Origin of the sequence: Paraglaciecola psychrophila 170, from assembly GCF_000347635.1 — a bacterium.
Taxonomy (GTDB): domain Bacteria; phylum Pseudomonadota; class Gammaproteobacteria; order Enterobacterales; family Alteromonadaceae; genus Paraglaciecola; species Paraglaciecola psychrophila.
In genome coordinates, this window is record NC_020514.1 from 1845487 (window position 1) to 2076172 (window position 230686).

The following is a 230686-nucleotide window of genomic DNA, read 5'->3' on the forward strand; positions in this document are numbered from 1 at the left end:
AACTATGTATGTGCATCCCCAGCTTACCTGAACAAGTATGGCATACCGCATTCTTTCTCCGAACTGAATAGCCATAGTTGCCTGATGGGCACTCTTGATTATTGGCGTTTTAGGGATGCGGGTAAAGAAAAAAATATCCGCGTGACAGGCAGGTTACGTTACAACAGTGGGTATGGTCTGGTAGATGCGGCGTTGAAAAACTTAGGGATAGTGCAATTGCCTGATTACTACGTTCAAGAACACTTACAAAGTGGCGACTTGATTTCCTTACTAGACAATTACCGTGAACCAGACGAAGGCATATGGGCGGTCTATCCACAAAATCGTCACTTATCTCCAAAAATAAGATTCTTAGTGGACTATTTAGCAGCCCGTTTGGTTTAAGGTTTAAGACGGTTTGGTTATAAGGTTTTCACTCAATTTTGCTATGTCAATTGTTACTGTGTGGTAAATATTGGTTTATATTTAATGGGATTATCTTTATATGAAAACTATATAAGGTGCATCCATCGAAACGAACTGCTTTAAATTTGCGGCAAATCGATAAAAGATACATTGATTCATAATTGACGGAGCACATATAATAAGCATATTCACACATTAACTGTTGGCACTAAAGACTTTAACAAGGCTCACACTTTCTACGACAACGTTTTAAGTACAATTGGCCTTAAAAGCGTCACTGATTTAGACGAAAACGGTTCAATTTGGGGCATTGACGCCCCTCATTCTTTGTTCTGAAGCCACTAATTGGTCAAACAGCTACAGTTGGTAACCGTGTAATGGTTAGCTTTGAAGATCTTGCTGCTGTTGATGAATTACATGTTGGCGGACGCTTGGCAACTGAGCATCTGCTCAAACAACTCAACTTTACTAAATCCAGTGACTTGCTAGACGTTGGTTGCGGGTTAGGAGGAGCTACACGCAATGTGGCATCTATACCCAAAGCCATTGAGGTTGCAGTTAGGCGGCAAAGGAACTCAGCCCCATGAGCTTAGGAGTACTAAGTGATTGGGGCGAGTGAGAGCAGTCAACAACACTGCAGCTTCAAGGGTGACGGGTATAAACACCAACACCATGTCGCAGGTATTGACTTAACCGCTGAATATATAGAAACCGGTAATGCTTTATGTCAGTGGTTAAAGCTTGGTAGTGAAGTGTGCCTTGTGCAAGGCAATGCATTGTCTATGCCTTATCAAGATAATTCATTTGATGGTGGTTACATGCTTCATGTGGGCATGAATATTGATGATAAAGTATCGTTATTTTCCGAGATATGCAGAGTATTAAAACCTGGGGCCGTTTTGGGTATTTATGACATTATGCGTCAAAAAGATGGAGAGTTAACGTATCCCGTTCCATGGGCGGCAGATAGCATTACCAGTAAATTATCGACTCCTTATCACTATATACAAGCTTTACAGCAGGCCGGTTTTGAGGTTTTCCAAGAAAACAATCGCCGTCACTTTGCACTGGACTTCTTTAAGCAATTACGCGTAAAAGCAGAGGCTAAAGAAGGGCTTCCACCACTAGGGCTGCATATCTTAATGTAGGAAAATACCGCTATAAAACTTCAGAATATGGTCAAAAATATAAAAGCAGACCTTATTGCGCCTGTTGAAATCATCGCTAAAAAATTGTAAAAGATATAATCAGCTTTCAGCCTGAAGGTTTAGGCTTGATCGCTAAGGAGCCGTTTTATGAACGATGAAGAGTTAAGCCCTTATCGGGTGAACACAAATCAGGGATGTTATCAGGTGCTAGACGCCAGTGAGCAAACCGTGCTGGAAACCCCGAATGCCGTAACGGCTGAACATTATGTGGATTTACTCAATAAGGCTTTTAAATCGGGGTTTAAAAAAGGGTTTCGCAAAGCACGTGTTGGCCAATAACTACCTAGTTTATTCATCAATACCTTGGCTGCAGTTGCCCAAGATAATCGGCATACTCAAATCAACAAGCTCGATACCCGCTGAATGTTGAATAGAGGCGGTGCATCGTTTATTGTTTGTACAATTAAAATATTTATTAGAAGCCCTTTATGCGCCTGATTGTTTTATGTATTGCTTGTATCATTCTTTCTATTGGTAGCGTGTCTGCTGTGTCAAACCGTGTCGACAATTTCCGTTTGCTTGATCAACAGCATTCTTCGCATGAGCTTTATTATCATAAGGACGCGAAAGCGGTGGTGCTGATGGTGACGATGAACGGTTGTCCTATTGTACGTAATCTGTTGCCAGACCTGCGAGATATTCGGGCAAAGTTCGGTGATAACGTCGAGTTCATGCTGATCAATTCAAGCTTGCAGGATACGTACAAGAGTATTCGTCATGAAGTAGCTGAATTTGGTATCGATTTTCCCGTTTTGGTTGACGATACGCAGTTGATTGGAGAGGCGCTTGAGTTTGACCGAAGCGGTGAAGTGTTGGTCATTGATACCAGCGACTGGCGCGTGGTTTACCGCGGGCCTGTGAACGATCGAGTGGGTTACGAAACACAACGTAACGATGCCAAACAGAACTATCTGGTTGATGCCCTTGCGGCGGTTATTGCTGGGCAACCGGTGGCTAAGCCAAAACGTCAGGCGTTTGGCTGCATCATTAATTTCCCAGAGCGTGAACAACAGCTTGCACATGCTCAAATCAGTTATGGAGACACCATTGCGCCTATCTTAGAAAAACGCTGCGTTGCATGTCACCTGCCAAACGGCATTGGACCCTGGGCAATGACGAGCTATGAAATGATTAGAGGTTTTTCGCCAATGATACGTGAAGTGGTCCGCACACGTCGCATGCCTCCCTGGGAAGTGGATACAAGTTTGGCAGACATTCACGCTGCGCGGGGCCTGACTGTGGAGGAGCGAAAAACACTGGTACATTGGATTGAAGCCGGCTCGCCTCGAGGGGATGGAGATGATCCGCTGTTGGCTGTGAAGCCGCTTGAGAAAAGCTGGCCCTTGGGGGAGCCAGATCTAGTGGTAACGGCGCCCGCGTTTACAGTGCCTGCAACAGGTATTATCGAGTATCAATATCCAGCTATTACCAACCCACTCGATCATGATGTGTGGGTGCGGGCTGTCAGCATTCAGCCGGGCGAAACAAAAGCGGTTCACCACGTACTCATTGGCACCAGTGAGCAAGACATTCCACTTGGCGAACAGCGTTTGGATGCGGTATTTAAAAACTACCTGATGGGTTATGCGCCAGGTGCTGAGTCGTATGTCTATCCAGAAGGTACTGGGGTGCTAGTTAAGGCAGGCGGTCAAATCCACCTGCAAGTACATTATACGGCCTTCGGACGCGAGGCGACCGACGAATCCAAAATCGCCTTGTACTTCCACGATGCGGCGCCTACTTTCAGCCTTCGTCAGCAAGTGGTGATTGGGTATGATTTACGGATCCCGCCTGGAGAGTCACGCCATGAGGAGCGTGCGTATTTCGAGTTTGAGCAACCGGCTATTATTTATAGTTTGTTTCCACACGCGCACTTTCGTGGAGTAGAAACACGATTTGACGTGCACCTGCCCGACGGCACGATTGAGCCATTGCTGCATGTGCCGCGTTATGATTTCAACTGGCAACACACCTACTCACTGGCACAGCCGTTAAAAGTGCCGGCAGGTGCCAGACTAGTGCACAGTAGTGTGTATGACAACAGTGCTGCAAACCTTGCGAACCCTGACGCGACGCGCCAAGTGCCCTGGGGGCTGCAATCTCATGACGAAATGCTGTACGGCGGATTCTTTTTCCGCTGGGAAAACGGCACCTCAGAAAAGCCTGTGCACGATAGCCTTCACTTCCAGATTGCACAGTTTTTTGGTGCCTTGGATGATGACTTTAGCGGTACATTGACTCCAAATGAAATGCCTAGATGGCTTCGCAGACCATTTAAAACTGGTAAGTTGGAGGCATTCGATGTGAATAAAGATGATGCCTTGAGCCCCCCGGAATATCGAGCCTTTACTGAGTATCGCAGGGCACAAATTACTAAGCGTCGAGCCTCTGGAGCACCATCAGCGACAAGCGCTGAATAAGCGATTTGATGGATTATGCAGCTTAAGGTTTCTTGATACTTCTGAGACGGATTTACAACACAACATTTGTTTGAGGTGATATCCGCTATTTTATTACGGGTATTACACGTTGGCCGTCATTTACAAAAAAGTACTGGGAAGCCGAAAAACGGAATGAGAGTAAACAAATATTTAAGGAATATAATTATGAAACTCACCCAAAGATTTTTAAGTGGAATATCTTTAGCCAGAAGGTCAAGCAACCGACTATGAATATGCGAGATGAAGATGCAAATATGAAATTATTACAATAAATTAAGACCGACAAATTTAACCCCGGTTATAACTTACCTTCGCTGCCTGCAATACCAAAACGAAATAGCAAAACAGATTGGCAACATACTCAATATTATTAGTCAGAAAAAAAGATACACTACCTACAGCCAATTTAGACGACAAACGATTTATGTATAGGTAGGTACCCATGAAACCATTTATTTTTTCGACCACCAAATCCATTATTAGTGAAATAGGCGCGATTCAACGTATTGCCGACATTTGTTCGACACTTGATATTTCGAAGCCCTTGATAATTACTGATCAAGGCATTGTGGATGTTGGTTTAATGCAACCATTAGATACTGCGTTTAAAAATGCTGGTAAAGAATATTTTTGCTTTGATCAAGTGGTGGCTGATCCGCCTGAACATATCGTTTTGTCTGCGGTGACTTATGCAAAGGAGCTGGGAGTTGACGGCGTCATTGGATTTGGCGGTGGCAGCTCATTGGATACGGCAAAATTAGTGGCTCTGCTGGCCAACTCAGATGAACAGCTGGCTGATATTTATGGTGTCGATGCAATTCGAGGAAAACGCTTACCGCTTATACTGATACCTACAACAGCTGGAACGGGCTCTGAAGTGACGCCTATCGCGATTGTAACTACGGGTGAAACCACTAAAGCGGGGGTTGTTTCAGCTATACTTTTACCAGACATTGCCTTGCTAGATGCTAGTTTAACCTTGGGTTTGCCGTCTCATGTCACCGCAGCAACTGGAATTGATGCAATGGTGCATGCCATTGAAGCCTATACCAGCGCCATAAAGAAAAACCCATACTCTGATCTGTTGGCTAAACAAGCGCTGACGTTGTTATCAAGTAATATTGTTGAAGCAACGCTCAATGGGAGCAACGTTGAAGCGCGTCAAGCCATGTTGTTTGGGGCATGTTTAGCAGGGCAAGCCTTTGCCAATTCGCCTGTTGCAGCCGTTCATGCTTTGGCTTATCCATTGGGAGGGCACTTTCACATCCCACACGGATTAAGTAATGCACTTGTGCTGGTTCAGGTGATGAATTTCAACCTCAGCCATTGTGCTGACTTATATGCTGAACTTGCGCCAAGTATCAGCGACACCATTAGCCTCGATGGCAGCAACCAACAGATTGCCAAGGCACTGATTGATTTTATCACGAGTTTGATAAAACAACTTAAATTGCCAGTGAGTTTAGCTGCAATGGGCGTTGGCGAGACTGATATTAATACTTTAGCTAATGACGCGATGTTACAAACACGTTTGCTGGTAAATAATCCAAAACCAGTGACTTTAGATGACGTCAAACAAATCTATCGTCAAGCACATCAAGGAACGGATTAAATGAGTACTGAGTCTAAAACCGATTTTCTTTTTTCTTTCCGATCACCACTAGGTGGATGGATAACGACATGTTCGGCCATGTGAATAACATTAACTATTACTCTTATTTTGACACGGTTGTGAATCAGTTTTTAATCGAGCAGGCGGGGTTCAACCCAATGACGAGCACCCAAATTGGTTTTATTGTGAAATCTAGTTGTAACTATATAAGTTCTGTCGCTTACCCTGAGAAATTGATTGGCGCTTTCAGAGTTGATCGTCTTGGAAAAAGCTCCGTGGATTACTCGGTTGGTATTTTTAAGCAGGACCAAGACACAGCTTCAGCAGTGGGTTGTTTGACCCATGTATTTGTCGACCGTGAGACACAAAAGCCAACGCCCATTCAAGGTAAAATGCGCGAAGCTATGATGTCGGCGATGGTCAATGCATGAGCCAAGACATAATGGATGACCATTCAATGTGTGAGCATGTCATTAAAGTAAACGGTGTTGATATTGCGTATCAACTGCATGGCAATGCATTACGCCCAACACTGTTGCTCATTCATGGTTTAAGTACACCGTTAACTGGCTGGCCTCGGGCAATGGTTGATGCATTTGTTGCCGCCAATTTTCACGTTTTACTTGTTGATAATCGTGATGTGGGGCGCTCCCAGCAACTTGACCATTTACCTATCCCCAATATGGGTTGGGTCATAACGAAGTTAAAATTAGGATTTTCGATAAAAACGCCTTATCAACTCGAAGATATGATGCAAGATATCATTGCATTATTAGATGCACTTAAGCTATCTGAAGTCCATGTGGTGGGTGCGTCAATGGGCGGAATGATAGCGCAGTTGATGGCAATCCATCATCCACAAAAAGTCAAAACCTTAACTTCCATCATGTCTACAACCGGATATAAACAGCTACCCGGGATAGACAAAAACATTCGCGAAACGCTGTTACAAAAACCGGTCTCAAAAGAGCATGAAGACCAGATGCATTCCCACATCAAAAAATGGCAAGTGATTGGCAGTCCCGATTATCCATCTTCCGAAACTTATTTGCAGCAATACGTCGAAAGCATGTTGCAGCGAGGGATTACAGCGAAAGGCACAATCCGGCAAATGCTGGCAATAATGTCCGCGGGTAATAGAGAAGGTGAATTATCTAAGCTAAATATCCCGAGTTTAGTTATTCACGGTGACCGTGATGGATTAGTCAATGTAGCAGGCGGTAAAGCCACAGCAGATGCTATACCCAACGCAAAACTCAAAATTTACCCTGGAATGGGGCATGATTTCCCTGTTGAATTGATACCCAGCATAGTCAACGACATTGTGACCCACGTAAATACCCATCTAGGTGATAGGGCATAAATCAATATAATGAACTAGCACTGATAATTACTGATGCCACCTAATGAATTGCAGTTCCTCTCTTGATGTCCATATAGTCTGCTTGTAGGGTCTATAGTTTTAATGTTTTTAATGTGTCTAGATGCCTCTTTCACCGGATGTTTAGCTGCCAATCACGCATCTAAACATGCGGTTAAAGGGGCATCGAAGTATTAAAAATGGTGATAGTCTGCGGTGATTTTGCGATGTATTGTGTACAACTATGTGGTGTTAAAGCCTACTTATTTAACTTATCTATATTTTTACTGTTTCAACCTTTATAGGAGCTATAAATGCCAGCACCGATTTTAAGTCGTCGAGATATTGAATTCTTTTTATATGAGATGTTTGATGTTGAATCTTTAACTACTCGCGAGCGTTACCAAGACCATGATCGTGAATCTTTTGATGCTGCAATCGATATTGCACAGGCCATTGCCGAAAAATATTATGTCCCTATTCGTTTAAAGGTAGACAGTAACCAGCCGACATTTGACGGTAAAAAAGTCCATATTATTCCGGAGATTAAAGAAGGTCTCGATGCGGTTATTGAAGCAGGTCTAACAGCCCCGACAACTGATTACGCCATGGGCGGGATGCAACTTCCACAAATTGCAGCGAGTGGGGCATCTGCTTACATAGCCGCGGCGGCAAGCACTAGTATTGGTTATCTTTCACTGACGCATGCCAATTCTAATTTGATTGAAGCTTACGGTACGCCGGAACAAATAAACAAATGGGTCACCCCACAACGCCAAGGACGTTTTTTTGGCACCATGGCAATGACAGAGCCTGGAGCGGGTTCTGGTCTAGGTGATCTAACAACCTCTGCCACTAAAGAAGAAGACGGCACTTATCGAGTCAAAGGTAATAAAATTTGGATATCAGGTGGTGATCATGATCTATCTGAAAATATTGTGCATTTAGTGCTAGCTAGAGTGAAAGGCGCACCGAAAGGCGTAAAAGGCATTTCGTTGTTTATTGTGCCTAAGTATTTGGTCGGTGATGATGGCAAAATTGGAGATCGCAACGAAGTCGCTTTGGCCGGTTTGTTTCATAAAATGGGTGGGCGAGGGCAGACGTCAACGGCATTAAGTTTTGGAGAACAAAATGGTGCTGAAGCTTACTTGGTAGGCGAAGAAAACAAAGGCTTGATGTACATGTTCCATATGATGAACGAAGCCCGAATTTTAGTGGGTACCGGTGCCGCTCTTACCGCATTAACTGGGTTTCAATACTCTTTGGATTACGCCAAAGGGCGTCCTCAAGGGCGCTTGCTCTCTGCAAAAGACCCGTTAGCACCTCCAGTCAATATTATTGAACATCCAGATGTGAGGCGAATGCTGCTAACTCAAAAAGCGTATTCTGAAGGTGCATATGCATTGTGTTTATACGGGCATCAACTTTCTGAGGATGAAAAAACCGCACCTACCGAAAGTGAGCGTAAACACGCATCCACCATATTGGACTTTTTAACGCCTATCATAAAAAGTTGGCCATCAGAATGGGGACCTAAATCCAACGATTTAGCCATTCAAGTACTAGGTGGACACGGTTATGTTAACGAACACCCCGTCGAGATGTTTTATCGTGACAATCGTCTTAACCCAATTCATGAGGGGACTACTGGGATCCAGTCGTTAGACCTACTTTGCCGAAAAGTACCGATGAACGATTTTAAAGGTTACCAAGCATTCTTAGCTGAAATACAGCTCACTGCCGAAAGTGTAAAGTTGACTGAAAGTTTACAGACATATGCTGTTGCGTTACAACATGCGGTGGATAACCTCAAGGAAGTGACAACCAGTGTAATGGGGGCTTCCAAGACCCAGAACCTTGATTTGGTTTTCTCTAACTCTGTTAGTTATCTGAATATGTTTGGCCACCTTACTATTGCTTGGTTATGGCTTAGACAAGCTGAGATAGCTACAAAGCAACTAGGCAAAGCTCCTCATAGTGACGATGAAAAGTTCTATCACGGAAAAATTCAAGCCATGAAGTATTTTTTCAATAGCGAGCTACCTCTTACGTATCACTGGGGTAACTTAGTGAAAAATATCGACAGTGCTAGTTTTGATACACATCCTGATTGGTTGTGATTTTTGGGAATGAAATGAGTCATTAGTATTATGTTTTTTGGGCGGGAATAAATTCCCGCTAGTTATATGACGTAATGCATACTATGACCTGCATCCAGAACTGTCACCAGGCTGTTTTATAATGAATATCTTGGTGGTTTTATAGTTCAAATATCAAGTTCTACTTGGCATCTAATCGAGCAGATTTGGTACCTATAATACCCGCTTTTTTTTCTAATACAGCGCTATCGTTTTTCGTCAAGATTGGCTGCACTCTCTCTCGCTTTTGCTGAACTACATGCCAAGCATAATGGGGTTCCAGTTGTCTTTCGTGCGATATTTGTACGCAGTAGTCATATTACCTGAACGCAACTGGGTTACGTCTAACTTAGGACGGGCAATGATTTATTAACAGGCCTGCGATGCAAGCAGTCATTCTAGTAACCCGATATTATTAATGTTGCACTGTTTTTGTTTCATGAACACTAGTGCGAATAGTCCTACAGCGAATAAAGCTAAACTTCCAGATGTTGCTCCCATGGCAATAATTATATCGCCATAGTCACCATCAGAATTGCTGAGATGGTTATCGTAAAAGCCAACAATAATATAGCCAACAAAAAAAGATAAGCTGCCATTATCGGCTAAATTATTAAGGGTAGTATTCTTAGTGAGTCTAAAAAATTTAAAACCGACACTATTGTTAGCTCTAAAAGAATCAAGACCAACGTTCCAAGGGCCATTAGAATCTTCGAAAAATAGATTTTCAGTATCAAAATTAACAGTATCCCACACACCACAATTACTAGTGTTGCTAGTGGAGAATGTCAGTAATGTATCTAACACCCCGTTACCTGCGCTTGCTGTATTGTCAATCTCATTTGTATGGGCTGATTCTCGTCCAATCGCGGTGCACATCCATTCTCCGCTAAAGTCCAACTTGGTTACTGACGTTTCAATACTAGGTAAAGCGCTAGTCGCTATAAAACCGTTAATATCATCCCCATTCCAGTCTCTATGGCCGATTAATCCGGCCATAGAGTTATGCGAAAATACTATCTGCACAATGAGTACTAAGACCAATAATTTATTAGTAAGGTGTGTTTAAATATTCATCTTATTTTGATTATAATAGCTATCATAAGAATAATGAAAATATGACTAAACTGTCCAACTTAAAATAATGATCAACTTTATTATTCTAAAGTGACAATTGCCGATGTGTTGAAATATTGAAATATTGAAATATAAAGTATGTGGAAAGTCTTCCACAAAATGGATCCCATCCCTAAGGATTACATGTTTGGTTTGTGATGTGAGGATTGGCTTCATGACAGAGTTCAGAGAATATGCAATTCCTTAAACGTGATGGTTGCAACCCAAGTAAAGAGACTGTAACTCGTTGCTTAGAACTCAGATAGTGTTTACTATTTCTAGATATCAACTTGAGCCTAAAATATGGGTAAGCAAAAATAAACTAAGTCAGTGTTTAGTTAATAAAGCTTAAATAGATGATAAAACGTGCAACTGAGCTTTCTTAAATGATCAGTTACGCGTCTCAGACGATCCACAAGGAACGTCAATAATCTTTGGGGTTTACCCCTTTCAATATGGAACATTGCTCTGTGGATCAAGAAATCGAAAAACTACAGGTTATCTCTAACGTCATCACTCAGTATCTTATTGACAACGGCCTACAAATCCTTATCACATTGATAATTTTGGCTGTCGGTTATGTAATTGCTAAAAAGCTTGGTAAAGCCATTGAAGGTCTGATGATTGGCAAAAATATCGATGTTACGCTGAGTCGTTTTGTTGGCAACTCTGCACATCTTGTCATTTTGGTCTTTGTCATTATGATGGTTTTGAGTAGGCTGGGTATTAACGTTACGCCTTTAATTGCTGTTGTCGGTGCGCTGTCTCTGGGTGCAGGTTTGGCTTTGCAGGGCATGCTCGCCAACTACGCCGCAGGATTTACCATTATTATCACTCGGCCCTTTGTTGTTGGCGATACTCTTAGCGTACAGGGGCAAACCGGTTTAGTCGAAAGTGTGCATCTGGCCTACACCATATTGTTAGATGAAGATGACGTGCGTATTCAGATCCCCAATCGGCTTGTGGTGGGCGAAATCATGCATAATTCAAAGGAAGAGAAGCTAGTGGAATTATGCGTAGGCGTTGCTTATAAATCTGATCCACACCAAGTTATTGCTATTGTTGAAGAGGCTCTTAAGGGCATTGAAGGAATAAGTACTGCCCGTGGACCCATTATAGGCATCGACGAATTTGCAGATAGCAGTATCAATATAGGCGTTAGATTTTTAGCGCCAACTTATCAGTATTTCGAGTTTAAGTATGCCGCCAATCTGGCAATTTATGACGCATTCAAAAAGCAGGGCATAGACATTCCCTTTCCCCAACGCGAAGTTAACCTTATTCATAATCAAAGCTCTTAGCCAAGAGCCTTCAGCGGATTGAGAGCCTTCAGCCTGAAAAGAGCCTTCAGCTTATAAAGAGCCTTCAGCTTATAAAGAGCCTCCAGCCTATTGTCATTTTGTCTGTATCTAAGGAACGGCCATCATCAGATGGTTTTAACCAACAAACGCTATTTTGACATTTATTATCAAACCTTACTTGACCTTACCAGCGTGGTAAGGTTTAACCTTGCCTCATCACTTACTGATATAAACAGGAGAAGGTAATGCAATCTTCTATGCAACTCGCCGTTCAAGGTATGACATGTTCGTCATGTGCTGGTCGTATTGAGAAAGCGTTGCTCAAAGTTGAGAACGTTGAGCAGGCCAGTGTTAATTTGGCAACTGAAACCGTAACAGTTGAGGGCAATCCCAGTGTTAATGAACTCGTAAAGGCAATAACTGGAGCGGGTTATCAAGTTAGTACTGAAACACGTCAATATCAATTAACAGGCATGACTTGTGCGAGCTGTGCCGGTCGAGTAGAAAAAGCGTTACTTAATGTGGCTGGGGTGATAACAGCAAATGTTAACCTTGCAACAGAGCAGGTGAATATAACGCTGCTAAGTAAAATGAGTGAGGCCAGCCTTAATGAGAGCATGCTCGGTGAAGCTGTGAAAAACGCAGGTTATCAGCTTGTTTCACAGCAGAGCTTGGCTGAACAAGCTGAAACACATAACCAAACAATGGCATTTTTCCGCAGTGACAATTGGCCAGTTATTGGCGCGTCCTTGCTGACATTGCCACTGGTTTTACCGATGCTGGGTATGTTGTTTGGTATCAACTGGGTGATGCCTTCTCTATGGCAATGGTTATTGGCAACACCGGTACAATTTTATTTTGGCGCACGCTTTTATCGTGCTGGTTTTAATGCCCTAAAGGCTGGCACCAGTAATATGGATTTACTGGTCGCAATCGGTACCAGTGCCGCTTACGGTTTATCGTTGTATCTTTGGTATAGCTTTGATGGCGAGCACGGTGCGCCGCATTTATATTTCGAAAGTAGTGCCGCCGTGTTGACTTTAGTGCTGTTGGGAAAGCTGTTAGAACAGCGCGCCAAACGTCACACCACAGACGCGTTGCGGGCATTGGAAAGTTTAAAACCGACTACCGCCAACGTATGGCGTAATGAAAACTGGCAATCAGTTGCTGCAATAGAGCTGCAACGGGATGAAAAAGTCAAAGTCTTACCAGGTGAACGTATCCCGGTTGATGGCAAAGTTATCAAGGGTGACAGCCATGTAGATGAAGCGCTGATTAGTGGTGAAAGCATGCCTCTGCTCAAATCTATCGGTGATAAGGTCACGGGTGGTTCAATTAATCTTGATGGGGTGCTGGAGTTGACAGCCACCGCTGTTGGTGCGGAATCGACACTCGCAAAAATTATCCACATGGTCGAACAAGCTCAAGGGGCCAAAGCGCCTGTTCAGGCCTTAGTCGACAAAATCAGCAGTGTGTTTGTACCATTAGTGCTGGTTATTGCACTGTTGACCCTTCTCGGCTGGGGAATGATAAGCGGAGATTGGACTCAAGGTATTTTGCATGCCGTTGCCGTGCTTGTTATTGCGTGCCCTTGTGCTCTGGGTTTAGCCACACCTGCTGCCATTATGGCTGGTACTGGCACAGCTGCACGCCACGGCATACTCGTAAAAGATGCGCGAGCACTAGAGCAGGCAAAACAAACTGATATGGTTGTCTTTGATAAAACAGGCACCTTAACTGAAGGTAAGCCTGAATTGATTCAGTTAACCGCGTTTCAAATCGATGAACCAGCATTACTCACGCTGGCATACGGCTTACAACAAAATAGTGAACACCCTTTGGCTAAAGCCGTCGTAAAAAGGGCACAACAAGACGCTACTAAATTGCCTGACATAAAACACTTTAAAGTCATTGCTGGTAAAGGGGTTCAAGGCGAAGAAAATGGCAAGCAGTTGTTACTCGGAAGTAGTCGCTGGATGCAAGAATTGGGACTCACATTACCTTTGCAGCAAATAACCACCCAAGGTGCAACGGTCTCTTGGTTGGCAAGTAAACAAGGCGAAAACATTGAGCTGTTGGGGCTGTTGTGTTTTGCAGACAAAATTAAAGAACAGGCAAAACACGCTGTAGATGCGCTAAAACATAGAGGTATCAAAGTCGCAATGTTAACCGGTGACTCTGCAGCAAGTGCGCAGCAGGTAGCCAGTGAATTGGGACTAGACGACTATCAAGCGGAAGTATTACCTCAAGATAAAGCGGCAGCTATTGCAAGCTACCAGCAACAAGGTTATCAAGTGGCTATGGTTGGAGATGGGATTAACGATGCGCCTGCGCTTGCTCAGGCCGATTTAGGCATTGCGATGGCGACAGGTACAGAAGTTGCCATAAGCGCTGCAGCTATTACCTTAATGCGAGGTGATCCTGCATTGGTGTCAGCAGCAATATCCCTGGCATCAGCCACCTATCGAAATATTCAGCAGAACTTATTCTGGGCGTTTGCCTTTAACAGCGTCGGGATCCCATTGGCAGCGTTAGGATATTTAAATCCAATTATCGCTGGTGGAGCGATGGCTGTCAGCAGCGTACTGGTTGTTACTAATGCATTACGCTTGCAACGTAAAAGTTTTAAGAGAGGTAATATGAATACATTACTCACTATAGGTAACGCGGCCAAAGCGAGTGGTTTGACCGCTAAAATGATCCGCCACTATGAAGAGTCCAGCTTACTGCAAAGGCCACCACGGACCGAGGCTGGGTATCGGTTGTATAATAGCGAACAGCTTAATCAGCTAAAGTTTATTCGACAGGCACGCAATCTAGGTTTCTCGTTACACGAGATTAAATCGTTACTAAGTCTGTGGCAGGATCCCCAGCGGGAAAGTCGAGCAGTGAAGCAGATGGCTGAGCAACATCTGGCCGAAATTGAGACAAAAATTGCTGAGCTGCAACATATGCAGCAAGTGTTAACTGAACTAGCAACCAGTTGCCGTGGTGACAGCAGTCCAGATTGCAGCATATTGCAACAGCTGGCTAAAGGCGAGTGATCGGAGTGTTTTCACATCACTCTATAATTTACAGAACGATCATTTTTGGATTGAAAACTAGCGTCGATGAATGACCACTTGAACTCACAATCTAAACGTCATATTCGTATGGGTAAGTGCTAAAGGGAAGTGCTAAAGGTCGCCGTTTTTTTTGAGCTACCAGTCGCTTGTGTTGACTGTGTTTTGTATTGATTGAACTCACAATTCGAAATTAACAAACAAAAACCGTTATGAGCATTCAGTGCGCCAAGTTCATCATTAAAAATACCACGATCGCACTTATAATCGGTGATATAAAAAACCATTTCGGTCGGTACAAAATACCCACTAGACTCGTTACATAAAACATTAACCACAATGCCCAATGCATAGCCGAAAACAAGTCAAAATAACTAAGCAACAATAAGCCGGGCAATGCTTTGACTGCAACATACAACAAACAATAGCTTTGCAATTCAGACCTAGAAATGGGCAAGCTGGTAAAATAGGGTTGATATAAACGCTGTAAAGCTTGCGAATCGAACAAGCTGCTTGCCATCAGCAAAGCGGCACAAAAACTGAGAAACCCAGCAACATAACTCTGCGCTTCATGTTTTACACCGTTGAACATAATACCCAACATGATTGTCATTAATAACAAACCAACAAAACGTAATCCTTCAGAACGAGGATTCTGTAAATCTGCTTGTAGTTGCAATCTGAATAGCCCTTTAGGCCAGTTACCCAAACTAAAAGAAGGCATAGGTAACTGGCGCTCAATTATGATCGCCACACACCACAACACCAACCACTGTGTTTTAGCGAATTCATCCGCCATCGAAATAGCCCCTAAGGGTAATATCAACAAGCTCAACCACGGTAATTTGGGCACACGTACTGCACTAACACTGTAATAACTGACTAAAGCCAGAAGCCCAAAAATAGGCGCTAGCTGTTGAATAATATGTGAAAAGGGAAGAGTGAGAAACCGGTCTGCTGCTCCATATATCATCAATAACATTAGGCACAGCGGCCCGAGCAGAAAAATATTAGCGCTGTATACAATTAAACCTGTTTCACACCACCGGCGTTTAACGTCAGTCACCGCTAAACTATCAACATAATAACGATGCTGGGTGGCCAATACGCCATAGCGCTGTATCAACATCCAACTATAGATAAATAATAAATAGCACCATAAAGTATTTAAATACAGGGTGTTTTCACTGCTGGCATCCGCCAGTATGCCCCACGCTACAAAAGGTAAAAAAATCAGCGCCGGCAAAGCAAGAGGAAACAAGGCAACGATACCCATACTTAATTGCTTGATGCTGTCTAACCACTGTTTGAGTGATTCGTTATAGAGCCTGAGCCTAAACTGCCAGTAATTCATACGGGATCTGGCTCACTGCGTTGCAATTGAATTTGTCTTACTTGCTGATGTTCGGCTGCAATCGCTTCATGACTGGCAATAATGACCTGCCCTGGATAGTCGCTCAGCAGTAAATTAAGCGCTAATCGCGCTTTGTCATCCAAACCGTTAGCTGGCTCATCAAGTAATAACAACTTTGGTTGATGCATCACTGCAGTGAGCAAACTGAGCTTTTTATAATTACCTAAAGACAAGTTATCGACTTTAGTATGCCAATACTGCTTTAAGCCAAATTGTGTGAGCCAATGCTCGTTTGGTTCACAATTAAATTGACGCTGATGAAAATCCAATAATTCAGCCACAGTCAAAAACCCGGGTAAGGCCACCTTAGATGCACTAATACCTATATGCTTTTTACTTTCTGTCGTTAACACCGACTGTTGATTGAAACTCACCTTACCTGCATCTGGCGTAATGAGACCTGCAGCCAGCATTAATAAAGTGGTTTTGCCACTGCCGTTTGGGCCACTAATAAGGACCCTAGGCTCGTTAATCTCGATGCAGAAATCATCGAACACACAGCGGTTTTGGTAATAATGGCTAATTTTTTCAAACACTAACAATCGAAGACTACCTTGTTGTTTAATCACGCTACAAAATCCGATATTAAAACATTTTTGTTTTGTGCGGTGCAACTTGAGCATCAATCGGGTAACAATAACATTGAAAATTCGCTATTGATCTAAACCTCCTATTTACCTTATTGAGGAATTACGGCTAGAGATCGCTTGAAGCCGTCTGTTGTATCAGTGCAAAAGCGGTCATCGTGTACCTTTGATTATTACTTCGGCTATACGCCCAAAGCGGACCCAATGACTTAACGGGTTGAACGACATAAATGTGCGATCAGCGGTCCTTGGGCTTAAACTATTTGACGGCGGCTTCATCTGACATTGCTGACATTGCTGACATTAGTACGATTGAGCTTTTTCCAATTACATCATGAATAATTTAACTTTGTTCTGACCCCGATAGTTCCTGACCCCGATAGTTCCAAAGAGCAAGTCACAATCCAGCGACCCAATAACAAAATCCCCATAGTAACGACACACTACAGATAACCTCCCGCGATATTCTCCATTGGTGATTATCCGCTAGCTGTCGCAGCTTAGCAGAGTAATCTGGTGCTCAGCGCGACCGACAGCTAACTGATAATCTAAACAAAAGCGGGCGTTTCGAGTTTTCCAATAGAACGGCAAAAGATTGCTAATAAAGGGAGGCTTTCAGTCATAGATAGTCATCCATTAAAGGGAATACCTTCGCGATATAGGTTGTTTTTTCATAAATCAAAGACCTAACCCCGAGGTTCCTTTCTCAGGATGATTTAACTTTGTTCTGACCCCGATAGTTCAAGAGTTTGCGGTCTGATTGTGATTTACACCGTCATTCCGTCATTCCGGTTGGCTTTTGAGCCGGAATCGCTTTGCTCACAAAGCATGCGCTACGCTTACCGTCATCCTTGACGGTTTTGTTTCGAATCCCTTCGAACCAATCACTTCTTTTCTACAGCCAAAAGAAGTAACCAAGAAAGGCCGCTCGCCAAACTATGTTCTTCATCCAATTATTTTTGAGATTTAGCAGGTCGTCGCAATGTGCTCCCAGAACTCTGCGACTCAATTTACATCCATGTAAATTGACCCACTAAATCTCAAAAATAATTGGCGAACATCGATGCGAGGGTAAATCAAAAGCATCGGCTTCGCCGACAGTGAGTTTTAGGTTGCTTTGATATTAATTAACATGGATGTTCTGTTAATTGTTAGATAACTTTCACTTTTCAACGTACCTCACCCCGCAAGTCTAGCCGAAAGGATAATGCGCTCTTTCAAATTTAGGGTCATATTGCGGATCATCTGGTGCAAATTTCGCAATTTGGGGTTTACCAAACTTCATATCAGCTAAGAAAGGTATTGAGTGCTCGTTTCGACTGTATGTATATTGATCCACATTAAAAGGACCTGCTGAAGTCGAGAAGACACTTAGAGCAAAATGTTCGCCGGGCATAAAGTCTTTCACCGAGAACCCTGCAATCCCAACTCTTCCTCCTTGTTTGACGGTGGTTAACAAATTAATTCTATCGTTACTGGTAGTTTCGAGCTTCCAAATTGGAGCATTTTGCATCGAAATTTGCAACGATGCATGTGGTTCAACTCCTGTACCCTTATTTTCCAATGAAAGCATGAATAAACAACTATCAGGATAAGGCCCAAAACTGGCACTTAAACAAATGGGTAGCATGGGATTGTGTATTATTCTATTTTTTTGTTGCCTAGCTCCCCAAATTTAAGTGATTCTCTGTAGCGATGACCTGGGGGGGCAGGTAAATCCTTATACTTCCAATATTGTGACGGCTTGAGGTAGCGTAATACAAAGCCAACAACGTCTGAGTTGGCTTCACCCGAGGCAAATGTTCCGGGATTCTGAGTTCCCTTTAGGGCTGCTTTTTCGGCTCGCGCCTTCCAATCAATCAAAGTATCGACAGGATATGCGTCGGGATCTTTATCAATCAAAACAGAACACTGCTGGCATAACCAAATTCCATTATTGGGACTCTTTCGATCGATTTCAGTTTGTTGTTTGTCGAATCTAGGTCCTTTTACTGATGCTGCTGTTATATGTGCAGCCACCCCCAAATTCACAGAGCCCCGGCTACTTTCTTTTGGGCCGTAAGTTAAACGCCGACAACTAGGATTACTGCAATGGCAGCCTGCTCGATGTGATATTTCACGAATGATTGGCGCTGTAAAATTACCTATCCTTGCCATATGGTGTCGATCATCCTGAAGCTAATTTAATTGATTAATTTTAAACCTGCGGGGTCAGGTTCGCTGAAACGTATAATATGTCATCAAGTTTACCGCTCGGCCTGCTTACTCATTTAGTCCGCTTTGGGTCGAAAACTGACCTTAATCCAGACTAACAGACAATTTCCAATCTGTCTGCAATTCGCTCTTTGCTGACGTTACCCAAAGCCTTAGTCGCTGACCACCTTACAATTATAATAATTGAAGTCTTGTTACCAAACGTCGATATCGAAAAATTTACTAATAATTATCAGGCAGTTACATCGATGTGGCTAGTACCACTAATTAACGCTTATATAGCCACATATATGCAGTTATTACCAATTTGTCCAATAAGAGCAGATCGTTGACATTTAGGGGGATTTCCGCAATTATTTTTTGCTTGGTTGGAAGAAAACGTTTATAAAAGAGATACGTAGAGGCCGAGTAAAAATATGGCCTGAACTATAGACGACATAATGGGGTGTTTAAACACGACATTATGTCGTCGACTAAACTGTTAGGTGTATTTGAATTGAAGTATTCGCGTCTACTAAAAACTGTTTTCATTATAGGATGCGTTGCAACAATCAGTGCGGCTATTTTAGCACCAAAATTAGAAGGTTATGGTGATTTTGTAGCGCAAATATTTTTAGTGTCATTATCACTATTGTCGCTGACTTATTGTTTATATGCTTTCAATGCTGGTGAGGTCGAGGTAAAGGGGGTTAGTTCAAAGCGTTCAGAATCACCAGGTTATTACTGGTTCGGGATGCTAATTTATCTGTCATTTTCCATAGCAATGCTATCGATTACTTTTGTGCAACTATACACCTAACAACACGCCCTGAGGTGGACAACAAGTATAAATTAGCTATTTACCGCAAATTTTAATAGAGGCGAGCCTCTTCGTTTTAGGGCCTCTAAGTATTTTGACTCATCGTATGGCATACTTGTTTTCCAGCACCTAAATAGTATCCTAATCCACTTGAAAGCTAGCGATCTGATGATGCTGTTATGTGGTTTTCCTTTGCTCTTTTGTTGTTCATAATAAGCCTTAGCCCAAAATGAATAACGTATCGAAAAACCAGCCCATTCCACAAAGGTTTGCCTTAAAAAGGTCGGACAACTATAGCGCCAATGTGTCCACATTTTCTTTCCGCTTCGCTCAATGACAGGCGCAATACCGGCATACTTTTGCAGTTCACTCGCATCTTTATAACGCTCTCTATTACTCCCAAAGGCCACTAATAATCTTGGGGCTAGTTGAGGGCCAGCACCTGGGAAACTGTCAAAAATCACCTTGTCATCGTGCGACTTGTAGGCCAGTTTTATGGCTTTATCTAACGACTCAATTCCCTTTAGTAAGACTCTGTATTGTGCAATGAGCACTTCAACTAATAGTTGGTTCGGTTCTATCACGCCGATGTCTTCGGTTAATGGCATAGCACTTTTGATGCTTAAGATACGTGCATCATTTACCTGAGAATAATGTGAGTTATGGCTGTTGAAAAAGTCTAAGAGTGTTTGTTTTTTTACTCTTTTAACTTTGGTAAGTGATGGCCATTTACTGATAAAGTCACAGAAGATGAAGGTGTCTTTTTCTTTAAACCATTCAAGTGCTTGAGGATAATAATTCTTTAAGGTGGCGGTTATTTTATTGGATAAATCCACGCTATCTTGAACTAAGCTCCGACGGTACTCAACTAACTGTGCAAGTGAGCGCATAGCCGCTGACTCGGGTTCAATGACGGTGAGCTTGTCCATATGCAGTGTAAGTATTTCGACTTGAATGAGTGCATCAGAAGGGTCATCTTTCGCGTTACTTGGCGTAAAAGCTTTACGGTAATTAGCCACGGATGACGGGTTAATGGTAAATAAGGTTAGGTGGCTATATTTTGCTAAGGCATAAATAAGAGGACCTTTTTTTAGTTCGCAAGCCACGGCAATTTGTTGATTTGGGTAGCGCTGTTTAAGGCTCATTGCCCAGTCATGAAACGCTTCAGGTTTACTCTTAATAATACAATAATGGTACTTTTGTGTGTTGATAGGATATTCACATATGTCATGTTTTGTATCTGCCCAATCAATGCCGATTAAAGCAGCGAAATCATTAATATTATATGCTTTCATTTTGCAGCTCCTCCGAGTAATGTTACAGATGGAATGTGCTTAAATCTCGTTTCTCGCAGGTCTTATAGATAGTCGTGGTCGGCAATCCCTGAGTATGCGTTTTGAAATGAGTTGCTCTGTTGGCTCGAACGTCTTGTTAGAAACATTTAATGTTTGCCATTAAATATTCGTAACCAACAGAAGCATGTTCCACCTAATATAATAGTAAGTTACTTTGTTAGATTAAGTGGCTTGGTCGAACTATAAGCCATTCAAGCAAGACAAATAACAGTTGGCTATTGCTCCTTCGTCGCTTATTTTAGCCAACCATTATTTGCCTCTTAATGGGGCGTTATGCGGTTTCACAATGGAGTAACCTGATAGATGGATGATTTTTTAAAGGGTGTTTATATTAGCGAGGTAAAAAAACAGTGTGAGTTTGGTCTTGCTGCAATCAAGTACTTGAACCATGCATTACAACAAACTAATAACCGTGACTTAGAAAAAGAAGAATCTAGTTTCTATCATTCTGAAGTATTTAGACAAATTCATAGTTTTTTAACACATGCTAGTAACGTATCTAGAATTATCTGGCCTCCACAGTTCAGACAAAAAAAGAAAGAAACCGATGAAGAATATGAACAACGCTTACAACAGAACGACAAAGTTGTAAGAGGAAGAGTTTTGAAGGAAGAGTATGATTTAGATGATTCAAATCCTTTAAAACAAAGGACATTACGTGATCACTTAGAGCATTACGATGAACGTCTAGATCATTGGAGAAATAATAATACAAATAGAGTTATTGTAAGCGATATAATTGGGCCTGCTAATACAATCGTTGGCCCTGCTGAATCAGGATTAATGCGTTGGTTTGATCCAACCCGAAATGTTTTTAAATTTCGAGGTGAGGAGTTTGATCTTCAAACTATTGCAACGTCTATCGATGCAATTCTTTCAACTTCTCGTACACTAGAAAATGAGTTGAGAGAAAGGCGCTTTAACACCGCATAACAAGTCGTTTAAAAGGACAAAAAACAGTTGGCTTTTGCTCCTTCGTCGCTAATTTTAGCCAACTATTTTATTGCCTCTTAACGAGGCGTTAGTAGCCCTTTCCGTTATTAATGTTGGCTACTGGTAATTGGGTACGCAAACTGGTAAGTTTTTAGCTCGGCAGTGTGGGGCAATTAGTCACACCATTAAAAGGAAGTTGGTCATCACATTTACATCACACATATCAACTTCACTACCGCTGGTAAATTTAATATTTAACTTCAGCAGGTTGTGGAGTTGCGTGTCAGTTATAAAAATTAATCAAGTGCTTGCGTGTACCGTGGGCACTAACAAGTTAAATCAACGGAAAATCCCTCGCAGGCCAAACAACGGCCAAAGCGCTCGGGCTTTCCGCTGTTTAAAGCGTTATATTTATTAAGGAGGCTACGTGGATAAGGATACATTAGAGCTAGAAAAACTATCTTCAGAGATAAAGAAACTAAAAGCTGAAATCGAATATATAAAATTACCTTTTTTGAAAAAACCTCAGTTTTGGACAGTTGTTCCTTCCATTATTGTTATTGCATTAAGTTATTTTGGCGCACAAATAACAGAGCAACACAAAGAAATAACTAGGCTCCAAAGTGAACAAGTAAGATTGGAAGCTAAACAGAGTGAATGGAAATTATTCTTTTATAGAAATTCTTTTAACCAAATTGAAAAAGAACTTCAGTTAGGATACTTGCCGGGTTATATCAATGGAATAATCAACTCGACAGAAGGAAGTGAAACCGTAGACCGTATAATAAATAACCCGACCAAAAAATCTATTGGAAAATTTGCTTATGGAGTTGCTATGCAGGTTAGTGAGCAAGCGATAAGCAAGAGGAAAGAATTGGTCGAAGAACGAATAAAATAAATATAACAAGAACATTAAACGGAAAAAATACAGTTGGCTGTTTTCACTCCGTTCAACATTTTAGCCAACTATATTTTTCCGCTTATGTAAGCGTTATATTTCATGGGTACTATGAAGTCCTTTATCATCGAAATGTATTGTCGATTATCTGTTCCAATGTGGGCTGGTTTGTTTTTATATCTAGGCTGGAAAGTTCTAATATCATTCGGCCACATTCTAGGCTTGGATACGGCTGATTTAGATAAACAACAAGATGCAGGTGTAGCTATCTTTGCCTATATTTTCTTGTTCACGCTATTAATTATCGGTGCTTTTGCTGGCTGTTTACTTTGTTGTATTTCACTTTCTAAGATTTTTCGATTACCTGAAAATGATTTTAGGCGCATCTTACTTAGTATGTTGAAAATAGACCGTAAGGAAAGGCTTCTTCAGCGTTATTATTTTTGGTGCTTTAAAATGGCGTATGGAAATGAAATATAACAAAAACATCATGGTGGGAATTTTACTCGCTGAAAAAGCGCTCCTAAAATCCCCATATGTTAAGCGTTAGGCATATGAATACGATACTGAGCGAATCATCAGATAATTTTTATTTTCACAATGTTTCATTTGGCTACAATAAAAATGAAGATTGCGATGAATTGAATATTTTTCTTGTCGAAGGTGAATATGCCGATCACGATACTGCAAAGAGATTAGCCAAAATCACTTTCCTTGCCCCTATAATGTGGCAACAAATGGAAGAGTCACATTCATCATTTGATGAGTATGAAATACGCGATGACGGAGGTTTAATACAAATTATCGAAAGGTCTCGCTATTTCGATTTTGTAAATACAACTTATCCTTGGTATAAAGATATTCGCGGTAAAGCTCAACATATTCGTGTTTGGAGTCAAAATATAGTATCGGAGGTTATTGCCAAAGACATCCCAGCAGTGGTGTGGCAATATGCCTAACAAGCAAATCAACAAGGACTAAAAACAGCGGGCTGTTCGCTCCGCTCAATTTTAGCCCACTATTTTTAGCCTGTTATTTGGGCGTTAGCATGCCAAAGCCTATTCTCAGTTGGTTATCTAAAAGTGGAGTGCATGGCGGTTAGCTTTTTAGCTCATCACGGTCGGTAATATCAGTTCACGTAACCAGTAAGTTCTGGCAATATAAATCATCGAACACTGACAAAGTTAAGGCAAGGGATAATGCAGCATTTACATTTACACAAGGCAGTCACAGTTTGTTAGTTCATCAATCAATTCAAACAGCAGCACGCAATGCGGCAGCTAACAAAAACATCAACCAGAAAATTACTCGCTGGGCTACGCCCAATCGCTTCGTATTTTCTGGTTATATTAAGCGTTAGCACTCTAGGAATATTCCAATGCAGAATCATTCATCAATAAGTAAGTTTTTGAACAGCACATTCGGAATAGCATTATTCAGCGCGATTTTCCTTACTTTAGTCCCGTGGGTATATAAGACTTACCTTTTGTCCTACCAAGAGAGCCGAACAAATACTCAAAATACGATGGAATTATTATCTGAAATAGATCATCGATTGTATTATGTTGCAAAAATTAAAGAAAATTTTCCTCAATATCAAAGAAATGACCTTATTCTTGCATTTCACGGAGAAAATGAAGGGCTCATTCGAAAATATTATAATTTTAAGTCGACTTCCCCTAAACTAGCTAGTCAATCACTTTTAGGGTTAACAATAAGGTTCGCGCGATTAAATCAGTGCATTGATTCACTTGTGTTTACCGAGCTAAGAACTGAAATTGATCGGTTCAAAGATAGTTTTTTAGCTCAAATGGGAAATTTCAAAGGTCGAGATATCCCTCCAAAAGTTGTAGGGGACGCTGAATTAAGCTTACAAAAAATTATATCGGTATGGTCAAAGTTACAAAACGAGTGCTAACAAGCAAATTAACAGGACTTAAAACTGTTTGCTGATTTTCGTTCCTCAAACATTTTAGCCAACTATAATTTTCCGCTTAATGCGGCTTTAAAACCATATGACTCCAACGACCGCTGATCGCTCAAACCGGACTAAACCACAATAAATAGCTACGGCCGCTTTCTTGGGCAAAGCACCCGTTCGGCTAAGTCAGATCCAACTACTACAGTTTGCTCAAACTAACCTGTCAGCTTATAAGCCAGGGCTGAGTTTCAAATATTAATTCGTCGAATTTTTATAGAGTTTACGCTTTGATTTTTCCTAGTTATAAACATACGTGATTTGGGAGAAATCTAAGTATAGAAAATCGCGGGTTTTAAGGGGGGGACAGTTTGAAGCTTTAATACGCTCGCGCAACATCTGTTGGTCTTCTTGAGAGTAATGAATAATCCATGCATTATTTTAAAACTCGTTCATAATTTTTAAATTTTCTATATTTCAAGTTTTTGTAATTTAGGGATAATCAAAAACTAGTAATATTATCTATATTTTATTTTCGAAAAGACAGCTACTCTCAATTTGTTACATATATTAAAAAGGTAATAAATGATGAACATCAATTTATTTGAAGATATTGGGGGACAAGCCGCTGTTGACGCTGCTGTTGATATCTTTTATCGAATAGTATTGAGTGATGAGAGCATCGCTTCATTTTTCGATAATACTGTTGATATCGATCATGACGCTCAATTTGTTCATCAGAAAAGTCACCTGACCAGGTAATTTGATGGGCATCATCATTACATAATTAAAGAAATACGAGCGGCCCATGCAACATTAACAGCATAAGGCTTAAATGAAGTTGCCTTGCTGCTATCTATGATGCTTTCTATTTTTCAACAAAAGCTCTTTCAACCACGTAGTCTCCTTGCACACCCTTTTTAGGACTCTCTTTAAAGCCTATTTCATCAATAATGGCGCACGTCTCTTTCAACATGGATGGGCTACCACACAACATGACGCGATCAAATTCTGGGTCAAGCTCGGGTATGCCAATATCGTGATATAACTTTCCTGTTTTCATTAAATCAGTAATTCGACCCTGATTTTTATATGGTTCTCGAGTGACACTCGGATAGTAAATAAGCTGATCAGTAATCATTTCACCTAGATACTCGTGCTTTGGAAGATCTTCGGTGATTATTTTGTTGTACGACAATTCATCGATAAACCTAACACCATGAAACAAAACAACCTTTTCAAATCGTTCATAGGTTTCAGGGTCTTTGATAATACTTAAAAAAGGAGCCAGTCCTGTTCCAGTACCGATCAATAGCAAATTTCTACCATCGCGAAGATCGTCGATAACCAGTGTTCCGGTTGGTTTACTACCGATAATGACTTCATCACCAATCGCTAAGTGTTGCAACTTAGATGTGAAGGCACCGCCTTCCACTTTAATGCTAAAAAACTCTAAATAATCCTCATGGTTTGCACTAACGATACTATAAGCGCGCAAGATTGGTCTCTTCTCCTCTTGCTCTAAGCCAATGATGATATATTCCCCGTTTCTAAAGCGAAGACTTTGACTACGCGTCGTTTTAAAGGAAAAAAGCGTATCGTTCCAGTGGACGACATCGATGACTTTTTCGGGGTTAAATTTTCTTTGCATAACTTATCCTGTAGTCTGATTATTTTATTTCTTTACCTGCAGCTTGTAGGTCTGCATGGTAGCTAGAACGAACCAATGGGCCTGATGCAGCATGGGTAAAGCCTAGTTCTTTTGCTGTAACACCCAGTTGCTCAAATTCGGCTGGTGTAACATAACGTTTCACTGCCAGATGATGCTTACTGGGTTGCAAGTATTGCCCTAACGTAAGCATTTCTACATTATGCTCACGCAAGTCTTGTAATACGTCGGTAATCTCTTGAATCGTCTCACCAAGACCAAGCATCAGGCCTGATTTTGTGGCTACTTGTGGATGCATGACTTTAAAGCGTCGTAACAACTCCAGTGAATTTTTATAATTAGCCCCAGGACGAACTTCACGGTACATATGTGGAGCAGTTTCAAGGTTATGATTAAATACGTCTGGTGGTGCTGTACTTAATATATCGAGTGCTTTGTCCATACGGCCTTTAAAGTCAGGAACCAAAATTTCTATTTTTATGTTGGGTACCTCCTTACGTATCGCATTAATGCAGTCTACAAAGTGTTGAGCACCACCATCACGAAGGTCATCCCTGTCGACTGATGTAATGACCACATACTTTAATTTCATATCCCGTATTGTGGCTGCTAATTTTTGCGGCTCCTCAGCACTGACTGGTAAAGGTCTGCCATGTGCTACATCACAGAACGGGCAGCGGCGCGTACAAATAGCTCCTAAGATCATAAATGTAGCGGTTCCGTGATTAAAACATTCGTGCAAATTAGGACATGAAGCTTCTTCGCAAACTGAGCTTAGATTATGCTTACGCATAGCTTGTTTAATTTGATCTACTTTCGCTGTATTACTTGGCAGTTTTATTTTTAACCAGCTAGGCTTTTTTAATGTGGTTTCTTTCTCACTAGTGACTATTTTTACTGGAATAAAAGCCAACTTGTCAGCATTTCGCAGCTTTTCTCCAGCCACATATTTTGATTGTTTTATGTTGTTCATAATATTTGTAAGCCCTACTAATACTCTACGTATTACTAATGAATTTTAGCCGATTTGACATGTCTTGAGGCCAAAAAATGACTGGTTAGTATTTTACATTGGTAAAGTGTGATGATCTTAATTAGGGTGTAGGTAACATCGTTTTTAAGTTGTCAATGGCATGGACGGGGGCGCTAGGTCCTGTCATCAGTGGCGCGATGGCAGATAGCACTAACTTGTGTTTAGCTAACATGTTTTTCCCAACAAACGCTTGAGCGGTGACAACTAGGCTGAAATGCCCATTTCCCACATTATTAACTGTGACCTGTGCGTCAGTAATTTCATTTATAATCATATCTTGAATTGTCTGATTGATGCTCATGTGATTATTCCTAATTGGATGTGTGCGATTTGTCTAATAATTGAAGAATTGTGCGATTGATTTATTTGCACAGGAGCAGGTATAACGTCGTTTGATTTAGCTATCTTCACCACAAGCTATTAAGATTTTTACTGGGATAGTAGTGGATACACTTTGAGGTTGTTCGGGCTAACCTTGCATAAAAATAACAACGGCATTATCGATGTATGGCTCTTCAATTTTGTTGACGATATGCATCTACTACTCCCTATAAGTTGTTGATTAATCATTGTTAATGACAAATTGAAATGTTGTTTAGCTAACATCGCTTTGCGAGATATAATATTTTTTTGACCATTGCGCGCAAACCATTACCTCGCATCGAACTCAAATGACTGAATAAATCAATATCGGTAAAAAATGCTTCGATATTAAAATCAGTTACTTCCTGAGGTGTTTTTTTATTAAATGCACTGAGAACGATACCTGCTAGCCCTTTAACAATTTGGGCTTCGCTGTCGACCGCCATTAAAAGAAGATTATTTTTTGCATCGTATTCGCATACTAGCCATACTTGACTTTGACAGCCGACTATAAGATTTTCGTCAGTTTTAAATGACACGGGTAGGGTAGGAAGTTCCTTACCAAGGTCTATTATATAACGGTAACGATCTTCCCAATCATCAAAGAAGCAAAGAGTCTCTGCGATGTCTTCAGACTTGATTTTAGTGCCAAAGGGGCTGTCTGAAAAGTGGGTGATAGGCAGGTTATTCATCAGAATAACCCCATCTCTAATTGTGCTTCTTCGGTCATCATTTCTCGACTCCATGGCGGATCAAGTACAAGGTCGACCTTCACGTTATCTACATTAGGCACTAGCCCAACTTTATATTTAACATCATCTACCAATACAGGACCCATACCACAAGCAGGAGCCGTTAACGTCATGGAAATCAATACTGTATTGCCCTCAATTTTACAGCCATATATTAAACCTAAATCAACAATGCTAACTGGCATTTCTGGATCGTAAACAGCAGATATCGCTTTCCATACATTACTTTCAATCACCGTTTCATCGCCTGAGTCCTCAAATTCTAAAATGATGGGTTCAAACCCAAGAGCATCGGCATCAGTGCCATCAACCCGAGCCATATTACCGTTAACAAGAACGGTATATGCTCCACCTAATGATTGTGTCAGAGTGACAAAGGTATCTTTTTTAATGGTGATAGGAATGCCGTCTGGCACCAGTAGCGCTGGACAATCTTTATTCACAACTATTATTTGCTTTTGCATAACATTTTTCCAGTATATTGAGTTAAACCATCAGACTGAAAAGCTTTCACCACAACCACATTCTGCTGAGCTATTCGGATTAATAAACTTAATCACTTTGTTCAATCCCTCAGTGACGCAGTCAATCTCAGTACCATTTACATAGGGTAAGGCTTCTTGAGTGACGTAGAGTTTTAATTCATCATCATTAATGATGACTAGGTGTTCTTCTGTGCTGGGGTTGTCAATAAAATCCAACACATATTTAAAACCATTGCAGCCACTTTTTTTTACTGAAAAGCACAATCCAACTGCGTGCTTAATTTTTATTTTTTGAGTCAAAAAAGTACGCGCACTATCACTTAAAGACACACGAGGCTTACTTGGTTCAAAAGTCATTACAGTCATAATATTACCCATTTTTAATGTGATTTTTAGTTAAAGGAATGTTCTCACTTTAGTTAAAGCTGCAAATAACATTGCCACTTCTTCTTCGGTGTTATACATAGAAAACGATGCGCGTACCGTGCCTGAAATGCCCAGTTCATTCATTAACGGCATCGTGCAATGATGGCCTGTTCGTACAGCAATACCTTGTTGATTGAGCAAAGTACCTACATCACTTGGATGTGCATCACCCATGAGAAAAGAAAAAATAGCGGTCTTATTTTCTGCAGTGCCGTAAATATGAATATCATCCATACTATTGGCTAACTCTGAGCAATAATTAGTTAATCGCTGTTCGTGTGCTATCGCACCTACTCGGTCAATGCTGTTTACATAATCGATGGCTGCTGCGAGTCCTATTGCACCAGCAATATTCGGCGTGCCGGCTTCAAATTTGTAGGGCAATTCATTCCAAGTTGCCTGCTGAAATGTGACTGTTTTGATCATCTCTCCGCCGGTTTGAAACGGGGGTAGTTGCTCTAATTGAACTTCTTTGCCATACAACACACCGATACCCGTAGGGCCAAATAACTTATGTCCTGAGAAGACGTAAAAATCACAATTCAGGTCCTGGACATCAACAAAGCCATGACCAATGGCTTGTGCGCCATCTATCACTGTTATGGCATTAACTTGCTGTGCAAATTGCACGATTTCTTTAACCTGATTTATCGTACCAAGCGTGTTGGAGACATGTGTCATAGCAACAACTGCGGTATTTTTATTGAGTAACGTCTTATAAATTGAAAAATTCAGCTCGCCTTTTTCATTTATCGGAGCCACCACAAGTTTGGCACCGCTTCGCTTTGCTGCCACTTGCCAAGGCACAATGTTGGCATGGTGTTCCATTGCTGAAATAATAATTTCATCACCTGGCTTTAAAAAGCTTTGCGCTAATCCACTGGCAATTGTATTGATGGCTTCTGTTGTGCCTCTTGTCCACACTATTTCATGAGCATGTTTTGCATTAATAAAACCTTGCACTTTACTACGTGCATTTTCAAACAGCTCAGTAGCATTATCACTCAGAGTGTGAGCACCTCGATGCACATTAGCGTTATTCATATTATAAAATTGGCTGATAGCATCGATGACAATCTGTGGCTTTTGAGTGGTTGCCGCGTTATCCAAATAGATTAAAGGTTTACCTTTAACCTTTTGATCCAGTATGGGGAAATCTTGCCGAACTTTTGCAATATTAAACGTGTTGTCTTGCTCAACTGCATCTATAGAGGACATCGTTACTTTTCTCCTTTGTGGTGTAATGAGGAAAGTAAGCTAGATGAACGCTGTGTAACAAACTCTCGCACACTATTCTGTGGTAGTTGTTCGACTATTTCGGCAATAAAAGCCAGGCTTAATAGACGTTTAGCTTCGACCCTTGGAATCCCCCTAGATTGTAAATAAAATAATGCCTCACTATTGATTTGACCAACTGTGGCACCGTGTGAACATCTCACATCATCAGCATAAATCTCTAGTTCAGGTTTAGTATTGATGGTGGCAGTGCTTGAGAGTAATAAGTTTTTGTTACTGAGCTCGGCCAATGTTTTTTGAGCGTTTGGATGAATATGAATGCGGCCATTGAAGACAGCATTGGCTTGGTCATCGACTAAACCTCGAAATACCTCATTGCTGCTGCAATTTGGCGCAATATGTTGCATACAAATATGGTTATCAATGGTTTGTTGATGGCGACCGTAAAAACTGCCTCGAATATCATTACTCGCATACTCCCCCTGCAAGGACACCGTAAGATCATTACGTTTCAATTTAGATGCAAGGCTAATTTGATGTTGTTGATAAGTGCTATGATGACCTTGTTTTACGCGATGACTGCATATGCTCGTGACACTCTCATCAAGTTGCAGTCGGCTATGGGTAATATGCGCCTTGTCGTTTACAAAACATTCAATCACGGTATTAACCATTGCCGTGTGTTTGAGTGGTGCGTCTTCATGCTCGATTATTGTGGCTTTACTGCCGGTTTCAGCAATAATTAATAATCGCATCATGTTTGTTTTTGGCTGATCACCTTGTGTTAGGTTTACGATGTAAAAGGGCTTGTCGACCTCACAATGCTCTGGAATATGGATAAGTAAACCATCTTCAAGTTGCGCGCTGTTAAGGCTAGAAAAGTAGTCATGGTAATAGTTATGACTGGTATCTAGGTGTTCAATAATGAGTTGCTGCTGAGCGGTATTAGCCTCAGAGAACAAAGTGCTGTAAGGGTTACTATCAAGGTGAGATAGTTCACTCACAAACACGCCATTGACAAAAACTAAACGATACGCATCAAGGTCCTTTATTAAAGACTGCGCAAGTAGTTCATCAATATCGTCGATACTTTTTGAATAGTTTACTTGCATGCTTTGTGCGTCAAGTTGATCATCAGCTAACAATTTTTCAAGCTTCAGATATTTCCAATCTTCGGTTTTTTGGGTCGGTAATTGCAGCGCTCTTAAACGTTCACAAGCTGCATCACGAATACCTCGTAACCACGGATTTTTTTGAGATATTTGCTCGTTGCTAAAGTCAGTCGTTATTTGCTGTAGGTTATTCATGGCTAAACCTTAAGTGGATTTGCTGATTGCTCAGTTCCACTTTCTAACCAACTGTAGCCTTTTTCTTCTAACTCTAACGCCAGCTCACTTCCACCAGATTTAATGATTTTCCCGTCGGCCAATACATGCACAAAATCAGGTTGCACGTAATCTAACAACCTTTGATAATGAGTAATCAAAATAAAGGAACGTTCGGGACTGCGTAACTGATTGATACCATCAGCCACTACTTTAAGTGCATCGATATCTAAACCTGAGTCAGTCTCATCAAGTAAACATAGCTTTGGCTCTAGCATCAGCATCTGCATAATTTCATTACGCTTTTTCTCGCCACCTGAAAAACCTTCATTCACACCACGCTTCAGGAAGTCAGTATCTAAATCGACCAGTCGACATTTCTCACGTGCCAGCTTCATAAACTCAACAGCACTCAAAAGAGGCTTGTTTTGATGAGTATGTAGACATTCAAGGGATGTTTTTAAAAACTCAAGATTGCTGACCCCAGGTATTTCAACTGGGTACTGAAAGGCAAGAAAAATGCCTTCCCGTGCACGATCTTCAGGCACAAGCGATAATAAGTCTTTGCCTTCAAACATGACGGTTCCATCGGTCGCTTCATAGTTATCACGACCTGCTAGTACATTGGATAGCGTGCTTTTGCCGCTCCCATTCGGTCCCATAATGGCGTGGACTTCACCAGGTTTAACCTCAATATTTAATCCTTTGAGGATCTCTTTTCCATCAATCTTGGCTCTTAAATTTGCAACGTTTAGCATCTATTGACCTTATTATCTTTTAATCAAGTTTTTATCAGTGTGGTAATACAACTGATGTCTGTTTCATGAAACTTTGTTGATCCTTCGCAGCGCGTTATCCAACCGCACCCTCTAAGCTGATCTCTAATAGTTTTCCGGCTTCAACAGCAAACTCCATTGGCAACTCTTTGAAAACAGATTTACAAAAACCATTAACAATCATGGATACCGCTTTTTCAGGATCGATACCGCGTTGTTGGCACAGGAATAACTGATCATCACTGACTTTTGATGTTGTCGCTTCATGTTCGACAATCGCAGTTGGATTTTTGCTAACAATGTATGGAAAGGTATTTGCAGCACATTTATCACCAATTAAGAGTGAATCGCATTGGGTGAAATTACGTGCACCTTCTGCTTTTGGTGACATATTGACTAATCCCCGATAGGTATTAGACCCTTTGCCAGCTGAAATGCCTTTTGAGATAATGGTACTGCGAGTATTACGACCCAGATGGATCATCTTGGTCCCAGTATCCGCTTGTTGTGCGTTTCGGGTTAAGGCAACTGAATAAAATTCACCTACACTATTATCACCCATTAATACTACGCTTGGGTACTTCCAGGTGATGGCGGAGCCTGTTTCTACTTGAGTCCATGATATTTTTGCGTCGGTATGGCAGATACCGCGTTTGGTAACAAAGTTATAGATACCCCCTTTACCGTTTTCATCGCCGGGGTACCAGTTTTGAACGGTTGAATATTTAATTTGTGCACCTTTTAATGCAACCAATTCGACGACTGCTCCGTGCAGTTGATTTTCGTCTCGCGATGGCGCGGTACAGCCTTCAAGATAGCTAACATAGCTACCCTCGTCAGCAATAATGAGGGTGCGTTCAAATTGACCCGTGTTCATCTCATTGATCCGGAAGTAGGTCGACAACTCCATCGGACACCTAACCCCTTTAGGTATATAGACAAACGAACCGTCACTAAATACTGCACAGTTTAAAGCGGCATAATAATTATCTCTTACGGGGACCACTGAGCCCAAGTATTTTTTGATTAATTCAGGATGTTCGATTATCGCTTCTGAAAGTGAACAGAAAATTACGCCTGACTCAGCAAGCTTTTCCTTGAAGGTGGTGATAATAGAAACACTATCAAATACTATATCAACGGCAACACCAGCCAGCATTTCTTGTTCATGTAATGGAATACCTAGTTTTTCGTATGTACGCAGAAGTTCTGGGTCGACCTCGGCCAAGCTTTTAGGTGCATCATCCTGACTTTTTGGACTTGAATAGTAGGCAATGGCATCAAAGTCAATTTCAGGGTAATTGACTTGCGCCCATTCGGGACGCTCCATCTCTAGCCATTTTTGGTAGGCTTTTAAACGCCATTTCAGCATGTATTCTGGTTCATTTTTTTTGGCTGATATTTTTCGTATGACATTTTCATTTAACCCAGGATCAAATGTTTGCATTTCAACATCGGTAATAAAACCCGCTTCATAGCTGGAATTAATACGCTCATCAATAACACTGCTTTCGCTCATAATGATTAACTCTCTTTTGTAGATTTGCAAAGTAAATAGTGTGGAGTCACATAGCCACTTTTTGATCTCGAATGTATTGTATGAAACTCAAGCACCATAAAGAATACTAATTTAGTAATGTATGTTAGCCTTTAAACTTCTAACAATCAATACAATACTAAATCAGTATACATCCGGTGCTGTATTGAGTCTTATAATGGTTAGAATTACGATTTATAGTGGTTTGATAATTAGAGTTAAATTCAATCTGGTTATGTTTCATTTTTGCGGCTTTGCCGAACTGGAGCTATCTGGGCTATTCACTACTGAGTGATAATGGGGTAAATAAGTCATACCATTGAGGTATACTATTTTTTATGTTAATGATTGTATTATATATTTTTTTCGAGAGAGTCTTTGATGATAAGAATTAGCCGCATGGCAGATTATGCGCTGTTAGTGGTATTTAAAATGCGTAATCTTGATGAGCTAATTACGCTAAGCGGCTTGTGTGAGTTGACTCACTTGCCTCTACCGACCATACGTAAATTGATGCGTGCACTGACTAAAAGTAATTTAGTCAAATCAGTTAGAGGCCCTCATGGTGGCTATAAACTGAGTCGCCAACCGGATCAAACATCCATCGCAGAAGTGATCGAAGCCATTGACGGACCAATAGCTCTAACAGAGTGTGCTAAGTTGGATGGGGGAGATTGTCAAATTGCAAGTACCTGTGAATTGAAAGATAATTGGAATATCGTTAACCGTCTTATTTCCAATGCTCTTCACAATGTAACACTTGATGCAATGGGGCATATGCCTTTCGATATCAAACAACTGAATTCAGAGTTAATAAAAGTACCTAATCAAAACCAATAACTATTCAAACATTAGAAGCTATAACTCGTTATTCACAGCATTTCGCCAAGTTACTGAATGACTTTTGGCTACCTTGTTTTTAATTTTCCGCCTTTCACTTATCTTCTTCTAAAACCCATGACATGCATAGCCCTCAAGTTTTTTGGGCTTTTTATTCATATACAAAAAGTGTTCATAACCTACCGAAAAAGCAAAAGGGTTGGCATTATAATCGGCGTAATATTGATCCCTACCTAATTTTGCTTCGTTAACGCCAGATGCAAAACCGCTTAAAAAGTCATCTCTGTGATTCATCAACAAATTTGTAAAATCACCGTCACTATCCACCACTTCAAACACACCCTCATGAACGAATTTATCAAGCAGTGTTGTGTTGAACGAGCCGCTATAAATTTCAGTTTCAGGGTCAAAGTTAACCAATGATGTACTGTTGCCACTGGCGGCCTCCATGAGAGATACGAATAATTCACGTACTTTTTTGGATATCAATTTACTAACCTTTTAAATTTATTAGATAATAAACAAAGCGCTTTTATGCTAAGAGTTATTGTACTTTTTAACCCAAGCATAAGTGAAGCACACAAGAGCGAAACTTTATTTCATCAGCATTATTCGTTAGTTCTTAACCCCCTTTTTAAAACCGCAGCGCTGATCAAAGTATTTGATGCATGCTCGAAACAAAACTACTGAGTCAATATGCTTCGACGTTGATATTAATAACGTAAAGCAGGGGAGCACTGTTGTCTTTAACAAAACACAGATAGCGTTTCTGGTTAATGTTGAATGCAACGATAACTCAGATTTTGGGTAGTAATAATTTATGGATGAGTGTGCTGTTCAAGCACTTCATTAATATATTTTTTACAGTATTCTTTGGCTTGGTTAAACTTTTCTTGATTGGCGCGACTCAGTGCGCAACGCAACCAAAAGCCATCGATTAATGCAGCGGTCACCTCCGCTGCGTCGTAGGCCGTTTTAGAATCTAATAATTGTTTGAAGCTGTAGCGTAGATTACTGACAAGACGGCGTTTATTGATCTCTTGTAGGCGGTACAGCTCCGGATCATGCATAGACTGGCCCCAAAAACTTAACCATGTCTTAGTGCTTGCGTCTGCCTGTTGTACGCTTGAGAAATTCAGATCAACAATTTTCATTAGCCGGTCATAAGGGGTATCCGGTGAATCCGATATTTTAAGTTGAGAAAGCAGATATTGAACAGAAGCTTCAATCAACGATTGTTTGCTACCAAAATAGTGGCTAATAATGCCGGACGACATTCCTGCACGTTTAGAGATAAGACTAATTGTTGCCCCTTTTAAACCGACCTCAGCAACAACTTGAATTGTTGCATCAATCAATTGTTGACGACGCAATGACCCCATTCCTACTTTTGGCATTCCTTTCTCTCGTGGTTAGTTTATTAGTAAGGTTCCAGCATTGATAACAATAGCTTGAACGCGATGTGCGTTAAGCACGTCACCAGCCTCATCATAAGGCCCTGAGGTGACAACAAGACCTTCTTTTTCTAATCTTTGATGATGACAAATAAAAATATCAGACGAGGTGACTGCCCATAGGGATAATCTAAATCTTCATCATAGTAACTGACTTCACCCTAATGAGTAAAACCACTTGTTAATGCCATATATCATTACCACTCATTAACAGAATACCACTCACTTTATGTCTCTTAATAAACGAAAAAAATGTTGCAGGTATATGGGGGAAACAACCTAAGGCTCCCAGCTAGTATTATCTTTAAGCTATGTCATATCACTGTTGTGTATGTATTTATTTTATGTTTTTGCCATTGCCATTGACATTTTTTATCAGCAATCATATTGTCGTTTAACTCGACTTGAACGCTCAAAGGACTCCTGTTCTTCGGTTCGCGAACGTTGATATCTTCTTCACGAGTGCGGTGAATAATGTGGTCCCGATTCCAACGAAGGTCAGCTGAAATTAGATGCTGACCTGCATTGTCTCCTCATTGTTAATAGGAGGTGTAAATGCCATTCCCCCTGATTCTGCGTGGCGAATTATCAGGCTCACCTCAGAAATCATGCATCATTTGGCTAGAGACTTTTTTGTTTTGATAGTGCTTATCAGCATAGATAGTACTGAAATCAAGATCATCAAAATGATACTTAACTCAACGTTTTTCACTTTTAAAACCAGGTTTTGCACCTCGTATGCGATATATACCCTGCAGTACCGGCATATCTTTGGTATTGCCATAGACGTTATGTCCTATAAAATAATAACGTCAGGCTCATCGTCGACAAGGCGACTAAAAATGGGAATGATTATATTTTGATGTTAGCACGAACCAAATAAAATACGACTTGGTGCAACAGTCTAGGTAGCTGTAGTAAACAGCAATGCAAAAATCGCTCATAATCTAACAAGTGTGTTTTTGCTTTGTTGTACTTATAAAATAGCCACATGCGGTAATAACCGCATGTGGCTTTCTCACATTTTTTTACATGACAAACTTAACATTCAATGCCGCAGTTCGCGGAGCACCAATCCAACCTGCGTTAGGTGCAATGGTACCAATGTAATCTTTATCAAAGACATTGTTTATAGTGAAGCTAAGTTCCATACTGTCAATGGCTCCACCAAATTCGTATGCCGTTCTACCTACGTACAAATCACTCACTACATAAGCGTCAGTTTCCTGAGTATTGGCTTGGTCTAAGAAGCGCTCACCAACATATTTGGAGCTAAAACCAGCATAAAAATCACCTTTGGTATAATCAAAGCTCACTACGGCCATATCCTGAGCACTTCCGAGTACGGTGTTGCCTAGGAATGCTTCGTCTGTATACGTAGAGTCATTCTTGGTATATGAAACATAGATGCCCAGATTATCTGTAATATTATAGTCTAGCGATGCTTCGATACCATCTGACTCAACACCTCCGTCATTGATGTATCCGCCGGCTGCTGCTTCTAAGAAGTCGATACCATTGACACTTTCATTACTAACAAATGTAATACGGTTTTCAAACTTAATGTTGTAGTAAGTAATGCTAGCGTTGAAACCAGGGGTTGAATAACGTAGACCAAGGTCAATGTTATCCGCTGTTTCAGGTTCTATTTGGCTAACGTCTGTATCGTCACGCTCTAATACCCCGTCTTTTATTGCTGCAAAGTTTTCAGCATAACCGCCGAATACTTCCAAACCTTTCAAAGGTAAAGGGGCAACAAATCCGGCTGATATTAGGGCGTCTGAGTCAGATGACACGTTTAAGTCATTTGCGGGCGTAAACTGATCTTCCTTAGTGACGTCAACGTTGAATTTCTTGGCACCCAGACGAAATTTAGCAAAACCAGCATCTATCTCATCTTCAATGTAGTACATCAGGGTTTCGACTGGAAACTCGCGGCTATACTGGACCCAGTAAGGATTGCTTTCATAACGAGGGCTGGTAGCCGCGTCAATGGTTTTATGCCAGCTGCGGTTTTCATCGCGCTGATAATCTTCATACCAGAAACCACCGCGTACAGTATTTGGCATACCCGCAATTGAGGTTTTCCAGACTAAGTCGGTGTTGACACCGAAACGATCTTTGTTGTAGTTACTATGACGATTTGAGCTGACAGGCATTGCCCCTTGATCATAACAACCCGGATCGACTTCTGCTCCACCACCGCCATAAGGATAACCGATAGAGCTGACACAACCTTCGTTAGGTGATAAAGACTGACCGTCACGATTAACAAAATAAATACTGCCCAATGATGAGCCGCTATAAGCTGTGGTTGCAGAGTCTAGTTCAGAGTGCGGATTACCTGCGCCGTCATTGGTGACGTCGGCTATATAATACGGCATCCATTTACCCATACCTTCATTTTTATGGTAGTAAATGTTGGTGCTCACCTCCACTTCACTCACCATGAAGTCTGCTTGCAAATAACCAAATAGGTTTTCACGTTCAGTACCCCAGGTTTCGCGCAGTACTTGATCTTGGTAAGGCACGCCCGTAAAGTTTTTGATTAGACCATCCCAGTTAGGCTCTTGCGCATATTGTCCAAGGCCGTAAACACGCTGATATGTATACTCTTCGGCATCGTCGTAGCTTAAATAACCGGTTAAAGCGACTTCGCCAATACGGCTGATTATTTTACCCTCTGCATGATCTCGCGAGTTAGTGACTGAACCGCCCATATAGTCATCATTTTGCTGGGTTGATATAGAGACCCATGCGAATGTGTCTTTTGCAATCTCGCCGGTATCGTAACGTGTGTAGAATTTCCGTGCGTTGTACTCACCAAGTGTAGTACTGACAGTCAGTTTTTCATCCAAACCTGGACGTATTGTTGTAAAGTCAAGTGTGCCGCCTAACGCTTCGTTAGAACGAGAGCTTATGTCAGCTGTACCCTGAGATACTTCAATGCTTCGTAAATTTTCGGTATCGATATAACGGCTGGCTTTGGTACCACCACCGTAGTTAGAGTTACCATTGGAAATGCCATCTACGGTCATGCCAATCTGCTGAGATGCCAAGTCCAGTTGAAAACCACGCATCGAGATGCTGGTTGACCATTCGTCTGATCCAAATGGGTCGCCTTCGTTAACCAATACTCCAGGCAAGTTATCGATAATGGATAGCGCGCTGGTCATTGGGGTTTGCTGTTTTTTCATTTCAGAGGAGATGGTGCTGTTTGCGTAAGAAACACTGCGGCCGGTAACTTGAATAGTTTCTATTGCTTCTTTTTTTGTATCTGCTTGTTGTTCTTTACTAACTTGTGCCATTGCGGGCAGAGAAGTGACAGATATTGCTGATAATACTGATAACACAGATAGTGCGATAACGCTTTGCTTCATAGGCAAATTAGGTTTCATAAAAGTTCCTGTTCAATGTATTTTAATAAACGTTCTTAATGTGTGGGAATAATATGCCAACCGAGTTAATGTTAATTGATCGTTCAGTTAAAATCAAATTTGGTTAATTGAACGTTCAATAAAGCTGTAGAAAAGATACCCTTATTATGTTGATATCTAGCGTGCAGCATAAAAATTAAATCCTAATTACTTATTGTTTTAATTAAGTTTTAATGCTTTTTTATTGATTTTAAAGAAGCTTTGATTAGGTATTCTAACGCTTTGATACGATACGATAGATGCTTATTAATATTTATTGTTAAGGTTGGTTAAGAGATTATTGATTATGATTAAAGTCATTAATTGTTTTTTGTATTATATCCAATGCATAATTATTAATGCGTAAAATTTAATTAGGGCTCTAACTATCGACTCTCGTTGAACCCGCCGAACTGTTACTACCATATTTTACTTTTAACCACATCAGTTGAATGGTTGATTATTAAACAAGACATATCTTCTAAATAAACCATTAAAAATAATTTGATGTGCCAATAAAAAAGTAATCTAGGTTAGATTAAATATGAATGGATGCTTAGGGCAATACTCCCTTTATGTGTTTATTCTTATGAATGGCAAATAACACAAAAAAGGTTATTAATTAAATCATAAACACTGCACATTATTTAACATGCATTGGTGATTTTTTATGCTATGAAGTCTTTCAGTGTTTCGTGCTTTTAGGGAATGTTAATACGTGAAACCGGTTTGTAATTAATAATAACGTTCGCAACAAAATAGCTGTTGCTGTTCAACTTAAGGGGCATATGCTCAGGGAAAAGTCAGGTATTAAAGGTATTAAAGACCTAAGACCGGTATTCAACTAATCAGGAAGTTAACGTCTAATAATATAAAGCTATTTTAATCTGTTTTTACGCTTTGAATTTTTGTTAATAGTTGGGTGAAGAGTTGGGTGAGTTAAACATAATTGGTTTGCTTGACGGGTGTAAAAAGCCATCATAATGTACTGTATCTTAATAAAACCTTAAGATAATTAGAATAGTCTATTGTTTTATAAAATAATAATGAGTGTTTGCTTGATGTTGTCTATCGTTATCCCCGCCAAGAATGAACAACAAAACGTCAAACCTTTGGTAGATGAAATTATCACTGTGCTTCAAGGTTTAGCAACATTCGAGATCCTTTACATTGACGATGGTAGCGATGATGAAACCTACGCAGAAGCGATTAATATGCGAGTCGAGGGTTCAACAAAGTTACGGCCATACAAACATACTTTTTCTGTTGGGCAAAGTGGTGCAATTCGCACTGGTGTATTAAAAGCTGCAGGTGACTTAATTGTCACCTTGGATGCAGATGGACAAAATGATCCTGCCGATATTCCGTTGTTATTGGCAGCAGCACTAAAACTCCCCAAAGGTTCAGATTTTTGCATAGCGGGTTATCGCAAAAAACGTAAAGACACACCTTGGAAACGCTTTCAGTCCAGAATTGCGAACCGAGTTCGCATTAAATTACTTGGAGATGACACGCCGGATACTGGCTGTGGTCTGAAAATTTTTCCTCGTAAAACCTTTTTAGCGCTACCTTACTTTGATCATATGCATCGCTTTCTTCCAGCCTTGGTTAAACGGCTCAATGGCACTATTGTGGTAGTGGAAGTGAGTCATAGAAATCGTCAGTTTGGGCAATCGAAATACAATATGTTAGGGCGTTTAGGTGTGGGTTTGATTGATATGTTAGGTGTAATGTGGCTGCAACGGCGCTATAAAGCTAGCGAAGTGATTGATGCTCGTGAGTGAACGTTTACTGGCGGTTATCCGCTTTAAATGGTTTAAAAGAGCCATGATGTTATTGCTGGGTTGTTTGCTTGGTGGGGCCATAGTAAGTAATCATGTCCTATTTCAGTCTTTCAACGAAAATTGGATAGATGCCCACATTAGGGACAATGGTGTGACTGGTATGTTGCTGTTTCTAGGACTCGGAGCGGCTGCTACTGCATTAGGCAGCCCAAGACAATTGTTAGCTTTTTTTGGGGGCTATGCGTTTGGGTTCATCAATGGCGCATTGCTATCGACCTTAGCCGCTGGATTCGGTTGTATCTTAAGTATGTATTTTGCACGATTTGCAGTCAGACAACAGATTAAAAAGCGTTACCCACAAAAAATATCCGCTATCGACCGATTCCTGGCAAAAAGTCCCTTCACAAAAACTATTGTTATTAGGCTGTTGCCGATTGGAAACAATTTAGTCACCAACCTTGTGGCAGGTGTCAGCCATGTCAGTGGGTTGTCCTTTGTGATGGGCTCCATGATTGGGTATCTTCCACAAATGGCCATCTTTGCTTTGATGGGCAAGGGGGTAATTGTTTTATCGATTTGGAAAGTTGTCTTAAGTATTGTGTTATTTGTTATTTCAAGTCTGTTGAGTGTCAGACTCTACAAACAATATAGAGCCGATAGTTTAATTGACGGCAGCGAACTTGCCGACCTTAAAAATATTCAACAAGATGAGGCAATCAGTAAATGAACCCAAAGAATCACTGGGGTGAGTATTTTTATAATGTCACATCTGAGCATCGTCATGCTCTATTTTGGTTGATGTCGATTGCGGCTAGTTTGATATTAATTGGTATTGGTTTACGTGATCCTTGGCCTGCCGACGAACCAAGATTTGCCCTAATAGCAAAGGAGATGGTTGATACCGGTCAATGGTTTTTCCCTGCTAGAGCACAGGAGTTGTACCCTGACAAACCACCCATCTTCATGTGGTCTATTGCATTATTTTATTGGCTAACCGATTCGATTAATTTTGCCTTTTTAATCCCTTCAGCCTTAAGTGGCTTACTCACTGTATTTTTAGTCTATGACATTGGACGCAAATTATGGTCAACCCAAATCGGTTTTATTGCAGGGCTGCTGCTGACGTTTAGTCTTCAGTTTATGTTGCAAGCCAAAACAGCGCAGATTGATGCGATGGTGTGTGCGTGGATCACTTTAGGCTGTTACGGGTTGCTCAGGTTTACCCTGGTTGACGGTAAATGGCGTTGGTACCTCTTAGCCTGGTTTTTTATGGGTATCGGAGTGATAACCAAAGGAGTGGGCTTTTTACCGCTTCTGATGTTAATACCTTACTTTGTGTTGCGGCTATCTGCTAAGCAATATGCTCAGGCGCCGATTATCACTCGGCAGTGGCTTTGGTATCTTGGGCCGCTGGTTATGTTGTTTGCTATATCACTGTGGTTTTTACCTATGCTGTGGTGGGTAGATCAAAGTCAAAACTCTTTATATGAAGTGTATCGTGACAATATTTTGTTTCGGCAAACAGTCACACGGTATGCCAATTCGTGGCATCACATTAAACCTTTTTGGTACTACTTAAGTTCTGTTATTCCGGGCTTTTGGCTACCCCTGAGTCTGGCTTTACCTTGGTTAATTAAGCCTTGGTGGAAGGCCATTAAACAAACCGATGCTAGGATTATATTACCCCTTGGTTGGATTGTCTTAGTGATAGTGTTTTTTAGTATGAGCGCAGGGAAACGCGGGGTGTATGTATTGCCAGCATTGCCAATGCTGGCATTGATCAGCGCCCCCTATTTTGCTCAGTTATTAAAAAGTAAGGTGCTTATCAATCTTGTCTGGGCAACCGTTGCATTGTTATCCCTAGGATTTTTTGTTTTTGCAATCGCAGGGTTTGCAGAGGCCAACTTTGCTGTTCGCTTGAGTGATAAATACAATGTTGTTCCTTGGTTATTTTTTCTCATTGTGGGTGGCGCAGGATTACTGAGTTGTGCTTTGCGCTTGGAAGGCAACAAGTGGCAAAGTTGGCCGATTTTTATCACAGTGGTGTGGGTGGCTTACAGCACCATGGGGTATGATTTGCTGAATGAAGCCAGAACACCGAAAAACATATATCGAGAAGTCAGTAACATTATCGAAGCTGATGCAGAAGTGGCTCTGGTGGACTTCTCCGAACAGTTTATTTTGTTTTCGCCATTTCGAATGACGCATTTTGGCTATCATACCGATGATCTACAACAACTAGCCGCTGCTTGGAAATGGCAAAAAGCGCAACCTAAGAGATATGTGATTATTGATTATGAATTGGTTAGCGATTGTTTTGATAAAAACAAAGTGATTCATCTAGGGTTTGCCCACAGAGTAGATTGGGTTTTATTAAATTCTGAAAGTCGCTTAGATAGTTGCATACCAGATGTTGAAAATTTGCCTGAGTATAGATATGGGTATTGAATGAGAAATAATCTAAAAGCTTTAAGCGTTACTTAAGTTAGCCCCGTTAAAGTTCTCTCAAGTCAACTTCTTGAGAGAACAATGTTATTCATTTCTAATTATCACACTACTTTTACCATCTCAAAAAGTTGGCTTAATTCTTTTAAAAAGATAAGCATATCAAGCAACTTGCTGATTGTTTTAAGCTGTGCATATGTTGCATTGGTACTCAATGCCCCTTTTTTACTTAAAGCTGCATCGGTGATCACTTCGTCAGATGATTACAGCTTATTGTTTTTGCTGTCAGTACCGGTGTTTCTGCTGAGTTTATTTATATTTATTAATAGTTTTATGGCTATCGGTTATTTATTAAAACCGGTATTGATAATGACTGTTTTTGTGTCTTCAATTATTTTCTACGCCATATCCAATTACGGTATCGTTTTTGATTATACGATGGTGCAAAACGCCATTGAAACAGACTCGACTGAGGCATTATCGTACTTAAATATTTATTTGATTAGTTTTTTGATTTTGTTTGGTGTGCTCCCTTCATTGTTAATCTATTGGGCACCGATACGTCAATTATCTATAGGGCAAAACATACTATCAAGACTATGGTTGATTGGTTTATGTCTACTAGTGATTGTGCCGATTGTAGGGAGTTTTTATGTTAACTATGCCGCAGTTGGCAGAAATAATTCTGACTTAATTACGTATGTCACGCCTTATAAATTGCTCGACTCATCGGTCAAATTCGTCAAGCGAAGCTATTTTTCACCTCATAGAGATTTTCAATTATTAGATACTACCCCCAGTCTTTCTGACTCAACGGGAGCAACCAAGGTAACTGTTTTAGTGTTGGGTGAAACTGCAAGGGCACAAAATTTTTCGCTTAATGGTTACGCCACACCTACCAACCAATACACCCAAGCAAAAGAGGTAATGTCGTTCTCAAACGTTGCATCCTGTGGCACTGCAACAGCGGTATCCGTTCCTTGCATGTTTTCTAGATTAGACCGACGCAGTTACGACCAACAGACCGCAGACTCACAACAGAATGTATTAGACATCATCCAATTAGCGGGAAGCGACGTGTTATGGATTGATAATAACAACGGCAGTTGCAAAGGTGTGTGTGCCCGAGTGAAAAGTATTGAACTATCCCCAGAGATTAAAAATCAGTTTTGTGACGGAGAATATTGTGTGGATGAAGCTTTATTAAGTCCACTTGGAGATAAACTCGATCATCTCACTCACCACAATACCCTCATTGTTTTACATATGATGGGCTCCCATGGGCCCACTTATTTTAGGCGTTTTCCACAAAATAAAAGGCCCTTTACACCAGATTGCCAACGCAGTGATATTCAAAACTGCACTCAACAAGAACTCATCAACACATATGATAATACCATCGTCTATACCGATTATGTATTGAGCAAGATAATCGAAAAGTTAACACTATTAGAGCAAACCAAGGATATTGAAACTTCTATGCTGTATATCTCTGATCACGGCGAATCACTTGGCGAAAAAGGTGTCTATCTGCACGGTTTACCCTATGCGTTTGCGCCGAGTGAACAAACCCACGTACCCATGATTTATTGGCAAGGATCCGCAATGCTTGATAAAAACCCAGCATGTATAAAGTCTATGACTGCGCAATCTATTTCTCACGATAATCTTTTTGATACATTACTAGGGATAACATCAGTAAAAAGCAGTACATACAATGCAAGTATGGATGTATTGGCCCAATGCCCAATCTTAGGAGTGTTAGCTAACACTGAGTTTGAAAATAACCAGATGGATATACTTTAGGTCGTGATTTTCGTATTTTCTTACGCAAATATAATTTACGCAAAAAAAAGGCTTATCTTTCGATAAGCCTTTTTTATTTTTTGGTGGAGCTGGCGGGACTTGAACCCGCGTCCAGAACACGTCAACCGTCGGTACTACATGCTTATTTTGTCTTTTATTTAACTACGTGGAACTCCGACAAACAGGATTTCGTTGCAGCTGGCCTAATACTATTTCGCGGTTCACCCTTAGACAAGGTTCCCTCGCTATCCTGCTGGGATGACCTTCCGAACCTCTACTAGCAGAAAGAGTATGAGTGGAAGGGCACTGCCGGGTATTAAGCGGCTAGTGCGTAGTTTTCGTCGTTTGCGACTATTTAAATGCGGCTTTTATAGAGGCAAACCGCTCCTCTGCATGCACCTAAAGCTTCTAGAGTCCTGTCGAATCCAAAATCAGCCCCAAGTTGTTGGTTGCAAACTACCAACAGGGTTATTCTAGCATAGGCTAGTGAGTTGTGAATACATTGTTTATGCAAATCTTGATACAAACCTTGTGTGGGTTGTATCTAGCCCAATATATTGGTTACAAATTATGCAGCTTTAACAGACTCTCATATGACATCCTCAATTTTCACCCCGTTTACATTACCTAACGGCCAAGTACTAAAAAATCGCTTAGTTAAAGCTGCCATGGAAGAAAATTTGGCGACGTCTGAACATCTGCCAGGTAATGCGCTTAAACGCCTTTATAAATCTTGGGCCGATGGCGGGGTTGGGCTAATCATTACCGGTAATGTGATGATTGATCACTTGGCCATGACTGGGCCAGGGGGAGTGGTTTTAGAGCAGGATACAGATTTAACTTCTTTTATTGACTTGGCAACGTTGTCAAAAGCGAATGCTACAAAAGTATGGATGCAAATCAATCATCCTGGCCGCCAAGTGTTTAAGAAAATGGGGGGTAAGGTGCTTTCTCCCTCTGATGTGGCGTTGAATATGGGTAAACATTCGTCGTTGTTTTCTACTCCTAAACCAATGGATGAGTCCGAAATTAAAGATGTTATTCAACGATTTACTATAACTGCAACCCGGGCTGAGCAAGCGGGCTTTGACGGTGTTGAAATACATGCTGCCCATGGTTATTTGCTGGCCCAATTTTTATCACCACTGACCAATAAACGCCAAGATAAGTGGGGAGGTAGTCTTGAAAACCGCGCCCGCTTATTGATTGATGTGGTTAAATCGGTAAAGGCGGCTTGTTCCGCGAGTTTTGCAGTCGCGGTGAAGCTTAATTCAGCAGACTTTCAACGTGGCGGTTTTGATATTGCGGATGCTGAACAAGTCGTGAAAATGCTCGCTGAGTTGAACATTGATGTAGTGGAATTATCGGGTGGCAGTTACGAGGCGCCTGCTATGCAGGGTCGTAGTGCAGATGACAGAACGTTAGCAAGAGAAGCCTACTTTTTAGAGTTCGCGACTAAAATTGCTAGAACTGTATCACTACCTATTATGACCACAGGAGGCGTACGCCGCTATGAAGTCGCTAAGCAGGTTGTTGATAGTGGAGTGGAGTTGGTGGGAATGGCTAGTTCGCTTGCGTTAACGCCAGATTTACCTAATCAATGGAAAAATGACCCAACGGTGCTAGGTCATATACCTGTGGTGAATTGGAAAGACAAAACTCTTAGCGGTCTAGCTACTATGGCAATGGTTAAACAGCAATTACGTCGCATTGGGGCGGGTAAGTCGCCTCAATTATCTGCGTCGCCGTTATGGGCTTTAATTACTGATCAAGTGCGTGGAGTAAAACTGACTAAGCGTTATAAAAGACAACACAAGCATGAAATTTCATAGTTATGGTGGCGCTACAAAGCCTTTGCAGAGCGGTATTATTTTTGTCTGAGTCGCTAGCATATAAGTGAGCCGTTTATACTTGATAAGTGTCAACGGCTAGCAATTCCTTTACTTTGCGTTAAACACTACTTGCATCTAAAAAGATGCCGCAGTGTTAGTTACATATTTGTTTGACCATTATGAGTTAGGCGCTGATTAAGTGACGGTTGCAATCAAAAACGCAGCGAGAGACAGCTTAATCCACCGTCTAACTTTTGAAACTCGGACATCGGTAGCTCTATTGTTGGGTGACCAAGTTGTTGGATGGCATTTAGGGCATTGGGAAAGCCTTTGGGCACTAAGATGGTACCGTTTATCCATACACTATTGGCGGCATAACTTTCTTGTTTTGCTATTTCAATACGCTTGAATTGATTGAAAATAGGGTTGTGGTGCATTTCACCAAAGGTCAGTAAATTGTTGTTTTCTAAATAACTTACGCCTGTTTTTAAATGTAATAACTCTGACATTTCGACCATTGAACCCGTTAGGTCGTATTTTCCAAGTATATCGATAAGTTGCTCAACACCTTGAGCATTAGTTCGGGCCGATAAACCGATATAAAAATGATTTCCTACCATCATGATATCGCCAGCTTCAACAGTGCCGGGGAAATTGATGTGCTCGAAGCTAGGATAAGATTGTTCTACTGCTTTGACTATATGTGGTACTTCGCCACGGCGGCTTGGCGCACCTGGGTGGGTAAGAATGGCGCACTTTGAAGTCAACAAGGCTACGTCTTCAACAAAACACGAGTCAGGGTAACTTTCTAGCGGTGGCAGAATAGTCACCTGTAAACCACACTCTTTTAGTGCTGAAATATAGCCTTGATGTTGTTCGCATGCCAAGTCGTAGTCAGGTAAACCCATCTCCGCTTCAGTTAGGCCCTCTAACATTGCTTTACATGGTGTTCTAACTATTGCTTTACTAAACATAAATATCCTTAAAAATTATTGGTACAAAACCCAAGCACCGATGATGGCTAACAAAGAAAATAAAGTGGCAAGTAGCGCTATACATAATCTTGCATAACTGAGTTGCTCACCCCGCTTATGATCCTGTAACTGAAGCTTAATACTCGCTAGCCCAGTACCTAAATAAACGACTAATGCTGCAAAGGTGGCAAGAATAAGTAAGTTTTCAAAACTATTGATCAGTGATTCACTGGTATTAAAAAATAATAATATAATCGCTAAAACACAGGAAAAAAATATTGCTCTGGTAGGCGTTCCGTCAGCACTTTGCTGGCTAAAGTACGTGGGAAATATTTTGTCTCTTGCTCCCGCTAGCATCATAGTACCTGCAATCATGATACATACGTTTAAGGTGCCACCGATAGCAAATAAGGCACCGATGGTAATGATGATGGCGCCAGTATCCCCCATGATTAATTGGGCTGCATCGGTGAAAGGCGACGTAGAGTTTTGTAATTCTGCTAAAGACATAATCGACATAATTCCAAACATAGCTATCACATAAACAGTCAGCGCCGTTAACGTGCCTAAAATTGACGCGCGAGCTATGGTTTTTTCAGGATTAATGGTGTCTTCTGATGGCAGTGTGGCTGATTCAACCCCGATAAATCCCCACATAATCAATAAACATAATGCACCCACCATATGGAACAGAGAGCTGTCATCAGGGTTAATGGCTGGAATGTGCGTTACTTCGCCAAACATGATGCCGATAAAGCCCACTAATACTAACGGAATGATTTTTACGATGGTGGTAAAAAGTTGAACCGCACTGGCTTCGCGAACACCACGTACATTGATTACGGTAAAAAACAGAATAATAACGAAAGCAAAATAAGTGCTATACAGTGGCTCATCACTAAGCACCGGTAAGAATCTTTGACTGTAACCTGCAAACGATAGGGAAATAGCTGCTATTGAGGAGACTAAAGAAATCCAGTAGCCCCAACAAACAATTGCGGCAGGAATTGCACCAAAAGCTTCAGAAACGTAGAAGTATGGACCACCTAAACCAGGTTTGCGTGAAGATAAATAACTATAACTTAACGCTAAACAGAGGGCTCCAAAGCCGGTCACACCCCAGCCTATAAAGCTATAACTGCCATAAGGAGCAAGTAAAGCGGGTAAAGTGAAAATACCCGAACCTATCATCATGCCAGCTACAAGAGCCCAGGACCGCCATATACCTATCGACTTTGTCATGCTAATCAGTGCTGTAAAACTAGATGTGATAAAGATTAACCAATCTAACTTTAGATTAATAGCCGATACTTTGGTTGTTAGTTTATTATCTAAACGCTGTGTTTCATCATACGTTCTTTATCACGTGCCCAATCGCGGTCCTTAACAGCGTCTCGCTTATCATGTTCGTGTTTACCTTTGCCTAAGTAAACTTCAACTTTCACCCAGTTTTTCTTCCAATACATGGCGGTGGCAATAATTGAATAACCTTGGCGTTCAACGGAGCCTATTAACTTATCTAACTCTCGTTTTTTGAGCAACAGTTTACGCTTACGTGTAGGCTCACATACAACGTGACTCGACGCCTGATTTAGCGGTTGAATGGTTGAACCAATTAGAAAGGCTTCACCTTTGTCTATGGCGACGTAACTTTCCGAAATATTAACTTTACCAGAGCGAATGCTTTTCACTTCCCAACCTTGCAAGGACATACCACATTCGAGTTTGTCTTCAAGATTGTATTCGTGACGAGCTTTTTTATTAAGCGCGATGGTGTTATCTGTTGATTTTGACTTCTTTTTATTCATAAACTGTATTATAGAGATTGTATGAAGTGGTACAACAAAAAATCCAAACTATTCAAAAACTAATGGATCGACACACCCTAAATGACTTATGTTATTCGGTAATATTTAAAGCTTTACCAATTTTGGAGAATAAATGGCCAATGTATGTCGCAGCGCTTTAGTTGCCTTTAGCGCTGAATCCATGTTTGATTTAATTAATGATGTAGAGCTGTATCCAGAATTTATTCCAGGATGTGCTGAAACCAAGATATTGCAACAAGATAATGACAATATGAGAGCATCGCTGCTTATTTCAAAGGCAGGCGTTAAGCAATGGTTTACCACTCACAATACTTTAAAACGTGGCGAATTTATCCATATGAACTTGGTTGATGGCCCTTTTTCACGACTCACAGGTGGTTGGACAATTACGTCGCTCAGCGAGACAGGCTGTAAAATTGAGTTAAATTTGGATTTTGCATTTTCGAGTAAAATTATCGAAATGGCTTTTGGGCGGGTTTTTAACTCGATTGCTGCTAATATGGTGGTCGCTTTTACTGAGCGCGCAAAACAGGTTTACGGCTAAAGGCTAGAGGTTACTTAGAGCATATGACAGACCAACAAATATCCCTTGAGGTGGTATATGGGACTCCCGAAAAACAAGCGTTGCTCGAAGTGGTGGTTGAACAAGGTACAACGGTTGAACAAGCTATTTTGGCTTCGGGGATTGTGAAACGCTTTCCTGATATCAACCTTGAAATATTAAAAGTCGGCATTTGGAATCGCACTTGTAAATTGACCGACCTACCCAAAAAAGGCGACAGAATTGAAATCTATCGCCCCCTGATTGCCGATCCTAAAGAAGCCAGACGTCGGCGCGCTGAAAAGGCCATAGATGAAGGTCGTGCTAATAAAACTACTGGTGGAAGAGCAAAAGCCAAAATCCCAACGAATACATTAGAATCTAAGCCCTAATGCCTCGCAAATAAACTTTTGAAATGGTTGGGCGCGTCCAAAACGACTGGCCACCATCTTGCAAAAATCTGGTTGATACAAATCGCTTTCTTGTAACGGGCACAGAGCAATAAAATCTTTGCGCTTTATTTCTTCAATTAATGAATGGTCTTTGTCATAACCTTTTGGAGGCCTGATTAGCTTAGTGCCTCCAAGTTGGTAAAATTCGGTAAAGGGTTCATGTTCAATTGCATCTAAATAAGGACCCGGCTTGGTCACCATATGATCTCGAATAGCAGCCAATGAATCTCTATCCGGTTGCCAAGTGCCTACCCCTAAAAAAATCTCGCCAGCTGCAATATGTAAATAAAAACCTGGAGCGTGAACATCCTTGCCCACCTCATGACGAAACTGAATGCCTACATTGGTTTTGAAAGGTGATTTGTTTTTTGAGAATCTAACGTCTCGATAGATACGCATCAGCGAACCACCGACTTTTTTAGCACTAGCTTCATAGTGGGGTGAGATAAGTGGGATCCACTGTTCCATTTGTTCTATAAAAGCCAAGGCAGGTGTGCGAACGTCGTCTTCATATTGTTGTTTATGGTCATTGAACCATTCTCGGTCATTATTGACCTGTAGATTTTTTAAAAACGTCATTAATGATGGTTCAAAATGATTGAACATAAAACTTTTCCTTAGAGCTTAGATTTAATATTTCTTACGTTGTAAACCAGTTTGAGCTAATATTTTGGCTGAAATTTCTTCAATCGAAAACCGTGTGCTGTTCAGAAATGGAATTTTCTCTTTTCGGTATAAATTTTCTACTTCACGCAATTCCATGCGACATTGCTGCAACGATGCATACTTACTATTGGCCCGTCGCTCTGAGCGAATTTGGTGTAATCGGTCTGCTTGGATGGTCAGTCCAAATAATTTGTCTTTGAAGCGACGCAAGGGCGCAGGTAAACGTAAAATGTCACCCATATCATCTTCTGTAAAAGGGTAGTTTGCTGCTTTGATGCCATATTGCAGCGCCAGATAAAGACTTGTAGGGGTTTTACCCGACCGAGATACTCCCACTAAAATGATATCAGCCTCGTTATAATCTTTTAAGTTTGCTCCATCATCATTGGCTAACGCATAGTTCACGGCTTCAATGCGAATATCATAGGTTTTTTCGTGGATACTATGTGTTCGATGTTTTTCTGGCTTAGATGGTACACCTAATACTTTTTCTAGAGGCGCAACAAACTGATCCAAAAAGTTGTAGTTAATGCCCACTGACTTTGACACGATCTTACGGACTTCGATATTGACTATGGTGTAAAACACTAAAGGTCTCTGACCGTCATCTTGAAAACTTTCAGATATTTTTCGAACCACGTCTTTTGCTTGTTCCGATGTTTCGACAAAGGGAACAGTGATGTGTTTGAACTCAATCGTAAACAGGGAGAGCAATGCGTGGCCAAACACCTCTGCAGTTATGGCCGTTCCATCTGAAATATAATAGGCTGATCTCAAAACATTTCCTTAACATTGTTGTAATTTAATTACGAAAAACAATTAAATTTTACTTTCACGATAACAACACTCTAAAATCACCACAATAAATGTAAAGGCGTTATAAGAATATTGCTTTTTATACTGTTTTTAACAGTTTTATTAAGTCTATTTGCTTAAAATAACATGATATTTAAACAACCAAACAATCATTTGGAGAAAACGAGAATGCAAGAACACGTTTTGTGGTACCAACAACTGGGAATGGGAGATGTTGGAGTCGTTGGCGGCAAAAACGCGTCGTTGGGCGAGATGATTTCAAATTTGGCTAATGCAGGGGTGCAAGTGCCTGGAGGATTCGCAACCACTGCTCATGCATTTAATTTATTTCTCGAACAAAGTGGTTTAGAAGCGCGTATTCATGTGTTGTTGGACGACTTAGATGTTGAAAACATTGCAGCATTAGGTAAAGCCGGCGAAACCATTCGTAATTGGATTATCGACACTCCCTTTCTTCCAGAGTTGGAAAACGATATACGCACCGCATTTAAAACCTTACAAGGTGAGGCTGGTGATGAAGCTTCGTTTGCCGTTCGCTCTTCAGCAACAGCAGAAGACATGCCTGATGCTTCGTTTGCTGGTCAACAAGAAACCTTTTTAAATGTTAAAGGCTATGACTCAGTCATGGTTGCAATTAAACATGTATTCGCTTCACTGTTTAACGACAGAGCTATTTCTTATCGAGTACATCAAGGATACGACCATAAAGGCGTGGCCTTGTCTGCAGGTGTTCAACGTATGGTGCGCAGTGATTGCTCTGCTTCCGGTGTGATGTTCTCAATTGATACAGAGTCTGGTTTTGAAGATGTTGTCTTTATCACCTCATCTTATGGTTTGGGTGAAATGGTGGTACAAGGTGCTGTTAACCCTGACGAATTTTACGTTCACAAGCCGACCTTGGCAAAAGGCTTCCCAGCGGTAGTGCGAAGAAACCTTGGTAGTAAACTCACCAAGATGATTTATTCGGATGACCTAGAGCACGGTAAACAAGTTGAGATTGTGGATATTGATGCCACAGACAGTCGTAGATTCTCACTTACTGATGACGAAATAATGGAGTTAGCTAAACAAGCTGTCATTATTGAAAAACATTACAAACGGCCAATGGATATTGAATGGGCCAAAGATGGCATAGACGGTAAACTTTACATAGTACAGGCACGTCCAGAGACTGTGCGCAGCCGTGAAGATATTCAAGTCATTGAACGTTTTATGCTTAAAGGCAAAGCCAAAGTAGTGTGTGAAGGCCGAGCGATTGGCCACAAGATAGGTGCTGGTGTGGCAAAAGTACTCAGCGGCGTGGAAGAAATGGACAAGATCCAACCTGGAGATGTGTTGGTCACCGATATGACCGATCCTGACTGGGAACCTATCATGAAAAAAGCTTCTGCTATTGTGACTAACCGCGGCGGCCGAACATGTCATGCGGCTATTATTGCCAGAGAACTGGGTATCCCTGCGGTTGTAGGGTGTGGCAATGCTACCGCTTCAATTGAGAATGGTGACAAGATCACCGTCTCTTGTGCAGAAGGCGATACCGGATTTATCTACGGTGATGTACTGGACTTTGATGTAGTGACATCACGTATAGACTCAATGCCAGAAATCCCCCTTAAAGTAATGATGAATGTGGGTAACCCTGACAGAGCTTTCGATTTTGCGCGTTTACCTCACTCGGGCGTTGGTTTGGCGCGACTTGAGTTTATTATCAACCGCATGATTGGTGTTCATCCTAAAGCACTTCTCGATTTTGATAATCAACCACAAGAATTAAAAGAAGAAATCACAGACATAATAGCGGGCTATGCTTCGCCTGTTGAGTTTTACATCGAAAAATTGGTTGAAGGTATCTCGACTATTGCTGCGGCGTTTTCACCTGAAAAAGTCATCGTGCGTATGTCTGACTTTAAGTCCAACGAATACTTTAATCTTGTGGGTGGTTATCAATACGAACCTGATGAAGAGAACCCGATGCTAGGTTTTCGCGGTGCCAGTCGTTATATTTCAGAAGATTTTCGGGAATGTTTTGCTTTGGAATGTGAGGCGATAAAACGGGTTCGTAATAAAATGGACTTAACCAATGTTGAGATTATGATCCCCTTTATCCGTACCCTTGAAGAAGGTGCAAAAGTGATCGAGTTACTTGCAGAAGAAGGACTCGTGCAAGGCGAAAACGGCTTACGCGTTATTATGATGTGTGAGTTACCTTCGAATGCACTTTTGGCCGACCAATTCCTGGATATGTTTGATGGCTTTTCAATTGGCTCTAACGACTTGACTCAGTTAACGTTAGGTCTAGACCGAGATTCAGGCTTAATCGCACATTTGTTTGATGAACGTAACCCTGCGGTTAAGGCGCTATTATCGATGGCGATTCAAGCTGCTAAGAAGCGCGGTAAATACGTCGGAATTTGCGGCCAAGGCCCTTCTGATCATGAAGATTTGGCACAATGGCTGGTTGAGCAAGGCATTGATAGTGTCTCACTTAACCCAGATACAGTTGTCGAAACTTGGTTATATCTTGGTAAACAAGGTAAGTAAAAAAGCACTCTAGATTTTAAAAAGCCGCTTAAATTAACATTTAAGCGGCTTTTTAACAGCTTCTTAATATTTTTAAACCTTCAGTTTTCTATCTAAAATTAATTTATCTAATTTACGTGCCGACTTCGACATCACATTTTGGCAAGTGCGTAACCAATCTCTCGCTTTAGGTACATCATAACTGAGCATGACTAACCCTATTAATAAAATAAATATTGAACCAGGCAGAATAAAAAACACTATGCCAAATATGGCCAGTAGGCTGCCAAATGCAATACGTAATTTTTTCTTCATGTTTATCACCTTAAATATTTTAGGTTAAGTCCAAAAATTTAAGAATATATCGGTTCATTCATAACTAAAAATTTTCAGTTGTTACAAACTATTTATAGCATATGAAAAATCATTAGGGCTAATGTCAAAGTGATATAGAGCAGGGATGATCATTTTAGGTATAATTAGCGTTATATTTTATATATCAATTACTGAATGATCCCTATGCTGCCAGCGTTAGACCCTCAAGCTCTTATTGAAAGTAACTATCAGGATTTTTTGACCGATTTGGCCAAGTCGACTTTTTCTGGTGACATTGAATACAGTTATGCGAGTCGCTTAGCGGTATCTACAGATAATTCTATTTATCAGAAGCTACCTCAAGCCGTTGTTTTTCCGAAAAATATTGAGGATTTATCGCTGATTGGTAAAACTGCGAATTCTTATGAAGACGTAAAGTTTTCTGCTAGGAGGGGGGGGGACGGGCACGAATGGTCAATCACTGACCAGTGGTATTATTGTAGATGTGTCACGTCACATGAATCAAGTTTTAGAAGTGAATCCGGAGCAAAGCTGGGCAAGAGTGCAAGCAGGTGTGGTAAAAGATCAGTTAAATGATGTGTTAAAACCATTAGGATTCTTTTTTGCACCGGACTTGTCCACTAGTAGTAGGGCGACTATTGGGGGCATGATAAGTACAGACGCTTCAGGGCAGGGGTCTTTGGTGTACGGCAAGACCAGTGATCACATTTTAGGGCTAACATCTGTCATGGCTGATGGTACGGTTTTAAACACAGCACCAATGACGATGGATGATGCCAAAATACTCAGTCAGAAAGTGACTCCAATAGCGAAAATAACCCAACAGTTGCTCGACACGTGTTTGGGAAAACGGCAACAAATTTTAGAAAAGTTTCCTCGTTTAAATCGCTTCTTAACCGGCTATGATTTAGAAAACACGCTGAATGAAGATCTAACATCGTTAGATATAAGCCGTGTTATTACTGGCTCTGAAGGCTCACTGGTCTTTGTGGCAGAAGCAAAAGTAAACATCACACCTATCTCCAGGTTTAAGGCCTTGGTTAACGTAAAGTATGACTCGTTTGAATCGGCGTTAAGGCATGCACCTAGTATGGTGGCAGCTAACGCAACCTCGGTAGAAACGGTTGACAGTAACGTACTTAACTTGGCCAAACAGGACATTATTTGGCACTCAGTCGAAAGTCTGATTACCGAAGTTGCGGGTAAAACGGTACTTGGCCTAAATATGGTTGAATACAACAGTAATGATCAAGCGGATATCGAACAGAAAATTGCAACCTTAAGCGCCAGTTTAGAAGTCGCAGAAAACCTTGGTGTGATTGGTTATCAAATTACCTATGACAAAGCCGATATTCAGAAAATTTATGCGATGCGTAAAAAATCAGTGGGCTTGTTGGGCAAAACCAAAGGCTCAAAAAAGCCAATTGCATTTGTTGAGGACACCGCCGTACCCCCTGAAAATTTAGCTGATTTCATTATGGAGTTTCGTGCTTTATTAGACGGACATGGTTTGAAATATGGCATGTTTGGTCACGTGGATGCAGGTGTATTACATGTGCGTCCAGCATTGGACATGTGCGACCCTGAACAAGAGGCTATGGTACCAAAGATTTCAGAGCAAGTGGTGGCACTCGTGGCTAAATACGGTGGTTTGATGTGGGGTGAACATGGAAAAGGTTACCGCAGTGAGTATGGGCCGCAATTTTTTGGCAAAGAGTTATTTGCTGAACTAAGAAAAATAAAAACGGTGTTTGACCCTCATAATAAAATGAATCCTGGAAAAATCTGCACACCGATAGAGTCAACAGAATCTTTAGTGTCAGTATCAGATAAAAAACGTGGGGAGTTTGATAGACAAATCCCCATCGAAGTTAGGACATCCTTTGAGGCTGTCATGAGCTGTAACGGCAATGGTCTATGTTTTAATTACGATACGACTTCTCCGATGTGCCCCTCTTTTAAAATCACTGGTGATAGACGCCATAGCCCTAAAGGTAGGGCCGGCATGGTGCGTGAATGGCTGAGGCTATTGTCTAATCAAAACATTGATGTGATTGCGTTAGAACATAATATAGATCCTCCAAGTTGGTTTGAGCGCTTCAGGAATAGCACCGACAAAAGGGTCGATAATGACTTTTCTCACGAAGTGTTAGAGGTGATGGAAGGGTGTTTAGCTTGTAAAGCTTGCTCTAGCCAATGCCCTGTCAGTGTTGATGTGCCCGGATTCAGATCGCGCTTTTTAAGTATGTATTATCAACGTTACATGCGTCCAGCCAAAGACCACTTGGTTGGTAATATCGAAAAGATGGCGCCATTGATGGCTAAAGCGCCTGGGTTTATCAATTTTTTCTTACGCCAAGGCTGGGTGAATAGCGTTATACGTAAAACGATAGGTTATATCGATACACCTATTTTATCTCAGCCAACATTAAATCAAAGACTGAATGGTAATGCTGCTATGCATTTTGATTTAGATGGTTTGAAGCAGTTAAGTCCAGAGCAGTTAGCTAAAAAAGTCTGTATTGTGCAAGATCCCTTTACCAGTTTTTATGACGCACAAGTGGTGGAGTCATTGGTGACATTAATTACTAAACTAGGCTACGAAGCAGTGTTGTTACCCTTTATGCCAAACGGTAAACCTCAACACGTGAAAGGTTTTTTAAAGGAGTTTGCTAAAACGGCTAAAACGTCGGCTGATTTTTTGAATCAGTTAGATGACTTAGGTTTGCCGCTGATAGGTGTCGATCCGTCTATGGTGCTATGTTATCGCGATGAATATACCAAAGTGTTAGGTGCAGGCCGTGGTGAATTTAAAGTGCAACTGGTGCACGAGTGGTTGTTGCAATTTGAGCTACCTAAAGTCAGCCAAGACAAAACCCAGCAGTATGCTCTATTTGGTCACTGCAGCGAAAAAACGGCTCTGCCGACAAGTGAAAAGCAGTGGCAACAGATTTTCGCAAAAGCGGGATTAAATCTAGCTGCGGTATCGGTAGGGTGTTGTGGTATGGCAGGTACGTTTGGTCATGAAGCCAGTCATATAGAAGAATCTACAGGTATATATAACTTGAGCTGGAAGCAAGCGGTTAGTCAATTTCAGCCTGAACAGATAGTGGCTACTGGTTACTCATGCCGAAGTCAGGTAGCGAGGTTTGAGGAATTTAAACCTAAGCATCCTTTACAGATATTGGCCGAGTATTTATAAACTAGTATGAGATTCTGATAGACAATCCACAAAGGCAAAATTAGGTGAAACGTCAATACACCTAATTTTGTCCTAGTGGGTAAGTTCTACTCTTTCTAGAGTAAAATATTTGAGGTCACACAACATATTTTGTCGCGCTACACCTGCATCCATAAATACCCTTCCAACAGAGCGGAAACCTTGTTGTTGGTAATAGCTCACACCTTCTAACTCACATTGTACAATCACATCTTGTAGACCATGTTGTTTAGCAATTTCGAGTAATGCCTTAAAGAGTGAATGATACACTTCTGGGCACCTAAACTCAGGCTCAACTGCGATGCGTCCTATTTCTCCTTTGGGAGTAATACGACCTGTCGCTACTTCTTGATTGTGTTCGTTAACCACTAACACATGACGTGCAACGCTATCTTGGTGATCAAATTCGTATTCGGCAGGTATACGCCATTGGCATACAAATACTTTTTCTCTGATTCTTTTAAGTGTGTGTCGCTGATTTTCCCAATCGACGCTTTTTGCATAAAACGCCATATGGCAGCTCCCAGATTTAATCAGGATACCAATACCCTGTATTAACCATTGTAGTGACTAGTTGAGTGAAAAATATACTACTTTGGTCTAAGTTTGTATTTTCTAGATGAAAAATGGGCCGACTTAAAAAGTCTATGACTAAATCTTTGTCTTCTAATGGCACCGAATAGGGTTCGCCATACAGATAAAACGTAAAATCTTGAATATTAGTGAGTGGTTGCTCAACAAAAACGGCTTTAACCCCTGGACATCTTATAAACTGCTCGCCTGCTTTCAGTTTTTCTTCAATTTCTTGATGACTGAAATTTTGCATATCTTGTTCATCCAAGTCTTGCTTTTCACTTCCTTGACTTAAAAACTGAGCCGTCCAATTAGAAAACTGCTCAGTTTCTAATAACTGTTGCAGCATGTGTTTAAATCTTGAGACTTCTCGGTGTTTTATTTCACCGCTAAATTCACGATGCGCGATTTCTTCATCTGTATACCGCTGGGTAAATAAATTGTTATCTATAGCAAAATCAGCCAATGAAGACAGCATTTCTTGCTGAGATGGTGCGCGGAATCCTACTGAATAGTTTAAGCATTCTTCCAATGCAACTCCGTTATGGGGATGATTGGCGGGAATGTAGATAATGTCACCTGGCTCTAAAATTTGATCAATTATGGGTTCGAAGCCAGAAATTTGTGATAAGTCTTTATGCAGATTAACGGTGTCAAAATCCCCAGGTAAGCCAACTTGCCAGCGTCTTGAACCTTTGCCTTGAATGATAAATACATCGTATTGGTCGAGATGAGGGCCGACACCTGCATCTTTGTTTGAAAAGCTCACCATTAGGTCGTCCATGCGCCAATGCGGAATAAAATCGAAGGCTCGCATGAGTTCGTCGGCTTCAGGAATAAAGTGGTCAACAGACTGCACCAACAAACTCCACGCCCCCAAACAGTGTGTATTCACGTCTTCAAATGGCCCGTGACTGACTTGCCAGCCATTATCTGTGTGACTAACTATTCTTGAGTCAATAGAGGGCTCTTGGCTTAATCCAGCTAAGTCATGTTCATCAAGAGGATCAATAAAGTTGTCGAACCCCTGTTTGATCACTAAAGGTTTTTTTTGCCAATATTGGGCAAGGAATTTTTTTATATCAATGTTATTTTGCGAGTACATGTGTTCCCAATTTTATGTTTTCTGCTGACTAACCAATAGGTGTTTATCCATCCAAGACCTTTCGCCTGAATTGAGCCTCGTTTATCAAAGTAAAAGCAGTTTTTGGTGATGTTGTAAGTTGATTCAGTGACTTGAATTTTATGACACAAGCCGTGACTTTCCATACGTGATGCCAAGTTAACAGCCTCACCCCAAAGATCGTAGCTGAATTTACTTTTTCCAATGATACCAGCAATCACTTCACCGCAACCTATACCGATACGAAGACCGGTGTGTAAATTGTGTTTCTTACAAATATCTTTAAATGCATCCTGCATATCTAAAGCGCAAAGACAACATTGAACGGCATGGGAAGCACTAATAATAGGCAATCCTCCTGCCACCATATAGCCGTCACCATTGGTTTTGATTTTTTCCAAACCATACTTTTTGGTAATGCTATCAAATACACAAAATACTTCATTTAAAAGGTTAACAAGTTGTCTTGGAGAAAGGTCTTTGCATAAGGGAGTAAAGTCTTGAATGTCAGCAAATAGGATACTAGCTTGTTCAAAGTAGTCTGCTATTAAGTCGGGTGAGTTTTTTAAGCGTTGGGCGATACTGCTAGGTAAAATATTTAACAACAACCTTTCAGAGCGTTCTCGCTCTATGGAGAGCTTTTGCCAATTATGATTAATGATGCGTCGAATATGATATCCGCAGAGTAAACAGGATAGGGCAAATGAGATGCTGCAACTGACTTTTACTATCTGTTGATGGAAGCTAAGCGTGTTAACGGATGAATAATAAAACCAAAATTCGAAACCCACAAATAACAAAAAGAATGACAAGGTAATGATAAACATTAAGCCACTTTCAGTTTCCTTAAATAAAAATGGGCAGATAACCACCGCCAATAAAAAGAAATACTGAATATTTAAGTTTTCTTGGCGTATCAGACAAGATATCAAGATGTATGTGGCAAAAACTATGATCAAAAACAACTTGCTAATTAAATAAGCTTTAAACCGATTAAGTAGCGGTACAAGAGTTAATAAAGATGCGGATACTATGATGAGCAGTAATTCTTGATAACCAGATTGCGCTACAAAGTATAGAACGATTGGCACGTGCAGGCTGGAGACAGAAATACATAATAAAGCAATAATATTAGTTATACGGGTCGGGTTAAAATCTTCTGATGAAGCTTTATTTATGCCTGACCAAATCCACGTCTGTAAGGCCGCCTTAAACATTTTTAAATCCCTTTAAAAATTGGAGTGAATACCAAGTGTAGTTCACTCCAATAATATCGGGTAATAATTTGGGCTGGTGTTGGTTAAGCGTAGCGGCGCTCTTTTAGCTTTCTAACTGCTCTACAAACTCGATGGCTCTGCCAATATAATTAGCTGGCGTGAGTGTTTTTAGGTGTGCTTTGGCGTAATCAGGTAAAGCTAAGGTATCTATAAAATCGGCCATGATTTGTTGGTTGATTTTTTTGCCACGGGTTAACTCTTTAAGTTTTTCGTAAGGCTTTTCAATACCATAACGACGCATAACCGTTTGCACCGGCTCTGCTAACAATTCCCAATTGTTGTCTAGCTCGTTGCGTAAACTTTGTTCATTGACTTCTAACTTGCTAATGCCTTTTAGCGATGATTGATATGCAATGACAGAATAACCTACACCCACACCTAGATTTCTAAGTACGGTTGAATCAGTTAAATCTCGCTGCCATCTAGAAACCGGTAGTTTACTAGCGAGATGTCCAAACATGGCGTTGGCTAAGCCTAAATTACCTTCTGAGTTTTCAAAATCGATAGGATTGACTTTATGTGGCATGGTAGAGGAACCAATTTCGCCAGCAATGGTTTTTTGTTTAAAGTGACCCAGAGCGATATAGCCCCATACATCTCTATTAAAATCTAGCAAGATAGTGTTGAAGCGAGCAATGGCATCAAACAACTCTGCAATATAATCATGTGGTTCGATTTGAGTGGTATACGCATTCAACGTAATACCTAGGCTATTCACAAACTCTTCTGCAAAGGTATGCCAATCTAATTCAGGGTAAGCGCTAAGGTGAGCGTTGTAGTTACCTACAGCGCCATTTATTTTACCTAATATTTGTACCTTTGCAATTTGATCACGCTGACGTTGCAAACGGATCATCACATTGGCCATCTCTTTACCCATAGTGGTAGGCGAAGCTGGTTGTCCATGGGTACGCGCCATCATAGGCACTGATTTCAGCTCTATGGCTAAACGTTTAAGCTCTGAAATCAACTTATCGCAATAAGGCAAAATCACTTCATTTCGGGCTTCAATTAACATTAACGCGTGAGACAGATTGTTGATGTCTTCTGATGTGCAAGCAAAGTGAATAAACTCGTTCACAGCCTGAAGCTCGGGAGTGTCGGCTACTTTTTCTTTTAAAAAGTATTCTACCGCTTTCACATCGTGATTAGTGGTCCGCTCAATATCTTTAATACGCTGAGCATCTTCTTCAGAAAAGTGACTAACAATATTGTCTAAAAATGTATTGGCTTGTGAACTTAGCGCAGGGACCTCTTGGATGTCTGCGGTTGCGGCTAATTTTTGTAGCCACCGCACCTCAACAATCACACGGTATTTTAGTAAACCAAACTCGCTGAATATGGGTCTTAACTCAGCTGTTTTACTCCCATAACGACCGTCTACTGGGGAGACAGCAGATAGTGCAGATAGTGCAGGTAAGCTCATGAAATACTCCTAATTTGGTGTGCTAATGTTGTTTAAAGTCTGTTGTGCGCTATCTAAAATTTGTTTGCGGCTAAACAATATGTGTCGGCGTTTGCCTCCCAGTTGTCGCCATAAAACAGCTGCACGCAAGCCGGCTAATAATATAGCTCGCACTCGATGCTGGTTGTCAGGGCGTTTCAATATTTCAGGATCGCCTGCTACTTGGATTTTTCTGGCTACGGGGCTCACCACATCAGTATAAATACTGGCTAAATTACTCAACATTTGGCTATCAGTTATTTCTAAATGAAGTTGCTGCCTTTGAATATTGGAAATACGTTCACCTAGCGCGGCCATCGTTTTTTTGCTTGAACTGAGTTTACGCTCTATAGATAACAGATTGGCGATATAGCGGGTGACTTCAACATCTTTATTAGTGGATTGGTTACTAAGCTGAGCCAGTATGGTTTGATAACCCAGAGCCAAGTGATTGACATCACCAAATACTTGTTCAGTATTATCGGAAGTTGTAATAGCGATGCTATTTAGCGATGTGACTAAAGCCTGGCTATCAAATTGATTACGACGGGCTACTTCTTTCACTAACGCTGCCGCTTGACATAAGCCAGCTAAGGCGATGTTACTTTCATCAAATCGATGGTAATTATTAGTACTCATTAACGGATATAATTCTCAATTATGCCACCACCCAAACAAATCTCGTTTTGGTAAAAAACAGCTGATTGTCCTGGGGTAACGGCTTTTTGTGGTTCATCAAATTCAACCAATAGAGTACCATCAATATTGGGCGTAATTTGGCATGGAATATCTTGTTGGCGATAACGGGTTTTCACCGAACATCTGATTGCTTGTTGCGGGCCCTTGCGATCAACCCAGTGTAATTGATTCGCTAACAACCCCCTTGAGTATAGGCGAGGGTGATTGGCACCTTGGCCTACAATCAACACATTACGCTCGATATCTTTATCTACAACATACCAAGGCTCTTCGCCATACTCTTTCATACCACCAATTAGCAGACCTTTGCGCTGGCCTAATGTGTGGTACATCAATCCCTCGTGTTTGCCAATAATTTTACCTTCAGCCGTTTCAATCTCACCTGGCTGTGCAGGTAAATATTGTGCCAAAAAGTCTTTGAATTTACGTTCACCTATAAAACAAATACCGGTGCTGTCTTTTTTATCATGAGTGACTAAATCTTGTTCTAAGGCTATTTCTCGTACCTTTGGCTTTTCTAAATGCCCAATGGGGAAAAGCGTCTGAGCTATATGCTGTTCACCTAAAGTGTATAAAAAATAGCTTTGATCTTTGTTGTCATCCAAACCGCGCAACATCTGCCAGTTGCTAGTCTTGTCTGAGCGCTGCACATAATGGCCTGTAGCAATATAGTCTGCGCTTAACTCCTCTGCTGCGAATTCAAGAAAGGCTTTAAATTTGATTTCTTTATTACACATGATGTCTGGATTCGGGGTACGGCCTGCTTTGTACTCTTCTAAAAAGTACTCAAACACGTTATCCCAATACTCAGCTGCAAAGTTAATGGTGTGCAGCGTTATACCCAACTTATCTGATACTGCTTGAGCATCTTTTAAATCTTCAGCAGCAGCGCAATATTCATCATTGTCGTCTTCTTCCCAATTCTTCATAAACAGGCCTTCCACTTGATAGCCTTGCTGTTTGAGAAGATAAGCTGAGACAGATGAATCGACCCCTCCAGACATACCTACTACCACTTTTATTTGGCTGTTATCTCGAGTATCATCGCTGCTTTGGGAAGTTGTTGTCATAGATTTCGAATATAAGCTAGAGGCTGAAAAATAGACTTGAAGTTTATCAGTTCTTTAGAGGGAAATCATTAGCTTAATCATTGGATTTGAGTATATGAAAGTCTTTGATTGAAGGTTTGTTGGTTGATGTTTTATCTGTGATGAAAATAGAGCATACACTGCGCTTACCGCCATCCCGCGCGACGGGCGGGATGGATTTTTCAAACTAAATCCCTTTTGCCCGAAATGCCTTTTCCTATTGCAGCAAAAAATGTCGCTCGATAGCGGGCCTTGAGTCGATAGTAAATTAAAAGTTTCAGCTCCATCGGCATCAGCTTCGGTGACACCGTTACGGCTTTTAAGCCTGCAGTTTCTGGTTATTAGAATAATTAACGTATGTGTTTTGTTAATTCCATAATACAAAGAAAGCCTTAGGTTATACCTCACTTTATTTATAAATGTGTTCGGTACATTCTGTTCTAAGGGCAGTTTGTCCCAGTAGGATACAGCTGACGTGGTTGATTTAGAGCATCGTTTATATTTTGTTTGCTAAAGGTGGGGCTGAGATTTTCGAAACTATAAAAATCGTCTCTTATGAAGTTGTATTCTTTACCATTAAATGTCTTATGATTTTTCTTTGCATGTATAATCTTGTGATGTTTAAACATCGCTACTTTGCTTTTCTTGTGCAGCTTCGCAGCTATGAACATTGAGGAAAAACTACTGCTAATTTTTAAATTAACTCATCAATAATAACTTTAAGTAAAAACGTTTCTCGTTCAATCGACAATCCTTTTTTGTCGCTATTTTTTATGGTGTTTTCATTGTGTTTAATTGCGTCATGAATGTTCAACCACACGGGGCGCATGCCGTTATGCATTTCATAATCTTCCAGTTGAGTCTTACCTAATTCATCATGAACGCTGCAAGTAAAGCAATATGAATTCATGTGTATGGTATTAAAGTTATTTTTATACCAGGGGCGAAACTCTTCATAACGCCCAAAAGGTACGATATCAGCTATTCCTTTAGCTCCAGTTTCTTCTGTGAGTTCTCGAATGAGTCCTTTGATAATATCTTCTCCCTCATCCACACCACCACCGGGCAGGGTGTAATCGTGGTAGCGTTCGGTATAAAGCATCAAAATGTTTTCACCATTTAAAACAATAGCGCGCGCTGCTTGACGGCTAAATATAAAAGAACTGTTGGGATCTGCATCAGGATGAATGGCAGTTTTTAGTAGGCGCATATTATTACTGGTTGAGTTGAAAGCGCGGCAGTCTAACGAATCAAAGAGCTGTTGTATTGGAAAATATCGATGATGTAGAACAACAACAATCGGGTAGTTAACCGGTAAAAAAAGGGCAAAAAAAAGACCTGATAAAAATACAGGCTTAAAAAGAAGAACACACATAAAAACTAATATACTCAGAGGGAGAGAATCAACATAAGTTCAATTTGTTGTTAATTATTTTCCAAAATTTTTTTCTCAATATAGATAGAGCGTTAGTGTTAGCAGCAAAATCAAACGTTCTGAACCCGCAAGTCTAAACGTGCGTGTATTGTTAGTTATTGGTAAATACCATTGTTTTTATAAAGTTCACTTCAAGATTTCCTTAACATGGGTGGCTTCGTCATTACTTTTGCCTTTCAGCGAAGTTTGCTTGTCTCATCATTGATAAGAACTGAGGTAACGTCTATTCTGCGGCGCGTTCAAGAAAAGGGGGGATTATGCATTTTACAACAAATTCATTAGTATTCTTTTTATGTGTTAGCGCCTCTCTGTGCGCAATTGCAAAGAAAAGTGTAGAGACTAATTTACTGGCAGTAGCCAATGACAATCGCCTACTTCAATATTATGAAAACGGTGAGAGCAAAGGTCCTTCGATTGAGATCCTTCAAGCCATTTTAAAAGAAGCTCAACTCGATGCTAAAGTTGAGTTTATGCCTTGGATACGTGCTTTTACCACCGCCAGCAATAATCCTAATACATTGATTTTAAGTATGATAAGAACGCCTGAACGGGATGATAATTTTCATTGGCTTATAAAGTTAAGTAATTTATCGAGAGTATTTATTTCTTTAACAAGCAAGCCAGAAAATCATGTAAATAATATGCATCAAGCGAAGCAAAAATTGATCGCTATAGTTTTAGGTTCTGCAGGTTACAAGGAGTAAACCTCACATGGCTTTTCAGAACAAGAAAACCTATATTTCGTCTCTGATTCGGAACTAATGGTTAATTTATTAGAAAATGGTCGAGTTGACTTAGTATATGACGATCCTGTTAATGTGCAAAATATCTTAAATGAGCGAGGAAGTTCAGACGTCGCTATTACCTATAAAGAAATAGCACCAGAAAACGAACGCATTAGCTATATAGCAATTAACAAAGCAACAGACATAACAATAGTTAAGCGTTTACAGCAAGCCGCTCGCAAGTTTGAAAAACCGCTGAATACGCACAACTCCTTATTAAATGAGACGTTTGAGGATGTACTTTCAACAACCATAAACAATTGCATGGACTCCACGTTGGACGTAAGGAATGCCCCACATAACAATGTGAACTGATAACCCACTCACGAATTGCATCGAATTATCATGACTCCAATCCTAATTAAGGAGGTACTGTTAATACGTATAACAGACAAAAAAAAGCCTGATAAAAATCAGGCTAAAAAATGAGAACACACTTAAAAACTGCATATTCAGAGGGGCAGTAACAATATAAGTTCAATTTGTTGTAAATTATTTTTTAATGAGTGTTAAGCAACCTCAGAAAAAACGTTTAAATTAAACAGTGAAATCAAACGCTCTGAAAATCATCAAGTCATCTTCCTAGCTTGTATTAAGCTATGCTACTGGTTTGTTAAAATGGGTGTCTCAATAGGGGGTTCTTAACTATCCTAGGTGTTTCACTATCCTGGTGCAACGCCCTCAGCTACCCGATTACTTAGCGTCCTCATTTTCAACATCCCATCCAGGAAATACGAGAACTGCAGGATGACATTTCAAAACCCTTGCTAGAGATTCAGCTCGTTCAATTCCGAGATTAACACGGTCATTTTCGATTGCAGAAATGGTGGGTTGAGGGATATTGGCAAGCCTAGCTAGCTCATTTTGACTGAGCTCTTGAAATTCTCGTATAATCCGAACAGACTCTCCGCTCGATACAGAAATACGTTTTTGGCTTTTTAAAATTTTTCACTACGACCTCCTTCGATAGTCATGGGGAGTTACTTCAAGCACCTAAACAATCATTTCCCCATTTTCTACAGAGTAAATGACACTATATTGTTGATTTAGACGTGAAAAACTAAATTCCTTCCGATTTCCTGAAAGAGCTTCATCGTTAAAACCACGAATCAACTTCAGACCAGAAGGACCAGATAACTCAACAATATCCTTCCATTTTTCATATCGCTTATGGATTTCAACTGGAGTCTTCGAAAGCTGTTTATCTAATTTTTTATGTTCAAATATCGTCCACATACGTAAAAGTATATATATCATTTATAGTATGCCAAATTCTAAGCCGGTATAAGTATTTAAAGATTATTAATTTTTGGGGCTCAATTAGTAGAGGCAAACCAGACCTTTCTTGGCTGTGTGACAACCTTAAGCGCAGAACACATGGATGTTTTGACGGGGCTTTAATTCTTTTTAGAAGTTATTGGGACATGGGGAGGGTAGACTTTGTCACTCTTTTTTTAATGAACGATTTCTATCCCTAATATTACAAAGACAGCCATTGTAACAAACCTTAGTTATTTAATCTCTTAGTCGCCGAAGCCGATGCTTTTGATTTACCCTCGACTCAAGGCTCGCCGGTTATTTTTTTGAATTCAGTAGGGCAATTAGCAAGGATGCTAACTGAGTTTGTTTAGGGCGGCTTCCGCTTGCCGGGAGCAAGTGCAAACGACCTGCTTAATTCACAAAATAACCGGATGAAGAGCGTTGCCCTCGAGTAGCTTTTTTCTGGTTACTCTTTTTTAGCTGCTGTAAAAAAGTAACTGGCTCGAAAGGATTCGAGTCAAAACTGGCAAGCGAACGCCGCGCAGGACGCCAGTATGCGTCAGCGCATGCTTTTGATTGTTTTAGGTTCACATACAAATGTGAGAACCTAAAACAATCAAATCTCCAAATACTCGCTATTCCCCAACGCTATAACAAATCAACCGCTAAGTAGTAAACCCAACATGCGCCGTCACACGTCTAACTTGCCTATTCCTCCTCTCTGAAATTGTAAGAGATAACCAACTAATAGTCTTGTTTTACCTAAAATGCACTGGCGGGTTTCTATCCCATATTTCAGGCTCATTTTAGATACCTTAAAGTTATCATATTTGAAGATCTCATCGAGCTCTTCAAAAACAATTGTTAACACACTTTTCTCATTTCGGTGATATGCATAAATTCAATAAAGGAGCGTTCACATGACACAAATAATTAAGAATATAGTTGACGACGCATTGTCTCTTTCAACAAATAAAAGAGTTGAGCGGGTGGAAAAGCTTTTAGAAAGCCTAGATGCGCCAAACAGTGGAATAAACAATATTTGGGCAAAAGAAGCAGAAGATCGTGTAAGAGCTTATGAAAACAACGAAGTTAGCTCTAAATCAATTTCTGAAGTACTAAAAAGTACAAATAAATGGACGTTGAATTTTTAGACATCGCTGAATATGAATTAGATGATACTTTTAAATACTATAAAAAAATACATACGGGATTAGGACATAGATTTGTAGATGAACTAGAAAAATCAATAACACGAATGGTTTTAACTCCTCGTGTTTGGCAAGCATCTAGCGTTTCACTCACCGATGCTTATTCAGCAGATTTTCTTATTCCATCATTTATTAAATCAGAACTGACGTCATACTGATTATAGCGGTCGCTTGTCATCATAAAAAACCAAATTATTGGATTAAAAGAGTTGGAATTTGATAAAAGTTAATCGATAACCCACTCAAACCTCCAAATAGTCCCCATTCCTAATCCCATCAATACTCCAATCACCTACGCTGTAACGAATTAACCTTAAAGTAGGAAAACCAACATGTGCTGTCATTCGTCTAACCTGCCGATTTCTTCCCTCAGAAATCGTAATAGATAACCAACTAGTCGGCTTATTTTGCCTAAAGCGCACCGGCGGGTTTCTATCCCATAAGTACGGCTCGTCGATTAACTTCACCTTGGCGGGTAATGTCATGCCGTCTTTTAAGTTAACCCCTTGGCATAGTTGCTGTATATCTTGCTGCTGAGGAATACCCTCTACCTGAACCCAATAGGTTTTAGCAGTTTTATGTTTAGGTGAGGCGAGTTTGTTTTGTAGCTTGCCGTCATTAGTTAACACTAACAACCCTTCGCTGTCTTTGTCTAAACGCCCAGCGGCGTAAACCTCAGGTATGGGAATAAAATCTTTTAGAGTTTGTCTACCTGCTTGGTCGGTAAACTGGGTTAGGACATCAAAAGGTTTGTTGAATAATATAATACGTGTTTTTGTATCAGAAAAAATTGTAGGTTTAGCTTTGGATCTTTTAGATTGTAAGTAAGTTTGATTTGACATTTTTAACTACTATTGACTTCTGAGTGAGACCAAAAATTGATTAATTGGTAAACATTATTGAGTGAAAGTGTGATTTACAGCAGAAATTTTGCAAGCAAAACTTGTACTTAATTGATCAGACCATATATCATTTACAGACTACTCGGCTAGGATCTGTTTAGAATAGATCAAAATAGACATTTTTTAATTTCGGTACAAAACACCAACCCATAAGTCATAAAGTTGTGATCTTGCGAGTTTTAAAACTCGACAATTATGGGTTGTAAGTGCTTTGCCATTAACATGAGGCTTATAATGACGATTTCCAAGTCAAAGATTATCTACACTAAAACGGACGAAGCGCCCGCACTTGCTACTTATTCACTGCTTCCCATTATTCGCAACTTTACTTCAAGTGCAGGGATTGAAGTTGAATTAACTGATATTTCATTAGCAGCACGTATCTTGTCAGTATTCGGTGATCTTCTTTCAGCAGACCAACAAGTGCCAGATGCTTTAGCTGAATTAGGTGCTTTGACTCAAGAAGCATCAACTAACATTATTAAACTGCCTAACGTGAGTGCCTCTATACCTCAGCTGAGAGTAGCCATTAAAGAATTACAAGGTAACGGCTTTGCTTTACCTGAGTTTCCTGAAGACCCGCAAACAGATGCAGAAAAAGATATTTTAGCTCGTTACGAGAAAGTACTCGGTAGTGCTGTAAACCCAGTTCTACGTGAAGGCAATTCCGATCGTCGTGCACCTGTTGCAGTTAAAAATTATGCTAAGCGCAACCCACATTCAATGGGAGTTTGGAGTCAAGCTTCTCAAACTCACGTAGCACATATGCGTAAAGGTGACTTTTACTCTGGCGAAAAGTCGGTCACTGTGACTAAAGCAGGCTATGTCAATATCGAATTCACTGATAAGTCTGGGAATGTCACCGTACTTAAACCTGAAGTAGAGTTACTAGCGGGTGAAGTGATTGACGGCATGTTCATGAGCAAAAAAGCGTTATGTGAATTCTTTGAAGAACAAATTGAAGACGCTAGGCAAACTGGGGTTTTATTTTCGTTGCACGTAAAAGCGACCATGATGAAAGTATCTCATCCAATCGTTTTTGGTCACTGTGTAAAAGTATTTTATAAAGATTTGTTTGATAAATACCAAACTTTGTTTGATGAATTAGGCGTTAACCCAAACAACGGTTTAGGCAGCGTGTACGACAAAATATCCACTTTGCCACAGTCGCAAAGATCTGAAATCGAGCATGATATTAATGCTTGTTATGCTGATCGTCCTCCTATTGCTATGGTTAATTCAGATAAAGGTATTTCGAATTTACATGTACCTAGTGACGTGATAGTTGATGCATCTATGCCAGCGATGATCAGAAGTTCGGGTAAAATGTGGGGGCCAGATGGGAAATTACACGATACTAAAGCGGTGATACCTGAAAGTACTTATGCCACAATTTATCAAGAAACAATTAACTTCTGTAAAACTCATGGTGCATTTGATCCGACTACAATGGGGACTGTGCCGAACGTTGGTTTAATGGCGCAAAAAGCCGAAGAGTATGGCTCGCACGATAAAACATTTGAGATGACCGGTGACGGTAAAGTTCAGATAGTCGACCAAGATGGTACTGTTCTAATCGAGCACACTGTTGAAGAAGGTGATATCTGGAGAATGTGTCAGGCCAAAGACGCACCCATTCGTGATTGGGTTAAGTTGGCTGTTAATCGTGCTCGTCAATCGGGTATGCCAACCGTTTTCTGGTTAGATGACGAAAGAGCTCACGATGCACAAATGATTCTAAAAGTGACTGAATATCTTAAAGAGCACGATATCAAAGGCTTAGATATATCTATTATGTCTCCTGTTCGCGCCATGCGTTTCACAATGGAACGTACGATACGTGGCCTAGATACCATTTCGGTAACGGGCAACGTGCTACGGGATTACTTAACTGATTTGTTTCCTATTCTAGAGTTGGGTACCAGCGCTAAAATGCTGTCTATTGTACCTCTTATGGCGGGTGGTGGTTTGTTCGAAACGGGAGCCGGTGGTTCTGCACCCAAGCATGTTCAGCAATTTGTTGAAGAAGGTCATTTGCGGTGGGATTCACTTGGTGAGTTTCTAGCCTTAGCGGTATCGCTTGAGGATTTAGCTATCAAAACTGATAACAGCAAAGCAAAAGTTTTGGCCATAGCCTTAGATGATGCGACAGAAAAACTGCTGACCGAAGGTAAATCACCACTTCGCAAAGCGGGTCAACTGGATAACCGAGGTAGTCATTTTTATTTAGCTATGTATTGGGCAGAAGCATTGGTTAATCAGACTGATGACTTGGAGTTGGTTGCGAAATTTAAACCTTTATTCGAATCTTTGTCAGCCAACGAAAGCAAAATTATGGCAGAAATTGATGCGACTCAAGGTAAGGCCGTTGATATTGGTGGTTACTATTACCCAAATGATGCCTTATTGACTCAAGCAATGTGCCCAAGTGCTGTATTGAATGATATTTTAGCAGCTAGTTAATAGATGCTTTCAGTATAAGGCTGGTTATTTCAGCACAAACAAAAAAGCAGACGTTGATGTCTGCTTTTTTTATTTTAGATAAAAATTTATCTTTCAGGCTCTCCATTAAAATCAATATTCTCTGCATGTAACCCCTTGGGGCCTTGCTGGACTTCATATTTAACTTCTTGGCCTGCTTTGAGAGAGCGGTAGCCCTCCATCTGTATTGTTGAGTAATGTGCGAAGATATCATCGCCGCCATCATCAGGCACAATAAAGCCAAAACCCTTAGCGTTATTGAACCATTTCACTTTTCCGATTGCCATACTTCTGCTTCCTTTTAATCCCTTGAACTAATACAACTTTGCCCCCACACTAAAGATTAGGGAATGACGTGTTGACTACTCAATACAACAGTCGATTTAAAATGTAGTTTTTTTAACCTATTATTGTCAAGGTGAATTTGACATTTCGTTAAAATTGTAAGGCTGCTGTAAAATAGACGATAGATGTAACCACAGGAAATTATCTTAATATATTTGGGCTAAATAAGTGAACTATGAGTAAAGATAACATCATCGATATTGAGCGTCTTAAAGACATTGACGCGGTAAAGAAAAAAGCCGCACCGCCACCCATGTACAAAGTGTTATTGAATAACGATGATTACACACCGATGGACTTTGTAATTGACGTGCTCATGCGATATTTCAATGTGGATGGCGAGAAAGCACAACAAATAATGCTTACAGTTCACTACCACGGTAGGGCTGTTTGTGGCACATATACTGCAGAAATTGCAGAAACTAAGGTGATGCAAGTTAGTCGATATGCCAAAGAGCACCAACATCCACTCATGTGTACCATTGAGCAAGCGTGATGTTTGGATTGAGAAACGTATCATCTTCGAATAGGTTAGTAGTCAGAGGGCATTCTTATGTTAAATAAAGATTTAGAGCAGACGCTAAATGAAGCGTTCATTTTTGCCAGAGAGCATCGTCATGAGTTCATGACGGTTGAGCATCTCTTACTTGCCTTACTAGATAATAATGCAGCTAAAGATGCGTTAAAGGCCTGTGGTGCCAATATTGAGTCCATTAAACAAGAACTTACCGATTTTGTTAAAGACACCACTCCTCTGTTGCTAGACGAGCAGGGTAATGAGCGAGAAACACAGCCCACACTTGGCTTTCAACGTGTGTTGCAACGTGCGGTTTTTCACGTTCAGTCATCAGGTAAAGAGGAAGTTACTGGCGCTAATGTGTTAGTAGCAATATTCAGTGAACAAGAGTCTCAAGCCGTATATATATTAAAAAAATCTGACGTGACACGTTTGGACGTAGTGAATTATATTTCACATGGCGTTTCCAAAATTGATGATGAATCTCCGGCGCACAGAGAAAGTGAAGAAGAAACCAGCGAGCAAGAAGAAGCCGAGTCTATGCTGGATAAATACTGCACCAATCTTAATCAAAGCGCCAAAGACGGCAAAATCGATCCGCTGATCGGTCGTGACAGCGAATTAGAGCGCAGTATTCAAATATTATGTCGTCGTCGCAAAAATAACCCTCTATTGGTAGGTGAAGCCGGTGTCGGCAAAACCGCTATCGCCGAAGGTTTGGCTTACCGCATAGTGAATAAGGAAGTGCCAGAGGTGATTTCTGAGGCAATCGTTTTTTCACTGGATATGGGAGCCCTATTAGCGGGTACTAAATATCGCGGTGATTTTGAGAAACGTCTTAAAGGCATATTAAAAGAGTTAGCAGCTCAACCCGACGCAATTTTATTTATTGATGAAATTCATACCATTATTGGTGCAGGTGCAGCTTCGGGTGGTGTGATGGATGCCTCGAATTTGCTTAAACCCAAGCTAAGTAGTGGCGAATTACGCTGCATGGGGTCAACGACCTATCAAGAATATCAAGGTATTTTTGAAAAAGATCGCGCCTTAGCTCGTCGTTTCCAAAAAGTCGATGTGATTGAGCCTACTGTTAGCGATACCACTAAAATTCTGATGGGATTAAAATCTCGTTATGAAGCTCATCATAGCGTGCGTTTTACGCATAAAGCTATTCGAGCTGCTGCTGAGTTATCGGCTAAGTATATTAATGAACGTCATCTGCCCGATAAAGCGATTGATGTGATCGATGAAGCGGGTGCTAGTCAACGTTTGTTGCCTCCATCTAAGCGTAAAAAACCATTGGTGTCAGTGATATTGAGCTGATCATCTCTAAAATCGCGCGGATTCCAGAAAAGTCTGTATCGGCTTCTGATAAGCAAGTACTGAAACATTTAGACCGTGACTTGAAATTGGTGGTATTTGGTCAGGATCAGGCCATAGACACCTTAACCGATGCTATTCGCTTGTCACGCTCTGGTTTAGGTAACGAAACTAAACCTATTGGCAACTTCCTGTTTGCTGGGCCTACTGGTGTGGGTAAAACGGAAGTCACCGCTCAGCTAGCTAAAGTCATGGGCGTAGAGTTATTGCGATTCGATATGTCTGAATACATGGAACGTCACGCGGTAAGTCGTCTGATTGGGGCACCTCCAGGATATGTAGGCTTCGATCAAGGCGGGCTATTAACAGATGCGGTCATTAAAAACCCGTATTCAGTGATATTGCTGGATGAAGTAGAGAAGGCCCACAGTGATATCTACAACATCTTATTACAAGTTATGGACCATGGTACATTAACCGATAATAACGGCCGCAAAGTAGACTTCAGAAACGTGGTGCTAGTGATGACAACTAACGCTGGTGTACAAGAAACCATTCGTACCTCTATTGGTTTTAAACAGCAGGACCATAGCCATGATGCCATGTCTGAAATAAAGAAAATTTTCACACCTGAATTCAGAAACAGGCTAGATGCAACTGTTTGGTTTAACCATCTTGGTAGAGATGTCATTTTACAGGTTGTTGATAAATTTATTGTTGAACTGCAAGTGCAGCTTGATAACAAAGGCGTGTCATTAGAAGTCACCAACCAAGCTCGGGATTGGCTAGCAGATAAAGGTTATGATAAAAACATGGGCGCACGTCCTATGGCTCGTGTTATCCAGCAGCATGTTAAGAAAGAATTAGCACACGAGTTATTATTCGGACGTTTGAGTCAGGGAGGCAGTGTCAAAATTGGCTTGAAAGATAACGAATTAACCTTCAAATTTTTCACTGACAGCAAAGAAAAAACAGAGGTGCTCAACTCTTAAACTTTTTAACGTTAAATAGACAGATATAAAAAAACCGATATTTTTCAATATCGGTTTTTTTTGTATCTCTAAAAATCTAAAGTTGAGCTAAGTAATTTACCTCATCAACCCAAAGATAAAATGATGATTATTATCTTGCGCGATAGATAATGCGACCTTTGGATAGGTCATAGGGCGTAAGTTCTACTGTGACTTTGTCGCCAGTTAAAATACGAATATAGTTTTTACGCATTTTACCTGAAATATGGGCAGTAACTACATGACCATTTTCCAATTCAACACGAAACATAGTATTTGGAAGGGTATCCAACACAGTGCCTTCCATTTCAATACAGTCTTCTTTCGCCATCTAACTCTGTTACCTCTAATCAATAAAATAAGTGTCTAAAAATGCCGCGCAGATTTTGCCGAATAAGCTGGCGAGTGTAAAGCTTTACCCAGCTTTTTTTGCAATTAGTTGCCATTTATCGTCAAAAAAACGCTCATGAGGTAAAAAATTCTGTTTATAGCTCATTTTTTGACAGGTATCTATTTGATATCCCAAATATAAAAAAGCCTTATTAAGTGACCTAGCAAGTTCAATTTGTTGCAAAATAGCAAAGTTTCCTAACGACCGATGTTGTTCTTCGGGTTTGAAAAACGTGTATAAAGCCGATAAAGAAGATGCGAGGTTGTCAGTTACAGCGACACCAATAAGCTCTTGATGTGCGTGTTCGTCAATTGCGTAAATTTCAATAAACAAAGCTTTATTCCAAGGGCTTAAGATAAATCCTTGATATTGCTCTTTGGTCGCAGGGAACATGCTTCCGTCTGCATGACGTTGATTGATGTATGACTCGTACAATGGATAGTATTCTGGCTTGTCACTATTACTAATACGTACCACCAAGTCCTGATTGCGCTTCATGGTGCGTTTTTGGCTTTTAGATGGTGTAAACATATTAACGGGAAGGCGAATAGACTCACAGGCGTTACACGAGCCACAATGGGGTCTGTAAACTTGTGTTCCACTGCGCCTGAAGCCGGCACCAATTAAAACGTCATACTCAGTGATAGTTGGCTCAGTATCACTCATAAAAATCAATAGGCGCTCATCTTGCTCTGGTAGATAGCTACAAGTAAAGGGTGTAGATATGCCGAATTTCATGCCCATGAGATTATAACCATTGCGAAATGTTAAGTGTTTGAGGTCGCCAAACGTCGTACTCAAATGTTTGCTGGCTTTGCTCCGCCAACATTGATAAAAATTGAGCTCTTGGCACTTCAATACACCCTAAACTGGCTAAATGAGGATTTTGCATCTGGCAGTCAATAAATTCTGCCGCTTGGGATTTCAGTAATCCAACCAAAGACAACATCGCTAATTTAGAGGCATTAGTGGCTTTGTGAAACATCGACTCACCGCAAAATACTTTACCCACTATTATGCCGTATAAGCCACCCACTAAGACATCTTCGCTCCATACTTCAACAGAGTGTGCATGACCAAGCTGGTGTAAATGTTTGTAGGCATTAAGCATGTCATCAGTTATCCAAGTGCCAGAATCGTTTCTAGGGATAGTGGCACAAATGTCTATGACTTGGTTAAAGGCGGTATTAATGGTGATGTGATACTCGCAGGTTCGAGCAAACTTTTTTAGACTTTTACTGCACTTGAAATTATCTAAGGGCAATATGCCTCGTGGGTCTGGAGACCACCACATAATAGGTTCATCATGACTGAACCACGGAAATATACCCGATGAATAGGCTAAAAGTAGCCGCTTGGCACTCAAGTCTCCACCAAATGCTAACAAACCATTTGGATCGGTGTGAGCTATTTCTGTTGGTGGAAATATAAGTTGTTGATTTAGCTTCGTTAGCGTTAGCATAGAAATATCATTGTTGTCTGTTATGCCAAGAGTGAATAAAAAAAGGCCTCAAGTCGAGGCCTTTGTATTCTAGTTAATTGTTACTCTTGGGCGTCTAAGAATTTTTCAGCATCCAAAGCTGCCATACAACCCGTACCAGCAGAGGTAATGGCTTGACGATATATATGATCGCTTACATCACCTGCCGCAAATACACCTTCAACACTGGTCTGGGTGGCATTACCTTGGGTGCCACTTTGCACTGTAATATAGCCGTCTTTCATATCTAACTCACCTTCAAAGATGGCTGTATTCGGTTGGTGGCCGATTGCAATAAATACCCCCATCAGATCCAGCTCTTCTGTGACATCAGAGTTTGTTTCTTTGATACGAATGCCAGTTACACCCATCTGATCACCTAAAATTTCGTCTAATTGTCGGTCTAGGTGTAAAGTGACATTGCCGTTTTTTGGCTTTTTCCATTAAACGGTCAGCCAGTATTTTTTCACTGCGGAATGAATCACGTCTATGAATAACATGTACTTCTGAAGCAATATTCGATAAATACAGAGCCTCTTCAACTGCTGTATTGCCTCCGCCCACTACTGCTACTTTCTGGTTACGGTAAAAGAATCCATCACAGGTTGCACAGGCTGATACGCCTTTACCCATAAAGGCTGTCTCTGACTCCATACCAAGATATTTAGCAGAAGCACCAGTACAGATAATTAGGGCATCACAGGTATAAGTTGCTTGATCACCGGTTAATGTGAAAGGTCGCTTAGACAAATCAGTTTTGTTGATGTGATCAAAAATAATCTCAGTATCAAACTTTTCGGCATGCTTTTGCATTCTGTCCATTAAATCAGGACCTGTTAACCCTTCAGGATCGCCAGGCCAGTTTTCTACTTCAGTTGTGGTGGTTAATTGTCCACCTTGCTGAATTCCAGTTATTAATACCGGATTCAGATTCGCGCGTGCAGCGTATACTGCTGCTGAGTAACCAGCAGGGCCAGAGCCCAAAATTAGTAGTTTAACGTGTCTTACTTCAGACATTTAACTCTCCAAATATTTTTTAACAGCCACTTTAGATGACTCAAATTTTCAATTAATATTACTGGACTATTATGTGGGCATGTCGTGCGCTTTCAACATCCCGAGCGTAACTAAATTATAGTCAATACATTATTTTCGCTGTGTTGCCTGAATTGCTGTCAACGCAATGGTGAATACAATATCATCTACCAGTGCGCCGCGACTTAAATCGTTAACAGGTTTGCCCATACCTTGTAACATTGGCCCAATGCTTACCAAATTAGCGCTACGTTGCACCGCCTTATACGTTGTGTTGCCTGTATTCAGATCTGGAAAAATAAACACGGTGGCATGACCTGCTACTTTGCTATTAGGTGCTTTATTTTTCGCAACACTTTCCATCACCGCCGCATCATATTGCAAAGGACCATCTATTAATAAATCAGGACGTTTCTGTTGTGCTATTTTAGTAGCCAATTTGACTTTCTCAACATCTGTACCGGTTCCCGAATCACCTGTGCTGTAACTGATCATGGCCACTTTGGGGTCAATACCAAAAGCCGCTGCTGAGTCAGCTGATTGAATCGCAATATCAGCTAATTGTTCAGCATTCGGGTCGGGGTTGATAGCACAATCGCCATACACCAATACTTGTTCTGGTAATAACATAAAAAATATTGAGGAAACTAAAGATGCCTCTGGTGCAGTTTTGATTAATTGCAATGCTGGGCGAATAGTATTAGCTGTGGTATTCACCGCACCTGATACTAATCCATCCACATGATTTTGCTGCAACATCATGGTGCCAAGCACCACGTTATCAAGTAAAAGCTCTTTAGCTACTACTGCCGTTAATCCTTTATGTTTTCGTAATTCAACCATCGGTTTTACATACTGATCGCGGATGTCTTCAGGCTGTATGATCTTAACTGAATCAGGTAACAGCACGCCTTGTTGTTGGGCCACTCTTAATATCTCGGTTTTGTTACCAAGCAAAATACACCTCGCGATATTTCTTTGGGCACAAATGGCAGCGGCTTTGATGGTTCTTGGCTCTTCGCCTTCAGGCAGCACTACAGTTTTGTTCGCTTGCTTTGCTTGTTGGGTTAATTTATAGCGAAATGCTGAAGGAGAAAGCCTTAAGGCTCTATTTGAGTCCTTTGAGATTGACGCTACCCAATCAGAATCGATACATGCCGCAGTATGATCCATCACGCGGTTGATGCGTTGTTCGTCGTCGGCCGGAACCTCTTGATTGAACATATGTAAATTGAGCGATGTTTGCCAGGTGTTTTCTTGGGTTAATAAAACAGGTAAACCGGTTTCTAACGCTTGGGAACAAAGCTCCCAAATACGTGGGTCGGGTTGATATCCTCCCGTCAGTAACAGGGCGCCTATCTTGGTACCATTTTGTGCGGCCAAACAGGAAGACACTAATACGTCACTTCTATCACCGGACAATACTAACAGCGCGCCGGGCTTAAGGATGGATACCATATTATGGATTTCGCGGGCACAAAAATGCACACTTCGCAGCCTTCTGTGTTGGTAATCCCCTTCGTTTAATACCTGTGCATTTAGGTGTTTACATACATCGATTACACGAGGGGCAATTAGCTCAAAGTTCCAAGGAACAGAGCCTAGTAAGGCAAAAGATTTTGAGAAGATAGGCAAGCCGGATAACTTATTGACAACATCAGTCGTTTGATTGTTGTCATGTTTTTCAATTAATTCGCTACTTAGACGGCCATTGTCATCAATAGGTGCATTGACCTTATTAAAAATACACCCGATGACCTTTTTACCTTTATGGCCCCCATAACTGTCAGCCACAATTTCTAGTTTGTCATTCAGTTGATTTAACATCAAACTTCCGGGTGCACTGACCAATACAATTTGCGCATCTAAGGCATTGCAAATCTCTCTGTTCAAGCGCACTGCATAGGGATGACTTTGGGTGGACACTAAACCTTCGATGATGGCAATATCTACTTTACCAGCGTGTTGTTCAAACAGTGCAATAATTTCCTCTAACAAAATATCTATTTTGTCTTGGCTGATCATTTCTTCAACATAGGCTGTGGACAAAGGCTTAGCTGGTTTTAATAGTCCAACGTTAGTCGCTATAGTGGTAGACTTCTCTGCTTCGTTGTCTCCTTGCCTTGGCTGGCCAACAGGTTTGAAAAAATCAACTTTTAGGCCCTGCTGCTGCATGACCCTAACCAAACCAAGGCTAACGCTGGTTAAACCCGCATTAGTGCCTACTGGTATCAACATTATTCGACGTGGCATAGTAACTTCCTAGTGTACATATAACATGGCATCTTTGGCAATTACCCATTCTTCATTGGTGGCAATGGCAAAGATTGGTTTTGAACTGTTATGGCTAATGAGTCCGGACTGACCGAAACGCATTTCTAGGTTTTTTTCCGCATCAAGCTCTAATCCTAGGTGCTGTAACTGACTGATAGTACTTTCTCTGACATAAGCTGAGTTTTCACCAATACCGCCAGTAAAAACCAATGCATCTAATGTCCCTACAACCGCTAAATACGCACCAATATATTTGACCAAGCGATAAATAAACATATCGAGAGCCAGCTTAGCCTGTAGGTTACCTTCTTTAGCTTGCTGTTCAAGCGTCCTGCAATCATTACTAAGCTTTGAAATACCTAACAATCCAGACTCTTTATTCAACAACTCGCTTACCTCAGATGCTGAATAGCCTAGTTGTTCTATCAAGTATGCAGGTATGCTGGGATCAATATCACCGCAGCGTGTACCCATCATTAAACCCTCTAAAGGGGTGAAACCTAAACTTGTGTCAATGGCTTTACCCTGTCTGATAGCCGCTATGCTGCATCCATTACCAAGGTGTGCCGTGATTAAGTTACAATTTCCTAACGCTTTTTTAAGGGCTTTGGCCGCCTCGTGTGCTACATAATAATGGCTGGTTCCATGAAAACCGTAGCGCCTAATATTATGTTGTTGGTAAAGCTCATAGGGGAGGGCATACAGATAAGCATGTTTAGGCATAGTCTGAAAAAATGCAGTGTCAAATACAGCAATATGCGGCAGATGTGGGAACGCGTTTTGAGCACTGTTGATACCAGTTAAGTTGACTGGATTATGTAACGGCGCCATCAGTGATGTTTTCTCAATGGCATGTATAACCTGCTCATCTATCAAGGTTGAGTGAGTGAAATATTCACCGCCATGAACCACTCTATGTCCTACTGCAACAATCCGTCGGCTTAAGTGTTCGAACTGTTTGAGAGTATCAGCAATGACAGCTAATGCTTGCTGATGGTCAGTATTGACTGGCAATTCACCATCATGCTGTTTGTGTTGATAACTGAAACCAAGCTTGCTAGAAACAGTGCCAAGATTTTCTGCCAATCCATGCAGGGGAGACCTTCCTGTTTTGGCTTCGATAATCGCAAACTTAATAGATGAACTACCGCAATTAAGAACAAGAACATATTGATCCATAAGTAAAAAATTCTTCTATTAGATATTCAATCACTAATGATAACGTTATGTGAAAATTATGAGTATCAATAGTTGATTTTATATAATTTAAGGATGTTAGCTAATGTGTGGTTTAGTCGCTAGAATAGACACAAGTTTTATCACGGAGTAACCAAGTTGACTCAAACTATTTTAGCAATGGTGAAAGACGGTCAGCAGTATATGCAAACATGGCCTATGCAACACCAGTTGTATGGCATGCTTCCTGAATGCAGGGTTATCTCAGCAACCAAATTTTCAATAAAAGTGATGCCTGCTCTAGCCGTGTTAACGGTTGTTGCATTAATTAATCTGCAAGGATATGACAAGCTACCTCAGGCTTTGGCCACAGGCGTATTCTTCCTGTCGCTTCCTTTGCAAGGATTAATGTGGCTAGGGCACCGTTCAAATCAAAGCCTGCCGCCTGCGTTAAAAAGTTGGTATTTTGACATTCATCATAAAATGCAAATCCAAGGTTGTGCGTTGCAATCCGCCAAAGCTAACCCTGATTATAAAGAGCTTGCCAGGCTATTAAGAACAGCGTTTGATGAATTAGATAAGGCGTTTACCAAGCGCTGGTTTTAAATATTATGTAAACGAGAAACTTCGGCCCTTAATGGGCCTCTACACTTCCTGCATATGTAGGTTTGTTGGCCTTTAAGCACTTTATTATGTCTCCTTATACCTAACTCTATCGGTCCACACCCACATCGATAAGTATAGCTTTTCCCTTTTACTTTGGTGACATCCATGTGATGGTAGGTTTGCCCTTTTACGCCAAAAAGTTCAAGCATTAGACTTTGCCACTCTTTACCGTGAGGGCGTACTTTACCAAAAAGTTTATAGGCGAGTAAATGACAGACTTCATGGGGAACCACCTCCTCTAAGAATGCATTAATATTATCAGACAGCAAAACCGGATTAAAACGTAACTCGTTTGTTTGCAGTCGAGCACAACCTGCAATTTTCCCCCTTTGGTTAAAGGTTATTTTTGGCAACTTGAAGCTATGCTCAAAATACAATGAAGCATGTTTAATACACTGCTCCACTTTTTGAATAATTAATTGTTGGGAATTGAATGACAAAAATGGTCTACACATAAGATAAGTTACTAACAATAGAACTATTTTAAACAATAATCAGCTAATGCCAATCCTTTTTAGTATAACAATGCAAGAACAACAACAACGTAGCTCTTAAGATTTTCAGCTTTTTAGCTGAGCCTACTGACGTCAACTTTGGTGGAAAAGTGCATGGAAAAGTGCATGGAAAAGTTGTGATGAAGTGAATGGATTAAGCCGTTTATGCTCGTGCCGCTGATTAGAAGTGCGCATTGCTTTGTCACAGTATCCATTAGCGGAATTCGATTTACTAGCCCCATTTGGGTAGGCCAGATGGTTACCCTCAATGCTCAAAAAGTACATACAGGCAAACCAGAATGCACATATATATCCGGATTGTGGCGGGTGATCCTAAAAAGAATAAAATGATCGAAACGGGTCATTGCATCATGGTATTTGTGGCCAGCGACCAAGCAGGCTATCTATTTGAAGTACCTAGCTAGCAGCCTCAAACAAAACAGGATTTTGCCTTAGAAAAATATGCCATTCAGGCTAAAGAGTCGGCAAAAAGTCTTGATAAGGAATTGTTGTCTGCTTTAAATGAGGAGCAGTAAGGGAATAGATTTTAATGCTTGCGTTTTTATATATCGAAACTTATTAAAGCATTTTCTATTTTTCCTATGCTGATGCGCAGGAAACCTTCAAATCTATAACTTCTTAGTCATTCAGACAATATATTACCCGCAGTAAATTTCATTCACGAATTTTCAAAGAAGTAAATATGAGATGCGCAGAGTATAAGCCTCTGGTTTTCGTTCGCTTCAAAGCAAATGTCCCAAGCATGTTAAACATGATTGGGACATTATTATTCAGTCTTTAGACTGATAAATTGGAAATGTTAAGGCTTTTACAACTCGCAAGCTAGGCAGTAAGCGTAAACACCTTTAGGATCATTCAGTGTTGCTACTGCTTCTATGTCCGCTGTTAATTCTTTAACGAGACTTAAAATAGTACTGGATTTTTCTACTTCAAAAGCACCTTCAAAAGAAACGCTGACGTTTTGGAATAATTCTTTCCAGAACAGCTCACTTTTAGACAATGTTTTTTGGATATATTGGGTATCGTAGGATTCTAAGTTAGCTAACTCAGCAGCAGCTTTCACCCCGTCATCTAAATAACCTAACTCATCCACTAAGCCTAATTCTAGGGCCGTTTCTCCAATCCAAACACGGCCTTGGGCGATCTGGTCTACTTGGTCTTTGCTCATACCACGCTTATCGGCAACCAGTGAGATAAATTGATCGTAGCCATGCTCGATGCCTCTTTGCATAATGGCCGCGACTTTGGGATTAAGGGTTTTAGTGATCCCCATACCAGCAAATTCAGTGGTGCCGACACCATCGGTATGTACACCTAAATAATCTAGGGTGTTTTCAAAGGTCAAAAACATGCCGAATATACCGATAGAGCCGGTAATAGTGCTTGGCGCAGCAATTATTCTGTTTGCACCAGCAGAAATCCAATATCCGCCAGAAGCAGCATAGGTGCTCATAACAGCAACCACAGGTTTACCTATAGCTTGTAAATTTTCAACTTCTTGACGAATGATTTCAGAGGCAAAAGCACTGCCACCCGGAGAGTCGACATACAATACGACTGATTTGACGGTGTCGTCATATCTTGCTTTACGCAATAGTTCAGCCGTGCTGTCACCACCAATTTGTCCGGCTTTTTTAGTGCCATTTAAAATAGTACCTTTTGCCACAACTATCGCAACTTTATCAATATTGTTAGGTATATTTGGCAGTACAGGATTAATAACTCTTAGGTAGTTTTTGTAACTGATTCCATTAAATCCCATGCCACTTTCGTCTTTACCTACCACAGCAACAATTTCTTGCAGAGCTTGTTCGCGAGTTTTAAGTGCATCAACCCAACCAAAATCTAACGCGTATTGTGCAAAGTCACCATCTGACTGTTCAAACTTTTCTAAGAACACATCGAGCTCTTCATCAAAATGACTGACATCCAATCCTCGCGCTTCTGCAACGCTGGTTTTGTATTGTATCCACATTGCCGTTAACCAAGCTTTGTTTGCTTCTTTTGCAGCATCTGACATGTCGTCACGAATGTAGGATTCAACAGCTGATTTGTAGGTGCCCACTTTAAACACGTGAGTTTCTGCTTTAAGCTTTTCGATAGCAGATTTGAAATACATACCGAAACGTCCATAACCTTCAAACATCATAAAGCCCATTGGGTTCAGATATAGGTGGTCGGCACGGCTGGCGAGGTAATATTGGTTTTGAGTATAGTAGTCACCAATAGCGTATATAGGCTTTTCGCTTTCTTTAAAGGCTTCTAATGCCACAGCAATTTGTTCTAACTTATCTAAACCGGCACTACCTAAGCCGTGCAAGTCTAAAACTAAAGCTTTGATTCGACGATCTTGTTTGGCGTTTTCGATGGTCAGCAATATATCTTGTAGTAATATTTCTGGGTTATCGTCTTCCTGTTCAAAGGCTTCTTCCATAAATTCAGTGAAAGGATCGACAGATTCTTTCTCGATGACTACGTTACCGGATAACTTCAGCACTAATGCAGAATTTGCTGGAACTGTGACTTGATTATCATTGTTTAAGAAAACCGAAATAAAGGCTAAAAAGATAACAATGAAAATAATATTTAAAAATAGTTTTCGACTAAAATTAAGCGCGGTCCATAAACCAACAAACAACGACTTTGTCCAACTTGTACCTGACGACATAAAAAGGTATTCACACTAATTAATAAATAATGCGGCATCCTATCTAAAAACGGACGTGGTGAACATTTACAAATGTAATTTTTTGTAACTTTCTCATTTATGCAAAAAAAATTTGAGATAGTATTACGGCAAGATCCCAAAAGGTAAGTCACCAAAACTATGCAAACACACCCTCACTACCCATATTTATTCCAAAGTCTCGATCTTGGTTTTACTCAGTTGCCTAATCGTGTGTTGATGGGCTCAATGCATCTTGGTTTAGAAGAAGAGAAAAATGGATTTGAAAAATTGGCGGCGTTTTATGCAGAGCGTGCTGCTGGTGGAGTAGGGTTGATAGTGACGGGGGGGATTAGCCCTAATAGACAGGGGTGGTTATTGCCTTTTGCTGCACGGATGAGCAACACAAAACACGCTAAAGAACATCAAGTCATTACCGAAGCGGTGCATCAACACCAAGGTAAAATCTGTCTACAAATATTACATGCTGGTCGTTATGGCTACCATCCATTTGTGGTTGCACCTTCGGCTATCAAATCGCCTATCAACCCTTTCAAACCTAAAGCTATCTCAAAAAGAGGCATTGTTAGCACCATTAACGATTACGCCATTTGCGCCGCCATGGCCAAACTAGCGGGATACGATGGTGTGGAAATAATGGGCTCTGAAGGCTACTTTATTAATCAATTTTTATGCCCTCGTACCAATCAACGAGATGATGAATGGGGGGGCAGTTTCGAAAACCGCTCGCGAATTGCGGTTGAAATAGTCAATGCCGTCAGGCAAAAAGTAGGCACAGATTTTATCATCATTTTCCGTTTATCGATGTTGGACTTAGTGGAGGGTGGCAGTAATTGGGATGAAGTGGTGGCTCTTGGGAAATTGATTGAGCAGTCTGGGGCAACGCTTATTAATACCGGCATCGGTTGGCATGAAACGCGAGTGCCAACTATTGGTACTATGGTGCCAAGAGGTGCGTTTACATGGGTAACTGAGCGTATGAAAGGTGAGTTAACGGTGCCTTTAATTGCGACGAATAGGATCAATACACCAGAAATAGCTGAAAAAATATTAGCCAGTGGTCAAGCAGATATGGTGTCTATGGCCAGACCCTTCTTGGCAGATGAAAACTTTGTACGAAAGGCGCAGCAAGGTCGAGGTGACGAGATTAATACCTGTATTGCTTGTAACCAAGCGTGTTTGGATCATGGTTTTGCCCGTAAGCGTGCCAGTTGTTTGGTGAACCCGCGAGCCGGCTATGAAACAGAGCTAAATTTCCCAATCACTTCTCACAAAAAAAAGCTAGCAGTAGTAGGTGCAGGGCCGGCGGGTCTTGCCTTCAGCTGTTACGCTGCTGAGCGTGGTCATGAGGTACATTTGTTCGAAAAAAGCACTGAAATTGGCGGTCAGTTTAATTATGCTAAACGTATCCCTGGCAAGGAAGAATTTTATGAAACTTTACGATACTACAAAAAAAGACTAGACGTCACAGGTGTGCATCTGCACCTAGAAAGTCAGCAAAGTGTTGCGTCGTTAGCCGATGCTCACTTTGAACAGGTGGTGCTTGCGACAGGTATCAAACCAAGGAATGTCAATATTGACGGCATACAGCATCCTAAAGTTATGAATTATCTTGATGTGCTTAGAGACAACAAACCCGCTGGTAAGAAGGTAGCGATAATCGGGGCTGGGGGCATTGGTTTTGATGTAGCTGAATTCTTAGTAGATGATCATTCTTTAACCAATGAGCCTGAACAATGGCTAAAAAGTTGGGGAGTTGATAAAGAATACAAGCAAGCGGGCGGATTGACCGAGGCAACTATTGAGAAGCCAGCCAGAGAGATATTTTTACTGCAACGTAAAACTACTAAAGTAGGTAAAGGGTTAGGTAAAACGACCGGTTGGATCCACCGGTCGGCCTTACAACGGAAACAGGTGCAAATGATTGCAGGCGTTGACTATGTAAAAATTGACGATCAAGGTTTACATATCCAAGTGAACAACAAACCGCAAATATTGGACGTGGATAATGTGATTTTATGTGCGGGTCAAGAACCACTTCGAGAGTTACAACAAGGTTTAAAGGATAGAGGCATCACAACCCATCTCATCGGTGGCGCTGATGTGGCGTCAGAACTCGACGCAAAAAGAGCTATCAGACAAGGTGCTGAATTAGCGGCGACCATTTAGTCGATAAACGGGTAAGTGTAAACTTTACATACTTACCCGTTTTTGGTTTTATCAATATTAGGCTGGTTATAACTGAGCTGCATTCATCGAACTATCTGGCGAGTTTCCCTTGAGTTTTTCCACCAACATATAGTTGATTGGCACCAAGATGAGTGTGATGAAAGTCGCAAACAAAATACCAAAGCCCAGTGAAACCGCCATAGGTATTAAAAATTGTGCTTGAGTCGACTTTTCAAACAGTAACGGCATTAAACCAAAAAACGTGGTTAAGCTGGTGAGCATAATAGGTCTAAATCTTGATGCGCCTGCTATCATCACAGCATCCATTAATGTGCCACCTACAAGACGCTTTTTATTGATAAAGTCTACCAACACTAGTGAATCGTTTACGACCACGCCAACTAAAGCGAGCATGCCGAGTATGCTCATAATGGTCAGTTCCATACCCATTAACCAATGCCCCATTACAGCACCTATCATGCTGAATGGGATCACACTCATCACAATAATGGGTTGAATATAGGATTTAAACGGGATAGCCAGTAGTAAGTAGATGGCAAAGAAAACCATCAATAAACCTACGGCTAATGAAGAAAATGATTCTCGTTGTTCACGGGCTTCACCTTCCATTTTCCACGTCACACCTGGGTATTGATTCACCAGTTGCTGCACAAATTCAGTTAATTCTGCCTGCAACACCGTCATATTGGTATTTAGCTTCTCTACATAAGCCGTCACGCTAACGGTGCGAAAACGATCGATGCGTGTTATTTGTGACGGGCTCTTACCTGGGATCGGGGTGGCCACATGGGATAAAGGCACCGAACCATCTGAAGGGGTTTGTATTAGTATGTTTTGTAAGTCAGATAAAGAACGGCGCTCACTGATAGGCAATCTTACCATGACTCTTACATCATCACGGCCACGCTGAATACGTTGTACTTGGCTACCAAAAAAGGCATTACGCACCTGATTGGACACATTCACCCGAGTCAGTCCCAATGCTTTACCTTGTTGGGTCAACTCAATTTGTAATTCTTCTTTACCGTCAGATAGGCTATCGGCAATCTCAAATACGGTAGGGTAGGTGGCAAGTCGCGTTTTTATTTGGTCAGCTATTTCTTGTAAAGTTACTTGTGAATTACCACTTAATTGCACATCAATAGGGTCTGACGAACGTCCTATTTCAGCTCGATAGGTAATACTTTCGGCTCCCGGAATTGGGCCAATAAGTTCTCGCCATTCACTTACTAAGTCCGCAGAGGTAATGGAGGACTCTCTTTGCTCTGGCGGTATAATTTCAAACCGCACTGAACCTACATTAAAGGAACCACCGCGCCCACCTGTAGACTCTAATACATTGAGGATAACGCTTTGGCCTGTATCTGCGTCGATATACTTTTCTCGTAGCTCTTCGGCCTTATCAGACATTTTAATTATATATTGATTGGTGACTTCGAAAGTGGTGCCAGTAGTCATGGTTAAACTTGCCCTGACTGTTTCACTGGGTACACGGGGGAAAAATACAAATTTAGTCCAGCCGCTCATAAGCAATGCCAAGATAATTGAAAAGGTGCCAACGAAGGTCGCAAGGGTGGCCAATTTATGACGTAAACTGAAAGCTAAAAGAGGTTGGTAATAACGCAGAATTGCACGTTCAAAACCATCGGCAAAACCTTGTTGCCATTGTGCTAAGCGGTTACCTTTTGCAGGCTTTTCGTTACGTAACTTAATGCGTTTGAGGTGCGACGGTAAAACAAATTTTGATTCTATTAATGAAAATATTAATACCGGGATAACCACCACTGGAATTTGTGCAAATAATGCACCACGGTTTCCTTCAATAAAGGCAAAAGGCAGAAAGGCTGCAACAGTGGTTAAAATACCGAAGGTGACAGGTGTGGCTACTTCTAGCGTGCCTTTAATCGCCGCTTCTTCACCAGATTCTGCAGTTCGCAGATGGGTGTAGATATTTTCACCCGTGACTATGGCATCGTCCACCACTATCCCCAGCACCAAAATGAATCCAAATAAACTCATTATGTTTAGGGTCACGCCGAAAAAAGGCATGGCTAAGAACGCACCCATAAAAGACACGGGGATGCCAATAAACACCCAAAAGGCGATAGCAGGGCGTAAGAATAGTGTGAGTAGCAGCAAAACTAATATTCCGCCTTGCAGTGCACTGCCACTAAGGGGCGCAATTCGATTTTTAACGATTTGTGAATCGTCATCCCAATAACTTAATTCGTAACCTTGTGGCATCAAAGGTTGTTTGTCTTTTACATATTCTTTGACTTTATCGGCTACTTCCACGGCACTTTGTTGACCAATTCGGTAGACATCTATAAATGCGGCTTGTTTGCCATTAAAACGAGTGCGTATCGGGGATTCTTCAAAGCCATCCTGAATGTCAGCAATATCTTTTAAGCGTAAAATTGAACCGTCACTGTTGGTTTTAATGGGAATGTTGGCGAATTCGTCTTTACGATAAGCTTGGCCTTTGGAGCGAATTAAAACATCGCCACCGTCGGTTTTAATGTTACCCGCAGAAATATCACTACTTGAATTGGCTACCGCAATAGATACCTGTGCCAAGGTCAAACCATATTGACGTAATCGGTCTTGAGGAATTTCTAAGGCAATTTCGTAATCACGTACCCCAGATAATGCTACTTGAGTAATACCGGGAATACGTAATAAGTCATCGCGCACGTGTTCGGCAAATTCGTTGATTTCTTTTTCGCCATAAATACCCGAAATAGTGACCGCAATCACTTCACGTGTCCGTTGAGATAAGGAAACAACTGGATTTTCTGCATCGGCTGGAAAATTATTAATGGCGTCTACTCGTGATTTTATATCCGCCAGCATTTCTCGGGGGTCGTAATCAGAGTCTACATCGATACTAATTCTGGCAGAGCCTTCAGATGAGACACTGATGATTTGTTCAATGCCTTCCAAATCTTGTACGGCTTCTTCCACCAGAATAGCCACACCTAATTCGGTATCTTTGGGAGTGGCGCCCCATAAGGTCACTGAGACATTAATGGTGTCACTTTCAAATGATGGAAACACTCCAAGAGGAATGCGACTGGTAAGGCTATAAATTCCAGCAAATAATATAGTGATCATCAGCAAATTAGCTGCCACATGGTTTCGGGCAAACCAGGCAATCATGTCAGTTCTCCAGTCTTAGTTAATAGAGTAGGGATTAAAGGAATGATCATTAGTGGCTACTTTGAGCGTTGGTTTCTGAAAAACTTGCTTTTTTAGCTGAACGTTTAGCGCGAAGCTCTTCCACGGTGATCCCCATTTTTTTTGCCATTTGTTGTAATTTGGCTTCTTGTTCGGGGGAAGCTTGACGCTGGGGCTGTTGTTCTTCAGCAATACTGACGCGGGTACCAGAACTTACTTGACCTAAAGGTGTGGTCACTAATAATTCACCTGGGCTTAGGCCGTTTTCAATAATCGTGTTTTGACTGTTCTGCCAACGGATACTGATATCTCGCCTTTTTAATAGGCCCTTTTCCACCACGTACACATAACTGCCTTGATAAATAGCACTGTTATTTATCACAATGGCATCGTCGAGGGTTTTGCCTCGCACTTGAGCATTCACATATTGGCCTATCTTAATAGACGGACCAGGATGTAATTTGGGATTATAGGGGTCTTCAATTTGAGCGACGATATAAAGTTGTTGGGTGCTGCTGTCAATAGCGCCTTCGGTACGAATGATTTTGCCAAGCCAAGTTTGACTTTTACTTAAACTAGAAGTAAAACGCGCTTCTATAACCGACTGTAAGCTATTACTGGTGCGGTATTCTTCTGGAAAATTAACCAATCCAATATCACTATTGTTAATAGGTAAACGAATTTCTACCGAGTCCGTTGAGTAAATTTCTGCCACTTGGCTGTTGCTGGATAATACTTGACCAAAGTCCACGAGTTGCTCAAGTATCCTACCGTCATAAGGTGCAGTAATTTGTGTTCTTTCCAAAGCCAATTTAGCTATAGTTAATTTTGCTTCGGCGGATAATAAGCTAGCCTGCGCCGCTGCCAGTTGCGGTTTACGCAATACTAAATCAATGGGTGCCTGACCATTACCTAATCGTTTCCAGTCGGTTTGTGCTTGTCTGGCATTGGCTTGTTCTTCTAGCAGTACTTGTTCGGCTGAAAGTAAACCTGCTTCAGCAATTTTCACATCTGCATCATAATCTCGTTGATCGAGTTTAAGTAACACACCACCTTTGTCAAAGAACCCACCATTTCTAAATTGTGGGCTAACATAGTTAATTTGCCCCGATACTTGGGCGACTAACGCATTCTGAGTTCTGGGATGCACTGTGCCAAAAGTGTCAATAATGACAGTAAACTGTTGTGGTGCGAGTTCTGTTACTTCGACGGTTAATTGTGACGCGCCAGAGGGGCCACCTCTTTTACTTTCAGGTGGATTGTTAAAAATAATATTGGCGATAACCAAGGTAAACACTAATATAGCCAGTGGAATTAACCACTTTTTTACCTTACTCATTGATTAACACATCCTCTTGTTCGTTATCTTGTAGATTTTTGGTATCAGCGAAATCACGGCCTAGGGCAATATGTAAGTCAATGCGATTGGCGAGTAATTGATTTTTAATTTGGATCAAAGCACTTTGAGCATTGAAAGAACGGCCTTGTGCTTCAAGCGCAGTCGTATAAGTCACCAATCCCCGCTGATATTGTTCAAAAGCTAATGTTTGGGCCGCTTCAGCGTTTTGCTGCGCGGCTAATGTGGCTTGGAAACGCTGTTTTAAACTACTTTCTGAGGTGATGGCATTCTCCACATTGGAAAATGCATTGTATAAAGTATCCAAGTAAACTTGCTCTTGCTGTTTAAGTCGTAAGCGCGCTATCTCTTCATTCGCGTTTAGATCTCCGGCTCTAAACAGTGGGGCGGTCAAACCACCCAATAATGACCATGCTAGGGACGAACCCGATAACAAATCTGATAGTTCATCGGCACTATCAGAGATTGATGATCTGAGGTTTATACTTGGAAAGCGCTGTTTATGGGCAAAGGCCAATCCAGCATCTTGGGCTAATACTTGATACCAACTGGCCAATAATGCTGGTTTTCTACTAATAATATCTGATGGCATGCCTATTGGAATGTCAGCAGTAAGTAACGGTGATGCCAGAGGCTCGGAGGTTAAACTAGCGTTAGGATAACGGCCTAACAAACGCTCTAAACTTCTAAGGGACTGGAGTTGTGAGGCTTCTTGCTCGGCTAAGTTTGATAATTCGGTATTCAGTTCATTTCTTGACAGGTAAACATCTAGCGCAGCATTGAGACCTTGTTCATAGCCTGATTCTATAATGTCTAGATTTTACTTAGCATTATTAACCCTTTGCTCAAATAATTGGTATAGCTGCTTTGCCGCAATCCAATCAAACCAACGTGTGACCACGTTCGCTACTAGTGTTTGCCTATCCTTTTGATACTGGGCTTTGGCAGCCAAATACCTCAAATTAACTTGTTGTTGAGCAGCTGAAAGTTTGCCCCAAATATCTAACTCATAACTGGCTTCTAGGGCTATTGAACTACTATTGCTGATAACGCTATCTGTTGACTTAGAGCGACCAGTATTTAGGTTCAAGTCTAAATCTGGCCAAAAATCTGCGTCAGCTTGCACTAATTGTTGCTCAATTATTTGCACGTCGTAGGCTTCTTGGCGCAGAGCTTGGTTATTGTTTAGCGCCTCATCAATTAGCAGACTTAACTGAGGTTGACTGAATTGAGCAACCCAATTATCTGTTATAGGCAATGTAGTTTCACTGAACTGCCAGTTCTGTGGCACTAGTGCACTACGGAGGTTGTTGTCTACTTTGCTGGTATTCACACAACCACTAAGCAAAACCACAATTAATAATTAGAGAGTGAACTTCACTGAATATTTAAACCTTAGAAAAAACAACATGTAGTCTAAGGTATTGTGTCGTGACGAAAGCTGACTTTACACAACGTTTACACTCACTTTTATTCAACTTGTTTTATTGGCGATCCATCGTAAAAATGTGTTTTTTCTGAGCCAAAACAAGCCACTTATGATTGTGAAAATAACGCAATGTATAGATAGCAGTATTAAAAAGGCATGATTTTATTTACGAATTCCGTACACAAATGTACAACCAGCAAACATAAGATAATTATTGATTGGTGTTAACTCTGATATATACACCTCACCTATTTGGTCGGTTTGCACACGGGTAGATAGTTCAAAGAAGACTCCCCAATCAGAGTCTTTGGCTCGAAGTTCTAAATAACCTGAGCTCGGGATAAGCCATACCGTCCAGCACCGCTATTATTGCGCTTATCTTCGTTGAGCTTGCTCTCAATAGCTGGCTATTCCTTCACAAGCTCGTCTTGATAAACACAATAATATCAGCACTGGATGCATTAAATGACCGAATGAATCAACTGTACACTTCTAACTTGCTGTTTTTATTAGAGTTAATTTGTGTTTCGCGGCATGTCTTAACCCGAGTTCAGGTTAAATAGGGCAAAACACTGATGCTCCATTTTCCAGTCGCGTAGTCATGATTAAGCGGTAAGTTTTTGGCGGTTACTATTTGGTATTGGCAATTTTGTTCAAGATGAATGGCTAAACCCAAATCACAATTTTGGCTAGTATATTTATTTGCCCAGTCTTGTTGATTAGTTTGAGTATGCGGATCCAGATCCAGATCCAGATCCAGCCATGGGGGAAGTAACATCAACGCAATTGAGTTTTCTTTGTACCAGTGATTATCAATAAATAACATACTTGTGTGATGTATTTCCCACCCGAGACCACTCAATTCATTAATGACTTTGTTTACTGCGTTTCGGTCATTAATAAGTGGTGAGTAGGTTAATGATAATTGGGTTATAGATTTGGGGAATGCTAAGAGGTTAGGTTTAACTATAAAATCAGCCTTAACTAATTCTTTATTAATCTCTTCTATTTGTGCATCGGATAAATACCGGGAATAAAGATGGACTTTGGTTTGGCTGCATCCACAAAGAAACAAGGCCACAAATATGAGGTATTTCACAATATATGTGGCCTTTTGTTATTTAATGTTGGACTTTGATTTTTTCTATACTGGAATTCATAGCAGATTGACCTTCATCGATATTATCCATTTTATAATCTAATTGCACTGTTAAACCCGTTTGCCTTTGCGCTTGACCGCCTTGGATCCTTGGTTTGTATGTCCATTGTTTTAGGGCAGTTATGGAGTTTTTATCGAAGACCTGTTGTGGGAATGATTCGATCACTTGGATGTTATCGGTTGAACCATCTTTATCAATATCAAACTGTAATATGATTGATCCTTCTTGTTTATTTCGTGCAGCCTCAACTGGATATTTGGGCTCAATTCTGAGCACGGGTGAAGCCATTGTGGAGCTGTCGACTGAGTGTGCCGTTTCAGCTAAGTTGGCTAACGCGACACCGGCAAGCAATGTGCTGCCTAATGCGATAGATAGGCCAATAAATGCGGGTTTAATTTATGCTGGATTTTTAATACTGGCGATACGTTTAAACATAGTGTGTTTTTCTCCATAGGGTGAGTAAATCGAAAAGCTGTGTAGTGAACGTTCAGCGCATTGCACTAGTGCTTTGCTATAACTGATTTGATCTTCGGTAGTTGATTGTTTGAGTACGGCTGCGTCGCATGCTAATTCTTGGCTACGCCTAAAGGCACGGTACGCCAACTAAGAGAGTGGGTTGAACCAAAATACGGCCACAAACAATAAGGCAAATAAATTATAAAGGTTATCACCGCGGTGAAAGTGCACTAGCTCGTTTTTTATCATTAACTGTTGTTGGCGCTCACTGAATTGACTGTGGAAGCCCTCGGGGATAAGTAAGGTTGGTTTGAATATACCGCTCAGTATTGGGCTTGATAATTGATTGTTTTTGACAACTGTCAATGTATTGGGTAGCGCTATACCAAGTTTCACTTTACGCGATCTAAAGTGTGCAATACGGTAAATTTTCCACTGGGCAATTGCAGCAAGAGATAAAATAGCAAGGCATCCAGATAACCATATCAATGTCCAGTTAAGGCCAATATTGACAGTGTTTGTTGCTGCGCCTATTTCAACTATATAACGATAGATAGATTGATCGTCTACTGTAATGACATCTTGGGGTAGGTTATTAGCAATCAATAATAAAGGGACTAATAACCAAAGTGCGTAAATCACCTCGGTTCCTAAATTTTTTCATGGCTTTTGCTTCAAGGGTGATCAGCGTTAACAGTAAAAAACTGATGACAATCTGTTGCTCAATTAACCAATTAGTCATTGTCTTGCTCCCACTTTTTAATCAGGGATTTAAGCTCATCTACATCTTCTTGGGACAATGAGTCTGAGTTAGCAAAACCTGCAACTAATGGTGCTACCTTCCCACCAAACAAACGACTGACTAAACTTTTACTTTCCTTTTGAATATAAGTGCTGCGTTCAACTAAAGGAAAATACAAATAACTACGTTGTTGCTTATCAAAGTCGATAACATGTTTTTTAACCAATCTACTGATCAAGGTTTTAACGGTTTTCTCATGCCATGGTTTGTTTTGACTTAAGCGTTGGATAATTTCGTTGGCTGAGGCGGGGTATTGTTCCCATAATGCATCGAGTACTTCAAATTCTGTTTTAGTGATATCTGTTTTTATTGTTTCTGTTATCATGACGCCGCTTGATAGTTAGTTACATTGATTACGTTTGTAGTCGACAGACTAAGATTACACTTGTAATCTTAGTAGGCAAGCACTTATTCCGCAATTTGTTAGTTTTACGGAATTTATAAGTCTTCAAATGGTTGATTAAACGAGTTTTTTGCTCTTAATTTGAAATTTATTCAATAAAGTTCAAATTAATCCGACATTTTGTAATTAAGCTGTTAGTATACGTATCGAGATTCTATATCCACTTGCGCGATAGTGATAACGCAGATGGAACTAAATTTTTCACTATTATAATGAAGAGAGTTCAAAATGAGTAAAGGTACAGTTAAGTGGTTCAATGCAGATAAAGGTTTCGGTTTTATTGCTCCTGAAGATGGCAGTAAAGATTTATTCGTTCACCATTCAGAAATTCAAGCTGGTGGCGGATACGCAACTTTGACTGACGGCCAAGCTGTTGAGTTTGAAGTTGGCGAAGGTCAGAAAGGTCCTTGCGCAAATAAAGTTGTACCACTTTAAGTTTTTTAAAAAACCTTAAAAGTATTAAGTCACTTAGCTATTTTACATAGCTAGGTGGCAATTTAGTTTTAGCCCCTACAAAAATCCATATTATCCTCGAAAACAAAACTTTCCAAGTCCAAACTAGATTCATAAATTTCTTAAATCTTAAAATCTCCAGTACCCAACACTCAATATTCTAAAGTCAGATTTCTGTTAGCACAGGAAATTACTCTGTTCGCTTGTCATAAAATCGCCATATTTGTTTCAAAATAATGTCATTTTTTTATCACGAAACTGTCAATTCTCTTCTCCATAATTAATTTTTTAATTAACTTGCCTTGTATTCGGTTAATTCCACAGTGAAATTTATTTCAAACCACCAAAAAATTGAGATCGGACAATGACAAAAGAAATTTTAGGAAGCTTTAAGTTATCTGCTATAGCACTTTCGTTAGCAATAGGTCTATTTGCCTGTGAAGGTGATGATGGTACTACAGGACCAATTGGGAATGTAGGCGAACAAGGAGATAATGGAGCTGTAGGTGCTGATGGTCAATCAGGACGTTCCGTACCTTTACTAACACGACTCGCTACCGTTCCTAGAGGTGCAGAGGTCACAGGTGCTTTTTTATCAGATGCAGGAGATTTGTTCTTTAATGTGCAGCATCCATCTGATGCAAACTCAGAAGAGGATTCAAGCGGTAAAGTGTATAACAGAGGAACGGTTGGTGTACTTAGTGGTGTGAATTTTAACCGTTTACCTTCCAAAATTGCAGATTCTCCGGTCCCTGAAACTGAATTTGAGCGTCAAACAGTTATGACCGCTTTAGGGGAATATCAGGTGATTGGTCAAACAAATGACGTCTTTGCAGAACTTGGGGCGAAAGGTTTAGCTAAGGGACTGGGGATCCATTATGGCATTATGTCTGGCGACAAAATTATTGAAAACAATGCACCAGATTTTAACGGCTTTGTTTCTACTGGCGCAAATGAAGGTTATTTGTTTACCAATTGGGAATCGTACCCAGGGGGTATGAGCCGCATGAAAATTATAAAAGATAACGTAGGTAGCTGGTCTGTCACTGAAGCAATGATGCTTGATTTTGATTCAGTTCAGGGAACTGCCGCTAACTGTTTTGGTTCGGTTTCTCCATGGGGAACGCCACTTACTTCCGAAGAATGGATTGTTCGTTCAGACGTCAACTCCACTACCGATGCTAGTTGGAATGATCCAGCCAATACTAGCACCGATAATATGGAAGCACTGACTGCTCCAGATTTCCCTAATCCTTATCGCTACGGATATATTGCAGAAGTAACAGCACCAACAAGTGATGCACCTATAGTAGTGAAGCATTTCACCGTTGGGCGTTATGAACATGAAAACTCGACTGTTATGCCTGACCGTAAAACGATGTATTCGTCTCAAGATGATACCGGCGGCGTTTTATTCAAATTTATTGCAGATGCAGCTGAAGATTTAACTTCTGGTACGTTATATGGCGCTAAATTGAAGCAAGATGTGGGTAGTACAGAACCTGCTACAACTGGCTTTGATGTGACTTGGGTTGAGTTAGCTAAAAGTGACAATGCTACCATCGGAGCTTGGATTGCTGAATATGATGGTATTGGTACTGATGATTATGTGGAAGGTAAAACAAGCTACATGACTATAGCAGACGTAAAAGCATGGGCTGATGGAGATGCTACTTATCCTCTAGTTGAAAATGGCGGAAGTTTTGTTACAGCAGGGCAGCCAATGGACGATAGATCTGCTTTTTTGGAGTCTCGTCAAGCAGCAAAAATGAAAGGTGCGACTGCTGAATGGAGAAAACTTGAAGGTATCAGTATTAATCATGATCGCGCGTTAGAAGCTGTGGGTGGTGTTGAGTCAATTGCAGATGAAAACGTAACCGAAGCCTTTATGTATATCGGTATATCGGATATTGATAATACTATGATTGATGATGAAGGTGATATTCAGTTATCTGCCAGAGTGAAAGATTGTGGCGGTGTTTATCGAGCCAAGCTAGAAGAAAACTATGACCTTGCGCGTATTGAACCTGTTGTTATGGGGGGAACATACCGCTCAACACTAACCGGTGCTGAACGCTGTGATGTCAATCAATTATCTCAACCAGATAATGTCATTGTTATGCGTGATGGCCGGATTATCATAGGCGAAGATGGCTTCCAAGAAAATAATACCTTGTGGATGTTCGACCCCAAAGGTGAATAAATCACTCTGACTATAAATCAAGCCTTAGGCACGACTGCTTAGGGCTTCATTTGATCTAATTTATAAAGAATAAGCCATGTATCATAAACTAATACTATTAAGCTGTTTATTGCTGTTGGCAAGTTGTGGCAACGAAAACAGTGTATCTGAACATTTGCTCGCTTCAAATATGCAAACCACTAATACGCCTTATGTTGAAACAGACGTCATTCCAGCTCTAGCATATATAGAACATAGTGAAGTATACAACGCTGAGTCTGTTATCCCGCCTCAGTGTTATACCAAAACAGATGGCAGTAATAACCCCTGTTATGCTTGTCACCAGTCATATAAGTACGATGAAATGCGACCTAACACTATGAATGATGGTGGGCTTCAAGGCGAATATGCGTTTTCAGAGCTAGGCACTAAAAATCATTGGAAGAACTTATTTGTGGATAGGAGCGAACTGATAAAAGGGGTATCTGACGACTCGATTAAACAATGGATCAAACAAGACAATTACACTGCATTTATTGAACGATTTTCTAAGGATCCGAACTGGAAAGGCGAGATAACACCTATTAAAAATCTAGCAGAGCCTAGCCAGGCATTTGATGAATTAGGCATGGCAAAAGATGGCAGTCATTGGGTAGCATTTAACTATAAGCCTTTCCCTAGCACTTTTTGGCCGACTAATGGCTCAACTGGAGACGCTATGATCCGCTTACCTAAGGTGTTTAGGCAAAAAGATCAATTATTTTCACAGGACGTGTACTTCGCTAATCTTGGGTTGCTGGAAATGGTATTTAAGGAAACTAATGAAATCAGTATTCCCCCTGTATCTGAACTGATCATAGGTGAAGATATTGATGGCGATGGCAAACTTTCAGCAGAAACCAATCGGATTAAACGCCGAACACACTATGTTGGTGATGCCGCTACAGAAACGCTGGCACATTTGTTATATCCAGAATATACCGAATTTTTACATACGGTGCGTTACATCGGTGTAAATGATGATGGCAGTATTTACAACGCCCAGCGTATGAAAGAAGTGCGCTACATGAAAAAACATAGTTTCAAATCGAAGGCAGAACTTGCATCTGAATATTATTTAGAAGCTAAAGAAAAGAATTTTGAAAACTTGCCACAAGTTCATTTATTGGGTGATAAAGGAGTCAACAGTAATATGGGGTGGACGCTTAATGCTTACATTGAAGATATAGATGGTGAATTGCGTCAACAACACGGGCAAGAACTCGCATTTTGCAGTGGTTGTCATAAAACAATCGGGGCTACTTTCGATCAAACGTTTTCATTTCCCAGAAAGGTTGAAGGTGCAGCAGGTTGGGGATACATCAACTTAAAAAACCAGCAAGACGTTCCTAATAAGGGGGAACAGCTTGGTGAGTTTCTCACTTATTTTCAGCGAGTGGGCGGGGGAGATGAGTTCCGTCAGAATACAGAAATGCTTGAGCGTTGGTTTAAGAAAAATGGTGATGTGGACTTGGATAAAGTTGCCAAAGCTGGATCTGTCTATGATTTGATCACGCCTTCATCTAGACGTGCTTTAGATTTAAATAAAGCTTATTTAACTATTGTCAAAGAGCAGAGTTATATCTTCGGTCGCGACGCGACCATTACTGCGGCGAAAAATGTCTTACAACGAGTAGATGAAAATCAAGCTCCTTTGGCGAAAGAGCATCGCTACCAATGGGACATGCGCCTTGATTGGCGTAAACAGTTAAGTACTGATGTCAGTATGTTGGACCAGCCTTAGTGGACTTTCCCTTGTTTGACTTTGTATTAGCCAGTTTGTTGATGGGCTTAGGCATTGGTCTCGATGTCGCCATTGCCACAGCTGCTAGAGCAAAACAATTGTCAACTATTCGCTTAGCATCCGTGTGGATTGTGGGCGTGTCCGTTACACATACCATTTTCCCAATGTTCGGTTATCTGTTGACGTATTTTAGTATTAAGATGCAACCTGCTATTGAACCGATTATTGGTTTACTGGCTTTTACTTGTATTTTTTATTATTTGAAAAGTGAATTAACCGAATTCGCCCAACCGAAAAAACAAGGTGAAGATAAACAACTAATGGTGACTCTTGGCTTGATTTTAGCCGTCAGTTGGGATGCGTTGTGGTCTGGTCCAGCTAAGTCTGCACAGGTGATAGGTTGGCCAGAGTTTTGGATATGGATATCATTCTTGTTGGTCGGGGTATTTGTATCTGTGCTGGCAATAGCCAGTTTGAGTTTCGCGCTACATGCACAGCGGTCAATCGAGGAGAGTCGTATGTCAAGATGGCTTAGTCTTTGGGTACAGTATTCAGTTATCGGTTATTTCGGATTGTTAGCAATGCTTAGATATACGCTAAACATCCATATTTATTGGTGGCAAGTGTTACTTCTGTCAGCTTTATTGATTGCGATAGCGATGAGCTTATTAATAGTCAAAGCAGCTAATAATCAAGTTAGTCGGACTGCAGATTAAGCGAGCTTAGCGTTGTATGTTCTTCTGATACTTTAAGAACGCTGCCTTGATCATACCAATCACCTAACACTATTCGCTGAGCTGGCTGGCCGTCAATTTCTAATCGGTGTATGGCAGGCCTATGAGTATGTCCGTGTATCAGCTTTTTGACTGCAAACTTTTGCATGCATGTTATGACTTCTTGTGATGTGACATCCATGATTTCAGCGCTCAGCTTAGATTGTTTCTGTTTGCTGGTAGCGCGACCTTTGCTGGCGAGCTTGCGGCGTGTCGATAAAGGTAAGCTCAACATAATTCTTGGCCACCACCAACTGCGAGCCTTTTTACGAAAAGCTTGATACTCGATGTCCATAGTACACAGTTCATCGCCATGCATTATAAGAGTTGGCTCGCCGTATAAATCGATTACCACTTGTTCTGGCAATATTTTAAAACCTGCTTGTGTAGCAAAGCGCTGGCGGATTAAAAAGTCTCGATTGCCATGAATAAAATAAATAGGCACGCCAGATTGTCGTAAGGTGCTAAATGCCTTAGCAATGCTCAACGTAAAACTGTTTTGATCGTCGTCGCCAATCCATACCTCAAACAAATCCCCTAATACATATAAAGCGTCAGCTTGTGGTGCTTTTTCACGCAGAAACTCAAAAAAACATTGATTAATGTCATCTCTGGCAGCAGATAAATGTAAATCGGAAATAAAGTATGTAAAAGGAGTCGGTGAATTCGATGGGGTCAGAGTCATTGATTTATCTGTTATCTAATAAATTCGGGATCAGTGGGATTAAAATCATTGATTTTAATCCCACTGATTAACCTTTTGTATGTTATTCGACTATTTCAGCTTTTTGAATAACTACATCTTCTACAGGCACATCTTGATGATAACCAGAATTACCAGTCGCTACAGCTCTAATTTTTTCAACTACATCCATACCATCAGAAACTTCTGCAAATACGCAGTATCCCCAACCATCAGTACTTTCACTTCTGAAGTTTAAAAAGCTATTATCCCCGACATTAATAAAAAACTGTGCGGTAGCAGAATGAGGTTCGTTAGTGCGTGCCATGGCTACTGTGCCAAGGTTATTGACTAAACCATTATTGGCTTCGTTTTGGATTGTCGCTTTGCTTTCTTTTTGATCCATGCCCGGTTCAAATCCGCCGCCTTGGACCATAAAACCGTCAATCACCCGATGAAAAATTGTGTTGTCGTAAAAACCTTCTTTTACATAGTCCAAAAAGTTGGCAACTGTAATAGGGGCTTTGTCGGCAAATAAAGTTAGAGTGATAACACCATAATTGGTATGGATTTTAACCATGAAATAAATCCTTAATTGAGCAATATAGAAATAACTTTTACATTCTAGCCTAAAAGTGAATGTTTTTTAAGGCCTTAACAGTGATTGGCTGATGCAGCATAGGTTTCTCGGTGATAGAATCCCGTTTTTAAATACTTTCGTTACTATTCATACATCAGAGGATTTTGATTCAATGTTACATATATACAACACCCTAACCCGTCAGAAAGAGCAATTTAAACCATTGCAAGCAGGTAAGGTGGGGTTGTATGTATGCGGTATTACTGTTTATGACGTATGTCACGTTGGGCACGCCCGTACTTATTTGAGTTTCGATTTAATGGTGCGCTATATGCGCTCTCGTGGACTTGAAGTGAAGTATGTTCGTAACATTACCGATGTAGACGATAAAATTATCTCAAGAGCGAATGAGCAAGGTTTAACCCCAGATCAGTTTACTGAAAAAACCATAGCGCGTATGCATGAAGATTTTGCGGCTATCGGTTTACTTGAGCCTGATGTTGAACCGCGCGTTACCACCCATATCCCTGAGATTATCAACGTAATTCAGCGCCTTATCGATAAAGGGTATGCCTATCAGGCGGACAGTGGCGATGTGCTGTTCGAAGTCAGTACCTACGCCGACTATGGAAGACTAGGACGACAAGACCTAGATCAGCTTAATTCTGGATCACGTGTTGCAGTGGCTGCTGAAAAGCGCGATCCACTAGACTTCGTATTATGGAAATCAGTTAAACCGGGTGAGCCTTTCTGGGAGTCTCCTTGGGGCAATGGACGACCGGGTTGGCATATCGAATGTTCCGCTATGAATCACAAACATTTAGGTGAACATTTTGATATCCATGGAGGTGGTTCTGATTTGACCTTTCCCCATCATGAAAACGAAGTGGCTCAATCTTGCTGCGCGTTTGATACACCTTATGTGAATTATTGGATGCACACCGGAATGGTGCAAGTAAACCAAGAAAAAATGTCTAAATCACTTGGTAATTTCTTTACTTTGCGAGATGTCTTAGAAGTATACGATGCCGAAACTGTACGTTATTTCTTAATGTCTGCTCAGTACCGCAGTCAGTTAAGCTATTCAGATAGTTTTATTCAACAAGCTCGCGCTTCACTAGAGCGTTTGTATACCGCTTTGCGCGATGTTACGCCGAATATGGATGTTGATGTCTCGATGGGGGATTATCAAACGCGTTTTAATCAAGCTATGGATGATGACTTTAATACGCCTGAAGCTTTCGCAATATTGTTCGACTTGGCCAAAGAAATCAATAAATCTGATGAACAGCAAGCTGCCGATTTAGCCGGTGTGATGATAAAATTGGCAGATATCCTAGGCATCTTACAACAAGCACCGAATGACTTTTTACAAGGCTCCGCAGGTGGTGTTCAGGATGACGTTTTTGAAATTGAAGCATTGATCAAAGCTCGTAACGATGCACGGACTAACAAAGACTGGGCTGCGGCTGATGCTGCACGAGATGCGCTAAACGCATTAAATGTGGTGCTTGAAGACTCAGCCAATGGCACAACTTGGAGACGCAGTTAAATTTTCAGCAAAAGCTCCAATTCTTATTGGAGCTTACTCGTTTTGATTTATTGAAGTTGAGTCGTAGATTAATATTATGCTATGGAGGATTTTTGTTATTCATTGAGGTTAATGAGTGATTTTATATTTTTTATGAATGTTTATTCAAACAAACCAATCAATTAAGTTATAACCAGCGCCTCACCTTTTTCTTGTAGAAAACATACTCTTCCCCAAAAATTATTTCGATGATGCGTTCTTCAGATTTAGTTTGAAATTCTGTGATGTAAAGGATAAAAGCGGGCAGGGTGATGAAACTGTAGACGTTACCAAATTTAAAAATGGCTGCAATAATTATGAGTTGCATGCCCAAATACATGGGGTTTCTGGTGACACGATAGATATCGCCTGATACCAGATAACTGGTCTTTTTGGGTTTGGTAGGATCAATTGTGGTTTTGGCTTTCCTAAACTCCCAGATGTCTGCAAAAGCCACCAATATTCCAGAGGCGCCAATATGCCAAAGCAGGGCAAAAAATATAGATGGCATTGGCAATAGCGGTAAGAAATGACTTAACCCATAGGATAAGACTGACAAACAATACTATGGGAGGATGGACTTTCATCTCAAGTGATTTCATCTAATGATGTATCCACTTGAGGATCTTTACTGTCAAATGAGTCTTTCCAACGCTGCTGCGATACATGTTGTTTAACCAACTCTAGACATTCATTTACAATTAATAACACTTCTTGGTCGAGCATATGGTCTTCGCTGGAGAAACGGCCAATTCCATGCTCAACAAAGTCATCTATTTTATCTGGAGTGATATCTTTTAATAGATTGATTATCGATTGTGTGACGATATCGGTGACCGACTTCTCTAAGGTTTTTTCTATGGTGCTACCCAGCATAGGAACCAATTTCAAGGTGGATACTTGTGAATTACCGCGTACCGCCTTACCTACACTCTTTTGAACGTGACTGCGAACAGATTCACCATGATCGTCGTGTTCTATGGATTCACCAATATGCACCATTACTGAGGATAACCATTGGGTTAAAATGGGTAAACGACTGGCTAGAACTTGTTGGCTGATATCTTCTATTAAAGGTGAACCTGCAGCGATATCTTTTTGCGCATCAGATAATACTTTAACCACAATTCGGTCACTGAGTTCTTCAACCAACACATCGTAATAAAAAATAATAAATCGATACACTGCGGTATTGCGTAAATCGATAATTTCATACTTTTGAAGTCGGTAAAAAATAGAAAATATCCGTAAAAACCGGAATATTCTTGCTCCACCCAAAGGAATACAACCAATTAAATCGTACCAATGAATAAAGGGGAAAAAGTACCAGCGAACATAGGTTTTACGCATGACTGATGCTATCCAACGAATACAAAATTCAGTCAGAAAAACAACCACAAAAGCTAAGTCATAGAGTACAAAGTTTTCATGGACTGGCGCATAACCCGTTACTAAGTCTGGCGATATAGACGCTAAGACAGACTTAAACGCTTGGGTGGCAAATAACCCATCAAATAGTAGCCAGATTAAGTTGATGATGAGTAATGCAAGCATCAATAAATCAAGAATTATCCATGGTCCTTCATGGCTAGATTTAAGTTTGGAATAACTAAAGTTAAGCATTAATAAAATAGCCGTTTTTGCATATTAGGTGCGAGTTACATCAACAAAAATTTTCAACTTTTGCCCTGGCTGAAGGTATTTTTTAAGCTTGGCTTGATTCCATTTTTGTATGTCACTTACTTTGACATTAAATTTTCCGGCTATACGCGCAAGTGAATCACCATTACGCACGGTGTAAGTGAGTGTGCGCATAACCGCATCTTTACGTTGCCCCTTGCTCACGTTATCAACCCACACCACTAATTTTTTACCTGGGCGCAGCGTATCTGTTGGTGCCATACCATTCCACTTCGCCAGTTGCCGTAAATTGACTTTGTACTCTCGGCTAAGATCCCAAAAGGTATCGCCACTTTTAACCGTATGATTAATTTTATATGCACCACTTTTTTTAGACTGGGTTTTAGCCAAGCGCTGGTCTTGAGATAATGAATAAGAGTCTAAGGATTTTAGAGCAACCGGAATGATCAGATAATTGCCCGCGATAATCACATTACTTTTTAACTCGTTCACTTTGCTGATGATATCGGTATTAGTATGATATTTGTTTGCTAGTCTTAATAAACTATCACCAGTTCTGACTTTATGCCTGACCCAATTTAAGCGCTCTGAGCTATCGGTTTTGGCTAGTTCAGTAGAGAATTTTTCGACCTTGTCTATGGGCAGTAACAAGTTATATGGCCCATTAGGATCGGTAGCCCAGCGATTGTAACCGGGGTTAAGAGCGTGTAACTCTTTGACTGTGAGCCCGGCCATTTCTGCCGCTAAAGCTAAATCTATCTGTGAGCCTATGGTGACTTCTTGAGTCAACGGGATATTGTTAATCTCAGGCCATTCAAAACTATACTGATCGCTGTTATCTAAAATATCGGCAAGCGCGAGGAGTTTAGGTACGTATGCACGGGTTTCTCTAGGTAAATCCAAGTTCCAAAAATCAGTTGGCTTACCCATTCTCTTATTTTTTCTGATCGATCGTTGTACACGTCCTTCACCGCTGTTGTATGCGGCCAATGCATGTAACCAATTACCATCAAACATATTAACTAAGTAATTCAAATAATCGATAGCGCCTTGAGTCGACGCCATTACGTCACGTCGGCCGTCGTACCACCACGTTTGTTTCATACCAAAACGTTTACCTGTAGAAGGGATAAACTGCCACATGCCAGCGGCACGTCCATGAGAATAAGCAAACGGGTCAAAAGCACTCTCAACAATGGGAAGCAGCACCAGCTCTAAAGGCATATTTTGCTGTTCCATTTTTTCAACGATTAAGTGCAAGAAAGGCTTGGCCCTTATAGCCACACGCTTCATATAATTGGGATGTTTAAGATACCAATTACGCTGCGCTGCAATACGATTGTTATCTTCAAATTCAAATCTAAGCTGACTCCGCACTCTTTGCCATACGTCTTTAACTTCTATATCAGCGGCGGCTTCAGCTATTTTTTCTGGTACCTCAACAGCCACTTCTACTGTTTCAACTGGATGAGTAATAGGTATTGTGCCTGATGCGGCTGATTCACAATCAAAATGCTCTTCTGCTTGATTTTCAGGTTGTCCACACGAGACTAATATTTGCTCAGCAATTTGGTGTTCTTGTTCAAGTTGACTAGCTTGTTCGCTATTTGTTGTGGCATTACAAGCAGATAAAGTCCCGATTAGGGCCAATGATAGTAGAGTGTGTAAACGCAATGTTTTTCCTTTTTAATATTTTCTGCTGAAAATTATTTGTATTGTGAGCAGGTATGGCACGACAAAGTTACTTTAACGGCAGATTATTTAACTTATTCTACCGATTAAAAATTATCTTTCCAGCTTCTTAATGAAGTAAAAATTGCCAGTTCAGATACTAACGGTGAGCCTTTGCTTTTACTTACATTGGTCACTAGTTCAGCGCTATGACAACGTAAAAACGGATTCACCGCCAACTCTCTATATATATTCGATGGCAATGTTGGAGCATTTGCTGCTCTTTGTTGCTTAGCCCAATGTTTGTAATCAATTAATGCTTGGTTATTAGGTTCAACGGCCTCAGCAAATGCAATGTTCGCCATGGTGTATTCGTGAGTACAGAAGACCTCAGTATCCGCAGGAAGTGCCGTTAACTTGGCTAAAGATATAAACATTTGTTGCGGTGACCCTTCAAATAATCGACCACAACCCGCCGAGAATAATGTGTCTCCACAAAACAGACCGATATCACCATAATAAGCAATATGATCTAAAGTGTGTCCAGGCACTTCTAATACTGAAAATTTAACACCTAGTTTTGGCAGCTCTAATTCATCACCCTGTGATAGACGAACTGTAATTTGTTTAATCTCTTTATTTTGGGGGCCATACACAGGAATGTTTGGAAAAGCGTCTAAAAGTGCGTCAATGCCACCGGTATGATCCCAATGATGATGAGTGATGATAATAGCTGAAAGACTGAGTTTGTTGTCGTGGCAAAAAGCTATAACAGGCTCAGCATCACCCGGATCAACAACTGTACAGTGAGTCTGATTGCGCAAACACCAAATATAATTATCATTGAATGCCTTGATGGGAAAAACGCTTACAGACATATTCTGTCTCCTTTCATAAACATTAGTATTAACAGTATCTTAATTTTAGAGTACCATAAATTGATGAGAGCAGCTTTAATCAAAAACCACCCAACTAAACCACAGCTATGGCAAGATTTGCCCTTAGGTAATGAGCTTAAATGTTTGATTGAAAATGAAATATCTGAAGTAAGCCGTAAATTTTTTGGCTATCACTTAGTACGGCTAGGGCATTTAAGCAGCCAAATCGAACTCGCAGCTTGCCCCATAAAACATCAAATCAATATCACATCCGATACTCAAACATATACCAGCTTAGTCGCCACTTCCGATGATTTACCCGTGTGTGAAAACAGCATAGACGCATTTCTCTTAGCTCATGAATTAGACTTTTCCAAAGATCCGCATCAGATATTAAGAGAAGTCGACAGAACCATTATGCCTAATGGTTATCTTGTCATTACAGGTTTTAATCCCCTTAGTTTATGTGGTTTACTTAAATATTTACCCATCAATCAAGGCAACATATTGCACGAGGCTCGTTTTTTTAGCTGCTCTAGGGTAAAAGACTGGTTGCAACTACTAGGCTTTGAAATAGTGGACGTAAAACATTTATTATTCAATGAGCTGTTTTTGCAACGAAAACTTAGGTCGTCCTCAAAATGGAACCAATGGTGTTACCGATATTTACCTCTATTAACTACCATGTACGTGATAGTGGCCAGAAAGCGAGAAATACCGTTGTCGATGATCAAACCTAAGTGGAAAGCCAAAACTAAATTTTCCACAGTGGGTGCAAGTTTCAGAAAAGGAATTATGCAAGTTGAAACTCCGAAGAAGTAATGATGAGTAATAAAACTTTTTCACCCTCATTAACAATTCAGTTTACTCAATAGCTCACTTATTAGATTGGTTGACCTTGACGCCCCTTGTACCCTCAGATTCCATGTTGATAAGCTTGTTATAGAAAAACTTAAACTCGCTATATTTTATTTTTTGTTGCTCTCAACACTGTTGATAATAATTGCTTTGGCTCAATTTACTTATCTTGTAGTTTGTGAGGATTGATGAAATGTAACACTCATCTAGTATCGATTTCCAAAGTGATAGTATGACACCTCAATAAAGAACCTTCATCTATGGAAGACAGCAACAATATACGTTTGTATACGGAATGTTGCTGTCTGGCGCGATTTTAAACAATTTAGAGCGTGGCAAATTATCCCAATAATTGCAGTAATGACGTCGATGTCGTTCCCTGTAAAATCTATAAGAATTACCACGTAACTGTTTTGCCTTTATAACTTTAACTACGCTGAGCGTTATTTTAACTTTTAGCGGATAAAGTTGAATGCAGGGCATTCTTATAAGCTTCAAAAGCAGGAATGGTCGAGGTAATAATAGACGCGATAAGTATAATCCCAATTGCCATCAATGCTTCCATAGACAACAAATTAGCACTGAGAAAAAGGCCATATTCTGATGCTAGCCAATCCCCCAAAAGAGCTAAGGTTAGGCTAATGGTAATCACCGATGCAACAATAGCAAAACACACTAAAATTAATGCTTCAATCAGTACTAAAGAAAAAATCACGCCCGGTCCTGCACCCAATACCCGTAATACCGCAATTTCTGATTTTCTCTGATCCATCGATGCTAGCAGCATAGTAGACAAGCCAAACAATGAAGCAAATAGCACTAAGATGCTAATTACGCGCAGTAAGTTTTCAAAGTTTGCCATCATGCTCCATAGTTCTGACATGGCAACTCCAGGTAAGATAGCCATCAACCGATCATCTGCATAACTGTTAATATTTCGTTGCAAGGTAAAAGTAGCGAACTTAGATTTTAAACCTAACATCACCGCGGTTACATTGTTTGGGCTCAAGTCGACGGCATCGACATCGTTTATAAGTTGCCTGAGCTTAGCCGGAGATAAATGAATGGCTTCAATCGCTTCTAAAGTCACATGTAATGATTTGTCAACGGGTGTGCCTGTTGGTTTAAGTATGCCACTGACTACAAAAGGTGTGTCGTCATGATGCTTAAAGCTGACCGAACCCACACCATGAGCGACCACTATTTCGTCACCCACTTGGTAGTTGTATTCTTTCGCCACGTCAATGCCTATGACTACCTCAAAAAGACTAGAAAAAGCCTGTCCCTGTACAAATTCTAGCGGTTGTTTTTTGCCATATCTAAAGTGAGTAAAGTAGTCTTGGGTAGTGCCAATCACCCTAAAACCATGATGCGAATCACCTAATGATATTGGGATAGCCCACTCTACCTGTTGATTATTTTGCAGAACTTTAAAGCTTTCATAATTGATATTATTAGTGGGACTGCCCATTCTAAAAACGGAGTAAAGCAACAAATTAAGCTGCCCACTAGGCGCCCCTACTATTAAATCAACACCGGATACAGTGCGACTAAAACTCTCTTTTGCTTGTTGTCTTATGTGCTCCACACCAAGTAACACACTGATGCTGATCAGAAGACTGAAAAAAGTCAGTAAAATCGATTTACGTCTATTTTTAAGGCTACTTACCGCCAAAGACATCAACATACAGTTGACCCCTGTGACTGCTTCAGCGAATGAATATCAATACTGGACGAAAAATAGTGCTTTAAGCTCATATCGTGACTAACAAAAAGTAGGGTAGTGAGCTTAGACCGGCAAATATCTAATAGGATGCGCATGAAGGTATCTCTTGCTCCTGCGTCAAGTGCAGAAGTTGGTTCATCTACAATTAATAATTCAGGTTGATTAATCAAAGCCCGGGCTATCGCAACTCTTTGTTGTTGCCCAACACTGAGTTGACTGGCTTGCTGCTGTAAAATACTCGTGGGTAGCTTTAACTCTGTTAGTAATTGCGTAGCACGGCGTTCAATATCGTCAGACTTTTTAGCAAAGTACCCGGCGACCATAATATTTTGCAGCACGGTTAAGTAGGGGATCAAATTAAACTGCTGGAAAACCACACCTATATGCCGGGCTCTAAATTGATCTCGTTTACGGGCAGAAAGGCCAGAAAAAGTTTGGCCCAATAGTCTCACTTCGCCTGTTTGCGGAGTCAAGATACCTGCAATCAAATTCAACAAAGTGGTTTTGCCCGAACCTGATTCACCATGCAAAAACACATGATCCCCATGCTGTATTTGCCAGTTCTCAATTTTCAAATCGATACTGCCTCTAGTATAACCATGTTGTAGATTTTCAACCTCGATCGACAATGGCTGAGACGTTACTCTATCCGTCACACTCGTGGAATTTTCGTTTAACTGCATATGCTGTTCATTTCTTCGCTAACCCGTAATGGATATGTTATAACATTACACAATATAAATATTGAGTAATTTATTTTGATTATGCAATCGTACATCGGCAAAGCAGGGCTGTGTTTTTTATTGCTTCCCTTGCTTATCTCTTTGGCCAACGCCAAATTGCCAGAAAAAGATCAGAACTTCCAAACAACTGACTGGGTAGCCTTAATCCCTAAAGATGATCTGGACGCGCTGCTTAATCCACCTGATTTTCTTAGTGATATTGCAGATGGCTCGGATCAAGATTCGGTGGATTTATTGCAAAAAAAACACGAAGTTAGATGCCCAAGGTAAACGATTCCAAGAAGCGCTTGTGTCTACCACAGTGGTCAGCGAATATGATGGAAAGTCCATCCGTATACCTGGCTTTATAGTACCTCTTGAGAGCGCAAATGAAAGAATGGTGACGGAATTTTTTATTGTCCCGTATTTTGGTGCATGTTTACATATGCCACCTCCTCCACCTAACCAAATTATTCATGTTGTTGTGAATGAAGGAATTGAGCTAGAAAATTTATACGACCCGTTTTGGTTTGAAGGCCGTTTGGCACTTAAAATCATCGAAACAGAAACCGGCTTATCGGCCTATTCAATGACACTACATCAAGTTATTCCATATCAAGAACCGTAATTGGAGAATTTAAATGACGATTAAACAATGCTTTTTTATCATAGCTATGGTGTGCATTCCGGCCATGTTATTGCCAGCATTCGCTTGTGATTTACATGGCTCAGGTGGCTATGGATTTAGCCCATTTGGGCCACGTTTTTCAATGCTTGATCGCAATGAAATGGATAGAAATCAACATAGCATTGCAAAACTAAGTATTACTCACGACCGTTTTTTATCTGTACCTAACGGTTCGCCCTCAGTATTGGCATTCTCATATCAAATACCCAACTCATTTATTAACGTCAAACTTCAGTTTAGTAGCGATAAAGATATCGATTTGTTTAAAGATTCAGAGGTTATATTGACGAAATCCAGTGGGGTTTATAAGTTACACTTCGTTCCTAAGGAAACTGGCGAGCAGCATATTAAAGTGCACATTACCGGATTAAGTGATGCAAGTTCAGTCGATGAAGAACGCCAAATTACAGTGCGCTCAATCTAATCAACTCGCAAATTGATACCCCACAGCGTGTTTTGAAAAAAATGCCATGGGTTTTGGACACTTACTTCTCTGCAAAAAGTGTATTTTCCAAGATATCGACGATTTGGTTAAGTGCTAACTGTCCTGTGGTGATGACCTCAAGTCGTGAGTCCATACTTTCATCTAGTTCGTTACAACTGATCACTTCATCGAGCTTATTAAAGGTAAAAATGCCTTTGTCGGTTATCATCACGGCTTTTAAACGATATACATCCAAGGTCGTTAGTTCACTCATTACTTGCCTGAAATCGAACACTTTGTCGGGGCGAAATGCCCAGCCACAAGAATAGAAGTCATCTTTAGCATTACTCACTTTTACTTTGCCATGGTTTGATAACTCTTCTTCTATATCCATTAATTCAGCACTGACGCCGTGCTCATGATGGTTAGTCTCAGGCAGCTTAAACTTCGTTTTAGAAGAGAGTATGGATAACGCAATTTTGTTGTTATCCAAAACTGTAAGTGGTGTTGTGGCTAAATCTAATTGAGTAAGATATTTGGTTAGATTTGCCTGATCATTCTCCTCATAAAGATCCGCTTTAGTTGCGATAATATGATCCGCAATTTCCAACTGTTCCCTAAAAACTTGATGTTGGCTATAACGTTCCTTTGTGACCAAGCGTGCATCAACCAGCGTGAGTGTGCTGTTGATAGAGAATGTATCTTGATAATGAGCTTGCTGTAAACTGGCCAACACTTCTTTGGGATGACCTAAGCCAGTCGGCTCGATGATCAGCCGATGGGGTTTGGCATAGGATACTAATTGATTTAGCGCGATTTGCATGGGCAAACCTGATGTGCAACACATACAACCGCCGGGCACTTCTCGTACATAAATATTGTTTTCTGGACGGCCTTTAAAAAATGCACCATCAATGCCAACTTCACCAAACTCATTGACTAAAATAGCCCATCTTTCGTTGGCAGGTTTCAGTGTTAATAAATGTTGGATAAGCGTGGTTTTTCCTGCACCCAAAAAACCCGTAATAATGTTAGTGGGAATTGGCAGTGTTTGTGAGGTCAATTTTTCCATGGGTTTCCAATTAATTGATGTATGCTTATAGGATTCTTTAGTATTGTTATGTTATATCATTATTATTCTGAGACCCATGATTAAGTCCATTATTATTCTAATTATATTTTTGCTGTGTGGTGTGTGGGCAGGGCAGCACTCAAAAACGATTTGGCGCTATATCGAACGTATTGTTATTGATGAACCTCCACTTTATGAGGCAAATAACACTGCCAATACTCAAGGTTTTTCTGCAGTACCTCTCATTACCATTGGATGGAGCGAACTGTTACCAACAGAAGAAAAACAAATATTAAGTCGTTACCAGCAAAACTTGCCCACTGACTTAACGGATCAAGTTGTGTTGTCTCTGCAAGCGACTACAGATCAAGCCTACCAAGCGACGTTGCAGTCAACTAATATCGTTGAAAACTTTCTCAACAAAGCGATATCGATATCAGGGTTTATAGTGCCTATCGATGTGCAAGAGAATATAAATATGACTAGCTTTTTTTTAGTTCCTTACTTTGGAGCCTGTCTCCATTACCCTCCGCCACCACCTAATCAACTGATTTATGTGACCCTTCCTGATGGCATGCCAGCAACCGATTTTCAAATGCCATACACAATTTCGGGCATTCTCAAAAAAGACTTATATGAAGACCCATTAGGCACCTCAGCATACAGCTTGGATTTATTGACGGTAGAAAAGTTTTATGAACAGCCAGATAATTTCCGTATGCATTAGTTTTTCTTGAAGTTAACTATATACCCAAACCACCTCAATATGCGCGTTTTAGAACGACTGGGGCGCTTCAATTCAAGGCACGTCAATGACTGAATGTCGACCACCTTCTGAATTGGCGTAACGAAGAAGTGGAGTGCCCCAGCCGTTCCCTACGGGCGGGTTTTAAAGCGATTTATACGTCGTTGGCCATTTTTGACTTAGACCACTAGGTCTGAAAATAGCCGCCTCGCCTAGGAGGCCCCGCCTAAACCGCTTTAAATTCCCGCTGAATCCGACATCTTGAGGTGGTTAGAGTATAAAACTATCCCAAGGACCCGTTATGGCAACAGTAGTAGTCGGGGAATATAAGTTAACAAACAAGGTACGCCCATCTGGCGAAAAACAGGCACCTGCAGGCTCGGTTTGCAATCTTACGCGCGCCAAATCATAGGTTTTTCCATCTGGCGTCACCCCTTTAATATGATTTTCTGTGTGATCAGTATATTGGTCTTCACACACAATTAAATGGCCATTAGGCGCTACGGTAACATTATCTGCAAAATTCATAGCTTGTGGATATTCACTTTCAACAAATAAACTCAGTTTGCCTGGACGCTTGTTTTCACTTGGACTACCTTCGACTAAAGAAGGCACGTAACGCATAATTTGTCCCAATTTTTTTGCACCGCCATTAGTGCAACAAAAATATAGTTCGTTATCACCCCAATGTATGCCTTCGCCTCGTGCAAATAGCGCTGCTCCTGCGTTAAAACCTCGTAACCTCAGGTCATCATCCGGACTTTCAGGATGATCCAACTCAATCCATTCAACGGCCATTTCTTGTTTTAATAGCATAGATTCTGAATGCCAGTTGCGTGTATCGAATTTAGGTTTTTGTGCTATCACCAATGCTTGCAAGCGACCACCAGCCTGTAAATTAGCTTTTTGATTGGGGATATAACGATAAATCAGGCTATCGTTTCTATCTTCGGTCATATAAACAATGCCCGTTCGAGGGTCAACACAAGCGGCTTCATGGTTAAATCTGCCCATCGCTTTAATTGGGATGGCATTAACCATCTTAGTGGCATTGGCGGGTACTTCAAACACATAACCATGGTCTTTACTGATCATCTTGTCTGCTTTATCCACCGACTCTTCGCACGTCAGCCATGTTTCCCAAGGCGTAACACCACCAGAACAGTTGCGGATCGTGCCAATTAGCGACATAAACTGCTGTTCAACACGTTTTGATTGCAGGTTGTAGACAATGGAACTGGTACCGCCGGGCAACGGATAAGTATTCTCAAAGGTGTCATAGGCAAACTCAAGCATCATAGCTTGCTTGTCACCATGATGTTTTTTGATCAGTTTATTGGCCGCGATTTCGTGATTTCTGATTAAAACTACTCGTTTATCATCAAGATAAAAACAACCCATACCATCAGCACGATCAGGCACATCCAAGTCATCATGCATCTTGTCTCCCAGTCGCGATATAACCTGATAATTAAAACCAGAGGGTAAGTCTAATAACGCATTAGGATCAGGTATCAGTTTTCCGTATGCGGTATTTTGAGCCATAGCAGTTGTCTGCAAGCGAGACTGTGAGGCATGCAGATGTGATGCTAAGCCTCCAAACGCCATCGCGACTAAACCTTGATTAAATTGTCTTCTATTCATCATCACCTTATCCTTATCCAGATCTTAATACAGAGAATTAGTTACCACGACCCATACATTGGGTTAGGCAATAAAATAAATATACGTGGTTGCTGCAACAACAAATCAGCGATATCGGCATCTTCTTGAGTCATGCTTGGAAAGTCCTTAATATTATCGCCCACGTGCATCAATATTTGCTGCGATCGCGACCATTCTTGTGTGCTTGTAGATGGTGTTTGGGGGCGGTAACAAGGTGCATTGCCCATTTCGACTTGTCGGCGGCGTAAGTCTTTGTCATTTATCATAGATTTGCCGTCAATAGCACGCTTATCTGCTTCGGCTCTACCTAACAAGCAGGTATTGCTTGGGGTAAGTGGTAAACCCAATGCGCGTAAATTCTGCCATGTGTATGACTCAACCTCTTTTTCTCGGTTGGTGATAAGGGCCAACTTGCAACCCTTATCTAATACCGTTTGAATAAAGTCAGCAGTGCCCGGAACTAAACCAGCTGAGGCTTGTTTTACCCAGTTTTCCCACGTCTCGGGGATATAGCTAGCCCCCGTTTTATCCAGCGATACCTGATAAGGGCTATTATCTAGAATGGTTTCGTCTACATCCATTACCACCACCCAGCTATCTTTTTGTGGGGATAGTTGTTTTAGTGTGCTGGAAGCTTGTTGATAAATATCCTGAGTGAGAAATTGGTATTCTTTGCTGGTGGTTAACCATTTCACTGCTGGCGAAAGAGGCAATGGTTGTGCGCTAATCGACAGTGTGACCGCACAATGATCACTCAACATGTCATCAACTTTCATATTGTCAAACTTGTGCGTTTGCGAGTGAAGCGTGACATAAGGTGACTGGAAACCACCCGCCAAAACATGGTCGATAGGCGCCGGATAGTAAGGATGGCAACCTATCAAGTCGGCCGTGGTGTTAAACAACGTAGAGGCGCTGGCATTGGTATTAACAAACAGCTCTTGGGTAAGCTGATTATAAGGTGCACTTAAGCTATGGTTGAAGTCACCAAGAATTATGTAGGGCTGTTGGTCGCGTTCTTTTGCTTCTACCCATGCATCTAAAATCGGTGCCTGTTTGGCAAATACCTGACAGGCCTCTGAATCCGCTCGACTATAGTTATCCACAAAGCAGCCGCTCTTAAGATGCAGATTAAGAATTTCTGTCTCGCCCTTGGGTGTGGGTACAGTCACAGACAAACCATAACGTAAACCTTCTCTGTCTATAGCCAAATCAGCGTAGTTTTTGCTAGCTGAGATAGGTATATGTTTGCGAACCGCAAAAGCCACTTTTTGTTGAGTAGACAGGTTATCACTGCCTCGGCAAGCGTACGTTCGACTTGGCGCTCTATCAGATACAATAATTTGCCATTCATCAGTGGCAAAAATTTGCTGTATTGCTTGTTTTGAAGCAACCTCTTGTAGAGCGAAAATATCAACATCTAATCTGTCTACGTAGGCTTTCATTGCATTAATTTCGGCTTGGCTACGGGGGGTGCAACCCAGTTCGGCAGGAAAGCTAAGGTGTTCAACATTCCAGGTGGCTAAGGTCATTTCATCAAAAGTAATCGGCTTAACCAACGGGACTGATTTTGCGGTGCGATGGCTATTGATTGTTGCCGAACAAGCCGTGCAAGTCAAAACGACTAGCGCCATACTTAAAAGGTTTTTCATGATCTTGGTTTCCGTGCAAGCTTGGTTGTTTTCTGTGATAAATACAAATTTTAGTCAAAGATATGCAAATACGATCGTCTGTGTTTGCAAGCACTTTGCATACGCTTAAATAAGTGTTTATATGCCGTTAATGTTAGGGCCTAGACACGAGAATTATCATGTTCTTGGTCATCACATTGACAGTTTTGTTGATTTCGGCACAACTGAAAATTACGATAATGTCCGTATGCAACAAACATGGCCCCAGCCACAGTGAGCAGCTTCTCCCATAGTTCACCGATTACCTCTTCCCCCAGTGCTACTGCTAGAACCAATGAGGTTAAACCAATCAATCCGTATTTTAGTAATTCGTATCTTTTATGCTGCTTGCATCCCATAAAAAGCGCATAGATACTAGTAGGGATCACGGCAATAACCATCCATACATGAAACGCTTCATTATCCAAATTTAACGCAGCAAAGTTGGGTAACACAATCAATAAAAATGGTAATGCTAGGCAATGGATAGCACAGGTTAATGACAAGCCTATGGCCAGCTTATCGGCAAAAAATTTCATTGAGTTCATAAATTGGCATCTCTGGTAAGCATTTTTCTTCCTTTGTTTACGTGTTGTGGATGTTAGTCATATTGAAGTTGGTCATCTTTGGCGGTTTATACTTTCAGCTTGCACCTTATATTGGCAGGTTTGATTGCTGCTTCTTTGCATTCATCACAGACACAATCCATTTCAAGTTTCGAATTAACCACTTGAAATCCTGCTTGTTTCACATTTTTTTCAAGTGCTTGAATAATGGAAAAGTCAATGCTGATTTCTTCGACTTTCTGACATTTGGTGCAAATTAAAAATTGCGGTTGATGGTTGTGATCACAAGGTATGTGCGAACAGGCCACGTACTTGTTAGCTATCTTTAACTTGTGTGCCAGATTTTCTTCTTCAAGAAAGTCTAATATTCGATAGACTGTCATGGCAGGTATCGTTTCGCCAAATTCCTTCTTACAGAAATCGACCAATTCATAGGCAGAAAGTGCTTTGCCAGACTTCAAAAGGCCAGCTAAAACCTGCTTTCGCTTATCGGTCAAACGTGTGCCATGAACTTTACATTGTCGCTCTGCTTGGTTAATGATTGCATCCAGCTTATTCATGACGTGGCCTAAAATGTTATCGTTTTATTACTGCGGGTAAGGGATGCCGCACCTTGCTCCGATGTTGTTATCCAGATGCCATTAATCTGCTGCATGGCAGGAAACACATCAAAAAAACCAAGGGAAATTGACGACAACTCATCCATGTCTTCACAGTCGTAATAATAATGCGCGACGATTTCACTGTGGTCGCCATGCTCATCCTCATCCTCGTGCTCATGACTATGGTCAAGGTCGCTTTTGTGGTGATCGTGAGTGTGAGCGTCTTTTTCTGTTGTTTTGTGTTCGATTAAATCTGACAGGTCTATCTTAGCTTGAGTAAGTCTGCAGCCCCCTGAAGAAAATGAAAAAAGTGCTTTGTGGTCATTCAACTTTACTTCTGATTGTTTCACCTTTCTAATTTGTTGCTCTGTGCTCGCTTTATGTTCAAAGCCAACGATATTGATTGCCGGCGATCGTAATTGCATTTCGAGTTTGTTTCCCCCAATGACAATATTAAGTTCAGACACACCATGCACATGTGCACTTAAATTTGCTTGTTGAGCATGGGCCATAGATAGACAAGAAACCGCAAAGATGCTTGAAAAAACACCGACACTCGTTCGTATTGTTGTCACGTTACTACCCCTTTTCAACGTTATAATTAGTGTGTTTAGAACAGTATTGATTAAGCTTTCAATTCCGCACATTTTACTGAGTTTCATGTTTGACGCGGCTTAATTGGTAGTTTCGAAAGTGCCCATGAGCGATGATCATAGAGCCCAGTACGGATACAACAACTTCACCTGTCTCGCCTAATACACCATGGCCTAAGGTGGTTGATATAATAATCAACGTAAGTCCAATAGAGCCCACTAGAAAAACCTTATAACTGCGGTGATGTAAGTAGCCCATCATTAATGCCGCAATACTGATAGGCAGAACTGCGTATAACATCCACTGGTGAAACATTTTGTCATCTAAAGCAAATAATCCAGAAAAAGGTGGCAGTAAGATAAGCAGTATTGGCAATACCAAACAATGCACCACACATACTATTGAAAAACCTATAGCCAATTTATCACTTAGTACTTGCAGCTTTGTCATTTTCAAATCTTTCAAACCCTTAGGTTGATTACCTTATTGTTATAATATAACATAACGTCAATAAAAGTAAAATGTTATAACATAACGAATGTGGAGAAGGAAAATGTTTAAAGTTTCATCATTAGCGGTCATTGTTGCTGCACTGCTGCCGGCTAGTGCGTTTGCGCAATCCATAGAGGGAGTTGTAAAAAATAGTTTTGGAGAACCGATTGCAGGCGCCAAAGTAAAGCTAGAAGGCTCCAGCATTGAGGCCATTGTTGATACAAGCGGCCGATTTGTGTTTGAAGGGTTGAGTCCGGGTGTTAACGAACTGCATATAACAGCAGCGGGCTTTGCCCACCTGCATCAAGATATTGAAGTTCCGAGTTCTGGCACGAAAAATATATCATTCATGTTAAAAAATTCTCCCATTGAAGTGGTTGATATTGTTTCAACCCCGCTGCATTTATCCTCAATGGAATCGGCTTTGCCGGTGAGTGTGTTATCTGGAGAAGCATTGCGTCGTGAACAAAGCGGAACTATCGGTGAAACCTTGAATAGTCTGGTAGGTGTGCACTCTAGCTTTCATGCCAAAGTCGCCAGTACGCCAATCATTCGAGGGCTAAGTGGGCCTAGAGTATTGATTACACAAAATGGTCTTGATGTGAGCGACGCATCACGCATTGGCCCAGACCATGCTGTCGCTAGTGAAGCATCCACTGCTACACGGATAGAGGTTTTACGTGGTCCAGCCACCTTATTTTATGGCAGTGGTGCTATTGGTGGGGTGGTCAATGTGGTGGATAACCGTGTACCAACCGACAGCGAAACACGAGGCGAATGGTTAGTTCAAACCAGCACAGTCGATGACCAAAAACTTGCATCATTTAATCTGACTACTGGCACTGATAACTTTGCATTTTATGCAGATGGTTTTGTACGCGACTCAGACGACTATGAAATACCTGTCGAAGCCGAATCTCATGAAGATGATCACGACGACCATGATGATCACGACGAGCACGAAGAACACGGTGGTAACTATACCGTTGAAAACAGTTCCGAAGAGTCATACGGCTTCACTTTTGGCGGTAGTTACTTATTTGATGATGGCTTTGTCGGTTTGTCAGTTGAAAAACTTGATCGGCAATACGGTATTCCTGGCCATTCACATGGCGAAGAAGGACACGAAGGTGAAGACCATGACGATGAAGACCATGAAGAAGAGCATCACGATGAAGAGCATTCAGAGGAGAATGTTTTTGCCGATCTTAAACAAACACGGGTACAGCTTTTAAGTGAATTTGATCTGCAAAATAGTTTTATCAATCAAATTAAGTTACGTGCCGGTTTAACGGACTACGAACACGCCGAAATTGAAGAAGGACAAGCGGGTACTGTATTTGAAAACCAAACGCAGGAATTTCGAATAGACGCTCTGCACCAACCTTTTCAAGAGTGGCGCGGCGGGTTAAGCCTGCATTACAAACACAGTGAATCCTCAGCCGTAGGCGAAGAAGCTTTCACTCCTCCATCAGACACTAGCATGCTGGCGTTAGCTTTAATGGAAGAGCGACACTTTGGTGACGTTTTATTGCAATTAGGTGGACGTATCGAGCGGGTAACCTTGGAAGCCAATGATGTTCTGCTATCCAATATTGAGTTGCACGCTGAAGGAGAGCATGAAGACGAGCACGATGACGAACATGAAGGCGATCATGATGAACACGATGACGATCATGATGATGAACATGGCGGCGAATCGTTTGCGTTTAATGAAAATTATACGCCTATATCATTATCCGCTGGTGCAGTCTGGAGTTTTGCTCCCGAGTACAATGTTGGTATTTCTGTCTCCCGTTCTGAGCGCGCACCCTCTGCGGCAGAGTTGTTTTCGTTTGGTCCGCACATAGGTACTGGTACTTACGAAGTAGGCGCTTTGTTTGAACTGCATGAAGAGGACGACGAAACCCATATTGAATTGTCGAATATGACAATCGAACTTGAAACCTCGAATAATATTGATCTGACGTTCCGTAAAACAGAAGGTGATGTTGGCTTCATATTTAATGTTTTCTATAACAGTATCGATAACTACTTGTATCAGCAGGACAGTGGTTTAGTGGTGCATGTTGAAGCCCATGATCATGGGGAATCTGATGAAGAGGAACATTCGGATGAAGAACATTCAGACGAAGAACATTCGGATGATGAAGATTCACATGAAGAAGGAAGCGAATTACCCTTGTTTGTGTTCAATCAACAAGACGTAGTGTTAAATGGCTTTGAAGCACAAATTGCATGGCAAGTGAACAGCGCGTTTAAAACTGAAGTATTTGCTGATTTTGTCCGAGCCAGACTCAAAGATGGTGGTAATCTTCCAAAAACGTCGCCAATGCGTTTTGGCACTAAGCTGAGTTATGAAAACACGCAGTTGAGCGCGCACTTGAACATCACTCGTTATCAATCGCAAGAGCATACTGAGGAATATGAGTCTTCAACCGACGGTTACACCATGCTTGATTTAAATGTGTCTTACGACATACCAGCCTATAATATGGCGGTCTACTTTAAAGGTAACAATCTAACTGATACAGAAGCACGTGTGCATACTTCCTATCTGAAAAATTTAGCGCCAAGACCCGGCAGAAACCTAAGCCTTGGCATAAAAGGATACTTCTAGTCTGCGTAGTCTAGAGTATGTTTACACCAAGTAAGTGTCTGCATCCTTGATGGATGCGGACAGTTTTTTCTATCTAAGGTTTGGGACGAAAAACTTTCCTGAGAAAGTAAGGTATTAATTTCGATTTTGTCCTAGGGAGCACACTAATATTTACATCGTTATGCTTATGTGCAGGGCTATAATCAGATAAATAATATACTGAAAACAAACGAGCACTTAATGGTAAGACACAAAAGAATTACCTATAGCTGGGAAGCTTCCCCATGGAGGGCGTTGTTAAATTCTTTCAAAAATCACAGTCGTAGATAGCTACGATTTTTTTCATTGGATTTGGCCCGCATCATAGCTCCTATATTGTGTTTCAATGATGCGGTTCACTTGTTTTCTGTTACTTTACCTTCATTCCAGGCTGCGCACCGTCATCTGGATTCAATATCCATATCTCTTCCCCACCAGGGCCAGCAGCTAGTACCATACCTTCGGACATGCCAAAACGCATTTTGCGCGGCGCTAAATTAGCTACCATTACCGTCAACTTACCTTCTAAGTCTTCTGGTTTATATGCTGATTTAATCCCAGCAAACACCTGACGCGTTTCACCGCCTAAGTCCAACTCTAAACGCAGTAACTTATCTGCTTTCTCTACATGTTCTGCCTTAACAATACGAGCAATACGCAAATCAATTTTTGCAAAATCATCAAAACTAATTGTTTCAGCTATTGGATCTTTAGCCAATGGACTATCGGGATCCTGCTGCACGGTTGGCTCTAAGTTTTCTTTTGAATCATCAATCATAGCGTTAACTTTATCCATATCTACCCTTTGCATCAGGGCTTTAAATTTATTGATAGGGTGATCAGTTAACACACTTTGTGAACTTTTCCAGCTTAGTTCATCGTTTAAAAATGCTTCAGATTGACTAGCCAAAATGGGTACCACCGGTTTTAAATACACCACTAAAATGCGAAACAAATTAATACCTAACGAACATACATCGTGGGTAAATTTCTGTTTGGTTTCGTCTTTAATCGTCACCCATGGTGCATTTGTATCAATAAACTGATTCGCTTTATCAGCCAATGCCATAATTTCACGAATAGCTTTGTTATACTGACGTTTTTCAAAGGCCTGAGCGATGCTCGCTTCTGCTTGATGAAATTCTGCCACTAGTTCTGGTTCCAGCACGTTACTGGATAACTTGCCGTCAAAACGCTTGGTGATAAAGCTAGCGCAACGACTGGCGATGTTTACAACTTTGCCGACTAGATCTGAGTTTACTTTTTGTGCGAAGTCTTCAAAGTTAAGATCAATATCTGATACTGCATCACTGAGTTTAGATGCGAAGTAATAACGTAAATATTCAGGATTCAGATGGTCTAAATAGGTGCGCCCTTTAATAAAAGTGCCTTTTGATTTAGACATTTTGGCACCGTTAACAGTCACAAAACCATGTACATTAACAGCACTAGGTTTTCTGAAGCCTGCGCCTTCAAGCATGGCTGGCCAAAATAAACAGTGGAAATAGGTAATGTCTTTACCAATAAAGTGGTAAAGCTCCGCTTCCGAATCTTTATTCCAATACTCATCAAAATTCAAGCCGTCTGTTTTATCACAGAGGTTTTTAAAGCTGGCCATGTAACCAACTGGGGCATCTACCCACACATAAAAGAATTTGCCAGGAGCATTAGGGATCTCAAAACCAAAGTAAGGGGCATCACGGCTGATATCCCATTGCTGCATGCCTTCTTCAAACCATTCTTTAAGTTTGTTGGCAATTTCTGGTTGCACAGCGCCGCTTTGTAACCAGTCTTGCAGCATATCTTGAAATTGAGGCAAGTCGAAAAAGTAATGCTCAGAATCACGCAATACTGGCTCTGCACCTGATACCACTGAACGAGGATTCTTTAACTCAGTAGGGTCATACGTGGCACTACATACATCACAGCTGTCGCCATTCTGGTCTTCTGCGCCACACTTCGGACAGGTACCTTGAACAAAACGATCTGGCAAGAACATTTCTTTTTCAGGATCGTACAACTGACTAATAACCCGCTTACTGATATAACCTGCGTCATCTAAACGGTTGTACACCAACTCGCAAAGTTCTTTGTTTTCGTCTGAGTGAGTGACATGGTAGTTGTCATAATTTATGCCAAAATCAATTAAATCTTGATGATGTTCGTCACGGGTTTGCGCCACCATTTCTTCAGGTGTAATACCGAGCTGTTGTGCCCTAAGCATAACAGGCGTGCCGTGGGCATCGTCCGCACAGACGCTGTAACAGCTATGGCCGCGCATTCGCTGAAATCTTGTCCATACATCGGTTTGAATATGCTCTAAAAGATGGCCTAAATGAATAGAGCCATTGGCATAGGGAAGGGCACTGGTAACAAGGATTTTGCGAATTTGTTCTGGCATGGTGAATTATGTTTAACTGAATTGTAAAAAATGGTCGCAAATAGTAGCGAAAATACGCCATCATTGCATTATGAAATTCCGTTTGTGTTATACAAAGTTAAGGTGAGACATGTTATTTGGTAGTAAAAACAATAAAAATATAGAGCAACTGAGTATAGTGGAATGTATAAGCCGCTTTTTTGAGTTGCCTATTGTATCAGTTGAAAGCTGGGTTGAAGTTAAAAAAGGAACAGTAAAAGTAACCTTACCGTTTGCGTCCAAAAGTCTGCATGAAGAACTAATCAAACAAATTATAATTTCAGCAGAAGATACCAAGCTTGATATCAGCATTGATACCCAGATAGTATCGGCGCCAACTAAAATAGCCAAAATCCCAAAAGTCAAAAATGTGATTGCCGTGGCTTCTGGTAAAGGAGGAGTCGGTAAGTCGACCACTAGCGTCAATTTAGCTTATGCACTTATGGCAGAGGGTGCAAAGGTGGGCATCTTAGACGCGGACATTTATGGCCCCTCAATTCCCATTATGTTAGGTAATCCAACGGCGAAACCTAGCAGTAAAGACAACAAAAAGGTCGAACCCATATCTGCACATGGAGTCGTAGCCAGTTCGATTGGATATTTTGTACCGGCTGAAGATGCCACTGTATGGCGCGGGCCAATGGCAAGTAAGGCGCTACATCAATTGATAAATGAAACAGCTTGGCCTGAACTCGACTATCTGATTGTAGATATGCCGCCTGGCACCGGTGATATTCAATTAACTATGGCGCAGCAGGTACCATTGAGTGGTGCAGTAGTAGTGACTACTCCACAAGATTTAGCATTAGCAGATGCTATTAAAGGCATTGCTATGTTTAATAAGGTCAATATTCCTGTCTTGGGGTTAGTGGAAAATATGAGTTACCATCTGTGTAGTCAATGTGGTCACAAAGAAGCGATATTTTCTGAACAGGGAGGTGACAAGTTATCTGAAAAGTACAATTTGCCTTTACTTGGAAAATTACCTCTCAATATTGACATACGCCAACATGCTGACAGCGGTAAGCCTTTACAAGTCTCAAATCCAGAACATGCATTAAGTGAAGTTTATCGACAATTAGCCAGGCAAACGTCAAAATATTGTTACTTAAAAAGTGTGCAAATAGCGTAAGCTCACGACATAAAACAAACACGGTCATTTGGCCTTAATAAAACCCAGTAATAAATGAGCTAATTTCTATGAGATTGTGTGACAAAGACATCTACCAACATTTGCTAGATGGCAAAATTAAAATATCCCCACAGCCTGATTATGAAGAAATAAGTGGTGTCACCGTTGATATTAGACTGGGTAATAAATTCCGAGTGTTTGAAGATCATCATGCGCCTTACATCGATTTAAGCGGCCCAAAAGCCCAAGTACAAGAAGCATTGAACAATGTGATGAGTGATGAAATTGTTATTGCAGATGACAAATCCTTCTTTCTTCACCCTGGTGAGCTGGCACTTGCAGTGACTCAAGAGTCAGTTACCCTGCCAGCTAATATTGTGGGTTGGTTAGACGGACGTTCCTCGTTAGCTCGGTTGGGTCTAATGGTGCATGTTACAGCTCATAGAATTGATCCCGGCTGGTCAGGCAATATTGTATTAGAATTCTTTAATAGTGGTAAGTTACCATTAGCCCTCAAGCCCGGCATGAAGATCGGTGCGATCAGCTTTGAGTTGTTATCAGATTTCGCTGAGAAACCTTACAATTCTAGAGCCGACGCCAAGTATAAAGACCAATCAGGTGCCACCGCTAGTCGTATTAGCGCAGATGATAAATCTTAGGTGATCTAAACAGCGTTGCAAATATTACATTTAATTATATCGCCTGTAAAAAATACTGGGCGTGAAGGTTAATTTTGCTTCAGCAAGACACGTGTCAAATAGAAAACTCTCACTTTTAAACTCTCAGCAGGAGAACTTGTGCCAGATAATGCTCATTTTTATCAACCCAAAGACGGTCATCAACTAGAACATGACCCATTTAACTCTATTATTGCCCCACGGCCAATTGGTTGGATATCCAGCAAGAGTCTGAGTGGTCAGGTGAACTTAGCTCCCTATAGCTTTTTTAACGCCTTTAATTACCACCCTCCTATCATCGGCTTTTCTAGTATTGGCTACAAAGACAGTGTGAAAAATGCAGCTGATACGGGAGAGTTTTGTTGGAGTTTGGTGACACGCTCTCTAGCGGAATCAATGAATCAAACAAGCGCAGCTGTTGGCTCCGACGAATTCGAGCTGGCTAACCTTGTTAAAGGCCAATCAAAAATCATTGATGTGCCTCACGTAGCACAAAGCCCCGTGGTGATGGAATGCAAAACATCCCAAGTGATTCAATTACAATCTGCCAGCGGTGAAGATTGCCAAACTTGGTTAGTCATGGGAGAAGTCGTGGGTGTGCATATATCTAAAATCGCACTAAAAGAAGGTGTTTACGATACTGCTGCCATGGAGCCCGTTATGCGAGGCGGTGGACCAAGCGAATATTTCTCTGTGAGCGAACTACAAAAATTTCAATTGTTTCGCCCAAAGTAGACTTAAAGCCCTAAATTTCAGCTTAAAAAGCGAATCTTGGCTAAGGAATGTGCAACTAGAACAAATTAGCTCGATTTAGCGTTGCAAACAAAAATAAATTACGTAAACTGCCCAGCTTCGGTCGGTGTGTAGCGCAGCTTGGTAGCGCACTTCGCTGGGGGTGAAGGGGTCGTAGGTTCGAATCCTATCACACCGACCAACTAATTTGTTATCTCCCATGTTTAAACTCAACATCTTCAGCGCAGCTTGATACTGGCATACATTGACTGAGGGCGAAGGGGTCGTAGGTTCGAGTACTATCACACCGACCTATTAATTTATTAATCTCCCAATGCTAATCTAGTTGCCTTCAGATCAGCGCACTATTAATACTTTAGATTGAACAAATAACTGCAATGCTTGGTAATTTAGCCGTGGGCTATTGTGGGTAATATGTGTATTGGACATAGATAAGCGGGTCTAAAAAAAAGCAACGCTTAGCGTTAAATTGAAGTTTAATTTGGCCAAACCCCTAAGCTAAACTATTGCGGTAACAAGTGTTTGATAATCGTCAGTAGTGAATAGTTAATGTTACCTATTTACCTCAAGAGCTGAATAGGAACTCATGCCAAATGGGATGACAAGTTCTATCGTAATCAATCATTGTGGTTAGCAATTTTTTTCTTGCCGATGCGTCCACCATCTCTTCTGGTAATAGGGGATCTTGGTTGATTTTACGTATCACGTGCTCTCCAATAAGAAATGACTCTTTGGTAGCTTGTTTGATATCAAGATTAGACAAGCGTTGTTCACTTTCCTTCATTATTGAGACTAGTCTTTCGTATGTATTTTCTAAATGTTCTGGTGACCATAAAGACTCAGGGCTTCTGGCTAATTCATTATTAAAATGCTCTACTTTCATTAAAATAGCTGTATTTTCGAGTCCAATCTCAACTAGCCTGGTAAATGTCGCATTTGCATTTTCAGTAAGGTTATCCGGTCGACACCACAGATTTTTTTCGAGTGGTTCAAATCCAGTTAGTCGAAAAGCACGTTCACGAAATCGAATGTTTTGCTTAGATATACGCCCAAGATGAGCGCTATAAACGCATAACCAACCCCCTTTCCATTGTTCAATTTTTGCTAGTGAATGTCGCCATGTTGATGCGAGTATACGAATCGATTTGTTGGTTGTGCCAAGGTTATAATTTCCACGTTGCCCGGCCAATAAAAATCCTTGTTTCACTAATCTTCCAGTTGCCACTCGGATAGTTGCAGGCTCATGTTCAAATAACTCTCCCCAAGCGATCAGTTGCTTAATCGACATCTGGTTAAGGTTAGGTTGGCTAAATAACGAAAGTAATAATCGATTTGATGATGGACAGTCAGATAATATTTTAGTGAGGTAATCACTATTCAATTTTTTATCATTATAAGTAGTTGCTTGAATATGCTGCATAGAGTTTATGTATCGCAAGATACAGCTTGTCGCCCAATTTCCTTAGCAAGATGAGTATGCAAACGACCAATGGCACTCTCAAACAGACCAAATTCAAGATACTTGTTTGCCCCACTTAACAGTCCTCGTTGAGCCGATTGTACTATCTGCAAGTCTTCAATGGCGCCTTTGGCTGCGAATTTTTGCCCTTCAAAAATGGCATTTAGCAATTCAGTCTGGTGCTTAGCAATATCGCTGACAAGATAACTATGTTGCTGTGTGCTTGATTCATCAATTGGCTCAAGTACTACCACTTGCATACATCCGGGAAACGTTGAAATTACTACATTGGGAAACAAATGATAGACGTAGGTCAGCCGTCCATCAACACTGATATCAGTCAGGTTTTTATGTCTTAATCCCTCGATTGATTGGTAGGGAAAAGCCACGCGGCTATTTTCTCCAAAGGCTTCAACCACAGTGAGGTTGTCATATTGCACTGGGAAAAAAGTATTTTTGTGGGTTTGCCGAATATGGTAACCCTCGAGAGAGCTCTCAAGATGTAATTTCCAATTTGCTTTGACTATCTGGTTACTTGAATGTAACAAACGGTAGCCGTCAGGTAGGAGTTTTGGCACCGACAAAACGTCCTGTTCTATATTGGCTTGGGGATTTTGGTTAATAAAGACTAAACCATTGCTCACCAAACACGCCACAGCAACCAGTCCTCTTGTTGCCTTATCAACATCAGGAAACCCATGTTCGTGGGGAATACTCCGTAGACTACCATCAAGACTATAGGCCCAGCCATGATAGGGGCATACTAACGCGCGGGTGCAGCCATGGCCTTCGGCAAGTTGCACCCCTCTATGGCGGCAGGCATTCCTAAAAGCTCGCACTTCTCCATCTAATCCGCGCACGGCTATCAAAGGTATACCAGCTACATCACGGGCAACATAATCACCAGACTTGGCAAGGGCGCTCGAAGGACAAAAAACGATAGTTCGGCTTTGCAGTATTTTGAGTTCGATATCTAACCGTGCTTTCGAGCGGTAGTTATTAACCGGCTCCTTCCAGTTTTGGTTGCCATTATCAGTTGTGGCATTATCAATATGATCGAAAATCCTCTGCACCACTTCGGTGTCGCTCAATAGTTGTTTTTTGTTATTCGTAATCATTGCCATCTCCTAGGTTAAATAAAGAAAGTCACCACACTTTATAGCTTACAGTCTATTTTTATAACGTAAAAGTTTATTAAGTGCAAAATTAAGTTATAAGTTTAGTTTGATCTTTTAAGTCTCGCTTTTCATTTTATTGCTTATTGCTTATTGCTTATTGCTTATTGCTAAAGTTTAAGACTGTCTGCAAAAATTCGTTATTGAAAGCTGATGAGAATATTACTGGGGATTTGTTTTAGTTCACAGCAGCCCCCTGTGTCCGGATTGTTGTCAGCTTACAGATCTTAAAGCCTGCTATAACTATCAATACACAATTTAATGTCATTTAGCTAAAACAGCTTTATTAAGGGAAATGGTTATGAGTTCAATGAAAAAACAGGATGTTTCATTTATTCGTTGATTTTTATGGCGCGGGGGTGGTGTCATTACTTTACTTTGTTTGTTAACGATCTTTGGATGCCACATACAGTCAATAGCATAGTGCCGTCTGATTCTTTGGTGACGGTTATTGTCATCAATACTTTTGCACTTTTACTGTTTGGCCTGCAGCATAGCGTGATGGCAAGGCCTTCTTTTAAGCGCTGGTTTACTCGTTTTATTGATCCCAGTAATGAACGTTCAACCTATGTGCTTGCAACTGCTGTGGCCATTGGAGGCATGTGTTATTTGTGGATACCTTTTTGCACTGTCATTTGGCAAGTCGAGTCTGAAATGTGGGGGTATGTGATCCGAGGTATTGCAGTTTTTGGATGGTTGTTTCTATTTATAGCGACATTTATGATCAACCATTTTGAATTATTTGGACTACGACAAACCTTTAACCCTTTGCAAGGTAAGTCCGCACCTACTGCTACATTTAAAATGTCAGGGTTTTATAAGATAGTTCGCCATCCAATTCAGACAGGCGTGCTTATCGGCATTTGGGCAGTACCTGTTTCCGCTTCTAGCCACTTAGTTTTTGCCACAGGTATCAGTGTTTATATATTTATAGGCTTGTATTTTGAAGAAAAAGACTTGGTCCAAGAATTTGGTGAAACTTATCTGGACTAAATGAAGCGGGTTAAAAGAGTGATCCCATTTATTATATAAATATAAAAACAGCTTATTATGGAAGCGTTATACAATTATCAAGTCTTCTTCTGGAAGTATAAATTAAACAAATTGATATTTATCGATGTACTTGAACTGTTCCTTGGGTATGATCGAAAATTAATTTAGTCATAAGGATTTTTTCCTCTTTTGCCAGAAAATTCCACTGAAAACTCTGCGGTCGCCAAATTTGCCTTAATTATTGTCTGTCTGGGCTCCATTATTGGGCCTCTGGGAATGGCTTCTGTGAATATTGCGATCCCTAATTTGGCTGCTGATTTACAGGCAAATGCCAAGATGGTCTCGTGGCTACCTACACTGTTTATCTTGAGCAGTGTAATCTTCATGCTGCCTGCTGGTAAATTAGCAGACAACTATGGAAGAAAGCGTATCTATTCCTATGGCCTAGCCTTAAACGCCTTTTCTTCTTTTATGTGTGGACTTGGCACCAGCATTGAGTGGGTCCTGTTTTGGCGATTTGTACAAGGTGCTGCAGCGTCGATGATATTTGGTACTGGTGTTGCGATCATTACATCAGTTACCCCTTCTAACAAAAGAGGCGCTGCTTTAGGGATCACTGCAGCATGTATTTATGTTGGATTGACCATTGCTCCAGCAGTCGGTGGCTGGCTTACGGAATTATGGGGCTGGCGTTCGGTGTTTTTCTTTCAGGTACCTATCGTCATTGCACTTCTACTGTTGATTAAAATGCGCCTCACAGGTGAATGGAAGAATGATGAGAAAACTAAATACGATTGGTGGGGAACGGGTATTTTTGCATTGTTCTCTTCAACCTTAGTATATGGATTAAGCATATTACCCGACAATTTGGGATGGGTGATGCTCGGACTATCGGCTATCAGTTTAGCGCTGTTCATCTTACATCAGAGTCGTAGTCATCGGCCGCTTATTCGGGTACAAATGTTTCGCGAAAGTCGAGTGTTCTCTATGTCATTAACCACGTCACTGTTGATGTATGCCAGTAATTTCCCACTGGTATTTTTGATGAGTTTATATTTGCAATATGTAAAAGGTCTCAGTCCTTCACATGCTGGGCAGGTTTTATTGGTTCAGGCCTTGTCGATGGCAATAATGGCCCCGTTGTCTGGCAAGTTGGCCGACAGATTCCAGCCAAGGCTGGTGGCTACTCTGGGTTGTGTGATTGTTGCTTGCGGATTACTGGTACTGAGCCTTATGAACACAGCAACCAGTGTGACTTATATTGCTAGTTCGCTGCTACTTATTGGTATCGGCTTTGGACTATTTTCTACGCCTAACAACAACGCCATTATGGGAGGCGTTAAGCCTCAAGAGGTAGGAGTGGCTTCTGCATCTATGAATCTTTCGCGAACGATAGGTAATCTTTTAGGAATGAGTCTGGTAAACCTTATGGTGCATTACTATTTGGGTAATGCTCAGTTTACACCAGAGCAAAACCCTGCACTTATTAAGACGGTTGAGATGGCACTCAATATGTCTCTTGCATTTGTTGTTCTAGCTTGTGCTATATCGGTTATGCGTGGCAAGTCGAGAGCAGCGTAATCAATATTTTGTTATTCAAATCACTTGAAATATTGTTAATACATATTATTTTTGATCTTCTTAGCGGTTACTGTGCGTATTTTACTGTATGAAAAAACGTGAATTAATCAAACAACACCTATCTTTGCTCAACATAAATGAGCTTCTAAGATATCGATTATTGCTTTGTTCTGGTGAGCAAAACGAAGATCTAGAGCTGGATATCAGCGACTTGTTTAAATATCCAGCACGACTTGAAACCAGCTATGTTGATAATTGGCAAAAAGATGTACTCAAGTTTTTGTTTCGTTATTTGGAAGAAGAATTTGAATCACCCCGTCAATTGGATGAAAAGATAGCTGATGTATTATCCAAGAAGATGTTTTCAGAGAAAGATAATCGCACATTAAATATTTTTGAAAGTTTCTTGGCGAGCATGCAAAGCAGTAACGTGGTGATGATTCATTCTTCACTGCATCGTAAATTGGACAAGCTAAACTTTTAGTTTTAGCGAGACTCGAAATTATTCACTATATGTCAAAAGATATTCCTGCTTTATTTCTGCATTAAGTGTACCTGTTATCTATTAACATTAGATTTGATGAGACTGTTAATATGCTGCAAACAGAGGCCTTGTCATATTATAAATCTGACGTTGAGCAGATTGCTATTGATAATTTTTATTTAGCTGTAACTCAATAGAAACCGGTACAGATAATTAAAACGTAACGTTAATAAGAAAAAATTAATTTTATTTTTTATTGTTTTCTTATACGTTAAATTGTGTCCCTATAAAATAAAGGGTTACAGAGCAATTAAATAAAAAATTTTCGATTTGCTGTGTTCAATGTCAAATAAAAGGTCACATTTTCACATATTCTATTTTTTACATATTGTTGTGTAATGATAATCTGATATCGTTGCAAAATTAAATTGTTGTTTAGTAAATCTGCAAATGTTTGTTGGTAATATCGCACTGTAAAAAGAGAAAAACTATTGATTGATAACGACCCAAAAATTCAGCGCCGTATTGACATGGACTTATTGAGCCGAGCTAAGACAGGTGTTGTGGTTTATGGATTTCTGCTTCCTGTGGTTTTTTGGCCATTTGATTTTTATATTTTACAACCCATGTTAAGTACAGTATTTGCCTTAAGCATGCTTTTTATTAGTATTTTGAGGGGGGGCCATTATGTTATAACAAAGCCGCTTTACCAATATTCAGTGAAGTTATGGCGGAGTTCATTTTACTTTTTGTCCCTGTGCCATGCGAGTATATTAAGTACTTTTTTTGTTTTTTCCATATTCGATGAGCGATTTACTGCCATCTTACACATCACCATGCTAGCTATAGGTGGCATCTCCAGTGGTGCACTTGTGGCACTTATTCCTAGGATTAAATTTGCGTTAGTCAATCTAAGCGTATTACTTATCCCATCAATTGTAACTGGGATTATAATCAGCGAAAAATTTGCCTTTGCAGTTATGCTTGCCTTGTTTTTTGGATATATTGCGATGATTGGGGTGCGCTCATCTAAAGAATATAATCGTTCGTTTGAAACAGAGTTGATACTCGATGATCAGAAAAATGAATTAGAAAGACTCAGTAAAATTGATGCTCTAACAAATATTTATAATCGAGGGTATTTTAATATTGAGTTTGAAAAACAATGGGAATATGCCAATCGTTTGAAACTTAGATTATCGTTATTAATTGTGGATGTTGATCATTTTAAGGCATTTAATGATAACTATGGCCATTTACTTGGAGATGCCTGTCTAGTGCATGTTGCTAAGATTATTAATCAAGTAGGCAAACGAGAAACTGATATAGCTGCTAGGTTTGGAGGAGAAGAATTTGTGCTGTTGATACTGGAAAATGAAAATGAAAATGAAAATGAAAAAGCTATAAAAGTAGCTGAAATTTTACGCCGTAAAATTGAACGTAGCCCGTTTAAAGTAGACGATAAATTGTTTCCTGTCACAGTGAGTATTGGCGTTGCAAGTATTCAACCTAGTCACAAAATGGACTCAAGACAACTCATTGAACAAGCTGATTCAGCCTTATATCAAGCAAAACACCAGGGGAGAAATCTTGTCATAGTTCATTCAGGTTAATATTTGAATGGCCACTAATTGGACTTTTTACGCCACTAAATTACTGAACTGAAACTAGTTTTTCTACTTTTTTCTGGTCCTTTAAACACACTTGTTTTTATTTCTGGATCTAAACCTGTAGAGAGACTCTGTCCACTTGTGTCTTAATAAGGTCTAAATTATGTGCGGATACATTGAAGTTAATGGAGAACAACACTCAATCATGCCGTTTCCAGAGCATGAAATTGTCAATCAATTTACCTTAAGACTCTTCAAACGTTATTACCCAGCCTTTGGTCAAGATCCCAATAAAACCACCGATATTGTCATCGAGGAAAACGGAGAACTCAAACAGGTGGCTGCGACACGGTGGTTTGACTATTCAGACTCTTTAAAAAATGTTTGCGGGTCGGGACACGCGCCACATTTAATGCTCGTAATCTAGACATTTCCTGTTGGCAAAGTGCACTTCACTATAACCGTGCCATTGTTTTAGCAACCGGCATTGATAAGTATAAAGTTTTTGGGAAAACCAAACATCAACACTATGTGCAAAGTGATGAAATATTTGTGATTGGTGCGCTTTATCGCAAGATTAGCGAAAGCCGATATAGCTGTGCAGTGCTCACCAAAGACGCTCATCCTAAAATGGAGCCTCATCACGATAAGGCCTGCCCAGCTTTTTTGCCTAATGGCGAAAAATTTTTAAAACTTTGGCTGAGTAGGCCGGTGCAAAAACTCTTAGAAACAGATCACGTGCTTAATTATGCAACACTATATTCAACCCTCAAAGTACAGCGGGTCAAAACCTACAAAGATAAAGTACCTTATCAATCCTTTTCCCCAGTAATACTTCACTCTGACCTACTAGTTATCCAAAGATCAGGTTAATTTAATGTCTGGCGTTATGGAACTGTCGATATTCCTAGTACTCAGCAATGTACTTGATGCTAACGTGTTTTTATCTTGGCTAAATATCTAATATGTGACTCTCAGTTATTGCGAATTTTGCAATATGTTCGAAAAGTGATTTGGATAAATATCAATAAAGTTGTTTACAGTACAATGGTATTTCTTATGAAAAGATACATAAAAGGTTTATCCCATGCAATGAGACAAGCATAATTTTGTCAGTGATTTTCCTGAGCACCAGCACACCATTCGTCACCTGAATATGAACGACAATCACTTCGCGATAATTGTTTGACGCCTATCATGAATTAGCGAGTGAAGTTCATGTTGAAAAAATAATGAGTCTGTTGCGGACGAGTATTTGGACTCTCTAAAAACACGACGGTTCCACCTTAAAGATCAATTGTTTAACTTAATGATTAAAGCAGAAAAAGCACTGTAATGAGGTGTTTTTGAATTGTGTGTTTTGGATTTATAGTAAGTCAATGGGATCAATTAGTATGGGTTGATACCATCATCCATAATGTCTAGGTCAGTTAAACCTTATGGATTTTTATCAATGTTGTATTTGAGCTGTTCGCTTATCTTCCAAACATGCATGATAAAGATCCTAGGAATAGGTACACTAAAAAAGCTTAAGTTAAATCTCTGTAATTTACGATAAAGGTTACTAGTACTCAAATTCAGGAGCAATTCAAGTTCACCCTTAATGCCAATAAATTCTTACCTAGCTTACGTTGGTGACTACGGGGATAAAATTTCAGGGCGACGGACAGGTAAATAGTGTCACTTTCACTAGTTTTATTGTTGCGAGCCTTCAATTAGTATTGTTTGATAACCTTTCAATGGTAAAGATGCATTATTGGCTAAAAGAATATGGTACAAATTATCTAGCTGGATAAATCAGCGCTCTGTGGTTTTACTCAGCCACGATAGGCCAGCTATTAGCAACTTCTACTAGACATTCCCAACGGCGAACAGAATTAAATTTATGAATAAAATCGATATCACTGCGTTTTCCATAAAGATAATAATACGATCAGTTACTTAGTGGTCGATGGGGCCACATCTTGTTGTGCCATTATCGTTCCGGTACTGGATTATGATCTTGCATCAGGGCGCACAAGCACCCTTTCAGCTGACAAAATTGTCAGTTATATTGTCAAAAATGGCTATACGTTAGAATGGATATTAGAAACCCATGCTCATGCTGACCATTTATCAGCAGCACATTATTTAAAAGGCGTTTTGGGTGCAAGTATTGGTATTGGGGAACACATATGCAGTGTTCAAGAAACGTTTAAACCTCTCTTTAATTTAGAAAAAGAGTTCAAAACCGACGGTAGTTAGTTTGATCATTTGTTTACAGATGAAGAAATCATTAGATTAGGTCACGAGGATATTACAGTGATACATACGCCTGCGTGTGTGACCTACCTAGTCGAAGATAATGTATTTTTGGGGGATACTATGTTTATGCCAGATTATGGCACCGTGAGAACAGATTTCCCCTTATGCAGCGCAAAGCAACTGTATCAGTCAATTCAATGAATACTGTCATTACAACTTTTAACAAGAATGTTTGTGGGTCATGACTATAAAGCGCCTGATAGGGATGTGTTTGCATGGGGGAAATCGGAGCTTGAACAGTAACGTAACAATGTGCACATCAAAGCCGCTATGTCAGTCGATGAGTTTGTCGAAATGAGAAATACCAGATATGCCACTTTGAATGTGCCACGTCTGTTGTTACCTGCGATCCAAATTAATATCAGGGCAGGGGCAATGCTACCAAAAGAGTCGAATGGGCATTCCCATTTAAAAATTCCTATAAACACACTGTAGAGTCATTGCATTGAATATTTTTATTGTTTTAGGTGCGGTTTTAATAGGGCTGAGTTTAGGCTTGTTAGGATCGGGTGGTTCAATTATTACCGTGCCGCTGCTCATTTATGTCGCAGATGAACCTGCCAAGCTTGCCATTGCTGAGTCACTTTTTATAGTAGGGTGTATATCTGCTTTTGGCAGTCTGTCTTATGTCAAGCGCGGCTTAGTCAACTGGAAGTTTGTGATGTTGTTTGGTTTACCGAGTATGCTCGGTACATACTTTGGGGCGTGGACTTCACAGTTTGTTTCTGGCGAAGCTCAGTTACTCACATTTTCTATCGTTATGCTCATTGCAAGTCGGTCAATGTTTGCACCGGTCACGTCAACTAACATTGCTGAGCCAGTGCCACGCAATCTGTTGGTGATCATTACCGGTGTTTTGGTGGGGGCCATTGCAGGCTTGGTTGGTGTAGGTGGCGGATTTTTGATTGTACCTGCCTTATTTTTACTCGGGAAATTGGCCTTTCAACAAGCTATTGGCAGTAGTTTAATCATCATCACGATGCAATCGTTTATCGGTTATCTAAAATACCAAGATGTACTTGAACAATTTGCTTTAACGATGAACTGGAAAATCGTTTCGGTGATTATTTTTATGGGGATTTTAGGCTCAATTATAGGTGTGCGCATCGCCGATAAAATCCCACAACAACAGATAAAAAAGCTTTTTGCCATAGTATTGGTTGTTCTGGGCATATATATATTTGGCACAACAATCTTCGACTATTTTCTAAATAGGAGTTAAGCGTGAAAAAAGTATCAAGTAATTTTTCTATATCTGGCCCCATTGACGATCAGATTTTAGACGCGCTCAAAGCGCAAGGTGTCACCAAAATTGTCAATGTTAGACTGGATGATGAAGAGCCAGGGCAAGAAAACGCAGAACAGTTGGCTATTAAGCCGCGCTCCCATGGTATCGAATATGTGCACATACCGGTAAAAGCAAACAGTTATTCACAAAAGGATATAGCGGAATTTTTCAAACAACTGGCCACAGGGGATGACAAAGTACATGCGTTTTGTCGCACCGGTAATCGTGCCATTCATCTTTGGGCGTTGGCTAACTCTCATTCTGAAACATTAAAATATATCGAAAACCAGTGTGAAAAAAGTAATTGTAGTATCAGCTCTGTCAAAGAGCTAATGCATGACATTGAGCGTGAAGAGGTCTGGCTTGGTGCCAATATTTGATAATAGGTACATCACATATTTTTATGATGTTTTGGAATTCGGTTCAGCATAACGTTCAGTCTATTTTAAGAAAATTCCGTTTTGGCTTAGGTAATACTCATCCTAAAATTTAAGGTTAACGCCTAACTACTGCAGCCATACACATAAGTTTCTATTTTGGATTTGCTTATGTAAGTAACGGATTCAAGGAGCCACTTTTTCTCTCAGTGGGGAGTCAATTTGGCTTTGAAAGTGTTCGACTGTAGTCCAACAGATCATGTTATGCTCAGGTTCCCTTTATTGTGCATCCAGATTGATATCTATGAACGATAGTCCCAAAGATAAAAGCCACAAAAGTCCTCAGCAATACTCCAATTTCAAATTACATGGCGTGGGTCGTTTAACTATTGACGCAGTATTAGCCGTTACTGACATAGTTGAATCACTCCATAAACGTATAAGTCCGCTTTCTGGACTATATAAAAAGTCTGAAGAAGAACAGCTTTCAGGCATAAGTGGGTTGGTGTATCGCAACATTCGAAGTGTGACAGAGTTGGTAGGTAAAAGTATTGATGCACCACTGGCGGCGATAAGTAAAACCTTAGCAACTCAACCTGATTCAACCTCAACCCAATCCCTACTTGCAGCACTAAACGGAGTGTTGGGTGATTATCTAGTTGTTAGTGATAATTCTTTAGCCATCCATATGCACTTTAGAAAAGCTGGGCAAATCCTCACTGATGAACAGCTATTGGATGTCATAAATCAAAGTGATGGCAAACTTCTGATCATGCTCCATGGTTTGTGTATGAATGACCTGCAGTGGTGCCGCGAAGGTCATGATCATGGCGCTGAGTTGGCAAGAGAATCAGGTATGGGTGCCATCTACCTGCATTATAATTCTGGACAACATATTTCTGATAATGGCAAACAGTTTGCGGCTTTGCTGGAGTCCTTGGTCGACTTAACAGATAGAAAGTTAGAGATTAATATATTGGCCCACAGTATGGGAGGATTGGTTTCTCGTAGTGCTTTTCATGTGGCAGAAAACAGTGGCCACAAATGGCCTGATCGACTCCAAAAGTTAGTTTTTTTAGGTACCCCACATCATGGCGCTGCTCTTGAAAAAGCCGGTAACTGGATTGATTTAATTTTAGGTGCACATTCATACACGGTGCCGTTTGCAAGGCTGGTAAAAGTGCGCAGTTCTGGTATCACAGATTTACGTTATGGCAATGTGCAGGAATCGGATTGGCATACTACCGAACGGTTTGAGTTTAGTGGTGACCAACGGTTACCCTTACCTTTACCTGATTCAGTGCGCTGTTTTGCAGTTGCAACCAGTGCTAAAGAAAGTATCAATTATCCTTTAGGGGATGGACTTGTCAGGATAAAAAGTGCGTTGGGCGAACACCAAAATTCAGCGTTCAATTTACAGATCCCTGATTCTCATAAATGGGTAGGTACTCACATCAATCATATGCAGCTGTTAAACGACCCTGAGATTTATCAAGTACTAAAAAAGTGGTTTGATATAAAGTAATCAATGAGTATTTTTTATCATAATTTGATATTTCGATTAAAAAATGTACTGAATAGAGATTTTAAAAGTGATTGAAGTTGTAATTCTGGCACTAGCATTAAGTATGGATGCATTTGCGGTATCTATTGGACTTGGAGCAAAGCGAACACACAATAGAACATCCCTTGCTATTAAGGCGGGATTATACTTTGGTTTTTTCCAAGGGGTAATGCCGTTAATTGGCTACTTTGGTGGTAAAGAAGTACTTGGTTGGGTTGGAGCCTATGCCCCATGGATAGCCTTTGTTCTTTTGCTCTTAATCGGTAGCAAAATGCTTTATGAGTCTTTTTCAGGAGATATTGAAAAGAACATTGAAACAGACATTGTAAGAATCACCCATAAAGTTATGTTGGTGCTTGCTATAGCCACTAGCATAGATGCGTTAGCCGCAGGTTTTTCACTCACCCTACTGGATGTAAATTCATTTGTTGCCTGTACGTTAATAGGGCTGACAACACTAGTTTTTAGTGGGATTGGCGTGTTTGTTGGTGCTAGAAGTGGAACCTGGCTTGAAAGCAAAGCTGAGCTATTTGGTGGCATAGTGCTGATATTAATAGGGTTTAAATTGCTTTTTTTTTATTAATTCGACATACCCAACCCTAGAATGAGTAACTGGTTGTGAGCTAGTGATAATTTTTTAAAGACTACCAAATTAATTTTAACTGAGGTTAAACCCAAGAAGATAAAAGTCTGTTAGATACACCGGATTCATCGTTTATTTTTTTGTCATATTTCGTCTTATTCAGCGTTAAGACTCTCTCATTACGAGAAAATCTCATGCTCGATACACGTAAAAATTGAAAAAGTCACGAATTAAAAATCACCTCGGGAAATCCTGTACATTTAGCTGGTGGCCTTGATGCTCACTCTTCAAAGCATGCTGTTTCTGGTGAGTTGGGAAATCATTCATTGTTTCAATAGGCACGTGTCAATGCTGCTATAACCTAAGGTAATGCATGCCAAAGTAATGCGCATTTTCATGCGAAAGTGTTGACGGTAATTGGGTAAAGAAAGATGATGGCACCAACCTGCACTCTAATAGCGTACGTAAAGCAATCTACTCACTAAGCCAGAATCTAGTCGTCATTCTGCACTGGATGCTGAGCTTATCGCTGCAGCACTGGTCAATGCGCTAAATTGTGATGCTTTGCAAGTCCATCTTCAGAGGCTAGACTCATGTAATCCGATGAAAGTACATGTCAGTTTCAGTGACTCAATAGGTAAAGGCAACAGTCACTAATCGGGAATGGCCAGTCAAATAGGCGTTAACTTTACTTCTTTGTTTGTTTACTGTGAGCCAAACTCTAGCAATAGCGACGTACCTACCTTTCAAACGATTGTTCCCAGTAGTCAAAATAAATTGGACGGTAATAACCCAATCATAATGACGTGAGCATGCTTATTCTGGAGCCTGTAACAGATTCTATGCAACTGTCATTAATATTCATTCTAAAACAAAGTTTTCTTTAAACGTAAACGGCTTCAGTTATCCCTTTTTTGCTAAAGACACAAAATGTTGATTTTCCAATATAAGATGAAAGATATCACATTTCAAAACTACTCATTGATGGAGAGTTTGCTACTAGTTCATTTCCTGATGTTGTGTCTGAATATAGTCACCATTATCCAGATTTTTCAGAACAAGCTAACAAGATTGTGTATGTGTCTAATGAATCTGAACCTCTAATTAAACTTCCAAAGATACATTTAACTCTCGCTACTCTTAAACATTGAAAGAGACTCTGTTTATTTTCGTAAAAACACACCTCAACATCAGCAATGCTTAAGTTACGAATTTACCTAACAAACTCTCACTGAATTATTACGACTGCCTCCATCAAAACTTAGGGGGTACCAAGAAATTTCAGTTAATTTGCAACAAGGAGAATTACTTTTTACGAGTGGTAAATCTGCTCAGTCTGATATTAAGGCGTTAATACATCCTAGGTTGTTGTAATGTCGTTAATCCTATTTATGTTTAAAGTGTTGATGCTAAAATCGTTAAAATGATGCGTATGCTATCAACGCATATCCAATATTTATTTTTGCGCCGTAAATATTAGATTCTTGCTTGACCTGTTTAACTGCCCTTTGCTGGTATTTTCTATGCAGAGAAACCAGTTTATGGGACTAATCAATCGTTAATTTTCATCTAGTGATACCGATTGTTTAGTTACTGTAACTATAAAGGTATTATCTGGTTATCATTAGAACTAAAAGGCTTACATAGCCGTAACATTAGTTTGAGCTCACTTTTAGTATTAGGAACCGTTATGCACTTTTGGCGTTGGATATGGACATTTTTGTTTTGTTTGGTAATAGTGACTGTGTTGGGGTTTGTGAAATTCAACCAAATCAAAGCGGCCATTGCTTTTGGCGAGTCTTTTCCTGAACCCAGTGAGACAGTGAATATTATCGTAACGGAGCAGAGCCAGTGGCAATCTTCTTTAAGTGTTATGGGAGAGGTTGTTGCTACTCGAAGCTTAGATCTGCGTAATGAATTAGCAGGTGTTATAACCAATGTTGGATTTATTTCAGGTGGTAAAGTGGCCAAAGGTTCGCTGTTATTGCAATTCGATGTGGAAAATGAAGAAGCACAATTAGCTGCGTTAACGGCACAAGTCAGTATAGCGCAGTTGGAGGTAAATCGATTTTCCGAGTTGCTAAAAAGTAACGCCTCTAGCCGCGATCAACTTGACAGAGCTAAGGCACAATTAGCTGTCGCTGAAGCCAATGTGCGTGCTTTGCAGTCTACGATTACCAAAAAAACACTGCTGGCAACCTTTGATGCAATGGTTGGATTACATCAACTTGAAGTAGGTGGTTATTTGTCTGAGAATACTTTAATCACACGTTTGGTGAGTGTGAGTGACGCTGTTTGGTTGGACTTTTTAATACCTCAAGAGTACGCAAATTTAGCCGAAGGTGATGTTGTTCAGGTCAGGTCAGCAAGTTTACTCAACGATTTGCATACAGCTAAGATTATTGCGCTCAGTCAGGAAATAGACACCGCATCCAGAAATTTGCGTGTTAGGGCTCTGTGGTTGAACTCTCCTAAGCAAATTAAGCCTGGCGCTTTAATTGAAGTGCAAGTGTCCCTTGGAAATCGTCTCAATGTAGTCAGGATACCCAGTGTAGCTGTGCGTTATGATTCGTTTGGCTCTTATGTATTTATTTTGAACAAAGATAACAATCAAGATTGGCGTGCAACACGTCAAAGCATAGAAGTGCAGGCTAAAGATAACAAAACTGCCATTGTGACTTCTGGACTTTCGATTGGTCAACACATTGCCTCTATTGGGTCGTCTAAATTGAGAGAAGGCATATTAGTTAATGTGGCTTCTTTTAAGGAAGGAAATACCTTCAATGAATAAGTCCAAGGGCGAACTGTTGATTAGTGAGGAAGACACCAAGCCTTCTATTATGGATGTGTTTTGCAGGCGGCCAGTGGTAGCCATTGTTCTATCTTTGGTGTTGGTGCTGGTGGGTATTCGCGCTTCAATCGACTTACCCGTTTTACAGTTTCCTAAAATCGCGAGTGCCTCGCTACAAATTACCACACCTTACATCGGTGCATCCGCAGATGTGGTTCAAGGCTTTATAACCGAACCTATCGAGCGAGCTGCTGCGTCTGTGCCTGGCGTTGATTACATTGATTCGAATACCACACTTGGTTTAAGCACCGTTAACGTCTGGTTGAAGTTGAATGAAAACAGCACTGAAGCACTGGCTGAGCTGTCTTCACGACTGACGCAAATTCGTTTTGAATTGCCAGAGGGGGCGGAAGATCCTTCCGTTCAAGTTGTCAGAGCTGACAGACCTTTTGCAGTGTTTTATCTAAACGTTGAATACGATGAAGAAAACGCCGGTATGTCGCGCTTAGAGGTGACAGATTATTTATCTAGACGTGTTGTGCCGAGTTTATCTACTATTCTCGGTGTGCAGAGAGTTGGACTTGAAGGTAGTCGTTCACCCGCTATGCGAATATGGTTAGATACTCAAAAAATGGCCGCGTTTAATGTTGCTGCTGATGATGTGGCCAATGCACTGCGAAGTAATAACCTGATTGCCACCATAGGCGCAAGTGAGAACAATCAACAACGTATCGCCTTAATGACCGACAGCTCTTTGACCAACGTCGAAGCGTTTAAGCAGCTTATCGTGCGTGAAGTGAATGGCGCGCAAATTCGTATTAGTGATATTGCTAGAGTAGAGATTGGCGAAGTAGAAGGACAAGTTACCGCAAGGTTAGACAAACAGACCAACGTTTTTCTTTCTGTTTGGCCATTACCGGGCGCCAACGAGATTGATATCGGCGATAGATTGTATAAAAAGCTTGATAGCATCAATCAAACGTTGCCAAAAGGACTCACTATTAGCAGTGGTTTTGATGGCACGTTATATATGCGTAACGCCCTCAAAGAAATTTTTATCACCCTTGCTGAAACGATTGTTTTAGTTGGTATTGTGGTGGTGATAATGATGGGCTCTTTTCGCACAGCCCTTGTACCGCTTATTACTATTCCTATTTCAATTTTGGGCGCGATCGCCGCCATGACTCTTATGGGGTTTACGCTTAACTTATTAACCGTCTTAGCCATAGTGTTATCAGTGGGGCTGGTGGTAGACGATGCGATTGTGGTAGTCGAAAATGTTGCGCGTTATATGCGCAGTGGCATGAGCCGGATGCAAGCAGCGCTAATCAGTTCAAGGCAATTATTAGCCCCGATTATTAGTATGACTATCACCTTGGCTGCGGTTTATGCACCAATAGGTTTGTTGTCTGGCTTAACGGGGGCGTTGTTCAAAGAGTTTGCATTTACATTAGCTATTGCCGTATTGATTTCTGGTTTTGTTGCGGTGACTCTGTCCCCCATCATGAGTGCTTATGCTTGCCCTGAAGGGGGAAAAGAGGGCAAGTTCACTCTAAAAATAAATGCTGGTTTTGCACGTTTGCAAGCGTGGTACGGCAAATTGTTGTTACGTACAATAAATTTTAAAGCACAAGTCTTAACCGGGGCGGTATTTTTGGCTTTGTTAAGTGTGCCTTTTTATTTATTGTCACTTAAAGAACTTGCACCCACTGAAGACCAGTCAAGTATTACCGTTATTATTGAAGCCGCACCGGAATCATCTTTGCAATACTCCACTCAACATATGGACGACGTGGTGGACGTGATGAAACAACTCGATGGTAGTAAGTTTATGTGGCAAATTATTAACCCTGTTGGTGCTTTTGGTGGGGTTGAATTTGTGCCTTTAAAAGACCGCAGCGAGGGCGTGCAAGATATATTTTGGAAGGCCTTTGGTGCACTATCATCGGTGCCTGGGTTAAAAGCTTTTCCAGTATTGGACTCGGCTTTACCAACGTCCGGCAATTTCTCGGTTGAAATGGCGGTTTTAAGTACTGACTCATATGAAGAAATGAAGGTTTACGCTGATAAAATGGTGGCGGCAGCCATGGCCAGTGGTAAGTTTTTGTTTGCTGAAACAGACTTGAAAATTGACCTGCCTCAAGCCAGATTTTTATTAGACCGTCAACGAATAGCGGATTTAGGCATGGACTTAGCCAGTGTCAGTCGCCAGTTAGATGTGATGTTATCTGGTAATTTTGTAAATCGTTTCAACAAAGACGGTCGCGCCTATCGCGTTATTCCAATGGTGGATGAGGACCAAAGAGTTAACCCTGATGCTATATTAGATTTGCAAATTCGTACCCCAAGTGACGCCCTTGTCTCTATTCGTTCTATTGCTAAGCTTGAAACCGAAGTTGCACCCAGAGTGTTAGTAAAGTTTCAACAGAAAAATGCCTTTCGCATTTATGGCGAAGTTATCCCTGGCACAACCAAAGAACAGGGACTCACTGCGTTAGAAGCTGCTGCGGCTGAACTATTACCCACCGATTACAACATTGACTATGCAGGTGAATCTAGGCAAATTCGTTTAGAAGGCAACTCACTTGAAGGTGTTTTATTGGTGGCGTTAGTGTTTGTGTTTTTAGTCCTAGCGATCCAGTTTAATAGTTTTCGCGACCCTTTGGTGGTGTTGCTTGGCTCAGTGCCATTAGCACTTGCAGGAGCGATGATGTTTACGTTTCTGGATTTCACCACTATTAATATTTACTCCCAAGTGGGGTTTATCACACTCGTGGGTTTGATAGCCAAAAATGGCATTCTTATCGTGGAATTTGCTAATCATATGCAGATGCAAGGGTACGCTAAAATAGAAGCTATTCAGCTTGCAGCACAAACAAGATTACGTCCGGTACTAATGACAACCGCCGCCACAGTGTTAGGACACTTTCCATTGGTGCTGGTATCAGGGGCAGGAGCTGAAGCCAGAAATAGCATCGGTATAATCTTGGTTGCAGGTATGTTAGTTGGCACCATGTTTACCCTTTTAGTACTACCAAGTGTGTATATGGTTTTAGCATCTAATCACTCTAAAGATAAGCACACTGAAGCCTCTGGTACTGCAGAAGCGAAAAGCACATGATATTGAGTTTGCCAAGCGCTAATTTGCTCGGCCCTGCACTCAAAGGTATCTTTATTCGATATAAGTGACAAAAAATATGTGTCGAAGTTAGGATTAGATAAAATATCATCTAGTGTTGGAAATAACTAAAATCATCAAGAGTAGATTAAGTGATACCTGCCTCTTCACAGAAGTGCCATCATTTGGATGCTGTAATTTTATCAGAATGATTGCTTGGGTATTGGGTTAGTTTCATCAGTGATGAAAGCTTTAGACAACATAGCTACGTTACAGCGTGCGTAGTTCTGTCCGTATTCTTGCATAACAGTTTTGTCATGGACAAAGCCATTCTTTTCGTACAGATGGATAGCTGACTCACATTTTGCGTTGGTGAGTAAAAATAGCTTTTTAATGCTTAATGACTGAGCTTCACTGAGTACATGTTGTAGCAAAATCTCACCTACTTTAAGCCCTCTTGCAGATTTTAATACTCCCATTTTTGTCAGCTCAAAGCTGTTATCGCCCTTATTCCAGAACGCACATGTGCCGACAATACCTAGCGTTGGGTGTTCGGCAAACCAAATTTTACCGCCTTTATCGATAATATGGCTTTGTGGATCTTCTAATACTTGTTTATCAATCGTTTCTAACACAAACATTTCGTCAATCCATTCTTTGTTAATGGTTTCAAAATGATGGGCGAGGGCAGGTTCAAACGGCTTAATCACTACTTGAGTTTGCATCGCGGTTTGGTTGATATAACGCCGTGTGCGGATAAGTAACGATTCACGAGAAAATGATTTTTCGAGCAAAAGTAAAGACCGATAAAAATCATTATTATGCTCAGTACATAAATCTGTGGCGGCTTGCTGCACCGCTTTCCAGATTGGCTTCAACTCTTTTACTTGCTCACGGCCTTTAGGCGTTAAGCTCAGTACCCGTTTACGTGAATCAGCAGGGTCTTTAATAATCATAATCAGCTTTTCGTTTTGTAACTCTTTACAAAACTGACTTAGGGCGGGCTGGGATAAACCCAGAAGGCTCGACGCTTCTACAATGGTCAATGATTGTTTATTACTGTCTTTTACGTCTAGCAGCGCCATTAGGGTGAACCATTTAGGGTTAATGTTCATGCCAAATTCTTGGTAAACATCCGACGCGCTGGCTAACATTCGCTCACTTATTCGTTTTAGCCGGCTGCCAAGGGCTAACTCTGCTAATTCATTTAAGAAATCTTGTTGCATAGTATGCTTTATTATAAAAATGTATAAATTATTATATAAGTGGTTATGTAAAATGCAAGAGCACTATTTTATTGTAGTTAACTATTTGTATACCTAAACTCCTGCAACGCTTATTTATGTTTTAAGGCGCTGGTCGGGTAACTAAATAGTACGTTTAGTTTTGCTTTTAGACCTTTTGCATTAAGTGTGGTTTTAGCTAAATAAGCCCATTGATGAAAAGTTATGGTAAGTGGGTTGTTACTGTTTAACTGACCAATAATCCCATATTTGCAGGGTTTTGATGCTTCTTCCTCAGCGTAAGTACCAAACAATTTATCCCAGATAATAAGTACACCTGCAAAGTTTTTATCTAAATATCCTTTATTAATTGCATGATGTACTCGGTGGTGGGAAGGGGTATTAAAAACTTTTTCAAACCAACCTAATTTGTTGACTACTTGGGTGTGTACAAAAAATTGGTATGCCAAATTTAGAGCCACGACTGTAAATACAGTAATGGGGTCAAAGCCGAGTAATATCATAGGCATCCAAAACACCCACATACCGGCAATGGGATACATTAAACTTTGCCTAAATGCAGTCGTAAAATTCATTTTGGTCGAGCTATGATGCACGATGTGTGCAGCCCATAACCAATGAATATGGTGCGACGCTTTATGAAACCAATAATATAAAAAAATCTTGCAATATAAAGGCAACAAAAACACTTATTACTGAAAGTTCTATATCAAATAATCGATACTCATAAAGCCAATAAAAAAACGGACATTAACAGCAGTAAAGACAATCGCATCTGCGCCTTGGTGCATTAGTGCTAGCGCAGTATTGGCTAAGCTGTCCTTTATATCGTAATAATGTCTATGTTTAATAAACTCATAACTGATAAAAATAATAAACACCGGACTCAGCGCAAGTAATATAATTTCAACGGTCATAGGGCTGCGCTTTTAAAGTGAGAGGCTAATTTTTTGAGTGCTTGTGTTATGTCTTTTTTTATTAAATATCCTAATATGAATTCGGGCACCCACCATGGCCCTTTGCAGCTTATATTGTAGGTAATTTCAGTTATCGGCGCAGTTGATGGCTCTGGGCTATTATTATTTGAATGAAAATAGATATCGCCACGATGTTGTGCAACGGGTTTATCACCGATTATTTGATAACTAATTTGCTTGTCATCTGCGCTGATAATCCGCTCTTGAAATTTACCGCCGAGCATACTGATTTGCCTTATAGAGCCTGTGCCACCGCTAATTTGACCTTCATTTTGTGCTTTTATGAGTAAAAACCTAGCATTAAAAAAACGACACAAATGCTCATGTTCGAGCAATATATCTCTCACCTGTGAAGGTTTTGCAGCAATGTTTTGTTTTACACTTATTGATATCATTTTTACAACAGCAGGTATTTAGCAGTTGAACTAGTATATAAAAATATTCCGTGACAGACTTGCTGTTTCGCGACCATATTTTAGCTTTAGGCGACAAATGAACACACTTGCCGATCATTACTTTTCTAGCAGTCTTGACTACCTTGAGACTCTGGGTCTTAACAGCCAAGTTGTTTTGTCAGCAATTAATTTTAAAGAGTACAATGATAAACAAGCTCAACAGCTAGCGCCTCGTATTAGTTTAAGCAGCTATAATGCCCTGCTGGATTATGCGCAACATACTTTAAACGAACCGTTGTTTGGTTTTAAGCTTGGCCAGCAAATTCGGACCGCTGATTTTGGCGTGTTGGGGTATCTAATAGAATCGAGTGATAACTTAGCCAGTGCAATTGCAGCGCTTCTTAATTATGACAGTTTGGTGGCAGACATAGGTAAGGCACAATTCGAGCAGCAACACGATATTGCTGTTATTCGATGGATACCTCATACAAGTTGTAACTCTCAAGTTATCTTGCGGAATATGACCGCTTGGGTGGGTGTTATTCGTCAATTGCTTAATTCGCAGTTATCGCCTAGTAGAATTTATTTTACCCAAGCTTGGTCTCACGCTGAAACAAAGATTCTTGCTAGCTGGTTTAACTGCCCTATTGAAACTAACGCCGAATATAACCAAATTGAGTTCCCCAGTAGTTATTTGGCGCTGCCTTTTAAAACTGACAACACACAAATAAATCTTGTACTTAAACAAGTATCAGAGCAACAATTATCGCGCTTTAAAAGTCAGCAATTATTAACTGAAAAAATTAATCATTTGCTGATGGCAAAAAATGATTTGGACGACTGTAATTTAATTCGCACTTCAAGCGCATTAAACATGACGCCACGCACCGTGCAGCGCCACTTAAGACGAGAAAAAACATCGTTTGCTGAATTACTTGGAAGTGAACGCAAAAGGCGTCTGCAGCTGTATATTGGAAAATACTCTTTATGTACAATTGCCAATAAGCTTGGATTTAATGACCAAAGTTCGTTTAATCGCGCATTTAAACGTTGGTATGGATACAGCCCATTATATTATTTAAAGCATAAATGAATGCTGTAGAGCTGGTTAATATTGAATAGTGTAGTCAATTTGGCATCTAATATTAAAAATCTGAACGCTTATTATGTGGCGGTTAATGATTAATCCACATTACATTTTGGTTCAGAAACTCAGCCTTATTTTTGTTTTTTATACACACATAAAGCGGATTGAGGGTAACCAAACAACGAAGAGATACTCTCGCTGACAATATGCCATCCCAACGTAGCCTGAGCATTAATTACAGCATCTAATTCATCTGTATTTAGTTCTGAGTTCGTCCAAAGCTTTCTGAACTTTAAATTAACTGTTTTATATTCCCAATTCATATCTTCATCCCTGTAGGTATCAAAATTATGTCGATAACAGAAGCGTATAACGAGTTTAAAATTTTGCCTAAACGGGTTGGCGATAATTTCACAATATAATTCTGAAATATATGCCAACGAGTTTGGGCTTTATCGGGTTATATTTTTTTATGACTACCATCACACATTGGCTGTGTCGCCGTCGCTTTACAGCCACAAAAAAATATTTTTTTGGACTCGGTAGCCATGTACTTTACTGGCGTAAAACCTGTGCCACCATGAGAACCATCACAAAAAGGTTGTTTCCCACTTTTACCACAGGCGCACCAAAAGTAATTTTTACCTGATTCCACGTCTACTGCATATGGCGTATTAGATGCTCGAATTGCCTCACTCATAATAGAACCCTCATAATTGTTGAATAACATAACGCCACGAATACTGACATATAATGGGCACTGTTATTAGCTACTTTTTAGTCAAACTGAGATAATTTTAATTTAATGGCTGCTTTGCATGATTAGCACGACTATTTGAAAATAGCGGCCTTGTCTCACCTATTTTCATTGTCCATACATTTTTGTCGAGAAAACCATTATCAGCCCCTGACTTTTTAAATCGTATAGGAGGAGAAAATATTGGTTCATCTGACAAACTGCTGATTGTTCCCCAATGAGAAGCAATCAAAGTCTTTGCTCGCACATCTATTCCTATGGAAACCGCTTCTTGTGGAGTGGTATGTGACATCCACATCAACTCCCTAGGTTCGTAAGCCCCTATGGGTAAAATAGCATAATCAAACGAAGCATATTTATCACCGATATGATTGAAGATGGTTTCTGAGTAACCGCTATCGCCAATAAACAAAATACGTTTCTGGGTACTTTCAATTACCCAGGTGGCCCATAAGGTTTCATTATGATCGGATATACTGCGTGCTGAGTCATGAACTGCGGGTTCTGCAGTCAGCTTTATGCCTTTAATCAATTCTGATTGATGCCAATCTAACTCAGTCACTTTAGTATATCCCCGCTCAGTAAAAAAAGACTTAAGCCCCAAAGGCACCACCACGTGTATTTCATCTTTAGCGTTTAAGCTTCTAACGGTTTTATCATCTAAGTGGTCATAATGGCTATGTGAAACAATCAGAATATCGATTGATGGCAATTGATTGATAGGAATGGGCGAAGCAACAAACCTTCTTGGCCCTGCCCACGAAACTGGGCTGGCGTATTCGGATAGAAAAGGGTCGGTTAAGATTGTCACATCAGAGGTTTTTATCAGAAAACTGGCATGGCCCAACCAAGTAATACGCTCGTTTTTAATTGAATTTAAAAGTTGAATCGACTCTGACGTTGACAACTGATGTCCTTCAGGAATATCAGGAACAAACAATGAGTCCCATGCTCTTCGAATATAGAACGATAGGCCTTTGGGGGCGACAGTTTCTACAAACGGATCGTTTTGATATCCACTATGTGTATGGTGTTTGGGTTTATTGTCTAATGCTGGTTTCTCAGAATATTTAGACGACGATGAGGTACAGCCAAATAATAAAGCGAGTGCTAAAAGGGTACTCATTATCACCCTCATCATTTTTTGTTTCTCATTATTTGCCTCTTATGATCTAAAATATTCATAACCGAAAACCCATAACTAATATGTCATCACCTTCAAGCACGCAAATAAGACAGTCAATGTTAAAATGATACAAATAGACACGTTTGCGCATTTCATTATCTCTCTCTAAAAATGCATTCATATTACTATTTGGAAACGTCATGCGTTTAAATTTCCAGCTGTCATTATTTCATAATGGGTATTTCGTCGCACACATTATAAATATAAATATGAATCTTAAATGTAAATGATATTTTTATTAGGGGATCACTCCAATCCTTAACCCCTATTTTATAAATGAGTCAAAACTGCGCTGAGTAACTAAGTCTTGTAGTTTAAAGCAACTAAGCATTTATCTCACTAACATAAAGCCGGTGTTTAATGTCACTGAGTAAAAATTCTATATTATGATTCAGCTTACATATAACGGGGTCTATTTAATTTATGGGCTCGACATTATCTGTTTGAATAAGCTTGTGTTCTCTTATGCTTTAAACAACGGCGTGGGAGGAAGGCATCAAATCTAAGTGATCTTATTGTGTCTTCGTTACAGAGAACACGATATTTGTTGGGTGATCTTCTGTTTGGCTGATTATTTTGTAGCGGACGGTGTGACTCAGGTGACCTGAGTATGATGGCCTCTAGCTCTGCGTTTATTGTTTTGAACTAAGGCACTCAAGCTGGTTAAAAATAAAGCACTCATTCGGCCAAGTAATTGAATCGATTTATGATAAAAACAAGCACTGAATGCTGTGTTTTTGTTGTGTGAGCAGATTAATGTTTGAAACTCAGACTTGCCTAATAAAATGATTGGCTCCAATGAGCGATCGCCAGACAGCCAGGTTTCTTTGCACATATTGTCGCTTTACTGAAAAATCAGACGTTCTAATCCTTGATAATTAACCAAAAAATTGTGCCAAATTCGAACATTAAAGCCCATTTATATATGTCATTATTGAATGACACGGGTATATAAGTTTGTTTCATCAAAGAGCTATTCTTTAAGTGCTCTGTTCTTAATTATTGTTTACTCTGACTAATTTTTCTTATTATAATTAAGCCCTAATCCGCCGTTAATATGTGTAGGTATATCAAAGGTAAATTAGTTCATTTTTTAATTTTTCCTATCATTTTATGAGATATACCTACATTAGGATTTATCAAAATGCTTCTAGCAATATTATCGTTAATATCAGGGTTGATTTTGTTGCTATGGAGTGCAGATCGTTTTGTCGACGGTGCCGCAGCGACATCTAAATACGCAGGTATGCCTCCGCTATTAGTAGGTATGCTAGTAGTTGGTTTGGTACTTCAGCGCCAGAGATGGTGGTATCTGCTATGGCAGCCATAGATGGTAATCCAAGCTTGGCACTAGGTAATGCTTATGGTTCTAACATTACTAATATTGCTCTCATTTTAGGTCTCGTTGCACTAATTAGTCCGATTAAAGTAAATCCACAAGTACTGCGTAAAGAACTCCCTATTTTATTAGTGATTACTTTAATTGCGGGCTGGCAGTTGTTTGATCTTAATTTAAGTACCGTCGATGCGTGGTGTTTAATAGGTATATTTTTACTGTTTGTTTTTTGGACAGTGTGGCAAGGAATGCATAATTCAGGTGATGCCTTAGCAGTTGAAGTAATCACAGAATTAGCAAGTACTCCGACTATGTCATTAAAAGCATCAATACTCTGGTTGGCCTTAGGGTTGTTATTGTTAGTTTTCGCTTCGCGTTTATTAGTTTACGGAGCAGTTTTTATTGCTCATTCTTTAGGGATTAGCGATCTGATTATTGGTTTAACTGTGGTGGCAATAGGCACCTCATTACCAGAGTAAGCCTCTTCGTTGATAGCGATTAAAAAGGGCGAACATGATATTGCACTGGGTAATATTATAGGTTCAAATTTGTTTAACACTTTAGCTGTTGTCGGTATTGCAGCTTTAATTCAACCAATGAGCTTGGAAGTCGCCGTTCTGAGCCGCGACTGGACTCTAATGGCCGTGCTAACGTTTGCTTTATTGTTAATGGGTCTTGGCCATAAACAGCATGCTGGTAGAATTAATCGAATTGAGGGAGCATTATTATTGACAGTATTCTTTGGGTATACGGGGTATCTTTTCAGTACTATATTGTAGTTTGACCTAAAACGACCATTTATCGCTCATATTTTCTCCTGAACAAACAACCCCTGAATGTCTGATTCTGCTAATTGGGATCGTTCCCTGAACTAAACATATATGTCTGCAAATGGCACAAACTTCCCAGTCAGTGAACTTACGATGTGATTCGTTTTGGCAAACGGCAAAAAAGAGCTAAAGCGGAATACCAAAGCTGCATACTAATGACATTTTAGTCTACGTTTGCCAATATTATCTTTAAATCCGCTGCATTGACGAGCGCAAATTTGCGCTTGAAAAGTTCACCGCTTTCATCGAAGAACAAGAGTTCTGCACTTTTTGCCTTGTATTTTTGCATAATTTTATCTGTTGCTGGATAACCTGTGCGTGATACTAAATAGTTTACGGTATCACCAAGCTCCCTCTTAGCATTATTAATTTCAATTGTCTGTTGATTACTCACTATTAGATTGAGATCGTAAATAAAAACCACCGACTTTTTGCCATTGCCAACCTGATTCAAATCGTCATCGATTGACGCCGGTAATGACCATATAAATGCAGCAACGAAAACTGCAATGAGTCCAGTTATCAGGAGGGTCTTTTTCATAGCGTTTAACTTCTCATTATACTCTACTTAGCATCATACCAAATTCGAGCTATACCTTAGGAAAATAGAATATCACTTCTGCTGCAAGCAATTATGGTAGTGACGTGCTTTTGATGTTTGTCGATTGTATAGTAAAACGAAATAGCCGTTTAAAACTAGCCAAGACTTACTTCGACCCCTTCTTGACCAATGCGCTAAATTACAATTTGCCCTAGTTCAGTATCTTCGAGTTTATGAAGAAAGTCCGCATAGGCGTCTGCTGGAATACAATATAACTCTAGCTTATTTGTATTCGATACAGCCAAAAAACCACCAGTCTGCTTAACAACTGCCATAAAGTTTTTTTAAACTCTGAAATACTTATTGTTTTGTCAGCAAGTATTGGCCTAAGACTCTCCTTATGCTCGACTGTCAAAACTGCTAAAAAGCTTGATAATATATCTAATCAATAAGGTAAACAAATAAAATGAGCTTGTAAAAATTCTGAATCACCATTGGGTGTAATTTCGCTGAGAAATTTGTGAATTTTTCGCAATGTCTCCTAGTGGCACATGGCTAAATGATAGAGGGTGTTGGTGTTGAAGAGTTTTAGCAGCAAAATAAAGCAATATAATTCTTTGTTCGTATTTCTGCTGTGAAGGATCTGCTGTCATTAGAATACCAACCATGAATAGAATTAACAAGACACCCATAATAGTGAGCAACCCCAAAAAATAGTTTTTGGATTTATTACGATGGGTGTCTTTATAATTTCTTTTATGGGTGTCTTTATAATTTCGTATAAACTGCAAAAGATTCGCTACCTAATGATTTGAAGGAAGCGTAATAGTGAATTTACTACCTGACAACTCAGTGGCATTAGAAATCACTAATTTTCCAATATGCCAATCTAATATTCTGGTTACGATAGCTAATCCAATTCCGTGTCCCTTTATGTTATTCATTCTATTTTCTGCTCTAAAGAAAGGTTTGATCACTTCCTTTCTGAGCGCTAATGGGATGCCGTCACCGTTATCTGAAATGTGAATGTTGGCGGTATTATTATGATAATCAAGCTCGATTAAGACCTTACCTCGTCCATAGTTAATCGCATTTTGTATAAGATTATTGACGACCATCTCGATATATTTTGAGTCAGCTAAAATACTGTTGTTATCATGCTTGTTCAAAAACTGTAGTGTTAAGTTATCGGATTGTTTACGGCTTATGCACTTGTGAATAAGTATCGCAAGATCTACTGGCTCTTTTTTGATTTTCAACATGTTTTGATCTAGACGAGCATAACGTAATAGTGTTTCAACCAAAGATGTCATTTCATCTACGTCGTCACTCAGTTGTTGTTCTAATTCGTTTCGTAAGGTTTTATCATGCACTTCTTGTATGGTGTCAATACCAAACCTTATTCTTGCTAATGGTGTGCGTAAGTCATGGGAAACAGCAGTGCTGAGCATTTTCACATCACTCACTAGACTATCTATTCTCTTAGCCATTTGATTAAACTCAAGCTCAATATCACGAATATAAGATATCGAACTCGGCGATATACGTTCATCTAACTTTCCCTCGCCAAATGATTTAGCGGCGAACCTAAGTGCCATAAGTTGTTTAACAAGTGGGTAAGCCCAAAGGAGAAAAATAGATATTAATATTAGATAAAATGCAGCCGTCCAAATGTATTGAGTTACAGAGTAGCTGTTTTTAGGGTTTAACATTGGGGTGCGTAAAATAAGTATTTGTTCTTTAGCGGGCAATAAATAATGGTAAGCCATATTGTCAATGGTCTCTAAAACTACAGGCTCTGCATTGTTCATTTGTTTAATTAAAGCGCGAGGTAAAGGTGAGTCTTTTACATCTTGCAATACCACTGAGTATTGCTTTGTATTCGGCCAATGTGACAAAAAAGCATTTCCATCGCTCGATTCATTCGCTGCCCGTGCTAAATCACTGCCCAGTTGTTTGGCTACATTAGCTGTGTTTGGATTTAATTCAGGAGAGGAAAACTGTTGATAAATGTTATCAAATAACCAGCCCAATCCGAGTGTTGATATTATGACAACGAGAATAAGTGAAAAGCTCAGTGTACGCATATTTTACCAAGCGTCCTTTACAAATAAATAGCCTTTTCCCCAAACCGTTTTAATTCGATAGGGCTGGTTGGGATTATCATTTAATTTTTTACGTAATTTTGAGACGCGTAAATCGACCGAGCGATCAAAACCATCGTATTCAAACCCCCTCAGTAAGATCATCAGCTCATCACGGGTGACCGTTTTACCGGCATGTTGCGCCAGTATCCACAGTAAATCGAATTCATTGGTAGATATATTCACTGTTTTGTCATCAAGAATGACCGAGCGTGCTTGAGAGTCAATAATAAAACTGCCAAGGGTTAGTTTGATACTATCGTCATTATTAACGTTATCTTCTAATATAGACTCTTGAAGCGTATCGGGTGATTGACGTTTTAAACATTTGTCTATCCTGGCTAAAAGTGCTCTTGCTCGCAAAGGTTTGGTTAAATAATCATCGGCGCCAGCATCTAAACCTAATACTTCATCTATTTCTTCATCTCTTGCCGTTACCATGATTATTGAGTTGGTAAAGTCAGGCCTTACGGCTTTGCATACATCGAAGCCATCTAAGCCTGGCAACATGCCATCTAGAACCACGATGTCGGGATTATGTTGCTTGATAAAATCAACCGCTAAATCGCCACGGGTTATTACCGAAACAGTAAAGCCTTTTAACGCTAAGTATTTTTCCATCCATCGAGCTAAACTTATGTCATCTTCAACAATCAAAATATGTGCGATAGTTTTATTAAGCTGGTCGCTGTGTTTTTCTGTCATTTTTTATTAGCCAAGTGAATTCGCTTTAAAGTGCGATCAATACAATGGTATAAATAAGTTTATCAGATTCATTTTCGCATTATTCAGAACCTTAGAAAATAACCTAATCAGTTATGTTTTTTTGGCAATCAATAATATGTATCGATTACCACATAATCCCTTTCTAGCTGACTCTGGTTACTTAACGCAGTTAGTCAGCCAGTATAAAAATGTCATAGGTATTTATCTATTTATTCCGCATTACGCTTAATGCGTGCAATTGTAGTAATTGTTTTTTTCTCAGCTATAAAATCAACTTGCTCATTTAAAGAAAAATAGTCTATTGGCACGAATGTTTTGTAACGTTGACCTACTGTCGATTGTACTTCTATTAAATCTACAAACTTACCATATTCTTTATTGGCAATAGCACTTCCGACGACTGCGCTTGCGAATTTTAAGCCACTATTAGCGCCTAGGCCTTGAGCAATAAAATGCCCTATTAAAGAGCCTGTTGCACGTTTAGAAAAACTGGCATCTACTTGTTTTCTCTCAATGCTGACAATTTGGCCGGTATTTATCATTCCGTTTTTACCCGTCATCTCTGCCACTTTCGCTGAATTAATACTCGAACATGCTGACAGTGCTAAAAAGCAGGTTACTATCGTTAATTTCTTAATTAAAATCATTTTTTTCTCTCTTTATATTAAAATTATTCTGCCTTTTAGTGACACAATAGATAAAATTTTCTAAGTCTCGCAGCTGACTGAGGCTATAAATATCGAGCTTAGTCTTGCTAAAATATATATTACTCAGGGCCTGAACTGAGAGCCCGAGTGATTGAATGGTGACTAAAGTTCGTTTGTCAGCACTGTCTTAATCAAACCATCAAAAGTTGTTGAACAAGTGTTTACGCCACCGTTACCACAATTAAAAAGCAGGACGATACTTGTATTTGTATCTTCGATGTATACGTTTTGCGCCATGTACCCAAACGTTAATCCAGCATGGGCGTAAACTCGATGACCATCGATTGTGGCTATATCAATACCCAGTCCTGATTTTTCATTAGCACCTTGTGTAATGAGGTTATCTTCGCCAAACAGAGTGCTTTTCACCGTTTCATTGGCAAAACTGTTATCTGTTATTAGCGCTTTAAGAAAGGTAGCCATGTCTTCAACACTTGAAACAACAGGTGAATCGGCCTGACTGGTATTAATTAACATCGGTCTTGTATCAATGACATCACCGTCATCAGTGGTCAAATAACCAGATATAAAATCACCTACGAAAGCTTCACTGCCTTTATAATAGGTGGCTGTCATACCTAGCGGGTTAAAAAAACGATTTCGCATGGCGACAGAATGATGTTCACCCAACACTTCATCCATAATAAGCCCTGCCAACGAATAACCCGAATTCGAATATTGATAACCTTCGCCAGGTAAAAAATAGCCAGGGTGGTCAAATATTAATTCGATAAAGTCGATATCAGTTTTAAGCACTTCAGGCGCATCAAGTAATAAGTCGATATATGCATCACCATCGTCAATTTCGTCGTAATTAAATACGCCGCTAGTATGGTTTAATAGTTGACGAAAGGTCATCTGATGACTGTTAGCAATGCGCGACAATATACTTTCGCTGAGCCAGGTATCCAATGTGTCATCCAGATTGAGTTGCCCTTCATCGGCTAACTGTGCAGCGAGCAGGGCGATCATTTTTTTACCGACACTGGCTGTGGGGATAATATCGCCAACTTGCATGGCCTGCTGTGTTTGCAAATTTGAAACGCCCGCGCTGCCTATAAATCGAGTTTGTGGTGTTTCTACCAGCAGGATAATGCCCGGTATATCGGTCGATATATGATCGTCGATCACATCCTGATAATTAACAACTACTGGTGGTGGTATGGGTGGCAGTGGGTCAGGTATGACCTTTGAGCTTTTTCCGCAAGCCGTTAGTTGCAATATCATTACGCAGGTTAATAATAATTTGAATGAGTGAGTTATAGCCATGTGTTAATGCCTTTATGTATGTATATCTAAAAATCTACATACATAATAAAGAACTGAAGAAAACAATTGCGTACAAAATTATTTAAAAGTGTAGCGTTTTGTAGCTTGGTTATTTGCAGCTTAAAAACCGATGTGTGAAAGGTGTTTTCTAGAACACACGCCACGATGAGTGAGACAAACGTTGCGTTGTGTGTACCCAAGCCAATTCCAATACTGAACTAATAATATATACATTATTATTTTGTGACTTTAAGGTAAAAGTCACATTTTGAGTGACGAAAATATCTGCTTGAAAATTTCCTATATGGCTATTTGACCAACATTTAAGTGGGGTACTTACTTGTGTTGAGTAAAGGCAATAGTCACTTTTTTTGACAACCTGCCAACTAACATCGACATTAACAAAACAATCTTGCCCTTGACGCATTGAAACACATTGTGTGGGTTGTATGGCTAATTTAGGTAAAGTAGTTACCTCATCAGCAGATGTGCTGATGCTGATAAGTAGTAATGATAGTAAAAAGGTGCCGCTATTTAGGTTGCTCGTATTTGAGGTTTGCTTAGAATACATATTTCACCAATATTCCTGCTTCAATAATAGAATTTTCATCAACTAGCGGACTATCTGAAATTCCCCTTGGCAAAAGTGTGCCTCTCATAAAACCCTCAAACACCCAGTCTTTACTTATTGGATAATCAAAGCCGACCTGACCAGTATATTCATAGCCTGATTTACCCTTGTATAAAGGTAAACCCCCAACTTCGTTTATCGAATAAAAGAAATTAACCACATCTTCGTTACGATACTCGATACCTGCACTGGTATAAAAATTCCAGTTGTAGAATTGGTAGTTTTGACTTAGCCAAGCTGATGCATAAAGTCCATCACCTCCGCTAGCAGCAGCAGCAATAAATTTAAGATGAGTGTTATTAAAATCACCTAAAACACGTAGGCCTAATTTTGAATGACTTATTCTTGTACTTACATCTTGGGATATTGGTAGTTGGTGCTCTAATTGAGGATGATTCATCGCAACCTGAAGATCATATGACCAGTTCTGAGTATTAAGAAAGTTATACCCAAATGATATGATTGTTGATTGTTGTTTAGATGTGCCACGCGGGAGTTCTATAAATAATCCATATTTTTGATATCTACCATTAGCGAATAAAGCTAAACCAGAGCCATTTGAATCATCATCAAATAAAAACGGATCTGATTTATAACGATAACCTAAGCCGATATCAAAGTATGCGCCGTCTCTAATATTCCCTGTATTACTGCTATTAGCTTCTCCACCTGCGACTGAATGAGAAGCATTGAATATACTGATAACAAACAGTGACACTAATAATAATCTAATAAAGACTTTCACAAATTTTTTTCCAATAATATTTTTAAAGTGAAACGAGAATATAGTAACAGAATAAAAATGACGTATATCAGTGTACTAAAGTGTAGGTAAATGTACGCCTGTCATTAATGTATAAACTATTTTCATTATGCCACTTAAGACCAATAATAAGCATAGCCTTACTCTTTCATATCGAATATCAATCAGCGACAAGGTAATAAAGTTTTGTTGTTTTAAATAGCGTTTATAGGTCACACAGAAGATTATTAATAACGGGTCTACGTTAAATAGCTGTTTGCCAGAGTCTCGGAAGTGACTATTGTTATGCTTATATACATTGTTTTACCTATAGCTCATGGAGTGCTGCTTTAACTAAGATTAACATGGCTAAATGCCAGACTGATATAATTCCAATTTCAGATTACTAACAGTCATTAGCTATCTCACACCAAAGACCTAAATTTCTCGTTACAGGTGAAACTGTAAACCCAATTAACCGCCTGTTAACTTAACTCGATGTAGCATGTTTGTATTGACGTTATCTCTTACCGGGTAATTTCAATCTGCCCATAAATTATGGTTGACGGTTATCCGAGCGTAAGTCGAGAAGAATGAAAAATACAGTTGGCGATTCTTTATCTTCTCACAAGGTCATTCGGTTTTTATTACCCTGTTAGTAGGGCTCATGTTTAAGAGGTATTTAGATGAAGCAAAGGGTTACAGGATATGATCTCGCAAGAGCTTTAGCGCTATTCGGCATGGTTATTGTTAACTTTAAAGTCGCAATGAGTGCTGAAACGGGTCATCCATTTCTAATGAATTTTGCAACGCTGCTTGAAGGGCGTGCATCTGCTTTGTTTGTGATGCTAGCTGGTGTGGGTATAACCTTTTTAACCGCTAAAGCAATAAATTCTGCTGATAATACGTTGGTATTAAAAACCCGAATTTCCGTGATAAAACGTGGTTTATTACTGGTGGTCATTGGCCTTCTATTTACGCCAATTTGGGAAGCCGACATTCTTCATTTCTATGGTTTCTATTTCTTATTTGCCGCTGCTATATTTATGTTTCAAGAGAAGTCCTTATTGTGGATAACGATGATCATCGTGATGATTTTTCCAGTGTTGATGCTGCTGTTTAATTTCGAACAGAACTGGGATTGGGAAACATTAACGTATAATAATTTTTGGTCGGTTGATGGAATGATACGGCATATATTTTTTAACGGTTTTCATCCAGTCTTTCCATGGGCCGCTTTTTTGACTTTTGGTATGTGGCTGGGCAGGCAAGACCTTTCCGTAAAGTTAGCAAGAAAAAAATTGTTTGTAGGGGCTCTGATGACTTTAGTTATCACTGAATGTAGTTTTTATTATTTAAGAAACATGCTCAACGACGCAGGCGGATCAGCAATGACGTCTGAAGAAATCATATTCCTGTTTTCCACGTCTATTATTCCTCCCTTACCCCAGTACATAGTGTCTGCGGGCAGTTCTGCCGTTTTAGTGTTAATAGCGTGTCTATATTTATCAGAGCGATTCTCTGAAACAAAGATCACCCAGTATCTTTATCAAACAGGGCAACTATCTCTTACCTTATATATTGCGCATATCATTGTAGGCATGGGTTTCCTTGAGTCTATTGGACGATTAGAAAACCAAAGTATAGATTTCTCCTTACTTAGCGCGTTGATATTTTGTGCAAGTGGTGTCGCTTTCAGTGTTGTTTGGCTTAAATTTTTTGACGTTGGCCCATTGGAATGGGTCTTTCGAGAAGTGGCGAAATAACAGCGCCAGCCAGCTTAATCAGCAATGTAATCGCAACAACAAAAAAAATTATAATTTAACCAGTACCTATTCTGCGTGAGTAGGAGCACTATGATAAAACCGGAAGACATCATGTTTAGGCCATCTATTTTTGCTGCAATACTTATTGCCGCCACACCAATCCAAGCACTAGCAGCAGCGGGTAAAGTACACCCAACATTTAATTATGATATTTTTTTGCAAGGCGAAGATGTCGGAGACATGCTGCTTCAGATCATAAAAAAACCACAAGGTGGATATCAAATTTTAGAGAGCACCACGATCCAAAAAAGCAGTGACTGGGATGAAATAAACCTCCGCTCAACAACAAATGAAATGTATTCCCTTGAAAATAATCTTATTAGCGCAGATAAAAAGACCTTCGATCAAACAAAAGCCTATTGGTCAAAAATCGATAGCTTGGGTGCCGATCTTTGGATGAGTTTTTCAGAAATAAAAGATTTAGCGCAACAAGAGGAGAGCGATCTAATTGGTTTTTCCATTGCAGTGTTAGATGATTTCATTCCCAAGGCAAGCGAAGTCCTCGGACTTTCACAACTTCTGCTCGCGGATACAAAAGCTCGACCAACAAGTATACGTGTCCCTAAAAATTTACATCACACCACAATAGCCAACCTGCCAAAGTACTGGTCAATTCATCAACAAACGTTACCCGCCAAAATACAGTTATTAGACATTGAAACAACCTCAATTACACAAATGAAAACTGAATACAGAGGACTTGATGTGAAAACTTTGGGCGGGGATGAAGTACCTACCCATCACTACACTCTTACTTCAGAAAACAGCGCACCTCTTAATATTTGGCTTGCGGTCAATGAAAACCACATCCCCTATTTTTTTGAGCTCAAAACAAACAGCAACAGTGGGGACTTTATTATAAAACGTAAACCATGATGGGGAGCATGGTTATGGAATACCTATATACAAGGTTCATGATTATTCACTTTAATGTTGCACTTACTACCACAGCAGAATGCATTGGTCGGATTTCCTCAGTCTTACATACTACTTAAACAATATTTTAACTTCCCTGCCGCCAACAATGTTACTTGTTGAGTATTTCCAATGTCCTTTATTGCAAATCTTTTCAACCAGTATTAACCCTAAGCCATAACCATAGTCGGAATTATCCGTACTATCCGGATTAACCGCATTAACAAAAGTTTCGTTTCTATCTACATTTTTTATCAGAGCCATTCGTTCATCTAGATCGATCTCAATTCTACCGCTAATTGTGTACTGCATGGCATTTCTTACTATGTTGCCCAACACTATTTTGAACGAGGGAAAGTTACAACAGATATTGCTATTTTCACAATTGATCACAACATCCACATTTTTGTTTTTCAAAAGATAACGGCTATCAGCAACAATGGAGTGGATGGTTGAGCGTAAATCAAACTGCGTTGATTCAATAGATGAGCCTCCATCGTGATCTAACCAAAGCAGTGTTTCTGAAAGCTGCTGCATGTCCTTCACTGCATTTTCTATTCTTAATAATGGTACCGTGAGTTTTGGAGAAACATGTTGGATTTCTGAATACATATTCATAAGCTCAATATTTACTGAAGAAACAGCTATTGGCGTTCTTAATTCGTGACTAGCCGCTCTGATAAAAAACGTATCTTTCTCAATCAAACGTAAATTTTCATTTAATGATTCTGCCAAAGTGTTAGCAAGTCCATTAAGTTCTTCAAATGTAAAATTGGGTACATTGGTAATTTTATTGCTTTTGTTTAATTGTGATGTCCAATCTTTTAGCTCTCTAAGTGGACGAATAAATTTTAACGTCATATACACAATCATGAAAATAGATAGAATAAACGTGACAAGCACAGCCCATAAAATAGGTTCAAAAGCCTCATTTAAATAAGTGTTGATTGATATTGAAAGTTCTGAATTTTCGGTTTTATGATAAACAATCGTCAGAAATTCATCTGCATTTAGCTTTGTCCGTCCAATTAAGTAGTCACGATTGGATAGCTCAATAGACCTAAAACCAACCCATGAAGCATTGTTGTTAATATACAAAGCCAAGTATTGTGGCATTTGTTCGGTTTCAACATAAAATACAAAGTCTTCATCTTTGGGTATTGGAGTAGAGCGGTCTAACTGATATTCAGCAATATAGTTTTCAGACATTGAGTCCATCATAAAGATGATTGGAATGTCGGTGCCTTTATCAAAAATCGTCGTCCCTTTCCAAATAAAAAATACCAATAAAGTCGAGACGATTATTATGCTTACGGATAAAACGTAGTTTTTAACACTCCAGTTACTGTTCTCTAATAGCAAAACCATGCCCTCGTATTGTGTGAATAAGCGTTGGCCCTTGCCCTAAAACCTGTCGAAGTTTGTGAATGTGTACTTTCAAGTTATCACTATCTGGCTGTTCTTCCCCCCAGATAGCAACAAGCAATGCTTCTTTCGGCACAAGGTTGGGTGAATGACGCATTAATACTTCTAAAATCGTCCAACAAATAGGCGTTAGTTCCAACTTTATACCTCCCCGAGTAACGGACTTTGTTTGAATATTCATCTCGAGGTCATCCACTTTGAAAAACTTACTGAGCCCACTTTTTCGTTTTGATAACGCGTATATTCTGGCTAATAATTCGCTTAAGGCGAAGGGTTTGACTAAGTAATCATCAGCGCCAGAATCAAAACCTTCCAGCTTGTCAGACAGACTATCTCTTGCTGTTAACATCAGCACCGGAACATCATTACCCTTGAGTCTTAATTGTGAGCAAACCTTTAAGCCATTGATACCAGGTAAATTCACATCCAACACCAAAACGTCATAAACGTTGCTGCTTGCTAAAGAAAGCCCAGTATTACCATTGCCAGCGAAGTCATGTATGATATTTTCGAGTGCAAAAAAATCCAAAATACTATTGGCTAAATCAATATTGTCTTCAACTAAAAGCACTCTTAAATTCATATTATCACCATTATTTTATATTAATGTTTCATGCTTTATATTGGCAAGAGTCACAGAAAGCTTGTCACATTTATGTGTTGTACTTGTTCTGACTATTGCCACCGACAGATAAAACGTAACCTACTTGCAACTAATATAACTAATATGCACTTTAGATAAGCATTTCCAAAGCTTCACCTTGGCTTAAGAACCCTTGAGGACTGGCTGACGCGCCATATGCCCCTGATAACATAACTGCAACGTAACCTCCTATTTCACTCATTGGGAGGGATATGTTGGATGCAATAATATCTAGTGGAGTGCATAAAGGACCTACAATATCGACATGTTGGGTTAGTGTCGAATCTATGCAATTTGCCAGAAAAACGGGATGATTTTTTCTAAATACCTGCCCTAAATTACCAGAGTTGGCCAGATGATGATGCATCCCCCCATCACATACCCAAAAGGTTTTGCCTCTTGACTCTTTAATGTCAACTATTTTACATAAATACATACCCGCATTTGCGACTAAAAACCGACCTAATTCTAAATGGACCTCTGTATCGACCAACTTGGTAGCCAATTCATCTAATAATTCATGTAACCCCAAGCACAAACGCTTAATATCTACCGGTACTTGATCACTATGATAGCTAACACCAATCCCACCGCCAATATTAATTTGCTTGGGCAAAACATTGATTTGCTCAGATAATACAAAAGCTAATTCCAATGCTTTTCGGTAAGACTCCAACAGTGCGTCAACTGATAAATTTTGGGAACCACTAAAAATATGAAATCCAACGAAATTTATTGATTGCTCATTCACCATCGAAAAAGTTTCAGCAAATACCTCCGCATCGATACCAAACTGTTTAGGACCTCCAGACATTTTCATGGCGGCTCCCTTAAGTTCAAAATCAGGATTGATTCGAAATGCAACGTTAGCCTGTTTTTTATGTAAACTTGCTATTTTTTGAATTCGAATCAATTCTGTTTTTGATTCTACATTGATGACAACACCCGAAATAATCGCCGCCAGTAGACTTTTTTCGGTTTTTCCTGGTCCTGCGATACTGACCTTGCCGGGCTCTATGCCGGTACTTAATGCGGTTAACAACTCTTGATGAGAGGCTACATCTAAGCCATCAAGATAATTAGCAGCATGTGCAACCAAGTTAGGCATCGGATTGGCTTTGATTGCATAATGTAGCTTTATCTTTTTCGGTAGTAAGGTTTTCAACGCTATGATGTTGTTTTTAATTTGATTGCGATCATATATATAACAGGGTGTACCCCCGGCTATATGCTCCAAGTCACTGGGCGTTTTACCTGCAAAAACAAGTTGATTGTCTTTTTTATTGATTGATAACATTTACGGTCACTCCCTTTTTAGCAGACATCCCTTGTTTAGACTCACGCATGTTTAGGCCCCCATGTTTAGAAAATATCTCCTGAAAAACATTTTGATACTGTTTCTTAAGTAGAGTCTTATTATGTTTCCCATTGGGGTTTCTGGGTATTTCTAAACAAAAATCTATGTGATGTGGGGTCATATAATTAGGCAGGTGTAAGCCGCAAAAACGTTTAATAGATAGAAGTAAATCGCTAGTCTGCACATCAGGTTTGACTGTTATTAGGGTAACAATACCTTGGCCTAATTGTTTGTGTGGTACGCCAAATACAACAATATCTGCTACAGAATTATGTTTACAGATCACACTTTCAATTTCGTTTGGGCTCACTCTATATCCAGACGTTTTGATCATGTCGTCATTACGTCCAACAAAATATATGAAACCTTCTTCGTCTTTGGTAACAATATCACCTGACCACACTGCCAACTGTTCGCTAGGTAATTCTTTAAGTCTATTTGGCGTTGCTTTAAATCTGCGTTCAGTCATTTCTTTGTTTCCCCAATACCCTTGGGCTACAAGTGGTCCAGCATGAACCAATTCTCCTTGCTCATGTGGTTCACATTCTTCACCATTTACATTTATAATAAAAATTTTCGCATTGGGTATAGCCTTACCGATAGAAGTAGGGCGCTTCAAAGCTTGTTCTGGCGGAAGAAAACAAGAACGAAAAGATTCTGTCAGCCCATACATTAAGAAAGGCTTAACGTTTGGCATTTGTTTTAGAAGTTTTTTTAAAATGTCTTCTAGTAAGGCGCCTCCAGAATTCGTTATGTATCGCAGATTTTGAGAGGCTGCTTTTGGCCACTCCAGATTGGCAAGTTGATTCCATGCTGTAGGGACTAAAGCAAGCCCTGTAATAGACTGTTGTTGCACAACTTTTATCAACTCTTTTGCAAACAAGTATTCAAATAAATAACAGCTACCGCCTGATAAAAACGAAACAGTTAATTGACTAAAGCCGTAGTCAAAACTGATGGGCAATGCAAGTAACAAGCGATCAGATGAAGAATTATCTAGGTACTGAGCAACACTTTGTGCACCAAGAATTAAATTACGCTGAGTTAATGTGACACCCTTCGCTGGGCCTGAACTTCCTGATGTATAGAATATTGCAGCGGTGTCACTTTCCAGGATGTCTGGAAGAGAGGGATTACGCAGCGAAAGTGTGTGTAGTTGAAACCACGATAAAACTGATGAGGAACTTGGGTATTCGTTGCTATCATCTGTTATCACAATACCTTTTATGGACTTGGGTAAAACCGACTTTAAGGTGTCATATCGTGACTTGTTTGTTATAAGAATGGTTGCTGAACAGTCGGACAGAATATGCCCTACTTGCAATGGTTTAAGTATCGGGTTGATTGGAACAAATATCCCTCCAGCAGCGCTTGTAGCAAAAATACTAATGACGCTTTCAAAGCATTTTGGTAAGAAAACAGCCACTCTTTCGGACTTATTCAGACCTAACGATAAGAAAGAACGCGCGAGAGTTTCTATTTCCTCGTTTAAATGTGTGTATGTTAACCATCGTTTCTTCTCGCCTATAGCAGGGCAATCGGGCCGTATCTGTGCCTGCACTTTTACCAGCTGATGAATTGTTTTTATCATTGAAAACCTAATATACTAATAACGTTGTAAGTGTGTAATTAAATACGTTTGAGTTGGCGTTACATCAAAAGATATGCGGCTCTATCGCCATCTTTTGTAAAACCAGCACCACTGCTCTGGGTATGTGAGAATGATGGTTTCGAACTGTCGATATATTGTTTGCATTGCGAATTGAAACGCTTTGGGTGATTGTCCTATGGGAAATTCAGAAACCGTTTCAAGATGGATTGTATAAGTGTTATTTTTTCTAATACGGCGTAAGCAACAAGCAATGGCGTTTTTGCATAGGCTGAAAGCATAACTGGGCCTGCGGGAGCGCCGGTTTTTTTCTGAAAAAATTCAACGTCTGTATCACTTCCAAAGTGGTCCGAATGCAAACAAACCACACCATTTGAGCTAATTTTTCTTAGCAAAGAAAAGAATGCGCCCGCTTGAGATTTATCCACACAACAAACACCGTTTTTCGCATAGAGACTAAATAAGCCAGCAGCGAATTTAGGCACCTTCGAAAGTGTAGTTACTCTTCCTGTTAGCTTTTGCAATGCAAATGGAACGGCTTCATAACAACTAAGATGCATGGTCGCAATGCTAAGAGGAACACCTGATGCAATTATCGCCTTGGTTTCTTTATCCATCTCAAAAGTATATTCAAGGTCTTCAAACCAAAAAATTTCTAAAACTCCAAAAACGATATGCTGATAAGCGGTAATTGCCAAATATTGTATTCTGTCTTCACTGCTTTGATCAGTCATCGCCACGCGTAGATTATTGATAGAACGTTTTCTTGTTTTTGGTGATAGAGCAAATATTATTCGGGCAATTCCAAACGCAATTTTTTTTCTGGTCTGTCTATTTCCTAACTTAAATAAGAAAATGATCATGACTATCGTTTTAGCTGCGATTTTTTGAGATAGGGTTAGGTTGTTCATATAGCTGGTGGATTTTTAATCAACGATGTTAAGCTACCGAACGTTTCAAAGTGCTGAGCTTCTAGATGTTCGATATCAACTTTTAATACAAAACGTTTTTCTATTTCTATCAAGAGTAAAACAATAGACATCGAGTCAAGCTCACTAATTTCACCCAATAACTTTGTACTACTTATAAATTTTGACGTGTCTATATTTAAAATTTCTGACAACACACCTTTTAACTGTTGAATATATTCCACTGAGTACTCCTTATTTGATTAATAGCATTCTATAAATGATTGAGTTAATGAATGGTTAATAGGTCAGTAAAAGATAAATCTAGTGGTTTTATTTAGAAATAATTGAGTGAGCGGTCAATACTTAAATATAATTATGTGAAAAGCTTAACCACCTATTAATCTAATGCAAAGTATGGTTTTTCAAAGTGATTGTTATATAAATTTACTTTTAGAATAAAGCAGTCTTTTTAAGTCAAAGATTCTCGGTTGATGAGTCCAACACTTCAAGTCGATGTTAGGCAACAATGGATCCTATAATTATAATTGCGCAACTAATACTTCACAACCAGCGAAATACGCCCAAACATGCAGCTAACAGGCAATGGTCTGGACAACTAAAGCACTCTTTGACCTTTGGTTTACTGTCTATTTCTGTGGGACTTGGGGCGACTAACTTAGTTGGATAACAACCTGTTCTGACGACTTAACCATTCATCTAAGACATGATTGAATTCTGGCGCTACGGCTTTGTCTCCCTTCCAAATTAGTTTAAATAAAAAGGCAAGACCGGGTCATTGTTGATTAAAATGTTTAGCATCAAGCATGCCGTGAGTTGCATTGTTAATGATAGTAATTTGTATGTTATGTTGCTCATCAACTAACTTTTCGACCACTGATTTTGTATTGTCAATATCCACGTTTAGGTCTTTATCCCAAAGTAACAATAACATGGGTTGTTTTAGTCCGACGTAATCTTGTGTCGCATTAACACTTGAGTTTTTTAATATAAATCCATATCTAGACTTGGTCATTTGCTTGGCCTTAAGTCCATATTGCTTGAGATATAAGTCGTAGCTGGGTTTTTGCTCTAAGAACTCAATCTCTTGGATATGTGATGCATAGGCAGCATTAATGACTGTTTCATTCGCGCCTTCTTGCATTAGCCGCACGCGAGTAAGGTACCAGCTTTGTTCTAGCCAATCCCTATCATAAATCCCACATCTGGGTTGTTTTTAGCTAAAGCTGGCACGACCCAACCGGCTTGACTAAAACCAATAAGTCCAACTTGAGTGCCTGAATAGCCGTAACGCTTTTGAATAACGTTAATCGCCGACTGAACTTCCCGTTGCCGGTCTTGCATCGATTGTGTTAACCAGTTCCCAGTTGAACTGCCAACACCGGGCTTATCCCAGCTAAAAATAGCAAACCCCTGTTTTAAGAGTCGTTTCCATATAAGTGGATAATAGCCATGAGCTTCATAATCTAGGGGCCCATCTCCATGCACAAAAAGAATGACGGCCTTTGGTTTACCGTTGTCAGGTTGTAAATAGTGCCCTAAAAGTGAATCCTCACCATTTTGAAATTCGACTGATTCGGCCTTAGCGAAAGACATCGATATGCAGGCCATAAGTACCACCACTAAACGATTCATGCGTCTATTCACCCTCAGTCTTTTGCAAAAGCTCATTTGGTTTCCAACCCGTGCGTCCTAATGCATAACTGACTTTATGCGATGCACTCTCGGCGCGAATTACTTCCTTATATATTGTACGGAATTCTCTGAAATTGATAGTGAAAGGGTTAGAGGATTTAAGTTGAGTGGTGAGGCCATAAACTGGTTTTTCATTTTCAAATTGATACGTTCCGAACAGCCTGTCCCAGAGTATTAAAATACCTCCATAATTCTTATCAATATAATGTGCATTTGTGGCGTGGTGAACCCGATGCACTGATGGTGTGTTAAGAACGCCGTCGAGCCATCCGAGTTTGTCTACCTTTTCTGTATGGATCCATGTTTGATAGAGCACTACAGCAAATAATGACGCTAAAACCTGTATTGCATCGAACCCTATGAGAAGCAAGGGAACAAAAAATATCCATTCGTATAAACTTTCAAGCCAAGATAGACGAAGTGCGGTGGTTAAATTGTACTCTTGTGAAGAATGGTGAACGCTATGTACAGCCCAGAGGATACGTCGTTCATGTTCAATTCTATGCATCCAGTAATACGTGAAATCGACAGCGATAATTGCGAGTAACCAACTCCACCAGGTCACTGGAATGGTTGAGAATGCGAACTGCTCAGTAGTGATAAATCCAATGATGAAAATTGCGCTTATTACCGTGTTATCTAGAATACGATTACCGATTTCGATGGTCACATTCGCCATCGTTTGCTTCCACTCTAGCCGTCGCTTGGTTGCAACGTCGAAGATTGATTCAATAACCGTAAGTACATAAAAGATAAAACCGATTATGGCTACTGCTGTGAAAAAATCATTAAATTCTAATAGGCGAGTGTCAATTTCGTTCATAAGTAGTTCCGATCCTCTGTCTTAAAAAATGGTTAAAGGTGTGAAGAGTAAGCTAATAGCTTTAGTGCTTTCTAACTCGTTAAGTCATGAAACTGTTGCTGATAAAGATGATAATAAGCGCCCTTTATTAACAATAATTCTTGATGAGTTCCTTGTTCACAAACACTGCCATTTTCCATTACCAGTATTTGATCAGCATTCTGTATCGTGCTTAGCCGGTGAGCAATCACGATTGTGGTTTTGTGTTGCTGTAATGTAGACAGTGTTTGTTGGATCCTGTTTTCTGATTTAGTGTCGAGTGCTGAAGTGGCCTCGTCCAGAATAAGTATTGGAGCATCCCTAAGGATCGCTCTGGCAATCGCAATCCGTTGCCTTTGTCCTCCAGATAATAGGCCGCCATTTTCTCCGATGTAGGTGTCTAATCCTTCAGGTAACTTTTCAGCAAAACCCCATACATCTGAGACTCTTGCTGCCTCTTCAATCTCGCCAGTTGTGACAGATTGATGACATCCATATGCAATATTCGCAGCGATGCTGTCGTTAAACAAAACAACTTGCTGAGAGACCAGCGAAAACTGTTGTCTTAGATTATTTAATGACAATTGATTTAAGGGAATATCGTCAATGCTAATATGTGGCTCTTGCGTAATATAAAATCTCATCAGTAGGTTTGCTATGCTCGATTTGCCGCTGCCAGACTCTCCAACTAATGCGATTGTTTGACCTTTATTTAAAGTGAAACTCACATTCTTTAGGACCAGCTGGCTATTACCCGAATAGGAAAAATTGAGATTGCGCACTTTTATATGTTTGCTAAAAGACCTAATCTGTTGCTTTGCAGAATCAGTTTCAACAGGCTCATCAAGCACACTAAAAAGGCTGCTAGCGGCGACTAAACCTCTTTGTAAAGATTGATTAATATTGGTCAGTTGCTTTAACGGTCTAAGCAAAGAGCCCATGGCGACTAATGTTGTGGTAAACGCCCCTGCACTGGTCTGGCCTATTACAGCGTCAAGACTTGCTAACCAAAGCACACCGGCTATTGCTAAAGACGCAATGAGTTGAATAGTTGGATTGCTTATTGCTGACGTTGTTGCGAGCTTCATATATTGCCGGCGATTATTATTATTAGCTTCACTAAATCGTGAACTTTCAAGGCTCTGCGTGGCAAATGCTAAGACTTCTCTATGGCTACTTATGGAGCGTTCCGTATGCCGTGTTACTTCCCCCATTGCATTTTGCATATTTAAACTGATGTGTTTAAAACGTTTAGATACATAATTGATGGCTAATCCTATGACAGGACCAACAATCAAAAATATCAATGATAATTGCCAGCTTGAGTGGAACATTATGCCCAGTAAAACCAAAACGATTAGACTCTCTCTAATGCAGACAATGAAGACTTCTGACGTGGCTTTGGAAATTTGCTCAGCGTCGTAGGTTATTTTTGATATCAATTTCCCGGCATTATGCTTTTGGAAAAAATCCAAAGGTAAATATTGCAAGTGGCTAAACGCCTGGCGCCTGACAGTAAACGTTATCTTACTGCCGATATAAGCCATACAGTAGTTAGATATAAAGCTAGCAGCACCTCGAAGCATAAAAATGACGATGACTAATAACGCGCCTAACTTAAGTACATTCCCATCAGACTTAGCCAATCCCTCGTCTATTAGCGGTTGAATAAAATAAATCATTCCAGCATCAACAATGCTAAACCCGACAAGACCAACAATAGCAATCAATAGCATGACCTTATGCGGTGCAAAATATTTCACTAGCCTGAGCAAGGTTTGTTTGTCACTAGATGAGTTTTCAATAAACATAATTTCCCTGATTCGAAGCTGCGTATGGTAGTTAACATTTAAGGTGACATGTGCTGGTTCAAAGCTATTATCAAGTGTCATTGCACAACGTGCATGCAAACTGTTGTCCGATAAAGCCATTCAAAAAGGCCATCGCAAGCTTTATTAATCAATTGCAGTCAAGTTCTGAGCGTATGATATACAGACGAAAGTTAATAATGAGTTAATGCTTCAAAATGAGATGAATTCGCTCGGCGGTGAAAATGTTAAGTAGACTAAAGGAATAACTAGTGCTGATATTATTCTTCGCAGACGTTGGATTTTTTGTTGGGCAGGATGTTCACACTGGGCACAATGTTCCGCTTTGCTGTCTATAACTATTTATCTAAGAAGCACATATCGACGAGTTGCGCGTTATTGAAGAAGAAGTAAATGAGCATCCAGTCAAGCAAGCATCGAAGAACGGCCCTGATGCAAGTTTGTAAGCGCCACTTTGAGGTGTTTGGGTATCGTTATGCAATCAAACTAATAGCCCTAAGTTACCGATAATCACTGGACTCAGATTGAGGTTTAGCTTGGAAAGTTATGAGTTAATTGTGTAAATTTAAATGATTGTATTTAGTGTGATGCTTTATCAGGATAAGCAGTCGGTGATTGCGTGAACCTCTCTCAAATGATACAAATCAATTCCCATTCATTACAACGACAATACTAAGACGTGCCCAAAAAACATCTCACCACCGAACAAGCCATGCGTTACAACCGGCAAATTGTGTTGCCTAACTTCGATTTAGATAAACAAGAAGTCCTACTTAACGCCAAAATACTTATTGTTGGGGTAGGGGGCTTAGGTTGCGCCGCTGCGCAGTATTTGGTAGCCGCCGGTGTTGGCGAAGTAACATTAATCGATAATGATAACGTTGAAAAAACCAACCTACAGCGTCAAGTGTTGCATGGTGAAACTGATGTAGGCGTAAATAAGTGTGTGTCGGCTAAGGCATCATTAGAACAACTCAACAGTGATGTTAAAATCAACGTTATACAAAAACGTCTTGATTTAGATGACTATCTTAACCTTATAAAATCACTCGATTTGGTATTAGATTGTACTGATAATTTGACCAGCAGAAACATCCTCAATCAAGCGTGTTATCAGTCAGGTACACCTCTGATTTCAGGTGCAGCTATTCGCATGGAAGGACAGCTAATGAGCATAGTGCCGCAACAGCGTTCTGCCTGTTATGCTTGCATCAGTGCTTATTTTGGCGAACAGAATTTAAGTTGTATTGAGTCAGGTGTCATGTCCCCCGTAGTGGGGATAATTGGTGCTATGCAAGCGTTAGAAGCTATTAAAGTGTTGTGTCACTATGGGCAAAGTAATATCAATAAATTGATGATGTTTGATGGCATGACAGCTACTTGGCAAACATTTAAAGTGCCTAAAAAGGCAAGCTGTGAAGTGTGTAGTAGTTAGTTAAATTATTCACACACTCATTTGCTTAGAAATCATCAAGCGAGATAATAATTTTTAGGACATACCAGAGGTAATGATTAGCACATCAAGCGCAGCACCAGAGATAAAGGAATGTTATCGATTAGGCGCTAGTGGGTATATCTCTAAGCCATTACAGTTCGATAATTTCTCGAAAAAAATGAAGGAGTTTAATTATTATTGGGTGATAACATCAGAGTTACCTGCTGAGTAAATCTATTCTTTTTAGGTATTTATCTGACATTGAGCAGACAGCTATTGAAATTTTGATTTAGCTGTAGCTCAATAAAAACCGGTACAGATAATTAAAACGTATCGTAAATAAGAAAAAAATGATTTTTATTTTTTGTTGTTTTCTTATCCGTGGAATTTCAGCCACCTAAAATAAAGGAATACAGAGGAATTAAATAGAAATTTTTCTATTTGCTCTGAGCAATGTCAGATTTATCGTTACCGCGTATTTTTCGAACTCTCAAACTCTCAAACTCTCAAACTCATAGCATGACTTTGCATTGATTTATCTGGTGATAAGCTTTCTTCATTGCTTGAGATATTAAGTTCTTGGAGGACAACGACTTGAACCTCTCATTGATTTCTGTGTTGTGCTAGCTTTAAGTCAAGCCCTAGAAGCAATAAAAATATTGTGGCACTACAGACAAAATAACACCAATAAATTGCTAAAGTCTGATGGTACGACATTCACTTGGCATACTTTTAAAGTGCCTTATTTGTATTGTGATTAATATTCACTCCTCTTTTAGTCATTCAGACGTTACAAATTCATATAACGGTCGTATATCTTCTGAAATTCCCCACTTTCTTTTAATTTTTTTAATCCTAAATTAAAATCGTTTCGTGTTATTTCATCCCTGAATATTGGACGATAATCTGCTGGCTCCACATCGCTGAAGGAATATTCAACCACTTCTTTCGCTTCAAAATTTTCTCTTAATTTCAGTTGATCAACGAAGTACTGAAAAATATAACGATCACTTAGCACTACATCATACCGTCTTAAATACAGTAACATTACTTGCGTAAATTGATCGCTGACGCCAAAAAACCTTTTTTCTTGAACTACTTTCTGTAACCAATCAGGGTATCTGATTTCAGCTCCTTGAAAGGAAGCGATCAATAGGGAGTCCAAATCACTAGGATTTTTTATAGAAATATCTCTGCTTTTAAGGGTAATAAAGACGTTGTCATAAATAACTGCAGGATCTGCATAAAATCCTCCTTTTAGGGCAAGATTAACCCCCATATCCCCCATCGCGGCATCTACTTGACGATTGCTAAAAGCTATTGGAACGCGACCTAAGGGGAAATACAAAGGTTTTAGTGTATGCCCCTTGTATGCCAAAGCAGAAGAAATGATATCAATTTCAATTCCCTTATTATTTTTTTCATAAATGTAGGGTGGGATTTCTTGACTAAACGCCATTACCACAACTTTGCCGCTAGTAATGGTCGATATTAACGTACTGAAAATAAACACATAATATTTAAACAATTCAATTCTCGTTAGCAAATTAAAATATAGTATATAAAATACATCCATCCTATTGCGAATATAAACATGCCAGATTTATTGGGGTTAGGTGGTTGTTAGTGCCAAGCGACTAGTAACACTCTATTGGAACGATTAGACTAAATCTAGTGTATATTCTTGCTTCTCAATAGATATTAGGTGGCTTAATGAAATAACGTTACTTGTTGTGGCGCTATTCTACTTATTATCTATCTCATAAAAGGCCACTACTAAAACATACATTAAGTTGTATTGAACTATTAGACAGGTCAAAGTGATGTTAACGTCTTAAAATTGATTAAGTGGCCAATCTATTTGAAGAGGCAATAAATTATCAATCATCACCCGTTGCAGTCCTAAATTTGTCACATTATTGATTTATAATGATGTTACTTACTATTTCGGAATCGAACAATGACCCAACTTTCTCGCCGTCACTTCCTCAAATCGTCAGGTCTTGCAGCTAGCTGTATTGCTATTTCTACCGCTATTACTGGATGTGTAACTGACACCATTCACACAAAACTTTCTAATGTTAAATTTGAACACGGTGTAGCGAGTGGAGACCCCAGTAGTAGCGCTGTCATTATTTGGACGCGTGTTCAGCCTTCAGAAAAAGACAATACCGCTCAAATAATGTGGGAACTTGCCAGTGATCGTGATTTCACTCAAGTGTTTCGCACAGGCATTGTCACCACACAACGTAATCAGGACTTTACCGTCAAAATTGATGTGCAACAGTTAAAGCCTGCAACCGAATATTACTATCGTTTTATCAGCGCAAATAACACCAGTCAAACCGGTCGCACACTCACGTTACCCATTAACAATGTAGACAAAATTAAACTGGTTGTAGTGTCATGTTCTAATTATCCTGCTGGATACTTTAACGCTTACGACCATGCGGCACAGTTAGAAGAGATTGATGCTGTACTGCATTTAGGCGATTATATTTATGAATATCCTATGGGGGGGTACGCCACCGAAAAAGCTGCTGAAATTGGACGCGCTTTAGCAGCAGATAACGATAAAGAAATTATCAGTCTAGACGATTACCGAAAGCGTTATGCCATTTATCGTACTGATAAAGGATTACAAGCTTTACACGCTGCAGCGCCGTTTATTGTGGTGTGGGATGATCATGAGGTTTGCAACGACACATATAAAAACGGAGCCCAAAATCATAATGAGGGTGAAGGAGATTTTTTTGTAAGACGTGCTGCTGCTATTCAAGCTTATTATGAGTGGTTACCTATTCGTCCTCCATATGGTGAACAAAAACCCGAAATATACCGCAGTTTCGACTTTGGAAACTTGCTCAGCTTGCACATGTTAGACACCCGCGTTATTGGCCGTGATAAACAATTAAGTTACAACGACTATAGAGACCCCGTAACCAAAGAGTTAGACATAAAACAATTTTCACAAGATTTATACCAGTCAGATAGAACGCTTCTGGGGAAAGAACAAATGACTTGGTTGCAAAAAAACGTGAGTCAATCAAGCAGCCAATGGCAAATGCTTGGTCAACAAGTATTGATGGCCAAAATGCTGATTCCGGTAGAAGTATTTGCAGGTGGTGAAATTGCCAATACCCCGGCGCGCCTTGCTGCCTTAAAAACCCTCAAAAACACCCTTGACGCGGGGGCTACACTTACTTCAGAACAACAACAACGATTAGCGTCTGTGATGCCATATAATCTTGACGCATGGGATGGTTATCCTAAAGAGCGAGAAGATCTTTACGATTTATTTAGCGCTCAAAACAAACGATTAGTGGTCGTTGCTGGCGATACTCATAATGCTTGGCACAGTGAGTTGAAAGATAAAGCAGGAAACGTTGTAGGTGTAGAATTTGCCACTCCAGGTATCACTTCACCTGGTATGGAAAAATACCTAAAACTGACTAATGACAATGCGCAAGTAGTCGCTGAAAATCTTAGCAGCCTAATTGCTGAACTTGAATATTGTAACTTACATCAGCGAGGCTATATGGTTGTGACTATTACGCCTGAGAGCGCTAGTGCTAAATGGAATTTCGTGGACAATATATTGTCTGACGAATACCGTGTGATAGATACGCATCAAGCCAGTTATCAGGCTTAGATGACTTAATAAACTCGTTCCACTTTTACGCAATCGCTTGTTGTAAAATTGAATCAGCCGCTTAGTTTTTGTCCCGATTTAAAACTAAGCGGTTCACATCAAATATTAACAAAATATTATATATGCTGCAGTGGCAAACACACGCACATCCTATCTTTCAAAAATCCCATTCGACTCAAAGGCATGGGTGTTTATTATTCATTTAAGTTAGGCGATATCTAACATTTCTTGCTGCTGGACTAAACAACATCCAAGTTTTGGTTTTGAGCCAGATTGTTAATCTTGTACTGATTTTCCTAAAATGACGGGGTATTATTTTTCTTCTTTTCTCGCCTTGTTAGGACACCCCGTTAATTGAAGATCTAGGTGAGTGATGCTAAGTTATTGAAATAAAAATAGCTTCAGATACCTTCGATATTGCTGAACGCATATTTAGGCTAGATAGAGACGTCAGAATAGTACATTGTTTTATTCTTCAAGGATGGTTGGCGTGAAATTATTAAGTCAGAAAAGTGTTGTAGCGATTATTTGTGTCGCCTTATTGATTTACGCGGGGGTCATGTCTAAATCGTATATTGATGAATACACCTCAAACTTTATTGACCATACAATTTACTCTTCTACGCTTAAAGAAAATCGAAAGATATTCATTCGGCTGTCCGAAGGTTACGATAATAATAAACGTTATCCTCTTATTATTAAATCCGATGGTAACTTTAACTTAAAGCGTTGGGATGAATCCATTTCTAAGCTTTCAGAGCAAGGTAGTATCAACGATTCTATCGTTGTGGCTATCCCTAATTTATTTTGGATTGACTCTCGAAACAGAGATTTAGTGCCTCCTTATGCCAGACAGGATGTTCAGATTGAAGCGCGACCACATGAAATGGACGACCCGGAAATATTTGGTGAAGCAGATTTGTTTTTAGGCTTTATCGAAAACGAAGTGCTGCCTTTTATTGAAAAAGAATATTCCATCAACGATAACAGAGTACTGAGTGGATTCTCTGCGGGAGGAAGTTTTGTTTTATATACAATAACAACTAATCCAGGATTATTTACTGGCTATTTTGCTTTTAGCCCAGCAGCTTGGTATGACGACTCTGTCGTTGTTAAAGAGTTTTCTAAAGGTTTGAAGAGTATTAGCGGGACGCCATTATTTCTGTATCTAAGTTTGGGTGGTGCAGAAAATGAAATCATTACGGGATCCTTCAAAGGGCTATTGTCAGCCATTGACCTCGATGCACCTGAAAATTTTAAGTCTGACTATAGTTACAGCGAAGGCGCTGGTCATACAGAAAATCCCTATGTATCAGTACCCAAAGCACTCAAAGTATATTATAAATTTAGAGCAGAAAATAATAAGACATTCTAAAGACCATAATACACATCGCTGTTCGCTTCTATCAATTTTAGCCACCAAAATTCACAATATAAATTTACAAGTATACCCATCGCAAATATTCGCAAACGGCTGTAAATAATGAATTAGGTGGTGCACTTCCAATTAGAATTTAAGCAGGTGTTTTGCTATTTTTTTAAAATGGGTATCTGCTTTATCTCTTCCTTTAGATAGTACAGAAACAACATCTAATTTGCTTCAACTACTCTTTTACTGTTCATTTTACGGCATTTTTTCTGTGTGTTAGTTATTGCGCCCATACTGCTGAATTAACAATTGGCGTAGAAGATATTGCCTATTTTCCCTATTATAATTTCAATACTCAGGATCCTTCATTTAGTAAAGACTTGCTTGATAAATTTGCTGAAGACAGCGGCCATAAAATCACTTATCTGCCGTTGCCCATCAATCAGTTTCCCAAATGGTTTTTCGAAGAAGATATCGACTTTAAATTTCCTGATAACCGGCGCTGGTAAGAGGCTTGGAATACCCGTCAATTAGACATGCATTATAGTGATGACGTATTAATTATGACCGCTGGCACTGTGGTTTTTTGAGCAAAAACCAGTATGAAAAACAAGATTTGTTTAAAAATATTGGCATTATTACGAGCCTTCTTCCAACACAATGGCTGGAGCAATTAAAGAAACGTCATGTGGAAATTATTGACGATTCAAGCCCAAAAGTTTTAGTGAATTAGTTGGTGCATAATATTGTTGATGGTTTAGATATTGATCTTGCTGTGGCAGATTCTCATCTAAATGAATTGAAGCTACAGGAAGAGTTGATTGTCAGTCAAAATACCAGTGGCAAATTTTTTCATACCAATTATCTTCTCTAAAATATCCACTTATTATTGAGCAATTTAATCGTTGGTTAGCACAAAACCATTCATTTACCGATAAACTAAAGCAACAATACGGCATCCAAAACGTTGAAACTGACCTAGTTGATATCAATAATTAGCGCAGTATAGGTAAACTAAACGTCATTTCTCATAAAATCAAAATATATGAATAAAGAAAATAGCCATTATTAAAGACAGTTATACAGCTTTAAAAAAATGAAATAATCCACTTGCTCGTTGTGCTGAAAGATATGTTCCTTGGAGCACCTCAGTAAGTTTTTTACGACTGATATACGAATATAACTCCGTTGTTAGTATGCTGGTATGTCCCAGCATTTCTTGGGTATGGCGCAAGGTCAGTGCCATTATCTAGCATAGTGGTAGCGGTGTTATGTCGGTATAAATGAAAAGCGTCTGTGTGGTCAAAGCCAGCCAATTTACGTAACGTGATGCCATGTCGGACTTCTTACCTGGTATATAGCGTTTGCCACTAGTAGCCGAGAACAATGCTTTACCAGAGCTAGTAAATGCGAACATTAAGCGAAATTTTTCAAGTTAAAATACAAGCCATTCACATCCTAGCTAAAAAAATCTTACCTTATTGGATGCTAATGACTTCTGTAATAATCACTAGCACCCGTGGAGTTTTATGCATCCAGCTTTTTGGGTGAAGAAGGGAAAGAGTGGCGAATGATGCGCCATACAACTTGTCCAAACTGTTTGTAAAGGTAGTCGCTGTTGTAGTTTTGACCAAACTTTTCGCAGACCTTTTGTACTTTGACACTCATTACAGCGTAACGTCTTGCTGGGACGGTTGGAAACAGGTGGTGTTCAATCTGATGACTAAGGTTGCCTGAAAGAATATGAAACAGTTTGCCGCCCTTTAAGTTTGAAGATCCACGTAGTTGACGAAGATACCAATGGCCCGGCAATTCGTTATCAAGTACCGACTTGTGAAACACTTCAGCATCAGCTGTAAAATGGCCGCAGAAAATAATCATAAAAGTCCAAAGGTTACGCAGTATGTTGGCGACAAAATTACCCGCTAGCACACTCAAAAACATCGGGCCTGCTAACAATGGAAAGATCACATAGTCTTTGATCAACTGACGGTTGATTTTACGCATTACAGGTTTTAATTCTTCACGCAATTCAGCCCATGTTTTACTGCCCTTGACCAACTTCCCTAGCTGCAATTCTTGGATAGCAATACCCCATTGAAATAACAGAGCTAACAGAGTCGCATAAAATGTCTGAAATAGTGCCATAGGCGCCCAGCGCTGTTCTGGAAACAAACGTAACATGCCATAACCTACATCATCGTCCATGCCTTTAATGTTTGTGTAGGTATGATGCTTGTAGTTATGACTTTCACGCCAGTTGTCAGAGGTGCCAGCAATATCCCATTCATAGGTGCTGCCTTTGAGCGAAGGTTCGTTCATAAAATCATACTGTCCGTGCATAACGTTATGTCCAAGCTCCATATTCTCTAATATCTTTGAGAGGGCTAATATGAAAACACCCAGAAGCCAAAACGGGGGGAAGAAACTCAGAAACAAGAAGCCTCTGCCAATCACTTCGGTATAACGAACTGCAGCGACAATGCGACGAATATAGCGTGCATCAACATCTCCCACATCTGCTATCTGCTCTTGTTTTATGGCTTCTAACTCCGCGCCAAATTGAGCCAGTTCTTCGGTGCTCATCTCGCGGTTTTTTGAATAGTTCATATCAACGACTCCTATAAGTCCAGTTCAATATTTGTGGCAGCACGGCTGACGCACAGTTTAATAATTTGTGAGGGTTCGTTGTCAACAGCACCACTAAATTCATCTGTAGTGGTTCCTAAATTTCGCACGCAGGTGCAAGTATTACAGATACCTTGACGACAGCCAGAAGGCACCGAAATACCGGCATTCTCGAGTTGTTCGAGCAATGGTTTTTGGTTACTTAAGCTAAGGTGAAGGTTACTGCGGCGTAAATACACATCATGGTGTGCAATCTCAGTATTTGATGCTTGCACCTGCGATGGCGTGAATGCTTCACTTATTAACGGCAGTTTTCGAAATTCACACAGACTAGATGCAGCTTGGACAAAGCCACTCGAACCGCAGACAAAAACTTGATCAACCGCATCTACATTAGCAACCTGAGACAATAATTCATGACTAACTCTTCCTGATAAAGGTCGTTCACTTTGGTCTCGAGTAGTAATCATCTGGAGTGTAAAGTTTTGGTGTCTCTGTGCTATTAGCTGCAACTCTTGGGCAAAATTAAAATCGGCATGGGTTTTTTCCCAATACATTAAAGTGACCGACGTTGGCATGCCTTTTCTCGCCATGGTGCGAATTTGACTCATCATGGGTGTAATGCCACTGCCTGCAGCCAGAAGCAGCAAGTGAGCAGGCATAGGCGTGGGTAACAACATATTACCAAAAGGGTTGCCTAGTTCTAAGCGGTCACCCAACCCAATGTCGTTACACAAATATTCGCTCATTAAACCGCCAGATTCGCGGCGTACAGTAATTTGAATGCGGCGACCATCAATCGGGTCGCTACTGATGCTATAGCTGCGAATAATATTTCGTCCCGCAATCGTTGCTGTAATATTGCAATGCTGGCCAGCGATAAAATCCGGCCAATTACGATTGGCTTTTAGTGTAAGCGTTTTGGTATCTGGGCTCTCAGACATGACTGAAATAACCCGTGCAAAACATCTACTCCAAGCGCGAGTGGATCCCAATTGCTGTGCCCAAAAGTCAAATTGTGCTGGGTTAATCAGCGGCGATATCAAATTCTCGCCCCATGTTTTAAAAGCTTGCATCACTTTATCTCTTTAGATAGCACTTAATTCCAGCTCATAATATACAAGTGTATATACACTTGTCAATACGTATGTATATACAAGTGTCATCACAAGTGTATATGTATACATGTTTACAACGGTATATCAATGGGTTAACGTGCTGTTTTTAGCCTGTGAAACTCATCATGCGCCTTACCAGAAAAAAAATACTGACTTAGAGCAGGACAAACCTAAACGCAAACCCGCTATTTCAGAGCAGGAGCTGATGGAAGCTGCTGTGCGGCTAGTGGACTCCAAGCGAAGCGTGTCGAGCCTTAGTCTTAGAGAAATTGCACGGGAAGCCGGTATTGCGCCGAATAGCTTTTACCGTCATTTTAGGGACGTTGATGAACTTGCTGTGGCATTAATTGATCGGGCAGGGCGCGGTCTTCGAGGCACAATACGCGAAGCACGCAAGCGACTTGAAAACGACCGAGGCGGAGTACGTAGTTCGGTGGAAGTGTTTATGGAAGCACTGGATGATGAGCAGAAATATCTAAAAATTTTGCTTCGTGAGATTTCAATCGGATCAGATGCCTTTCGCAATGCAGTTGATCGTGAACTCAACTATTTCGAAGAGGAGCTAAATGATGAATTGCTGCGCATCGCAAAGGCTAGTGGTAAAGAAATTCACGAACCACGCCTGGTCGCCAAGGCAATAACTCGACTGGTATTTACCCTTGGCGCCTCTGCCGCGAATATGAATATTGAACAGCGCAACGATTTAACCCAAGAAACAGTAACGATGGTGCGGATGATTATTGTTGGTGCTAACGCGATGGTTAAGCGAAAATAATTCAGAAATAAAAAATAGTGCTCATTAGCATTTAACTATGGTTAAGCAACACACATCACATTCGTTGTGATGTGTTGTAGTTTTTAGTCAATCGCTTCTAAGGAAAGAAATAGCGCTGCGCATTGCCACCTGAACAACCCAAATGCTTAACTTATAATCTGTGTCATAAATGTCAAACTACCTCTAAATTGTAATGTGTTACTGTGATCCCAAAGATTCATAAAAACGTGTTTGTTGTTCAGGATCGCATTATCAAAGTCTGTAAAGTAAAACGTTATGTGCGAACTAATTCAAATTGATCAATCTAGATTCATTTTTTGCATGTAGCTGGAAAGCATTAAATCATTTAAATTATTCGAGTTATTAAGCGCATTTAAAACCCCAGTTTGGTCATCTTTATTTTGTTTTGCCCCAACTTTAATTGACCTTCTAATCTTGTTAACACGATTTTAAATCCTACTATGCCTGCTAACATTTTGTGTTTGATTTGGTCGGTGACTACATCCCGCTGAACCAATAGTTGCGGTTCATATTTTTCAACGACTTTCTCGACTGCTTCTAATGTTTGATGCGGGTCAAGCAAAGAGGCAACGCCATAGGCATGCACCGCCGTATAGTTCCAGGTTGGCACTGCGGGTTTTGAGGTATACCAACTAGGAGAGATATAACCATGTGGTCCAGTAAAGATGACCAGTACATTCTGACCTTCTAAGTCTTTCCAATGAGGATTAGCTTTAGCACAATGAGCATATAACGCACCTTTTTCACCTTCATCTGCATGTAAAACAAAGGGCAGATGTGTGCCTGAAAGTCCGTCTGCAGAGGATATCACTACTCCAAAACCAAACTCATCGATAAACTGATGTTTATGGTTTATCTCTATTATTTTAAATATATTTGGAATATACATAATCTGGCTACTCCTATATTTTTTCGATTGTTGGCTGGGTTAATTTGGCTAATAATTTGCAATTAACTTGTGACCATTCTTGCTTGATGATGCTGTAAACGGCACTGCTACGGATACTGCCGTCTTCTTGAATACGACAATCACGGTGAATACCTTCAAAGGTTGCACCTATTGCTGAAATAGCTGTTCTTGAGTGTTGGTTTTTTTGATGTGTTTGAAATGCCACTCTGTTGAGCACAAGTGTTTCAAATGCATGGGTTAACAATAAAAGTTTACAGCGGCGATTAACGAAACTTCTTTGAGCAGTGGGGTTTAAAAAGGTAAACCAATTTCAATGGATTTGTGCTTTACAGAAATATTAAGGTAGCTAGTTGAACCCACAATTTCATTTTGTGTTTTATCGACGATAACAAAAGGTTGCTGAAGATTTAAACGGGCGTTTTCAATACAAGACTCAACCCACTGTTTGGTGATATCTAGGGTTTGACAATAGTTAGTTGTGGTCCATTGCCAAATTGCCAGATCTTTGCCGGCGCGATACAAGTTTTTTATATGACTAGCGTGCATTGGTTTAAGTGCCACATATTCGTCTTCCAGTATCATCAATTCTTGAGTCATCATTTATCTTCTCTTCTTTTGATTTGTTAGATTCGCTATTATTACTGTATTTTGGTCTAATTAAATCAACCAAAATTAAGATTTAATCTAGACCAATGAAAGTGTTTAAATTGCAGAATATAAACAGCTCCCAAGCTAAGTATTTGCAGCTTGCAGAAACGGTTAGGTGTGCTATTTAGCAAGGACAGTTGGCTGCGGGTGATAAGTTGCCATCGGTTAAATCTATAAGTGAAGATGTAGGCTATAACCGGCATACGGTGATGAAGTCTTTAGCTGAGCTGGTTGCTGAAGGTTGGATTGAGTCAATCCAAAGAGTTGGCTACAAAGTGGTGTCTCATTTGCCAATCGAGAATAGCAAGCGCCAAGCATTGTCTAGGGTGGCAGGTATTAGCAGTCATATCGACTACCGCTTTGTGCGTTCGGGTAGCGCATTACCTTCTTATCCAGCCAATCGTTTTGAGTACAACTTTTCTGGTGGTCAACCAGATTTAAATTTGTTTCCTTTTGATGAGTTTAAGCGTTGTATGTCTGAAGTACTGTCTCGGCCTAACCCGGCTCAATTGAGCTATGGGCAAAGTGCTGGCACACCTGAACTCATAGACCAAGTTAAGACCTATCCGCGTAAGTCTAGAGCGATTACCGAACGTGAAATTGTGATCACCAATGGTTCACAAGAAGCACTGTTTATTGTGTCACAATTACTACTGCAGTCAGGTGATAAAGTGGCCGTTGAAGAGTTGGGTTATCCCCCTGCTATGTCGGCGTTTAGCAATACGGGTGCTGAGTTGGTGGGGGTTAAGCAAGATGCACAGGGGATGTGCCCTGATAACTTAGAAGTACAAATACTAAAAGGTAACATTAGGTTGATATACCTGACACCTTTGCACCAATACCCTACGACGGTCACGTTAACGGTGAGTCGAAGAATGGCTATTTATCGGCTTGCTGCACAGCACAAAATCCCTATAGTAGAAGATGATTACGATCATGAATTCCATTACCGTTGTCAACCCCTTCCGCCCATGGCAACCGAAGATCCAGCGCAACTGATTATCTACCTTTCGACCTTTTCAAAAATAATGTTTCCAGGTGCCAGAATTGGCATCATGGCTGTCAGCAAAGCTATGGCAAAGGCCGTAACTGAATATCGATTAATGATTTGCCATAAAAGCAATGTGTTGATGCAAGCTGCATTAGCTAAATGGATGGCGGACGGTGGTTTTGAAAGGCACTTAAGGCGAACCACTCGGGTCAATCTGCAGCGCAGAGACCATGCTGTTTTGGTACTAAAAAAAACCCCTGTTTTGAATTTGTTATTCCTGATGGCGGTATGGCTCTTTGGGTGAAGTTGAAACATAGCACGGACATTATTCAAGTTATCCCCAGCGCTGAGCGGTTAGCCAATAAGTGTCAAGCACTGGGTATCTATATCCAACACGAAAAGCAGTTCTGCTTCGATAAGAATAACGACCGAGATGGTTTTATACGTTTGGGATTTGCAGGAATGAATGAAAATAAGTTTGCTGAAGGAATAGAATTGTTAGTCAATAGTTTAAACATTAAACATTAAACATTAAACATTAAACATTAAACATTAGTTATCTAAGCCTGCGCATTGTTGTAGGAAAACATAGAGATGTTCAGGAAATATCTAAGGTATTTGTAGTTATGATGGTTTTGTTTGTGGGTTTGATAATTGTTTTGTCTACATGGCCGCGTCGAACGTCACTCAGTAAATTATATTTTTAATATAGATAATCGTGCACAAGCAAAGCTAGTGAGACTGAGAAGCAGCCAACTGCTTAATTAACGGACTTGAAGTGTTTTATCATAGCAATGCCATGCACTTCGGTAATGATAAGCATGTGCTGGTATTTTTATACGGCTTCAGTACTGACAAATATGTTTGGAGCCGTCTTACCAAGAGGTTTTCTGAGCAATACCACTTGCTTATTCCTGATCTCAAAGATCATGGTCAAACTGCTTATGACCAAAGAGATGACTACTCTGTACCCAGTCATTGCCAGATGTTATTGCTACTATTTGAGCAATTGAAGATTGAACGTTTCAGCATTGTGGGCAACTCTATGGGCGCCATGATGCCAGCTAAACGACTAGATGATATGCCTGAACGAATTTAAAAATCTTTATTGATTGCTCCCGGTTGAGTCAAATTACAATTTTCTCAACACATGATAGACAATCAAATAAACCCATTTGAACACCAAGTTGAACAGGACTTTGCTAATGGTTTGCTAATCTGTAGCGTGAAAGAGACGCGGCAGAGTATTAATGTGTTACTTCATATTATTTAAAATTTTCAGTGCAACCGTCTTTACATTCTCCGTATAAATACAGGCTATGATTAGTCAGTGTCATATCATGATTGGCAGCGACATCCTTTTGGCACTGCTCTATAACATTATCCTCAAATTCAACGACTTTCCCGCATTTTAAACAAACTAGATGATCATGGTGGAGTTCGCCACTTAGCTCAAACACAGATTTACCGCCTTCAAAATAATGTCTGTCAATAATGCCTGCATCATCAAATTAATTCAGTACCCTGTATACCGTAGCAAGACCAATTTCTTCACCACTTTCAAGCAATAATCTGTAAATATCCTCTGCGCTTACGTGTTGGGAGCCTATTTTTTTGAGGATATTTAATATTGTTACTCTCGGATGGGTTACTTTTAAACCTGATTTTTTTAGCTCTTTGTTTTGCTGCATCGTAATATTTCCTAACTATCCTTGGTTGAATTCGTGATTAAATTCTCTAGTGGTTATTTGGGACATTAACTGCTGCGCATGCCATGCTTGTCAGTGTGACCTAAAGGTAAATAAGTCGTTATGCTAGGGATCATCAGTATGGCGCAACTAGCGCGATTAAACCCGCTGTGAACTTTCGACTTTTGGTTGACGTAAAAAGTGCGTCTGCTTGTCATGTTTGTTGTTTGATCTCTACACTAGAAAAGTAAATGAATCTTAAAAAATGCCAATACGTCATTGGATATTGACGATAAAACGATGCGGACACATTTAACTGTATCCGTATCGGGCATAAGGTTAAGCCAGGACCAGTGAAACGTAACTCAAGAGCACAGGCATGTTAATCTAAATGCAAATCATTATCAATGGCGTTTGTGTGAATTATTTAGAAATTATTATAACAAATGCAAAAGAGCAGGGTATCTAATGCACAATGTATTCAAGCCGTGTTAGACAAAGCCAGCAATATTAGTGCTGGCTTTCTAACTATCTTTAGTCAACACATAACTGACCTTAGAAGGTTATAAATATTAACTGAGAGTATTAGCCAACTTCAAAATATGTTGTGGATATATGCTGTCTAATCTAACTCCGACCTCTATTGATTATTTTTCAATAAAAGCCTGTTCAATAACATAGTGCCCTTGGCTGCGAGATGTGGCTTTAGAGAAACCTTTCTCATCCAAAATAGTCATGAGGTCTTGCAACATCCCATCATTTCCGCAGATCATAAAACGATCGTGCTGTGGATCAATATTGGCTAATCCTAAGTGATTACTAAGTTGATTACTTTCGAGTAAATCAGTTATACGTCCTTGATGAGGGCGCAAACCATCAATGGTTTTTAGACTATTGTATTCGTAGGTTTCGCGGGTCACTGTTGGATAGTAGAGAAGTTTTTGAGTGATCAAATCTCCAAAATATGGATTGTTGGGCAGAGTATGCTCTATCTCTTGCTGGTAAGTAAGTTCTGAAGCAATTCGCACACCATGGACCAAGATGATTTTATCAAATTGTTCATACATATTAGGATCTCTAATAATACTCATGAAAGGCGCAAGTCCGGTGCCAGTGCTCAGTAAGTACAGGTTTTTACCGGGGATCAAATACCCAGGCACTAAAGTGCCAGCAGGTCTGGTGGTTAATATAAGTTCATCCCCCGTCTGAATTTTTTGTAAGCGAGAGGTGAGCGCACCATCTGCTACTTTGATACTAAAAAACTCTAATTCATCTTCGTAATTTGCGCTGGCAATACTGTAAGCACGCATCAAAGGTTTGCCTGCTACTTCAATGCCAATCATAACAAATTGACCATTTTCAAAAGTAAAAGACTTTTGTCGAGTTGTTTTAAAACTAAATAATGTTTCATTCCAATGATGGACATCGGTAACTTGTTCAATAACTGTGTTTCTCATCGTTTTATAGACCCCTTAAAAATAAATATATTATGCCATAACACCCCTTCAAATGCTATTGCGAATTATTCTCATTCGTATATAGTGGTGTGCGAAATAAAACACAAATACAATTATGGGGTAACACGAATATGTTTAAACATGGAATTTTACTAGGGAGTATTTTCCTAAGTACTGCTTGTTTAGGGCACACACCATATCTAAAACCTCTGTCATTTGAGCCCTCTCGTGATGGGATGATGACTTTGGACGCATCATTTGCAGAGAAGTTTTTTGTTCCGGAAGTGGCCTTTGCGAACAGCATATATTTGGTTAGCCAGCCTGATGGAAAAACCACTACTCCTGATTTTATGAGTCAATTAAAGACCCGAGTTGTCATTGAACATAAGTTGGAAGAGGATGGTACGTATCGCTTTAGCACCGGAAAAAGATTAGGCCGAGTATTTAAAACCTATGAATTAGATGGCAAGCGCCATTCCATGGAAAACCCTGCGGAGTCTATTCCTAAGGGAGCCAAATTATTGTCATTTTTCCAATCACTTACAATAGCTGAAACCTATGCCAGCAAGGGGGCGCCAAATGATGTTGCCTTTTCTGCTTATAACACGGGCCTAGAATTTGTTCCTGTGACCCATCCAAATGATCTTTTTGTTTATGAGCCTTTTGAGTTTACGAGTTTGTTTGATGGTAAGCCAATTGAAGGTTTAAAAGTACAGGTGTTTTTGGCCAAAGATCAATTTACAGATGAGAAGCCGACACTCGAATTGATATCAAATGCCAAAGGTGGTTTGTCGTTTACACCTAAAGAAGCCGGAACATATTTACTGTTAGCCAGGCATCGAAGTGATGCGCCTGCTACTTCTATTGCTCCTCAAATAAGTAACACCTATACCTTGGTTATTGAAGCTGTTGAATAATCATATACAAATCGGAGATAAATTTATGAACGTTAGATTGATTTTAATGACCGCTTTTTTTTATTACCAAGCTTGGCCATAGATGCGGCATCACATCGTAAAATGGTTTTTGTTAATCAGTATGATTTAGACGGCGATTGGTTGCTGTATGCGGGGGAGTTTGAGCATGCCAGAAAAAGGCGTTTTAACAACACCGACGAAAATCAAGACGGTGTCGTTAATGAAGAAGAGTATGTATTTGAATATCAAAATAAATTGGACACACAATTAGTAATAGACCGCAAAGGGCAGGTCCAACAGACAATAGTGCGGTTTAATGCCTTAGATAAAAATGAAAACGACATGATGGAGTGGCAAGAATATGAAGCATCAGGGTTACGCAGTTTTACGCGTTATGACGTAAATGAAGATGGCAATATTGATACTCAAGATCTTGCCCCGGTAAATAAATGGAAACGTAAAGATACCGCTAAAATGACTAAGCAACAGCAAGAAAATTTAAGGGATCGTCAACTGGCATTAGCCAAACGCTCTCTTAGTATGCCTTCAACACATGATAAAAAGGGCATGTTTAGCAAGTATGACAACAACCAAAATGGCGTTATTACTAAAGCAGAACACCAGCTACGTCGCCGTGCTGATTTTGATTTAACCGATGAAGATAACAATGGCTGGGTGAGTCAAGACGAATACTTGTTCGAGTATCAAAACCGCATGGATAAGCAGATTGCTAAAACACGTTTGGCTGCCATTAAACAAACCTATGTGCGCTTTGGTGTGTTGGATAAAAAATGAAGATGGTCAAATGACGATAGAGGAGTATCAGTTTTCTGGGCAGCGTAGTTTTAATCGTTGGGACAGCGATAAAAATGATCTTGTGAGCATGAGTGAAGCGTTACCAGAGGCTCGTAAAAATCCAGAATTACAATCTTCAAGTGCACAAGTTGTGGCTGTTAATGAGTAATCAGCAATATAAACCGAAAAAATATCAGTGGCTGCAAATTGCATATTTGCTGGTCATTGGTTTGAGCTCAAAACTTTGTTTTGCTCAACAGAATATTCACTTAGAAGGAGTGTTAGGTACATCCCTTGATCTGACAATATATGGCGTAGACGCAAAGCAGTCGCAAGCAGCAGTTAATACCCTGTCAAAAGAAGCGGCACGTTTAGAAAGTATCTTATCCACATGGCAAGATAATAGCAGTATTACTTTTCTAAATCGCAGCGGAAAGTTGAAACAGGCACCTGCAGAATTACATGGAGTAATTGAATTATGTAAGCAATGGTATGACAACACAAATGGCATATTCAGTTGTCGTATGGGCAAACTTGAACAGCTTTGGCAACAAGCTCAAACGGGGCAAATTGTGCCTGACAAGGTAGAGATGCGCCGCATCGCTAGAGACATTCAGCAACTTCCCTGGTCGACTAATAAACAAGATCAGGACGTCACGTTAGCTGAAAATGTATTACTAGACCCAGCAGGCGTAGCCAAAGGATATATTATCGATTTACTGATGCTTGAGCTGCGCGCTGCGTTACCTCAAGCGACAGGCATTAAGCTAGATATTGGCGGCGATATGTTGTTTTGGGGCAAACCCGAAAACAGTGATAAGTGGTTGGTTGGCTTATTGAATGATGACCATACAGTGATGGATCTGAATGATTCACTCTCTATTTTAGTGCCGGCAGTAGCCGTGGCTTCCAGTGGTCATCAGCATAGGTATGTCGAAATTGAACGCAGAAAATTCAGCCATATCTTACAGCCTGATGACGGCTGGCCAATGGATAACGCACCATCCGCGGTGGTCGTCGCGCCTGACGCAGCCACTGCAGATGCCATCGCTACTGCGTTAAGCACTCAACCTGCTAGTCAAGGGATTGATTGGATTAACACCTTGGACGGAGTTGAAGCCGCAGTAACAAGTGCAGGCATTCAAGTGACTTCAAAAGGATGGCATAACTACATGTTAAACAATAGTCGGTTACCTCATCAGCCAGAAAAAAATCTAAGTATTGAATATCAAATACCGCAAATTAACGAGGGAAAATACCATCGTCCCTATCTGGCACTTTGGATAACTGACACTCGTAATAAAAGTGTTCGGCATTTAATGTTACTTGGAGAAAGCGAACGCTGGGCTAGAGAAAATACTCGGTGGTGGCGTAGGGTAGGTCGTAAAATACCGGGTGTACTTGAAGCTGTTGCCCGGCCAACTAGATTACCCGGAAAGTATCATTTAATTTGGAATTACCTGAATGATCAGGGCCAACCTGTGAAGCCAGGGAAATACTGGTTACATATGGAAGCTGCAAGAGAAGGAGGAGGCCATGATTACCAAAAGGTTGCGATTGATACCGAGACTGACTCGCTGGAACATACATTACCAGCTAAAGGTGAGCTTGGTACAGTGGCGATAAGTAAGGGTCTGACTTCGTCATTACCCTTGCCGATAAATAATCCAATCATATTGGTTGATGTAAGACCTTAACCCGCCCGGCTTTGTTTGCTGACAAACCACCAATACTTAACTAAACCAATCACAAATAAACATAACTTCAATGTTAACGTAATAAAAATCATTTGCGTTATTAATTGTATTAAAGGAGGAAACATGAGATCTAATCGAAAAATTCTAAGTTTAGCTATCGCAGTCGCTTTGACTTCTATGGCTAATGCACAAGAAACCCTTGAAAAAACCACTATCACAAGTGAATCAACACCAACCGAGAGTGCAGTGATCACGGTTATTAATGCAAACAAAATTGACGCTGAATTGATCACCGATATTTATGACACTGTTCGTTATATTCCAGGTGTGACTGTTAATAGTACTGGTAATCGATTTGGTGATGATGGTTTTAATATACGTGGCTTAGAAGGGGATGCAGTGGCGATCACTGTCGATGGTTTATCGCAAGGTGAAAGTCTTAATCCCATTACCTTTAGTCGTTATGGAATGTATAGCTCTACACGAAATGCTATAGAGATTGAAAGTGTTAAAACTGTCGAAATCCTGAAAGGTGCTAATTCTGTTATCGCTGGTAGTGGTGCCTTAGGTGGTGCCGTTATGTATACCACCAAAGACGCAGATGATTATCTCATCGCCAGTGGTGATGATTTCGCTGGTAGTGTTAAAGCGGGTTACGATGGCCGTAACGAAGAGACCTTAATAAATGTTGGATTAGCAGGGCGTATTGGGCAAGTCGAAGGCTTAGTTATCCTCACTAAACGTGATGGCAGTGAAACTAAAGCCCACAGTAATGGTGAAAATATAGAAGGCCCAGAACGTGGTCAAGCTAACCCTTACGATAGCGATAAGCTTAACGTTTTAGCGAAATTAAATTATGCGTTTGGTGATAATCATGAGCTTGGTTTAGTGTTTGAAAATTTTGATAATGAATCTCAAGGCACACCTCTTTCGCGTCAATCAGCGAGTTATTACGATTTCTATACCTTAGATGAATCAAACAGAGAACGTATTGGTATCACTTATCAATGGCAAGGCCAGAGTCTCTTATTTGACTCAATAGATGCTGCCATTAATAGTCAGGAAATCTATACTCGTGGTTCGACGTTTTTCTCATTTTCTAGTGGCGGCTCCTCATACTTACGTAATGAAGATCGTAATTATACCCAAAACCTAATCAGCTTTGATGTCGATTTTAGTAAGGATTTACTGCTATCAGACGTTAAACATTCGATTGTTTATGGGTTGGCTATTGAACAAGCTGATGTTGATAATGAATTGCAGGACATCCGTTACAACGGTTTAACAACTGCTAGTGGCTTGCGTGACGGTTACCCTATTGTTGATCCTTCTTGGGTGCCTAAAACTCAGAGCGATATATTGACTTTTTATGTGACCGACACAGTAGAAGTGTCTGAGCGGTTAACTTTTCAAGGTGGATTACGTTACGACAAAAAGAGCTATTCTCCTGAAGTGAATGACACTTTTGTTGATCAGTCAGGAGAGAGTGTCAGTGACGCAGAGTTTACTGCGATGACATGGTCAGCTAATTTACGTTATGAATTTTTGCCGCAGCACAGTATCACAGGCGGTATTTCTTCAGGATTTAAAGCACCTACTACCCAACAGCTATACTTAAACACCAATGGAACCAGCAATTTTGAAGACACTGATAGAGTAGAAAATCCCGATACTGGTAATGTGAGCTATGTTGGCAATGGTCGTACAGAAACTAATTTAAACACAATAACCAACCCAAATTTAGATGCTGAAGAAGGTATTAATTACGAACTTGAGTATCAGTATCAGGGAGAGTCTGGTTATGTCAATGTTGCATTGTTTCAGTCGGATTACGATAACTTCATTATTAACTTAACTCAGTCCAGAGCCTTTGACGAGCCGATTACTCAGGGAAGCTTAAATTGGTGGTTGCCACAATGCTCAGCTGCAGTAATAGATGATAGCTGCTGGACAGTAGAACAAATTACAGAAGATGAATGGGGGATGCCGACAAATGTCGGGAAAGTCACTATATCTGGATATGAAATCGAAGCCGGTTTGGAGTTGTCCAAAGGGTTACTAGCGACAATTTCACATTCTCATAATCAAGGTGAATATAGTAATTCTGTTGATGGTTCTGTGGATACCAGCGCAGAGGGGAGTTTTGTCAAAGGTGATAAATTGGAGAGCATCAGCCCCGATACTACTGTTTTAGGACTTGATTACCTTGGTACCGATGCGAGTTGGGGCGCTTCTGTAAGAGCTAGCTTTTACGATGGTAAAGATCCACAAGATTCCTTTTCAGCCGCTTTTTATACCGACAGTGCCACTGTTATTGACCTAACTGCGTTTTACCAAGTATCTGAAAACCTCGTTGTACGTGGTGGGATCACCAACTTATCTGATGAAGAATATTCATTGTGGCAATCGGTGCGCTTAGTGCGTGAAGGAAATGGCGGATTTTTTGGAGGGGTAAGTGAAGACGGGATCAAGCGTTTTAGTGAGCCAGGCCGTGAAGTATCTTTGAGTGTTAATTATACCTTTTAAACCCTATATATTTGAGCACATATAACGGGCAAGGATGCCCATTATATGTGCAATTGGTCAGAATAATATTTCCAGACACCTCATTAAATCTAAATGGTAATCATTACCGTTTGCATGTATGGTTGTTGTTGATGGAACATAATGATTTAGCATATTTTGGGATGATTTAATTAATGCGAGTATTGATCTTTATTTGTTACCTGTGTTTACCGTTGATGGCTAAAAGTAATGGGCTTGAAATCGGTAAATTGGCTAAGCAATGGGTGCAACTAGCACAGCAAAACAACCAAGTTAAGCAACAGTGGCGTTTGCGAAAACCGATATTGCAGCAACAACTACAATTACTTAAAGCCGAAAAAAACAGGTTAACTGCGCTGCTTAACCAAGATGATGATGTCAGTGACGAAATGCAGCAGCAAAGGTTCTCATTACTGAAGCAACAAACGCAGTTTGAAGCAACACAAGATAGCCTGAGCGTTATATTAGATAAAACACAGCAACGTCTTATTACCTTATACCCCCAATTACCACCGCCATTAAAAACACGTTGGGATACTGAGATAGCACTACTAAAAACGTTCAAAGACAATAGTGAGCGTTTAGAAAAACAATTATTTCTACTGGATAGTGTAGCGGGTTATAACCAGAGGATAGCCGTGCATCAGGCTAATATGACCTTTGATGATGGACAAGAAGTACAAGTTAAACAAATCTACCTAGGAGCCTATTTAGGTTGGTATGTTAGTCAAAATGGCCAGTATTGGGGAAGTGGAAAAAGTACCCCCAATGGTTGGCAATGGCAGCATCAAAGCAAACAAATCACCCCACAAAAATTACTGGACTTAATGGCAGCAACGCAAGACTTTAGTCACGCTGAACTTATTCGTTTGCCTATCAATATTATGGGCTCTCTATGAATAATCGACTGTTATTGAAGTGCATGTTTTTATGCGGACTGCTGTGCCAGATTAGCCTACCGATATTCGCCCAAGAGGTGGTTACTACCGGCCTTCTTAAAGAGATAAAACAAGCGCAAACAGAATTATCTGATTCCCAAGAAAATATAGCTTCACAAGCCGAAGTTTTAGCTAAAAAAATTCGTCAATACCAAAGCGAAGTGGTTGCGTTAAGGGAAAAAGCAACAGTGAAGCGACGTGTTGTTGACGAGCAAACCCTCGCCTTATCTAAAATCCAATCTCGTTTAGCCCAATGGCTGCAACAAGAACGCTACCAACGAAATTTATTGAGTGATGCGGCTGAGCAGTCATTACTATCTCAAGAACAAAAGTTGCTGTTTAGCTCAAGTTTGGCCAATGGCATCCCCTTGATGCTTGAACTGGCGAAAAGACAACAAGAAAGTGTGTTACCGATTTGGAAAACTGAACGAATTATGTCATCTGATGGGGAATATCAAATGGCTGACGTTCTGCAACTTGGTCCAGTCATCTGGTTTTTACAAGTAGATAAACAGCAAGCGGGTTTATTGAGTCAAGAAAGGTCCGTGTTGTTGTATTTTGATGAACCCCAGCGCCAGCAGTTACAAACTCTGCGTGAGTCTGGTCAAGGAAATGTGGTCTTCGATCCAACTTTGGGTACGGCATCAAAATTAAAGCAACAACAAGAGAGCCCATGGCAGCATTTACTACGAGGTGGTGTATGGGTCATCCCCATTATTGCATTTGGGGTGTTTGCGTTGCTCATTGGTTTATTAAAAACCATACAGTTACAGCGGTTGCCTAAGTTATTTCCCATGTTAGCTGAGAAGGTTGAACTGGTGTTGGTTGGCGATAATGCGACTGAACAATTAGAAAAGTTGCGTCCGCAATTACGGGGCGCGCAACAGTGTTTGCTCGATATTACCCTGTCTACTGAATATGGAGAGAAACGCGATGATAAACTGCTGGCTTTTTTACTGGAATACCGACAAAAACTACAAGCCAATCTAGGGGCGATTGCGATTACTGCGTCCATATCTCCTTTATTAGGATTACTGGGCACGGTGTCGGGAATGATTGAAACATTCAATATGATGAGTCTTTTTGGGGCAGGCGATCCGGCGGTTGTTTCTGGTGGTATTTCAAAGGCATTGATCACCACTGAGCTGGGCTTGGTCGTGGCTATTCCTGCGTTAATTATCCATGCATTGTTGAATCGTTTTATCCGAAACCATAATACCCAATTGGACACAACGGCAATACGATTAGCTAAATTGGTTGCGCATACTCACACACTTCAACAAGTTGAAGGGCAAGCTGCATGAGTGTAATGCAACAGTTAACTGAAAGTGTACTGATATGGATAATATTGCTATTGGCATTAGTCTGTTATTCCATATTAATTCACATGTTTTTGAGTGATAAACAAACAATCAGCTGGTCCAGTAAAACCTTAAGTTGGTTGCAGACTTTGCCTACCTTACTGGGTGCACTGCCGTTACTAGGGCTACTAGGTACAATTATTGGTTTACTAACCTGTTTTAGCCAAATGGCAAAAGGCAGTATGGACATACAACAGTTGTTAAGTAGCGGCATTGCTGAAGCGTTATTAACCACTGAATTGGGGCTACTTATGGTGGTGCCTGGTTGGCTGATGTTATCTCTATTACAACGTAAATTACGCCTAGTAGAGGGTACAAGTGCAGATGGCGCAGATTCAAGTACAAGAGGTACAAACTAATGCGCAGCAAACTTGAACAGCAGTTAGAGCTTCCCCAGCACACAATTGATTTATCACCGCTTTTGGACGTGGTGTTTATTCTGCTTATCTTTTTTATTGTCACCACTGTCTTTGTGCGTGAAACGGGCATTGAAGTGGATAAACCCCAAGCTGTTTCGTCTGAGCAACTTAAAAGCAACGTGATCCTATTGGCGATAAGTGCCCAAGGTGACGTGGTTTACGACAATACTCGAATAGGGGTCAGTGGTGTTCGAGCAACGATTTTACAATTATTAAGAAAGAAACAACAAATTGTTGTGGTGCAGGCTGATAAACGCGTATCTGCTGAATTGTTAGTGAAGGTGATTGATCAGGCTAAGTTGGCCGGAGCTGCACAAGTTAACATTGCAACTGAGGGATATTAAGGTGCACATAGTTCGTAATTTTCAAGTGTTATTAGCCCCATTATTTGCATTGGGTTTGATTACTTTATTAATTGTGCTGGCTGACAGCGTGTTCGATTCCAAGATAGACTCTCATACTGAGCTGACAATCAGAGAGGTCACATTAGCTGCTGCTCCACCGCCACCACCGCCACAGATTCAACGCTCTCATGTTAAACAAATTCAGTCACCTAATTTACAACTTGAGGCAGCCGGCCAAGGTGCGCAGATGCAGCTTAGTGCCAAACCATTGGATTTGGACATATTAAAATTGAAGTTGCCAGAAGTAAAACTGGATAACCAACAAACATCAATGTTGAGTAGCCTTGATTTTAGTTGGCAAGCGTTTGATTTATCTGAATTGGATGAATTACCGCGCTTGTTGACCAAGCTGAGTACTCAGTTTCCTGAGAGCTTAAAACGTAGAGGGATCAAAAAGGTGGATGTACAATTGAGTGTCATGATTGATGAAACTGGAGCCGTGTTACTTAAGCTTATTAACCATAACCCTTATCCTGAACTCACTCAAAGTATCAAAAAGCTAGTACGTCAAGCGCGCTTTAGTATCCCTAAAAAAGATGGTACAGCGGTAAGAACCACTTTTAATTGGCCTGTGGAGTTCGCCGACGTATGACTATCTTGAATAAATTAATGGTTATGTTGTGCATGGGTATTATAAGTATCAGTTCTGTCTATGCACAGGGCTTAAAACTGATAGACGTTGTGGTTGAATCTCCCAACTTAAATAAATTGTTTTTACTGCGAGAAGCGAAAATATCTGTAGAAGAATATCCTCTAGCTGAGCAGTTAAAATTACTTTTACAAAAATCGGAGTACCTTCCTGCTCTAAGATTATTGAACGAATATGAAGACAACAAAAGTCCTGCGCTATTATTAGTCGAAGGGCAGTTGTTGATGCAAACTGAGCAATGGCAACAAGCAGAGTTGCGGTTTAAACAAGCATTGCTTGAAATGCCTGATTTACTCCGTGGGCATTTGGCGTTAGCTACTTTGTACCATAGGCAAGAGGACTATCATAAAGCTCAAATCTCCCTTAGCAAGGCTATTAGTTTAGGTGCCTCTGATGCAAATCAGTACGCTTTATTAGGCTATCTTCACATGCAAAACAGTGATCCACACAGTGCCGTGGCGGCATATCAATATGCGTTAATGTTGAACGCTGAAAACGATGATATTCGCAAAGGATTGTTGTTTGCATTGATCAACAGCCATCAAATTAACGCTGCCCGTAACTTATTAGCAGGCATGTTGGCCCGTGAGCCTGATAATAGCCAATTATGGTTACAACGGACTAATTTAGCGATGCAAGCATCTGATGAACAACTTGCTCTAAGTAGTATTGAAGCGGCATTGAGGCTTGGCGAACAAAAACCATCAACAAAAATACTGGCCATGCAGTTACATTTAAAACAAAAAAGTTACTCTAGAGCATTGGTGTTGAGCATTGAGTTATTGAACGATAAACAGCTGAGTTTTTCAGAAACAGATAAGTTGCTAGGTTGGTTAGTCCTTGAAAACCAATGGGCATACGTACAACAAATTTTAAACCATACAAGCGCGTTGGCTGCGACTGCTAGTTTCAGCGAAAAAAGCAGGTTGTTATATTATAAAGCGCAATTGGCATGGACTGAAAATGACTTGACCCAAGCCGAGAAAACTTGGAAACAAGCTATACAAATTGATGCTGGAAATGGCGATGCGTTGTTGGCATTAGCCACCTTGTCGATGAGTGAAAACCGTTACGCTCAGGCTGAACTTTATTACCAGCGAGCTGAGACTTTAGAAGATGTTAAATTGTCAGCCATGCTTGGCAGGGCACAATTGTATATTGAGCAATTGGACTACATTTCTGCTTTAACCTTATTACAACAAACATTATCGATGTACCCGCATCGTCATGATCTGCAAAAAAATATGCGTATATTAACCAACTTGGTGAATAGCCAAGACCATTCACAATCCTCATAAATTTTATTAAGTCGAGTTTACCTATGCAAAAATACTGTTCCAATAATCCATTTCAATTCTTAAAGGTAATATTTCTAGGGGCGATTTTCCTGTTTTTATCTAGTTCGATAACGTTAGCTGAAGAGGCTAAAAATCATCAAGAGTGTAGTGTAACTAATCAATTTACCTTTAGTTGGCAGTTTCTTGAACAGTGCGATATGCAGCCAAGAGGGGGAACAAGCAAAGGCAACAATATTGTCGTTGACTCATCGGTCAATAACGCATGGTTAGCCATACAAGAAGCGGGCATCAGTCCATTCGAAAAAGATAGGCGCGCTATTTTGGCTATGGCGGGGGCATACCGAGTTAGTTTTGATTTTATTGAAATTGCTGGTTACGTGCCTGATTTTGTACCGAGTAAGCCTTATCAATCTTGGGGCACCGAATATGTATACGTTGCTGAAGATAAAAAAGAATTCATCAGTCTACAGCATATAATGGTGATGTTTATGCAGCAAGAGGATGGTTCGGTATCTGAACCCATGGTAATGAAACATTGGCGTCAGGATTGGGAATATGAAAAGCGTAGCCAATTTGTATATGCCGGGCATCGACGTTGGGAAAAGAGCAACCAAAAAGCCAAGGATGTAAAAGGCACTTGGTCGCAAGCTGTCTATCAGGTAGATGACTCTCCACGATACGAATCTTTCGGTAAATGGCAACATAGCGCCAATGTATCCAGTTGGTTAAGCGGTAAAACATGGCGTCCATTACCAAGACGTGAAGGCAGTATACGTAATGATTACCATGTCCTTGAAGGCACAAATCGACATACAATTTTACCTAATGGTTGGGTTCAGGAACAAGAAAACCTGAAACTTGTTTTGGATGAACAAGGCCAAGCCGTGAAAGACATGCCTTATTTATCGAAGGAGTTAGGGATCGCGCGTTACGAGCGGATAGTTGAACATGATTTTAGCGCCGGCGATGAGTACTGGAATAAGTCAAAAGAGTATTGGTCTGATGTACGTAGTGTTTGGGAAGATTTTATTGACAGTAATAACAGCTTAGTTATCCAAAAAAAGGTTAATAAACAATATATGTTTATGCCCTTTTTTAACAAGGCTCAAGCAATTGTCGACGGAGAAAAGTATCAGTCATCACCAGGTAAAAAGATCATTCGCGAAACACTTGTTCCTTTTATTGAAGTGAATTAATTACTTAATTAAATAACTACAAATGAATACGCGGCACCCAAATCAAATATATCAATACCGGTGTCGCCGTTCCCCACATCAATAACCATAAACCAGTACCTCTGCGTTTAAGTTGTTGAAATAAAATAATCAGCCCAGTTAACGAAAACAACAACATAAACACGGCAGAAATATCAATCAACCAACCCCAATGTTCGCCAGTATGACGACCTTTATGTAAATCATTCATAATGGCAAAAACACTACCTTTTTGATACTCAACTTCTACTCTACCTTGGTAAATATACCAGGTTGCAAACGCATAACCGGCCGGCAGCGAATAATCTGCAGTGACCTCCCCAAGCTCGAAATCGATGTTGATTTCTTTGGCTTTTTCTAAACCTAAAGTTTCGGTTAATAATTGATTTAACGTTGCAGTATTAAGCTGACTGAGTTCCTCCAAGGGCGTTTGTATGGCGGGTAACGTCAGTGACGTAGATAATTCCTCACCGCTACTTAACCAATCTATATGATTAAGAGTGATGCCGGTGACACAAAAGAAAATCAACAGGCTGAATAAGGCCGCTGACACATAAAGATGTAACATTCTTGAGGTTGAAAAGAGCTTCTTAGCGGCTGGTTTGCTGGTCCAAGACCATATTGTGGATGATTTTTTGCTTCGCATACTTCTCTTATTCACGGTTTACGAGGGGGTATTATTGTTGTGTGATTGAAGAAATAATATAACTACAATCTTCTAGGCTTGAACACATGCAGCATTATTTAATAAACCCTACACAAGCCAACGACCTAATTCAAAACAGCGTATCTCAATTATCTGATTACAAGAGGTTAGCTAAATATCAAATTATTTGCGTTTGAGTGGTGCATGTAACAGTTCCTCCTTATCTTAGTGGCTCAGTGCTGAATATTATTAAATATCTACTGATAATAGGGGGCAACTTGAAACCATGGCTTCGCGATTAAGCTGTGGGTGTTTTGATATTTTTCACTGAAGTCTCAAAACGACGCTGGGAATATTGTAAAAAATGTTTGCTCACTTTTTTATTGGATCGGGTCAATGCTATTCTGCACAGGTAAAAGAACAACCAGACTGAAAAAATAAAAATAGCATCAAATAGTAAATAATGTAGTAATTCACTTTTAGAAAAATAAAAGACTTGTACTTCATTCGCAAAAGTAAAGTCACTTTTAGTCAACATTAAAATGAGACAAATACTCCCAACTTTTTTACTCATTTGACGCTCCATAGATATTTTTCCTGAAAATTAGTACCTACGCTATGTTTAATAGGTCGTTCTTAAGCTAAGACTAAGAATACACTTTCATTTAATTAATGTAAATGATAATTGTTTGCATTTGCATTGGTGGTTGGTTACGATATATCTACCCTATCGAGATAACTAAAAAATGAGTCACTTATGGCGCTTACTTTTCTTTGCCCTGTCCATCGAGACTGGGTGTATTCGAACCCTCAAGAAGCCTTGTCTTATATGGACGATTCACAAAATCAAGGTGAGTCACTTTTGCAACAGCAGGATTGGCATGAAGCCATTGCATATTTAGGCTGCGCGTTTGAAACTACCGAGATATTGATGGAGCTGCAGGGGCCAGGAGAATCATTTTTATTATCTCGACTCACTTCTTTAGCGGTATTGTTGGCCACTAGTTTCAATAAATTGAATGAACATAATTGTGGTCAAATAATATTGAAACAAGCCCAACAAAAACTGCAGGAAGCAGAAGATACATCTTTAGGTGACAAATCAAGATTAGCTTATATCCAAGAGTGTTTATTTTCAATTAGAACAAGCCAAGAACAATTCAGGGTAAAACATATGTTTGAGCAACCTGAGTTGACGGTGCAAGTTCATTAGTTGTATCTCATGAAAGTTCGCGGTTTTAGGTGATGTGTAGTATTTCCTTGAGCCCATTCTCAGTTCTAGTAAAAATTTACTGTTCACTAGGAAAAAATAAAAACTATGATGAAGTAATAAAAAACGAGTCAAATCGTAAGTAGTGGCAGCTACACATAATCCGTCACAGGCTCACCGTATTGAACAAGACCCTGTCATTTGTCACCCCAAATATGCACAAAGCTCGCTGAATAGCATTGCCTGCTTGTGTTAATAGATTAATAACCGGTAATTGTGCCACTGTAATGTCGATGGGCCGTGGTATCGACTCTAAAGCTTATGAAAAAAACAGTATTAAACGCGCGGATAGTCTCTGTTCTAATACCAATTTAAGTATTGAGTCTTATTCCATTTATGGCAGCATATGTAAACACTTTAGCCGTATTTCCACTCGCCCAGTTATCTTAGTGTATTGGTCTGATTTAGATAAATATGGGCATCCTTTTTTGCTTCGCGCATTTTTGGCTTTTGATGGCCGCCCCATCTTGTTTTATCAGGAAGTGCACAGCATAAAAACCAAAGAAAAAAAGGCAACCCACAATACGTTTCTCACAGGGTTAAAAGCGCTAATAAGCGTTAAGGTTATACCTATCATTGTGACCGATGCTGGATTTAAAGTGCCTTGGTTTGGGCAATTATTAAAGTTGAAATGAGACTTTGTTGGACGTACCCGCCACCTAATAGTTTTTCATTGGATGAGGGAGAGTGCTGGGACAGTATTCGTAATATATTTGGCTAGGCTACAACAACACCAAAAATATTCCACTGACATATTACGTAAAACAATCCTCTTGCTTGTCGATTGGTGCTCTATAAAATTGCGGCCAAAGGTCGTCACAATTTAAATCGATCGGGGTTGCCCCGTAAATCGGGTGCTCCTCAATCACACTCAAAAGGCGCTAAAGAGCCATGGTTGCTCAGCATATCACTTAATGTGAGCAATACATTTGCTAAACAAACCGTCTCTATTTACCGTAAACGTATACAGATAGAAGAAGAGTTTCGTGACATGAAAAGTCGTTTGTATGGACTTGGCTTTGATCATAACAAAAGCAAGTTATTGAGACGGTTCGCCGTATTAATTTTAATGACGACACTAGCTTGCCTGATCGCGATGCTCATATGATTAACCGTCATCAGAACAAGCCTGCATAGGCATTACCAAGCAAATACTGTTAAGAAAAAACGTGTATTGTCCTTTCAATATCTAGGCGTCGAGTAGTAAAAGATATTTATATTACATTACTCAAATAGCACTTAATTGATGCTATCGAAAAACTCAAGCAAGGTATTTTGATGGCTTGTGCCGATGTTCAATGATTTCATGGGGATCCCTCAGGGGCAGAGCAAAGTTAAATCTGTGATTGAGTGCTGTATTATCTTGGGTGATGAGATGGACGCTCCCTAATACGGCGTCAATGCGCCGATATAGTATTTTTCAACCAGACTATTTACATAGGGAGCTCTCTTATGAAACAATTAACGTTATCCCGGTTTTGCTCAATTCCGTCCGAGACAAAGGCTCCTAGCCTGTGTGGGAGTTGTGGAAGGCAAGACTCTGGATAACACCTAGTTTACCAATCCGCTTAGTCGCAACATGATGAAGAAAACGATTTACCCTACCTCATCAAAGCCATGACGCGCTCACCGGACAGACAAGGATAGTAATCCGTGTGGGTTTATTTTAAAGGCGATGTGGTACGCGGCACCCGGAACGGACTTCATCAGAGGCCTGAAATGATAAAACCATTTCAATAAAGAGCCTGAATATATGTCAGAACTAAGCCATTTTTAAGACTGCCTTCAACACAACAGACTAGCGGTAAGAGAAAATTAAAACGGTATTTGTGCTGATAATCAGCACGAGGGGCAAGTACTGAGTTGACATCACAAGAGTGCCCATAAGTTTCTTTATAAATATTGTTTATTTTCTATCATCGCAAGCCTGCGTAAAACATATGTTTGAGCAACTTACCTTGGTGGAGCATGTTGATTAATTGTATTTCAGGAATGTTAGCGGCTATTGCGATATTTATCCTTTCCAAAAACACTCAACAAGTGATCCTATACTAAAAGGCTAAATGTATTGTTTTTGTAAAATTAAATGTGCTTTTGTGTAAGTTCAAACCAGTATTCTGTTACTTTTTTATACTCAATAAAAATAATCATGTGTTTATGTGTTGTTTAACCGCCGCCTCTATTGAATTTGCTAATGCAAACTATTATCATTCGTATATTCAATTAGAGTTTTATAAGGACAACACGTAATGTATTTTAAGTTTAAACCGACATGGCCAATTTCAGTGGCTCTAGCCCCATTGATGGCTTTGGTTGCTATTCCAACACTGGCTACCGAGTCGAATATTACTTCAAGTGAAGCAGTCAACATGCCTCTACCTGATACTGAAATGGATAAAATTACGGTATATGGTAAACATAACCAATTGATATTAGCGTCAGGCACGGCGACTAAATCTAATATGAGTTTAATGCAAACCCCAGCCGCTGTTGTTGTGGTTGATAAAATGTTGCTGGATGACCAAGCAGTCAGCACATTACAAGACTCTCTGCGTAATGTCAGTGGTTTGACTCAAGCAGGCAATAACTATGGTATTGGTGATAACTTAAGCATTCGCGGTCTTGATGTTAACTACACCCTTGATGGTATTTATGCGGGGGCAAACTTAGGTAATAATTATAATCCCACACGCTCTATGACCAATATTGAAAGTGTAGAAGTCCTAAAAGGTCCGGCTACAGGTCTTTATGGTATGGGGGCTGCGGGGGGAGTGATTAACTTAATTGAGAAAAAACCAGAATATGAAGAAAGTTATCAAATACGCGCCATAGCAGGGCAGTGGGGGAACTATGGTGTGATGTTAGACGCTACCTCAGCGTTAACAGATAACACCGCGTATCGTGTGGTGGCTAATTATGAAACCGAAGATGGGTATCGAGGTTTAAGCACCGAGCGCACTGAATTGTACGCTTCTTTAAGCCAACGTATTTCTAATAAAAATGAGGTGCTAATTTCAGCTGCGTACATCGATGATTCAGTGCAAATAGACTCAGTTGGTTATCCCGTGCGTATTTTAAGCCTTGATGATTTATTGGTGGCCACAGGCAGCATTACAGCTACGGATTTACCTAATGATACGGATGCTGACGGCGATGGTACATTTGGCGTGCAGTTAACCGATGAGCAGCGCCAGCAACTCGCAGAATCTATTGTGGCGACTGACGGATTAGAGCCTTACGATTTAGGTGAACAAGGATTAATTTCACCGCTATCTAAACCTAATGACGGCAAAGAACTTCGTATCAAAGTTCGTCAAGATATTGATTTAGGCGATGACTTATTGCTTACCCAGCAATTATTATATCGTGATTATTCGTCTGACTTCACTCGTCAAACAGGTGCGTTTAACTATGTGTATTGGAATAGAAGTGGCGAAATTAATGCCAATCCAAGAGCTCCCTTAGAGGTCGACGGTGTGCTGTATCCTTTCGCCGCTCGCAGACAAGAGTACCGTCAGCAGATTGCAGAAGAACAGACATGGCAATATTTTCTCGACCTTTCTAGCAGTTGGACATCTGATAACATTTCAGGTGAGCATTTAGTTAGCGTTAATTATGAAACAAGAGACGCTTTGGTTCAGTCATCTTCCCTTTATGACGCCGATGGTGGTGGCAGTTTGCCGTATATTTTGGATATTCGTTCTCCAAACTGGCCTACAGGTAACTTTGACGATTACAGTCCTAGTTTACGAAGTCACTACAAAAAAAGTGTTAATGCATTAGGGATAAGTGGGCAAGAAGTTATTTATTATGGCGACCTGACCGCCCGTGTTGGCTTGGCTTACACAACAATCGAACAAGATTACCAGCATTTGGGTTCTGATCGTGCCCCTGGGCGCGGCGAAGCGCTTGATACCGATGATTCTGGCGTGACATTTAACGCAGGCTTGAATTATCGAGTGTCTGAACAAGTGGCTACCTTTTTAAACTATTCTAAAGGCACCACCGCTTATAGCATTTTAGGTAGTTTAAGTTCGGATGGAGACGACAGACCAAATTCTGAATCTTTATCGGTTGATTTGGGTGTCAGGTTTACGGCTTTTGATGAAGACTTACTGGGTGCGTTTGTTGTTTTTGAAACCAGTAGAACTAATCTGCGATATGGCAATGAAACGTTTAATGACAACCCCGGCGATGCTGATTTTAACGTTGATGTTGCTCAATACTTTTATGATGCTGAAGACCGAAGCCGTGGTGCTGAATTTGACCTTAACTTAGCCTTAAATGAGCAATGGACTATGAACTTTAATGCCAGTTATCAAGACGCGAAGAGTATTGAGGGAGATGATTTTTCAGGCCAAACCAAAGGGGTGCCACTTAAATATGTCAGGCTTTGGGGCAGCTATAAGCAAAAAATTGATGTGTTACCTGCACCGATCCAATTTAGTTTAGGTTTTGCCTACGAAGATGAGCGAACCGTCAACTCCTCTGGCTTTGGTTTACCTTACGCAGTCCTTCCTTCTTATACCGTGTGGGATGGTGCAATCAGCTATACCGCTGAAAACTGGAGTATTCAACTTAACCTGCGCAATTTAACCAATGAAATATACTACAGTAGAGCGATGTTCTTGGGTGGCCTGCCAGCACAAAGTAGAAACGCCAAGTTAACTGCTACCTATAACTTTTAAAGTCTCGCGTGTTTAAATTGTATTATGAAACATAATCTTGATGTGCTGTTTCGCACCTTAGCCGCCATTGTTGGCGGTTATCTTGTATCTGCTGCTTTTAGTGTTGCTTTTGTCCCTGTACTCGTTTGGGGACAAATTTGTGAACAAAATGAGGCAGTGATGGTTGTCACAATGCTTAGCTATACTATTTTTTTTGCGGTGATCATACTCAGTTTTTGCCGTGAAAATGTATGGCGAATTTGGCGAGATATTATATTGACTCTTTGCCTTTGTTGGACCACTTATTATCTGCTGGGTGATCTATGAAACCTGACTTTAGAAAGTCCATGATTTGGTTACACACCTATTCGGGTTTAGTGATTGGCTGGTTATTGTTTAGTATTTTTTTGACCGGCACCTTAAGTTATTTTAACCCTGAAATTACCCAATGGATGAAACCTGAATTGGTACATGTTTCGTCGACCCAAAACATGATTAATCGTTCACTTACTCAGTTGCATAAAAAAGGTGTTGATGCTGATACATGGCGTATTTATCTACCTGATGAACGAACACAACATTGGTCTATTCAATGGCACAAGGAAGGAAAAAGACATAATTTAAGTTTAGGGCCTGAACAAGGACAAGTTTTGTCACCACGGGAGTCAGATGGTGGCAACTTTTTCCGGACGTTTCACTACACACTTCAACTTCGTGGTTATGGCGGCCGATATATAGCAGGCATTGCCGCCATGTTTATGTTGGTGGCAGTGTTTAGTGGTATTTTTACGCATAGACGATTCTTTCGCGATTTTTTCACCCTGCGTTTAAAAAAACTATCTAAAACGTTAACGGATGCCCATGCCATAGTGGGTGTTGTCACTATTCCATTTTGTATCATGATCTGCACTAGCGCCATTATGATTTATGTGATCATGTATATGCCATTCAGTGCGGAACATTATGCGGGCGGTCAACGGGATTTAAGCCGTGCATTAAGTCCCGGCCTAGTTAACCTTGATAAAAGTGCGTCTCGTCACATACCCTTGCTTGATTTTACTGTGGTGGGGCGACAAGTGCAAAGCCAGTGGCCAGGACAAAAACAAATTCGCCGTATTACCTTCGAACAACCTTTTAGCCAAGATGGACGGATTATTCTTGAAAGGGTAAAAGACTTAACGTTGTCTAGACAGTCACAACGTTTGATCTTTTCATCTCATAGCGGTGAACCTTTAGCTGGCTACCCAAACGCCAGCACGGCGACCCAAGTCAGGCGGGTATTTTTTGGCTTGCATGAAGCCCATTTTGCCGACATTAGCCTGCGTTGGTTATTATTTTTACTCGGCCTATTGTCCAGTGCGCTCATCGCCACGGGATTGATTATCTGGTTAAACAAACGCCTCGAAAAAGTCAAACAACATCACATAGGACATTTTATTGTGGAGCGATTAAATATCGCAGCTATTAGTGGATTACCACTGGCCATAGTGACTTTCTTTGTTGGCAATAGAGTGTTAAACACTGCGCTAGAAAATAGAGCGTCTATTGAGGTTGATGTGTTTTTATGGGCTTGGCTAGCATGTTTGTTTCACAGCTTTTTACGCCCAGCTAAAAAAGCATGGGTTGAGCAGCTATTGATAACGTCACTAGGTTGTTATTTGTTACCTATTATTGACCTTTATCAAGACAGTCAAAGGTTAAAAAACGCCATATTTGATGGCAATCTTACTTATCTGACATTCAATCTTTTTGTGCTGTTCACAGGTCTAATTTTTATGAAAACAGCCTTTTGGTTGAGAGCAAAAAATACGCTTTATAAGACTGTAAGTCTTAGAGTCAATAAATTATGTTAGTCAGTATTTGTGCACAGGTATTTGGCTTAATATTTTTATCTCTGTCGCTAGATAAACATTTTAAATCTGTTTTTAAAACTGCTCTCCCTCATAAATTAAGTGTTTGGTTGAAATCCACAGGCTGGCTTTTAATAGGATTGTCACTTTTTTTTGTTGGCTTATTTGCTATTACTCCCAGCATTGCAGTCGTCTATTGGTTGGCGATATTGTCAGGTAATATTATATTACTAGCTTTAGTCTATTGCAGATTGTAGTTAGGCTTTAAAATAAGGTTTAAAGGTCTAAGGCTAATGGCAATTTCCTCCCTGAAGTGATTTTAATCCGTATTGAGCCCCTTAAAACCTGAGACTTAAGCAATGTATCTGTATCTGTGGATATAGTCGATATTCATAGCGCGAGTTTTGTAGACTTTGTTTTTTAACTAGCTGTCTAAAGATTAACAGGCCTTCATTAGGCCTGTTTCTGCTAGCATCTGCACACTTTTTAAGCGTGCTTGCATATCATGTATTGGCATCGACACGAGCACTTCGTCTACGTTGGTAGTTTCAATGAATTTGCTTAGTTTATCGGTCACTGTCTGTTTTGATCCCACCATGGCGTAACGTAAAATATTCGACAGCATGCCTTGGTCTGCTACAGAACAAATTGTAGTTATGTCATCCACTGGTCTGGCAAAAGGGCGATTTGCTCCTCTTCGCATGTTCATAAATTGTTGCTGCACAGAAGTGAATAGATATTCGGCTTCTTCATCAGTATCCGCGACTACTGCCATTAAACCAGCCATTATATAAGGTTTTTGAGATTGTTCTGACGCTTGAAAGCTCGAACGATAAAGGCTGATTGCGTCGAACAATTGATCTGGAGCAAAGTGAGAAGCAAAAGAATAGGGCAGTCCAAATTGACCCGCTAGTTTGGCACTGTACAAACTTGATCCTAACAACCAAATTGGGATGTGTGTATTCGCACCAGGTACGGCTACTATGTTTTGCCCAGCTTGAGGTGCGGCTAAATAATGTTGGAGTTCGCGGATCTCTTCAGGGTAATTATCGACATCAGAACTGAGATTACGCCTTAAAGCTCTAGCGGTTGCCATATCTGTTCCGGGCGCACGCCCTAAACCTAAGTCCACTCTATCCGGAAACAAAGTCGCGAGAGTGCCAAATTGTTCTGCAATCACTAAAGGAGAATGGTTTGGTAACATCACGCCACCGGAACCAATTCTAATTTTAGACGTGGCGGCGGCAATATGTCCCAACAGCACCGCTGTCGCAGAGCTAGCCACGCCAAACATGCCATGATGCTCTGCTAACCAAACTCGGTTGTAACCAGATTGTTCTGCTTGCATCGCCAGTTTACGGGAGTTTTCAAGTGCGTCGGCAGTACTTGAGCCTTCAGCAATAGGAGCAAGGTCAAGCAGTGAAAATGGTAATGGCATAGATAACCTGATGGATATAATGTAATTAATTTAACATTATCATAAGTGCATCAGGCGAGCTGTTCTTTTCATGTTTTTGATGTTCACTTAATTGTTATCTAGAGCCAAAATAGTGCTTTCTGCGCAATTTTATCAAATCAATAAAGGATTGGTTTGTTACATTGCGTCTTGCTGATTTTCTGGCTTGGCTTTGATGAATGCGTCCAGTTGATTACAGTTTTGGTAGGCATTCATGATTTTTGGAAATGACGTCATATCAACCTCGAAACGCAGCGCGTTGTATACCTGAGGGATCAAATAAACATCCGCGAGGGTGGGCTGTTCGCCAAAACAATATTGTGTTTGATCTAACAGGGTTTCCAATGCTTCAAACCCTATGACTATCCAGTGTCGATACCAAACTAATTTTTGTTCGCTATCCACTTTCATTTCTTCGGTAAGATAATTGAGTATCCGTAAATTACAGATAGGGTGGATGTCACAAGCAATCATATCCACAAAGCTTTGCATTTTTGCTGCCTGAAAGGGATCAGGCAGTTTTAATGTAGTGTTGGGATATAAGGCATCTAAGTAACTCAAAATAGCGCCTGATTGAGCTAAAAATTGCCCTGTATCGGTTTCTAAACATGGCACTAACCCTTGTGGTTGTTTCGTTGAGTATTCAGTGCTTTTATGTTCTTTTTTAGTAGATTAATTGGCTCGATACTATGCTCAATCTGCTTTAGATTTAAGGCTATTCTGACTCGGTAAGCTGCAGATGAGCGATAGTAACTATATAGTTTCATGCTTAGGGCCTATACCTTTGCTGGCAAAACAGTCGCAACCACTTCCCCAAAACCAATTCTGACTGCACCTTCTTTACTGCAAGATGCGCGCATTATGATAGTGTCACCATCTTCTAAGAAGGTGCGTTTTTCGCCATTTGGTAGGTCAATAGGGATTTTGCCGCCTTTACTCAATTCAAGTAACGACCCGGCTTCTTCATATGTTGGCCCAGATTGCGTGCCTGAACCTAATAGATCGCCCGAACGCATCGCACAACCATTGCTTGCATGATGGGTTATAAGTTGCGCGGGTGTCCAATATGAATATTTAAAATTAGACTTTGATAGTTGCGCCATCTGTTGCTTGTTTTCAAGCATCGCTTGGGTCTGTATAAAACAACTTAAGTTGATATCTAGACCACCATTTTGAGTATTCTGCTCACTGCTTAAGTGCGGCAATGGCTGTGGATCTGTTTCTGGACGCGTAAAATTGCTGCGATAGGGTGCTAATGCTTCCATAGTAACTATCCACGGTGAAATAGTTGAGGCAAAACTTTTCGCTAAAAATGGCCCTAATGGTTGGTATTCCCACGCTTGGATATCACGCGCCGACCAGTCATTAAAAATACACACTCCAAATAGGTGTTTCTCGGCGTTTTCGATGTTTATAAGTTCGCCCATTTGGGTGCTTTTACCTACAAATAAGCCCATTTCTAATTCGTAATCTAAACGTTTACAGGGTCCAAAACTAGGCTCTGTGGCATCAGGTGCCTTGGTTTGTCCTACTGGACGGTGAAACGTTTGGCCAGAGATGCCAATGGTAGAAGAGCGACCATGATAACCAATCGGTATCCATTTATAGTTAGGCAATAATGGGTTATCTGGGCGGAACAATTTTCCTATAGCGGTAGCATGATATATGGAAGTATAAAAATCAGTGTAATCGCCAATCTGGCAAGGCATACCAAACTCTATCTCATCTTGAGCAATCAGAGTTGGTGTTAATATATTTTGTAATGGGGAGTCTGTGCGTAGTGCCTTAGATAATGCCAGTCTCAGTGCAGAGTTGGCTTCAACACCTAAGTTCATTAAAGTATTTAAAGTAGATTGGCTGGCGGCTTCTAACGCTGTTTGAGCACTGCCACTGAATAGGTTCATTTTTGCGACAGCGGCTAAATCAAGCACTTGATTGCCGATGGCCACGCCGCCTCTTAGAGCTTCTTCTTGCCCCTTACGCTTGAATATAGCAAAAGGTAAGTTCTGAATAGGAAAATCACTATCACTATTGGCAAAACTAACCCAACTGGTAAGGTTGATATCATGTGTTTCATTGATCATTAGCATATTTTTTCTCTCAATTATTTATTCACTTTTAGCTCGTAGCTAGAAATTCGCAGCTGCTCTTAAGCTTTCCCATCAAAATGTTTATTTAGATTTCCCCAACAACCGAGGTAGTTTTTTTGTCTAGTTGATGTGTGTAACGCAAATTCTGTAGGTGCAATCACATAACGCGACTCAAACATAAACGCTAAGGTATTATCGTATTTCTGTGGCGTAAGCTGATTATTGGATGCTTTTTCAAATACCTCGGCTTCTGGCCCATGGGGCGTCATGCAGTTATGTAAACTCATACCGCCGGGTTCAAAGCCTTTTTCTTTTGCATCATATACGCCATGAATCAACCCCATAAATTCACTCATCACATTGCGATGATACCAAGGTGGTCTAAAGGTATTTTCAGCTACCATCCAGCGTGGAGGAAAAATAACAAAGTCCATGTTGGCGGTGCCCTCGGTATCTGAAGGTGATGTTATGACTGTAAATATGGAAGGGTCAGGATGATCAAAACTCACAGTATTGATCACATTAAACCGCGACAATTCGTATTTGTAAGGGGCACTATTACCCACCCATGCCACCACATCCAGTGGGCTGTGGCCTAACTGTGCTTGATACAACTCACCGCAAAATTTGGTGACTAAACTACTGGCTTGTTCTTTGTCTTCAAACCAAGCCGTTGGATACTTAAAGTCACGTTGATTAGCAAATCCGTTAGCACCTACCGGTCCTCTTTCTGGCAAGGTAAAAGGCGCTCCGTAATTTTCACAGAGGTATCCGCGGATGGGTTCATCCATAGGTTCTATTTGAAACTTAATGCCACGAGGAATAACCATTATCTCACCAGGTTTAACTGTGAGTAATCCTAACTCTGTACGGGCTATTAATTCACCTTGCTCGGGTACAAATAATAACTCGCCATCGGCATTACAAAAATAACGATTTTCCATGCCCTTATTGGCTGAATAAAGATGAATGGCGATGCCAATATGGGTATTCGCATCACCATTGGCAGCGATAGTAGTAAGCCCATCAATAAAATCAGCAGGCGTTTCTGAAATAGGTTGTGCGTCCCAACGCATAACATTCGGTGGGCACGGCGGACCGCTCAAAGGGGCTGTTCGCAGCAGACCTTTATCTATAAGCGAATAATCCCCCATGCTGATTGATGGCCGAATACGGTACATCCATGTGCGACGATTTTGATGTCTAGGGGCAGTAAAGGCTGTGGTACTAAATTGCTCTGCATACAAACCGTATGCACACTTTTGTGGATTAAACTGACCAATCGGTAATGCGCCTTTCAACGCTTCTGATTCATGCTCATTATTAAACCCATGGGAATAACAAATATCATTTAGCTTAGTCATTGGTTTACCCGATTGGGAGAATTTTTAATATACTCTCATATGAAACTATATTACTGTTATTATCAACCTTTATTCAGTTTGATTGTGCTGTATTTTATTCTTTACGGGAAACAGGTTGCTAAGAAAACATGAAAAATGATGACATAGGTAATGACAGTATAAATAAGGAAAAAATCGATTCTTTGCAACTCAAGCAATTTGTTCCATACAGAATGGTTCATTTGGCTGCGAATATAAGTTTGGCATTATCGAAAATTTATAAACAAGAATTTGATATCACTGTTCCAGAATGGCGAGTGTTGGCACAACTAGCTGAACAAAAAAAACTCTATTCTAAAAACATTGGGGAAATTACCTCAATGAATAAATCTAAAGTGTCGCGGGCTGTGAAAGCCTTAGAAAGTAAAGCTTACTTAATGAGGCAAACAGACAAAAATGATAACCGCGCAGCTTATTTATCTTTAACTAGTCAAGGCAAGTCGCTGTATCAAAATATTGCACCCAAGGCGCTACAATGGGAAAGGCAATTTACTGGTGTGCTGGATGCGAGTGAACGCAGAGAGTTAATGAAGATGTTGGATAAGCTAGATAAACAAGTTTTGTTGATTGGTGAAGATTACATCGCAGTCTAAGTGTATATAAATGCTTAAAAGCAGTTGTTTTAAGATGTGACCAGAGCAAATTTATCTGCAGTAGCTTACATTCGATCTTACAGTTCTGGGGATAAGCTTCGACCTGATCTGACAGAAACCAATGAGCGAATTGGATATCTTCGTTAAATTGCCTGTTGGTCTTAATAAACATGTAAAGTATGCCAAAGCGGACGGTAGTGAACGAAAGCTTACTGTGACCCCAAAAGTACACTCGCGGGGCCTCAAAAAGAGCTTATGTTGCCCCTAAAATATATTCTCGATTTATTACCTATTGTCTCAATAAAAAGATGTCTTAATTTGATTGTTCTTTGATTTTTATTAGTTGATTTTTGGCATTGTTATTGTCTGGTTGTAGCGCTAGCACTTTCTTATAAAGCTCAACTGCTTTTTTGCTATCGCCGAGTAACCAATAAACTTCGACCAGACTATCATAAGTATTGGCACTGGCAGGAAACAACTGGGTATTGAGGGTAAAAACTCCCATTGCTTGGTCGAATTTTTTCCGTTCTATTAATTGATATCCCCAGGTATTCAAATCGACCTCAATCAGTTTGATAGCACCTTGGCTTTGCATTTCTTGTGCGACATTAGAAATATTGGCATAGCCTTGTTTTTCTAAGTGCGCCCACAAAGGTTTAATTGCTACAGGTAAGCCAAAACCATTTTCGGCTTTCATGTCGGTGATATAAAACCCGGCAATTTCATCAATAAAAGTTGATGGTAATGAACCAGATAGATTAGTCAGTACCACAATCGATAAATTGTCTTGAGGATAAATAACTAAAGCCGAACGATTGGGCACCAAGGGGAGCCACCGCAAAGTGTTCCGCACGGATTATTAAAGGCCAACCTAAGGCATACCCATTAACCAGTTGGTTGAACCCCGCAGCATTTCCATCAACTAGTATGTTGGGTTCCCAAAGTTTTTTAAGACTATCACTTTTATCAAAGAGCTTATTTGTATGAAGTGCGATAATCCATTGAGCTAATTCCTTAGCACTACTTGTCATGCCCGCAGTGGTGCCTAAAGGTGGCGCAAATTCTGCGCTCAGGTTAGTCAACTGCCCCGTTTTCACATAAGTATAAGCGCGCGCTTGATTGGGTACGACCGTTTCAAAATGGGTAAACCAGCGTCGGCGGTTTTTATCATTCCAATCTTATTAAGTTGATTTTTAGTGATAAATTCGGCGAAAGGCATACCGCTCAACTTGTCAATGATTTTACCCAGCAGAACGTAACCGGTTTGATTGTATTTAAAGCGGGTATCTGGTTTAAATTCCATTGGTTTTTGCTTAACTAACTCCCACGCAGTATCAAAATCCTGACTACCTAACAACCCAGCCCAATTACCTAGAATAGCTGGCAAGCCGGATGTATGACTCATTAGTTGTTTAATGGTTAAATCGCGCCAAACTTCAGGCAAGTCCGTTAAGTATTAAGATATGCCTACATCAATGTTTAGTTTTCCCTGTTCTACCAGTTGCATGATTGCAACGCCGGTAAACGCTTTGGTCATTGAGTTAATCGTAAATACAGTTTGTCACTGATAGTGACAGAGTCTTAAATATTCGCCAAACCATAGTTTGCAGCCTTCACAATTTTATTGTCTCTGACGATAGCCAGTTGCAAGCCGGGAATTCTTCTGTCGTTCATCTGCTCTTTAATATAATCATATATTTCATCTGATTGAACTTGACCGCTCATAAAGCTCGTTGTTAATGCCAGTAGGCAAATATAGAGAATTTGATTCATATTTTTAGTAAGAGGAATAATGTTCAAGAGAGGGTCCTTGATTAGGTAATTAGTATCAGTTGGACTGATTACTTGAATTTAGATTAACAAACTAGATGATATCTAATAGGTCGCAGTAACCCAAAGAAAGGTTTAAATCGATTTTAATTTAGTGACTTTCTGTAGTATCGCTTGGACCTTTATTCCGATAAAGATGTTCGAATCCTTAGCCTTATAAAAATAAGGCTGTCAGTAACACAACAGTAATAACTGACGTCGTAGTAAAGTTAATTTTTAATTTGAACAATGCCAAATCTAAACAGGTCGATTTTGCACCGACCTGTCGGGTAGACTGACTGGAGGGGGTGAGCAAAACCGGTCATAGATGTTGGTTATGTCTTATGACAAGTTCGCTGAGATAGGGGACAGTGGGGCGATTTTCCTTTTAATGAGAGTATGCACCACTTATACGCTGAAGGCAGGTATTTAACGGCTAAAATCGAGCGCGCCTCAGATAAGTCTGTTTGAATAAAAGCAGTTATCATCATAAAAAAAGTAATATTCTAAACTGGTTTGTACAACAGCAGGAGGCGCTTGTTTTAAATCCTGAATTATGTGAAAGTATCTGATTAATAGACGAAAAATAGCTGAATTTGACTCTCTTGAGGATATAAAAGAGATGCAAATATGGAACATATGAGGCAGGATGTATTTTCATTTTATGAAAAGAGACGTTTAATTCGACTTACTACTATACGCCTCAAAACTCGCGCAATAGTAATTATTTATAGTGGAGCTTCCAATGACTCGATTAATAAAAAAGTGTGAAGAATGAAAGGAAGTATAAAACAACCACACAAGTCAATAAGTCTTGGGGCAGAGGGCAAAGGCTCAGCTGGTGGCAGCCCAGATACTGGCTATGGCACCACAATTTACAGAAAGTATGTACTGGGCGCTTTGCTTACCGTCTATTTCTTCAACTTTATTGATCGCACGATTATCAACATACTGACTGAACCGATTAAACAAGCGTTCGGTGTTGAAGATTGGCAAATGGGTCTGCTTGGCGGCCCAGCTTTTGCTGTTCTCTATACTTTCATTGGTATTCCTATTGCTCGTTTCTCCGAAAAAAATCATCGTGTTTGGATCATCGCAGGATCTGTTGCTCTATGGAGCCTGATGACAGTGCTTTGCGGTTTTGCCACCAGCTTTGTTGCGCTCTTCATTTTCCGTATCGGTGTTAGCATTGGTGAGGCAGGCTGTTCGCCTCCTGCTAACTCTATAATCGCCGATTATTTCATTCCGGCAAAACGTTCTACCGCGGTGTCAACCTATGCATTAGGTATTCCGCTCGGCAGCATGGTCGCTTACGCCTTTGGAGGTTATATTGTTAGCAGCTTGAACGGCGCAGCTGTCGCGGCCATATTGAGCAGTTGGGGCTGGATATGGGCCGCCAATGCTCTAGATTGGCAAAATATCGAAGGCTGGCGGATAGCCTTTGTCGTGGTCGGATTGCCAGGCATTATAGTCGCAATGATCTTTAAAAACACCGTCAAAGAACCTCCACGTGGCTATACAGACCCTCCGGAGATGCAGGGTAAAGAGCCAGTAAGTTTTGCTGAGGTGCTGAAAATCTTGGCAAAGAAACCTTCCTATTGGCACATCACAATGGGTGTTACTATCGCGTCATTTGTCAATTATGGAGTCGGTCAATTTTTTGTTTCCTTCCTCATCCGTACGCATGAGATATCAATATTCGATGCCTCGATAAAATTCGCGATGGTGTTGGCTGTCATGGCCGCGATCGGTACTTTCATGTCGGGCTATTTGGCTGACCGTTATTCTAAGCGTTACCCAAAAGCATTGGCCTTGATACCGATGGTTGCTCTGCTAAGTTCAACGCCAATGTTCATCATTGGGTACTTGCTTGACTCGCTTCTGGTCGCCATTCCGATTCTGATGGTCGGGACAATGCTACTTTATACCTTTTTATGCCCACTTTATGCAGTTCCAAGCGGTGTCGTAGATAGCCGAATGCGAGCGACTTCGGTTGCTGTGACTTTGTTCATCGTTAATCTGCTTGGTTATGGTCTTGGGCCTCCAATAATCGGAGCACTGTCTACGATTTTAAATTCACATTCCCTTCAAGAATAACCCTTGGTTTACGTTCGAAGCATCCAGAGCGATTGGTCTGTCATTAGCAGGGCAAACAGCAAGTAACACTGCCAATGGTGAGGGTCTCCAATGGTCGATGATTATATTCAAATGCCTCTATATTTGGACGCTTTGCATTTCTATTTGGGAAGTAGGACGCTGCAACGCGATATGGGACGCTGATTTAATATGCAAAATAAGTTTGGACATTTTTATGAATGACAGATGTCCTTCTTGATAAATAGCTGTCATACGTCATTGCGAGCTCAGCCTAATCTCGGGGGATGACGTATATTTTTTGCCTTCTAAGGAACCGCGTATGGCACAAACTTTCCAGTCAAGAGTCGGTTAGTGATCATACGACGTGATTCGTTTTAGTTAACCTGAGATCTACTTCAGTGATAACCATAGAGTTCAGCTCTACTTCAGTTAAATTCAGGCTTGGCTTATTTTCTTTTAAACAATAAGCGACCAATCCCGCGAGTAATTCAGCATAAAGCCATTCATACTCCGAAACCTTGAGTGTTCGATGTAAGAAATATTCTTAAGTTGGTCGTTTATTGTTTGAATTATATAGCGCCTTGAAAGCATGGCCCTATCCCACAACGATATAGCTTTTGCTTTCATATTTTTGCGAACGGTTGTGATGAGACTTACACCTTTGTCTAATAAATCTGCTTCCAAAGCTTTACTCAAATAGCCTTTGTCTCCATACAATTTATCAGTCAAACCTTCTGCTAATTCACGTACGGGTTGAGTGTCATGCACATTGCCGGTTGTGACTTTCGCAGCAACAATTTCACCGTGATGATTGACGACTAAGTGGAGCTTGAAACCTTAAAACCAACCCATAGTACCTTTACCTCGTTGAGCGATACCGTTGAAGGTTTTATGTCTAGGTATTCGAATATTATGGCACACCTTGATGCTCGTAGAGTCAATGAATTCATGTCCTGTGGGCTTTCTTTTAAGTGATGTGAAGTAGGCACATATGGGCACAATAACTCTAGGCATGACCTCTATAAATTGTGTGTAACTCAATAAATTTGGAGACGCATTTTTGTAGACAAGAGATACATACCCAAGAGAGTAGTTTTTGAAATCACGGTAATGTGACATATGAAAACTGACGACAATCGTCATGATTTCATATGTGGTCATTTGCCCTTCTTTTTGACGTTTTCGCGTACCGTCTTCAAGCAGTTGTTTACGCCATTGAGGAATAAATACTTTGCAAAAATCATCGACATCACAAAACAGCTCAACTAATTTACTCATGTTTGTTCCTTTTTTAGATTCATCTCTTTTAGTCGAAAGATCGGATCTTGGAACAGGCATTTAGTTCAATTTCTTAAACAGGATTCAGGTTACTTTGATTTCTTTAACTACTTACTAATTAAAATCTGCCCCTATAACAGTGAAAAAACATAGACCACCTATCTCCATGTAATATTGGTTTACAGCAGTAAGCGCGTAATTACCCCCACATATCAATATTAACCGCGCTTCAGCATAATTATCTCAGTAAATTAACATGAGGTAATTATGGATATTCAAAAAAACAACACTGGAAAAATGTTTTTGAGTGGCAACAATCTAGTGGTTTGAGCATTGTTCAATTTTGTCGCGATAAAAAATAAACATATCAACTTTCTACGCCTGGCGTAACCGCCTTACTCGTCAAACAAAGAAAATCCAGCCGCAACAGATTATCCCGTTCGTTATTAATGAGCAGTCGTTCTCTCAATCTTCAATGATAAAACTCTCCACACCTACAGGCTACCAAGTAAACTTCGACTCGACGCTAGCGCCCCAAGCGTTAGCGCAATTGTTGAAACTACTTTGATGCAGTACCACAACAAGTCTATTTGGTCACGGGCTTTACCGACATCAGAAAATCAATCAATGGGCTCAGTATTATTGTCAGCGATATCTTGTCACTTGATCCATTGAGTCAGGCATGGTTTGTTTTTTATAATAAGCAGCGCGATAAATTAAAAATACTATTTTGGGATACAAATGGTTTCTGGCTCTATTGTCGTCGCCTTGAGCAAGGCCGTTTCCGGTGGCCTAAATCTGCTGCAGCACATACCGCCATAAGCATTGAACAAAAACAACTGGTGCGCCTGCAAGTACAGATTGATACCTTGCAGGCTGAGAAACAAGCTTGGGTAGAAGATAAAATGGAAATGCAAACCCGCATTGACCATTTACTTGCCGAGCTAAAATTAAGTTAGTCACAAAAATACGGTAAGAAAAGTGAAAAGGCACCGCGCGGTACCTCTAACGAAGCCGAGCAGCATCAATCCAGTGAGCCACCTCAACATCATAAGAAAGGTAAACAGGTACTAGCTTCACGCTTTGAGCGTGTAGAAGCTGCGAGCACGAAAAGCTTAGCAGTAAAATCATTACCGCTCCCAAACCAGCACAACCTATTCCTGGCAGTATCGCCAGTCCTGAGGCGATAGCTGCGGTAGCTGCGGTAGTGACTGCGAAATACTGCGATGCACTGCCACTTTATCGACAAGTTGATATTTTTAAACGTTGTGGCTGACGTTTATCACGCAGCACCTTAGCGAACTGGTGTATTAATGCGGGAGATATTATCCAACCCTTGGTTGAAGCTATGCGGCTTCATTTGCTTAAGGAGCATAGCCTATGCGCGGATGAAACCCATGTGCAAGTGTTAGATGAAGGGAAATCACCGAGGAGTAAGTCATATATGTGGGTGTATCGCGGTCATGAAAACAGCCAACAACCGGTGGTCATTTATGACTATCAAGCAGGTCGAAGTCGCGCTTGCGCCCAAGCATTTTTAGCGGTGTATCAAGGCTATCTATAATGCGATGGTTACAGTGTTTATGACGGTATTGAAGACATCACGCCTGTGGGTTGTTGGGCCCATGCCAGACGGAAATATAATAACGCCTTAAAAGCCGAATCAAAAAGTAAAGGCCGTGCCCATAAGGCGATTAGCTTCATTAGCAAATTATATAAACTGGAAACGCAAGCTAAAAATAAAAAACTCTCGTCAGATGAGCGTTACCAACTCAGGCAGAAAAAAGCGCTGTCAATTTTAACCAAATTTAAAACATGGCTTGATGAGGTGCAAGATAAAGTCACAACGGGTAGCTATATTGGTAAAGCCATCAGCTACAATATCAACCAATGGCATAAATTAATTCGGTATGTTGAAGATGGACACTTGGGGATTGATAATAATATAACCGAACGAGATATTAGGCCATTTACGACAAGTCGAAAAATTGGTTATTCTCAAAATCAGTCAACAGGGCTAAGGCAAGCGCAATACTTTATAGTATCGTGATGACATGTCGGGCCAATGACATCAGTCCTTATTATTACATCCAACATCTATTTAAAGCATTGCCTAATCGCCAGCATATTGATGATGACTTTACCGAGCTAATGCCTTGGAATGTGCAGCTAGACTTCGATTATAGCTAAGCGCACTGCTTAATTGCGCGTTTACTTAAAGCAGGTAAAAAATAGGAAAAGTGTCTTCACTATGATTATGAAGGGATTAACTTGATACGACCAACCCAAGAACTGAGATTTTATAAAGTTCTTTTACTAGGGTCATGAGAGAGGCGCTCTTACCGCCAAAATTTTTCTGCCACTCTTAGAAAATGACGCTACACAGACTATGTTTGCTGCAAAGCTCAGGGACAATTAAGCCGGCCTCAGCTTGTTTTAAAATCTCCATAATTTGTCTGTCTGAATATCGTGATGTTTTCATGCAGAATCTCTTTCGTAAAGTTTAAAAGAATTTTCCACTTTTAACCTCAACTAATATACGCATAAACAATGCGCTTAAAAAACGTAGTTTATGTCTAATTGAGTTTATCTAAAACTGTTTCACTTCCTTCCCCTTAGATTTTTCGTTATGAGAATATTTCTCATTTTGCATTTTTAAAATGAAAATAACAAATGTAATCCTTACTTTAATTTATAATAACCCTATTAATAACAATGGCTTAGTGTGCGTTTTTAAGTTGGCACAAGATACGCAATGTATCTGCCATATAGACTTTAGAGAGACAAAATCGCTTTAGGTAAACCAAAATTAGCAGTGATTAGATATTGATATGTCAGGTCAACCATTTTTACTTTATACAAGAAGTTTTGTTGTCGATGGTATCGAGCCTCAACGTTACTTAGACACAGAATTTAACCCGCTGATTAGCGCCTGTTTATTACTTGAATGCCGACATTAGGATTAGATAGTTGGTAACAATATCAACGGAATTATTAATAACGCTTATATTTCAATGCAGGAAGTATCGTGAACAGTAAATTAACAACTTTATTTTTAGGAAGCATATTATTGTTTATCTCAACAGGGTCTAAAGCAAGCTTATTGCTTGGTCCTGATTTGGTAGGTTATTCTGCTGTAGCTGGAGCGGCACTCAATATATCAGCAGACTCAAACGTAACAGATGATGTTGGAGCGTTAGCGGCGATTGGTATAGGTGCTCGCACTGATACCGCTAACATATATTCTGCCACTGGTGCTGTTGGAACAGGTGATGGGGGGAACGCCGAAAATATATATGCTGGCGCTGCCGTAAGCATCGCGGCCAATGCCAATGTTAAAAACATATATGCGCTAGCGGCGGTTACATTAGGGGCTTCTGGTTCGGCTGAAAACATATATGCTGGCGCAGCTATCACTCTGGGTGGGCTTTCGAGTTCACTCGACGTTTATGCCGCAGCTGCTATCACTGGAGGTGGGGCAACCAGTCAAACTGCTTATACTAATACTTCTATTGCTATTGATTTATATAAAGAAACGTTTGACATCGACGCGGCTTTAGAGCAATTAACGAGTGCCCAAGAATCCTTATTTAGCCTCGAAGAGGATTTTAATATGGATGTAGGTTACACAAGTCATATCTTTGAACCTGGAGTCTGGAAAGGAACCGCTGTGACTATAGCCGCAAACTCAACCATACAGTTTGATGGGATGGGTGAAGAAAATCCTATTTGGGTTTTTAATCTTGATGCTGCCTTAGTTATTGGTGCGGCAACGCAATTCGAAATAATTCGAGCTGGCGAAGATGCAAGTGTTATCTGGAATTTAGGTGGGTCGCTGAGTCTAGGTGCAGGTACTTCTTTCATGGGGACGGCTTTTATATCAGGAGCTGTAGCTGGTGCTACATCAGAAGTGAGTTGCGGAAACTTATTTACGTCGACTGCCATCGGCATAGGCTCCATGATATCTACTAATTGCCTCGCCACAGATACATGGACGGGCTCAATTAATGGGTTCGCATATGGCATTGATATTACTGGCGGGATTATTTCAAATAAGTCATTATCAGAAAAATCTGAGGCTGTATTAGTATCTGAACCACCTACAGGTTTAATCATTTATAGTGTTGCTTTAATATTTTTTGCCGGTAACTTAAAACGTCAATCGTGAGATAAATATTTCTTTAAGTAATGGGCTTAAGAGTTGACCGATTAGACTGGTGTCTGTTCTATTTAATCCCTTATTGGTGGTGGACGAAAAGTTAAAAGTTATATTACTTCCAAAGTGTTTTCTTGCGAATGTCACCCCAGTTATAAAACCTCCTATCACATCATCAACAAACACAAAGCAGTGGGTAACTGTTTATTTTAGATGCTTGTAAGTAAGGGGGGGGGGAGATCATTTATAATTCGTCGCAAAGAATACAGTTAAAGGCTTTTAAAGTGTGTCTCTTGGTAATATATGTCAAATAACTTCAGTCTTTGGTATTGATGATCAATTCTATTCATCAAATAAGCGTCTGTAAAATTCATTTAGATATCTAAAGTACTAAAAATCTATTAAAATTAGTTGATTAGGAAATAGTAATCAAGGCAGCACATAACCTTGGTTTTCCACGTGTCGGAGCCAAACGATACTTAAAATTTGCGCTGGAAAATTTTGGGAAGGCAAAAAATAGAGAAGCATTGTAGTTAATGAATATCATTGAGTTTATAACAAATAATATCCCTACCATTTTAGTATTGGTTGCCTCAGGGGTATTCGCCGGTATTTTAGCAGGCTTGTTAGGCGTAGGTGGCGGTATCGTAATTGTGCCTGTGCTGTTTTTCTTGTTCCAGAGCTTTGGCGTATCACCAGAATCTGCAATGCTGGTTGCGACAGCGACATCACTGGCCACGATAGTACCAACGTCGATTAGTTCAATTCGTTCTCATAATCAAAAAGGGAATGTGGATTTTATCCTGCTTAAACGCTGGGCTGCATTTATTCTTATTGGTGTATTGGCTGGTAGTTGGTTAGTGACTCGCGTTGATGGCACCTTTCTGACTATGTTGTTTGGTGTAATAGCGACCTTATCTTCGCTAAACATGCTGCTTAGAACTGGAAAGTCGGCTCTGTTTCAACAACTGCCTAATAAAGCAGGACAAGCGGCTATGGGCACAGCCATTGGTTTTTTCAGTTCTATGGTCGGGATCGGCGGTGGCACTATCTCTGTTCCATTACTCACCCTTTATAACTATCCAGCTCACAAGGCCGTTGGCACAGCTGCTGCGATAGGCTTAATTATCTCGTTGCCAGGTGCGCTAACAATGTTAGTCATCGGCAGCACACCAATCGACGCACCAGCTGGAACATTTGGCTTAGTCAATCTCATTGGATTCATGTGTATTGTGCCGCTAACCGTATTTTTCGCGCCTATAGGGGCATCACTGGCAGCTAAATTGGATGCAGCAAAACTGAAAAAAATATTTGCCTTGGTATTACTTTTGACTGGCCTACGTATGTTGTCACAACTTTTCCTATAGGCTATGTAGTGGCAAGTTGGGTATAGCTATCAAAAAAGAACTGCATTCTTACCAAAGCAAAAATGCAGTTCTGTATTGTCTAGTTCGACTTTAAATTGAAGAATTACGTTTACACTTCACATACGGCGGATAGTCAAAGAAGACACTCAAGTTGATTAGAGCGATTACCAAGAGGAACAGACGGATAAATCCCAGGGATTTTGTTATCTAAGTAAACCTGACACGTTCCCTTGGATGAGGTCAGCGTGACCGGTTTGCTCATAGGCTCAAGAAAATCAAATTATAAAAGGCAACCCAAACTACATTTGTTTAGAATTTAGCCAAAAGTTCTCTTCGGACGATTTCTGCACCTGCACTTAAAGCATTTAACTTGCCTCTTGCGACTCGACGAGATAAAGGGGCCATACCACAGTTGGTGCAAGGGTAGAGCTTATCGGCATCTACAAACTTTAGTGCTTTTCGAAGGGTGTCTGCTACTTCCTCTGGTGTCT

207 protein-coding genes, 1 tRNA gene, 1 other RNA gene and 13 pseudogenes (2 of these 222 running past the window's edge) are annotated in these 230686 nt (G+C 40.3%); 103 read left to right on the forward strand and 119 right to left on the reverse strand.

Annotated elements, in window-relative coordinates; genetic code table 11:
- The 9 genes from C427_RS07950 to C427_RS07990 all read left to right on the forward strand — a co-directional run.
- On the forward strand, positions 1-384 hold the 3' end of the coding sequence (locus tag C427_RS07950; protein WP_007636146.1) for a LysR substrate-binding domain-containing protein. The gene continues 483 nt to the left of window position 1, outside the view; the window shows 384 of its 867 coding nt (coding positions 484-867); its start codon lies beyond the left edge, outside the window; its stop codon occupies positions 382-384.
- A 398-nt stretch (positions 385-782) separates the two neighbouring features.
- Positions 783-992 (forward strand): hypothetical protein, encoded by a 210-nt coding sequence (locus tag C427_RS07955; protein WP_015430655.1) that lies wholly within the window; start codon positions 783-785, stop codon positions 990-992.
- A 15-nt stretch (positions 993-1007) separates the two neighbouring features.
- The gene (locus tag C427_RS07960) at positions 1008-1553 is read left to right on the forward strand and encodes a class I SAM-dependent methyltransferase (RefSeq protein ID WP_015430656.1); all 546 of its coding nucleotides are present in this window, start codon (positions 1008-1010) and stop codon (positions 1551-1553) included.
- A 147-nt stretch (positions 1554-1700) separates the two neighbouring features.
- A complete protein-coding gene (locus C427_RS07965) occupies positions 1701-1892 on the forward strand; it encodes a hypothetical protein (protein ID WP_007636147.1) in 192 nt (63 codons plus the stop codon).
- A 149-nt stretch (positions 1893-2041) separates the two neighbouring features.
- Positions 2042-4033 (forward strand): redoxin family protein, encoded by a 1992-nt coding sequence (locus tag C427_RS07970; protein WP_007636156.1) that lies wholly within the window; start codon positions 2042-2044, stop codon positions 4031-4033.
- A 463-nt stretch (positions 4034-4496) separates the two neighbouring features.
- Positions 4497-5666: an iron-containing alcohol dehydrogenase gene (locus C427_RS07975; protein ID WP_007636158.1), complete on the forward strand. Its 1170-nt coding sequence runs from the start codon at positions 4497-4499 to the stop codon at positions 5664-5666.
- Between the two features lie 56 nt (positions 5667-5722).
- The gene (locus C427_RS07980) at positions 5723-6097 is read left to right on the forward strand and encodes an acyl-CoA thioesterase (protein ID WP_015430658.1); all 375 of its coding nucleotides are present in this window, start codon (positions 5723-5725) and stop codon (positions 6095-6097) included.
- A complete protein-coding gene (locus tag C427_RS07985) occupies positions 6094-7029 on the forward strand; it encodes an alpha/beta fold hydrolase (RefSeq protein WP_007636162.1) in 936 nt (311 codons plus the stop codon). Before C427_RS07980 ends, C427_RS07985 begins: the two co-directional genes overlap by 4 nt.
- A 311-nt stretch (positions 7030-7340) precedes the next feature.
- Entirely contained in the window at positions 7341-9146 is a 1806-nt protein-coding gene (locus tag C427_RS07990) for an acyl-CoA dehydrogenase (protein WP_007636164.1), read from the forward strand.
- Positions 9147-9557: 411 nt separating this feature from the next.
- Here the strand turns inward: C427_RS07990 and C427_RS07995 are convergent, their stop codons facing one another.
- Positions 9558-10190 carry a hypothetical protein gene (locus C427_RS07995; RefSeq protein WP_226991077.1) on the reverse strand — a complete coding sequence of 211 codons (633 nt, stop codon included), beginning with the start codon at positions 10188-10190 and terminating at the stop codon, positions 9558-9560.
- Between the two features lie 560 nt (positions 10191-10750).
- Between C427_RS07995 and C427_RS08000 the strand changes: the two genes are divergently transcribed.
- Together C427_RS08000 and cueR are read left to right on the forward strand one after the other, a co-directional pair.
- A complete protein-coding gene (locus C427_RS08000; protein ID WP_007636168.1) occupies positions 10751-11581 on the forward strand; it encodes a mechanosensitive ion channel family protein in 831 nt (276 codons plus the stop codon).
- 245 nt (positions 11582-11826) lie between these two features.
- Positions 11827-14625: a Cu(I)-responsive transcriptional regulator gene (cueR, locus tag C427_RS08005; protein WP_015430659.1), complete on the forward strand. Its 2799-nt coding sequence runs from the start codon at positions 11827-11829 to the stop codon at positions 14623-14625.
- 238 nt (positions 14626-14863) lie between these two features.
- Here the strand turns inward: cueR and C427_RS08010 are convergent, their stop codons facing one another.
- The 5 genes from C427_RS08010 to C427_RS08035 all read right to left on the reverse strand — a co-directional run bounded on the left by C427_RS08010 (position 14864) and on the right by C427_RS08035 (position 20952).
- A complete protein-coding gene (locus tag C427_RS08010) occupies positions 14864-15997 on the reverse strand; it encodes a DUF6136 family protein (RefSeq protein WP_007636171.1) in 1134 nt (377 codons plus the stop codon).
- Positions 15994-16626 carry an ABC transporter ATP-binding protein gene (locus tag C427_RS08015; RefSeq protein ID WP_007636172.1) on the reverse strand — a complete coding sequence of 211 codons (633 nt, stop codon included), beginning with the start codon at positions 16624-16626 and terminating at the stop codon, positions 15994-15996. Before C427_RS08015 ends, C427_RS08010 begins: the two co-directional genes overlap by 4 nt.
- A gap of 1210 nt (positions 16627-17836) precedes the next feature.
- Entirely contained in the window at positions 17837-18157 is a 321-nt protein-coding gene (locus tag C427_RS08020; protein ID WP_148285896.1) for a hypothetical protein, read from the reverse strand.
- Positions 18158-18285: 128 nt separating this feature from the next.
- Complete coding sequence (locus C427_RS24005) at positions 18286-18801, reverse strand: hypothetical protein (RefSeq protein WP_051075187.1); 516 nt, start codon at positions 18799-18801, stop codon at positions 18286-18288.
- Positions 18802-19689: 888 nt separating this feature from the next.
- Complete coding sequence (locus C427_RS08035; protein WP_007636175.1) at positions 19690-20952, reverse strand: IS110 family RNA-guided transposase; 1263 nt, start codon at positions 20950-20952, stop codon at positions 19690-19692.
- Positions 20953-21315: 363 nt separating this feature from the next.
- Here C427_RS08035 and C427_RS08040 point away from each other — a divergent pair, with 363 nt between their 5' ends.
- The 6 genes from C427_RS08040 to C427_RS25850 all read left to right on the forward strand — a co-directional run bounded on the left by C427_RS08040 (position 21316) and on the right by C427_RS25850 (position 25523).
- Positions 21316-21945 (forward strand): hypothetical protein, encoded by a 630-nt coding sequence (locus C427_RS08040; protein ID WP_007643642.1) that lies wholly within the window; start codon positions 21316-21318, stop codon positions 21943-21945.
- A gap of 427 nt (positions 21946-22372) precedes the next feature.
- Positions 22373-22843, forward strand: coding sequence for a cytochrome c oxidase subunit II (locus C427_RS08045; protein WP_007643640.1), 471 nt, complete (start codon positions 22373-22375; stop codon positions 22841-22843).
- Between the two features lie 102 nt (positions 22844-22945).
- Complete coding sequence (locus C427_RS08050; RefSeq protein ID WP_226991302.1) at positions 22946-23323, forward strand: hypothetical protein; 378 nt, start codon at positions 22946-22948, stop codon at positions 23321-23323.
- Between the two features lie 74 nt (positions 23324-23397).
- Positions 23398-23802 (forward strand): hypothetical protein, encoded by a 405-nt coding sequence (locus C427_RS08055; RefSeq protein ID WP_015430662.1) that lies wholly within the window; start codon positions 23398-23400, stop codon positions 23800-23802.
- Between the two features lie 419 nt (positions 23803-24221).
- Entirely contained in the window at positions 24222-24761 is a 540-nt protein-coding gene (locus C427_RS08060) for a hypothetical protein (RefSeq protein ID WP_226991301.1), read from the forward strand.
- A gap of 585 nt (positions 24762-25346) precedes the next feature.
- On the forward strand, positions 25347-25523 hold the full coding sequence (locus C427_RS25850) for a globin domain-containing protein (RefSeq protein ID WP_226991300.1): 177 nt from the start codon (positions 25347-25349) through the stop codon (positions 25521-25523).
- Positions 25524-25629: 106 nt separating this feature from the next.
- Here C427_RS25850 and C427_RS08065 read toward each other — a convergent pair whose 3' ends face one another.
- The 10 genes from C427_RS08065 to sufB all read right to left on the reverse strand — a co-directional run bounded on the left by C427_RS08065 (position 25630) and on the right by sufB (position 34345).
- Positions 25630-26412 carry a ferredoxin--NADP reductase gene (locus C427_RS08065; protein WP_007643631.1) on the reverse strand — a complete coding sequence of 261 codons (783 nt, stop codon included), beginning with the start codon at positions 26410-26412 and terminating at the stop codon, positions 25630-25632.
- Positions 26413-26431: 19 nt separating this feature from the next.
- Positions 26432-27403 carry a lipoyl synthase gene (gene lipA / locus C427_RS08070; RefSeq protein ID WP_007643630.1) on the reverse strand — a complete coding sequence of 324 codons (972 nt, stop codon included), beginning with the start codon at positions 27401-27403 and terminating at the stop codon, positions 26432-26434.
- A 121-nt stretch (positions 27404-27524) separates the two neighbouring features.
- Complete coding sequence (locus C427_RS08075; protein WP_007643629.1) at positions 27525-27764, reverse strand: BolA/IbaG family iron-sulfur metabolism protein; 240 nt, start codon at positions 27762-27764, stop codon at positions 27525-27527.
- A 298-nt stretch (positions 27765-28062) separates the two neighbouring features.
- On the reverse strand, positions 28063-28518 hold the full coding sequence (locus tag C427_RS08080) for a SufE family protein (protein WP_007643628.1): 456 nt from the start codon (positions 28516-28518) through the stop codon (positions 28063-28065).
- Positions 28518-29042 (reverse strand): putative Fe-S cluster assembly protein SufT, encoded by a 525-nt coding sequence (gene sufT / locus C427_RS08085; RefSeq protein ID WP_007643626.1) that lies wholly within the window; start codon positions 29040-29042, stop codon positions 28518-28520. Before sufT ends, C427_RS08080 begins: the two co-directional genes overlap by 1 nt.
- A 30-nt stretch (positions 29043-29072) precedes the next feature.
- Positions 29073-29429: a HesB/IscA family protein gene (locus C427_RS08090; RefSeq protein ID WP_007643624.1), complete on the reverse strand. Its 357-nt coding sequence runs from the start codon at positions 29427-29429 to the stop codon at positions 29073-29075.
- 30 nt (positions 29430-29459) lie between these two features.
- Entirely contained in the window at positions 29460-30707 is a 1248-nt protein-coding gene (locus C427_RS08095; RefSeq protein WP_007643623.1) for an aminotransferase class V-fold PLP-dependent enzyme, read from the reverse strand.
- Positions 30708-30709: 2 nt separating this feature from the next.
- Positions 30710-32032: a Fe-S cluster assembly protein SufD gene (sufD, locus tag C427_RS08100; RefSeq protein ID WP_007643621.1), complete on the reverse strand. Its 1323-nt coding sequence runs from the start codon at positions 32030-32032 to the stop codon at positions 30710-30712.
- Positions 32033-32034: 2 nt separating this feature from the next.
- Entirely contained in the window at positions 32035-32808 is a 774-nt protein-coding gene (gene sufC, locus C427_RS08105) for a Fe-S cluster assembly ATPase SufC (protein WP_007643619.1), read from the reverse strand.
- Between the two features lie 94 nt (positions 32809-32902).
- Entirely contained in the window at positions 32903-34345 is a 1443-nt protein-coding gene (gene sufB / locus C427_RS08110) for a Fe-S cluster assembly protein SufB (RefSeq protein ID WP_007643617.1), read from the reverse strand.
- A gap of 399 nt (positions 34346-34744) precedes the next feature.
- Between sufB and C427_RS08115 the strand changes: the two genes are divergently transcribed.
- Positions 34745-35203, forward strand: a complete 459-nt coding sequence (locus C427_RS08115) for an SUF system Fe-S cluster assembly regulator (RefSeq protein WP_034900340.1) — start codon at positions 34745-34747, stop codon at positions 35201-35203.
- Positions 35204-35311: 108 nt separating this feature from the next.
- Here the strand turns inward: C427_RS08115 and C427_RS08120 are convergent, their stop codons facing one another.
- From C427_RS08120 to C427_RS08130, 3 genes are all read right to left on the reverse strand, one after another.
- Positions 35312-35692, reverse strand: coding sequence for a hypothetical protein (locus C427_RS08120; RefSeq protein WP_007643615.1), 381 nt, complete (start codon positions 35690-35692; stop codon positions 35312-35314).
- A gap of 329 nt (positions 35693-36021) precedes the next feature.
- Entirely contained in the window at positions 36022-36600 is a 579-nt protein-coding gene (betI, locus tag C427_RS08125) for a transcriptional regulator BetI (protein WP_007643612.1), read from the reverse strand.
- 1085 nt (positions 36601-37685) lie between these two features.
- Positions 37686-40055, reverse strand: a complete 2370-nt coding sequence (locus tag C427_RS08130) for a TonB-dependent receptor domain-containing protein (protein WP_007643610.1) — start codon at positions 40053-40055, stop codon at positions 37686-37688.
- A gap of 1079 nt (positions 40056-41134) precedes the next feature.
- Here C427_RS08130 and C427_RS08135 point away from each other — a divergent pair.
- From C427_RS08135 to C427_RS08150, 4 genes are all read left to right on the forward strand, one after another.
- A complete protein-coding gene (locus C427_RS08135) occupies positions 41135-41857 on the forward strand; it encodes a glycosyltransferase family 2 protein (protein WP_007643607.1) in 723 nt (240 codons plus the stop codon).
- Positions 41844-42584: a TVP38/TMEM64 family protein gene (locus C427_RS08140; protein ID WP_236613750.1), complete on the forward strand. Its 741-nt coding sequence runs from the start codon at positions 41844-41846 to the stop codon at positions 42582-42584. Before C427_RS08135 ends, C427_RS08140 begins: the two co-directional genes overlap by 14 nt.
- Entirely contained in the window at positions 42581-44305 is a 1725-nt protein-coding gene (locus tag C427_RS08145) for an ArnT family glycosyltransferase (RefSeq protein WP_007643603.1), read from the forward strand. Before C427_RS08140 ends, C427_RS08145 begins: the two co-directional genes overlap by 4 nt.
- Before the next feature lie 81 nt (positions 44306-44386).
- Complete coding sequence (locus C427_RS08150) at positions 44387-46108, forward strand: phosphoethanolamine transferase (RefSeq protein ID WP_226991299.1); 1722 nt, start codon at positions 44387-44389, stop codon at positions 46106-46108.
- Positions 46109-46189: 81 nt separating this feature from the next.
- Here the strand turns inward: C427_RS08150 and ssrA are convergent.
- Positions 46190-46547, reverse strand: a transfer-messenger RNA (tmRNA) gene (gene ssrA / locus C427_RS24740).
- Between the two features lie 154 nt (positions 46548-46701).
- Here ssrA and C427_RS08155 point away from each other — a divergent pair.
- Positions 46702-47940: an NADH:flavin oxidoreductase/NADH oxidase family protein gene (locus tag C427_RS08155; protein ID WP_007643599.1), complete on the forward strand. Its 1239-nt coding sequence runs from the start codon at positions 46702-46704 to the stop codon at positions 47938-47940.
- A 212-nt stretch (positions 47941-48152) separates the two neighbouring features.
- On the opposite strand, the gene C427_RS08160 is transcribed toward C427_RS08155, so the two are convergent.
- The 3 genes from C427_RS08160 to smpB all read right to left on the reverse strand — a co-directional run bounded on the left by C427_RS08160 (position 48153) and on the right by smpB (position 50722).
- The gene (locus tag C427_RS08160; protein ID WP_007643597.1) at positions 48153-48914 is read right to left on the reverse strand and encodes a dimethylarginine dimethylaminohydrolase family protein; all 762 of its coding nucleotides are present in this window, start codon (positions 48912-48914) and stop codon (positions 48153-48155) included.
- Between the two features lie 15 nt (positions 48915-48929).
- Positions 48930-50156: an APC family permease gene (locus C427_RS08165; protein ID WP_081589098.1), complete on the reverse strand. Its 1227-nt coding sequence runs from the start codon at positions 50154-50156 to the stop codon at positions 48930-48932.
- An 89-nt stretch (positions 50157-50245) separates the two neighbouring features.
- Positions 50246-50722: an SsrA-binding protein SmpB gene (gene smpB, locus C427_RS08170; protein WP_007643593.1), complete on the reverse strand. Its 477-nt coding sequence runs from the start codon at positions 50720-50722 to the stop codon at positions 50246-50248.
- A gap of 133 nt (positions 50723-50855) precedes the next feature.
- Between smpB and C427_RS08175 the strand changes: the two genes are divergently transcribed.
- Together C427_RS08175 and C427_RS08180 are read left to right on the forward strand one after the other, a co-directional pair.
- Complete coding sequence (locus C427_RS08175; protein WP_007643591.1) at positions 50856-51287, forward strand: type II toxin-antitoxin system RatA family toxin; 432 nt, start codon at positions 50856-50858, stop codon at positions 51285-51287.
- A 23-nt stretch (positions 51288-51310) separates the two neighbouring features.
- Positions 51311-51676 (forward strand): RnfH family protein, encoded by a 366-nt coding sequence (locus C427_RS08180; protein WP_007643589.1) that lies wholly within the window; start codon positions 51311-51313, stop codon positions 51674-51676.
- Here C427_RS08180 and C427_RS08185 read toward each other — a convergent pair.
- Both C427_RS08185 and ppsR read right to left on the reverse strand, forming a co-directional pair.
- A complete protein-coding gene (locus C427_RS08185; protein WP_007643587.1) occupies positions 51659-52342 on the reverse strand; it encodes a DUF2461 domain-containing protein in 684 nt (227 codons plus the stop codon). The genes C427_RS08180 and C427_RS08185 overlap by 18 nt on opposite strands.
- A gap of 24 nt (positions 52343-52366) precedes the next feature.
- Entirely contained in the window at positions 52367-53179 is an 813-nt protein-coding gene (gene ppsR / locus C427_RS08190) for a posphoenolpyruvate synthetase regulatory kinase/phosphorylase PpsR (RefSeq protein WP_007643585.1), read from the reverse strand.
- Positions 53180-53386: 207 nt separating this feature from the next.
- On the opposite strand from ppsR, the gene ppsA reads away from it, so the two are divergent.
- Positions 53387-55759 carry a phosphoenolpyruvate synthase gene (ppsA, locus tag C427_RS08195; RefSeq protein WP_007643578.1) on the forward strand — a complete coding sequence of 791 codons (2373 nt, stop codon included), beginning with the start codon at positions 53387-53389 and terminating at the stop codon, positions 55757-55759.
- 72 nt (positions 55760-55831) lie between these two features.
- Here ppsA and C427_RS08200 read toward each other — a convergent pair whose 3' ends face one another.
- Positions 55832-56053, reverse strand: coding sequence for a hypothetical protein (locus C427_RS08200; RefSeq protein WP_007643576.1), 222 nt, complete (start codon positions 56051-56053; stop codon positions 55832-55834).
- Positions 56054-56257: 204 nt separating this feature from the next.
- Between C427_RS08200 and ydiJ the strand changes: the two are divergent.
- Positions 56258-59276 (forward strand): annotated as a pseudogene (gene ydiJ, locus C427_RS08205) (D-2-hydroxyglutarate dehydrogenase YdiJ).
- Positions 59277-59348: 72 nt separating this feature from the next.
- On the opposite strand, the gene C427_RS08210 reads toward ydiJ, so the two are convergent.
- The 7 genes from C427_RS08210 to C427_RS08245 all read right to left on the reverse strand — a co-directional run bounded on the left by C427_RS08210 (position 59349) and on the right by C427_RS08245 (position 66708).
- Positions 59349-59807 carry a GNAT family N-acetyltransferase gene (locus C427_RS08210; RefSeq protein WP_007643573.1) on the reverse strand — a complete coding sequence of 153 codons (459 nt, stop codon included), beginning with the start codon at positions 59805-59807 and terminating at the stop codon, positions 59349-59351.
- A gap of 16 nt (positions 59808-59823) precedes the next feature.
- A complete protein-coding gene (locus C427_RS08215; RefSeq protein WP_007643569.1) occupies positions 59824-60972 on the reverse strand; it encodes a cupin domain-containing protein in 1149 nt (382 codons plus the stop codon).
- The gene (locus tag C427_RS08220; RefSeq protein ID WP_007643568.1) at positions 60945-62207 is read right to left on the reverse strand and encodes an adenylate/guanylate cyclase domain-containing protein; all 1263 of its coding nucleotides are present in this window, start codon (positions 62205-62207) and stop codon (positions 60945-60947) included. The genes C427_RS08215 and C427_RS08220 overlap by 28 nt, the downstream gene beginning before the upstream one ends.
- A gap of 103 nt (positions 62208-62310) precedes the next feature.
- Positions 62311-63693 (reverse strand): adenylosuccinate lyase, encoded by a 1383-nt coding sequence (gene purB / locus C427_RS08225; protein WP_007643567.1) that lies wholly within the window; start codon positions 63691-63693, stop codon positions 62311-62313.
- 9 nt (positions 63694-63702) lie between these two features.
- Positions 63703-64350, reverse strand: a complete 648-nt coding sequence (hflD, locus tag C427_RS08230; RefSeq protein ID WP_007643566.1) for a high frequency lysogenization protein HflD — start codon at positions 64348-64350, stop codon at positions 63703-63705.
- Positions 64350-65480 carry a tRNA 2-thiouridine(34) synthase MnmA gene (gene mnmA / locus C427_RS08235; protein WP_007643565.1) on the reverse strand — a complete coding sequence of 377 codons (1131 nt, stop codon included), beginning with the start codon at positions 65478-65480 and terminating at the stop codon, positions 64350-64352. The genes hflD and mnmA overlap by 1 nt, the downstream gene beginning before the upstream one ends.
- A gap of 712 nt (positions 65481-66192) precedes the next feature.
- Complete coding sequence (locus C427_RS08245) at positions 66193-66708, reverse strand: NUDIX hydrolase (RefSeq protein ID WP_007643564.1); 516 nt, start codon at positions 66706-66708, stop codon at positions 66193-66195.
- 482 nt (positions 66709-67190) lie between these two features.
- Between C427_RS08245 and C427_RS08250 the strand changes: the two genes are divergently transcribed.
- Both C427_RS08250 and C427_RS08255 read left to right on the forward strand, forming a co-directional pair.
- Positions 67191-67637, forward strand: coding sequence for a transporter substrate-binding domain-containing protein (locus tag C427_RS08250; protein ID WP_007643563.1), 447 nt, complete (start codon positions 67191-67193; stop codon positions 67635-67637).
- 57 nt (positions 67638-67694) lie between these two features.
- Complete coding sequence (locus tag C427_RS08255) at positions 67695-68033, forward strand: hypothetical protein (protein ID WP_007643562.1); 339 nt, start codon at positions 67695-67697, stop codon at positions 68031-68033.
- A 378-nt stretch (positions 68034-68411) separates the two neighbouring features.
- Here the strand turns inward: C427_RS08255 and C427_RS24745 are convergent, their stop codons facing one another.
- The 3 genes and pseudogenes from C427_RS24745 to C427_RS27300 form a co-directional block, all read right to left on the reverse strand.
- Positions 68412-68663 (reverse strand): helix-turn-helix transcriptional regulator, encoded by a 252-nt coding sequence (locus C427_RS24745; RefSeq protein WP_081589099.1) that lies wholly within the window; start codon positions 68661-68663, stop codon positions 68412-68414.
- Positions 68664-68711: 48 nt separating this feature from the next.
- On the reverse strand, positions 68712-68975 hold the full coding sequence (locus C427_RS08260) for a hypothetical protein (RefSeq protein ID WP_007643561.1): 264 nt from the start codon (positions 68973-68975) through the stop codon (positions 68712-68714).
- A gap of 671 nt (positions 68976-69646) precedes the next feature.
- Positions 69647-69781 (reverse strand): annotated as a pseudogene (locus C427_RS27300) (pseudouridine synthase); the annotation flags it as partial.
- 117 nt (positions 69782-69898) lie between these two features.
- On the opposite strand from C427_RS27300, the gene C427_RS08270 reads away from it, so the two are divergent.
- Together C427_RS08270 and C427_RS08275 are read left to right on the forward strand one after the other, a co-directional pair.
- The gene (locus C427_RS08270) at positions 69899-70132 is read left to right on the forward strand and encodes an addiction module protein (protein WP_007643559.1); all 234 of its coding nucleotides are present in this window, start codon (positions 69899-69901) and stop codon (positions 70130-70132) included.
- Positions 70114-70347: a hypothetical protein gene (locus C427_RS08275; protein WP_007643558.1), complete on the forward strand. Its 234-nt coding sequence runs from the start codon at positions 70114-70116 to the stop codon at positions 70345-70347. The genes C427_RS08270 and C427_RS08275 overlap by 19 nt, the downstream gene beginning before the upstream one ends.
- An 84-nt stretch (positions 70348-70431) precedes the next feature.
- Here C427_RS08275 and C427_RS08280 read toward each other — a convergent pair whose 3' ends face one another.
- Positions 70432-71031: a pseudouridine synthase gene (locus C427_RS08280; protein WP_007643557.1), complete on the reverse strand. Its 600-nt coding sequence runs from the start codon at positions 71029-71031 to the stop codon at positions 70432-70434.
- 294 nt (positions 71032-71325) lie between these two features.
- Here C427_RS08280 and C427_RS08285 point away from each other — a divergent pair, with 294 nt between their 5' ends.
- Entirely contained in the window at positions 71326-73554 is a 2229-nt protein-coding gene (locus C427_RS08285; RefSeq protein WP_007643553.1) for an NADP-dependent isocitrate dehydrogenase, read from the forward strand.
- An 86-nt stretch (positions 73555-73640) separates the two neighbouring features.
- On the opposite strand, the gene cspD is transcribed toward C427_RS08285, so the two are convergent.
- The gene (gene cspD, locus C427_RS08290) at positions 73641-73859 is read right to left on the reverse strand and encodes a cold shock domain-containing protein CspD (protein ID WP_007643551.1); all 219 of its coding nucleotides are present in this window, start codon (positions 73857-73859) and stop codon (positions 73641-73643) included.
- Between the two features lie 233 nt (positions 73860-74092).
- Here cspD and clpS point away from each other — a divergent pair, with 233 nt between their 5' ends.
- Both clpS and clpA read left to right on the forward strand, forming a co-directional pair.
- Positions 74093-74413 (forward strand): ATP-dependent Clp protease adapter ClpS, encoded by a 321-nt coding sequence (gene clpS / locus C427_RS08295; protein ID WP_007643550.1) that lies wholly within the window; start codon positions 74093-74095, stop codon positions 74411-74413.
- A gap of 57 nt (positions 74414-74470) precedes the next feature.
- A pseudogene (gene clpA / locus C427_RS08300) lies at positions 74471-76746 on the forward strand (ATP-dependent Clp protease ATP-binding subunit ClpA).
- Positions 76747-76876: 130 nt separating this feature from the next.
- Here clpA and infA read toward each other — a convergent pair.
- From infA to C427_RS08330, 6 genes and pseudogenes are all read right to left on the reverse strand, one after another.
- Positions 76877-77095, reverse strand: a complete 219-nt coding sequence (infA, locus tag C427_RS08305) for a translation initiation factor IF-1 (RefSeq protein ID WP_007618153.1) — start codon at positions 77093-77095, stop codon at positions 76877-76879.
- A gap of 84 nt (positions 77096-77179) precedes the next feature.
- The gene (locus C427_RS08310) at positions 77180-77893 is read right to left on the reverse strand and encodes an arginyltransferase (RefSeq protein ID WP_034900348.1); all 714 of its coding nucleotides are present in this window, start codon (positions 77891-77893) and stop codon (positions 77180-77182) included.
- Between the two features lie 10 nt (positions 77894-77903).
- Positions 77904-78617: a leucyl/phenylalanyl-tRNA--protein transferase gene (gene aat, locus C427_RS08315; RefSeq protein WP_007643547.1), complete on the reverse strand. Its 714-nt coding sequence runs from the start codon at positions 78615-78617 to the stop codon at positions 77904-77906.
- 80 nt (positions 78618-78697) lie between these two features.
- Positions 78698-79652, reverse strand: a pseudogene (gene trxB, locus C427_RS08320) (thioredoxin-disulfide reductase).
- 129 nt (positions 79653-79781) lie between these two features.
- Positions 79782-81923, reverse strand: a complete 2142-nt coding sequence (gene pta, locus C427_RS08325) for a phosphate acetyltransferase (RefSeq protein WP_007643543.1) — start codon at positions 81921-81923, stop codon at positions 79782-79784.
- Positions 81924-81932: 9 nt separating this feature from the next.
- Positions 81933-83123 carry an acetate kinase gene (locus C427_RS08330; protein WP_007643541.1) on the reverse strand — a complete coding sequence of 397 codons (1191 nt, stop codon included), beginning with the start codon at positions 83121-83123 and terminating at the stop codon, positions 81933-81935.
- Positions 83124-83279: 156 nt separating this feature from the next.
- Here C427_RS08330 and yfbV point away from each other — a divergent pair, with 156 nt between their 5' ends.
- Positions 83280-83726, forward strand: a complete 447-nt coding sequence (gene yfbV / locus C427_RS08335) for a terminus macrodomain insulation protein YfbV (RefSeq protein ID WP_007643539.1) — start codon at positions 83280-83282, stop codon at positions 83724-83726.
- On the opposite strand, the gene C427_RS08340 is transcribed toward yfbV, so the two are convergent.
- Positions 83723-84226 carry a SprT family zinc-dependent metalloprotease gene (locus tag C427_RS08340; RefSeq protein ID WP_007643537.1) on the reverse strand — a complete coding sequence of 168 codons (504 nt, stop codon included), beginning with the start codon at positions 84224-84226 and terminating at the stop codon, positions 83723-83725. The two genes, yfbV and C427_RS08340, sit on opposite strands and share 4 nt — an antisense overlap.
- A gap of 353 nt (positions 84227-84579) precedes the next feature.
- On the opposite strand from C427_RS08340, the gene C427_RS28785 reads away from it, so the two are divergent.
- A complete protein-coding gene (locus C427_RS28785) occupies positions 84580-84705 on the forward strand; it encodes a hypothetical protein (RefSeq protein ID WP_007643535.1) in 126 nt (41 codons plus the stop codon).
- A gap of 404 nt (positions 84706-85109) precedes the next feature.
- Here the strand turns inward: C427_RS28785 and sppA are convergent, their stop codons facing one another.
- Complete coding sequence (sppA, locus tag C427_RS08345; protein WP_034900332.1) at positions 85110-86969, reverse strand: signal peptide peptidase SppA; 1860 nt, start codon at positions 86967-86969, stop codon at positions 85110-85112.
- A gap of 159 nt (positions 86970-87128) precedes the next feature.
- Here sppA and C427_RS08350 point away from each other — a divergent pair, with 159 nt between their 5' ends.
- Complete coding sequence (locus C427_RS08350) at positions 87129-89156, forward strand: NADPH-dependent 2,4-dienoyl-CoA reductase (RefSeq protein ID WP_007643530.1); 2028 nt, start codon at positions 87129-87131, stop codon at positions 89154-89156.
- 66 nt (positions 89157-89222) lie between these two features.
- Here C427_RS08350 and C427_RS08355 read toward each other — a convergent pair whose 3' ends face one another.
- The 8 genes and pseudogenes from C427_RS08355 to C427_RS08390 all read right to left on the reverse strand — a co-directional run bounded on the left by C427_RS08355 (position 89223) and on the right by C427_RS08390 (position 97883).
- Positions 89223-92336 (reverse strand): efflux RND transporter permease subunit, encoded by a 3114-nt coding sequence (locus C427_RS08355; protein WP_007643528.1) that lies wholly within the window; start codon positions 92334-92336, stop codon positions 89223-89225.
- 49 nt (positions 92337-92385) lie between these two features.
- Entirely contained in the window at positions 92386-93693 is a 1308-nt protein-coding gene (locus C427_RS08360) for an efflux RND transporter periplasmic adaptor subunit (RefSeq protein WP_007643526.1), read from the reverse strand.
- Positions 93686-95068: pseudogene (locus C427_RS08365) on the reverse strand (efflux transporter outer membrane subunit). The gene C427_RS08360 and the pseudogene C427_RS08365 overlap by 8 nt, the downstream one beginning before the upstream one ends.
- A gap of 622 nt (positions 95069-95690) precedes the next feature.
- Positions 95691-96239 (reverse strand): hypothetical protein, encoded by a 549-nt coding sequence (locus tag C427_RS08370; RefSeq protein WP_007643514.1) that lies wholly within the window; start codon positions 96237-96239, stop codon positions 95691-95693.
- Between the two features lie 22 nt (positions 96240-96261).
- Positions 96262-96651, reverse strand: a complete 390-nt coding sequence (locus C427_RS08375) for an energy transducer TonB (protein ID WP_015430676.1) — start codon at positions 96649-96651, stop codon at positions 96262-96264.
- Positions 96652-96696: 45 nt separating this feature from the next.
- Positions 96697-97398, reverse strand: a pseudogene (locus C427_RS08385) (M56 family metallopeptidase).
- On the reverse strand, positions 97352-97498 hold the full coding sequence (locus tag C427_RS26310; RefSeq protein WP_007643513.1) for a hypothetical protein: 147 nt from the start codon (positions 97496-97498) through the stop codon (positions 97352-97354). Before C427_RS26310 ends, C427_RS08385 begins: the two are co-directional and overlap by 47 nt.
- A complete protein-coding gene (locus C427_RS08390; RefSeq protein ID WP_007643511.1) occupies positions 97491-97883 on the reverse strand; it encodes a BlaI/MecI/CopY family transcriptional regulator in 393 nt (130 codons plus the stop codon). Before C427_RS08390 ends, C427_RS26310 begins: the two co-directional genes overlap by 8 nt.
- A 306-nt stretch (positions 97884-98189) precedes the next feature.
- On the opposite strand from C427_RS08390, the gene C427_RS08395 reads away from it, so the two are divergent.
- The 4 genes from C427_RS08395 (at position 98190) to C427_RS08410 (ending at position 103095) form a co-directional block, all read left to right on the forward strand.
- Complete coding sequence (locus tag C427_RS08395) at positions 98190-98396, forward strand: cold-shock protein (RefSeq protein ID WP_007618104.1); 207 nt, start codon at positions 98190-98192, stop codon at positions 98394-98396.
- A gap of 382 nt (positions 98397-98778) precedes the next feature.
- Positions 98779-100617 carry an alkaline phosphatase PhoX gene (locus C427_RS08400; RefSeq protein WP_007643510.1) on the forward strand — a complete coding sequence of 613 codons (1839 nt, stop codon included), beginning with the start codon at positions 98779-98781 and terminating at the stop codon, positions 100615-100617.
- 76 nt (positions 100618-100693) lie between these two features.
- Positions 100694-102379 carry a hypothetical protein gene (locus C427_RS08405; protein ID WP_007643509.1) on the forward strand — a complete coding sequence of 562 codons (1686 nt, stop codon included), beginning with the start codon at positions 100694-100696 and terminating at the stop codon, positions 102377-102379.
- Between the two features lie 11 nt (positions 102380-102390).
- The gene (locus tag C427_RS08410; protein WP_226991298.1) at positions 102391-103095 is read left to right on the forward strand and encodes a hypothetical protein; all 705 of its coding nucleotides are present in this window, start codon (positions 102391-102393) and stop codon (positions 103093-103095) included.
- Here the strand turns inward: C427_RS08410 and lpxH are convergent.
- Both lpxH and C427_RS08420 read right to left on the reverse strand, forming a co-directional pair.
- Entirely contained in the window at positions 103076-103837 is a 762-nt protein-coding gene (gene lpxH / locus C427_RS08415) for a UDP-2,3-diacylglucosamine diphosphatase (protein WP_007643507.1), read from the reverse strand. The two genes, C427_RS08410 and lpxH, sit on opposite strands and share 20 nt — an antisense overlap.
- 82 nt (positions 103838-103919) lie before the next feature.
- A complete protein-coding gene (locus tag C427_RS08420) occupies positions 103920-104414 on the reverse strand; it encodes a peptidylprolyl isomerase (protein ID WP_007643506.1) in 495 nt (164 codons plus the stop codon).
- A 172-nt stretch (positions 104415-104586) separates the two neighbouring features.
- Here C427_RS08420 and cysS point away from each other — a divergent pair, with 172 nt between their 5' ends.
- Entirely contained in the window at positions 104587-105966 is a 1380-nt protein-coding gene (gene cysS, locus C427_RS08425) for a cysteine--tRNA ligase (protein ID WP_007643504.1), read from the forward strand.
- A gap of 166 nt (positions 105967-106132) precedes the next feature.
- Here the strand turns inward: cysS and C427_RS08430 are convergent, their stop codons facing one another.
- The 4 genes from C427_RS08430 to gloB form a co-directional block, all read right to left on the reverse strand.
- Positions 106133-106495, reverse strand: coding sequence for a methyltransferase family protein (locus C427_RS08430; RefSeq protein ID WP_007643502.1), 363 nt, complete (start codon positions 106493-106495; stop codon positions 106133-106135).
- A gap of 77 nt (positions 106496-106572) precedes the next feature.
- Positions 106573-107607: an ion transporter gene (locus C427_RS08435; RefSeq protein ID WP_007643500.1), complete on the reverse strand. Its 1035-nt coding sequence runs from the start codon at positions 107605-107607 to the stop codon at positions 106573-106575.
- Between the two features lie 24 nt (positions 107608-107631).
- Positions 107632-109299: a LysM peptidoglycan-binding domain-containing protein gene (locus C427_RS08440; RefSeq protein ID WP_007643499.1), complete on the reverse strand. Its 1668-nt coding sequence runs from the start codon at positions 109297-109299 to the stop codon at positions 107632-107634.
- Between the two features lie 104 nt (positions 109300-109403).
- Complete coding sequence (gene gloB, locus C427_RS08445; RefSeq protein ID WP_007643498.1) at positions 109404-110174, reverse strand: hydroxyacylglutathione hydrolase; 771 nt, start codon at positions 110172-110174, stop codon at positions 109404-109406.
- A gap of 63 nt (positions 110175-110237) precedes the next feature.
- Between gloB and C427_RS08450 the strand changes: the two genes are divergently transcribed.
- A complete protein-coding gene (locus C427_RS08450) occupies positions 110238-110996 on the forward strand; it encodes a class I SAM-dependent methyltransferase (protein WP_007643497.1) in 759 nt (252 codons plus the stop codon).
- Between the two features lie 484 nt (positions 110997-111480).
- On the opposite strand, the gene C427_RS08455 is transcribed toward C427_RS08450, so the two are convergent.
- Together C427_RS08455 and C427_RS08460 are read right to left on the reverse strand one after the other, a co-directional pair.
- Entirely contained in the window at positions 111481-112719 is a 1239-nt protein-coding gene (locus tag C427_RS08455; RefSeq protein ID WP_007643496.1) for an ABC transporter permease, read from the reverse strand.
- The gene (locus C427_RS08460) at positions 112713-113441 is read right to left on the reverse strand and encodes an ABC transporter ATP-binding protein (RefSeq protein WP_007643495.1); all 729 of its coding nucleotides are present in this window, start codon (positions 113439-113441) and stop codon (positions 112713-112715) included. Before C427_RS08460 ends, C427_RS08455 begins: the two co-directional genes overlap by 7 nt.
- A gap of 81 nt (positions 113442-113522) precedes the next feature.
- Between C427_RS08460 and C427_RS27305 the strand changes: the two genes are divergently transcribed.
- From C427_RS27305 to C427_RS08470, 3 genes are read left to right on the forward strand one after another with little or no spacing between them, the layout of a single operon-like run.
- The gene (locus tag C427_RS27305) at positions 113523-113771 is read left to right on the forward strand and encodes a hypothetical protein (RefSeq protein ID WP_015430679.1); all 249 of its coding nucleotides are present in this window, start codon (positions 113523-113525) and stop codon (positions 113769-113771) included.
- A gap of 19 nt (positions 113772-113790) precedes the next feature.
- Positions 113791-114108, forward strand: coding sequence for a DUF3299 domain-containing protein (locus C427_RS27310; protein ID WP_236613751.1), 318 nt, complete (start codon positions 113791-113793; stop codon positions 114106-114108).
- A 13-nt stretch (positions 114109-114121) separates the two neighbouring features.
- Positions 114122-114592, forward strand: coding sequence for a hypothetical protein (locus C427_RS08470; protein ID WP_007643494.1), 471 nt, complete (start codon positions 114122-114124; stop codon positions 114590-114592).
- A gap of 61 nt (positions 114593-114653) precedes the next feature.
- Here C427_RS08470 and C427_RS08475 read toward each other — a convergent pair whose 3' ends face one another.
- Complete coding sequence (locus C427_RS08475) at positions 114654-115664, reverse strand: CobW family GTP-binding protein (protein ID WP_007643492.1); 1011 nt, start codon at positions 115662-115664, stop codon at positions 114654-114656.
- A gap of 76 nt (positions 115665-115740) precedes the next feature.
- Between C427_RS08475 and C427_RS08480 the strand changes: the two genes are divergently transcribed.
- Positions 115741-116391 (forward strand): DUF3299 domain-containing protein, encoded by a 651-nt coding sequence (locus tag C427_RS08480; RefSeq protein WP_007643490.1) that lies wholly within the window; start codon positions 115741-115743, stop codon positions 116389-116391.
- 288 nt (positions 116392-116679) lie between these two features.
- Here C427_RS08480 and C427_RS08485 read toward each other — a convergent pair whose 3' ends face one another.
- From C427_RS08485 to C427_RS08510, 6 genes are all read right to left on the reverse strand, one after another.
- Positions 116680-118056 carry an alkaline phosphatase PhoX gene (locus C427_RS08485; protein WP_187292386.1) on the reverse strand — a complete coding sequence of 459 codons (1377 nt, stop codon included), beginning with the start codon at positions 118054-118056 and terminating at the stop codon, positions 116680-116682.
- Between the two features lie 38 nt (positions 118057-118094).
- Positions 118095-119726, reverse strand: coding sequence for an HAD family acid phosphatase (locus C427_RS08490; RefSeq protein WP_007643486.1), 1632 nt, complete (start codon positions 119724-119726; stop codon positions 118095-118097).
- A gap of 140 nt (positions 119727-119866) precedes the next feature.
- Positions 119867-120283, reverse strand: a complete 417-nt coding sequence (locus tag C427_RS08495) for a MerC domain-containing protein (RefSeq protein WP_007643484.1) — start codon at positions 120281-120283, stop codon at positions 119867-119869.
- A gap of 95 nt (positions 120284-120378) precedes the next feature.
- The gene (locus tag C427_RS08500) at positions 120379-120870 is read right to left on the reverse strand and encodes a Fur family transcriptional regulator (protein ID WP_007643483.1); all 492 of its coding nucleotides are present in this window, start codon (positions 120868-120870) and stop codon (positions 120379-120381) included.
- A gap of 8 nt (positions 120871-120878) precedes the next feature.
- Entirely contained in the window at positions 120879-121487 is a 609-nt protein-coding gene (locus tag C427_RS08505) for a DUF2796 domain-containing protein (RefSeq protein ID WP_226991297.1), read from the reverse strand.
- A 73-nt stretch (positions 121488-121560) separates the two neighbouring features.
- Positions 121561-121956: a MerC domain-containing protein gene (locus tag C427_RS08510; protein WP_034900325.1), complete on the reverse strand. Its 396-nt coding sequence runs from the start codon at positions 121954-121956 to the stop codon at positions 121561-121563.
- Positions 121957-122059: 103 nt separating this feature from the next.
- Between C427_RS08510 and C427_RS08515 the strand changes: the two genes are divergently transcribed.
- Positions 122060-124618 (forward strand): TonB-dependent receptor, encoded by a 2559-nt coding sequence (locus C427_RS08515; RefSeq protein ID WP_007643480.1) that lies wholly within the window; start codon positions 122060-122062, stop codon positions 124616-124618.
- 388 nt (positions 124619-125006) lie between these two features.
- Here the strand turns inward: C427_RS08515 and metG are convergent, their stop codons facing one another.
- Positions 125007-127037: a methionine--tRNA ligase gene (gene metG / locus C427_RS08520; protein ID WP_007643479.1), complete on the reverse strand. Its 2031-nt coding sequence runs from the start codon at positions 127035-127037 to the stop codon at positions 125007-125009.
- Between the two features lie 109 nt (positions 127038-127146).
- Between metG and apbC the strand changes: the two genes are divergently transcribed.
- From apbC to C427_RS08540, 4 genes are all read left to right on the forward strand, one after another.
- Entirely contained in the window at positions 127147-128187 is a 1041-nt protein-coding gene (gene apbC / locus C427_RS08525; RefSeq protein WP_007643478.1) for an iron-sulfur cluster carrier protein ApbC, read from the forward strand.
- 68 nt (positions 128188-128255) lie between these two features.
- Positions 128256-128846, forward strand: a complete 591-nt coding sequence (gene dcd / locus C427_RS08530; protein ID WP_007643477.1) for a dCTP deaminase — start codon at positions 128256-128258, stop codon at positions 128844-128846.
- A gap of 138 nt (positions 128847-128984) precedes the next feature.
- Entirely contained in the window at positions 128985-129599 is a 615-nt protein-coding gene (locus C427_RS08535) for a flavin reductase family protein (RefSeq protein WP_007643476.1), read from the forward strand.
- Positions 129600-129721: 122 nt separating this feature from the next.
- Positions 129722-129798 (forward strand) — tRNA-Pro (locus C427_RS08540).
- A gap of 384 nt (positions 129799-130182) precedes the next feature.
- Here C427_RS08540 and C427_RS08545 read toward each other — a convergent pair.
- Both C427_RS08545 and C427_RS08550 read right to left on the reverse strand, forming a co-directional pair.
- A complete protein-coding gene (locus tag C427_RS08545; RefSeq protein ID WP_007643467.1) occupies positions 130183-131055 on the reverse strand; it encodes a phenylacetic acid degradation operon negative regulatory protein in 873 nt (290 codons plus the stop codon).
- Positions 131043-132194 carry an aromatic ring-hydroxylating oxygenase subunit alpha gene (locus C427_RS08550; protein WP_007643465.1) on the reverse strand — a complete coding sequence of 384 codons (1152 nt, stop codon included), beginning with the start codon at positions 132192-132194 and terminating at the stop codon, positions 131043-131045. The genes C427_RS08545 and C427_RS08550 overlap by 13 nt, the downstream gene beginning before the upstream one ends.
- Before the next feature lie 456 nt (positions 132195-132650).
- Between C427_RS08550 and C427_RS08555 the strand changes: the two genes are divergently transcribed.
- From C427_RS08555 to C427_RS08610, 13 genes are all read left to right on the forward strand, one after another.
- Positions 132651-133244: a methyltransferase family protein gene (locus C427_RS08555; RefSeq protein WP_007643463.1), complete on the forward strand. Its 594-nt coding sequence runs from the start codon at positions 132651-132653 to the stop codon at positions 133242-133244.
- Positions 133245-133433: 189 nt separating this feature from the next.
- Complete coding sequence (locus C427_RS08560; RefSeq protein ID WP_007643462.1) at positions 133434-134825, forward strand: MFS transporter; 1392 nt, start codon at positions 133434-133436, stop codon at positions 134823-134825.
- 88 nt (positions 134826-134913) lie between these two features.
- Positions 134914-135309, forward strand: a complete 396-nt coding sequence (locus C427_RS08565; RefSeq protein ID WP_007643461.1) for a hypothetical protein — start codon at positions 134914-134916, stop codon at positions 135307-135309.
- 872 nt (positions 135310-136181) lie between these two features.
- Positions 136182-136922, forward strand: a complete 741-nt coding sequence (locus C427_RS08570; protein WP_322786673.1) for a GGDEF domain-containing protein — start codon at positions 136182-136184, stop codon at positions 136920-136922.
- 160 nt (positions 136923-137082) lie between these two features.
- Entirely contained in the window at positions 137083-137346 is a 264-nt protein-coding gene (locus C427_RS24755) for a hypothetical protein (RefSeq protein WP_007643456.1), read from the forward strand.
- Positions 137304-137792: an SOS response-associated peptidase family protein gene (locus tag C427_RS08575; protein ID WP_007643453.1), complete on the forward strand. Its 489-nt coding sequence runs from the start codon at positions 137304-137306 to the stop codon at positions 137790-137792. Before C427_RS24755 ends, C427_RS08575 begins: the two co-directional genes overlap by 43 nt.
- 1071 nt (positions 137793-138863) lie before the next feature.
- A complete protein-coding gene (locus C427_RS28980; RefSeq protein WP_007643451.1) occupies positions 138864-139163 on the forward strand; it encodes an MBL fold metallo-hydrolase in 300 nt (99 codons plus the stop codon).
- 505 nt (positions 139164-139668) lie between these two features.
- Positions 139669-140445, forward strand: a complete 777-nt coding sequence (locus C427_RS08585; protein ID WP_007643445.1) for a sulfite exporter TauE/SafE family protein — start codon at positions 139669-139671, stop codon at positions 140443-140445.
- A 2-nt stretch (positions 140446-140447) separates the two neighbouring features.
- The gene (locus C427_RS08590) at positions 140448-140891 is read left to right on the forward strand and encodes a protein tyrosine phosphatase family protein (RefSeq protein ID WP_007643440.1); all 444 of its coding nucleotides are present in this window, start codon (positions 140448-140450) and stop codon (positions 140889-140891) included.
- A 301-nt stretch (positions 140892-141192) separates the two neighbouring features.
- Positions 141193-142413, forward strand: coding sequence for a lipase family alpha/beta hydrolase (locus tag C427_RS08595; RefSeq protein WP_007643435.1), 1221 nt, complete (start codon positions 141193-141195; stop codon positions 142411-142413).
- A gap of 67 nt (positions 142414-142480) precedes the next feature.
- On the forward strand, positions 142481-143035 hold the full coding sequence (locus tag C427_RS08600) for a manganese efflux pump MntP (RefSeq protein ID WP_015430683.1): 555 nt from the start codon (positions 142481-142483) through the stop codon (positions 143033-143035).
- Positions 143036-144725: 1690 nt separating this feature from the next.
- Positions 144726-145826: an efflux RND transporter periplasmic adaptor subunit gene (locus C427_RS08605; protein WP_007643430.1), complete on the forward strand. Its 1101-nt coding sequence runs from the start codon at positions 144726-144728 to the stop codon at positions 145824-145826.
- On the forward strand, positions 145819-148947 hold the full coding sequence (locus C427_RS08610) for an efflux RND transporter permease subunit (RefSeq protein ID WP_007643429.1): 3129 nt from the start codon (positions 145819-145821) through the stop codon (positions 148945-148947). The genes C427_RS08605 and C427_RS08610 overlap by 8 nt, the downstream gene beginning before the upstream one ends.
- A 200-nt stretch (positions 148948-149147) precedes the next feature.
- On the opposite strand, the gene C427_RS08615 is transcribed toward C427_RS08610, so the two are convergent.
- The 4 genes from C427_RS08615 to C427_RS08625 form a co-directional block, all read right to left on the reverse strand.
- Complete coding sequence (locus C427_RS08615; RefSeq protein WP_007643427.1) at positions 149148-150170, reverse strand: bifunctional helix-turn-helix transcriptional regulator/GNAT family N-acetyltransferase; 1023 nt, start codon at positions 150168-150170, stop codon at positions 149148-149150.
- Between the two features lie 110 nt (positions 150171-150280).
- Positions 150281-150877 (reverse strand): sterol desaturase family protein, encoded by a 597-nt coding sequence (locus C427_RS08620; protein ID WP_269079243.1) that lies wholly within the window; start codon positions 150875-150877, stop codon positions 150281-150283.
- A 15-nt stretch (positions 150878-150892) separates the two neighbouring features.
- The gene (locus C427_RS28160) at positions 150893-151105 is read right to left on the reverse strand and encodes a hypothetical protein (protein WP_015430685.1); all 213 of its coding nucleotides are present in this window, start codon (positions 151103-151105) and stop codon (positions 150893-150895) included.
- Positions 151102-151560: an SRPBCC family protein gene (locus C427_RS08625; RefSeq protein WP_007643422.1), complete on the reverse strand. Its 459-nt coding sequence runs from the start codon at positions 151558-151560 to the stop codon at positions 151102-151104. Before C427_RS08625 ends, C427_RS28160 begins: the two co-directional genes overlap by 4 nt.
- Positions 151561-151657: 97 nt before the next feature.
- Between C427_RS08625 and C427_RS08630 the strand changes: the two genes are divergently transcribed.
- On the forward strand, positions 151658-152653 hold the full coding sequence (locus tag C427_RS08630) for an AraC family transcriptional regulator (RefSeq protein ID WP_007643412.1): 996 nt from the start codon (positions 151658-151660) through the stop codon (positions 152651-152653).
- A gap of 125 nt (positions 152654-152778) precedes the next feature.
- Here C427_RS08630 and C427_RS08635 read toward each other — a convergent pair whose 3' ends face one another.
- The 4 genes from C427_RS08635 to C427_RS08650 form a co-directional block, all read right to left on the reverse strand.
- Positions 152779-152970, reverse strand: a complete 192-nt coding sequence (locus C427_RS08635) for a DUF4177 domain-containing protein (protein ID WP_007643410.1) — start codon at positions 152968-152970, stop codon at positions 152779-152781.
- A gap of 137 nt (positions 152971-153107) precedes the next feature.
- Positions 153108-153347, reverse strand: a complete 240-nt coding sequence (locus tag C427_RS08640) for a CDGSH iron-sulfur domain-containing protein (RefSeq protein ID WP_007643408.1) — start codon at positions 153345-153347, stop codon at positions 153108-153110.
- Positions 153348-153444: 97 nt separating this feature from the next.
- Complete coding sequence (locus tag C427_RS08645) at positions 153445-154530, reverse strand: MBL fold metallo-hydrolase (RefSeq protein ID WP_007643406.1); 1086 nt, start codon at positions 154528-154530, stop codon at positions 153445-153447.
- Between the two features lie 655 nt (positions 154531-155185).
- Positions 155186-155425, reverse strand: a complete 240-nt coding sequence (locus tag C427_RS08650) for a hypothetical protein (protein WP_007643404.1) — start codon at positions 155423-155425, stop codon at positions 155186-155188.
- 309 nt (positions 155426-155734) lie between these two features.
- Between C427_RS08650 and C427_RS27320 the strand changes: the two are divergent.
- A pseudogene (locus C427_RS27320) lies at positions 155735-156705 on the forward strand (calcium/sodium antiporter).
- 214 nt (positions 156706-156919) lie between these two features.
- Here C427_RS27320 and C427_RS08670 read toward each other — a convergent pair.
- The 7 genes from C427_RS08670 to C427_RS08705 all read right to left on the reverse strand — a co-directional run bounded on the left by C427_RS08670 (position 156920) and on the right by C427_RS08705 (position 163519).
- On the reverse strand, positions 156920-157297 hold the full coding sequence (locus C427_RS08670) for a hypothetical protein (protein ID WP_007643402.1): 378 nt from the start codon (positions 157295-157297) through the stop codon (positions 156920-156922).
- Positions 157298-158100: 803 nt separating this feature from the next.
- On the reverse strand, positions 158101-159384 hold the full coding sequence (locus C427_RS08680) for an ATP-binding protein (RefSeq protein WP_007643398.1): 1284 nt from the start codon (positions 159382-159384) through the stop codon (positions 158101-158103).
- A gap of 3 nt (positions 159385-159387) precedes the next feature.
- Positions 159388-160146 (reverse strand): response regulator transcription factor, encoded by a 759-nt coding sequence (locus tag C427_RS08685; protein ID WP_007643397.1) that lies wholly within the window; start codon positions 160144-160146, stop codon positions 159388-159390.
- A 230-nt stretch (positions 160147-160376) separates the two neighbouring features.
- Entirely contained in the window at positions 160377-160814 is a 438-nt protein-coding gene (locus tag C427_RS08690; protein ID WP_007643388.1) for a hypothetical protein, read from the reverse strand.
- 162 nt (positions 160815-160976) lie between these two features.
- Positions 160977-162143, reverse strand: coding sequence for a serine hydrolase domain-containing protein (locus C427_RS08695; protein ID WP_007643386.1), 1167 nt, complete (start codon positions 162141-162143; stop codon positions 160977-160979).
- 148 nt (positions 162144-162291) lie between these two features.
- On the reverse strand, positions 162292-162714 hold the full coding sequence (locus C427_RS08700) for a DUF3019 domain-containing protein (RefSeq protein WP_007643383.1): 423 nt from the start codon (positions 162712-162714) through the stop codon (positions 162292-162294).
- Positions 162704-163519: a MipA/OmpV family protein gene (locus C427_RS08705; protein WP_007643382.1), complete on the reverse strand. Its 816-nt coding sequence runs from the start codon at positions 163517-163519 to the stop codon at positions 162704-162706. The genes C427_RS08700 and C427_RS08705 overlap by 11 nt, the downstream gene beginning before the upstream one ends.
- Positions 163520-164202: 683 nt before the next feature.
- On the opposite strand from C427_RS08705, the gene C427_RS08710 reads away from it, so the two are divergent.
- Complete coding sequence (locus tag C427_RS08710) at positions 164203-165282, forward strand: DUF418 domain-containing protein (protein WP_007643374.1); 1080 nt, start codon at positions 164203-164205, stop codon at positions 165280-165282.
- A gap of 90 nt (positions 165283-165372) precedes the next feature.
- The gene (locus C427_RS08715; protein ID WP_007643372.1) at positions 165373-166218 is read left to right on the forward strand and encodes a hypothetical protein; all 846 of its coding nucleotides are present in this window, start codon (positions 165373-165375) and stop codon (positions 166216-166218) included.
- A 111-nt stretch (positions 166219-166329) separates the two neighbouring features.
- On the opposite strand, the gene C427_RS08720 is transcribed toward C427_RS08715, so the two are convergent.
- The 7 genes and pseudogenes from C427_RS08720 to C427_RS08745 form a co-directional block, all read right to left on the reverse strand.
- Positions 166330-167466 carry a sensor histidine kinase gene (locus C427_RS08720; RefSeq protein ID WP_007643370.1) on the reverse strand — a complete coding sequence of 379 codons (1137 nt, stop codon included), beginning with the start codon at positions 167464-167466 and terminating at the stop codon, positions 166330-166332.
- A gap of 133 nt (positions 167467-167599) precedes the next feature.
- On the reverse strand, positions 167600-168265 hold the full coding sequence (locus C427_RS08725) for a response regulator transcription factor (RefSeq protein ID WP_007643369.1): 666 nt from the start codon (positions 168263-168265) through the stop codon (positions 167600-167602).
- A 151-nt stretch (positions 168266-168416) separates the two neighbouring features.
- Positions 168417-169622 carry a pyridoxal-dependent decarboxylase, exosortase A system-associated gene (locus C427_RS08730; RefSeq protein ID WP_007643367.1) on the reverse strand — a complete coding sequence of 402 codons (1206 nt, stop codon included), beginning with the start codon at positions 169620-169622 and terminating at the stop codon, positions 168417-168419.
- A complete protein-coding gene (locus C427_RS08735) occupies positions 169606-171273 on the reverse strand; it encodes an acyl-CoA ligase (AMP-forming), exosortase A system-associated (RefSeq protein WP_007643365.1) in 1668 nt (555 codons plus the stop codon). Before C427_RS08735 ends, C427_RS08730 begins: the two co-directional genes overlap by 17 nt.
- 81 nt (positions 171274-171354) lie before the next feature.
- Positions 171355-171549: pseudogene (locus tag C427_RS28790) on the reverse strand (LpxL/LpxP family acyltransferase); the annotation flags it as partial.
- Positions 171468-172202, reverse strand: a complete 735-nt coding sequence (locus C427_RS27325) for a hypothetical protein (protein WP_007643364.1) — start codon at positions 172200-172202, stop codon at positions 171468-171470. The pseudogene C427_RS28790 and the gene C427_RS27325, both read right to left, overlap by 82 nt.
- Positions 172199-172444, reverse strand: a complete 246-nt coding sequence (locus tag C427_RS08745) for a phosphopantetheine-binding protein (RefSeq protein WP_007643363.1) — start codon at positions 172442-172444, stop codon at positions 172199-172201. Before C427_RS08745 ends, C427_RS27325 begins: the two co-directional genes overlap by 4 nt.
- A gap of 284 nt (positions 172445-172728) precedes the next feature.
- Here C427_RS08745 and C427_RS26315 point away from each other — a divergent pair, with 284 nt between their 5' ends.
- Positions 172729-172890: a hypothetical protein gene (locus C427_RS26315; RefSeq protein ID WP_007643362.1), complete on the forward strand. Its 162-nt coding sequence runs from the start codon at positions 172729-172731 to the stop codon at positions 172888-172890.
- A 105-nt stretch (positions 172891-172995) separates the two neighbouring features.
- Here C427_RS26315 and C427_RS08750 read toward each other — a convergent pair whose 3' ends face one another.
- The 4 genes from C427_RS08750 to msbA all read right to left on the reverse strand — a co-directional run bounded on the left by C427_RS08750 (position 172996) and on the right by msbA (position 176567).
- Positions 172996-173364 (reverse strand): alpha/beta hydrolase, encoded by a 369-nt coding sequence (locus C427_RS08750; RefSeq protein ID WP_015430688.1) that lies wholly within the window; start codon positions 173362-173364, stop codon positions 172996-172998.
- A 32-nt stretch (positions 173365-173396) separates the two neighbouring features.
- The gene (locus C427_RS08755) at positions 173397-173855 is read right to left on the reverse strand and encodes an alpha/beta hydrolase family protein (RefSeq protein ID WP_015430689.1); all 459 of its coding nucleotides are present in this window, start codon (positions 173853-173855) and stop codon (positions 173397-173399) included.
- A 4-nt stretch (positions 173856-173859) separates the two neighbouring features.
- Positions 173860-174738 carry a sterol desaturase family protein gene (locus C427_RS08760; protein WP_007643361.1) on the reverse strand — a complete coding sequence of 293 codons (879 nt, stop codon included), beginning with the start codon at positions 174736-174738 and terminating at the stop codon, positions 173860-173862.
- 71 nt (positions 174739-174809) lie between these two features.
- On the reverse strand, positions 174810-176567 hold the full coding sequence (msbA, locus tag C427_RS08765) for a lipid A export permease/ATP-binding protein MsbA (protein WP_007643359.1): 1758 nt from the start codon (positions 176565-176567) through the stop codon (positions 174810-174812).
- 697 nt (positions 176568-177264) lie between these two features.
- Between msbA and moeB the strand changes: the two genes are divergently transcribed.
- A complete protein-coding gene (gene moeB / locus C427_RS08770; protein WP_007643354.1) occupies positions 177265-178020 on the forward strand; it encodes a molybdopterin-synthase adenylyltransferase MoeB in 756 nt (251 codons plus the stop codon).
- A gap of 790 nt (positions 178021-178810) precedes the next feature.
- Here the strand turns inward: moeB and C427_RS08775 are convergent.
- Positions 178811-179479, reverse strand: a complete 669-nt coding sequence (locus C427_RS08775; protein WP_148285897.1) for a substrate-binding periplasmic protein — start codon at positions 179477-179479, stop codon at positions 178811-178813.
- Between the two features lie 501 nt (positions 179480-179980).
- On the opposite strand from C427_RS08775, the gene C427_RS08780 reads away from it, so the two are divergent.
- From C427_RS08780 to C427_RS26320, 4 genes are all read left to right on the forward strand, one after another.
- Entirely contained in the window at positions 179981-181672 is a 1692-nt protein-coding gene (locus tag C427_RS08780) for an alkaline phosphatase D family protein (protein ID WP_007643350.1), read from the forward strand.
- A 481-nt stretch (positions 181673-182153) separates the two neighbouring features.
- A complete protein-coding gene (locus tag C427_RS08785; protein WP_236613773.1) occupies positions 182154-183047 on the forward strand; it encodes an alpha/beta hydrolase in 894 nt (297 codons plus the stop codon).
- Positions 183048-183421: 374 nt separating this feature from the next.
- Positions 183422-183550 carry a hypothetical protein gene (locus C427_RS28165; RefSeq protein WP_007643346.1) on the forward strand — a complete coding sequence of 43 codons (129 nt, stop codon included), beginning with the start codon at positions 183422-183424 and terminating at the stop codon, positions 183548-183550.
- A 227-nt stretch (positions 183551-183777) separates the two neighbouring features.
- A complete protein-coding gene (locus C427_RS26320; protein WP_187292442.1) occupies positions 183778-183915 on the forward strand; it encodes a hypothetical protein in 138 nt (45 codons plus the stop codon).
- A gap of 653 nt (positions 183916-184568) precedes the next feature.
- Here the strand turns inward: C427_RS26320 and C427_RS08790 are convergent.
- Together C427_RS08790 and C427_RS08795 are read right to left on the reverse strand one after the other, a co-directional pair.
- Positions 184569-185651 carry a fatty acid desaturase family protein gene (locus C427_RS08790; RefSeq protein ID WP_007643339.1) on the reverse strand — a complete coding sequence of 361 codons (1083 nt, stop codon included), beginning with the start codon at positions 185649-185651 and terminating at the stop codon, positions 184569-184571.
- Positions 185652-185662: 11 nt separating this feature from the next.
- On the reverse strand, positions 185663-186745 hold the full coding sequence (locus C427_RS08795) for a ferredoxin reductase (RefSeq protein ID WP_007643337.1): 1083 nt from the start codon (positions 186743-186745) through the stop codon (positions 185663-185665).
- 109 nt (positions 186746-186854) lie between these two features.
- Here C427_RS08795 and fabR point away from each other — a divergent pair, with 109 nt between their 5' ends.
- Complete coding sequence (gene fabR, locus C427_RS08800) at positions 186855-187562, forward strand: HTH-type transcriptional repressor FabR (protein WP_015430691.1); 708 nt, start codon at positions 186855-186857, stop codon at positions 187560-187562.
- A 373-nt stretch (positions 187563-187935) separates the two neighbouring features.
- Here fabR and C427_RS08805 read toward each other — a convergent pair whose 3' ends face one another.
- The 3 genes from C427_RS08805 to C427_RS24015 all read right to left on the reverse strand — a co-directional run bounded on the left by C427_RS08805 (position 187936) and on the right by C427_RS24015 (position 189093).
- On the reverse strand, positions 187936-188472 hold the full coding sequence (locus tag C427_RS08805) for an FMN-binding negative transcriptional regulator (RefSeq protein WP_007643333.1): 537 nt from the start codon (positions 188470-188472) through the stop codon (positions 187936-187938).
- A 13-nt stretch (positions 188473-188485) separates the two neighbouring features.
- Positions 188486-188698 (reverse strand): hypothetical protein, encoded by a 213-nt coding sequence (locus C427_RS24010; protein WP_148285898.1) that lies wholly within the window; start codon positions 188696-188698, stop codon positions 188486-188488.
- A gap of 86 nt (positions 188699-188784) precedes the next feature.
- On the reverse strand, positions 188785-189093 hold the full coding sequence (locus C427_RS24015; RefSeq protein WP_015430693.1) for a GNAT family N-acetyltransferase: 309 nt from the start codon (positions 189091-189093) through the stop codon (positions 188785-188787).
- A gap of 203 nt (positions 189094-189296) precedes the next feature.
- On the opposite strand from C427_RS24015, the gene C427_RS08815 reads away from it, so the two are divergent.
- From C427_RS08815 to C427_RS08820, 3 genes are all read left to right on the forward strand, one after another.
- Positions 189297-190436, forward strand: coding sequence for an aminotransferase-like domain-containing protein (locus C427_RS08815; RefSeq protein WP_236613752.1), 1140 nt, complete (start codon positions 189297-189299; stop codon positions 190434-190436).
- 2 nt (positions 190437-190438) lie between these two features.
- The gene (locus C427_RS27330) at positions 190439-190660 is read left to right on the forward strand and encodes a hypothetical protein (protein ID WP_015430695.1); all 222 of its coding nucleotides are present in this window, start codon (positions 190439-190441) and stop codon (positions 190658-190660) included.
- A 250-nt stretch (positions 190661-190910) separates the two neighbouring features.
- A complete protein-coding gene (locus C427_RS08820) occupies positions 190911-191231 on the forward strand; it encodes an alpha/beta fold hydrolase (RefSeq protein WP_148285899.1) in 321 nt (106 codons plus the stop codon).
- 166 nt (positions 191232-191397) lie between these two features.
- Here the strand turns inward: C427_RS08820 and fur are convergent.
- Together fur and C427_RS08835 are read right to left on the reverse strand one after the other, a co-directional pair.
- A pseudogene (gene fur, locus C427_RS26325) lies at positions 191398-191823 on the reverse strand (ferric iron uptake transcriptional regulator).
- A 644-nt stretch (positions 191824-192467) separates the two neighbouring features.
- Positions 192468-193277 (reverse strand): ferredoxin--NADP reductase, encoded by an 810-nt coding sequence (locus tag C427_RS08835; protein WP_007643321.1) that lies wholly within the window; start codon positions 193275-193277, stop codon positions 192468-192470.
- Positions 193278-193408: 131 nt separating this feature from the next.
- Here C427_RS08835 and C427_RS08840 point away from each other — a divergent pair, with 131 nt between their 5' ends.
- From C427_RS08840 to C427_RS08895, 12 genes are all read left to right on the forward strand, one after another.
- Positions 193409-194194 (forward strand): DUF4198 domain-containing protein, encoded by a 786-nt coding sequence (locus tag C427_RS08840; RefSeq protein ID WP_007643320.1) that lies wholly within the window; start codon positions 193409-193411, stop codon positions 194192-194194.
- Positions 194195-194296: 102 nt separating this feature from the next.
- Positions 194297-194989, forward strand: coding sequence for an EF-hand domain-containing protein (locus tag C427_RS24020; RefSeq protein WP_015430697.1), 693 nt, complete (start codon positions 194297-194299; stop codon positions 194987-194989).
- A gap of 10 nt (positions 194990-194999) precedes the next feature.
- Positions 195000-195158: a hypothetical protein gene (locus C427_RS26330; RefSeq protein WP_015430698.1), complete on the forward strand. Its 159-nt coding sequence runs from the start codon at positions 195000-195002 to the stop codon at positions 195156-195158.
- A complete protein-coding gene (locus C427_RS08855; RefSeq protein WP_007643317.1) occupies positions 195151-196686 on the forward strand; it encodes a DUF2271 domain-containing protein in 1536 nt (511 codons plus the stop codon). Before C427_RS26330 ends, C427_RS08855 begins: the two co-directional genes overlap by 8 nt.
- Before the next feature lie 123 nt (positions 196687-196809).
- Positions 196810-199212 carry a TonB-dependent hemoglobin/transferrin/lactoferrin family receptor gene (locus tag C427_RS08860; RefSeq protein WP_007643316.1) on the forward strand — a complete coding sequence of 801 codons (2403 nt, stop codon included), beginning with the start codon at positions 196810-196812 and terminating at the stop codon, positions 199210-199212.
- Between the two features lie 173 nt (positions 199213-199385).
- A complete protein-coding gene (locus C427_RS08865; RefSeq protein WP_007643313.1) occupies positions 199386-200129 on the forward strand; it encodes a DUF3450 domain-containing protein in 744 nt (247 codons plus the stop codon).
- Positions 200126-201472, forward strand: coding sequence for a MotA/TolQ/ExbB proton channel family protein (locus C427_RS08870; RefSeq protein ID WP_226991296.1), 1347 nt, complete (start codon positions 200126-200128; stop codon positions 201470-201472). The genes C427_RS08865 and C427_RS08870 overlap by 4 nt, the downstream gene beginning before the upstream one ends.
- Entirely contained in the window at positions 201469-201888 is a 420-nt protein-coding gene (locus tag C427_RS08875; protein WP_007643309.1) for a MotA/TolQ/ExbB proton channel family protein, read from the forward strand. Before C427_RS08870 ends, C427_RS08875 begins: the two co-directional genes overlap by 4 nt.
- Entirely contained in the window at positions 201888-202292 is a 405-nt protein-coding gene (locus C427_RS08880) for an ExbD/TolR family protein (RefSeq protein ID WP_007643308.1), read from the forward strand. The genes C427_RS08875 and C427_RS08880 overlap by 1 nt, the downstream gene beginning before the upstream one ends.
- A 1-nt stretch (position 202293) precedes the next feature.
- Complete coding sequence (locus C427_RS08885) at positions 202294-202944, forward strand: energy transducer TonB (RefSeq protein WP_007643306.1); 651 nt, start codon at positions 202294-202296, stop codon at positions 202942-202944.
- The gene (locus C427_RS08890) at positions 202941-204299 is read left to right on the forward strand and encodes a tetratricopeptide repeat protein (protein ID WP_007643304.1); all 1359 of its coding nucleotides are present in this window, start codon (positions 202941-202943) and stop codon (positions 204297-204299) included. Before C427_RS08885 ends, C427_RS08890 begins: the two co-directional genes overlap by 4 nt.
- A 23-nt stretch (positions 204300-204322) precedes the next feature.
- Complete coding sequence (locus tag C427_RS08895) at positions 204323-205495, forward strand: DUF6607 family protein (protein WP_007643303.1); 1173 nt, start codon at positions 204323-204325, stop codon at positions 205493-205495.
- Positions 205496-205511: 16 nt separating this feature from the next.
- Here the strand turns inward: C427_RS08895 and C427_RS08900 are convergent, their stop codons facing one another.
- Together C427_RS08900 and C427_RS08905 are read right to left on the reverse strand one after the other, a co-directional pair.
- Complete coding sequence (locus C427_RS08900) at positions 205512-206159, reverse strand: PepSY-associated TM helix domain-containing protein (RefSeq protein WP_007643302.1); 648 nt, start codon at positions 206157-206159, stop codon at positions 205512-205514.
- A gap of 298 nt (positions 206160-206457) precedes the next feature.
- Positions 206458-206745 (reverse strand): hypothetical protein, encoded by a 288-nt coding sequence (locus C427_RS08905; protein ID WP_007643301.1) that lies wholly within the window; start codon positions 206743-206745, stop codon positions 206458-206460.
- Positions 206746-206916: 171 nt separating this feature from the next.
- Here C427_RS08905 and C427_RS08910 point away from each other — a divergent pair, with 171 nt between their 5' ends.
- The 7 genes from C427_RS08910 (at position 206917) to C427_RS08940 (ending at position 214203) form a co-directional block, all read left to right on the forward strand.
- Positions 206917-207372 (forward strand): hypothetical protein, encoded by a 456-nt coding sequence (locus C427_RS08910; protein ID WP_007643300.1) that lies wholly within the window; start codon positions 206917-206919, stop codon positions 207370-207372.
- A gap of 284 nt (positions 207373-207656) precedes the next feature.
- Positions 207657-208064 carry a hypothetical protein gene (locus tag C427_RS08915; protein WP_148285900.1) on the forward strand — a complete coding sequence of 136 codons (408 nt, stop codon included), beginning with the start codon at positions 207657-207659 and terminating at the stop codon, positions 208062-208064.
- A 152-nt stretch (positions 208065-208216) separates the two neighbouring features.
- Complete coding sequence (locus tag C427_RS28795; protein WP_226991295.1) at positions 208217-208537, forward strand: transposase; 321 nt, start codon at positions 208217-208219, stop codon at positions 208535-208537.
- Between the two features lie 1141 nt (positions 208538-209678).
- Entirely contained in the window at positions 209679-212117 is a 2439-nt protein-coding gene (locus tag C427_RS08925) for a TonB-dependent receptor (RefSeq protein WP_007643286.1), read from the forward strand.
- Between the two features lie 24 nt (positions 212118-212141).
- Complete coding sequence (locus C427_RS08930) at positions 212142-212423, forward strand: hypothetical protein (RefSeq protein WP_007643285.1); 282 nt, start codon at positions 212142-212144, stop codon at positions 212421-212423.
- Positions 212420-213949 carry a PepSY-associated TM helix domain-containing protein gene (locus C427_RS08935; protein WP_007643284.1) on the forward strand — a complete coding sequence of 510 codons (1530 nt, stop codon included), beginning with the start codon at positions 212420-212422 and terminating at the stop codon, positions 213947-213949. The genes C427_RS08930 and C427_RS08935 overlap by 4 nt, the downstream gene beginning before the upstream one ends.
- Positions 213943-214203, forward strand: coding sequence for a DUF3325 family protein (locus C427_RS08940; RefSeq protein WP_007643283.1), 261 nt, complete (start codon positions 213943-213945; stop codon positions 214201-214203). Before C427_RS08935 ends, C427_RS08940 begins: the two co-directional genes overlap by 7 nt.
- A 182-nt stretch (positions 214204-214385) precedes the next feature.
- On the opposite strand, the gene C427_RS08945 is transcribed toward C427_RS08940, so the two are convergent.
- From C427_RS08945 to hmgA, 4 genes and pseudogenes are all read right to left on the reverse strand, one after another.
- A complete protein-coding gene (locus tag C427_RS08945) occupies positions 214386-215384 on the reverse strand; it encodes an LLM class flavin-dependent oxidoreductase (protein ID WP_007643282.1) in 999 nt (332 codons plus the stop codon).
- Between the two features lie 156 nt (positions 215385-215540).
- Positions 215541-216169: pseudogene (gene maiA, locus C427_RS08950) on the reverse strand (maleylacetoacetate isomerase).
- Positions 216170-216178: 9 nt separating this feature from the next.
- Positions 216179-217492 carry a fumarylacetoacetase gene (gene fahA / locus C427_RS08955; RefSeq protein ID WP_007643279.1) on the reverse strand — a complete coding sequence of 438 codons (1314 nt, stop codon included), beginning with the start codon at positions 217490-217492 and terminating at the stop codon, positions 216179-216181.
- A gap of 59 nt (positions 217493-217551) precedes the next feature.
- The gene (gene hmgA / locus C427_RS08960; RefSeq protein ID WP_007643274.1) at positions 217552-218856 is read right to left on the reverse strand and encodes a homogentisate 1,2-dioxygenase; all 1305 of its coding nucleotides are present in this window, start codon (positions 218854-218856) and stop codon (positions 217552-217554) included.
- 128 nt (positions 218857-218984) lie between these two features.
- Here hmgA and C427_RS08965 point away from each other — a divergent pair, with 128 nt between their 5' ends.
- Entirely contained in the window at positions 218985-219488 is a 504-nt protein-coding gene (locus C427_RS08965; RefSeq protein WP_007643270.1) for a MarR family winged helix-turn-helix transcriptional regulator, read from the forward strand.
- A gap of 313 nt (positions 219489-219801) precedes the next feature.
- Here C427_RS08965 and C427_RS26715 read toward each other — a convergent pair whose 3' ends face one another.
- The 4 genes and pseudogenes from C427_RS26715 to C427_RS26735 form a co-directional block, all read right to left on the reverse strand.
- Positions 219802-220311: a tetratricopeptide repeat protein gene (locus tag C427_RS26715; RefSeq protein ID WP_201765512.1), complete on the reverse strand. Its 510-nt coding sequence runs from the start codon at positions 220309-220311 to the stop codon at positions 219802-219804.
- Positions 220247-220570, reverse strand: coding sequence for a hypothetical protein (locus tag C427_RS26720; protein WP_201765513.1), 324 nt, complete (start codon positions 220568-220570; stop codon positions 220247-220249). The genes C427_RS26715 and C427_RS26720 overlap by 65 nt, the downstream gene beginning before the upstream one ends.
- An 11-nt stretch (positions 220571-220581) precedes the next feature.
- A pseudogene (locus C427_RS26725) lies at positions 220582-221025 on the reverse strand (serine hydrolase domain-containing protein).
- A gap of 44 nt (positions 221026-221069) precedes the next feature.
- Positions 221070-221288 (reverse strand): hypothetical protein, encoded by a 219-nt coding sequence (locus C427_RS26735; RefSeq protein WP_201765515.1) that lies wholly within the window; start codon positions 221286-221288, stop codon positions 221070-221072.
- A gap of 783 nt (positions 221289-222071) precedes the next feature.
- Here C427_RS26735 and C427_RS08975 point away from each other — a divergent pair.
- On the forward strand, positions 222072-223394 hold the full coding sequence (locus tag C427_RS08975) for a spinster family MFS transporter (RefSeq protein WP_015430705.1): 1323 nt from the start codon (positions 222072-222074) through the stop codon (positions 223392-223394).
- A 355-nt stretch (positions 223395-223749) separates the two neighbouring features.
- Here the strand turns inward: C427_RS08975 and C427_RS08980 are convergent.
- Positions 223750-224672 (reverse strand): annotated as a pseudogene (locus C427_RS08980) (IS982 family transposase).
- Positions 224673-225262: 590 nt separating this feature from the next.
- Between C427_RS08980 and tnpC the strand changes: the two are divergent.
- Positions 225263-226862: pseudogene (tnpC, locus tag C427_RS27340) on the forward strand (IS66 family transposase).
- Positions 226863-227037: 175 nt separating this feature from the next.
- On the opposite strand, the gene C427_RS28800 reads toward tnpC, so the two are convergent.
- Complete coding sequence (locus C427_RS28800; protein ID WP_007639650.1) at positions 227038-227154, reverse strand: IS3 family transposase; 117 nt, start codon at positions 227152-227154, stop codon at positions 227038-227040.
- Between the two features lie 546 nt (positions 227155-227700).
- On the opposite strand from C427_RS28800, the gene C427_RS09000 reads away from it, so the two are divergent.
- Entirely contained in the window at positions 227701-228840 is a 1140-nt protein-coding gene (locus C427_RS09000; protein WP_226991190.1) for a DUF3494 domain-containing protein, read from the forward strand.
- Positions 228841-229364: 524 nt separating this feature from the next.
- The gene (locus tag C427_RS09005) at positions 229365-230195 is read left to right on the forward strand and encodes a sulfite exporter TauE/SafE family protein (RefSeq protein WP_007639653.1); all 831 of its coding nucleotides are present in this window, start codon (positions 229365-229367) and stop codon (positions 230193-230195) included.
- A gap of 309 nt (positions 230196-230504) precedes the next feature.
- On the opposite strand, the gene C427_RS09010 is transcribed toward C427_RS09005, so the two are convergent.
- On the reverse strand, positions 230505-230686 hold the 3' portion of the coding sequence (locus tag C427_RS09010) for a methionine synthase (protein WP_007639654.1). It continues 853 nt past the right edge of the window; the window shows 182 of its 1035 coding nt (coding positions 854-1035); its start codon lies off the right edge, out of view — the gene reads right to left on this strand; it ends in the stop codon at positions 230505-230507.

Coding starts and splice junctions, on each gene's coding strand:
- C427_RS07955 (WP_015430655.1), top strand. CDS start 783: ATGGTTAGCTTTGAAGATCTTGCTGCTGTTGATGAATTACATGTTGGC.
- C427_RS07965 (WP_007636147.1), top strand. CDS start 1,701: ATGAACGATGAAGAGTTAAGCCCTTATCGGGTGAACACAAATCAGGGA.
- C427_RS07970 (WP_007636156.1), top strand. CDS start 2,042: ATGCGCCTGATTGTTTTATGTATTGCTTGTATCATTCTTTCTATTGGT.
- C427_RS07975 (WP_007636158.1), top strand. CDS start 4,497: ATGAAACCATTTATTTTTTCGACCACCAAATCCATTATTAGTGAAATA.
- C427_RS07980 (WP_015430658.1), top strand. CDS start 5,723: ATGGATAACGACATGTTCGGCCATGTGAATAACATTAACTATTACTCT.
- C427_RS07985 (WP_007636162.1), top strand. CDS start 6,094: ATGAGCCAAGACATAATGGATGACCATTCAATGTGTGAGCATGTCATT.
- C427_RS07990 (WP_007636164.1), top strand. CDS start 7,341: ATGCCAGCACCGATTTTAAGTCGTCGAGATATTGAATTCTTTTTATAT.
- cueR (WP_015430659.1), top strand. CDS start 11,827: ATGCAATCTTCTATGCAACTCGCCGTTCAAGGTATGACATGTTCGTCA.
- C427_RS08010 (WP_007636171.1), bottom strand. CDS start 15,997: ATGAATTACTGGCAGTTTAGGCTCAGGCTCTATAACGAATCACTCAAA.
- C427_RS08020 (WP_148285896.1), bottom strand. CDS start 18,157: ATGCAAAATGCTCCAATTTGGAAGCTCGAAACTACCAGTAACGATAGA.
- C427_RS24005 (WP_051075187.1), bottom strand. CDS start 18,801: ATGGCAAGGATAGGTAATTTTACAGCGCCAATCATTCGTGAAATATCA.
- C427_RS08035 (WP_007636175.1), bottom strand. CDS start 20,952: ATGAAAGCATATAATATTAATGATTTCGCTGCTTTAATCGGCATTGAT.
- C427_RS08040 (WP_007643642.1), top strand. CDS start 21,316: ATGGATGATTTTTTAAAGGGTGTTTATATTAGCGAGGTAAAAAAACAG.
- C427_RS08050 (WP_226991302.1), top strand. CDS start 22,946: ATGGGTACTATGAAGTCCTTTATCATCGAAATGTATTGTCGATTATCT.
- C427_RS08055 (WP_015430662.1), top strand. CDS start 23,398: ATGAATACGATACTGAGCGAATCATCAGATAATTTTTATTTTCACAAT.
- C427_RS08060 (WP_226991301.1), top strand. CDS start 24,222: ATGCAGAATCATTCATCAATAAGTAAGTTTTTGAACAGCACATTCGGA.
- C427_RS25850 (WP_226991300.1), top strand. CDS start 25,347: ATGATGAACATCAATTTATTTGAAGATATTGGGGGACAAGCCGCTGTT.
- C427_RS08065 (WP_007643631.1), bottom strand. CDS start 26,412: ATGCAAAGAAAATTTAACCCCGAAAAAGTCATCGATGTCGTCCACTGG.
- lipA (WP_007643630.1), bottom strand. CDS start 27,403: ATGAACAACATAAAACAATCAAAATATGTGGCTGGAGAAAAGCTGCGA.
- C427_RS08075 (WP_007643629.1), bottom strand. CDS start 27,764: ATGAGCATCAATCAGACAATTCAAGATATGATTATAAATGAAATTACT.
- C427_RS08080 (WP_007643628.1), bottom strand. CDS start 28,518: ATGAATAACCTGCCTATCACCCACTTTTCAGACAGCCCCTTTGGCACT.
- sufT (WP_007643626.1), bottom strand. CDS start 29,042: ATGCAAAAGCAAATAATAGTTGTGAATAAAGATTGTCCAGCGCTACTG.
- C427_RS08090 (WP_007643624.1), bottom strand. CDS start 29,429: ATGACTGTAATGACTTTTGAACCAAGTAAGCCTCGTGTGTCTTTAAGT.
- C427_RS08095 (WP_007643623.1), bottom strand. CDS start 30,707: ATGTCCTCTATAGATGCAGTTGAGCAAGACAACACGTTTAATATTGCA.
- sufD (WP_007643621.1), bottom strand. CDS start 32,032: ATGAATAACCTACAGCAAATAACGACTGACTTTAGCAACGAGCAAATA.
- sufC (WP_007643619.1), bottom strand. CDS start 32,808: ATGCTAAACGTTGCAAATTTAAGAGCCAAGATTGATGGAAAAGAGATC.
- sufB (WP_007643617.1), bottom strand. CDS start 34,345: ATGAGCGAAAGCAGTGTTATTGATGAGCGTATTAATTCCAGCTATGAA.
- C427_RS08115 (WP_034900340.1), top strand. CDS start 34,745: ATGATAAGAATTAGCCGCATGGCAGATTATGCGCTGTTAGTGGTATTT.
- betI (WP_007643612.1), bottom strand. CDS start 36,600: ATGCCAAAAGTAGGAATGGGGTCATTGCGTCGTCAACAATTGATTGAT.
- C427_RS08130 (WP_007643610.1), bottom strand. CDS start 40,055: ATGAAACCTAATTTGCCTATGAAGCAAAGCGTTATCGCACTATCTGTG.
- C427_RS08135 (WP_007643607.1), top strand. CDS start 41,135: ATGTTGTCTATCGTTATCCCCGCCAAGAATGAACAACAAAACGTCAAA.
- C427_RS08140 (WP_236613750.1), top strand. CDS start 41,844: ATGCTCGTGAGTGAACGTTTACTGGCGGTTATCCGCTTTAAATGGTTT.
- C427_RS08145 (WP_007643603.1), top strand. CDS start 42,581: ATGAACCCAAAGAATCACTGGGGTGAGTATTTTTATAATGTCACATCT.
- C427_RS08150 (WP_226991299.1), top strand. CDS start 44,387: ATGTTATTCATTTCTAATTATCACACTACTTTTACCATCTCAAAAAGT.
- C427_RS08155 (WP_007643599.1), top strand. CDS start 46,702: ATGACATCCTCAATTTTCACCCCGTTTACATTACCTAACGGCCAAGTA.
- C427_RS08160 (WP_007643597.1), bottom strand. CDS start 48,914: ATGTTTAGTAAAGCAATAGTTAGAACACCATGTAAAGCAATGTTAGAG.
- C427_RS08165 (WP_081589098.1), bottom strand. CDS start 50,156: ATGACAAAGTCGATAGGTATATGGCGGTCCTGGGCTCTTGTAGCTGGC.
- smpB (WP_007643593.1), bottom strand. CDS start 50,722: ATGAATAAAAAGAAGTCAAAATCAACAGATAACACCATCGCGCTTAAT.
- C427_RS08175 (WP_007643591.1), top strand. CDS start 50,856: ATGGCCAATGTATGTCGCAGCGCTTTAGTTGCCTTTAGCGCTGAATCC.
- C427_RS08180 (WP_007643589.1), top strand. CDS start 51,311: ATGACAGACCAACAAATATCCCTTGAGGTGGTATATGGGACTCCCGAA.
- C427_RS08185 (WP_007643587.1), bottom strand. CDS start 52,342: ATGTTCAATCATTTTGAACCATCATTAATGACGTTTTTAAAAAATCTA.
- ppsA (WP_007643578.1), top strand. CDS start 53,387: ATGCAAGAACACGTTTTGTGGTACCAACAACTGGGAATGGGAGATGTT.
- C427_RS08200 (WP_007643576.1), bottom strand. CDS start 56,053: ATGAAGAAAAAATTACGTATTGCATTTGGCAGCCTACTGGCCATATTT.
- C427_RS08210 (WP_007643573.1), bottom strand. CDS start 59,807: ATGGCGTTTTATGCAAAAAGCGTCGATTGGGAAAATCAGCGACACACA.
- C427_RS08215 (WP_007643569.1), bottom strand. CDS start 60,972: ATGTACTCGCAAAATAACATTGATATAAAAAAATTCCTTGCCCAATAT.
- C427_RS08220 (WP_007643568.1), bottom strand. CDS start 62,207: ATGTTTAAGGCGGCCTTACAGACGTGGATTTGGTCAGGCATAAATAAA.
- purB (WP_007643567.1), bottom strand. CDS start 63,693: ATGAGCTTACCTGCACTATCTGCACTATCTGCTGTCTCCCCAGTAGAC.
- hflD (WP_007643566.1), bottom strand. CDS start 64,350: ATGAGTACTAATAATTACCATCGATTTGATGAAAGTAACATCGCCTTA.
- mnmA (WP_007643565.1), bottom strand. CDS start 65,480: ATGACAACAACTTCCCAAAGCAGCGATGATACTCGAGATAACAGCCAA.
- C427_RS08245 (WP_007643564.1), bottom strand. CDS start 66,708: ATGCGCCTACTAAAAACTGCCATTCATCCTGATGCAGATCCCAACAGT.
- C427_RS08250 (WP_007643563.1), top strand. CDS start 67,191: ATGCATTTTACAACAAATTCATTAGTATTCTTTTTATGTGTTAGCGCC.
- C427_RS08255 (WP_007643562.1), top strand. CDS start 67,695: ATGGTTAATTTATTAGAAAATGGTCGAGTTGACTTAGTATATGACGAT.
- C427_RS08260 (WP_007643561.1), bottom strand. CDS start 68,975: ATGATATATATACTTTTACGTATGTGGACGATATTTGAACATAAAAAA.
- C427_RS08270 (WP_007643559.1), top strand. CDS start 69,899: ATGACACAAATAATTAAGAATATAGTTGACGACGCATTGTCTCTTTCA.
- C427_RS08275 (WP_007643558.1), top strand. CDS start 70,114: ATGGACGTTGAATTTTTAGACATCGCTGAATATGAATTAGATGATACT.
- C427_RS08280 (WP_007643557.1), bottom strand. CDS start 71,031: ATGTCAAATCAAACTTACTTACAATCTAAAAGATCCAAAGCTAAACCT.
- C427_RS08285 (WP_007643553.1), top strand. CDS start 71,326: ATGACGATTTCCAAGTCAAAGATTATCTACACTAAAACGGACGAAGCG.
- cspD (WP_007643551.1), bottom strand. CDS start 73,859: ATGGCAATCGGAAAAGTGAAATGGTTCAATAACGCTAAGGGTTTTGGC.
- clpS (WP_007643550.1), top strand. CDS start 74,093: ATGAGTAAAGATAACATCATCGATATTGAGCGTCTTAAAGACATTGAC.
- infA (WP_007618153.1), bottom strand. CDS start 77,095: ATGGCGAAAGAAGACTGTATTGAAATGGAAGGCACTGTGTTGGATACC.
- C427_RS08310 (WP_034900348.1), bottom strand. CDS start 77,893: ATGAAATTCGGCATATCTACACCCTTTACTTGTAGCTATCTACCAGAG.
- aat (WP_007643547.1), bottom strand. CDS start 78,617: ATGCTAACGCTAACGAAGCTAAATCAACAACTTATATTTCCACCAACA.
- pta (WP_007643543.1), bottom strand. CDS start 81,923: ATGCCACGTCGAATAATGTTGATACCAGTAGGCACTAATGCGGGTTTA.
- C427_RS08330 (WP_007643541.1), bottom strand. CDS start 83,123: ATGGATCAATATGTTCTTGTTCTTAATTGCGGTAGTTCATCTATTAAG.
- C427_RS28785 (WP_007643535.1), top strand. CDS start 84,580: ATGCACATATATATCCGGATTGTGGCGGGTGATCCTAAAAAGAATAAA.
- sppA (WP_034900332.1), bottom strand. CDS start 86,969: ATGTCGTCAGGTACAAGTTGGACAAAGTCGTTGTTTGTTGGTTTATGG.
- C427_RS08350 (WP_007643530.1), top strand. CDS start 87,129: ATGCAAACACACCCTCACTACCCATATTTATTCCAAAGTCTCGATCTT.
- C427_RS08355 (WP_007643528.1), bottom strand. CDS start 92,336: ATGATTGCCTGGTTTGCCCGAAACCATGTGGCAGCTAATTTGCTGATG.
- C427_RS08360 (WP_007643526.1), bottom strand. CDS start 93,693: ATGAGTAAGGTAAAAAAGTGGTTAATTCCACTGGCTATATTAGTGTTT.
- C427_RS26310 (WP_007643513.1), bottom strand. CDS start 97,498: ATGACTAATTGGTTAATTGAGCAACAGATTGTCATCAGTTTTTTACTG.
- C427_RS08390 (WP_007643511.1), bottom strand. CDS start 97,883: ATGATAACAGAAACAATAAAAACAGATATCACTAAAACAGAATTTGAA.
- C427_RS08395 (WP_007618104.1), top strand. CDS start 98,190: ATGAGTAAAGGTACAGTTAAGTGGTTCAATGCAGATAAAGGTTTCGGT.
- C427_RS08400 (WP_007643510.1), top strand. CDS start 98,779: ATGACAAAAGAAATTTTAGGAAGCTTTAAGTTATCTGCTATAGCACTT.
- C427_RS08405 (WP_007643509.1), top strand. CDS start 100,694: ATGTATCATAAACTAATACTATTAAGCTGTTTATTGCTGTTGGCAAGT.
- lpxH (WP_007643507.1), bottom strand. CDS start 103,837: ATGACTCTGACCCCATCGAATTCACCGACTCCTTTTACATACTTTATT.
- C427_RS08420 (WP_007643506.1), bottom strand. CDS start 104,414: ATGGTTAAAATCCATACCAATTATGGTGTTATCACTCTAACTTTATTT.
- cysS (WP_007643504.1), top strand. CDS start 104,587: ATGTTACATATATACAACACCCTAACCCGTCAGAAAGAGCAATTTAAA.
- C427_RS08430 (WP_007643502.1), bottom strand. CDS start 106,495: ATGCCATCTATATTTTTTGCCCTGCTTTGGCATATTGGCGCCTCTGGA.
- C427_RS08435 (WP_007643500.1), bottom strand. CDS start 107,607: ATGCTTAACTTTAGTTATTCCAAACTTAAATCTAGCCATGAAGGACCA.
- gloB (WP_007643498.1), bottom strand. CDS start 110,174: ATGTCTGTAAGCGTTTTTCCCATCAAGGCATTCAATGATAATTATATT.
- C427_RS08450 (WP_007643497.1), top strand. CDS start 110,238: ATGAGAGCAGCTTTAATCAAAAACCACCCAACTAAACCACAGCTATGG.
- C427_RS08455 (WP_007643496.1), bottom strand. CDS start 112,719: ATGTTGATGTCTTTGGCGGTAAGTAGCCTTAAAAATAGACGTAAATCG.
- C427_RS08460 (WP_007643495.1), bottom strand. CDS start 113,441: ATGCAGTTAAACGAAAATTCCACGAGTGTGACGGATAGAGTAACGTCT.
- C427_RS27305 (WP_015430679.1), top strand. CDS start 113,523: ATGCAATCGTACATCGGCAAAGCAGGGCTGTGTTTTTTATTGCTTCCC.
- C427_RS08470 (WP_007643494.1), top strand. CDS start 114,122: ATGACGATTAAACAATGCTTTTTTATCATAGCTATGGTGTGCATTCCG.
- C427_RS08475 (WP_007643492.1), bottom strand. CDS start 115,664: ATGGAAAAATTGACCTCACAAACACTGCCAATTCCCACTAACATTATT.
- C427_RS08480 (WP_007643490.1), top strand. CDS start 115,741: ATGATTAAGTCCATTATTATTCTAATTATATTTTTGCTGTGTGGTGTG.
- C427_RS08485 (WP_187292386.1), bottom strand. CDS start 118,056: ATGATGAATAGAAGACAATTTAATCAAGGTTTAGTCGCGATGGCGTTT.
- C427_RS08490 (WP_007643486.1), bottom strand. CDS start 119,726: ATGAAAAACCTTTTAAGTATGGCGCTAGTCGTTTTGACTTGCACGGCT.
- C427_RS08495 (WP_007643484.1), bottom strand. CDS start 120,283: ATGAAATTTTTTGCCGATAAGCTGGCCATAGGCTTGTCATTAACCTGT.
- C427_RS08500 (WP_007643483.1), bottom strand. CDS start 120,870: ATGAATAAGCTGGATGCAATCATTAACCAAGCAGAGCGACAATGTAAA.
- C427_RS08510 (WP_034900325.1), bottom strand. CDS start 121,956: ATGACAAAGCTGCAAGTACTAAGTGATAAATTGGCTATAGGTTTTTCA.
- C427_RS08515 (WP_007643480.1), top strand. CDS start 122,060: ATGTTTAAAGTTTCATCATTAGCGGTCATTGTTGCTGCACTGCTGCCG.
- metG (WP_007643479.1), bottom strand. CDS start 127,037: ATGCCAGAACAAATTCGCAAAATCCTTGTTACCAGTGCCCTTCCCTAT.
- apbC (WP_007643478.1), top strand. CDS start 127,147: ATGTTATTTGGTAGTAAAAACAATAAAAATATAGAGCAACTGAGTATA.
- dcd (WP_007643477.1), top strand. CDS start 128,256: ATGAGATTGTGTGACAAAGACATCTACCAACATTTGCTAGATGGCAAA.
- C427_RS08550 (WP_007643465.1), bottom strand. CDS start 132,194: ATGATTACGAATAACAAAAAACAACTATTGAGCGACACCGAAGTGGTG.
- C427_RS08555 (WP_007643463.1), top strand. CDS start 132,651: ATGCCACATACAGTCAATAGCATAGTGCCGTCTGATTCTTTGGTGACG.
- C427_RS08565 (WP_007643461.1), top strand. CDS start 134,914: ATGAAAAAACGTGAATTAATCAAACAACACCTATCTTTGCTCAACATA.
- C427_RS24755 (WP_007643456.1), top strand. CDS start 137,083: ATGTGCGGATACATTGAAGTTAATGGAGAACAACACTCAATCATGCCG.
- C427_RS08595 (WP_007643435.1), top strand. CDS start 141,193: ATGAACGATAGTCCCAAAGATAAAAGCCACAAAAGTCCTCAGCAATAC.
- C427_RS08605 (WP_007643430.1), top strand. CDS start 144,726: ATGCACTTTTGGCGTTGGATATGGACATTTTTGTTTTGTTTGGTAATA.
- C427_RS08610 (WP_007643429.1), top strand. CDS start 145,819: ATGAATAAGTCCAAGGGCGAACTGTTGATTAGTGAGGAAGACACCAAG.
- C427_RS08615 (WP_007643427.1), bottom strand. CDS start 150,170: ATGCAACAAGATTTCTTAAATGAATTAGCAGAGTTAGCCCTTGGCAGC.
- C427_RS28160 (WP_015430685.1), bottom strand. CDS start 151,105: ATGACCGTTGAAATTATATTACTTGCGCTGAGTCCGGTGTTTATTATT.
- C427_RS08625 (WP_007643422.1), bottom strand. CDS start 151,560: ATGATATCAATAAGTGTAAAACAAAACATTGCTGCAAAACCTTCACAG.
- C427_RS08630 (WP_007643412.1), top strand. CDS start 151,658: ATGAACACACTTGCCGATCATTACTTTTCTAGCAGTCTTGACTACCTT.
- C427_RS08635 (WP_007643410.1), bottom strand. CDS start 152,970: ATGAATTGGGAATATAAAACAGTTAATTTAAAGTTCAGAAAGCTTTGG.
- C427_RS08640 (WP_007643408.1), bottom strand. CDS start 153,347: ATGAGTGAGGCAATTCGAGCATCTAATACGCCATATGCAGTAGACGTG.
- C427_RS08645 (WP_007643406.1), bottom strand. CDS start 154,530: ATGAGTACCCTTTTAGCACTCGCTTTATTATTTGGCTGTACCTCATCG.
- C427_RS08650 (WP_007643404.1), bottom strand. CDS start 155,425: ATGTGCAAAGAAACCTGGCTGTCTGGCGATCGCTCATTGGAGCCAATC.
- C427_RS08670 (WP_007643402.1), bottom strand. CDS start 157,297: ATGAAAAAGACCCTCCTGATAACTGGACTCATTGCAGTTTTCGTTGCT.
- C427_RS08680 (WP_007643398.1), bottom strand. CDS start 159,384: ATGCGTACACTGAGCTTTTCACTTATTCTCGTTGTCATAATATCAACA.
- C427_RS08685 (WP_007643397.1), bottom strand. CDS start 160,146: ATGACAGAAAAACACAGCGACCAGCTTAATAAAACTATCGCACATATT.
- C427_RS08690 (WP_007643388.1), bottom strand. CDS start 160,814: ATGATTTTAATTAAGAAATTAACGATAGTAACCTGCTTTTTAGCACTG.
- C427_RS08695 (WP_007643386.1), bottom strand. CDS start 162,143: ATGGCTATAACTCACTCATTCAAATTATTATTAACCTGCGTAATGATA.
- C427_RS08700 (WP_007643383.1), bottom strand. CDS start 162,714: ATGTATTCTAAGCAAACCTCAAATACGAGCAACCTAAATAGCGGCACC.
- C427_RS08710 (WP_007643374.1), top strand. CDS start 164,203: ATGAAGCAAAGGGTTACAGGATATGATCTCGCAAGAGCTTTAGCGCTA.
- C427_RS08715 (WP_007643372.1), top strand. CDS start 165,373: ATGATAAAACCGGAAGACATCATGTTTAGGCCATCTATTTTTGCTGCA.
- C427_RS08720 (WP_007643370.1), bottom strand. CDS start 167,466: ATGTCTGAAAACTATATTGCTGAATATCAGTTAGACCGCTCTACTCCA.
- C427_RS08725 (WP_007643369.1), bottom strand. CDS start 168,265: ATGAATTTAAGAGTGCTTTTAGTTGAAGACAATATTGATTTAGCCAAT.
- C427_RS08730 (WP_007643367.1), bottom strand. CDS start 169,622: ATGTTATCAATCAATAAAAAAGACAATCAACTTGTTTTTGCAGGTAAA.
- C427_RS08735 (WP_007643365.1), bottom strand. CDS start 171,273: ATGATAAAAACAATTCATCAGCTGGTAAAAGTGCAGGCACAGATACGG.
- C427_RS27325 (WP_007643364.1), bottom strand. CDS start 172,202: ATGAACAACCTAACCCTATCTCAAAAAATCGCAGCTAAAACGATAGTC.
- C427_RS26315 (WP_007643362.1), top strand. CDS start 172,729: ATGGATCCTATAATTATAATTGCGCAACTAATACTTCACAACCAGCGA.
- C427_RS08750 (WP_015430688.1), bottom strand. CDS start 173,364: ATGCAAGAAGGCGCGAATGAAACAGTCATTAATGCTGCCTATGCATCA.
- C427_RS08755 (WP_015430689.1), bottom strand. CDS start 173,855: ATGAATCGTTTAGTGGTGGTACTTATGGCCTGCATATCGATGTCTTTC.
- C427_RS08760 (WP_007643361.1), bottom strand. CDS start 174,738: ATGAACGAAATTGACACTCGCCTATTAGAATTTAATGATTTTTTCACA.
- msbA (WP_007643359.1), bottom strand. CDS start 176,567: ATGTTTATTGAAAACTCATCTAGTGACAAACAAACCTTGCTCAGGCTA.
- C427_RS08775 (WP_148285897.1), bottom strand. CDS start 179,479: ATGGCGTTTAGTCAAGAAATCCCACCCTACATTTATGAAAAAAATAAT.
- C427_RS08780 (WP_007643350.1), top strand. CDS start 179,981: ATGACCCAACTTTCTCGCCGTCACTTCCTCAAATCGTCAGGTCTTGCA.
- C427_RS08785 (WP_236613773.1), top strand. CDS start 182,154: ATGGTTGGCGTGAAATTATTAAGTCAGAAAAGTGTTGTAGCGATTATT.
- C427_RS08790 (WP_007643339.1), bottom strand. CDS start 185,651: ATGAACTATTCAAAAAACCGCGAGATGAGCACCGAAGAACTGGCTCAA.
- C427_RS08795 (WP_007643337.1), bottom strand. CDS start 186,745: ATGCAAGCTTTTAAAACATGGGGCGAGAATTTGATATCGCCGCTGATT.
- fabR (WP_015430691.1), top strand. CDS start 186,855: ATGTTTACAACGGTATATCAATGGGTTAACGTGCTGTTTTTAGCCTGT.
- C427_RS08805 (WP_007643333.1), bottom strand. CDS start 188,472: ATGTATATTCCAAATATATTTAAAATAATAGAGATAAACCATAAACAT.
- C427_RS24015 (WP_015430693.1), bottom strand. CDS start 189,093: ATGATGACTCAAGAATTGATGATACTGGAAGACGAATATGTGGCACTT.
- C427_RS08835 (WP_007643321.1), bottom strand. CDS start 193,277: ATGAGAAACACAGTTATTGAACAAGTTACCGATGTCCATCATTGGAAT.
- C427_RS08840 (WP_007643320.1), top strand. CDS start 193,409: ATGTTTAAACATGGAATTTTACTAGGGAGTATTTTCCTAAGTACTGCT.
- C427_RS24020 (WP_015430697.1), top strand. CDS start 194,297: ATGGTTTTTGTTAATCAGTATGATTTAGACGGCGATTGGTTGCTGTAT.
- C427_RS26330 (WP_015430698.1), top strand. CDS start 195,000: ATGACGATAGAGGAGTATCAGTTTTCTGGGCAGCGTAGTTTTAATCGT.
- C427_RS08855 (WP_007643317.1), top strand. CDS start 195,151: ATGAGTAATCAGCAATATAAACCGAAAAAATATCAGTGGCTGCAAATT.
- C427_RS08860 (WP_007643316.1), top strand. CDS start 196,810: ATGAGATCTAATCGAAAAATTCTAAGTTTAGCTATCGCAGTCGCTTTG.
- C427_RS08865 (WP_007643313.1), top strand. CDS start 199,386: ATGCGAGTATTGATCTTTATTTGTTACCTGTGTTTACCGTTGATGGCT.
- C427_RS08870 (WP_226991296.1), top strand. CDS start 200,126: ATGAATAATCGACTGTTATTGAAGTGCATGTTTTTATGCGGACTGCTG.
- C427_RS08875 (WP_007643309.1), top strand. CDS start 201,469: ATGAGTGTAATGCAACAGTTAACTGAAAGTGTACTGATATGGATAATA.
- C427_RS08880 (WP_007643308.1), top strand. CDS start 201,888: ATGCGCAGCAAACTTGAACAGCAGTTAGAGCTTCCCCAGCACACAATT.
- C427_RS08890 (WP_007643304.1), top strand. CDS start 202,941: ATGACTATCTTGAATAAATTAATGGTTATGTTGTGCATGGGTATTATA.
- C427_RS08895 (WP_007643303.1), top strand. CDS start 204,323: ATGCAAAAATACTGTTCCAATAATCCATTTCAATTCTTAAAGGTAATA.
- C427_RS08900 (WP_007643302.1), bottom strand. CDS start 206,159: ATGCGAAGCAAAAAATCATCCACAATATGGTCTTGGACCAGCAAACCA.
- C427_RS08905 (WP_007643301.1), bottom strand. CDS start 206,745: ATGGAGCGTCAAATGAGTAAAAAAGTTGGGAGTATTTGTCTCATTTTA.
- C427_RS08910 (WP_007643300.1), top strand. CDS start 206,917: ATGGCGCTTACTTTTCTTTGCCCTGTCCATCGAGACTGGGTGTATTCG.
- C427_RS08915 (WP_148285900.1), top strand. CDS start 207,657: ATGTCGATGGGCCGTGGTATCGACTCTAAAGCTTATGAAAAAAACAGT.
- C427_RS08925 (WP_007643286.1), top strand. CDS start 209,679: ATGTATTTTAAGTTTAAACCGACATGGCCAATTTCAGTGGCTCTAGCC.
- C427_RS08930 (WP_007643285.1), top strand. CDS start 212,142: ATGAAACATAATCTTGATGTGCTGTTTCGCACCTTAGCCGCCATTGTT.
- C427_RS08935 (WP_007643284.1), top strand. CDS start 212,420: ATGAAACCTGACTTTAGAAAGTCCATGATTTGGTTACACACCTATTCG.
- C427_RS08940 (WP_007643283.1), top strand. CDS start 213,943: ATGTTAGTCAGTATTTGTGCACAGGTATTTGGCTTAATATTTTTATCT.
- C427_RS08945 (WP_007643282.1), bottom strand. CDS start 215,384: ATGCCATTACCATTTTCACTGCTTGACCTTGCTCCTATTGCTGAAGGC.
- fahA (WP_007643279.1), bottom strand. CDS start 217,492: ATGCTAATGATCAATGAAACACATGATATCAACCTTACCAGTTGGGTT.
- hmgA (WP_007643274.1), bottom strand. CDS start 218,856: ATGACTAAGCTAAATGATATTTGTTATTCCCATGGGTTTAATAATGAG.
- C427_RS08965 (WP_007643270.1), top strand. CDS start 218,985: ATGAAAAATGATGACATAGGTAATGACAGTATAAATAAGGAAAAAATC.
- C427_RS08975 (WP_015430705.1), top strand. CDS start 222,072: ATGAAAGGAAGTATAAAACAACCACACAAGTCAATAAGTCTTGGGGCA.
- C427_RS28800 (WP_007639650.1), bottom strand. CDS start 227,154: ATGAAAACATCACGATATTCAGACAGACAAATTATGGAGATTTTAAAA.
- C427_RS09005 (WP_007639653.1), top strand. CDS start 229,365: ATGAATATCATTGAGTTTATAACAAATAATATCCCTACCATTTTAGTA.